We start from the raw sequence: 230,686 nt of genomic DNA, 5'->3' as shown, positions 1-230,686 counted from the left end.
TGAATGAGACACTGCTGAACATCGCGCTATCCGATCTGATTGGCTACTTCCACGTCACGCCGACAACGGTTCAGTGGCTGACCACCGCTTACTTGCTCGTGATCGGCATCTTAATGCCGGTCACGGCACTACTAACCGGCTGGTTCACAACACGACAGATGTTTCTCGGCGCGATGACCATTTTCCTCATCGGCACCGTCATTTGCGGATTCGCACCAACCTTTTCCTTTTTACTGGTCGGTCGCGTCATCCAAGCGGCCGGCTCCGGACTCATTTTGCCGGTCATGATGAACACAATTTTGTTCATCTATCCGCCGGACAAGCGAGGCGGCGCAATGGGATTGATCGGACTCGTAATCATGTTCGCACCGGCACTTGGTCCGACCTTGTCCGGGCTGATCATTGCCTCGCTTTCATGGCGCTGGCTCTTCTATCTCGTCTTGCCGCTCGCCGTATTTTCAATTCTGTTTGCGGCCCGCTTCCTGACTAATGTGTCGCAAGCGACGAAGCCTAAGGTGGATGTGTTTTCTGTGGTTCTGTCCACGCTCGGATTCGGCGGACTCGTGTATGGCATGGGCTCCGGCGCGGAAGGCGGCTGGCTCGGTCTCGTCCTGTTGATCGTCGGTGTGGCCAGTTTAATTCTGTTCGTTTGGCGTCAGCTCGCGATCGCAAACCCGATTCTCGATTTTCGCGCCTTTAAATACCCGATGTATACGCTCGCGACCATCATTTTAATCTTGGTTATGGTGACGCTGTTCGCGACGATGATTCTGCTGCCGCTCTATTTGCAGCGGGCGCTGCTTTTATCATCGTTCTCCGCTGGACTTGTGCTCCTGCCGGGCGGACTGATCAACGGTATGCTGTCGCCGGTAATGGGCAAATTGTTTGATAGATTCGGCCCGCGCTGGCTCGTCACACCAGGATTGGTGATCATGTGCGTCGTCATCTGGCTGTTCAGCAGATTGACGGTCTCCGAAAGCATGCTGTATGTGATCATTTTATATGCGGCCTTGCTGATCGGAATGTCGATGGTGATGATGCCGGTGACAACGACGGGTATGAATCAGCTTCCGAAGCAGATGTATCCGCACGGCACGGCGATCATGAACACCTTGCAGCAGGTCGCGGGCGGAATCGGAACCGCGCTGTTTATCGGCATTATGGTGTCCGGACAGCAGGCATACCTTAGCCAATCCGCAAATCCCAAAGCGCCGGCTCAGATGCTGCAGGCGCTCGTCTCGGGAATGAGCCGAGCCTTCTTTATCGCACTGGTGGTCGGCGTTCTTTCACTGCTTCTTTCATTCTTCCTGAAGCGCACCGTAGCGCCAAAGGAAGACCAATCGGAAGGGTAAAAAGCCGGCTGATGCGGCATAATGATTTTGAGGTGAAAAAAATTGTCTGAATATCTTTATCCGCAACTTTTCGGTTTCGCACTCTTTTCGGTAGAACATATAAGCACACTACTTGTTATCACGACGTTAGCGGTCTGCCTGTTTCTTTTCAGGCAGACCTTTTTTACGCGCTATATTCTCGCAGCTGTTTTGATGATTGGGGAGGCGGGGTATCAAATCGGCACGCTGATCGCGGGCACGTGGTCGGCGCGCGCGTCGCTCCCGCTTCAGGTGAGCGATGTTTCGGCGCTGCTTGCGGCAGTGATGCTCTTGACTCGGTCGCGGCGACTGTTCGCCATTTTGTATTTTGTCGCGATCGGCAGTGCGGTGCAGGCGCTTGTGACACCGGACCTTGGCGCGTCTTTTCCGCAACTGCATTTTCTACAATTCTTTGCGACGCATGGGGCAACGGTGCTCGCTTGCTTGTACATGATTGCGGTTGAGCGTGCACGTCCGTCGTACCGCTCGTTATGGTGGGCGGTGCTGTGGCTGAACGGGTATGCGGCAGTGATTTTTGTCGTCAATCGACTGCTTGATGCAAACTATCTCTATTTAATGAAGAAACCCGGCGTCTCGGTACTGAATTGGCTCGGCCCGTGGCCATGGTACCTGCTCTGGGTCGAGGTGCTGGTACTCGTAGAATTTCATGTACTCTACTGGTTTGTGAAGAGGAGGAGATTTGACGCTCGGTGTCGAAAATAGATTCTATTAATGTTAAAGGATGATGCCTATTGATTCTGAAAAATTTGCTGCCTCCGATACGTCTGCTTGCGGATCAGGCACTGCTCGAACATTTGCCGAGCGGTCATCCGGCACGTGCGTCGGTGGAGGATGACCTCGCTAATCGTCGCACTGGATGGAGCGGCGAGCAGAATCTTGCCTACTTTCTCGAACTCTTCTTAAACAGTTCCTCTCGCGTTTTTTATGGACTCCATCTGGATGATTGTCAAATTGATGTTTTAATTCTCGCTCCAACGTTTATTTCATTAATCGAAGTGAAAAATTATTCCGGAATCATTACGTTCACAAGCGAAAACGGTCAGGTTATTCGCACTCTAGGCGAACGCCGCGACGGATTTTCCAATCCCTTGTTGCAGGTCGGCCGCCATCGCGAATTGCTTCGCCGGTGGCTCGCCTCAATCGGGCTGCCGCTGATGCCGATCGAAGCCGATGTCGTGATCGCAAATCCAAGCACTATGATCGAAAATCCCACACGCTCGCGCCGCGTCCAGAATCACGTCTTCCATGCCGAACAGGTGCAAATTAAAATTCAAGCAATGATTGAAAAGCACAGCGGCAGTTGCACGTACACCCCATTTCTGCAGCAAATCCAAGATAAACTGCTGCAGGCACACAGCGATCCATTTTCCAATGTCTTGAAAAGGTTCAACATTCAACCATCCGAGCTGCTGCGCGGCGTCCGATGCGCGCGCTGCCGCAACTACGACATGCAGCGAATTTATGCAAACTGGCAATGTCCCCATTGCGGCAACAAATCAAAAACCGCCCACGAGCCAATGATCCTCCACTATTTTCTATTAATGGGACAAACCATGACCAACGAGCAATGTCGAGAGTTTTTAAAGCTCGACTCAAGCATGACAATGACCAATCTATTAAGAAAAATGGATCTGAAGCTAGGAGGAACAGGTCGCGGAAGAGGACTTCATTATAAGTCCCCATCACTTGAACAATTCTATCAATCTCTAGGAATTGAAAAACAAAGAAGGAATAGAATAGGAATGAGTAGAAGCTAACGCACAAAAAGTAAAAGCGAACCCCGGAGGTTAAAGCCAATCCAAGAAAAGTAAAAGCAAACCGCGGAAAACTTAAAGCTAACACACAAAAAGTAAAAGCGAAATCCAGAAGTAAAAGCCAATCCGAGAAAAGTGAAAGCTAACTACAGAAAACTTAAAGCTAACGCACAAAAAGTAAAAGCGAACCCCGGAGGTTAAAGCCAATCCAAGAAAAGTAAAAGCAAACCGCGGAAAACTTAAAGCTAACGCATAAAAAGTAAAAGCCAATTTCAAAAGTAAGTCCTTATTGTGCAAAATCATGTCAGTAACGAAGGAATTTTCGCTCGCGGAAAATTCCCACCGCATCCTCATTTATAAATAAGAATTTTACGTCTCGAACCATCAAGGAAAGTTCTTTCACACTCTTATATAAAGAGAAAAATTTTCCACACGAAATACCCCATGAAAATTCTATCGCATTTAGATAAACGCGTCGCTCCGGATCTCATAGAGGACGCGTTTTTTACGTTCGGATCAATTCCCACATTCTCGTTCCAAAAGAAGAACTTTCCAGCCCGCACCCAGCATGGAAAGTTGCCCGCACCATAGAAATGCGTCCCCTGAATCGATGAAGTGGGACGTGCTCCTGCTCGTCAACCCTTGTCCCTATTGACTTTTTGGCATATAACCGGAACTCGTTTAATAAGATGTTACAAACTCACATACGGGGTTTCGAGGTGAGCGCGGCGGGCTTGGAACGAGCATGATGCGTTGAATAAGTTCCGTTTCCTCCAAAGATTGTCTCATTTCGCATTCATGATTACAGGAGGCGAGTGGTGTGCACGATTACATCAAAGAGCGTACGATCAAGATTGGAAAGCATATCGTGGAGACAAAAAAGACGGTACGGGTAATAGCCAAGGAGTTCGGAGTGTCGAAAAGTACCGTCCACAAAGACTTGACGGAGCGGCTGCCGAACATCAATCCGGAACTTGCAAACGCAGTAAAAAACGTGCTCGATTATCATAAGTCAATCCGCCATCTTCGAGGAGGGGAAGCAACGCGACTGAAATATCAAAAAGATACCGAACAAGCAGTTCAGCACTGATTCAACACGAAAACCAAAAGAGATGATGCTTTAAATCCGAATTTCGGAAAACGACCGATCGACCCGATGTATTATTTTTCGACAAGACTCCCTGTTTGATTGAAATTGTGATAAAATGAAATAATGATTGATAAATATCCTGGACGTGCTCCGGGTGTTTTGACAGGGAGGATTTGACGTGTTTTCAAGAGATATCGGAATTGATCTCGGTACGGCGAATGTGCTGATTTATGTAAAAGGACAGGGCGTCGTTCTGAATGAACCGTCAGTAATCGCAATCGATACGGATACGAAACAAATGCTGGCAGTCGGTGAAGAAGCAAGACGAATGGTTGGACGTACGCCAGGCAATATTGTCGCGCTGCGTCCGCTCCGCGATGGCGTCATTGCAGACTTTGAAATCACAGAACTCATGCTGACGCATTTTATTGATAAAATTAATGTAAAAGGCTTCTTAAAAAAACCAAGAATCCTGATCTGTACACCGACCCATATCACATCGGTTGAGCAGAAAGCGATTCGTCAGGCAGCCGAACGAAGCGGCGGTAAGCAAGTTTACCTGGAAGAAGAACCGAAAGTAGCCGCAGTCGGTGCCGGAATGGACATTTTCCAGCCGAGCGGCAACATGGTGATCGATATCGGCGGCGGAACGACCGACATCGCCGTCCTCTCTATGGGCGATATTGTGACCTCCCAGTCCATTAAGCTGGCGGGCGACAAATTCGACCAAGAGATCTTGAACTATATTAAGAAGCGATACAAACTGCTCATTGGTGAACGGACCGCGGAACAAATTAAAATAACCGTCGGCACCGTCTTCAAGAATGCACGCGACGAAAGCATGGATATCCGCGGCCGCGACATGGTGACCGGCCTTCCGAAAACGTTGACCGTTCATTCGAATGAAATCGAAGAAGCACTTGCCGATTCCGTCGGCACACTCGTCCGCGCAGCGAAGAATGTGCTCGAACAAACACCGCCGGAACTCTCCGCAGACATCATCGACCGCGGCGTCATCCTTACGGGCGGCGGCGCGCAGCTTCACGGCATCGACCAACTGCTCGCAAGTGAGCTCAAAGTGCCTGTCGTAGTAGCCGACAATCCGATGACCTGCGTCGTCGAAGGCGCCGGCAAAATGCTCGAACACCTGGATAAACTACCAAAGCGCAAAGCAAATTAACAGCTCTGCGCTTTTGCGCATCAAGAATAAGGACAAGTCGTTTTGTCAAAAGTGCGGCATCCGCCGCACCGGAGGATGCCGTTTCAGCACTTCGTACGCAATTTTGTGTGAGGCAAAATGTGCAGAAATCAAAACAGGCAGGTGAAGGACATTGATCAGAGGCTTGTATACATCGGCTGCAGGCATGATTGCCCAACAGAGAAGACAGGAAACCCTGTCAAACAACTTGAACAACGTGGACACACCTGGTTATAAAAGCGACCAGACAAAACTGCGCACCTTCCCGGAGCAGCTGATTAACCGGCTCGGCGGCGACGTGACCGCATCAACTGAAGTCGGCGATCTTGCAACCGGTGTGTATATGGATGAGGCAGTTCCCGATTTTTCACAGGGCACGGTCACGGAAACGGGAAAAGCGACCGACGTCGCACTCATAACGTCGGCGCTTCCGGTCAATCCACAAACCGGCGCGCAGGAAGGCACTCTGCTCTTCAATGTCCGGACACCTGCCGGCGATACGCGTTATACACGCAACGGCCATTTTACCTTGAGTCCGACCGGCTATCTGACCGATGACGTGGGCGATCAGGTAGTGAATACCGCCGGTCAGCCGATACAGCTCCCATCCGACCAATTCCAGGTAGCCGCCGACGGCACGATTACGTCCGGTGGAGCGAATTACGGACAAATCGGCGTCAGCTATGCGGCGAATACCAATCAGCTGGTCAAAGAAGGCAGCAGCCTGTTCCGTCTCGATGGCGGCGGCGCGTTGCCCGCGGCAAACGGAAACGGCCAGGTTAGCTTTAATCTGAAACAAGGCTTTGTTGAAGGGTCCAATGTTCAGGCAGACCAGACCGTCACCGATATGATGGAATCGTACCGATCCTTTGAGGCAAACCAAAAGGTGCTGCAAATCATTGACGGCTCACTTGATAAAGCAGTGAATCAAGTCGGCCGCATAAGCTAAATGAGGATGTTCGAAAAATCCGGGGAAAAGGTAATGAGGTCCTTTTTGTCCTCCTTTTCGAACAGATTTTAAAAAATATAGGGGCAGGTGAGTGTGATGCAGCGGCAAATGATGGCTTCGGCAGTAACTTTAGGACAGATTCAGCAGCAGCTTGCGACGGTTGCAGACAACATCGCGAACGTCAGCACGACCGGCTACAAAAGCAGGGACGCGAAGTTTACCGATCTGCTTTTTCAACAAATCGACAACATGACCCCGGCTGATGCCGATCAGACGGACCAAACCAACCGATTGACTCCGTCCGGCATTCGTGACGGCTCCGGCGCGCGAATCGGCGATACGTCACTGGATCTTTCCATGGGCGCGATCCAACAGACCGATAATCCGCTCGACCTCGCCCTGACCGATGATCACCAATTTTTCACCGTAAATCATGGCGGCGCAACAGCATACACACGTGCCGGCGCCTTCAATACGCAGCCGGATCCTAATGATCCGAACACCCTGCGTCTGCTCACGAAAAGCGGCGATGCGGTGCTCGGCACAGACGGACAGCCGATCACGATTCCGGCGACTTACCATGATCTGCAGATCAGCAGTACCGGCGCGATATCGGTTGAGCTGGCAAATGGCGCGCGCGTAAACGCAGGACAGCTCGGACTGGTTACGATCAGCCGACCGCAATTGCTGGAGAACCAGGGCAACAGCCTCTACACCTTACCGAATTTAGCACAGCTCGGCATCGGTCTGAATGATGTGGTTCAGCCGGTTGCCGAAAATGCAGGCAGCGTGGCACAAGGCAAGCTGGAAAATTCAAACGTCGATCTGACCAAAGAAATGGCGGATCTGATTAATCTGCAGCACAATTATCAGCTGAACGCGCGATCAATAACGATCGGCGATCAGATGGCCGGTCTGGTCAACGGTCTGCTGCGTTAAGCGAGGAACACGTAATGGAAACGAACGAAAAGCTACATAATAAACCGAAAACAAGTCCGGAAACGAGAAAAGCGGCCCGAGCAGCACGACAAGAGGCACAAAAGGCCGAACGCAAAACGCGGGAAAAAGCAAACGAAGAACAAAAGCCATTGTTTAACCCGTTCTTCGGTTACAAAAAGCGGCGCTTTCCGATCTGGCAGCGGCTGATCGCCTTGATCGCCCTCTGCGCGATCGCCCTTGCCGCCGGTGCAATGTTTGGTTACGGCGGGCTCGGTCATCGCAGCCCATTGGCAGTCTTTGAACCTGCTACTTGGCAGCACATTCTCGATTTCCTGAAAAGGGACTGATTGAAGGGAGGCGATCGTTTGTTAACGATCGACGAAATCAAAAAAATATTACCGCACCGCTATCCATTCCTGCTGGTCGACCGAGTCCTTGAAGTCGAAGACGGTAAAAAAGCGGTCGCAATTAAAAATGTTACGGTTAACGAACCGTTTTTCCAAGGTCATTTTCCGGATTATCCGGTCATGCCCGGAGTCCTGATTGTAGAGGCACTTGCTCAGGTCAGCGGCATCGCGGTACTTAGCCAAGGTAAGCAGGAGAACATGCTGACACTCTACGCCGGCATTGACAAATGCCGCTTCAAGCGTCAAGTACGACCCGGTGATCAGCTGAAGCTGGAAGCGGAAATTCTTCGCTTCCGTGCCGGTTTCGCCAAAGCCAAAGGTGTCGCCACCGTTGACGGCGAAGTCGCCTGCGAAGCAGAAATGATGTTTGCCCTGAAAGCAGCAGAATAACGTTGAACATTCAGACGTCACGATTCGATCGGACGTCTGTTCTATTTTCACGGATTAATTGGAAGATATTTCTCTGGAAGTTTCCCAACCAGTCCTTTATACTGACAACACCTAAGCTCGCCGACCAACACCAGAAGGTAAAGAAAGAAGCATCAAGATTAGGAGTGAGTAAGTTGATGAATAAAGAGACAGAAGCAAGCTTAAGAAACTCGGGTGGTCAAAGATGAGTCAAGAACCTGACCTCTCCGTTAATTTTGCAGGGCTGACGCTGACCAGTCCGGTCATGCCCGCCTGCGGAACATTTGAGTTAACAAGTAAACCGGATTTCGACGCCAACCAAATCGGTGCGTTTATTCCGAAAAGTATTTCCATGAACAAACACAGCAAAGAGCAGGCTTCAAGCATTTTCGAGGCGGAGGGCAGCATGCTGAACTCCGTGACCTTTCAAAGCGAGGATATCGAATATTTTGAAGCACGCGTTTTGCCGGTGTATGAACCCTATCAACCGCCGCTGATCATCAATCTTTCCGGAGAAACCGTTGATGAATTCGCTCAGACTGCCGAAAAGTTAAACCAATGGGATAAGATTGCCGGTTTTGAAATTAATCTCTCTTGTCCGAATAGTGATGACAATCGACAAGTGTTCGGACTGCTCAGCGAGTCAACCTACAGCTTAATCCGCAAAATTCGAAACGTCACCGACAAGCCGCTGATCGCAAAATTGTCGCCGTCCGTCTCGCGTATTCAGGAAATTACACTCGCCGCTGAACAGGGCGGCGCGGATGCCTTCACCGTGGCGAACGCATATTCAGCCATGTCCATCGACATCAACACGCGCAAGCCGAAGCTAGGCAATGTCATCGGCACACTTTCAGGTTCAGCAATCAAGCCGCTGATTGTGCGCCTCATCTTTCAAGTGCACCAAATCAGCCATCTGCCGATCATCGGCAGCGGCGGTGTGATGACCGGCAGCGATGCAATTGAAATGCTGCTCGCCGGTGCTGCCGCAGTCCAGGTCGGGACCGCAAACTACCGCAATCCCGCTGCGATGATTGAAATCATCAACCAGATTCGCGACTATTTAATACGCGAAGATATCCATTCCGTCTCCAGCCTGATCGGTCAAGTAGACCTCAGCTGATGCAGATAAAAAGCGCGGTCAGTGCCGCGCTTTTTTTGTTGCTTAAAAACTAGCTCAATGCTGTGTGAAATTGAATGATGACATAGCAAACCCCAATGCCCATGCACGACCAGGGACAAGGACCAGAACCCATGCACGGAAAATGAGATTCAACGCACGAAATCGCTAAATCAATGCGCGAAAACCCGTCCAATGCATGAAAATACGACGCCAACGCACGAACCGGGGCCAGGATCCCCCCCATGCCCGAAATTCATGATCCAATGCACGATAATCATGGTTCAATGCACGAAAAACCCCAATCAATGCACGAAAATACGACGCCAACGCACGAACCTGGGCCAGGATCCCCCCATGCCCGAAACCAGTGATCCAATGCACGATAATCATGGTTCAATGCACGAAAACCCGAGTCCAATGCACGAAAATACGATGCCAACGCACGAACCGGGCTCAGGATCGCCCCCCATGCCCGAAACCAGTGATCCAATGCACGATAATCATGGTTCAATGCACGAAAAACCCCAATCAATGCACGCCCCCCACTCCCAATGCACAAACTCAAGCATCTCAATTATGAAAAAATCGGGAATGCTGCTTAATTTAAATAAATCATATTGACAAACTGGGGATTAGGCCATATACTAACATCACAATTCCATTTCTTATCGAGAGCGACGGAGGGAACTAGCCCGATGAAGTCCGACAACCAGCACTTAGGTGTATGGTGTTAAATCTAGCAGACCGCTTGGGCGGTACTGGAAGATAAGAGTCAACGTTTACGCTCAGTAAAAGTTACTTTCTTATCGCGGAAAGTAGCTTTTTTAATTTACACATGAGCAAAAAATCTCCCTTTAAGAAATTGGAATAATGGAAAAGAGGGAGGAACAAGATGAGTGAACATGTGGTTCAAAGATTCGGGCCTGAGTATTATTGCAATGAACCCGGCGCGTTTGAACAGCTGCCCGAAATTCTGAATGACAGGCGGTGGCATAACGTCTTACTGGTTCACGGACATCGATCATGGGAGGCAGCTAAGCCTTATCTCCCGCTGGACCAGCTTACCAACGTTGCTGAAGCTGTGCATCAAGGCGAATGCTCGGAAAGCGAAATGGAACGCATTAAGCAATTAAGCATTCAGCATTCGAGCGATGTCATCATTGGTGTCGGCGGTGGGAAAATTCTCGATACCGTCAAAGCGGTATCCGCGCAGCAGTCCATTCCATGCGTGCTGCTGCCGACACTTGCCTCGAACTGTGCCAGTTTTACACCGATCAGCATCGTCTATAAAGAAGACGGCAGTCGGCTTGGAACGCTGAGGCATCGGAAATCAAACGACGTTGTGCTTGTCGAACCAAAAATTATCGCCGAGGCACCAATCGAGGCGTTTCGGTCCGGCCTTGGTGACACGCTCGCCAAATGGTATGAAGCACGCGTCCGTCTGAGCAAAATTCCGCAGGAAGAACGGAGCCTGCCGCTCCAACTGAGCTTTAATTACGCCAAAACCTGTCGCGATACTGTTTTTGAAAACGGAAGGCAGGCGCTTGACGCTGTGAAAGAAAAAACAGCAAGCCTTGCACTTCAAAGAGTCATCGACACCATTTTCATCGCTGCCGGACTCGTCGGCGGATTAGCCGAAGCACATGGCCGAAGCGTCGGCGCACATGCGTTTTTTAACGCCTCGACCTTTCTCGGACTCGAAGCAGTCGCACCACATGGCACCTTGGTTGCCTATGGAATCCTGCTTCAGCTCGAACTCGAAAGCAAGATGGCGGAACAAAAACAAGTCCTTGATCTGTATCAGGATCTCGGCCTGCCGACGAAGCTAGCTCAGGTCGGACTTTCACTCGGCAACGAGCAGCAGCTGAGCAGCCTTGCCCGTCACATGACCGATTCGGACTCGCGCATTCACGAACTGCCCTTTGACGTGACAGCAGAGCGCGTCCGGACGGCGATTGAAAAACTTGAGGCACGCGCGCAGCACGCAGAAAAGGTGGGAACGACTCATGACTGAATTTGCAGCATCCGAGCGATTGCAGGCACTTAAACCGAAATTTTTCGCCCAGCAAGCCAAAAAGATCAAGGCGCTGAAGGAAAAAGGCCTCGATGTCATCAATCTCGGCCGCGGGAATCCCGATCAGCCGACCTTTCCGGAAATCGTGAGCAACCTTCATCAAGCGTCGAAAGAAACGGCCAATCAAGGATATCCGCCCTACGGAGGCAAACAGAAGCTGAAGCAGGCGATCGCGGATTTTTATAAAAAAAACTATCAAGTCGATCTTGATCCGGACAGCGAAATCGCCATATTTAACGGATCGATTGTTGCACTGACGGCAATCTCGCTGGCACTGCTCAATCAGGGCGACACAGCACTTGTTCCTGATCCGGCATTCGGCGGCTATGAGATCGGCGTCACGATGGCAGGAGCACATGCGGCTTCTCTGCCTCTGCTTGAGAAGAACGATTTTTTGCCCGATTACACGCGTGTGCCACAAGACGTGAGTGAAAAGGCAAAGCTGCTGTTTCTGAATTACCCGAACAATCCGACCGGAGCTTCGGCAAACGCGGCCTTTTTCGAAAAAACCGTCGATTATGCACAACAGAATCACATTGCCGTTGTCCATGATTTCGCATACGGCGATATCGGCTTCGAAGAAGAAGCGCCGCGCAGCTTTCTGCAGACACCTGGAGCAAAGGAAGCTGGCATTGAAATCTATACATTTTCTAAAACATTTAATATGGCAGGATGGCGAGTTGCCTTCGCGGCAGGCAACGCATCACTGATTAAGCATTTGAATCACTATTTGGTCAACAACGTCGGCGGCGTGTTCGGAGCTGTGCAGGATGCCGCGGCATTCGCTCTTGGCACTCAGGAACGTCAGCGAGCCGAGCTTCGTGCACTTTATCAATCACGTCGGGACTACTTAATCAAAGAATTGACTGCGCTCGGTTACCGAGTGTATCCGTCAAAAGGAACGTTTTTCCTATGGGTAAGGGTTCCGCAAGGCTTTTCTGCAACCCAATACTCAGAAAAACTATTAGATAACTTGGGAATAGCCGTTGTTCCCGGAACATCATACGGGTCGTCCGGAGAGTCCTACTTTCGAGTCAGTCTGGTTGTACCGCAATCGAGATTGCGGGCAGCCATTGAACGGATCAAGCAAAACCAATTAATCATCAGGGGAGGCATAACACAATGAAAAAATGGATTGCAGGAGCATTGGCCGCACTTTTACTACTGACCGTGGCCGGCTGCGGACAAAGCAGCGGTAAGGCGGAATCACAAGAAAAAATATTGCGTGTCGGTGCGACCGGACAGAGCTACCCAAACTCATACAAAGACGACAATGGAAAACTGACCGGCTTTGATGTTGAAGTGCTGGAGACGATTGCGAAAAAGCTCGGCTATAAAGTGGAATGGCATCTGACAGCGTTTGACGGCGTGCTCGGACAACTCGGCAGCGGGAAAATCGACACGGTCGCCAATGCATTTGAAGTGACTCCGGAACGAGCGAAGCAATATGATTTTACAACACCGTACACCTACACAAGTACCGCCATTGCCGTCAAGAAGGACAGCAACATTCAAACGCTTAAAGATCTTGAAGGCAAAACAGTCGGCGGTGTCTCAGGTTCAAATAAAGTGGACATTTTAAATGATTACATTAAAAAAAATAAGCTGGATATCAAAGTGCGGATCTACGACACAAGAGAAGGGCCGCAAACCGACACGCTCAAAGGTCAGGTTGCCGGCTATGTTCAGGCAGCATCGATTCTTCAAGCAACAATCAAGAAAAGCAATCTGTCACTGCGTGTGATTGACCAGCCGCTTGCTTATACACATATCAGCTTCCCGTTCTCAAAGAAATCGAAGAAAGAACAAGCACTGTTGAAAAAGTTTAATCAGCAGCTCAAGACATTGAAAGAGGACGGAACACTTTCCAAGCTGTCCGATAAATATTTCGGCATTGATGTGACGAAAGCACAGCAGTAAATCTGAAAGACTTGCAATCTCGCAAAAAGAAAGGATCGTTAAATAATGAGTCAGACATCGGAAACACAACTATTGGAACAGCAGCTGATCGCGTTCAGGCACGACCTGCATCGCCATCCCGAGCTGTCCTTTGAAGAAGTTGAAACAACGAAGAAAATTAAAGCTGCACTAGAAGAAAAGAAGATCAAGATACTCAATTTGCCGCTGAAAACCGGTGTGGTTGCCGAAATATCCGGAAAAGAAGACGGACCGGTAATCGCTCTCCGTTCGGACATCGACGCATTGCCGATTCATGAACAATCCGGCGTCGCCTTCACTTCGGAAAACGACGGCGTAATGCATGCCTGCGGTCATGACTTTCACACCTCGACGCTGCTTGGTACGGCGTATTTGTTGAAAGAACACGAAGATCAGCTCAAGGGAACCGTTCGCCTGATCTTCCAGCCCGGTGAAGAGTCCGGACATGGCGCGGAATCAGTTGTTAAAACCGGCATATTAGATGACGTCAAGGTGATTTTCGGCTTGCATAACGATCCGACATTAAATGTTGGCGAAATCGGTTCGCGCCATCATGCACTGACAGCCGGTGTCGATCGTTTCGAAATTCATATTAATGCCAAGGGAGCACACGCTGCCCGCCCTTATGAAGGCAAGGATCCGATCGTCATTCTCGCACAAGTCATCAATGTGTTTCAATCCATTGTCAGCCGCAACATCGCATCCACGGAAAATGCGGTCGTCAGTATCACTCAGGTACACGCCGGCAATACATGGAATGTCATCCCGGCCTCCGCATTTGTTGAAGGCACCGTGCGTACATTCAGCAAAGACGTACGCGCTTATATTCCCGAACGATTTCGGACGATCCTTAACGGAATCGCGGAAACCTTCGAATCAGAGATCGAACTCAAATGGTTCCCTGGCCCGCCGTCCGTTGAAAATGATCCGGAATGGACTGATTTTGCACTGGATGTTGCAGGCAAAGAAGGCTTAACACCAAAGCTTCTCGAACCGACCTCCATCGGTGAAGATTTTGCCTTTTATCAAGAAAGCTTGATCGGCGCTTTTGTCATGGTCGGCAGCGGCGGTCCCTATGCCTTGCACCATCCGAAATTCCGAGCCGATGATCACGCCATCTATCCGACATCGCGCTATTTTGAATCACTTGCCATTGAGGCATTGAAAAAACTAACGGCGTCGGTGTGAGAGGAGAGGGTAGCAATGGGAGCACACATCATTGATAATCGAATGGTCGGCGGCAGCTTCGGCACTACGGAGATGCGCCAAGTATGGGATGAAAAAAATCGCTTTCAAAAGCATCTTGACGTTGAAGCCGCGCTTGCATACGCTGAGGGCGAGGTTGGTTTAATTCCGGAGAAAGCGGCGAAAGCAATCGAGGCACATGCCGACGCGGATCATTACGATCTCGATGCGATCGCAGCACGAGTCGCCGAACTGCAGCATACGCTCATGCCGACGATTGAAGCGCTGCAGCATCAAAGCGGCGACTACGGTGAATTCGTTCACTATGGCGCAACAACCCAGGACATCGTTGACACCGGCACTGTTCTGCAGCTGAAGGAAGCGTTCACTATTGTCGAACGCGACACCAAGGCTGTTGCTCTCCTGCTTCGCGGCCTCGCCGAGAAGTATCGGAATACGCTCATGACTGGCCGCACGCACGGCGTTCAGGCGCTGCCGATTACCTTCGGCTTTAAATGCGCCATCTGGCTCGACGAATTACTGCGTCATCTCGATCGGCTCAAGGAAATCAAAGCACGCGTCCTGACCGGAAACATCAGCGGCGCAGTTGGCACCTATGCATCGTTCGACGGCAAAGGGCCGGAAATTGAGAAATTAGCATTAGAAAAGCTTGACTTGAACGTGCCGAACATTTGCTGGCAGTCCTCGCGTGACCGTTTTTCTGAGTATGCCTCTGTGGTCGCACTGATCAGCGGTACTCTGGGTAAAATCGGCAATGAATTTTACTTGCTGATGCATACAGAAATCGACGAAATTGAAGAACCGTTCACAGCCGGCAAGGTCGGCTCGTCGACTATGCCGCATAAGCGCAACCCGAGCTCATGCGAGGGACTGGCCAGTCTGACACAGCCAGTGTTGCATGCAGCCGCGCTGATTCATCAATCACTGACCATGGAGCATGAGCGCGACGCGATGAGCTGGCGCGCCGAATGGATTGCACTGCCTGAATTGAATATCTACCTCTCCGCTCAGCTGCAGCTGGCTCAGGGGATTCTGAAAGGCTTGACGGTGCGTAAGGATAACATGCTGAAAAATCTCAAGCTGCAGCATGGCTTGATTTTATCGGAAAAAGTAATGTTCGAGCTGGGCAAGGAGGTTGGCAAACAAACCGCGCATCACCTTGTCTACACCTGCGCGATGACCGCCTTTGAACAGGAACGTCCGTTTGAGGATGTTCTGTGGGAGGAAGCGGAGATTCGTTCACGTTTCAGTAAAGAAGAAATTGATCACTGGCTCGACCCGGCACACTATCTCGGCAGTACGCAGACGGCAATCAACCGCGTCCTGCAGCGTGCCGACACCGTACTCGGTCGGCCGGTTCAGCAATAAAGGAGCGACAAGCATGACCTATATTTACCGAAAAGCGACGCTCGCCGACACGGAAGCATACTATCGGCTCATTCATTCCGCCTATGCATCGATTCGCGAGCTCGGCATCCATTTTGCAGCAGCCACCGCAGATCGCGAGCAAATTGTTCGCCACTTGCGCGGCAATGCGGTCTACGTCATCGAGGAGGAGGGCGAACTTGTCTCCAGTCTGTCTCTTCGTTTTCCGTGGGGACCGAATCCCGGCCCATACGGATTGCCGCATATCGGCTGGTTCGCCACCGCACCGTCAAAGAAGAACTCCGGCTTGGGCAAGAACCTGCTTCACTGGGTTGAGGAAACAGTACTCATTCAGCAGCTGCATCTGCCCGCCGTGACGCTCGGCACGGCCGACAGCCATCCTTGGCTTGCCTCGATGTACGAATCGCTCGGCTTCGTTAAGGTCGGTACGGCTGATTTGAAAAAAGGGCACATCACCATTTATTTTCTGAAGGTGCTTGATCAGCAGCTCTATGAACAGTGGAGAAAAACGAACCCGCTGACTGTGTCCACACAACATTAAATCGACATGAACGGAAAAAGGGGAATTTTTTACTTATGAAGAAATTAGTTGCACTCACACTATCTATTCTCTTACTGCTTCCTATTGCTGCTTGCGGCAACGGGCAAAGCACAGGATCCGGCAATAAAACCATCACACTCGGAACAACCGGACAAAGCTACCCAAACAGCTATAAAGACGGCGACAACCTCGTTGGTTTTGATGTTGAAGTGGCCGAGACGATTGCGAAGCGTTTGAATTACAAAGTCAAATGGGTGACCGTTGACTTTGCAGGCTTGATCGGCCAATTGGACGGCAGTAAAATTGATTCGATTGCCAATGCAGTAGCAGTTACACCGGAACGCGCGGAAAAATATGCATTTTCAACGCCATATAGTTATTACGCGACACAGGTTGCAACGAATAAAGCAAATACACAGATTAAGAGTTTGAAAGACTTGGAAGGCAAAACGGTTGCGGGTGTCCTCGGATCAAACAACGTGAAGAGCCTGCAAGCCTACGATTCCAAAATTAAAATCAAGACCTATGAAACACGCGACGGAGCAATCAGTGACGCCGTGAAAAATCAGGTTGCCGGTTTCGTCAACACACGCCCGATCCTGAAAGCAACCATTGAAAAAAACAAACTGCCGTTAAAAATTATTGACGGAGCAGCAGCGGAAGATAAAGTTGCCTTTCCATTCCTTAAGAATGCCAAAGGCAAAAAGTTGCAGAAGGCTTTCGATAAGGAACTGAAAAAAATGCAGGAAGACGGCACACTCAAGAAAATTTCGGAAAAGTACTTCGATGAAGATATTACTGTTGAGAAGTAAAATGGACCTCGGCGGTATATCATGGGGCCGGCTCATCGACGCCTTTAATGCGGCATGCATTGAAGAAGGTACTGCAATGCATTTTGGCGAGCACCTCGCACACATTCGGTCCATTCAGACAGAAAGGAAGACAAAGACATCATGAATTTCGACTTTGGCTATATGCTTCGTGTTTTTCCATTGATTTTCAACTATATACCCATCACCTTGCTGCTTGCTGTGATATCGATGATCTTCGCCTGCCTGCTCGGACTGGTCATTGCGCTTGCACGTCAATCCAATCTGCCCGGCGTCAAGCAGCTTGCTATTGTCTATATCTCACTGTTTCGGGCGATGCCGACACTGGTCCTGCTTTTCATCATCTATTACGGCCTGCCGCAGCTCTTTCCATCATTGTCCGGGTTGAACGCAATGGTCGCGGCCATTATCGGCTTGAGCTTAAAGGAAGCATCTTTTCTTGCGGAAATCTTTCGCGCCGGACTCGATTCCGTGGATGAAGGGCAACTCGAGGCGGGGCTCGCCGTCGGCATCAGCAGATTCAAGATTTTCACCCATATCGTCTTGCCCCAGGCAGCGCTCAATGCTTTACCCGGCACCGGTAACACCTTTGTATCGCTGATTAAGCAGACCTCGCTCGCGTTCACACTCGGCGTTACCGAGCTGTTCGCCGAAGGGAAAATGATCGCTTCAGCCTCGTTGAAATTTTTCGAGACCTACCTGGCAATCGGCCTCACCTATTGGATGCTTGTGATCATCTATTCCTGGCTGCAGAGCTATTTGGAAAAATGGCTTGGGAAACCATTGAGGAGGGCATAAAATGAGCATGATTAACGTACACAATCTGCACAAAAAATTTAAAGACAACGTCGTGTTGGACGGTATCGATTTCACGGTCGACGAAGGTGAAGTTGTCGCGATTATCGGCCCGTCCGGTTCCGGAAAATCAACCTTGCTGCGCTGTCTGAACCTGCTCGAACAGCCGGATCAAGGTGAAATCAAAATCGGCGAAGCAAGTCTGGGTGCGGAACATTATGGAAAAAAAGAGGTCGTCGCATTGCGCCAGCAGACGGCCATGGTGTTTCAGCACTACAACCTGTTCCGTAATAAGACCGCACTGCAAAATGTGACCGCCGCACTGATCCTCGCCAAGAACATGAAGAAAAGTGAGGCAGAGCGTCTCGGATTGGAATTTCTCAAACAGGTCAATCTCGAAGATCAGCGTGACCAATATCCCGTCACGTTGTCCGGCGGTCAGCAGCAGCGCGTCAGTATCGCCCGCGCGCTCGCGGTGAATCCGAAAGCGATCCTGCTCGACGAACCGACCTCCGCGCTCGATCCCGAACTGGTCGACAGTGTATTACGTGTTCTCCGCAACCTTGCGGAAAAAAAGATGACCATGATTGTTGTCACCCACGAAATCGAATTTGCACGTGAAGTCGCCGACAAGGTCGTGTTCATGGCGGATGGCAAAATTATCGAACAAGGGGCACCGAACGATGTCCTTCGCTATTCAAAAAATGAGCGTACGCGACGTTTCCTGCAGCAACTTGACAAGCACAAAGAAGTACCGGTATAAGCCGTTGCATATTTCTTGCGCCTCGCCGCAGATTAAGTTAGCGTAAAAGTAACATCAAATTGGAGGGATCACCATGCCTACACTATCCGATACAGGCTTTCATTTCGGTTCCAAAGAAGCACCGCTGAAATTGACTGTGATGACCAACCTTGCCTGCCCGCACTGCGCAAACTATCTGAAAAACTATGAAACAGAGCTGCTTCCGGCCATCGAAAACAAGCAGCTTGAGCTCATTCTCAAGCCGTTTGATAAGCCGAAGGTCGGCCTGCTCAAGGGCAACCTGGTGCACCTGTTCCTCGACTACAAGGATCAGGCGAAAACCAACCCGATCATCCTGCAGCTGTTCAAGGATCAGGCAGAATGGAAAGCGCTCAACGACAGTGAAATCAAGACTTACCTGACCGACAACTATGGACTGACTGTGCAGCCAGACAACACAGAGTACAGCCTGACCATTACTCAGGAAGCGATTGCCTTCGACGCAACTTCCGTGCCGACCGCGCTGTTCAGCAAGAATGGATCAACGCCGATCAAAATCACGCAGGACGACCTGAACAAAGAATTAGAATCCGCACCTGCAATCTGATCTGCAACGAGTTAAGGCCGGGCCAACATATGCCCGGCCTTTTTCACAGGAAAAGAAAGTTTATCGTTTCGCCTTTGCCGGTACGACGATAGGGTCATAAGAGGCTGACTCCTAATCCGCACGGATCGGTTGTACGATCAAGTAAGCACCCAATCTGATAAATAGACGGAAAAATTCCGCTTAATTAGAAAATGAACGAAAAAATAGCTTAAATAGACGGAGAAATTCCCCTTATCGAATCGAAAAACGTGAGAATGGAGAGTTTTGCTTTGCATAAGCGGAAAAATTACCCTTATTTACCGGCGAAACAAGCTCCATGGTGCATATAAGCGGAAAAATTACCCTTATTTACCGGCGAAACTAGCTCCATGGTGCATATAACCGGAAAATCTCCGCTTATTCTACTCGTTACTTAATTAAGGACCAGAACCTTAATGAAACAGAGGTAACAAACCACTGAACAATGCGCGCCTGCTTTACTCGATCCGAAAAAGTTCGAATCAAGCCGTTCGTTTATTTCAGAAGCGGACGGATCCGCCGAAAGAGGCGGATCTTCCGAATAGATCAGTTAATTTGCAAGGAGGACGGAACATGGACCATCAAACGGAAACAATCGTAAAGCTTATCCAATTTTCGGATCCGCTGCAGGATGATCAGGCGTTGGCAGCCGCGCGAACCGGACTTTCCGATTATATCGCGTCGTCGCTCGCCGCCGTTCAGGAATCAGCCGTTGCAAAGCTTCGCGATTATGTTGCACGCGAACAGGGCCCGGCAACCTTAATCGGTGCCAATATATGGGTTACAGCACAGAACGCCGCTTTGTTTAACGGATTTCAAGCACATTACCTTGATTATGACGATACACATGCCGGCGTACGCGGACATCCGAGTGCGCCCATTTTGTCCGCGCTGCTTGCAGTGTCTGATGGGGACACTATGGGCGATGAGTTCCTACGCGCTTATATCATTGGCGTCGAGATGATGGCCCGCCTTGGCGAATCCGTCAATCCCTATCACTATCTGCACGGATGGCACGCAACCGGAACATTCGGTGCAATCGCGGCCGCAGCAGCAATTGGCGCGCTTAAGCATCTGCCTAATACTCGGCTCGCGCAAGTACTCGGCATTGCAGCGACACAAAGTGCCGGGCTTCGTTTTCAAGTCGGCACAGCAGTTAAGCCGCTGCATGCAGGACTTGCGGCACGTGCGGCTGTTTTTGCTTATGAAGCAGTAGAAGAGGCGGGCATTGCCGGATCGACAGAGCTCTTTAATGAAGCAAACGGCTATTTTCGCGTCTATGGAACCGCCAATCCGGATATCGCCAAATGGAAGCAAACCTGGGGGAAACCTTGGCGAATCGTCTCGCCGGGGCTGTGGTTCAAGCGCTATACCTTCTGCTCGGCCGCGATGCAGGGCGCGGATGCAGCACAAAGCCTCTATCACGCCCATCGATTTAAAGCGTCCGATATTGCTCGCATCGATGTCTTTTTCCCGAAAAACGGTGACAGCGCATTGCTTGTTCGTGCACCGCAGACAGGTGAAGAGGGACGCTTCTGTATTGAATATATTGTTTGGCTTGCGTTAACCGGTCAGCCTTTGGAACGGGCTGCGTTCGCGCCAACACCGATCCCGGAGAAAACACGTGCCGAGCTGCTCAAAGTGCAACGCAATTACGATGATCCGGAATGGCAAGCATCCGAGAATGCGCAGCCGAAAGGCAGATACACGGCAGTCAAAGTGACCACCCGATCCGGCAAAATCTATTCGACGATTGTTGACCAGCCGAAGGGCAGTCCTGCCAATCCGCTATCTCAGCTTGAACACCAAACCAAGCTCAGCCAAGCATCCGAGAACGCGACCGACATCACCGCATTAATTAATCGACTGGAACATGAACCGCTCGGACCGCTCACTCGCCTAATCAATTAAAAAAATGAGATCGCCTCAGAAGTCATTGTGCGTGTACAGAAGTCTGGGTGATCTGCCAAGGTTACAATTCAGTTGGCACACATGAGGTCAAACAAGCTCCGCCTAATAAGCAAGCCATAAAAAACCTCGGCCGGTTATGGCCGAGGTTTAATAGCTATGCTCATCAATCAATTATCGTTCCGGAATCCAGGTCTCCGCTTCGCTGTCATCAGGATAATAATATCCGTTGGGAATAGATTGCAGTTCAACAAGTGAACCCCATGGAGTCACAAAGTAGACGCTGGCGTTTTCAGGTGTATCTTCATGCTTCGAATTTCCGTGAATTTCAGATAGAAATTGGGCACCCGCAGCTTTTGCACGAGCCACAGCCGTTTCAATATGATCTACGTAAATAGAGATATGATTCCATCCCAAATCCTGCAATCCGGCAGGCTGTGTCTGTTTGTCTGAGACAATCTCAAACAACTCAAGATTTGCTCCATTCCCAATTCGGAGCAATCGTTGCTTGATAATTTTACTGCCATCCGAAAGGCCAAGCTGATGCTCTACCGTCCGCCCTTTTCGAGGGGCATCATCTAATGTTAAACCGTCATATACATACTCTGCACCAAGCGCTTTTTTTAAAAAAGCGGCCGCTTGATCTAAATTTGGTACAGTCAGCCCAATGTGATTAATTCCTCTTGGTAATGCTCCAAACTGATCTTCTTTCAAAATAGAATGCCTCCATATACAAATCATTAACTGTTAACTAGAGATATACCCAGTTTGGACTCAATGTAAACCTGAGTGAGTTTACGAGCCAATCGACATTAGATAAAGCCTGCGATCAAAAGCCGCCGTGCACATTCCAATAAATAAAATTCGCCCATCAGGAACATATTAAAAAATAACTTCTTTTTGAGTTGCGCTATTTGATAGAAGGTTGGGACGAAATGATCAAATCCGAGAAAATTACGCTCTTTCACTATTATTTGCCTATCTATTTGGGGATGATCACAACCGGAATTCTGACGATGCCGACCATGCTGTATAAAGCAGCCGAACAGAACTTATGGCTGCCCTTGATCGTCAGCTCGCTCGCAGGCTATGTAATGGTGCTTGTAGTCACGTATCTTTACCATCGTTTTCCCGGGCAGACGCTCATTGAAATTTTTCGGACAACCATGGGCCGTTGGATCGGCAACTTTTGCTCGGCGCTCCTGCTCGGTTTGTTAATTGGACAGGCGATCTTCATCCTCCGAGAATATCAAATGTACCTGACCATCAATTACTACCAATACATGCCCGCGGTTGTCGTTATCGGCTTGCTGCTGTTGGTCTGCATGTACGCAGTGCATCAGGGGCTGGAGGTGATCTGCCGCTCCTCCGTATTCTTTTTTCCGTTTATCATTGCGGTTCAACTCATCACCTGCCTGCTGATTCTGCCGGAATTATCGCCTTACCGTCTGCTGCCGATTTTGGACAAGGGTATTCTGTATCCGCTGAAGGGGGCAGTATTTTCTTTTGCGTGGTACAGCGAATTTCTTTGGGGTGCTTTCTACATGCCTGCCGTCTCCGTTCCGGCTAAAAAAATGCTGACAACCGGCTTTCTCTTTGTCACGGCAACAACGGTTTCGCTGTTGATTGTGTTTTTCGTCGTTATTTGTTTTCTTGGTGATGCGACGTCTCAATATCTGTACTCTTTCGATATTGTCGAACGCTACATCCAAGTCAGTGGACTGATCGAACGCAGCTCCGCTTTATTCATGATCGTCTGGCTGCTTGGCATGTTTGTTAAAATGGCGCTTCTTATGTTCATCATCAGTGTGAATACCGCGCATTTCGTGAAAAAGATAAGCTATGCCAAGCTGGCACTTCCGGTTATGCTGCTGTTGCTTTTGATCAGTTCATTCTGCTTTACAAGCATGAAGAGCATGTATCAAAACGGCATGTTTTTTCTGAATATCTGCTGCCTCGTTGGAAATATGATTCTGCCAATTCTGCTCCTCATCTATTGCCTGTTGTTTCATCGAGATACACCAAGAAGCAGCGGGCAGTGAGTTGATAACAATGGAAAGGAATAGGTGCTGATGAGTGTCTGGAACTTTTTGCGTCAATGGAAAGGAAAAAGCAAAAAGAAAACGCCGGAACAACTGTATCTTGCTCCGGAAGCGTCGCAAATGATCAGCGGCAGCCTCAATAAAAACAAGCACATTTTGGATCAGGCATATCAAGACTGTGCCGATGTGATTCAGCGCGTCATTCGATTCGGGGAAAAAGGAGAGAGCGGTGCACTGCTTGTTTATCTTGAAGGCACCGCAAATGTTGAAGAGATCGACGAGCATGTCATAAAAAGTCTGCAAAAAAGCAAGAAACCTGTGCGCAGTCTTGAGGATATGAAGCAGGCGTTGTCTGTAACCGATGCCCAGAAGATCAAGCAATTCGCCGATGTATTCAAAAATGTCTCGGATGGAAAGCCGGTTCTTTTTCTGGATGGGGTGCCGTCTGCGCTGATCCTGGGATTGACCAAGTGGGCAACGCGTTCGGTTGAAGATACACCGACGGAACCAGTCATCCGCGGTGCCAAAGAAGGCTTTGTCGAATCGTTGCATGTGAACATCTCTCTGATTCGCAGGCGGATTCGGACACCGAAACTAAAGGTGAAGACGTTGGAGGTCGGTGATTATTCGCGCACGCAGGTCGCACTCACTTATATGGATGGTATTTGCGATAAAAAGCTGATTCAGGAAATTCTGGATCGCGTCAATCGGGTCTCCATTGACGGCGTCTGGGACGGAGGCATGATTCAGGAGCAGATTCAGGATCAGCGCTGGAGTATTTTTCCGCAGATCCAGACAACCGAACGGCCGGACACGATCTGCGCCGCAATGTTAGAGGGGCGCGCCGCACTCTTTTTTGAAGGCACCCCGAATGTACTGATCATGCCTACCACCTTTTTCGCCTTCATGCAATCACCGGAAGATTACTATTCAGGATTTATAATCAGCACGCTGCTCCGAATCCTGCGTACGATTTTTATTCTCATTGCACTACTTGCACCGGCTTTTTACATTGCGGTCATCACCTTCCATCAGGAGCTGATTCCGACCACATTGATCATGTCTGTTATCCAATTTCGAGAGCAGGTGCCCTTCCCGGCAGTGGTTGAAGCCGTGGGCATGGAAATTACATTCGAAGGCTTGCGCGAAGCGGGTGTTCGTCTGCCGCGTCAGATCGGACCGGCAATCAGCATCGTCGGCGCGCTTGTCATCGGGCAAGCGGCCATTCAAGCCAGTCTCGTATCACCGGCGATGGTCATCGTCGTCTCCATCACTGCGATTGCCTCATTCATGATTCCGCATTATGACCTGTCCATTGCGATCCGAATCCTGCGTTTTCCGATTATGATCATTGCCAGTATGTTCGGCTTACTCGGTGTTGTGTTGTCGGTCATCTGCATTGTGATTCATCTGACCTCGCTCCGGTCATTCGGTATCCCTTATTTTGAACCGTTCGCGCCGTTCAGGAAAAAAGCGTCACTCGACAGCGTCGTGCGTGCACCGCTATGGGTTCAGAAACAGAATCCTCAAGGTGCTCATGGAAACAGAAACCAATCCGTGAAAGGCAGGGGGCAAAAGACATGAAGCAACACGCAATACATACGGGAAAAATCCTGCTGCTCATAATCCTGCTCATTCTTCCGACCCTCAGCGGATGCAAGGATCACCATGAGTTGGACAATCTCGCCCTGGTCATGGCAACGGGAATCGACATGACAGATGAGGGGCGGATCCGGATCTCCCTGCAGCTGTTTGTGCCGCAGACCGGACAAGCACAGCAATCTGCCGGGTCAACCCCCATTCAGAATCAATCTTTTGTCACCACCGAGACCGGAGAAACCATTACCGACGCATTCAATAATATTACCAGACGTATGTCGCGGCGCCTGTTCCGCGGGCACAATACAGTGATCGTGATCAGTACGAGCATCGCACGCGACCGCTTAGGTGAAGTGCTCGATTACTGCCAGCGGATGCGGGAAATACGACAGCGAACGTTGCTTTTTGTCACCGACGATAAAGTTTCCGATATATTGGCTGCCCAATCCGTTTTGGAACGGAACTCGTCCATCGCACTCATGAAGCAGGAGCGAAAGCATGTGAACCTGGAGACAACGATCCGTGACATCAGCCTGATGAAGACACGCCCCAACAAACCCATAACGATTCCATGCATCAAACTGACCGAGGATCGCACCGACCCGCGAAAGAAGGTCATTGACACGGTGGGCTCAGCCATTTTTTCCAAAGAAATTTTGAATGGAAAGCTCAACGTACGCCAAACCTTTGGCATGCTGATGATGACCGGTGCTTTTGAAGATAATATCTTTTCCTTTTCGCCAAGAGATGAAAAAGGAGCAATTTCAGTTGATGTACAGGCGGTCCATGTCCATGTGCGACCGACGATACACCAAGGACAGTGGATTCTCGATGTTGACCTGCGTGGCAGAGGGGCGCTGGTAGAAAACAGTACCCATCTGGACCCAATGAAAAACAGAGACTACACGATCATTGAGGAAAGCACCGGCCATTTTCTTTCCTCCGTCATTCACAGCGGATTCCGGAAAAGCCAAAAGCTGAACAGCGATGTCTACATGACCTATCAGGCCTTTGACCGCAAATACCCGGCAGAGTTTCAAAAGTGGGAAAAGCACTGGCCGGATATCTACCGCACCATTAAGCTGCGCATTCATCCGCATATCGAACTGATTCATTCAGGCGCGATCACCGATTAAATTTAGGAAAGGATTGACGACGATCAGGTTATAGATTCGGTTGGGCAATCAGATTAAGTGCCCAATCTGATAAATAAGCGGAAAAATTCCGCTTAATTAGAAAATGAATGAAAAAATAGCTTAAATAGACGGAGAAATTCCGCTTATTCAATCGAAAACCGTGAAAATGAAGGGTTTTGCTTTGCATAGGCGGAAAAATTCCCCTTATTTACCGGCGAAATAAGCTCCATAGTGCACATAACCGGAAAATCTCCGCTTATTTTACTCGTTACATATTGCCCGGAAACAGGAGTGCCTGTTCAAGCACAAGGTTGACGATTCAAAATTGCATTTGGAGCAAAGGATCTTTCGAAAAGCCTACATGTCCTGTGAAAGTACGTCCTGCACAAAGCGAAAGTCCGCAAACTGCGGAAATAGGGAGTGGGCTGTGCCCATTTTTCTGAGTTTGCATGAAATGCCGATAAATCAATCGAATCCGGGAACATGTCCATGCGATAAAATGAATCGTATGATGTCGAATGAAAAAATAGTTTGTCATATATTCTGACACGATCCTTTTGCTTGTTTATAAGAAAGGTTACAATGACTTCATTCCTTTAATTTTAGTTTATTCAAAATAGAAACGATGTTCCACTCAATGGAACGATTATCTAGATCATTTGAATAAACACCTTGGGCACTCATAACAAATTTCAGAAAAAGAAGGGCAGAGAAGAAAAATGACCGAGTCAAACAGCACTGTGGAATTGAATGAAATTGGACCTTATCAGCACAAAACCCTGTGGGCATCGATTGTTGGTTATGCGATGGACGGGTTGGACATGATGATGCTTTCGTTTGTACTGCCATTAATTATCGCTTATTACAGCCTCAATCCTGCGCAAGCAGGAAGCATCTCGACGATTACCATGCTTGGCGTTGTGATCGGCGGTTATGCATTTGGTATTCTGGCCGACAGCTATGGACGTGTCCGTGTGTTCACATGGACGATTCTCGTATTTTCCGTGTTTACTGGATTATGCGCGTTCGCACCAAATTACGAAACGTTTAACATTTTCCGGTTTCTCTCCGGACTTGGTCTTGGCGGCGAGTTCGGGATCGGTATGACCCTTGTAACCGAAACGTGGCCGAAAAAGTCTCGGACGCGCGCCACTTCTTACGTTGCGCTGGGGTATCAAGGAGGAACGATCCTTGCGACACTGACTGCGGCGTTCATCGCACCGCATTTTGGTTGGAAAGGCGTATTCCTTGTAGGCGTTATTCCTGCACTGCTCGCTTGGTGGTCACGCCGCAGCCTAAAAGAACCGGATATTTGGCTGAAGACAAAGACTGAAAAAAAATCCTCCATTTCTATCGTTGAACTTTTCAAAAACTGGCGTATTACCGGTACAACGCTTGGCTTGATTATCATCTGCAGTGTGCAGAATTTCGGGTATTTCGGCATCATGAACTGGATGCCGACGATGCTCGCGCAGCAGCACCACTACACGATTAACGGTACCGTGGTTTGGACGATTTCAACGGTTATCGGCATGGTCATTGGCATTATTACGTTCGCTTGGCTTGCAGACAAATGGGGCCGCAAACCGGCATACATTACCTTTCAAATATGCGCGGCAATTATCGTATGGATCTATTTCCATATTGACAATCCGACAACGCTCGTAGTGCTCGGCTCTGTTCTCGGTTTCTTCGTAAACGGAATGATGGGCGGTTACGGCGCGCTGCTGGCTGAGCACTATTCAACGCGAGCACGTTCAACCGCTGAAAATATTATCTTTAATACCGGTCGATTCATCGGCAGCTTTGGTCCGCTGATCATCGGATTTATGGCGATGAACCATTCACTCAGTGCGGCGCTTGGTACCATCTCATTTGTTTATATTTTGGCAGCCGTGTCGATTCTCCTACTCGTTCCGGAGACGAAGGGCAAAGATCTCGTTTAATTAAAAAGGTACGAAGAGAAAGGACGTGATCACGATCGAATGGATGGACCGGTTTGTAAAGCTGATGGACCAAATCAGCAATTGCCCGGCTGCCGGAGTTGGGATTGCGGAGCTTTCACGGCAGACCTTGCTCAGTAAGGGAACCTTGCACCGAATGCTGCAGAGCATGATGGGATACCAATTAGTGGTGCAGGATCCGGAATCGAAAAAGTATATGCTTGGGCCGAAATCAATGGCCTGGGGCAGTGCGTTTCTCCAGAATCGGGATCCTGTTGGCTTGCTAGCACAGTATTGCAAGCAGGTTGGAGAAGAAACCGGCCTGTACGCATTTATCTGCCGTTTTCAATCCGATGAAATTTTCTGCACGCATACGCATCAGCCGTCCAGTGCAGGTAACAGCTTTTTCGTCCATGTCGGACAGCGTATGCCGGTACACGCGGCAGCGGCGGCTCAGATTATCATGGCATTTCAGTCGAATGCAGTGATTGACCGCCTGTTGGACAAAGAAAAATTGGATCCATTGACACCTTTTACTTTAACGGATGTCAACGATCTTCGGCAAAAGATTCAAGAGGCACGAGTTGAAAGAGCGGCATACTGCGAGCAGGAGCTTGAACTCGGCACAGCGGCATTATCTGTCCCGATTTTTCATGGGAAAGATCAGACCTCGATCAGCTTGAGCTTGGTTGGCGAATATCATTATTTCGATGCACATAAAGATAAATTGATTCAGGCATTACAGCGAGTGGCAGATCAAGCAAGCGATCACCTGAGCTCGATGCAGGCACTGAGTTCATTATTTTAAAATTAAAACAGCTGGCTGACGAGGGATCTTCTCGGGAGGCCAGCTCTATTTACTTCAAAGCACGAGAGAGAAAGTCATTGCGCAAACACGTAGAGAGACAACGGGTGACGTAACTATTTAGGAAATGCATTAAGGATGGCGATAGCAATGGTAGAGGTACAAAGATTCAAACAGACAATGGATCAACTTGGAAAAATAGGCAGCACGGATCGTGGGATGAAACGACTCGCTTATAGTAAAGAGGAAAAACAAGCGACCGACTATTTTATAGCACAGTGCAAGGCAGCGGGACTATCGGTACGAATGGACGCGGCCGGCAATGTGATCGCGCACAGGACCGGTACCTGTCCGGAGCTTCCGGCGATCGGAATCGGCTCCCATCTCGACACAGTCTATGAAGGCGGAAAATATGACGGGGCAATAGGCGTTCTTGCAGCATTGGAAATTGTGCGTGATCTGAATGATCGACACATCCGGACGAAACATCCAATCGACATTTTTGCGTTCGCCTGCGAAGAATCGGCAAGATTTGGATTCTCGCAAATCGGCAGCAAAGCAATAGCCGGACTGATCAAGCAAAAGGACATTGCAAGGCTTACAGATAAAGAGGGACGGACCATCCAATCCATAGTTGCGGAACGCGGGCTTGAATTCGGCCGCCTTGAAGAAGCACACCTGCAGAAACATGCCCTTGCTGCTTTTATGGAAATGCACATTGAACAAGGACCCATGCTTGAAGGAACAAACAGTCCAATCGGTGTGGTCAGCGGCATCGCCGCGCCGACGCGGTTCAACATTTGTGTGAAGGGACATGCGGCACATTCAGGCTCCACGCCGATGAATCAGAGACAGGATGCCTTGATCGGAGCAGCCGAGATCACCATTGAGCTCGAAAAAGCCGCCCGACGTGAAATGGAGCACGGAACCGTAGCCACGGTCGGTGATATTGAGATTGCACCCGGCGCGATGAATGTGGTCCCGGGCGAAACCCATCTGAAGGTCGACATTCGCAGTATTTCACGTACATCTAAGGATCGCGTCGTTCAATTTCTCTACACATTCCTTGATCATTTACGCGCGACGCGGCATTTGCAGATCGATTGTACGCTGCTGAGCGATGAAACCCCGGTACGTATGGATGCCGATGTCATTAAGACCTTTGAGACCGTCTGCCGCAAGAAAAAAATTGGATTCATCCGTATGCCAAGCGGGGCAGGACATGACACCATGAACATGGCAGTCCTGTGCCCCGTAGGCATGATCTTTGTGCCATCCACCGGCGGTATCAGCCATCATCCTGATGAACATACCGATTTACAAGACATCATGACAGGAATCGAGGTTCTGGAGGCAGCCGTGCTTGAGCGAGCAGTCATTGAATCCAACACGAAAGCAGGTGTAAAACAAAGCCTATGAAATTATTCGATGCACGACTAATAGACAATCATCCTGTAAGTAGGCGTTATTGGCAGATGACCCTTGACGTGTCTGCACTCGACCGTCCGGTTCAACCCGGTCAGTTTTTCCACATCCGGTGCAGTGATAACTGGAAGAACCCGCTTCGGCGTCCACTCAGCGTTTACAACTATGACCATGAATCGCGCTGTCTCGAGTTTCTCTATCTGGTCAAAGGAAACGGTACGCAGCAGATGACCTTGATGAGAAAAGGCGACACGCTGAGCCTGCTCGGTCCGCTCGGGCATGGGTTTACGCTGCCGGATCAAGGGGCATTGCTTCTGATTGCGCGCGGCGTAGGCGTTGCCACGCTGCACGCCTTAGCAAGGCAGGCGCGTAGCGAAAATATGGAGGTACACGTGATCATGAGCGCGCGAACGCCAGGCGATCTATTGACGGTAGACACACTGAGCCGACTGGGTGCAACGGTATACTCAGTGACCGATCAAGAAGGAACCAGCTCAGTAGAATCCGTACGCGCGCTTTCAGAAAAATTAATTTGCGAAGAAGGAATCAGCGCAGTCTATACCTGCGGATCGAGCAGACTGGGCAAGCTCGTTCAGGAACTCGCAGAGACCTATCATCTAAAAGGGGAGCTTGCAACTGAAGCGCACATGGCATGCGGGATCGGCGACTGCTATGCCTGCGCATGCACGATTCGCAAAGGCAACCAGCTGAAAACAGTCCGCGTCTGTACAGAAGGCCCGGTATTCCCAATTAGTCAGGCGGTGCTGCAATGACTGATTTATCCGTAAGAATCGGTAGCCTGACCTTGAAAAATCCGGTTATGCCGGCGTCCGGCACATTCGGTCCCGAACTCGCCTCACTGCTCGACATTAACCAGCTTGGTGCGATCGTGCCGAAAAGTATCACTTTGTCTGCGCGCGGAGGTAATCAAACACCGCGCGTCTGCGAAACGGACGGAGGGATGATCAATTCAATCGGCATTCAAAGCAAAGGCATCGAGCAGTACATCACGCACATACTGCCCCTTTATCAAGACTATGATCCGCCGCTGATCGCCAGCATTTCCGGCGAATCAATAGAAGAATTCGAACTGCTTGCCGCGCGGCTGGACAAGCAGCCCGGCGTTGCGGCACTCGAACTCAATATTTCTTGTCCGAATCTGCGCGATAACGGACAAGCCTTTGGTATGAGTGCGGAGACCACCGATGAGCTGCTCCGCACTGTGCGCAAAGTGACCGGCAAGCCGCTGATTGCCAAGCTGACACCGAATGTGACACGCATTCAGGACATCGCCGAAGCCGCAGAGCGAGGGGGTGCCGACGCACTTACAGTCGCCAATACATTCCTGGCGATGGCGATTGATACGGAAACTCGCAAACCGCGCATTGGCAACATCATGGGCGGATTGTCCGGCGCGGCTGTCAAACCGCTCATCGTTCGGCTTATCTATCAAGCACACCAAGCAACCGACCTGCCCATTATCGGCAGCGGCGGCATCATGAACGGCCAAGATGCAATTGAGATGATCCTTGCCGGCGCAACGGCCGTCCAGATCGGCACGGCGACCTTTGTCAAACCGAATGCCATGAATATAATCACCGATGAAATCACGGATTACCTCGAGCGCCATCACATTGACCAAATCACAGATCTCATCGGTCAGGTTGATGTCAGCTAAAGAAAAACACGGAGATCCCGACAGGCGAGTTCAACCCAAACAAAGGAAAGTTGAACCTAATGAACTAAAAGTTGAACCAAAGAAGTCAAAAGTTCAACCGAAAAAAAGAGTTCAACCCAAACGAAGGAAAGTTGAACCTAACGAACCAAAAGTTGAACCCAAGCAGTCAAAAGTTCAACCGAAAAAAAGAGTTCAACCCAAACGAAGGAAAGTTGAACCCAATGAATCAAAAGTTCAGCCAAAGAAGTCAAAAATTGAACCGAACAGAAAGAGTTCAACCCAAACAAAGGAAAGTTGAACCCAACGAACCAAAAGTTGAACCGAAGCAGTCAAAAGTTCAACCGAACAAAAGAGTTCAACCCAAACGAAGGAAAGTTGAACCCAATGAATCAAAAGTTGAACCGAAGCAGTCAAAAGTTGAACCGAACAAAAAGAGTTCAACCCAAACGAAGGAAAGTTGAACCTAACGAACCAAAAGTTCAACCAAAGCAGTCAAAAGTTGAACCGAACAGAAAGAGTTCAACCCAAACAAAGGAAAGTTGAACCTAACGAACCAAAAGTTGAACCCAAACGAAGGAAAGTTGAACCCAACGAACCAAAAGTTGAACCGAACAAAAAGATTTCAACCCAAACGAAGGAAAGTTGAACCCAATGAACCAAAAGTTGAACCCAATGAACTAAAAGTTCAACCAAACATGTAAAACGATACTCAACTCACTTCTTAATTACCGAGCTGACAGATCCGCCCATCCGGCGGATCTTCCAAATAGAAAAGCGCGGACAAGCCTTTGGCTATCCGCTCGCAAATCCCGTATAATGAAAGACAACAAAAGCGCACAGAACGGATGGAGGCTCAAAACAGATGAACTGGGATTACGTCATCAAGAACGGAACCATCGTCACACCACACGAAACTTATCAAGCTCATATTTATATTAATGATGGAAAAATCGCCGCCATCTCAAAGCAGCCGCTCGATGGAGAAGCAACAAGAGAAACCGATGCAACCGGCCAATACATACTACCTGGACTGATCGACGTCCACGTGCATTCGCGCGACCCAGGTCCGACCTACAAAGAGGACTTTTTCACCTCAACCCAGGCAGCCGCAGCCGGTGGAATCACAACGATCTTCGACATGCCGAACACCACACCGCCGACGCGTGATGCAGCAAGCTTCCATGCACAGGTCGCCAACCTGACGCCCAAGGCGCATGTCGATTTCGGCATCTGGGGTATCGCACTCGGCCCGATGAACAACGCGCAGCTGCCCGAGCTCCATGAAGCCGGCGTCATCGGCTTCAAGTACTTCTGGGGCTACGCCGTCAACAAGAACACCTTCCAGCTCACCTACAACTATGAGCCGGGAATGACCGACGTCCTGCCGCCGCTATCCGACGGTGAAGTGTACGAAATTTTCCAAAACGTAGCTAAAACTGGTCAAGTGCTGGCGATCCATGGTGAAGACAGCAGCCTGATTCAAGTGCTCACAGAGCAGGTGAAAAAAGCGAGCCGCACCGATTACAATGCGCTGCTCGACGGACGGCCGAATTTGGCTGAAGAAGTCACGGTTCAGATGGGAACCTCTTTTTCAAGAGCCTCCGGCGCCAAGCTGCATGTGCTTCATGTGACCACGGCAGAAGCGGCCGACGCCATCCGACGCGCCCAAGCGCAAGGTGCGCCGGTCAGTGCCGAGACCTGTCCGCACTACCTGTTCCTCAGCAACGAGGACTATCCGAAGGTTGGCCCGGTCATGAAAATCTATCCGCCGGTCAAATATGAAAAAGATAAAGAAGCACTTTGGCAGGCGATCAGTGACGGTACGATCACCATCGTCTCATCTGATCACGCACCGCACACGCCTGAAGAAAAAGCGGGCAGCCTATGGGAGATTCCCGCCGGCATGCCCGGAACCGAAACGATGGCACCGCTCATGCTGAATGCAGTCAACGAAGGCAAACTTAGCCTGCAGAAGCTGACCGCGCTGATGGCCGAAAACCCGGCCAAACGCTTCAGCATTTACCCGCAGAAAGGATCGCTCGAAGTCGGCACCGACGCCGACATCACGATCGTCGACATGAACAAGAAAGCGACGATCAAGGCAGCCGGCTTGCACAGCAAAAGCAAAGTCACCGCCTATGACGGCTGGCGCGTCAAAGGCGTTCCAGTCGAAACCATCGTCCGTGGCGAAACCGTCATGAAGAACGGCGAAATCGTCCACAAGCCGCTGGGACAAGTGATCAAACCGGGAAAATAAAGAAACGAAGGGCAAAAGTCCACATCCGGACGTTTGCCTTTTTTGCGCAGTTTAGGACCTACTGCGCAACAACCACTATAATTCATCAGTTCTCAAAACAGTCACGAAACCGTACCTTTCAATAAAATATTGAAAGGATATATGGCTAAGCGCAGATTCTAGGGCGAAGGATGGCTGTTGTTTATGTTTAATCATTAGATGACATTCGAGAATTTTTTTGCTACAATAAAAATATAAATAATGCGTCGAACCACATAAAAGACTTCTGACCTTGAGTAAGTCAGAAGTCTTTTATCATTCCGAAGGGTATAAATTCCCTTCTGTTGCCTAAAACTGAGACAGTAGCCAAGTAAGAAGAACCGGCACAATCGCAATAATCAGAGGAATGAGTAGTTCCTCAATGAGTATGTGTTGGCGCTCTTCTTGCTTTTTTTGTAACTGTTTCTTGCTGCGTCGAACCACGTGATCACCTCCTTCACGTTGTATAATCAAACGCGAAGAAAGCAATCAAAACTATATTTAGGCAACATAAAAAATTATAACAAATCTCGGACACGACGAATACCACTGTTATAAGGACTGATACATTACACAAAATTGATTGGAATGAAAAGGATCATATATAAAATAATTTCTACGGTTAATATCGTAGAAATTTTTATTTTCACAAAAAAGCGGGCCGGCATGCCTCGCACCAAAACGATGGCGCCGCTCATGCTCAACGCAGCCCACGAAGGCAAGCTCAGCCTGCAGAAGCTGACCGCGCTGATGTCCGAGAACCCAGCCAAACGCTTCGGCATTACCCCGCAGAAAGGCTCGCTCGAAGTCGGCACCGATGCCGACATAACGATCGTCGACATGGAATAAGGAAGCTACGATCAAAGCAACCAACCTGCACAGCAAAAGCAAAGTCACTGCCTACGATGGTTGGCGCGTCAAAGGCATTCCAGTCGAAACCATTGTTCGCGGCGAAACAGTCATGAAGAACGGCGAAATCGTCCACTATCTTTTTTTAGACAAAATGAGAAATAATCTCAATATACGTGTTTTATTTCTGCATAATGTATATAATAGGAATATAAATCGAGAATAATTCGAAGGTTGAGGTGTGCTGTATGATCCTGCAATTCAGTGTTGGTAATTTTTTATCCTTTAGGGACGAAGTGACATTGAGCATGGTCGCCTCCAGAATAACGGAACATAAAGATACCCATTTAATTAAGTTACCGCACATAAATTTGCTCAAAACTGCCGTTGTCTACGGAGCTAACTCAAGTGGAAAGAGCAATCTGATTAAGGCAATTGCGTTTATGAGGGGATTTGTTCAGTCATCTTCGAAAGAGGGACAAATTGGAGAAGAAATTGGTGGAATCGACAGTTTTAAGCTGAATACGGTAAACGCAGAAAAACCAAGTTTATTTGAAATTGTATTTGTTCATCAAGAGAAACAATATCGTTATGGTTTCGAGGCAGACCGCAAAGAAGTAAAAAGCGAATGGTTATACGTTGCCAATTTAGGTGGAAAAGAGAAAGAACTTTTTTATCGCGAGAATGGGAAAATAACAGTAACGAAAGATTTTCAGGAAGGTGAAGGACTAGAAAAAAGGACAAGAAGCAATGCGTTATTTTTATCGGTAGTGGCTAATTTAAATGGTGAACAAGCAACAGGTATCCTCTATTGGTTTAAAAACCTGCGCGTACTAGATGGACTAACTGACTTCACAATTGGTTACACCATGAAAAAAATTCAAGATGCATCTTCTAAGAAAGAATTAATGATACTTATTAATAGACTGGATTTAGGTATTGAGGATCTCATTGTTGAAGACGAACCGATCCCTAATGAAATGTATGAAATAATAAAAAGACTATCTTCACCTGCCAATACTGATCAATTGCCAACACATCATAGCGTCAGTACTCTGCATAAAAAATATGATGGAAATAATCAGTTCGTAGGTCTAGAGAAGTTTCGCATGGCGGTCAATGAGTCGGAGGGAACAAAGAAAGTCATTTCCTTATTGGGACCAATTATCGATACACTAAACCATGGCAGAATTCTTGTTGTTGACGAACTTGATGCAAAACTGCATCCGCTTTTAACACGATTTATTATTCGTTTATTTCATTCAAATGAGTTCAATAAAAAAAATGCACAGCTGATTTTTAACTCTCATGACACGAATTTATTAAGCAAGGAATTTTTCAGAAGAGATCAGCTTTGGTTTACCGAAAAGGACGAATATGGAGCAACTGACTTATATGCCTTATCTGACTACAACGTCAGAAAAGATGCAAGTTATGAAAAAGATTATTTACACGGTAAGTATGGATCCATTCCTTATATAGGTTCATTTGATTTCTCCGATAAGGAAGGGAAAATTAAATGAATCGTGCGAGAAGAAGAAGAGAAACAAAAGACTTTCGCCGTAAATTCGGGCAACGCGGCCAAATAAAAAATTTGATTCTCATTGTCTGTGAAGGTAAGCAAACAGAACCAAATTATTTCAGAGGTTTCAAGTTAACCAATGTAGATGTCGATGGTGCAGGAGCAGATCCTATGACCGTAGTTGAACGAGCAAAAGAAATCGTTTTGGAACAGCACAAGCTTGGAAAAAACTATGATCAAATTTGGTGCGTTTTTGATCGAGATGAATTTCCGGCAGAACGGTTTAACAATGCAATAATTACAACAAGACAACTGAAAAATTTTCATTCAGCATATTCCAATGAGGCATTTGAGCTATGGTATGTTTTGCATTTTGAATACCTCAACTCTGGAATCATGAGACAAGACTACATTAAAAAGTTAAACGAATATCTTGATTGCCCTTATAAGAAAAATGATCCTGCCATATATCAACTATTGTTGGAAAAAGGTGATCAACAATATGCAATAAGGAATGCGGAAAGGTTGCTTGCTTGTTACTCACCTAGTAATCCATGCGAAGATAATCCTTCGACAACCGTACACGAACTGGTCAAGGTGTTAAATCAATATAAGCTAAAAGTTCATTGAAGGCCGACATTACGATCGTCGACATGAACAAGGAAGCGACGATCAAAGCAGCCAATCTGCACAGCAAAAGCAAAGTCACTGCCTATGACGGCTGGCGCGTCAAAGGTGTCCCAGTCGAAACCATCGTCCGCGGCGAAACCGTCATGAAGAACGGCGAAATCGTCCACAAGCCACTGGGCCAAGTGATCAAGCCGGGAAAATAAAGAAACGAAAAGGCAAAAGTCAGAGCGAGGACTTTTGCCTTTTTTTGCGCAGTCAGCCTTTAACTTTGTCATGGTCGGACATTTAGAGTATACGAAAAGGCATGTTGCAGTTTATAATGCTCGTAAACAATAAAAATCGAGGGGAGACCCAATGAAAAAAATAGCGAGTGCGCTCGTGTTCCTATGCCTGCTCGTGTTGTTGGCTGCCTGCGGCGGAGCGGATGCAGAAAAAAGCAATCAAAAATCCAAGCAAACACATGTGAAAAGTTCAGAAACAAGCAAACATGCGAAGAATGAAGCACCGTCAACCCCATCCGCAAATAGAGGAACCGCCTCGTCTTCATCCGGTCAAGGGGCAAAAATGGATTCGAATACTGTCAAGAAGCAACCCTATAGCGGGTATTGGACATCCACGAACGATCCGCTTCATTCCATAACTATCCGACCGGACCGAATTTTGTACAATGAAGGAATGGACAGTTACGGACAAGTCGCTTGGAGTAATCAGCTGACGACCAAAGGCAACCAAATCATCGTGCGGAAAGCACCGCTGATTGGAGACGGCGGCCAAGCAGCCGGCTTCGTGACGCAGACCATGACCTTATCGAAAGACAAAAAGACGTTAAGTGTATCCGAAAATAAGGCTTACAGCAAAGATACAGCATGGGCTCAGTACTACGCGCGTTTTAATAAGTATTACTCCGGCGTGTTCAAAAAAGTGCAGACCAAAAACAGTAAAGCCGCATCTTCTGGTACGCAGTCGAGCAGTGCTAACAGTACAAAGCCTGCCAACGATTCCGGTACCGGATATAATGGAATCTGGTCCAATACAAAGAAAACCTTTAACCAATACTATAAAAACCAATTTACCGATCATGGACCTACCGAACCTATACAAATCGTAACGATTGAAATGCCGGTCTATAATGTCGCGAAGATCTCCATAGACAACATTCTAGGTAATATGCAGGCCCCGGGGACAATGAAACATGTGGTTGCGATCGATCTCAAGGGCAGAGGACAATTTCACTTCGTCGACAGTTTTCATAATAAAGGCGGAATCGCAAAATTCCAATTTAGAGACAACAAGGTCTACTATGAAATTCACTATTCAATCAAGCCGAAAGACACGTCAATTCCTGAAGGTACGCATGTGCTCAGCCTGAGAAGAGGCGGGTAAAAGCGGACCTACTGCGCAACACTCACTATCATTCATCAGTTCGCAAAGCCACCAAACCGTACCTTGGTTTAGTGGCTTATTCTTTATCCGGGAAATCTCAAAATTAATCGGAGAAAACCCCAATTTAATCCGGTAAAAATCCAAACCAATCAGGTGAAAAAGGCTCATAATCCGAGAAACGAGCCCGAGCGCCGCATGTATCCAGGGAAACTCAAAATTAATCTAGGAAAAATCTCTTTTTATTCCTTTTTTAAGCAATTCTTAAGAATCATCACCTATCTTATTGATTTGGCTTAAAGAAGGAGGCAGCATAGATTGGATCAGAAAACAGAAAAATTAGTGGCATTAATTTATGATTTACACGAAGATGTGAATAAGCTGAAGAATAAAATACATGAACATCGTCAAAATCCGGAAATCGTTGCAGAACTCTTAAGTGATGTCGAACGGATCCATCAAAAATTAAAGAAAATGGAAGAGCAGCAGTAAATTTCAATCATGACCAAAAGCAGCGTTCTTGTGCCGCCCGCACAATGGCGCTGTTTTTTTACGTATATATTATTTCACTAATGACGAGAAAAACTGAAAAAATAACCCTTGGATAATTGTTATCTATGGACAAAATATATCTATGGATATAAAATAGCTAAGTAAAGAGCGATCCATAGAGAAGGGGAAGCAGACATGAAAATGAAAAGCGGTGTTGAACAGGCGATTTGTATCCTTGCGATGCTCGCGACACAAACGGATCAAAAACCGCTGAAGAGCTTCGTGCTCAGTCAGCGGCTGCAGGTTTCCGATTCATACTTGAAGAAAATGGTTCGCAAGCTGGTCGTCGCCGGTCTTGTCGAATCCTCAGCAAGCAAGGAAGGCGGCTTTTCACTCGCAAAACCTTCATCCAAGATGACCATGCTGGATATATTTGAAGCCATTGAGGGCAAAGAGAGCGCCATTCACTCATCACATCTCGCTGAACATGTGTTTTTCACCAATGACTCGGTGATTAAGAAGGAAAACGAAGTGCTGAACATCTTCTATGATGCGGAAAGGCTTTTCAAGGAAAAATTGAACCATTTTTCACTGGATGATGTTCTGACGAGTCATGACTATGAAAAGAAATCATTTGACTGGGAAAGCATAGCTCGCGAAGTCAACTGATCTAAGAAAGGAAGAACAAAACATCTATGATACGAAGTGAATGGAAGAAAATATTCGGCAATAAAATGATTCTTGTCATCTTATGCGGCATCATGACCATTCCAACCTTGTACGGACTCATTTTTCTTGCTTCATTGTGGGACTCCTATGGGAAAATGAACGACCTGCCCGTAGCGGTTGTCAACCACGATACAAAGGTCAGCTACATGGGCAGTAATCTGGCCATTGGTGACGAGATGGTCAAAAATATGAAGAAGTCGAAATCACTGGATTTTCATTTTGTCAGTGAGGAAAAAGCGGAAAAAGGATTGGCAAACGGCGATTATTACATGATCGTGACGATCCCCAAGAACTTCTCGGATCATGCGACCACGCTGCTGAATAAGAATCCGAAAAAAATGCAGATCAACTATAAAACAAATGCCGGAAACAATTTCATCGGTTCCAAATTCTCGGAATCGGCAGTGGTCCGATTGAAAGACAAAGTGTCGGCAGAGGTAGCAGAAACCTATGCACGGACCGTGTTTAAGGAACTCGCTGAAGCTGGGAAAGGAATGAATGAGGCCGCCAAGGGGAATAAGAAGCTGGTTTCAGGTACGCATCAAGCGACTGAAGCCAACAAGAAACTGACAAGCGGACTGGAGAAGCTGAAAAACAGCTCACTCACCTTCTCGAACGGCGTTCAGACCATGAACAAAGGAATTGGTAAGTACGTCGCAGGTATCGACCAAGTCGATCAAGGAGCGACGAAGCTGAACAACGGGATCCAATCGCTCGCCGGAAACGTTGGTCCGCTCAGTCAAGGCGTGAGCAAGCTGGGCAGCGGTTCAAGTCAGTTAAGCAGCGGAATCGGTACCTATGTTCAAGGTGTCGGACAGGTGAATAACGGAACCGCGCAGCTCAATTCAGGATTGAACACACTCGCCGCGAACGTTGCTCCGCTCCAGACCGGCGTGAGCAAGCTCAGCAATGGTTCCAATCAATTAACGACTGGCCTATCCACCTATACGAACGGCGTGACCCAGCTCAAGGACGGAACCGCAGCACTTAGCGGCGGCATGCAGCAGTTGAACAGTCAAGTACCCGGCATGGTCTCCAACTCGCAAAAGTTAGGCGACGGACTGCAGCAGCTGAGCAATGGCAGCGATCAATTGAGTTCAGGACTGACCACGTTAAACAAACAAGTGAACAGTAGTGATAATAATAAAAAAATGGAAGACTTGCAAAACACAATGAACACACTTGCAGGAACCATTGATACTGTTCAAGATCCGAATACCAAAGCAGAATTGAAAAAAACGCTCGCAAGTTTGGCGCAGCAATTAGATGATCTTAAGATCCAAAACCAGCAAATGGGCACAGCAATTTCACAGTTACAATCCGGTGCAAATGATCTGAACACTGGCTTGCAGCAAACCAACACGCAAGTCCAGGCTGCAAACAAGCAGCTGCCTGCATTCCAGACCGGCGTCTCCAAATTGGCCGAATCTAGCAGCACCTTGGCATCTGGCGCAAGCAAGCTCGCGGATTCAAACAGCCAGTTAAATCAAGGGGCAGGCGCTTTAGCAACCGGCTTGAATCAAATGAGCAGCCAGCTGCCTTCACTGAGTAGCGGTGTGACCCAGTTGCAAACCGGCAGCCGCAAGGTCTCTGAAGGAACACAGGCACTGGCAGACAAAGGCACGGATCTGCGGACAGGCGCGTCACAGCTGAATACCGGCATTCAGACACTGAACGGTAAACTGCCGCAATTATCCAATGGCGTGCAGCAACTGGCTGCCGGAAGCAGCAAGTTAACCAGCGGCACACACCAGCTCGCTTCCAATGGTTCCGCCTTAACCAGTGGTGTCCAGAAACTCAGCAGCGGTGCGGATCAGATTCATCAAGGTGCTGGCCAACTGGCGGACGGTTCGGGTAAGCTCGGAAGCGGGTTGACGAAACTCGCAAACGGGAATCAAACGCTGGCCGATAAGCTTGGAAAAGGCGGAAAGAAGATTACCAGTGTTAGTCCGGACACTAAGACCTATAAAATGATGGCCGCGCCGGTAGCCAACAAGCACATAGAGGCAGCCAATGTACCGAATAACGGAACCGGCATGGCGCCGTATATGATGTCCATTGGACTGTTCATCGGTGCGGTTGTACTGAACCTGCTCTATGATCAATACAAACCAAGTAAATATCCGAAAAACAGCATTTCCTGGTGGGCGAGCAAGATGTCCGTATTAGGCGCAATCGGCATTCTGCAGGCCGTACTCATGTATGTCTTGCTGGTCATCACCGTCGGGCTCAATCCGATTGACTCATTCCAGACACTCGGCGTGCTGATTCTGACCGCCGTGGCATTCATGGCCATTGTCAATCTGTTCAATCTTTTGCTGGATCGAATCGGCGCGTTCCTCATGCTCATCCTGCTCGTGTTGCAGCTGGGCGGCTCAGGCGGAACCTACCCAATCCAGCTCACCAACGGTTTCTTTGAAGCGATCCATCCGTATCTGCCGATGACTTACACCGTTCATGCCCTGCGGCAAACGATCTCAATCGGTGGCAGCATCACAACCGACATCGCGGTGCTCGTTGGATTAATCGTCGTCTTCAATGCGTTAATCATCGGCTTCTTCGAAATCAAACGAAGAGGCATCGCAAAGGCCGACGTCAGTGCAGACACAAGTGCAGTAAGTGACTAAGACGAGGTAGAAGTCCAGAGAGGATTTTGAAAAAAGCCGCGACCCAAATGAATGGGTTCGGTTGAGAGGGACAGAAACCTAATTAATAACCTAATAAAATTCATTAAAAATGGCTTGGGGGAAAACTCCAAGCCATTTTAGTGTTTTACACTGTTATAATCGAAATCAACATTTTTAGTGCCCAAGTCGCCTTGAAAGTTTTTGGCGTAGGTCATAGTTAGATGAACGCTCTTGTCAATCCATCGAGTAGAATCATCGGTAGAGGTATCCCATACAACATCAAAATTTCTACCCAATTTACTAAAAAAAGCCAGTCGTTTAGTGGCAACAGTTTCACCGTTCATTTTGTAATGTATAAAAGCGATCTTCATATCCAGAATTCCCGTACCATATCTCACGATCTCTAAGCTATATGGCTTATCAGGACATTGCTCTTCGAAAACAACTTCAGGTTTAACGAATAAAAAATAACAGATCAATAAAATCGTTATGACCACTAGTATCTTAAATTTCTTTTTCGTAATAGTAACACCCCAAAAATTGCTTTTCAATAAATAGTACCATAATAAAAGGCTTTTGGGACAGCCTCTTATTATGGCACTGTTATTTACTGTTTTGTACCCCACAACCGAACCCGTTAGATCCAAATCAGTGTCTCGCAGCTTCCTTTATGATCCAATCCTATGCACGAAAAGCCCAAATCAATGCACGAAAAAGGTAATACAATGCACGAAAGTCAATGCCCCACGCACGAAACCCCCCGTCCCCAATCCACACACCACAACCACGAGCAAAATAAGCGGAAATTTTCCGGTTATATCCATCATGGAGCTTGTTTTACCGGTAAATAAGGGTAATTTTTCCGCTTATGCACAGCAAAACCCTACCATTTTCACGTTTTTCGATTCGATAAGCGGAATTTATCCGTCTATTTAAGCTTTTTTTTCGTTCATTTTCTAAATAAGAGTAATTTTTCCGTCTATTTATCAGATTGGGCCTGCGCTTAACCTGATCGCCCCCAACCAATAAATGTGAATGGGGAATCAGCCCCTTATGCTCTAACGTCGTATCAGCGGGGCAAATTCATAGAACTTTCTCCCAATCAAAAAGCCGCAAACCCACATCCAGGTCTCGCGGCTTTCCCTTACCCCGTATAAATCTCTCCATCCGGATACCGTATGTCCACATGCGAGCGCTTGGTCACGGAGAAGGCCAGGGTCAGCGGACCGACCTTACCGAAGAACATCACGCACATAATCACGACCTTGCCGAAGGCGGTGAAGTGAGCGGTAGCTCCGATCGATTCACCGGCGGTACCGAACGCCGAAATGACCTCAAACAGGATCACCATAAACGGTTGATTTTCCGACAGACAGAGCAGGAACACGGCGAGCAGGACGACAATCACCGAAATCGAGATGATCGACATGGCGCGCACGATCACTTGATGGTTGACCGTGCGCTTGTTGATCACAACCTCGCGTCGCCCTTTCAAGAAGGTGAACACCTGCGCGATGATAATCATAAACGTCGTCAGTTTGATGCCGCCGCTCGTCGACGTACTGCCCGCGCCAATGAACATCATCAGCATGGTGAGCAGCAGAGATGCTTGGCTCAATCCGGCCGGATCAATCGTCGTCAGACCGGCGGTTCGCGGCGATATACCTTGAAAGAATGCCGCCCAGAATTTATCGCCTAGACTGAGCGGACCTAACGTATTCGGATTCGTATACTCAATAATGAAAATCGCCAGTACAGCCACCGCATTAATAATCAAAGTCCCGGTGATCATGACCTGAGCATGAAGCGAGAGCTTATGATAGCGGTGCGTGGACAGCAGCTCGGCAAGCACTGTGAAGCCGATCCCACCGAGCGTAATCATCATAACCATTGTCAAATTTACAATTGGATCGCCAAGATATTGACTCATGCTACCGGGAAAAAGTGAAAAACCGGCTTGGTTGAACCCGCTGATCGAGTGAAAGAGGCCATAATAAAGCCCCTTGCCCCAGCCGAATTCAGGCACAAATCGAAACGCGAGAAAGAAGGTGCCAATCAGCTCAATCGCAAAGGAAAAAATTAAAATCCAGCTGACCAGCCGGATCACGCCGCCAATCGACGGAACATTCAGCGCCTCTTGCATCAACTGCCTCTGCCGAATCGAAACCTTCTTACCCAGTAAAATAACGAAAAATACGGCAAACGCCATGACGCCGATTCCGCCGACCTGAATCAGCAGCATTAGAACAATCTGTCCGAAAAAGGTAAACGTCTGACCGGTCTCAAAAGGAGACAAACCGGTAACCGTCGAAGCGGATGTCGATAAAAATAAGGCATCCAGCCACGAAATCGGATGCCTTGTGGAAATTGGCAGCTTTAAGAGCAGAGTACCAATAACGATAATGACAAACAGCAAAATGGACAGAAAGAGCGGTGGGCTGAATCTGAAAGGCTTGAGGTCAAGCGCGGAAAGTATTTTCTTCGTTGATTGCATCATAATCAAACTCCTTGCCTTAAATAGGAGGAGGGTCCGAAAAAAAACTCAGACGCCCTCTTTCTCAAATCGCTCCAGATCCTCACTTTTTCCGATAATCAGCAGCACATCGTCGCGCTCAAGCTTCAATTCACCAATATTGCGGACAACGACCGCGCGGTTGCGACGGATTGCGATTACGTTGCATCCGTAATTCGCACGCACATCAATTTCCATGATCGACTTCCCAATCAGCCGATCCGTCACTTCAATTTCAATAATGCTGTAGTCCTTCGATAATTCTATGTAATCAAGAATCTTATTCGCGGTTGCCAGATGTGCGATTCGGAAGCCGATTTCGACCTCCGGACGAATGATCTTGTCCGCACCAAGCTTCCTCAGAATCTTCTCGTGATAGTCATTCTGAGCCTTCGCCCAAATCTCCTTCACGCCCGATTCCTTCAGCAGCAGCGTCGTCAGGATGCTCGCCTGTATGTTGCGCCCGATCGCAACAATTACATGATCGAAATTGCGAATTCCGAGCGCCTGCAGCACCTTCTCATCGGTTGAATCCGCCTGAACCGCCTGCGTCACGACATCCGAGTAATCATTCACTTTATCCAAATCAATATCGATCGCCAGGACCTCACAGCCCATATTGCTCAGCTCAATGCTGACACTTGAGCCCAGCTGACCAAGACCGATGACGGCAAATTGTTTATTCATCATAATCTTCCTTTATTAAAGGATGTGCAAAAAAGAGTCCAACACCCTGAAAATAGTCCGAAAAACACATGAAAGTTACATTTACTTTATTTGAAAGAACGATCATTGTCAAATGGCCCAAGATCATTGCGTGCATGGCGAAAACCTTTAGTGAAATCGAAATGCAGAAATACTTTCCGACATAATTCGAGATTATGACAAAAACAGGACAAAGGACACAGGCCGTAATACCACACGTCTCATCGGTTATCTGCTCGCAAACGACGGAGAATCTGTCTCAAGAAATGACTTGGGTTGACAAGATTCCCAACTGATCGAGTGTACGAGCCTACGAGGAATTCCACAGAGAAAGCGAGAAAAGATTCATACAGTCAATTGCAGAATAAAGGAGCGAACAATAATGGCCGTATACACGTTTTATCACGAATCCGATGACAAGAGGACAATCTCTGACGCATATAACAAACCGATAGCAACGATACAAGCCGAAAGCATCGAGCAGGCAGCAGAACAGTTCAATGAGAAGTACGCTCTGAAACTCATTGACTTCGACTCATTGCTTTATGGGAATTACCGTGTGTATAGCAAGACGACACGACCGTTCTGGCACCGTGAAGAGGAAGTGTATTACGTCACATCCGAAGAATAAGCGTTAAAATTGGATAAAGTCAGTTGTAGCGAATAATTGCTTAAGAATTACGAATCGGCGACACAATGGGACATTTTTAGCACAATACTTTGAAACATACTTGTAAACAAATCGTAAATAGAGAGCAACAATATGTAATAAATGCCTTTAGAATCAACTCCCGTGACTTTCTTCCCAGATCTTCCTCTTTTCAATAAAATTAAATATGCTATAATGCTTGTAGCTTGACGAGACAAAAAATGTCGAGTTTTAGCTTCACGGCGCATATGAATAGTGTATAATGAGAGAATCTTGAGTTCTTGAACCATTCCATTAATTTATTTTTAATAGAGATAACATAGAATGTCCTCATTACTTAGCGAGACAACATCCCAGAGCTTTCACGACAAACAACAGACTATGTCTCCACTTTCCAGGGGGTTTTTTGATGAAAAAGGTCAGAAAAGCGGTCATTCCGGCCGCAGGGTTAGGTACACGCTTCTTGCCGGCAACAAAGGCATTACCAAAGGAAATGCTTCCCATTGTCAACAAGCCGACAATCCAGTATATTGTTGAGGAAGCCGTTCAAGCAGGTATTGAAGACATTATTATCGTTACTGGTAAAGGTAAACGTGCAATCGAAGATCACTTTGATATTGCATACGAATTGGAACAGAATTTGATTCAAAAAAATAAATTAGATTTACTTGAGAAAGTGCGTGAACCATCCCGAATTGACATTCACTACATCCGTCAAAAATCGCCGCAAGGCTTGGGTCACGCCGTTTGGTGTGCCCGCAAGTTCATCGGTGACGAACCATTTGCGGTCCTTCTCGGCGATGACATCGTTCAAGCTGAGACGCCTTGCATCAAGCAGCTGATGAATCAATATGAGAAGACCGGATGCTCCTGCATCGGCGTCAAAGAAGTTCCTAAGAACCAGACGCACCGTTATGGTATTATTGATCCGAAGGCACAGGATGGTCGTCTGTTTGACGTGCGCAAGTTCGTTGAGAAGCCGGAAAGCAATCCGCCTTCCAACATGGCAATTATCGGTCGCTACGTGCTGACTCCGGAGATCTTTGACTTCCTTGATAAGAAGGAAATTGGAGCAGGCGGAGAGATCCAGCTAACCGACGCGATCCAGAAATTGAATGAACTCCAAGGCGTTTATGCGTATCAATTCGAAGGCAAACGTTTTGATGTTGGAGAAACTCTGGGCTTTGTATTGACGAATATCGAGATGGCACTTCAGGACAAAACGATCCAGAAGGATGTTTTGAAGGGCATCGAAAAAATTCTTCATGACAACAAACTACCACTCGAATGATGGAGGATAAGACGATGGCTATGCCAAAATCAGAAATCAACGCACGCTACATTGAAGAAACCCAGCGTACCGTTATGACACGTAACCTCGGAAATGACAGTACATCCTATCTTTTCTTTAAAAGAGCGCTGGATCTGTTTGGTGCAGTCGTTGGTCTTGTACTAAGTTCACCGGTCTTTTTGTTTATTTCTTTGTTATATCTCTTTGGCGAAAACAAAGGTCCTATATTCTTTAAACAAGAAAGAGTCGGGCAAAATGGCAAAACATTTCATATTTATAAATTTCGCTCAATGGTGGTTAACGCAGAAGAGTTACTGAGATCTAATAAACTGTTGTATAAAAAGTATGTTGACAATAATTACAAACTTGAACCTGAAGAAGATCCTAGAATTACTAGAATAGGACGTCTCTTAAGAAAAACGAGCCTTGATGAGCTCCCTCAATTTATTAATGTATTAAAAGGGGAAATGAGCTTAGTGGGGCCAAGACCTGTTGTCTCTGAAGAACTGAAAGAATATGGAGAGAAACAAGACCTCTTCCTATCTGCTAAACCAGGACTTACAGGGTATTGGGCAGCTTGTGGACGAAGCGATATCGAATATCCTGAACGTTGTAATGTTGAGTTGTTTTACGTCCGTAATAAGTCGGTGAGACTAGATTTTAAAATAATTTTTAAAACGGTAGTGTCTGTAATTAGCAAAAAAGGTGCTTATTGATAAACGCTTGGTCTATCTTTATAAATTGTGAGTGTGGGGTATATGAGAATAGTTATTGTGTCACAGGGAAATAATGCATCAGGAGCTGAAATTGTCACAGCAGAATTATATAGTGAATTAAAAGATAATGTGACTGTCCTAAGTGGAAGTAAACCTATTCTTAATTACTTTGCATCAAAAAGATTCAGAGTTAAAAAAATTGATGGATTAGCTCCGTTAAATCGTGCGAGTATCAAACTGGGTAAGTTAATAAAATTAATAATATCTCTGTTTAGAATTAGAAAAGAAGTTAAACGTATTCATCCAGATTATATTCATGTTTATAATTTAGCATCTTTACTTTATATAACGATTGCGCTATTTAACAAAAAAGTACCTGTACTTCTCCACGTCCATGATTTTTATTCTAAAGATAAGATGCTAACTAAAGTAGCTGTGCTACTAAAAAATAAGCCGACCAAAATAGTTGCGGTGTCAAACAGTGTACGTTTAGACCTAATAAATATTGGCTTTCCTACCTCAAAAATTCGTTGCATTCATAATGGAATTGAAGCAGCAGATGATTATGTAAATAGAGTTATTCATTCAGAAAAGCTCACTATTGGTTTTGTAGGAGCCATTAATGAGTGGAAAGGGCTTCACATATTGATGGAGGCTGCATGTTTCCTAGATAAAAAAGGCTATGCTCTTAATTATGTTATTGTAGGATCATTTTTTAGTGAAAATTACAAAAGAAGAGTTAAATTAATTTCTGAAAAAGTCAAATTTTCCAACATTAAATTTCTTGGGGCTAGGAAAGACGCGAGAAATCTAATGAAGCAGTTTGATATATTAGTTCATTGCTCAATAGAAGATGATCCTTTCCCGACAGTATTGTTAGAAGCAATGCATGCTGGGTGTGCGGTAGTTGGCTCAAATTGTGGTGGAGTTCCGGAAATTATTGATGATCACAAAACTGGATTATTACATGAATCAGGTTCTCCAGAATCATTGAGTAATGCATTAGAGGAATTGCTTTTAAACAGTGAACTAAGAGAAAAGGTAGCAAAAAATGGATTAATAAAAGCTAAGAAGTATCTAACTGTTAGCAGATATAGAAAAGACTTCTTTGAGTTTTTAAAACCCATATTTACTAATGAAGAATTGTGAAATTTATTACTTGAACTATATCTTAAAATATTTATTCTCAACGGCTCTCTCCATTAAGAGTGTATAATTTAGAATATTCTTAATCTGTATACTATCTAATCTTTGAATTCAATAAGATTTATATAACTATTAAATTAAAAAATAAATTAAGGAATTTTATTATGAAAATATATATAAATGGTCGTTTTCTAACACAATCTATAACCGGTGTTCAACGTTATGCACATGAAGTTATTCTACAATTGGATAATCTCTTGGAACAAAATAAGATCTCTAGTTCACATTCAATTGAAATTATTGCACCAAGAAATACGATACATGAATTGTCTCTTAAAAATATAAAGTATTCTAAAGTGGGATTTTTAACTGGACATCTATGGGAGCAGCTTGAACTCCCATTCTATACAAGGTCAGGTATGTTGGTCAATTTTTGCAATACAGCCCCTATTGCAAAGAGAAAACAAATAGTGACTATTCATGATGCATCTGTCTACTTAAAGGATAATAACTTCTCCATGTTGTTCAAGTTATGGTACAAATTTTTATATGCGATTGAATTAAAGACGGCAATGAAAATTATAACTGTTTCTCAATTTTCATGTGATGAACTTGTTAAATATACAGGTGTTAGTTCTAAAAAAATTAAGGTTATATATGAAGGAAATGAACATATAAAAGAAAAAAAAGAAGACCATAAAGTATTGTCAAAGTATTTTTTGAATGATGTACCTTATGTATTAGCAGTCAGCAGTATGGATCCAAGAAAAAATTTCAAGAGTCTCGTACTTGCATTGGAAAAATTAGGAGATACTGATATTAATGTTGTAATCGCAGGGGGAACTAACCCACGGGTTTTTAGTAATCAAAATCTACAGTTTTCGAAAAATGTTAAATATCTTGGTTATGTTTCTGATGAAGAACTTAAGACTCTATATGTTAATGCCTATTGTTTTGTATATCCTTCACTTTATGAAGGTTTTGGCCTTCCACCACTCGAATCAATGACATTGGGATGTCCGGTAATTGTATCAGACCGTGCCTCACTTCCAGAAGTGTGCGGTGATGCGGCATTATATTGTAATCCAGTTGATCCAGAAGATATAGCAAAAAAAATAACAATGCTCTTAAAAGATAAACAATTAAGAAATAATTATAAGAGTAAGGGTTTAAAGAAGGCAACGGGTTTTTCTTGGGAAAGGTGCGCAATGAATGTGTGGAAGACGATTTGTGAAGCTGTTTGAAAAGAAGACAACAATATGATGGGTGAATAAAATGAGAATTGCAATTGTACATGAATGGTTTGTTTCATATGCAGGATCAGAAAAAGTGGTTGAGCAGATACTTAATGTGTTCCCAAAAGCTGATGTTTTTAGTATGGTCGATTTTATGCCAGAAGCTGAGAGGAAATTTCTTAAGAACAAACAAGTGAGAACATCATTCATTCAAAAATTACCTTTTGCAAAGAAAAAATATAGAAGCTATTTGCCGCTTATGCCATTGGCTGTTGAACAATTAGATCTTTCAAGTTACGATGTTATTATTTCAAGCTCTCATGCAGTGGCCAAAGGTATCATTACCGGTCCGAATCAGTTACATATCTCCTATATTCACTCTCCTATGAGATATGCTTGGGACTTGCAACATCAATATTTAAGAGAATCTGGTTTAAATAAAGGGATTAAAGGATGGTTAGCACGGTATATTTTACATAAGATACGCATGTGGGATTATCGTACAGCAAATGGAGTTGATTATTTTATTTCAAATTCCAAATTTATTGGTAAGAGAATTTGGAAAGTGTATAGAAGAGAGTCCGATGTTATCTATCCCCCTGTAAATGTAGATGGTTTTCAATTCAATGATGTGAAGCAGGATTATTATGTTACAGCATCAAGGATGGTCCCATACAAAAAAATGGATTTAATTGTTGAGGCTTTTTCAAAGCTTCCCAACACACAATTATTTGTTATAGGTGATGGTCCGGATTTTAACAAAGTTAAAAATAAAGCAGGATCTAATGTTCACTTGCTTGGTTATCAAGATTTTGATTCCCTTAAAAAATATGTACAAAATGCAAAGGCATTTGTTTTTGCTGCAGAGGAAGATTTTGGTATTACTCCAGTTGAAGCTCAAGCCTGCGGAACTCCTGTTATAGCTTATGGGAAGGGCGGGTCATTAGAAACTGTTCGTGGATTGGAAAATAATGATAATCCAACCGGACTCTTTTTCAATGAACAAACTGTAGAAAGTTTATTGAAAGCGATAGAAAAATTTGAAAAGAATCAATCGTTATTTAAACCACAAGTTTGTAGAGAACATGCGATTCAATTCTCTGAAGATAGATTCAGAAAAGAAATAAAAAATTATGTTGAAGATAAAATACATGAAAAGTGGAAAGAAGAGAAATAATGGCTAAGTAGGGCCATTTTCTTTTAATTTCTTAAATAAGGAGATAAAATGTCAAAAGTAGGATGCGTCATTGTTACATTTAATAAGCTAGCACTCTTAAAAGAATGCTTACATAGTGTAATGAATCAAACGAGAAAAGTTGATCTGATATTTGTAATGGATAACTGCAGTACAGATGGAACCGAAGATTTTATGAAATTAATAATGTCTAAGGATACAAATATAAGGTATTTTAGATTAAATAAAAATATTGGTGGTGCCGGCGGTTTTAATTTTGGTTTAAAGAAAGCATATGAATCAGACGTAGATCTATTATGGATAATGGACGATGACACAGTACCAGATTTGAAATCCTTGGAAAATCTTATGGAGCATGCGGAGAATCCCAATTTAGAATGGGGATTCTTGTCGAGTAACGTCAAGTGGATTGACGGATCAGCATGTTTAATGAATATTCCCGAAACTAATCTCAAGTGGAATGACATGGCTGAAGATGGTCTCATTCGAATTGATTCAGCTTCTTTTGTATCCCTACTTATAAAGAAAGATACTTTAGATGATGTAGGTTACCCAATTAAAGAGTTTTTTATATGGAATGATGACACTGAATTTACGCGTAGAATTTCAAAAATAAATGCTGGTTATTTTGTTTCAAAAAGTGTGGTTCTTCATAAAATGGTGAAAAATAATTTAGTAAATATCATTAAAGATGACAGAATTGATAGATATTACTTTGGAGTGAGAAATGGCCTGTATACAGCAAAGCTTCAAGGGAAACTTGCTTATTTTAAATGTCTAAGCTACCAATTGATCACAATTGCTAAAATTATTGTGAATAGAAATGATCATAAATTAAAAAAAGTACAGGTTGTTATAAAAGGGATTTTTGCTGGGATGACATTTAATCCCCATATTGAAAGAACTAGTCGTAATACAAATTAATCTTAGAAATGCTTAATTAGAAAGGTCCTAGGGAATATCACACTGGCTAGTGATTTTATTGTATGGTTTGTACTTTGAAAAAAAGTTTTAATGACTATCCTTTTGAAATATGGTTATAGTCGATAAGCGTTATTAAGGATAGACTATTTTAAGTAATTTGCAAAGGAATAAGAACGAATTATTGTGAATTTGTTCTTTGATCATTAGATATGTTACATTTTTATAGGAATTAAGTTTCAAAATGGAAATATAGGGTAATGTCTAAGTTTTCTTAGGAGGAAAAATCATGTTTAATATTGCTATACAACGAAAAGAGGTATTTAACGATCAAAGAATAAATAAAATAATTAATATACTTGAATATTCCTTAGCCATATTCTTAATATTAACGTGTAACTCTGTTTATTTTAAAAGTGCTAATATTGCTGACTACAAAATAATACAGCTACTATTTTTAGCGAACTTATTCGTTATTGCTTTTTACTCTCTTGTTGCTATCTACAAACAAAAAATAAATATTAAAGTATTAATTAAGTTTTTAACCATATTTACAGCACTATTTCTTTTGTTTTGTATTTTGAATAATTTAAAATACCCTTTGGGCAAAAACTTTCTGAATTATATGTATGTTATTCCGGCACTCTCTCTATGTTATTTTCATTACAGTTTTTCACAAGAAAGAATAAATGCCTTATGGATAAAGCTGGAAAATATTATGGTAATTCTTGCGATTTTCTCTTTGATTTTTTGGATAATTGGTCCAACTCTCAATCTAATTCATTTTACGGGCTATAAGGGTATTTCATTTGGAGGGATTCGAGGAATACCATCGTACTATAATATTTTTTTTGCTGCGCAAGGTCAGGTGAATTTTTTTGGGCTGAATGTAACAAGAAATACAGCTATTTTTTGTGAGGCTCCAATGTATGCTTTCATATTATCTGTTGCGCTGTTTATAAATTTGTATATAGAGAAAAGAATATCGTTTAAAACAATTATTTTGGTGATAACATTATTTTCAACTACGTCAACAACTGGAATTTTAATGGCAATCTTTGCTTTGGGATTAAAGTTTGTTATTGATAAGAGAGTTACTGGAAAAATTCCATTAAAATTAAAACCCTACATTATAGCGTTTATAGGATTGTTTTCTCTGTCATTATCCTTTGTGTTGCTGCATAATAAAATAGGGGCCACTTCATCTTCAATACGAATGAACGATTTCTATGCAGGATTTAAAGCGTGGATGATGCAACCAATTATGGGAAATGGAATTGAAAACACTGGGGCATTAAAACAATTCATGGCTCCTTCACGTTTGCTCCCGAATGGTGACAGTGGCTTTAGTACTGGTTTAATGAAAGTTCTTGCAGGGGGAGGAATCTACCTATTCTCTTTTTATGTTATTCCAATGATTCTATTGCTCAAAAATTATTGGCGTAAGAATAGAGAATTAGCCATGTTTAGTGTTCTACTATTCGTAATTTTTACGTTTACAATTGTCGATAGTATTTATCTTTTTATTATGTTAATAATGTGGTTGTGGGTGACCGCTATGTATAAACAGACAGTGAATTAAGTTTGAATAACTATTTGCATAGATAATGATTTTTACTAAATAGAATTGGAGATATTTAAATGAAGTATGATTATCTTATTGTTGGATCCGGATTATTTGGAAGTACGTTTGCTTACGAAGCGGCTAAAAGAGGTAAACGGGTTAAAGTGATAGAAAAAAGAAATCATATTGCTGGCAATATCTATACGGAAGATGTTGAAGGGATTCAAATACATAAATATGGTGCGCATATATTTCATACAAGTAACAAGGATATATGGAATTATATAAACCAATTTGCTGAATTTAATCATTATATTAATAGTCCTATTGCAAATTATCATGGTGAAATCTATAATTTACCTTTTAATATGAATACATTCAATAAACTATGGGGAGTTGTAACTCCTGAACAAGCTAAGGGTAAAATAGAAGATTCAAAAGTTCAAGCAGGTATTGACCGACCAAAAAATCTTGAGGAACAAGCTATATCGTTGATTGGTCCGGATATTTATAAAAAGCTCATCAAAGGGTATACCGAAAAACAATGGGGACGTAAAGCAACCGAACTACCAACTTTTATTATTAAAAGGTTACCCGTTCGTTTTACATATGACAATAATTATTTTAATGACATTTATCAAGGTATCCCAATTGGTGGCTATACTCAAATTGTTGAGAAAATGCTGGACAGTGAAAATATTGATGTAGAGTTGAACAAAGATTTCTTCGAGGAAAAGGATGAATATTTGGAACAATATCCAAAAATAGTGTTCACTGGAATGATTGATCAATTTTTCAACTATAAATACGGTACCTTGGAATATCGAAGCCTGAAATTTGAATCAGAGATATTAGATAAAGATAACTTTCAAGGAAATGCGGTAGTGAATTATACTGATGCTGAAACCCCATTTACACGGATCATTGAACACAAGCATTTTGAATTTGGCCACCAACCAAAAACTGTGATAACACGAGAATATCCTCAGAGCTGGAAAAAAGGCGACGAACCTTACTATCCTATGAATGATAAAGAGAATAATGAGTTGTATTCAAAATATAAAAAGCTTGCTGATGGATACCCGAATATAATCTTTGGCGGAAGATTAGGTATGTATAAGTACTATGACATGCATCAAGTTATAGCTGCAGCATTGGCAACAATAAATCAAGAATTTAAATAAAGAATGGAAAAATAAAAATGAGTATTGCTAGAAATTATATTTATAACGTCATTTATCAAGTGTTTATCCTTATTGTACCGTTAATTACTATGCCCTATGTAGCAAAGTCTCTAGGAAGTGATGGCGTAGGGATCAATGCATTGACAAATTCAATCATTCAATACTTTATTTTATTTGGAACAATCGGAGTTGCCTTGTATGGAAATCGTTCTATAGCTTATGTTCGTGACAGCAAGGAAGAACTGAGCAGGGTTTTTTGGTCGATTTTTATTCTTAAACTGATCACAACCGGTTTTGCCTATGTCGCTTTCTTGATTTTTCTACTTTTTATTCATCATTATCCAATGATTTATTTACTTCAATCAATCTATATTCTGTCAGCAGCTCTTGATGTCTCATGGCTTTATATGGGGTTGGAAGATTTTAAAAAAACAGTACTCAGAAATTTAACTGTTAAAGTAATTGGGACAATTTGTATATTTATTTTTATTAAAGAACCTTCTGATCTTTGGAAATATGTTCTTATATTAGCGTTATCAGAAATAATCGGGCAAATTACATTATGGGCTTATGTTCCAAAAACAATACAAATAATTCGACTTAAATGGATAGATGTTACGAAACACTTTTTACCGGCATTGTCTCTATTTCTTCCTCAAGCTGCCATTCAAATTTACGCGGTATTGAATAAACCAATGCTTGGCTATTTATCAAGCACAACGGAGGTTGGTTTGTTTGATTATGCGGATAAAATTGTAAAAGTAACCCTTGCGGTTGTAACAGCAATGGGTGTTGTCATGTTGCCTAGGGTTTCAAATACATATGCAAATGGTAATATTCAAAAAGTTAAAGAATATTTGTATCAGTCTGTTAACTTTGCTACATATTTATCCTTTCCTATAATGTTCGGAATGATAGGCGTTGCACAGAATTTCACTTCATGGTATTTTCCAATCGAGTTCAGCAAAACTGGACTACTCATATGTATTATAAGCCCTATAATTTTATTTATAGCGTTGAGCAATGTCCTTGGAATTCAATATTTACTGCCTATTGGTAAGATGAGGGAATTCACTATATCGGTAGTAGTTGGAGCTATTATTAATTTTTCAGCAAACTTAATCCTGATTCCTCACTATCAATCTGTAGGAACGGCTATTGCAACTGTTATTGCAGAACTTACGGTTACAATTATACAATTATTATTCATTGTTAGGAATATTGAAATAAAAAGGTTGTTAAGTGGTCTGTGGATTTATTTAGTTTCCGGATGCATTATGTGTGTGATCATTTTATTATCTAGAATTGTACTTCATAATGGATTTGTCACTACTGTTCTCCAAATAATTATTGGTATCATTGTTTATTTCTCACTTCTATTTTTGCTTCACTCTGAACTAAATAATAAAATATTTAAGAATGGATTAGAAGTAATTAGGAAGATATCAAGAAATAAATGATATTGTGAACTAGCAATTTCTATGATGTTCTCGATTCTTTTTAAAGTCAATTTTTCTAATTGTGATATATAACATATCTAATCTTATGGCATATCTAAGTACTATTCTATATGCGTATATGAATACTATTCATTGGGTAACAATTAATTTAAGGAGATTCAATAAATGTCAAAAAAGCGGATATTGATAACTCTTTTATGCTTAATCCTATTCGGATCATTTATAATTGCAGAGCTACTTACGAAGCATAACATTTATATTATTTCTGCTTTTAATGGACCTCACGGAGAAAATATGGATTTGTATACTACACAAGATATGAAAACATTTTTACCAATAAATACAGAGATATTATTTAAACCATTGGGAGACAGTGTTAGAGATCCTTCAATTATTTTTCATGATCATTATTTTTATGTGTGCTTCACAGGCTTCCATGGATTTCAAAAGGATTTTATTGTTGCTAGATCGAAGAATTTAATAAACTGGGAACAACGCGTTATAAAAACCCCTAACCAATTTAAATTGGCATGGGCTCCTCAATGGTTTGTTGATAAGGATGATAAAGTGAGCATCATTGTAAGCTTGTCCACAGGAGAAAAGCAAAAAGATGTATGGAATAACAGTATACCATTTTTTAGATCCTACATTATGAAAGCGAAAGACAACAATATTTTCAGTTTTAATTCACCTCAATTAGTTAAGTATTCAAAATCAGATAATCATATTGATCCATATATTTTTCGAGATAAAAGTGATTACTTGATTTTTGTGAAAAATGAATTTAATAAAACAATTGAAATGTACAAGTCGAAAGGATTAACAGATCGGTATACATATATTCAGACTATGCCATTTGATCAAGCTGTAGAAGGTCCATCAATACAAAAGCAAGGTGGTATATATTATTTATATGCTGATGAATTTGTAAAGGGAAAATCGGTAATAATAACATCTACGAATTTGAAAAAATGGTCAGGTTCTAAAAGAATAGATTCCATTGGTTTGCGTACACAACATTTTGATATCTTTAAATTAAATTACGAATCATTAAGAATAGTTCAAAACATAATTATTAATAAATAGTGTCAATTGAAATGAACTATTTTAAAACAAATGATATAATCAAAATATTATTAAAGAAGAAGGTCTGTTATGAGTATTCCTAAAATAATTCATTACTGTTGGTTAGGCGGGAAAAGTAAACCTGAATCAGTACAAAAGTATATATCAAATTGGAAAAAAGTATTTAAAGATTATCAAATAATTGAGTGGAACGAGCATAATGCTGATTTTAGTGACAACGCATACGCTAAAAAAAATTATGAGCAAGGTAAGTTTGCTTTTGTCACAGACTATATAAGGCTGAAGGCGCTGTATAATTTTGGAGGGATTTATCTCGATACTGATGTCGAGGTAAAGAAAAATTTTAACGATTTTCTAGCCAATAAAGTCTTCTTCGGATTTATGTTTGATTGCAACCTTAGCACAGCAATAATTGGTGCGGAAAAGAATAGTAGTTTAATTAAATCATTGTTGGGTCTTTATGAAAATAAGAAGTTAGCAAATTCTCCGAATAATGACATGTATACACAATATTTCTTGTCTCACTATCCTGAATTTAAACTTAATGGGAAATTTCAAGTGCTAGCTGATGGAACTTCCATCTATCCAAAGGAGTATTTCGAACAGCCTACCTTTAATAAAAAAGTGGATTATTCAGTTCATCACTTTCACGGTTCATGGTACGGAAAAAAAGTTAGTTTAACAAAAAAGATGATAAAACACATCATTGGGAACGTATTATATGCAAAACTATCTCATATGAACTCATTAAAAATATCACCTTTTTATCAAACCTACTTAAATCATTCCCGAAAAAATAAACAATAAGACGCATATGTAACTAATAACAGATTTCAATCCAACAAAGATTAATTGCCAGATATATGTTCTCAGACATTATATCTGGCAATTATTACAAATAGGAATTTTGTTAACCTAATCTAGTCATCAATTACTGGGATGAATTTGACCTCTTTTTTATTAAGTAGTATAGCTGATTTCTATAGCACTTAATATAATAAAATATAGGTAAAAACTGGACTAAGAATCTCGAAAGGACGCCTTCAAATATCAATGCCCCTATAATTCACCGTTGAATTTAGTTAAGGTAAAAACTATGTGTAAAATGTTTCTCGGGGGGATAAATTTGATGTGAGTGCTTGAGGATGGAGCAGCATGCAGCTCTTTCTGCTCGAATTATGCTTTTGGTATCCCCTTTTTGACTGGACGAAAAGGAGAAGGCTCCTTATTCTAAATGTATACCCACCACGGAATACATCAGGAATAGAGGCCTTCTCAATGGATAGTATAGAGGATTTATTAGGAATTTGGAAGAATCAAACGAGCTTGTTGGCATTTGAGGAAGAGGCTACTGCCTATATGTATCAGTTCATGAGGCATAGCGTTGAACAAGTGTTTTCTTTGCTTGACCAAGCGATTACCCGTGAAAAACAGGCGGAGGGCTGGAAAGTAGATAGTCATAAGGACCAGCGTGTTCTCCAATTCTTATTTGGACCGGTGACTTTCTCTCATACGCGTATGATTAACCCGGAAGGACATGCCTGTTATCCATTGGATCACCTGCTTAAATTGAGAAAACACATGCGTTATTCGCCAAATGTTGAATATGAAACAGCGACCTTAGCGAGCCGTATGACTTGCCGGGAGGTCGTGAAAACCTTAGCCACTTGGACTCAGGTTCAAATGAGTCACACCACGGTCATGCACTGTGTTCGAGCAGTCGGCGAAGCTCAAGAAAAGCAGGATCAAGAGCGCGTGATCCAAGCAGCCAATGGAGAGTTGGATGGAACACGACAACCGAATTTTCTCTTTGCGGAGGCTGATGGAACCTTTGTCCGTGGATTGAAGAAACGGCAACACATTGAAATCAAGCATTTTATTTTGTATGAGGGTTGGGTGAAGAACGGAAAAAGACGGCTTCTGAAAGAGCCCTACGCGGTTATGACAAGCAAGGGACTCGATACCTTCTGGGAACAGGTTGAAGCCGTAGTCGAACAGCGTTATCGCTTATGGCAGACACAAATTGTCGCTAATAGCGACGGAGGCGTAGGTTATGACGAAACGCATTTTAAAGATGCCTTTTGTGGGTCACACAAGCGCATTTGGGTTCAACTGGATGCGTTTCATGTCGCTCAATCCCTAACTCGTTCTCTACATGGTGATAAGTCTTGGATCACGCGTATACAAAAGGCGATTCAAAGAAAAGATCGTGCAGAGGTCATCCTGTTGCTGGATACGTTTGAAAGTAATCAAGACGAGGGTGGGCGCATTGAGCAGGTTGAAAAGGTCAAGCACTATCTCATGGAACACTGGGATCGTTTGTTTGATTGGCGAGAGAGTATGGCGAAAGAAAATCTTCCCGAAAATGCCGGGAGATTGGGTGCGATGGAATCGAATCAAAGGCATTTGACGTTCCGCATGAAAAAGCGTGGCATGCATTGGGGTGAGTCGGAAGAAGGCATGGTTAAAGTTATTCAAGGGATACGTAATGGGACGCTAAGAGCAGCGTATCTTTCTTCGTTCCTCCCATCCAAACGCATCGAACGCCTAACGAAGAAAACAATACGTATTGCATCCTTGTTGAAGGAACCGACGGTTCCTTCTATCGGTGCACATCATGGTCGAATCGGAATAAACGCTTCCTCCTCGAGTGCAGTAGGAAAACTGAACAGAGTGCTTACGCTTGCCTGAAGAAGTGTGGTTTAACACCTAAGGGGTACAAATTAAGGATTAAGAAGTTCTTCTCTAGCAAAGAGTTCCGAGAAAAGCTTGACACATACGGTAAAAAATTCAAATTGACTGTTTCGAAGTCTCGCGTTACCATTAACCCATGTTTTCCTTGTTTAGAACAAACAACTGTCAGGAGTGTGCGATTTGAAGAAGGTAAGAACAAGTCTAGTGATCTGTTTATGTTTCATTGTCGCTTTGGTAATCTATGTACCCTCAGCGCAAGGTAAATCCAAAACGCGATATTATTACGTGACTAAGAGCGCATATTTCTATAACTCAAATTCGAAGACACATAAGAAAAGGATCCAAAGTATCCCGCTGAATACGAAGCTATCAACGACAACATCAAAATCATATAAAATGTATCAAGTGAAATATAATGGAAGAAAAGGGTATATTTTTAAATCGAAACTCAGTTCGAATCCCAAGACACTAAAGAGATATACGAATCGAACATCATACATTTATAGCTCGTCAAATGCGAGCAAGAAGCGGTTACTGAAGATTTCTGTCGATCGCAAAGTCACAACAAAGAGTGCTCAATCAGCTAAAATGTTTAAAGTTACCTATGGAAAGACTACAGGCTACATTTATAAGCGGAATTTATCTAGCAGTTATTCGGATTATGTTCGCACCTATGGGACGACACAGATCACAAGATATGACTACTCACAGATTCCAGATCAAGTGAATGATAACCGGTTTAAAGTACCAAGCTTTGCTTCCAAAACAATCAAAAATATTTCTTCGGCTTCAGATATGGATGCGTGGGACAGCTGGCCGCTCCAAAATCCGGACGGAACGGTTGCTGAATATAAAGGCTACCATATTGTCTTTGCGATGGCAGGGGCGGATAAGATCTACATGTTCTATCAAAAAGTTGGCGATACATCAATTGATAGTTGGAAGAATGCCGGCCGAGTGTTTGCTGGTGAAAATTTATCCAATTCAAATGATGTACACTTAAAAAATCAGAATCAAGAATGGTCGGGTTCTGCGTATAAAATTGGAAACGAGATCCGTTTATTCTATACAGGCGTTGCCACAAATCATTCAGATGGACGTACGGGGAATGAGCAGGTTCTGACCACAGCTAAAATTGATGTTGATGCAAATTACTCAGGTGTAGAGGTTAGTGATGTTGAGGATCACAAGTCCATTTTCAGCGGCGATGGTAAATTGTATCAGAATTTCAGTCAGTTTCAATATGGTACAGGCGACAATCATTGTCTAAGAGATCCGCATTATGTGGAAGAGAATGGCCGCAAGTACCTCGTTTTTGAAGGAAATACGGGTACAGCTAACGGCTATCAGGAGTACCGTTCCCTGTACAACAAAGCGTACTACGGTGGCGACGATAATTATTTCAACTCATCCAAGAACAGTCTGTTAGCGCGGACAGATAGGGACAGCATCATTAAAGCAAATGCTGCAATCGGCATTATTGAGTTGAATGATGACTACACATTAAAAACGGTAATGAAGCCGCTTGTAACAGCTAATCTTGTGACTGACGAGATTGAACGACCGAATGTAGTGAAAATTAATGGAAAATGGTACCTGTTTACGATTACTAAGGGCTACAATCAGAGGGTTGATGGTTTTCCATCGGATAACACCTACATGCTTGGCTATGTTTCTGATAATCTGACCGGTCCTTATAAACCGCTTAATGACACTGGACTCGTATTAACAGGTAATGAAGGTTTCAACAGCCGAACCTACACGTATGCCTATTATGGAATGCCTGTTTCTTCGGGATCAAACAATCTATTAATTACAAGCTATATGACCAATCGCAATATATCATCAACCCAGCATTCTACCTTCGCACCGAGCTTCTTGCTGACTGTGAATGGTGCTCAAACGCAAGTACAACAAAATAGTGTGCTCGAACAAGGTCAAGTAACGACAAAATAACCTATAAAAATAATAAAATATGTAAAAAAGACGAGAGAAGCTTCTCGTCTTTTTTTCTCAAAACGAAAGGATTCACTATGAAAACAAAGAAATGGCTCATAAGCATGAGTGTGCTGGTAGCCTTGGCACTGGTTGTCGCATTGGACGCCCTTCTGCCCTGGTCTGATTCTATTCCTGCAGAATGCAAGCTAACTACACATGAATAATACACTGATCCCCACGCTTTTTGTAGGTGGGGACTATTTGACGCTTACGTTTATGTGCTTCACAAGGGACCAACAAAGAAAGTAATCAAACCTCGAAATATGACGCAGACGCAGCGCAATGTCGATCCTAATTACGCTCAGCCTTACCGGGATCAATATCATTATTCAGCTAAGAAAACATGGCTGAATGATCCGAACGGTTTGGTTTACAGCTGTATATTGCCATTGAATAGTGCCAGCTGTGCCATAATTTAGAGCATGTTAGGACAAAATATAGAGCCACTTGTGCCATGATAAGAGCCACCTCCTGTATAATGGGCATGCACCATCGGTGCAAATTCATTAAATAGGAGGTTTTTGTGTGATCAAATACCGTGAAATCTTACGTCTTCATGCGCAGGATTTAAGTATTCGAAGCATTGCTTCAGGCGTGGGTAGTTCTAGGAATACAGTCAGTGACGTCTTGAAACGTGCTAAGGAAAAAGACGTTTTATGGCCGCTTGAAAAAGATGTGGATGACGCAGAACTGCAGGCGCTTCTGTTTCCAGAAAAGAATCAATCCGATGTGAGAAAGAAGCCGGACTGTGTCCACATTCACAAGGAAATGGCTCGAAGTGGTGTGACTTTGTCTCTACTTTGGCATGAGTATGTTCAATTATGCCGAGAACAAAGAGAAATTCCCTAGAGTTACCGGCAATTTTGTCGTTTCTATACGCGCTACGTCACCAAGACAAAAGCAACCATGCGAATTAAGCGAAAGCCGGGAGAAACAATGGAAGTCGATTGGGCAGGTCAAACGACTTCAGTTAAGGATTCCATCACTGGACAGGTAAATCCAGCTTATGTTTTTGTCGCTGTCCTTCCGTGTAGCCAATTTGCGTATGTAGAGGCTTTTTTGTCCATGGGCACGTCGAGCTGGATCCAGGCACATATCCATGCTTTTCAGTTTTTTAATGGTGTTCCTCGGACGATTGTTCCTGACAATCTCAAGACAGGTGTCGATCATTCCTCAAGAACAGACCCTATCATCAATAGGACCTATCAAGAATTAGCGGAACATTATCAGACAGCGATTATCCCCGCAAGAGTTCGTCATCCCAAAGATAAACCCAATGTCGAAGGAACCGTAAAAATCATATCAACTTGGATTATTGCCACATTAAGAAATGGTCAGTACTTTTCCATTCAAGAACTCAATGAAGCCATTAAAGAAAAATTAGTTGAATACAATCAAAAACCATTTCAAAAGAAAAATGGAAGTAGACAATCCGCTTTTGCGGAGGAAGAGAGCTTTGCGCTGCTCCCTTTGCCTGCTTCCCCATACGAATTAGCCACTTGGAGAACAGCTACCGTACCCTATGATTATCACATATCTGTAGAAAAAATGTATTACTCCGTTCCCTATGAATACTTAAAACATCAAGTAGATATTCGCATGACTCAGTATATTATCGAAGTCTTCTATCATGTTATGCGCATTGCGTCGCATGTTCGTCTCTATGGAAATTCAGGTCAATTATCCACAAACCCCGATCATATGCCTGATCAACATAAAGACTATTTAACTTTTACTTCAGAGCATTTTTTAACATGGTCAAAAACCATAGGCACTCATACACAGACAACGGTTCAAGGATTTCTCAATTCCTATAAAGTGGAGAAACAAGCTTTGAAATCCTGTTTAGCTCTCTCAAAACTTGCGGACAAATATTCAGTCGAACGATTAGAGAATGCATGCATGAGGGCTCTCAGTTATTCTCCAAGACCTAATATCAAAAGCATCACCACGATTCTAAAGACTGGACAGGATAAACAGCGGCATGAGTCACTAGAACAAAGAAATACCAATGATCAGCAAAAATCCCATGGATTTATTAGAGGAGCAGCTTATTACGGGAGGACAGAAAAATGACCAATGACAGTACACTTTCAAAGTTAAATGATATGCGCCTAAGTGCAATGGCTGAGTATTATCATGAACAGCTTCACAATCCTCAGTTTAATGACCTATCCTTTGAAGAACGATTCAGCCTGCTCGTAGATCGAGAATGGGATCGCAGAAAAAACAACAAGCTGGACCGTCTCATCAAAAATGCCGGATTCCGATATCCTCAAGCCTGCATTGAAGATATTGAATATCATCCGGATCGTAAACTGGATAAAGCTCAAATTCTCCGATTAGCCTCTGGCCAATACATTCAAGAAAAGCATAATTTGATTATCAAAGGAGCCTCTGGAAACGGTAAATCTTATCTATCCTGTGCGTTTGGAATCGCTGCATGTCGGCAATTTTATACCGTAAAGTATATTCGTTTGCCAGATCTATTGGATGAGCTCGCTGTCGCTAGGGGAGAAGGTGTTTTTCAAAAGGTAATGAAAGTGTACCGAAAGGTAAATCTTCTTATTCTAGATGAATGGCTTCTTACTTCACTAAAGGGGAATGAAGCAAGAGATTTACTTGAAATTGTAGAAGCAAGGCACCAAACAGTCTCCACGATATTCTGCTCACAATTCGATACACAAGGTTGGTATGAAAGCATTGGCGAAGCAACTTTAGCCGACGCGATCTTGGATCGGATCATCCATGACTCTTATAGCCTTTTAATTGACGGTGAAGTATCTATGAGAGAACGCCATGGTATAAAGCAATAAATGAAGCTGAGCCACCATTGAACGATGGTGGCTCTTTCTATGGCAAGAGCTGCTCTCAAATCTGTCCGAAGTGGCTCAAAATTATGGCACAAATGGATCTTTGCGATGGCAATATACAGCAATGGCACGTACCATATGTTCTATCAGACGAATCCGCAAGGAAACACGTGGGGCAATATGAGCTGGGGACATGCCGTCAGCCGTGATTTGTTTCATTGGAAGGAGCAGCCGGTCGCGATTCATCAACGTGAGGCGACGCCATGGGTTGATTTTTGGATGCAGACTAGCCATGATTCAAAACCGGTTCACTATTATGGACGGCCGACAACGAATGGAGATGCGGGCAATCCTAATGGAAAACGATTTGTGTTCAGTGGTTCAATCATTAAAGATAAGTCTAACGTTTCGGGTTTGGGCAAAAACACGTTGATTGCTTTTTATACGAGTGCCTACTCTGTGGCAGTTCGAGATGACGACTACAGCAAGGATTCAATGGGCAATTTTCTAGGATTACGCGACGTGCAGGAGCAATGCATTGCCTACAGCAAGGATGATGGCAAAACCTTTATTCAGTACAAAAAGAATCCGGTTATTCCGGCTCAAGCGACTCCAACAAGGGATCCGGCCAATTTTCGCGACCCCAAAGTTGTGTATGATGAAGCGCACAAACAGTGGGTGATGATTCTGGCAGCGGGGCAAGAGGCTGACATTTTTACTTCGGCAGATCTGATTCATTGGACGTACCAATCAGCAATTATCCGAGAACATGATGTTGGCAACGGTGCCTGGGAATGCCCGGAATTAATTCCGATGACAGTTGAGGGAACAAAGGGAAAGAAATGGGTGTTCTCGATCAGTGTGCAGAAGGGAGCGCCTGCCGGAGGATCCGGAATGCAGTATTTCGTCGGCAGTTTTAATGGCAAGGAATTTGTACCGGACACAGAACAAACGCTGAGTCATCCTAAATGGCTTGATTACGGCGAGGATTTATACGCTGGAGTCACATTCAGTAATATGAAACGAACGGTGATGCTTTCTTGGATGTCCAATTGGGACTATGTCGGCGAGCAAATGACTTCCCCTTGGAAAGGTGAGATGTCCCTCCCGCGTGAGCTGACCTTAGTTCGCGCAGGTAAGGAGGATGTACTTATTCAAAAACCGGCGCGAGAGCTTGCGCGACTTACTCAGAATCCGTTCAAAACGAGTGATTTGAAGCTTAGCGGTACAAAGGCAATCAAGCAAGTTTTAGGAAGACAGTATAAAGCGGAGGCGCAGTTCTCATGGAACGCTAAAAATCGCCCTGATCAGGTGGGCTTTCGCCTCAGAGTATCTCAGGATCACAGTAAATACATCACCGCTAGCTATGATGTCCAGAACCATACGGTGTCTATTGATCAATCAAACAGCGGCGGGAAGTCAACCCGGAACCAGACCAGTGTTCAACGAAACGAAAAAGCAAGCCGCATAAAGCTCACGGCCTACGTGGACAGTTCCTCAATCGAACTGTTTGTTAATGATGGGGAAAAGACGTTGACACAAATTATCTATCCGAATCCTGATCAGCCGCTCGATTCAAAAGGAATTGCATTATTTTCAACGGGCGGCACCGCTCAGATTAGTCAGATTGAGGTTGATCCAATTGCATCAATCTGGACAGGTTTGAATTAAAAATTGATGGCATTAGTGAAAATTTACGTTTAGTATTTAGCTCTGCATCATTGCAGGGCTTTTTTGTATGGTTTATTTAAATTTATTCAACGTTCTATTCTTCTTTCATAAATAAAACAATATTTGAAATAATACCCAAAAAAATGAAAAAATATCCCACAATCATCATCAAATATATGGTAATATATCATTTATAAATACCTATATCTTATTTACTAGATAGAAAAAATAATATAACTCGGGGGAGGGATTATCCAGATGGAACAATCGGAGCCCAAAGGTAACAGCAAGAAGAAAACACTCTTGATTATTCTTGCTCTATTACTGGTTCTTGGTGGATTCGGTACATATTTCACCATACATCTGGCGAATGCGCGCACAATTGAACAACAGCTGTCTCTAGGTAATCATTACTACAAGGAACATAAGTACAAAGAAGCAATTATCGCTTACAAGAAAGTTTTGGACATTGATGAAAACAATGTTGAAGCTCGAATTGGATTGGCAAAATCGTATTTGGCCCTAAAGCGATATAAACCTGCAGTTAAAGTTCTGACGGCTGGTATAAAATTAATACCGAAAGAGCCGCAGTTTTACTTATCACTGAGTGATGCAAAACTCGTGATGAATGATATTTTGGCAGCGATCCAAGAACTAGATGATGGATTTTCAAAAACGAAAGATGCCGAGATTCAAACGAGATTAAACGAGATGAAACAAAAGATTGTAATCGTTTCGGATAAAGACGAAGTTCAAGTAGGGCAAGAAACTCACTTGAAAGCTATTTATAAGAAAAGTCCGGATGAAAAAGGAACGTTGGTTAAAGCGACCTGGTCTTTGATTCCAAATGAACTTGGCAGTTTGTCTGAAAAATCATCAGAAGAGACTGACTTTACAGCAAAAAAGTCAGGGGATGAGACAGTTGTCGCAAACGTTGGTTCAATTTCCGAAGAAAAGAATTTAACCGTACGTAAACATGTATTGTCAAAACTGGAGATACATTCGCCTTCAACGAGCGTGACAGTCGGAAAGCGCATCAGTCTAAAAGCAGTCGGCAAAGATGCGAATGGAAAAACAATGGATGTTGATCCGATTTGGACTATAGAGAGCGGTGTAGGTGATCTTTCGAGCGAACATGGCGACCAAGTGACCTTCACTTCAGAAAGAACCGGAAATACAAAAATTGTTGCTCAAGACAATGGAAAAGAAGATTCAGTGGAGCTTTCTGTTGTTGATGAGCAGACGAATGATGAAGAAATCAGCGGCCAGGACATTCAAAATCAGACATCGGCCAATGAAACAAGTACTACTGCAGAACAGACCGCGTCAACTTCAAGCGGCACTTCCTCAGAGCAACCTCAAACATCAAAAACATCACATCAATCAGCAACACAAAGTTCAGTAAATCCCGTTAATCATGCAATAACGGACAATCAATCAGACGTATTAACGAAACCGGAACAGGTTGACGTGGGGAATAAAATAACCTCGGAACCTGCTCAGCAACAGCAACAAGAACCTGCTCAAAATAATCAACAGGAACCAAGCGCTCCGGCAGCTACGGAACAACCTAAGACGTACGCATTAACTACATCAGTAGATGGAAAAGGTCATGTGGCGCAGAATCCTAATACTGCTCGATACGACGAGAACACGTCAGTGACATTAACTGCAGAAGCAGATGATGTAGGCTGGGTATTTGATCATTGGGAAGGTGATAAGACAGGAACGGAAAATCCAGTCAGCGTCACTGTGAACAAGGATGCAAATGTTAAAGCTGTATTTATTCAACTGGGTATTGTTTCTGGGACAATTACAGATGCTCAAACGGGAGATTCTGTCAGCCAGGCAACCATCCGTTTGGTTAAAGACAATCAGCCAATCAAAGAAGTGACTACGGATGGAAATGGAAACTACAATTTAACTGGTATTCGTCCGAGCGACTATACATTAGAAGTTGTTAAGGAAGGATACATTACAAAAAGTTCGGAGATAACCGTTAAAGAAGCTGAAACAGTTGCTCACAACGAATCGATTCAGAAACAAGGAACAGCAGAATTTTCAGTGGTACTAACCTGGGGTGAGACTCCGGATGACCTTGATTCCCACTTAACCGGTCCAAAAGCGGATAATCCTTTGGAACGCTTCCATATTTATTATGGCAACAAACAATACGCTTCCGACCTTAACGGTGATGAGATGGTCTATGCCAAACTAGATAGGGACGACACTGATGGCTTTGGACCTGAAACCATTACCAGTTTCATAAAGACAAATGGTGTATTCAGATATTATGTTCATGATTTCGGTGAAAATTCTGAAACGGATTTACCACAAAGTCAGGCTAAGGTAGAACTATATCAACAGAACAGGCTCGTGAAGACTTTTAATGTTCCAGAAAATCAACAAGGATTTGTATGGCACGTCTTTGAGATCGATCAAGATGGTAATGTTATCCCAATTAATAAGATTGATAACGATAGTGCAAATGACAATCCGCAATATGAGGAAACTTCTGACGATGGTAGTGATGGCGATCAAGAAGACATAGGAGATTCCTCAGATCTTGAAGACGAAGATAACTCTTCGGCTATTGAAGACGATTCCGATTCCTCGTCAATTGAATCGGCAGAACAAAACGGTAGTGATTCAGCTTCATCAAGCTCTTCCAGTCAAGATGACGCTTCGAGTCCTGCGGTGCCAAACGAAGATGATAGCAATGTGGATGGATCAGCAACAGTTCCGGAAACAGTAGAAAGTGATGCTTCATCAGACACAAGTGCTGCAAACTCTGAAAGCTCGGATTCTTCAGCATCAACAGACTCATCATCGAACGTAGATTCAAGTGCAGGATCATCACAACAATAATAAATTGAGAAATTCTCTGGTAACTAACCGGGGAATTTCTATTCTTACATAAACAGGTGAGGGGCTAAACATATGTCAACTTTTTCAAAGGTAATCACTGTGCTGTTACTAGTAGCACTGTTTATCGTTCCAATACAATTTACAGCGCATGCAGCGGACAAGGCAGTTGTATTTAAAGATAAAAATCTGGAAAATTCGGTGAGAAAAGCGATTGATAAACCAAATGGCACGATTTACACAAGTGATGTAAGCAATCTGAAAACACTCGATGCAAGTAATGAACATATTAAAAACTTGGACGGCATTGACCAAATAAGCAGCCTAACCAATCTAAACCTCGCAGATAACTTAATCGTTAATAGTGCGCAACTAGCCAAATTAAAGGATCTTGTCGTATTAGATTTGACCAATAACCAAGTCAAGTCAGTTACTCCTTTGAAAGACTTGACCAAATTGGAACGGCTTTATTTAGATGGAAATGAAATCGAAGAAATTGATGATCTCAATAATCTGTCTAAATTAACCACGCTCATGCTGGATGATAATAACATCAAATCTATTAATGGAATTAATAAGCTGAATAAATTAACGAATTTACATTTAAGTGATAATAGAATTGAAGATTTGGCTCCTGTTAAAAAGTTGGTTAATCTAAAGGTATTTCGCGCTTCGGGAAATGACATCTCTGAAATCTATTCCGTATCGGAATTAAACGATTTGAGAGTACTGGCGTTGTCAGACAATCCAATCGTCTTAATTAAACCGTTGAGCGATTTATCCGAACTTCGGGTGCTTGACTTGGCAAATACACGAGTGAGAGAGCTGGAACCCTTGCGCGGTTTGGTAAAGCTGAAAACTCTTTATTTGAACAATGATAAGATTGAAGAAGTGGGTCCATTGGAAAATTTAAACAGTCTGACAGAACTTCGTCTGGCAGGTAATGAGATTAAGGATTTCTCGCCGGTCGAAAGTATTTATGAGACACTGGACCACAAAGATTTTTCAATCGGTGGGACTAAGGAAAATACCCCAAGTACGACAAGCTCATCATCTAATCTTTTAATTTATGTGTTGCTGGCAGTTATTCTCGTTCAATTTGCCGGTCTGTTTCTCGTGTTCTTTAATATGAAAAAGAAATAATAGGAGAGTAAGGACATGTCTGAACGGTCAACTAAAATTCGTAAAGCGGTTTTGAATATATATATTGATCATGAGCTCATCAGCCCTTTTGAATTCAATCTGACACAAGATCGATCATACACGATCGGACGTGGTTCAGAGAATGATATTAAGATCCATTCGCAACTTGTTTCATCACGTCACGCTAAAATTGTCGTGCATGATGGGAAATGTGAGATCCTCGATTTGCACAGTACGAATGGATTGATGGTCAACGGAAAAAGGGCAGATCGAACAATCTTGGAAAATGGTACGCAGATTCTTATTGATGACCCAACGCTGCATCACAATAAAGGCGTTCTCATGCTTTACTCGGAACTCGAAGCGGATACAGATGAAAAATGGAATGAATGCTTTCTTTCTGAAGGAGAGAAGGTTTCCATCGGGCGTGATCAGGGAAACACAATCGTCCTCGCGCATAGCTTGGTATCCCGTCACCATGCGTTGCTCGAAAATAGTAGTGATGGACTGACAATTAAAGACTTAGATAGCACAAATGGTACCTTTGTTAATGGAAAACAAATCAGGAATAAGGTGCGACTGAAGTCCATCGACACCTTTATGATTGGGCAGACAAAGTTCATCATTCAAGGAAATAAATTAATCTACAATTCGTATATCCATGGACTTCAACTGGACGCAATTACCATTTCCAAAACCGTTGAAGAAACAAACGGCATTTTTCAAGAGAAAAAAAAGAAAAAAATCTTGGATAATATCACAATTACCATTAAGCCTGGAGAGTTAGTCGCACTCGTCGGAGGAAGTGGCGCAGGCAAATCGACGTTTATGGATACGTTAAACGGCTTTCGACCGGCAACGGAAGGCGGCGTATTTGTTAATGGAGATAACTTTTACGCGAATTTCAATGCATACAAAAATATTATGGGTTATGTACCCCAGCAGGATATTGTCTATGACGACCTGACTGTAACTCAGATGCTTACTTATGCTGCCAGATTAAGAATGCCTGAGGATGCAACAAAAGAGGAAATCTCCGAACGCGTGCGCAGCGTGATCAGTGACGTGGAGCTTGAAGGAAAAGAAGAGCTTACCATTAGCAAATTGAGTGGTGGTCAGCGGAAAAGGGTGAGCATCGCTGTAGAATTGATTGCTGATCCGAAGCTGTTCTTTCTTGACGAACCAACGTCCGGCCTTGATCCCGGTATGGAACGGAACATGATGCGCTTACTGCGAAAGCTCTCGAATAAAGGGAAAACAATTATCTTGATTACCCATGCAACGGCCAATCTTTTCATCTGTGACAAAGTTGTCTTCCTGGGAACAGGAGGAAGACTATGCTATTTCGGTCCGCCCAAGGGAGCACTTGATTTCTTTAAAGTGGACAGCTATACGGATGTTTATGATCGGATTGGTTCTGAAGCTGAATTGTGGCAAAAGAACTTCAGACAGTCGCAGTACTATTCATATATAAATAGCTTGACTCAAGGGACAGGCACTGAGAAGCCAAAGCCAAAAACGGCGAAAAGAAGCTCTTTTCGTCAGCTAAGCATACTGATGTCACGTTATTTGAAACTAACCTTAGTTGATCACACGCGTTTCTTTTTCCTTATCATTCAAGTTCCCGTGATTGCATTGCTCTTGGGATTTGTTGGGAAGCATAATTCATTTGATTATTACGAAACGGCAAAAGAAGTCATTTTTACGACGGCTTCCTCGGCGGTTTGGATCGGCCTTTTGAATTCTATTCAGGAAATCACAAAGGAACAAGTCATCTATAAAAGAGAACGTATGGTGAACCTGAAAATCTGGCCGTACTTGATGTCAAAGATGAGCATTTTGGGTATTCTTGCTTTGATTCAGTCGGTTCTATTTGTCTGGATTCTTCGCTATGTCATTGTGTTTCCGGCACATAGCCTGATGGGCAGCATTTCTATTGAAGTGATGATCACCTTTTTCTTAGGGGTGCTTGCATCAACAGCGATGGGACTGGTTATTTCCTGCTTGGTGTCAAACTCAGATCGGGCAATGAGTCTCGCTCCGATGCTGCTGATTCCACAGCTGATGTTCAGTGGCCTTGTGTTTGATTTGAAGAGATGGAGCAGCTTTGTTTCAAATTTTGCAATCAGCAAATGGGTATGTCGTGGACTGGGCATCTCCTTTGATATAAACGGCATGCCCATGAAAATTGAGACGAAGGCATCGGTCCCACCAAGAGACCTCCCGGAATATTTTGATCACCGAATGGATCTTCTTATGACGAACTGGGGAATTCTTGCCGGAGTTGTCGTGCTTTGTCTCATATTGAGCGCTGTGCTCCTGAAAAGAAAAGATAGTCAATAATACAGAGGAGGAGACAATGTGGCGGATAACATGACGGCTATATTAATTATTATTGGAGTGGCTTTGGTTGCGAACTTTATCTTAATCATTGCCATTATGAAAAGAAAGAGTTCAACAGGGAGTCAACCTGTTGATGAGCTTTACAAGAAACTGCATCAGACGAGTGATGCACCGTCCTCAGATGAGAAAACGACGTCGTTATCAAAGCATGACGAAAATGTTTACCGAGAAGAAGCGGGACACGACGGAGTGAGTGTAGCTGCAGCAATTGAAGAAAAAACAGAAGTTCTTCATCCAATCAGCAATCTCTCAAGGGAAGAAAAGAATGAATTAGAGAAAATCCCAGTATCGGATGCGACGATGGTTTTGAATCAACCAAAGGAACAGAAACCATTACCGACCGCTCATCTTATTGAATATCATGTTGGTAACCGAACAGAGCAATTTACATGGACGGGTAATGAAGTTGTGCGAATTGGCAGGGACTCCGATCAATCTGATTTAACCATAATGGATGACGGATATATTGGCCGAACACATGCTTTGCTCTATGAGAAGTCAGGAAAACTCTTTCTTGTTGATTTGGCAAGCAAAAACGGAACCTTTATCGAATCTGCGGCGGTGAAAGGTCAGCAAGAGATCCAGTTGAATCAATTCTTTAAAATCGGCCAAACCGAATTGGTGGTTAAATAACGGAGGTTGGTCAAGTGACGAGTCAAGACCTAGACGAAACAAAGACGATTAAACCGTTTGTCAGATATGGCGTCTCCTCCAAACGTGGGATCCGTTCTGAAAATCAAGACAGCCATTTTGCAAAAGTTGAGTTGCTCATGGCAAGCTTTGCTGTCGCAGATGGGGCGGGCGGTCATCAATTTGGTGGACATGCAAGTCGGCTGACCGTTGACGCACTGCGCAGTGAACTTGAATCAAACTGCAAATACACGTCTGAATATATTTCATTGCTGATGAAGAAGAAATATGAACAGATTAATCGCTTTATCTTTGAAGAAGCAAGTCAAAAAGGAGTCGTTACAGCAACGACACTTTCCCTGCTAAATATCTTCCGAAATAAACTCATCGTCAGCAATGTCGGTGATACAAAGGTGTTTCAAATACGGGATGATCAACTCGTATGCATTTCCGATATTCAGACGGCTGCATGGGAGGCCTTCAAGCAAGGAAAAATCAGTCGTGAAGAAATAGAGGACAGTCCCTATAAGCATGTATTGACCGGTGCACTTGGAGCAGGGGCAACCGTACTTCCTTATATGAACATATTGGACCCACAGTCACTTGACATCTATTTAATTTGCTCTGATGGAGTCTATAACTTTGTCGAAGAAGCCAGATTAAAACAGCTTTTTGATCAACAGAAACTTCTTGAAAACGAGGAACTCACTATTTTGTGCGAGCAATGTGTCAATGAAGCTCTGAATAATAAAGGAAATGATAATGCAACGATTCTGGCGGTACAGATTGTTTGATTCTGAGGTGAATAAATAATGGATCTGAAAATTGGTCAACTCTTTGATGACAAATATGAAATCCTTAAAGTGCTTGGTCAAGGCGGAATGGGCAAGGTTTATTTGGCTAGAAATATAAAATTAGGGACACTATGGGCCATTAAACAAGTGGACAAGCAAGCAAGTGTCGCCGTTGATTTACTTGCCGAACCAAATATTATGAAACAGCTGAAACATCCGAAACTTCCGCGGATCTTTGACATTCTCGACACAAAGACATCCATATTTATCATTGTTGACTATGTTGAAGGCGAGTCGCTAAATAAGGTACTGAATCGGGAAGGGACAATTTCCGAATCTGTTTTGGTGGAATGGGCAAAACAAATCTGCGATGTGTTTATCTATTTGCATGAACATCATCCGAATCCGATCATTTACAGAGATATGAAACCATCGAACTTAATGAAGACACCGGATGGTGAAATCCGTGTTATTGATTTTGGTATTGCCCGAGAATATAAAAAGGAATCAAAGACAGATACTCAAGTTCTGGGAACGGCCGTTTACGCTGCACCTGAGCAGCGATTAGGCATGCAAACGGACGAAAGGTCGGATATCTACAGTTTAGGCGTTACACTCTATCAATTGGCGACAGGCGAATCACCAAGTGCCGCTATATTAAGTAAACCGATTCGGACAATTCTTCCGTCGTGCTCTGAAGGATTTGAAGAAATCCTAGAAACGATGCTTCGGCAGAATCCCGATGAACGTTACCAGAATGCCCGCGAGCTATTATCCAATTTTGAAAATATCGAGAAGATGTCTTCACGCTATAAACGGGCACGCCGGAAAAGAAGAATGACTATTTTCACTCAAATTGCCTGTGTTTTTCTGTTTTTTTTCATCACACTGTCAGGATTTTCGGAAGTGAAGGCGGAAAAGATGCAGCTATATAGGTCTTTGGTTAAAGAAGGTAATATGCTCTCAGCGGTATATCAATATGATAAAGCCCAAAAACGATTTAATAAGGCGATTCACTACGAACCTCAGGAATTGAGTGCGTATCAAGGCATTGCAAAAGGTCTCTATTTACAGGGGAAATATGATCAAGAGACAGCCTACATTAAGAAGCTTTCAGAGAAAATACCGGAAGTTGTCAAGGACCCTCAGTTTAATTATTTGCTGGGGACAGCCTTCCTCGAGCAAAACAATAATGAAGATGCAGCGAAATTTTTGGGAATCGCAGCTAAAGGAATGCCATCGTCGACACTTTATAATCGGGATTTTGCCGTTGCACTTGCCCGCGACAAGAAACTCAATGACGCACAGGCGGTGTTGAAGAGGATGCAGGCCATGCATATGGCAGATGAAGCGACTTGGTATGTAGACGGGGAAATAGAAAGTGCTAAAGGATCCTACGCTCAAGCAGTCACGCAGTATCGCAGAGTCATTGAAAAGGGAAACGATGATGTGCTGAAACTGAAAAGTGTCCTCGCGATGGCAGATCTCTATAAAATGCATGCCAAGCCGCTTAAGGATCAGCACATTGATCAGCGTATTGGCATCTTAAAAGAAGGACTTCGCTTGTTGCCGAACCAAAATCCGCTTCAGATCCATGAAATGCTAGCAGAAGCGTATCATGATAAAGGTTTACTTGAAAAAAACCATAATGACTACTATCGAAAGTCGATCGCGCAGTTTAAACAATTACTCTCTGATGGATATCAGCGCCCCTATGTGTATCGTAATATCGCAATTATTGAACAAGAAATGAATGACTACTCAGCAAGTGAAAGAACGTTAATGGCAATGAAGAAGAAATACCCGCATGACTATACCTGCTATATCCAACTCGCCTTACTCTATGCCGATATGGAAAATAATAAGCCATTTGAAGACCGAGATTACAGCAAAGTTTGGGATAATTATCAAAAAGCCGTAGAATACAGCCCGAATGGAAAAGATGATCCGCAAATGGCACCGCTGAATCATCTGATTGATGAATTGAAAGCGAAAAAATGGATCAAATAGGAGGCTCACTATGATTTCTAAAGGGATCTTGATGATTATCGTTGGTATAGTCGGAAGCTTGATATCGTTATTCTTATTCATTCGTACACTTCGAAAGCCTTTAATTGTTCCAGAGTATCATCAAAACATTAGTGAATCCGGTAATCTTACAGTGGAACTAGAGACTAGAGATGGAGATCGAACAAATACCTTGCCAGTTAATGAAGCAGCGAATCCTCAGGCTCATGAGACGATTGAACTTCAGCCCATCATGGAACCTAGTAAGCGTGTCATTGAAGAAACGGCAACGCTGGAATCATATAGTCAAGAATCCAATGAGTCTCAATCAACCATCACTCAAGTTTTACCGCCCCATAATGATGAAACAATAACGAACAAACAACAAAGTGACAAAAGTACAGGAAGTACTGGAGAAACAATGATATTAAAAACAAAAGTGATAAGACATGATTCCGGAAAGTAAACAAGATGCAGAACTGAGAAATTAAATGTACGTTTTACACATTCATGGATGAAATTATGATAATATAGTACTCGTTAACTGATTCTTTAATACTGTAATCGATATAAGACTTGGGAGATAGTACATCTAATGTCCTACCAACAGTGAATCATTCAATGGACAAATTCCTTTATTTTGGTAATGCCCCTTGAAAAATATAATGATATAATCTCAATTAAGGAAATAGTCGTTTTTTTTGGTATTTTTAAGTGTAATGTTCATGTAATTATCGTTTGAGCGCTGACATATCTCGACATTATTTATGCTATAATACTACTATCTTATCGGAATTTTAAAAAAGAAAATATCGTATATGTTGGTTGGGGGATACTATGGAAGAGACTATTAGTTTGAAAGATATTTTTCAAACGCTGCGGAAGCGTCTTGTTATGATTATGACAATCACATTGTTAGCAGTAATAGTAAGTGCATTTGTTACGTTTTTCTTGATGACACCGAAATATGATGCGTCAACGCAGATTCTTGTCAATCAATCGAATGCAAATAATACAAGTCTTTATCAAACAAACGCGGTTCAGACAAATGTTCAGTTGGTCAATACATACAGTGTGATCATCAATAATCCTTCTGTTTTGAATCAGGTCATTAAGAAATTGAAACTGGATATGACGACTGATGAACTAAAAGACATATTGACTGTTAGTACGGAGCAGAATTCTCAAGTATTTACGCTGACGGCTGAAACGACAAGCCCGACTCAATCAGTTAGAATTGTTAATGGTGTTGCTGCTGCTTTTAGATCACAAGTCCAAAAGGTAATGAATGTTGATAACGTCAGCATCCTATCTCCGGCAAATGTTGCTTCTAGTCTAGATCCTGTTAAGCCGAAAGCGAATATTAATTTAGCAATCGCGTTTGTTGTCGGTTTGATGGTATCCGTTGGCTTAGCCTTCCTGCTTGACTACATGGACAACACGATTAAGACAGAAGATGATATTGAAAAGATTCTTGATCTTCCAGTTCTTGGTGTGATCTCTGAGATTAAGGATAGCAAAGAACCAAAGAGGAACCATTCACGGTCAGCTGCGCATGCATCAGGACGTCATCAAGTGAGGAGGGCTGGTCACGTTGAAACAAAATAAAAAGAGCATTTCAAAGCAAAGACACTTAATAGCCTTTAATAAACCAAAATCAACAACAGCGGAACAGTACCGTACGATTCGAAGTAATATTGACTTTTCGCAAGTCGATACAGAATTGAAAACGATCATGCTTACTTCACCAGGTCCTGGCGAAGGAAAATCAACCTCATCGGCTAACTTGGCAGTTGTCATGGCACAGCAGGGCAAGAAGGTGCTTTTGATTGACGCAGATCTTCGCAAACCGACGATGCATTACACCTTTCGCCTTTCAAATACAGAAGGTTTAACCACGATGCTGCGGAAGCTGACGACCTTTGATGATTCAGTCAAGAAAACAGAGGTTGACAATCTGTTCGTGCTAACAAGCGGTCCAATTCCTCCGAATCCTGCTGAACTTTTAAGCTCTGCCGGCATGGCCAGCTTTATCAAGCATGCGTTAACACTGTTTGATACGGTCATCATTGATACGCCGCCGATTCTCGCGGTTACTGATGCTCAAGTACTCGCAAACCTTTGTGATGGCGCAATCCTGGTTGTCCGCAGCGGGGTAGCTGAAAAGGAAGCGGCAGTTAAAGCGAAGGACTTACTAACGAAAGCAAAGGCGCGAATTCTTGGCGTTATTCTGAATGGCAAGCCAGTTAGTAAGGGCAGCGATTACTATTACTATAACTATTATGGCAATGAGTAATAAACATAAGCTAAGCTGATCAAAAAGGAAAGGAGCGTCGGTGCAGTTGATTGACATCCATTGCCATATACTACCTGGAATAGATGATGGTGCTCAAGATGAACAGGTTTCCTTGAACATGGCGAAGCAAGCCGTTGCCGAGGGGATTACTCAGATCGTTGCGACACCGCATCACAAGAACAGACATTGGGATAATCCTAAATCAGAAGTCGTTACACGTGTTCAACGACTCAATCAACTTTTCGAACGGTACCAAATCGGTCTACGGGTGCTTCCCGGACAGGAACCGAGAATTTTTGGAGAAATGGCCACTGAAGATGCATCAGAAGAATTACTAACCGTCAATGATAACAAGAAATACATCCTCATCGAATTTCCAACACACCATGTCCCGAGATACGCACAGCAGCTGTTCTTTGATCTGCAAGTGAAAGGCGTAACACCGGTCATTGTCCATCCGGAACGGAACGAAGAAATCGTTCAACATCCCAACATGCTCTATCAATTCATTGCCGACGGTGCTCTGTCGCAAGTGACAGCAGCCAGCCTGATTGGCAAGAATGGCCGATCAGCTAAAAAGTTAACCTTACAATTTATTGAAAACAATCTTACACAGTTTGTTGCTTCGGACGCACATAATGTCACTACTCGTCCTTTCTATATGCAAGAGGCATTTTTGGATCTAAAGAAACACTTTGGAAGAGATTTAGCGAATCTGTTTCGAGAAAACGCAGAATTGTTAATCAACGGCGAACTTGTCAATCGAGAAGAGCCGGTTGAGATAAAAGAGAAAAAATTTCTAGGCTTCTTTTAAAAATACTCAGGGGGAAATGAAAATGAAAATTGCGGTTATTGGCACCGGTTATGTTGGCCTGGTCACAGGTGTCGCACTGTCAGAAATCGACCATGATGTGACGTGCATCGATGTGGATCCGGCAAAGGTAGAAACCTTAAACAAGGGGATTCCAACAATATATGAGCCAGGTCTTGAAGCGTTGATGAAAAAAAATATGGCGGCAGGTCATTTAGCGTTCACAGCAACGCATAGCGAGGGACTGGCTAAGGCAGCAGTTGTTTATATTGCGGTAGGAACTCCGAAACGTGCAGACGGCTCAGCAAATCTTGACTACGTCGAAGCTGCGGCAAGGGACATCGCACGCAACATCACACAGAACGTGATTGTTGTCATTAAAAGCACGGTGCCAGTGGGGACAAACTTCCATATTTTACATGTCATTAATACGAACACGAAACCAGGTATTCAAGTGAAAATCGCATCCAACCCTGAATTTCTTAGGGAAGGATCAGCTGTAAAAGACACCTTTCATGGCGACCGTATTGTGATTGGTGCGGAGGATGAAGTAACAGCAGATACCTTGGCAGAAATCAATGCACCATTTAATATGCCAATTATTAAAACGGACATCTCGAGCGCTGAGATGATCAAATATGCGTCCAATGCATTCCTTGCGACAAAGATCAGTTTTATTAATGAAATTGCGAATATTTGTGAAGCGCTTGGTGCCAATGTTGAGGAAGTAGCGAAGGGCATGGGTCTAGACCACCGCATCGGACCAGACTTCTTAAAAGCAGGGATTGGTTATGGCGGTTCATGCTTCCCTAAAGATACCAACGCGCTCGTTCAACTCGCTGGTAATCATCATCATGACTTCAATTTGTTGAAATCGGTTATAGAGGTCAATAACAATCAGCAAATCCTACTCATTGACAAGATCCTCTCACGGTTCGGCAGTATTGAAGGAAAACGAGTTGCAGTTCTTGGTCTTGCGTTCAAACCACACACTGATGATCTTAGAGAATCACCGGCGTTGGTGATGATTCCAAAACTGGCAGAGCTCGGTGCGGACCTCATTGCCTATGATCCAATCGCCATTGGCAATGCCAAGAGACAGATCAAAGAAGGGATTGAATACACCGAAGATCTGCCAACAGCTTTACGCCATGCTGATTTTGCGGTAGTCATCACCGATTGGCCTGATGTGAAAACGATTGACCTTGTACAATACAATCAACTCATGAACGAACCAATCGTATTTGATGGACGTAATTGTTACAGCTTGGATGCCGTCAAGCAGGCAAATATTGAATATTATTCAATTGGTCGACCAAATCAAACATCGGAATTAATCAGCTGAGCGGAGAGGAGAACATTACTTATGAAAAAAGTCAGAAAAGCAATCATCCCAGCAGCAGGTTTAGGTACACGTTTCCTGCCGGCAACCAAAGCCCTGCCTAAAGAAATGCTCCCGATAGTGAACAAACCAACGATACAATATATCGTTGAAGAAGCGGTCAATGCGGGTATGGAAGAAATTATTATTGTGACCGGCAAAGGAAAACGAGCAATCGAAGATCACTTTGACAATGCTTACGAGCTTGAACAGAATCTGGAACGCAAAGGAAAATTGGATTTGCTTGAAAAGGTCCGTGAATCTTCTAAAATTGATATCCATTACATAAGACAAAAATCACCAAAGGGATTAGGGCACGCTGTATGGTGTGCACGGAAGTTTATTGGTGATGAACCCTTTGCCGTCCTCTTAGGCGATGATATTGTACAAAATGAAAAACCATGCATTCAGCAGCTTGCAGAACAGTATGAGAAAACAGGTTGCTCGGCAATCGGTGTTCAAAGAGTACCTTATGAGCAAACCCAGCGATATGGCATTATCGATCCGGAAAGCCAAAACGGACGGCTCTACAATGTAAAGCAGTTTGTCGAGAAACCAAAGGTGAATCCACCATCAAACTTGGCAATCATCGGCCGCTATGTGCTGACACCGGAGATCTTCGGCTTCCTTGGTAAACAAGAACTTGGTGCTGGCGGTGAAATCCAACTGACCGATGCAATTCAAAAGGTCAATGAACTGCAAGGCGTGTACGCCTATGAATTTGAAGGCAAACGCTATGACGTCGGCGAGACGCTCGGCTTTGTTCTTACCAACATTGAAATGGCATTGAAGAACAAAGAGCTACAGCAAGATGTACTCGCAGGAATTCATCAAATCCTACAAACAATGAAATTACCGTTAGCGTAAGGTGATGACTATGGCTATTTCCAAAAGCTCACTAGATACCGATAATGCTGTCGTTATTAATATCGGACAAACGTCATCAAGTTTAAAAGAAAAAATTGAAAATCAAAGAAATTATTTGATTGCGAAACGATCCATAGATCTCATCGGTTCATTAGTTGGAATTATTCTACTGTCTCCAGTCTTCCTAGTTATTGCCCTATTAATAAAACTGGAAGATCGAAAAGGCAGTGTAATTTTTAAACAGCTTCGTGTTGGTAAAAATGGAAAGTTGTTTTACATTTACAAATTTCGTTCAATGGTAACAAATGCCGAGAAACTATTAGACAAACTGCTTGATAAAAACGAAACAACAGGTGCCATGTTCAAGATGAAAAATGATCCGCGTGTCACCCGAATTGGTCATTTTATTAGGAAAACGAGTATCGATGAGCTACCGCAGCTATTCAATGTATTGAAAGGAGATATGAGTTTAGTAGGACCAAGGCCACCATTGCCGAGAGAAGTAGAGAAATACTCAAGTTACGATAAACAACGTTTATTTGTTAAACCCGGTTGTACTGGACTTTGGCAAATAAGCGGGAGGAGTAATGTAGGATTTGATAGAATGGTTAAATTAGATTTAAATTATATTACAAAAAGATCGTTAATATTAGATATAAAAATTATTTTAAAAACGATTGGTCAACTTTTTGGTTCATCTAATGCATATTAAATATTGTACTAATGTTAAAACCTTATTAAAGTTAGGATAATTATATGGAAAAGTTTCTAATTTCACTAACAATATTCTTTTCATTTTTTTTCATAGTAAGTATAAAGCAAGACAATGTTAGTCTATATGCGTCGACTTTCTTATCATTTCTTCTGAATTTCTATTATTTTATGCTAGTTATTAAAAATAAAAAAATAGAGATAAAATTACCTAAAAGAGAATGGATATTTATTAAATTAATTTGTGTTTATCTAGTCTTTACAATTTTTTTAGCAATTTTTATTGGAATGAATAATTTTTCAGGATATAAAGTAATCTATGAAAATACGTATATATTATCATTATGTTTTATTTTAATTTCAATGAAGAATTGGAAAAAGTCATTTATTAAAATGGTAAACATTATTATAACTTACGGCTTTGTTATAATGGCAATAATTGGAATAATAATGTATTTAAGGGGAATATACAGTCTTTATTTAACATTCAATCCACCATTTATATCTATATATGACAAGCGAGAAATGTTGCAGTATTTTAATGAAATTAGATTTCAGTCAATGTTTTCGCATAAAACTAAATATGCATTTTATTGCATAATTGGTATATTTATACTGGCAATAAATACCGTTGTTAAAAGAAAAATAAAAATTATGGGAATTATCGCCTTACTTATAAATATTGCCTTAACCAAGTCCTTAACATCTATGTTAGCGGCTGTTATTTTAATTTGGTTCATTATTGATTTCAAAAAAATTAATAGAATAGTACGATATTATATATATATATTCCTGTTTTTCTTCTTTGCTGTTTATGTTTACAAATTATGGTTATATACTGCAGATGTTCGTAATATTGACACATTAGGATCAAGAAGCGTTATATGGAGTGATGCATATTATTTTTTTCTGCAGCATCCCTATGGAGTCATTGATAATTGGTATTTTTATAGCCTTGGTGATCATTTTAAAGGGGCTCACAATGTTTTTTTTAATGAATTTTTAGATTATGGATTTATTGGTGGTATATTGTTTATTTTGATATATTTATTATATTTTTATTGTTTATTTAAAATAGAGAGAAAAACATTAGGTCTCTTAATATCTACAACTATAATCTTTTCAATAGATAATATACTTTACTATGAAATAGTTCCAATATTTTGGTTTACTTTTGTTATTATTAAAAATGTTATTTCATATAATGATTCAAATAAAAGAAACAGTATAACATAGTGAGCAATTTGTTGTGGTCGTATCCAATAGGATCTTTAATTTTGGGAGAGATGATTTTGAGGAATACATTAATCTCTGTTATTATGCCAGTATATAACGAAAAAATAAAATGGCTTGAAGAATCAATACAGTCAATTTTAAGTCAAACTTATAAAAAATTTGAATTTATCATTATACTTGATAATCCTGAAAATTATAAAGCCCAAAACCTAATTTACCTTTATGAAAGACTTGATAAAAGAATCAGAGTAATAAAGAATGAAAAAAATATTGGACTTGCAAGAAGTTTAAATCGAGGATTAAAAATAGCAAAAGGAAAATATATAGCAAGAATGGATGCCGATGATATTTCTGTCAGTACACGACTTGAGGTGCAATTGCAGTATTTAGAGCGTAAACAAGAAATTGATTTTGTTTCTAGTAATGGAATTATCATAAATGAATTTGGTAACAAATTATATAGAACTACATCATATGGTGACTCTTACTATAAGGCAAAAAAAACATTAAAGTATAGAAATGTTTTTTTACATCCATCTTGGATGTTTAATATTAGAATATTAAACAAGCTTGAAAGATACAATAATATTGATAGTGCAGAAGATTACGATTTTCTTTGTAGATTAGCATTATCAGATTATAAGTTTTGCATCATGAATGAATATTTAATCAAATATAGAATTAGAACAAATGGAATTTCAAAATCAAATTTATTAATACAAAAAATTATTTCAAATAAAATAAAAAAAGAATTTAAAATGGCATTAAATGGTAGGAAAACTTATAAAGTAACTGAAAAAATAAACAATCTAAAAGTAGCGAGATGGAGAGAAAAAAATTATAGCTTATCATCTAATTTATATACTCGAGGAATTTCATTAGCACGTAATGGAAAAAAGCTTAGTGGATTTTTATTTGTCTTAGTAAGTGGGGTAATATCTGTGACTAAGTTTAAAGATATTATTGCAGTAATTGAGCTAAAAATAATAAATATGAAAATTTCAAGGTGATAATCTATGAATATATTATATTTAAATAATTCTTTGACTCTTGGCGGAGGTGTGCAAAAATGCATTTATATGTTATCAAAAGAATTTTCACAAAACCATAAAATTGTTGTAGCTTCAGCTGGTGGGGAATATGTTTCTGATTTGAAAAAAATAGGCGTTAAACATTTTGAAATTATAAATCCAGAAAACAAAAATCCAATAAATATTTTGAAAAATTTATTTACACTGTATAAAATTGTTAAGAAATATAACATTGAAATTATCCATAGTCATCATCGCATGACAACCTTATACTCCAAAATTATATCTGCATTTACGGATATAAAGATAGTTCATACTGCGCATCTGTATACAATAGATAAAAAAATACTGACTCATTTGACATTAAACCATGTAAATTTAATATCAGTTAGCCAAGGTGTAAGTAATTGTTTAACAGAAAAATATAAATTAAATAAAGAAAAAATCAAAATTATCTACAACACTATTGAATTTAATAATGTAAATCAAAAACTAAGCAAGACATTTACAGACGCAAAAGAAAATGGCGATTTTATTATTGGGGTTGTTAGTAGATTAGAGCCTATTAAAGGAATCTATATTATATTAGAGGCATTAAAAGAAGTGATAGATAAATATGAAAATGTTAAATTATTTATCTTGGGTGATGGTAGCTTAAGAGAAAAAATAGATCAATGGATTTCATTGCATAACTTAACCCAAAATGCTTTTTTATTAGGCAAGGTATTAAATGTAAAAGGTTATATGAGAAATTTTAATATATTAATTCAAAGCTCTTATCGAGAAGGACTACCCCTGTCCTTAATAGAAGGAAGCTCTCTAGGAATTCCTATTATTGCTACTAATATTCCTGGCACTAATGAAGTAGTTATCAATGGAGAAAACGGTATACTAGTACCCGTAGGGTTATCGTCAAGCATAAGTGAAGGTATAGTTAAGCTATACGAGAGTAAAAAAACCAGAAATTTGTTTAGTAATAATTCATTAGAGCGCTTTAACAAATATTTTTCAAATGAAGTATATTATAAAGAACATGAAATATTTTACAAGAGTTTATTAAAGTAACGGGGAGTTGAACATGGATAATATATGTTTTATTAGCTCTACAGGAGGACATTTAGCACAATTATCAAAGATATTTAGTGAATTTGACAAAAAAAATATCTTTATTGTTACAGAAAAGAATGAAACCACTAGGTTATTAATGAATACTTATCAGACAAATTATTTAATACAGCAAGATAGAAAGAAAATTAATTTTCCGATTATTTTACTACTAAATTTAATAGTATCATTTTGGCTTATTATTAGATTAAGGCCTAAATTTATAATTTCAACTGGTGCAGGTGTTGTTGTTCCTTTTTGTCTGATGGGGAAAATTTTAGGAAGCAAAATAATCTTTATTGAAAGTTTCGCTAAGATCCATACTCCAACCAAAACAGGGAAAATTATTTATCACTTTTGTGATAAATTCTATGTACAATGGGAGGATCTATTAAAATACTATCCTAAGGCAGAATTTAGGGGGAGATTGTATTGATCTTTGTAACCGTTGGTACGCAAAAATTTCAATTTAATAGATTAATAAAAGAGCTGGATAGACTTTGTAATGAAAATATTATCGAAGATGATATAGTTGCACAAATAGGATATTGTACTTATAAACCTAAAAACTATACGTATTTTAGATTTATTAACCAAAATAAAATTAAAGAATACATTTCTGAGTGCAATTTATTGATCACCCATGGAGGAACCAGTAGTATATTTCAAGGCCTATCCAACGGGAAAAAAATAATTACTGTTCCAAGATTAAAATCTTTTTATGAGCATGTAGATGATCACCAGAAAGAAATTTGTAAGGTACTGCAAGATAAAAATTATATTGGCGTAGTATGGGATATTAATGATTTATCTCTCGAGATAAAACAATCTTCTACGAAAAAGTTCAACAAATATGAAGCTTCTGATAAAAAATTGGTTAATGATATTAAGAACTATATTTTTAAAAATATAAATTGAATGACAATACTTAGGTGAAAAAATATGAAGATAGCTTATTTAATTCTCGCACATAACAATTTTATACATTTAAAAAGATTAATTGATGCACTAAATAATAAAAATGTAGACTTTTATATACATTTTGATAAAAAATGTGAACCTAATGTAGATCTTACTAATTATAACAATGTATATGTATTAAATAATCGGATTTCTATCAATTGGGGAGGATTTAGCATTGTACAAGCTACAATCAATCTTCTAAAAATTGCTTATTCAAGAAAAAGATATGTTCATTATATTTTGTTAAGTGGAGTAGATTACTGCTTGAGAGATAGTAACAATATAGTGAATTATTTTATTAACAATTCAATGTATAATTTTATAGATATAAATAAAATGCCTTTGTATGATAAATCGTTTGATAGAGTCAACTATTATCATATTGAGGGTGGCAATAGAATTCATTCAATAAATTCTTTAGTAATCAGAATAATAAATATATTAATAAGAACGGCTCATATAAAGAGAAAATATCCTTCTATGTATAAAAATTACACTTTATATGCTGGAAGCCAGTGGTGGGCTTTTAATTATGAATTTGTTAGTTATCTTTTGGGATATTTAAAAGATAACTCTGATTATGCTGAATTTTATAAAAATACGTTCATTCCGGATGAAATGTTTTTTCATACAATTATTATGAACTCTCCCTTCAAAAATACCGTAAAACCAAATTTAACATATACTGATTGGAAAATAGGCGATCCTCCTTTCCCATCTTTAATAGATCACAGACAAGTTTATGCATTGAAAAAGGAAGATAGAAAATATCTGTTTATACGAAAGTTCAACAATAATAGCCAGAGCATAATTAAACATATAGAAAGAGAGTTTAATAATAATAATCTATAGCAAGCCCTGGTTAAAAAAGAAAGGAGATGTGTATATGACAGATTTTAATGAATTAGTATCAGTTATAGTCCCAACCTATAATAGAGGACACTTAATACATAGAACTATAGAAAGTGTTCTCAACCAAACATATAAATATTTTGAACTTATAATAGTTGATGATGCTTCAACTGATGGCACTAATAAAATAATATCTGGATACAGAGATAAACGTATTAAATACATCAGATTGGAGAAAAATAGTCATGGAACAAAACCAAGAAATATTGGAATTAAAAATAGCAATGGGAAGTTTATTGCCTTATTAGATTCAGATGATGAATGGGATCCTAGAAAATTAGAACTTCAGCTTAACTTTGTTAGAAAGTATAAGATTAATGACTTTTTGTGCTTTACAAATGTAGTATACAGTAAACGAAATTCTAGAACATATTCCTACAATGATCCAGTTGAAAAATTCGATAACATTATGGATTATATATTTATAGGAAGAAATGTGGTTCAAACTAGCTCATATTTGTTTCCAAGTTATGTTGGGAAAAAAATTCTATTTGGGAATAATGTAAAAAAACATCAAGATTGGGATTTTTGTTTAAGGCTTCAGAAATTTGGAATAAAATTTGTATTATTACCTGAGCCATTAACTATTTATAATGTTGAAATAAGAGGAGATAGAATAGGAATAAATAATAAATATAATTTATCTCTAGAATGGATTCAGAAAGTAAAAAATGATCTATCTAAAAAAGCATATTATGCATTCTTAGCAAACAATATTGCTACCATTTATATCCTCAATTCAAATAGAATAAGTGCCTTCTCCATTTTTTTAAAAGCATTTTTATATAGGTCAATTGATTTTAATTTATTTATGAAAGGATTATGTAAATGTCTTACGCCTCGATTTTTATTAAAAAAAATAATTTTGGGATAATTTATTTTTGTAATTTATAAGAATTGAGTATAGATCATAAGGATATTAACAACTATGATTTGAGGAATTTTAATATGCGAAAAGGTATAATGATTAATTTTATTGCTAAATATAGTAATACTGTTATTCAATTATTATTGAATATTATTTTAGCTAGATTACTTACCCCTTATGAATACGGCGTTGTGGCGGTTGTCTCTATATTCACAATTTTTTTTAATATGTTAGGTGATATGGGAATAGCGCCTGCAATAATTCAGTATAAAAGTCTTGATTCAGTAGATGTTTCAAATATATTTAAGTTTACAATAATCGCCTCATTTTTATTGTCTGTTTCTTTTTTCTTTTTTTCATATCTAATAGCTTTTTTTTATAAAAACTCGATTTACGTAAATGTTGGGCATTTATTATCTGTGAATATATTTTTTTCGGTTCTAAGTATTGTACCTAATGGATTGTTGCTTAGAGAAAAAAATTTCACTTCCATTGGAGTTGCATCAGTACTATCGAATATAATTGGAGGATTAGCTGGAACAATTTTAGCGTTTCTATCCTTTGGAGTTTATTCATTGGTAACAAATTTTATAATACAATCATTTTGTTATTTTATATTTGTTCTTAGAAGCTCAAAATTGAAAATAAAAAAAACAAAGTTTAGTTTATCATCAGTAAACAAAATAAAACAGTTTTCTGCTTATCAATTCCTTTTCAATTTTGTTAACTATTTTACTAGAAATTTTGATAATTTAATTATCGGAAAATTTCTTGGATCTACTCAATTGGGATATTATGATAAAGCTTATCGTTTGATGTTGTATCCCTTACAGAGCCTAACATTTGTCATTACTCCTGTTCTTCAGCCAATTTTTTCCGATTTTCAGAATAACTTATCATTAATATATAAACAATATTTAAAGGTAATAAAATTATTATCTTTAATTGGAGTTTTTATTACTGCAATATGTTTTTTCAATGCAAAAGATATAATAATTATTTTGTTTGGAAATCAATGGTTGAGATCAATTTATAGCTTTCAAATTTTATCACTTAGCATTTGTTTTCAGCTTGTTTTATCAAGTAGTAGTGCTATTTATCAGGCCACAAATAACACAAAATATATGTTTCAAACTGGATTAATATCGTTTTTATGTTTTATCATTTTAGGTGTATCAGGCGTTATATTTGGCAAAAGTGTTGAATGGGTATCCTTACTTTTGGTATTTGGTTTTTTACTTAATTTTCTTCAAGGTTACTATATATTGAGTGTAAAAATATTTAAGATGTCTTTCATATTATTCTTATGTAATTTTATTAAACCATTAATAATTGAAGTTATATTATTTATTGTATTATTCTTATTTAAAGTAGAATTTGACAACATTTTTATAAATATGTCTGTTAGATGTTTAATAACAGTTTTAACATATATAGCTATGTTATACATTACAGGTGAGATAAAATTTTTAAAACTATTATTCCATACAAAAAAAAGGCAAAATTCTTGAGATTATGTTTATGAGTTCTTTTACATACCGAATGATCTAGAATATCTATTCTAGAAGAGTCATATTAAAAATTAGATGGGGAGGATTATTTTGAAAATTTGTATTGTCAATGAATCATTTAAAATGGGAGGAGTGGAAAGAGTAGTAATTAAATTAGCGAATGCTTTTCAAAAAGCAAATAATAACGTTTCATTAATTGATTTTTCAGGCAGTAATTCATTTTATTATAGTTTAGATAATAAAATAAAGACTCCATTAGTTGTACAACCTATTAATTTCAAGAGAAAATGCATTGCAAAATTTCATAAAAGTATTTACAAAATTACAGGTAAGTCACTAAATATTATTAATTTATACAGAGAAAAGATTAGAGATTTATTGAAATTTCTAATAAATAATGAGCAAGATGTTATTGTGCTATGTCAAGGATTGTTAACAGCGGTAGCTCCCATAATAAAACGCGAAATTCCCAACATTAAAATAATTGTTTGGCAACATAATGATTATGAGACTTATGTTAATACATACTATAAAATGTTCATTGATGATTATATGTTGGGAATTAAATCTGCAAATTTAGTGATCTGTTTGACTAATGCGGACGCTGAAAATTTCAAAAAATTTAACATTAATACACGTTGTATTTATAACCCTTTAACTATAAAGCCGACAAAATTATGTAATTTGAATAGTAATAATATAATATTTGTTGGAAGATTAGTAATAGAGCAAAAAGGACTAAATTATCTAATTTCTATTGCGAAAGAATTAACAGGAAATTGGAAAATTTTGGTTGCTGGTGACGGAAGAGATAAATTAAAATTTCAGAGGATGATTATTGAGAATAATCTTCAAAACAAAATTATATTAAAAGGAGCAATAAAAGGAGATAAACTAAGCGATTTATATTCTTCAGGATCAATTTTTGTATCAACATCTAGATGGGAAGGATTTGGATTAGTAATTACAGAAGCAATGTCTTTTGGACTTCCGATAATTAGTTTTAATAATAGCGGCCCAACAGAGATACTAAAAAACGGAGATTTTGGAATTCTAATTAAAAAATATAATGTAAAAGAATTTATCTTACAATTAAAGTATTTGATTCAAGATAAAGAATGTCGAAAACACTATCAGCATAAAAGTTTGATAAGATACAAAGATTTTGACATTAATATAATTTTTAAACAATGGAAGGATGCTATTAGCTCCTTACATGATTAATAAGTTAGAAGGTAAAAAATGAGATATAATAAATTTGATGTATTTAAAATAGATTTTTGGAAATTTTTTTTAAAATTAGCGCTTAATCAATATGCAGAAAGTGCTTCTACAAAGCCAAGGCAAATGTTATTAGGACAGTATAAAGGTGCAGGAGATATTTACCCAACCGCCTCCTTTAGGCAATTAAAATCAATTTTTATTGGTAATAATGTTGTTATAGGACCAGGATGTAGATTATGGCCAGGAAATGGTAAGATTACTTTAAAAAGCAATATTCTTATGGGACCGGGAGTTCAAATTTTTGCTTCAAATCATGGTACTAAAAAGAATAAACTGATTATTGATCAGCCTTCTGTCTCAGGAGATGTGTTAATTGAATCAGACTGTTGGATTGGGGCAAACAGTATCATTACTGCTGGAGTGTTAGTTGGAAAAGGAACGGTTATAGCTGCAGGATCGGTTGTAACAAAGAATACCAAGCCCTACTCGATAGTAGGTGGTGCACCAGCGAAATTGTTGTCACTAAGAAGTGATGTTTAACTCATATACCCGAATGTTTATAAGGTAAGTGTTAAATAACCCACATCTTTGACTAGGTGTGGGCTATTTGACGCTTACTTTGAAGGAACCACTTGTACCATATTGACGAATCCATTTATTAAAAGTCGAAGGCGTGAGATCGTATTCTTTGATGATTTCATGTCTGTAAGCGTCAAATAATGGACACCTTCACTTGATCACGCGATCATGCGATGATATCTCTATCAATTGATCGGGAGGATCATCCATGACACGAGTAGAATTACATGAGCGCTGGCAGAAACGAATGCAAGATTTCGAGACTAGTGATTTAACAGGCAAAGAGTGGTGTGCGACTCATGGCATTCCTTTATGTCAGTTCCGTTATTGGCGGCGCAAGTTACGTCACAATTCCCCAGAGGCTAGTCGTTGGATGACTGTTGGGCTGGATCATTCTACGCAACAGGAGCCCTTATTCATTTATGTTGGATCCGCGAAAGTTGAGGTTCATACTGGATTCGATCCGGATTTGTTTGCGGATGTGGTTCGGGTGCTGCGTGCTTTATGATCCGTGCGTCCAGCATTGAAAATGTCTATTTGGCTAAAGGTCCTACGGATTTGCGCAAATCCATTGATGGATTATCCATCTTGGTTCAAGAAGGCTTTCATCTTGATCCGTTTTCGCCATGTCTGTTTGTCTTCTGCAATCGGAAACGAGACAAGTTAAAAATTTTGCATTGGGAATACAGCGGATTTTGGCTGTATTACAAGCGTCATGGATGATCCTCCCGATCAATTGATAGAGATATCATCGCATGATCGCGTGATCAAGTGTTATAGACATCGCAAGATGTCCAGAATCTGACGGGAACTGTTGTCCAAGAACTGGCGAAATCTCTGACCAATTCATGTATTGCTAGAAATAATGACCAACCTGAAAAAGGATGGCTAGAAATCACCATCCTTTTTCACTATTTTTAGTGTTTATTATGACAGTTCGCCTTCAATTACTCGCTTAATCATTCGATCATCAATGACGGTGTGCCCATTTTGGGCACCGTATAAAAGACAATGCGTACATACTTTATTTAGGGCTTGCTGAACTAATACCATTTTTTCTTTTCTAACGTTTATGCCACACGAATTGAATCAAAATGGGCTTGAATTCTTTGGAAAAACGTAAAATGGTAAAAAATGGGCAGAGAGACCCTAAGACGTCTCTCTAAGTTCATAACCAAAAATTGTAAGGCAATAACCGTTTCACTAGTTGCCCGCAAGGTTGTGTAAATTCGGGAGAGTCCATAACGGCGTTTACCTTCGCCAAATTTTCCCTCAACGGGGATGCGTCCTTTGAAATCTAACTGTGCGATTTCCTGATCCATTTTTCGAATCTGCTCGTCTTTCGTCCGTCTACCCAGTCTCGGGCCGCTTAATCGAATGTGATGGAGCTTGCAGTAAGCCAAATTGTCTCGATTCCGATACAACGTATCGGCTAAAACAGCCTCTGGATAATAGCCGTAGCGTTGAAGGTAGGTTTCTACGGATCCTTTGAGGGTCAGCCCTTCATTAAAATTGTCCCAGTCCAACTGTTCCATGCGGACATCTCCGTTGACCAGACTGATGGCCACTTTGGCACCGAATTCAACGGTCGCTTTTGCTTTACCACGGACGATGGGACGGACATGTGGCTGAGAAAGGCTAACGATTCGATCCTCAATTCTGTTTTTGCGATGATCGTACATCCATTGCTGCTGGCGATAGAGTTCGGAGATGATCAGAAGCAAGCGATAGTGAGCAGCCGGGAGCAGCGTAAGCGATGATTTGGCCATCAGTTTTTGAATGATCGTCAGATCACGACTCACAAAACGGAGCTGCCGGCCAACCGCCTTACGGCGTTTTGAAGCACCGGGACGCCTTTGCTTGGCAATAGCCAGATAAGCTTTGTGTGCCTTGTTTCGATAAGTTCTCGGTTTGCGTTTGAGAGACTTCTGAATCGGTTGGTAAAGGGCGTCAATGATTTGTTCCAGCTTCTGACGTGCTTGATCCAGTAGAGAAACATCTGTTGGATAGGCAATGTCTGCGGGTGTGCAGGTCGCATCCAACAAGAGTTTTCCGTGGTTTTCCGGTTCTTTCGCAGTCTCCTTATCCGCCTCCTGATTTTCCGGCAACCCGGAGGGCGGCTTGGGGTCTTGAGGGTCGTCTTCCTTTTCATCAGCTTTTTGTTTTTGCTCACTCGAAAGGACCCATTCGTTGATCTGGTTGATATCTTTAGCTTTCAGCCGTTTACGAAAACGAGTCATCATCGAGTGATGAAAAAGGGGGCGCTCCTGGAAAGCCTCAAGGCCAAGAAAGTACTGCATATATGGATTTTCCGTGATCTGTTGAACGGTTTCACGATCCGTGATGCCTTGACGCTGCTGAAGGATCAGAGCACCGACAGCAATATGAGCTGAAAACGGCTTTGTTCCTTTGGCCGTTGCCTTTTTAAACGTGCTTGCGTATCTTTCTTCAATCTTCTGCCAAGGAATCAGTTGGGCCAACTGCACCCAGCGATTTTCCCTGTTTAATGTGCCGCCAAAAGGGTAAGCGTCAAATAGCCCACACCTAGTCAAAGATGTGGGCATGATTTATGATTGTTGGGAAGATAATTTGCAGTTTTCCGGAAGACTTGAGGACCAAGGAAGCAGCTGATCGAGTGCCTCCTCGGTCTGTTCTTCAAGATTGGGCAGTTGCTCAAATAAATAAATGAGGTATTGAAACGGGACTAGCCCGTTTTCCTTAGCGGTTTCGATGATACTATAGATCGTTGCGCTTGATTTAGCTCCACGTGGCGTGTTTGAGAATAACCAATTCTTTCTTCCGATCACAAAAGGCTTGATGGAACGTTCGCCTCGGTTATTATCTAATTCTAGTCGCCCATCTTGTAGGAACACCGTCAGCTTTTCCCACTGCCCACGACAGTATTTGATTGCTAATCCTAAGGCAGTTTTCGGCAGCACCTTAGGTGCTTGTTTTTGAAGCCATACTGAAAAAGCCTCAACGATGGGTTTGCTTTGACTTTGTCGTACTTGATAGCGTTCATCATCGGAAGCCTTGCTTTTTTTGAGATCCTGTTCCATTTTAAAAAGCTGATTACAATAAGCGAGTCCTTCTTTGGCGATGACTGCGGATTCCTTGGCGGATTCAGGCAACGCACTTAATGCGTCACTGAATTTTCTTCGCGCGTGAGCCCAACATCCGGCAAGAATTACATTTTTGAGTTGCTGATACCCCGCATAACCATCCACCTGCAGATAACCCTTGAAGTCTTCCAAAAATTTCATCGGATGCTTGGCAGCACGTGTCGTTTGGTAATCATAAAGAATAATTCCCGGTTCTTCACGTCCCGTCCGATACAGCCAGAGATACGACTTCGATGAAGCCGATCGCCCAGGTTCTTTCAACACTTGAAGCGTGGTTTCATCTGCATGCAGAAGGTCACGGGCAACCAAGTGCGTCTTCATCCGATCATAGATAAGGCGGAGCCAATGTTCAGCTCCATGAAGCATCCAATTGGCCAGTGTTTGCCGGGACAAGGTGACACCCAGACGCTTCAATTGTTGCTCCTGACGGTATAACGGCTGAGCGTCCAAATATTTTTGACACATCACATAGGCCATCGCCGAAGGTGACGCTAAGCTCTTGGGAAAAACAGCTTTTGGCGCTTTCGCAGTGACAATCGGCGTTTGTATGGCTTCCCGTTCACAATGCCGACAGGTATACGTGTGACGAACATGTTTGATGACCTTAACCTGTGCAGGAATGATTTTCAGTTCTTCGCGAACTTCAGTGGACATTTCATGTAAAGCTCCTCCGCAGCAGGAACAGATCTGTTCGGCCTCAGGTAAGTCATAATCAATCACTTCAACGGGGAGATTTTCCAGCTTTTCCTGTCGCTGCCCTTGGCTTTTCTTGCGTTTATAGGTAATCGTTTCAACGGTCGGTTCGGGAAGGTTCGGATCCGATTCGCTTTCTGCTTCATTGAATAGTTGAAGCGTCAATTGTTCCGGATGCGTCTTTTCGCTCGAAGCGCCGAATTGACGTTTTTGGCTGAGACGGAATTGTTCTTGAAACCACTTCAGTTTGAGCGTCAGTTCGGCGTTTTGTTTCTTCAGCACATCACGTTCCTCACGCAGTTCTTCAATTGTGGGTGTGTTTGAATCCGTTCGGTTTTCCATTTTTTTATTATAATCGAAGACGCGCGCCCTGTCTCTCATTTCTTTGGAAATCAGAGAAGGGTGCGCGCGGTGATTTCTTTGTGTGCCTGACGCTGCTGAATGGACAGACCATCCAGCAGCCAGTTGAGCTGACGACGATTGATGGGTAACGAAGGGCTTGAGTCATTGGCCTTCGGCCATTGAAAGGTTCCTTTTTCTAAACGCTTGTAATACAGCCAAAATCCGCTGTATTCCCAATGCAAAATTTTTAACTTGTCTCGTTTCCGATTGCAGAAGACAAACAGACATGGCGAAAACGGATCAAGATGAAAGCCTTCTTGAACCAAGATGGATAATCCATCAATGGATTTGCGCAAATCCGTAGGACCTTTAGCCAAATAGACATTTTCAATGCTGGACGCACGGATCATAAAGCACGCAGCACCCGAACCACATCCGCAAACAAATCCGGATCGAATCCAGTATGAACCTCAACTTTCGCGGATCCAACATAAATGAATAAGGGCTCCTGTTGCGTAGAATGATCCAGCCCAACAGTCATCCAACGACTAGCATCTGGGGAATTGTGACGTAACTTGCGCCGCCAATAACGGAACTGACATAAAGGAATGCCATGTGATTACCGCCAACGGATTGTACCACTAACGCCATGTTTTTTACCACTGAATGACAACGATTGTACCAATAAATGACAAGCCTATTTACCACTTAAGACCTCCTGTATAATTAATGGGCACACCGCAGGTGTGACAAATCCACTTTTATAGGAGGTGTTTTTTTATGATTCATTATCGGAGGATATTAGAACTTCATGATGAAGGAATCAGTTTTAGAAGCATTGCCGCAAGCACGGGTAACTCTCGTCAAAAAGTAACGGAGATTATTCAGCTGGCCGAGAAAAAAGGACTATCCTGCCCTTTAGAAGATGAAATGACGAATCAGTGGATTGAAGATTTTCTATTCCCTGAAAAAGCTTTTGAAGCTTCAGGTCGTCAGCCGATGAACTTTGACTGGATTCATGCCGAGTTGTCCAAGCCTAATGTGACGCTATCTCTTCTGCATCATGAGTATGAGGCTAAGTGTAGAGCAAGAAACAAGGTTCCTTATTCTTATCGGAGTTTTTTGCGGCACTATAGCCGGTATGCGGATAAGTATAAGGCAACACTGCGTATCCGAAGAAAACCAGGAGAAATTATGGAGGTTGATTGGGCAGGGGCAACAGCGTTCATTATTGATCGGGATACAGGAGAAAAACTCAAAGCCTATATCTTTATTGCGACACTCCCATGTAGTCAGCTGTCTTATGCCGAAGCAACATTATCTATGGACCTTCATTCATGGATAGCTGCCCATCGTCGTGCGTATGAGTATTTCGGGGGAGTAACACAAATCATCGTCCCGGATAATTTGAAAGCCAGCGTGACCAAGCATACTAGAAAGGAACTCGTTTTAAACCCTTCGTACAGAGAAATGGCGGACCACTACCACACCATCGTGATGCCTGCGCGTGTTCGTACGCCAAAAGATAAGGCCAATGTGGAAAACTCTGTTGGGATCCTTTCTACATGGATCATTGCCGCATTAAGAAATGTACTGTGTTTTACTATTGATGAATTGAATGAAGAAGTCTGGAAGAAACTCGATGAATTCAATAATCGGCCCTTTACACGCAAAAAAGGCAGCCGCTTTTCAGCATTTAAAGAAGAAGAGAAATTCGCACTTTCTCCTCTTCCGGACCGCCCTTATAAAATGTCTGAATGGAAAACAGCGAAAGTTCGCCCTGACTATCATATCTCCGTCGAAAGCATGTTCTATTCGGTTCCCTACGAATACATCAATCGACAGGTCGAAGTAAAACGATCAGACGATCTCGTTGAGATCTTTTTCAACCATATGCGCATTGCCTCACATAGACGATTATATGGGAAGTTTGGTCAATTATCCACTCTTCGCGACCATATGCCTGATCATCATCAATTGTTTGTGGATCAAACACCTGAAGCGGCTCAAAATTGGGCTGAAGGTATTGGATCAGCAACCTCGAACCTCATACGCTATATGTTAGACGCTTACCCAACTGAAAAGCAGGCACTCCACTCCATTTTTTCATTAAAGAAACTGGAACAACGTTATTCCAAATATGAAATAGAGCGTGCCTGCAAGATGGGTCTTTCCATGACCCAAAGACCGACGGTCAAAATACTTCAGACAATCCTAAAAAATAACAAAAAGAGTGACGCCGAACAAGAACAAAAACGTCGAGCAGAGGACAGCGGAAATGCTTATGGCTTTACGCGCGGCGCTTCATATTATGGGGGAAAAACAACCGATGAATGAACAAACGCTTACCAAACTATATGAAATGAAACTGAGTGGCATGGCAGAATCCTACAAGGAGCAATCAACGAATAAAGACTTTCAAAAGCTGAGTTTCGAAGATCGTTTTTCATTACTCATCGACTTTGAACATTCAAGACGCCAAAGCAATAAACTTCATCGGCTGATCAACGCTGCCGCCTTGTTATATTCAAGCGCATCCGTCGAAGATATTGAATACTATGAAGACCGAAAACTGGACAAGGAACTGATTATCAAATTAGCCAGCGGAAACTATATTCAACACCATCATAATATCATTTTGATGGGCCCTACGGGCTCTGGAAAATCGTTTCTCGCCTCGGCATTTGGCGTATCTGCCTGTCGTCAATTTTACAAAGTGAAGTATACTCGCTTACCAGAGTTAATGGATGAACTGACACTCGCTAAGTTAGCTGCGGATGGAAGTTATCGAAAATTGATTAAGAAATATACCAAAACGGATCTACTCATTCTTGATGAATGGCTTCTGACCGATCTATCTGCGGATGAAGCTTCCATCCTGTTGGAGATTACTGAATCCCGGCATAAGATAGCGTCTACGATCTTCTGTTCACAAATCGATCCCAGAGGGTGGCATCAAAAATTAGGCAATGAGACCCTGGCAGAGGCTATCCTAGATCGCATTGTTCATGATTCATATCAAATTTTAATTGACGGAGAAGTCTCCATGCGTGAACGTCATGGACTAGAAAAGCAACCCTCACCAGGCAATTTGAATGGATGACTCATCAATTTAATTACGACTGGAGGACAGCTAATGAGCAAGATCTCCGCTGATGAAGTTTTTCAATTTATCCATTCCTACGGTTGGAAAGCTGATCAAAGTGAAGTCGAACAATGGCTCAGAGAGGATCCCTTGGTTCAAGCTGATTCAGAAGGAATCATGGATGAGAGTTGGATGTATCGGTTTAATGATTGGCGCCAGATTAAAGGCACAGCCTATGAACCCGGTATTGATACGCAGACAAAGATAAACCGACTTCTGGAGGAAGTTGATCGACTTAAACAAGAGATCGAAGAACTGAAAGAGAAGAATCTTCGCCTGGAAAAGCAACTAAGCATAGAACCGATGTAAAAAGAACATTTTCATCCCCCTCTTATGAATTGGGGGATTTTTCTTAGGAAATTGATATTGATCTCTATCGACAAAGAAGATTCCTTAGGGATATCGTGATTTCTATAGGAATTTTTTCATCTGGTAAACGCCCTGGCGACAAGTGGTAAAATTGTTGGCGATCGATGGTAAAAAAGATGTCACAGGTGGTACAATCAGCTGGCCGTTACCAGCCATGAGTCGCACACCACTCTTTGCCTGTTAAATCACTAGTCTCGAAATCTTGCATTCGTTTCTGCCAGCGCTCATGTAATTCTACTCGTGTCATGGATTATCCTCCCGATCAATTGATAGAGATATCATCGCATGATCGCGTGATCAAGTGAAGGTGTCCATTATTTGACGCTTACTAATGTGCCGCCAAAAGGAAGGAAAAAATCTTCCGGCATGATGAGTTGATTTTCTTTGAATTTATACATTTTGACCACTCCATGTGCAAGGGTTTTGCCAATAATCACTCGTTTTTCTTGTACTCATAAGTTCGACAAAACCAGTCAAAAACCTGCTAAATCAATGTTTTTTATATGTTCAGCAAGCCCTATTTATCAATCGAGCAGCGCCACTGGAAAAACGGTAAATTTCTTCAATGGCACTTTCAGTGAATAACGGCCGATCGCAGCCGGCATAGGTTAAATGACGTTCAATATAAGCCGTAGTCTCAGATTGATCATAATGGCCCAACTTACACTGTAGATCGATCCGTTGCCGGATCGCAGAAAATGATTGAAGACGTAGGCGATCCCACAGTTCACTTTGACCCACGAGAATTAACGCCATCGGGCTCTGGGCATCCATCTTGAAATTCAAAAGAAAGCGAACTTCTTCTAACATCTCGCGATCCAATAAATGCGCTTCATCAATAATGCATACAGGCTGAAGGCCATGAATACCGCGCATTAATTCGATTTCGTGGTGAAGTTGGCGCTTTGCATCACCTCTATAAAATTTTGCTTCACAGCCCAGCTGTTCAAGTAACCCTTTATAAAAATGACGGGGAGTCAACTTAGAATCTGATAGATAAAGCACTCGATAATGAGTATGATCCAGTTCTTGAGAAAATCGCCTAATAGTCGTTGTTTTTCCGGTGCCGCAATCACCAGTTAGAACAGCGAATAATTGACGTTCTGCCGCGTAGGTGAGGCGCCCTAGAATTTCATCCATGGAAAGAGATTCATAGAGTTTGTCTGCTGGTATCGCACGAGAAAATGGTGTACTCGTCATGTGATAAAACGACTCAAACATGGCGACCACCTTCTTTCAGTGCCTTCCGATAAGAAACCGCCGGTTTCTGAATTTCTTGACGTTCTTCATGTTTTTGAGCTGCTGCACGCAGGAGACGTGAAGAATCAACGGGTTGCGGCTGTAGTGTTTCTGGTAGATCCGGACGCTTTTCGACACGTTCTCCAATCTCAAGAGGCTTAGCTTGCCAAGAGGGATAACCTTCTTTTTCAATGGTTAACTGTGAAAGATCTGATGGATCATAAACCACATCAACATGGGTTCCAATAAAATTCAGTCCAACTTCATAGAGTTTGTTCTGAAAACTGATGCATCCGGATTTATCTACCTTTCTTGATTCCGCATGAAGAAAAGCGAGACCGATGGTCTCCGGATCTAGAAAATGAAGTGCCTTTTTATCACTGCGATAAGCCATCATAGGAGTCACATGATCTCCAAGTGCTGAATGTGGTTTGTTCAGATAACATTCACTGAGCCAAACTTGGAAGTGTTTGTTCAACTGATCGAGCGATTGAGGCTTCTCTAAAGCAACCTCTCCAAGAAAGCCATCAATCACTCTGTTCATTCGCTCAATTTTCCCTTTGGATTCTGGCGAGTAAGGCTTGGCATAGAGGAGTCTCGTCCCTAATTTAGAACAGGTCCGAGCCATCCACTTCGTTCGATACTGCTTTCCATTATCAAAAAAAACGGCTTCAGGCCTTCCATATTTTTGAACCGACTGACGGAAAGCATCCTCTACAATACGTTGATCCAACGTAGGATAAAAAGCACCATGGAGAATAAAACGTGTAGCGTCATCAATAAACAGTATAAGATAAACTTGTTTTTTGGAACCATTTGGACCAATGGGAAGGAAGGGTCCAAACTTAATATCCGACTTATTCCGATATCGGAATAAGTCGGATTATCCCGATTTTTTTATTATTCCGATTCTTATTACAAATCACTAAAAAACTGCAGATCATTAAGCTTTCTGCAGCTTTCTTAGTAAATAATCGGGATAACTTTTTCATTTCAGTCCATAAAGTTTTTTGATCAGTTCATCATCGTTTTTCCAATAAGCTGGATTTTCTCCCACTATTAATGGATTGTTGGCTCCTGTTGCTCTTTTAATCGCTTCTCGTTTCATCTCAGTATCTGCGTAAGCGTAAATCAGTGTTGTTTCCAGTTGGGCATGGCCCAGCCATTCTGACAACAATGCCAATGGCATTCCAGCACGGTAAAGATGCATGGCCCTGGTATGGCGGAATAAGTGTGGATGTACTTTCTTAGGGATTTCGTCACATTTCTTTTTCGCAGTTGTTCCATATATCTTCATGAAACGTGCGACGTTGTCATCCGACATTTGTTGTTTTATTCCATGCCTTACGGTATAAAAAAGATACTGATTTAAGTTTTCCTCCGTTGGGCTGTGAAAGATCTTTAAATACTGATGAAAATGATTCACCGTTTTTGTCATAACAGGAACCACACGTGTTTTCTCACCTTTTCCAGTAAGATAGACACATGGATTTTTCAAATCCACACAAAAATCTTTTACTTTCATATCAAGGACTTCCCGGTCTCTGGCCCCCGTATCATACATCAGAATCATGAAAAATAGATCCCTAATACCGTTCTTTGTGCTTGTATCTGGCTGTTCCAATACAGTTTTCAATGCCTGTTCTGTCATGAATTCCACGACTTTGGCATCCTTATTCTTTTTTAAGGGTATCTTTTTGATTTCATTTTGATAAACAATCATTGTTAGTTCCATATTCCCGGCATACTTGAAAAAAGAACGGATACATGAGAGACGATGGTTTCTGGTTGATGTTCCCCAATTATGTTCTCTTTCCATCCAGTCCAGAAATTCAATGATCGTTTGACTGTTAAGCACTTCAAAAGTTATATCTGTCAGAGGAATTGCTTTTTGTGTCGTAATAAAATCAAATAGAAGGTTTAGAGACTCTCTATATGATTTTATGGTATTCAAACTGCAACATTTCTGATTTGGAAGATATACAGTTAGATAATCACGCATTAATCGAAATAGAGTCTCATCTTTCAACTTTTTCATTGATGCACCTCCGGTATCAATTCAGTAAATTTCGACCAGTTAATCGCAGAAGATTTGGTCAGATGTTCCGGAATGAGATGAATGTAGTATGAAGTGGCAGAAAAATCAGCATGACCCATGTAGGCACTAAGGTATGGTAGCCATGTATATAGATCTTTTCCTTCCTCTACCCATTTCATCATTAACCTAGTGGCATAATTATGCCTAAAGTCGTACACGCGCGGTCTGCCCCCATGAAAGTCAGTAATTCCTGAAATTCCCCAGCATTTACGGAACTGATCCTGCAGCCAGGATACCGAATAAGCTGTTCTATCAGGATGGGGGAAAAAGTATTTCCGGTTTTTACAGATCGTACTGATCCGATACTCGTAGTTTTTGCATAAGATTAGCATGTCGGAAGACATAACGATGGTACGGTCTCTATGCATCTTTGTTTCCCGGATATAAAGTTCTCCTGTCCTAAGGTTAATATCTGCACACTGAATTTTTATCCCTTCACTTGGCCGTAACCCACAGCAGTAAATCAGTCTAAAGATAACCGGTACGATGTAGTGCCTAAACGGTGAAAGTTTGTGGGGGATAAGACGGTCTGATGCTTTAAAAAAAGCAGACAGTTCTCGGTCTGTATAGAGATAAGGAACAAATGGTTTGAAGTTTCCGATAATCTCCGTTGGGATCACATATGCCTGAATACCGACGGTATTCAGATATTTACCCAGCTCACGAACAGCGATCATTCTTCTTTTTAACCCATTAGCGTTCTCTGAGGGATGAAGACGTGCCCATTGCATAACAAGATCTCTTGTGAGGATTGATTCATACGGGAAATTCATGAAACAAAACCTGTCGAAGTTGACGAAAAACTTCTCATAACTGCTTTTTGAATACCCCAGCGCTTCTTTGAACTGAATCATATCTTCCAAGTGTTTAGCAAAATGGCTAACAAAAATAGGATTCACAGCAATTCCTCCTTCTCTGTTTCGATAGCCTGTAGTCCCAGAGAACATTCCTGCAGTCCACAATGGTCCATTGAAAGATATTGTTTCGCTGAATTCTGGTTACGGTGTCCAAGAACCTGTGAGATTGTTGTTAGCGGAACTTTTGCTTCAAGCATCCAAGTGCCCATGGAACGGCGTAACGCATGGAGTCCTTTCCCATCACCAGGCTTATGTATGATCCCGGCCTTGTTTCGATATTTCTTAAATATATTGCCCATTGATCCAACATCCGCCAATTTAATAAAGGGCGCAAAAGAACGTAGAAAAATATAAGGTGAATCTGAAGTAGGTCGTCCATAGAGAATATATTCCGCAATCGCTCTTCCGGTATCTGGCTCTAATGGAAGAGCTAGTGCCTGTCCAGTTTTTCGTTGGATAATCTGTATCTCATCTTTTTTCCAATCTATATCGATTAATTTAAGATTTACTATATCTATAGAGCGCAATCCAGTATGAGCAGCAAGATATAATATAGCATAATCGCGCTTTCCTTCTGGGAGACTTATATCAATCTGCCGAAGGATAGACTCTACCTCTTCATGTGAAAAACAAGGTAAAACTTTTTTTCTGGATCTGGCAGGTTTCTGTAATATTAAGCCTGCGTCAATATGAGCTATTCCTGAATCCCTTAAATAACTGATGAATGATCGGAGCGAATAGAGGATATTACTCATGCTTTCACAGTGACTTTTTGAAATATACACGATAAAATCTCTAATTTCCCGTTGGGAAATCTTCACAAAATCTGAATGTCTGTTAGTCTCCAGATAACCGAGGAATGATAAAACATTTGATTGTATGCCGTTAATAGTACCCGCACTCAAGTTTTCATGTAATGTCTTAGTGTACTCCAAAAGAATAGTGGAAAAATACGCATTTACTTTGACTGTGGTATGGTTGTGCAGGTATGCCCATTTCATGGTACCCGTGGTATAGAATTCATCTAATAAAGCGGCCGACTTCTGTAGCTTTCTATAATAACGGGCAGATATTTTTTCCCTAATCAGCCTCCTCTTTTCAAAGGTTAAAAAATCTCCTGCGATTTTTGAGCTATAGTAAATTTTCTCATGACTAAAAAAGAATTTTCTAATTCGGTAGAAACCGCTAAGCCTATACGACTTTAGCGTAGATTCCTTTAATCCTAAAGATTTCATAGCGTTCAAAGTCTGATCAATGAGCCTGCTTATTTCAATTTGTTTCATTTGAATTACCCCCTAATAAAGTTCAGACTATTGGTCTGCATCTTTTATTAGTAAGGATGCCTAAATGTGCTGCGATAGAAACTAGAATATATTATTCCGATTTTTCATTTTACTTTTATAACATTTTCACTAATAATTAGATTAAATCGGAATAATAAAAAGATCGGGATAATCTGACTGCCATAATTTATTTCGATGAGTTTTTTGAAAACGTCTGACAGCGCCGGCCGTTGACTGATAGAGCCGCATTTGCCTCGAACTATAACCTCGTGCGGTTAGCCTTTCCTGAAGCGTGGAACGCTTGATCTCACCCGGTTTCGCTTTTCCTTCCCACTCGAGAATTTGAATGATTTGACGGACACTGCGATGAGGCGCTTCTCTTCTTAAAAGAATAGCCTGTTCCAATAGATCTCCGTTTAGGTTCTTTTCCTGATTCGCAGCCTTTTTATTAGGCTTTAATCCCTCAAACCCGTTGGATCGATAACTGGCTAAATAACGCCGGATCGTTCGGTCAGACAATCCACTTTTTTCGCAAATCTGTTTCTTCATTTCCGCTACTTTAGCTGCGTCTAAGTCCTCCGACAGCAGGGGTGCAATCAATTGAAAGCGATTCGCGGCAACTTCATCCCACTTTCCAGATTTCTTCATGATTTTTCCTCTCCTTTTTAGGTCTTCATCATGAAGTTTAATCACGGGTCAGTCGGACAAAAATGCGGAACGGGTCTGTAGCCACAAATTCACATTTACAATCGGTTTGGTCATTTGCGACAGCCAACCTGGTCCATCGCCAAAGATCCGTCCAACACGTTCGAGTACGGTCAAAGAATCCTGGGACGGCGAATTCTCTGGGTCTATATCCAATTGAAAGCGAAGGTCAATGGAACGAAGACAAGCCAACCAATACTCAATAAAATCAAGGAACCAACGGTTCCAACGAAACAGAGTCGAATTATCCACAGCAACATCTACTGGATCAGATTGTGAAACTACCCTTTCAAAACAGCTGACTTCATAACGCTTATAAGGAAGCAGTAAATCAGGGAGTTCATGATGAATCGTGCAGCAGTCTGTGCAACGAAGGCGCCGGATCATTAGCGTTTTTTCGTCTCCGGTATCTCTTATGTATTTTCTTGGTCTACTGCCAATAACTTTAGTTCGTCCTCCGCAACAGGGACAAGGAGCCGTCACAGTACTCTTAACTGAAAACACCTGTTGAGTGCTTATCAACAAGCTTATAGTCTGATATAATGATCATATGGTTGATTTGTGGGGACATCTCTCGTGTAAGTGGTATTACACGGCTAAAGAGATGTCCTCTTTCCTTTCCAAAAAATAAATACCAGATCGATGTCCTACGGACATTATATCTGGCAATTATTGGACAGGCAATACCGTCAACTTTCGGCTATATTCAGGCATCAATAACAATCAAGTGAAGGTGTCCATTATTTGACGCTTACGTTTAGAAAAAGGAACCTTTCAATGGCCGAAGGCCAATGACTCAAGCCCTTCGTTACCCATCAATCGTCGTCAGCTCAACTGGCTGCTGGATGGTCTGTCCATTCAGCAGCGTCAGGCACACAAAGAAATCACCGCGCGCACCCTTCTCTGATTTCCAAAGAAATGAGAGACAGGGCGCGCGTCTTCGATTATAATAAAAAAATGGAAAACCGAACGGATTCAAACACACCCACAATTGAAGAACTGCGTGAGGAACGTGATGTGCTGAAGAAACAAAACGCCGAACTGACGCTCAAACTGAAGTGGTTTCAAGAACAATTCCGTCTCAGCCAAAAACGTCAATTCGGCGCTTCGAGCGAAAAGACGCATCCGGAACAATTGACGCTTCAACTATTCAATGAAGCAGAAAGCGAATCGGATCCGAACCTTCCCGAACCGACCGTTGAAACGATTACCTATAAACGCAAGAAAAGCCAAGGGCAGCGACAGGAAAAGCTGGAAAATCTCCCCGTTGAAGTGATTGATTATGACTTACCTGAGGCCGAACAGATCTGTTCCTGCTGCGGAGGAGCTTTACATGAAATGTCCACTGAAGTTCGCGAAGAACTGAAAATCATTCCTGCACAGGTTAAGGTCATCAAACATGTTCGTCACACGTATACCTGTCGGCATTGTGAACGGGAAGCCATACAAACGCCGATTGTCACTGCGAAAGCGCCAAAAGCTGTTTTTCCCAAGAGCTTAGCGTCACCTTCGGCGATGGCCTATGTGATGTGTCAAAAATATTTGGACGCTCAGCCGTTATACCGTCAGGAGCAACAATTGAAGCGTCTGGGTGTCACCTTGTCCCGGCAAACACTGGCCAATTGGATGCTTCATGGAGCTGAACATTGGCTCCGCCTTATCTATGATCGGATGAAGACGCACTTGGTTGCCCGTGACCTTCTGCATGCAGATGAAACCACGCTTCAAGTGTTGAAAGAACCTGGGCGATCGGCTTCATCGAAGTCGTATCTCTGGCTGTATCGGACGGGACGTGAAGAACCGGGAATTATTCTTTATGATTACCAAACGACACGTGCTGCCAAGCATCCGATGAAATTTTTGGAAGACTTCAAGGGTTATCTGCAGGTGGATGGTTATGCGGGGTATCAGCAACTCAAAAATGTAATTCTTGCCGGATGTTGGGCTCACGCGCGAAGAAAATTCAGTGACGCATTAAGTGCGTTGCCTGAATCCGCCAAGGAATCCGCAGTCATCGCCAAAGAAGGACTCGCTTATTGTAATCAGCTTTTTAAAATGGAACAGGATCTCAAAAAAAGCAAGGCTTCCGATGATGAACGCTATCACGTACGACAAAGTCAAAGCAAACCCATCGTTGAGGCTTTTTCAGTATGGCTTCAAAAACAAGCACCTAAGGTGCTGCCGAAAACCGCCTTAGGATTAGCAATCAAATACTGTCGTGGGCAGTGGGAAAAGCTGACGGTGTTCCTACAAGATGGGCGACTAGAATTAGATAATAACCGAGGCGAACGTTCCATCAAGCCTTTTGTGATCGGAAGAAAGAATTGGTTATTCTCAAACACGCCACGTGGAGCTAAATCAAGCGCAACGATCTATAGTATCATCGAAACCGCTAAGGAAAACGGGCTAGTCCCGTTTCAATACCTCATTTATTTATTTGAGCAACTGCCCAATCTTGAAGAACAGACCGAGGAGGCACTCGATCAGCTGCTTCCTTGGTCCTCAAGTCTTCCGGAAAACTGCAAATTATCTTCCCAACAATCATAAATCAAGCCCACATCTTTGACTAGGTGTGGGCTATTTGACGCTTACTTTCTATGACAATCCACTATCGAAGGATCCTGGAGTTGCACGGCCAGAAACACAGCCAGCGTAGTATCGCAGCAAGCACGGGAAATTCAAGAGCCAAGATCGGTGACACCATTCACCGGGCAGAGGCGATGGGCATACGACCACCGTTTGATTCAACGGTCAGTGACGATGATCTGGCACGGCGACTCTTTCCCGAACTGAGGCCGGAAGCGAAAGGACGCGAAGCGCCCAACTATGAATACCTGCACAAGGAACTCGCCAAGCCTAATGTCACCTTGACCTTGCTTTATTACGAGTATGAGGCAAGCTGTCGGCAATCCGGTACCGCACCCTACTCATACCGAACGTTCTGCCGCAACTACACGGAGTATGCACAAAAATTCAAAGCCACAATGCGGATTAGACGTAAACCGGGCGAGATCATGGAGGTCGATTGGGCTGGATCGACCCTAAAGTTGATTGATCGAGACACAGGCGAGTTCGTCAAAGCGTACCTGTTTCTTGCGACATTGCCCAGCAGCCAGTATAGCTACTGTGAGGCGTGTCTGACGATGAAAACCGAAGACTGGATTCGCGCACATGTTCACGCCTACGCATTCTTTGGCGGGGTAACCGAGGTATTAGTGCCGGATAATCTAAAAGTCGGTGTCATAAAACACAAGGACTACGAGGTCATTTTGAATCCCGTTTACCGTGATTTAGCGGAACATTACGGCACAGTGATTGTCCCCGCACGCGTAAAGGCGCCGCGTGACAAAGCCTCTATCGAAGGGACCGTCAACGCCCTTTCAACATGGGTCATTGCGGCATTACGCCATGAGCAATTCTTCACTCTTGAGGAACTCAATAAAGCCGTCGAGTTGAAGTTGGCAGAATTCAATCGACGGCCGTTTACGAAAAAATATAAGGTAGGCAATCGGGAAGAAGGCTTTGAACGAGAGGAACAATTTGCCCTCAAACCTTTACCTCAATCCCCTTTTCAGATGGCAGCCTGGCGGACTGCCACCGTCCAACCAGATTATCATATTCTGGTCGAAGGGATGTTTTACTCCGTTCCCTTTCAGTATATCAGTAGTCGTGTCGATATTCGACTTACCAGTGATCTCGTCGAGATCTTCTTCAAAGATATTCGTTTGGCTTCGCACTGTCGTCGCTATGGTCACCCCGGGCAGTTTGGAACCTTATCGGAGCATATGCCTGAGAGTCATCAGCTCTACCTATCGCATACACCAGAAACCAGTCGTGAGTGGGCAATGAAAGTTGGGCCTGCCACCATGCAGGTTGTTGAGTATCTCCTGACTTCTTCAAGAGCCGAGCGTCAAGCCTTAAATGCGACGTTGCGGCTCAAAAAATTGGCGCAGAAATACAATGTAAATGAAATCGAACAGGCATGTACGGATGTCATGCGTGTTGCCAAAGCGCCAACAGTCAGAGTGATTGAGCGGATGCTCATCAATCAAAAAAAGAAGCAGCAACCGCAAGCACAACAAGAACAAAATGACTTCGGCTTCACCCGTGGCGCCGACTACTTTGGGGGGATGACTCATGAATCAAGAAACGACTAGAAAACTCTATGAAATGCGCCTCAGCGCCATGGTGGAGGCCATCAATGCCCAAGAAACGAACGAGAACTGCCGGGGCATGAGTTTCAACGACCGTTTTGAACTGTTAGTCGATACAGCTTATGCGGCTCGGCAGTCGAATAAATTAGAGCGTCTCATCAAGCAAGCTGGTTTTAAAACGATCGAACCTTCGATCACCAACATTGACTATCTTCCTGATCGACAACTGGATCAACAACTGATCACACGACTCGCCTCGGGAAACTATATTAAGGAGCATCACAACATCATCATTATGGGAGCCTCTGGTAATGGCAAAACGTGGCTTGCGACGGCATTAGGCATTGAGGCCTGTCGTCAATTTCTCAAGGTCAAGTACGTGCGTTTACCTGAAGTGTTAGATGATCTTTTAATTGCCAAGAATGAGGCTAATGGTGATTTTCGTCGGATCCTTGAACGGTATCGAAAAATTGATCTTTTGATCATTGATGAATGGCTGCTGACCGATCTGTCGCTAGAGCAATCGACCTTCATTCTGGAACTGATCGAGCGACGATTACACCGAACGTCAACGATCTTCTGTTCTCAGTTTGAACCGAAGGGGTGGCACAGTAAGCTCGGTAATGCCCAGATCGCCGATGCCATCCTGGATCGGATCGTTCATGATTCCTATTCGATCGTGATTGATGGCAGCAAATCCATGCGAGAACGTTATGGTATCGGGGGTGCTCGATGATCCCGGAGGAAGTCAAGTACCGCCTAGCTGTCTATTATTTCATGCGAGATATGGAGGAAGACTTTGAGAACCGTCTTTCTGGCATGTTGATCGATGCCATTTTTAAAAGCAACGAAACGATCAGTAATGATGAGCTCGTTAAAATCGGCATTAAGTTAATCGATGACTATCTCGATCATTGCCGGACAGACGACGAATGATTGTATAAACAAAGGCCAGGAGAGATAAGCCGATTGATGGCTTGCCTTCCTGGCCTATTTTCCGGCAGAAGGTGGCTCATTTTGTGGCAGAGAACGGCCTATTTTTTGGCCCGAGTGGCCTATTCCGATGGCTGCCTTCACCCGTTTCATTTTTCTCGGAATCCCCGGGTACCGATACCGATGAACTAAAGGTACATGGCCTTAACTGATCCATCCATTAAGTGTAACCTATCTAGCATTTTCTATTGGGCTTATTGTTCAAGTGTTTATTAATTTTCTCAACTTTCGCACCCTAATTTGGGCAGATAAACCTTGATATAGTTGGGTAAGCTCTCAATCCATTGTGTCAGTTGACAAGTAACCCATCTTTTGATTGATTTTTTTGTTTTTGTTAGGGCGTCATGAAGAATATCCATGAGCTGCGTCAGTGCTACAGCCCAATCCAGTTCATTCATTTCGTCACAGAGTTCATAAAACATACCACCAAGGGTTCGATTATCTGTACTGCAACGGTTTTGCCAAGACAGAAGAATAAACCTTGTAAAGACAATGGTTGTGTGGCTAATCAGCAGATCGTACGATCTGCCCTGGAACTCTTTTTGAAGCTTAAGAAATGACTTCGTTGCTTTAAAAAATAATTCAATGTCCCATCTCATGCCGTACGTACGAATGATTTCCCGTTCTGTAAGTGTGCAGTCGGTACTTAAGATGGCTAGCCATTCACTTTGTTTATTGCGGTTTTGAACGAACACAACTTTGACCGGGACTCCATTAGCCATTGTGGTACGAATAGAACGTAAAATTTCTTTGTGACTGGTTACGGGCTTCGACAGTCGATACAGCGTTCTTAATCCAACCCATTGAGAGCCTACTCGATAGCGCTGATTCGTTGGTTTCACCATACCAATAACATCGATACCTTGATCGGTCAAAGCCTTGATCAAAGGTTGTTGGGTAAACCAGCTGTCCATCAGAACATAGGACGCATCAATTCCGTTCGACAAGGCTCGTTTAACCATGCCAGGTATTTGTTCAGGTGCTGTTTGTAAAGCTTCAATTCGCCTTTTATAGCCGGAACAACGCTTATCAATCGTCGAATCGATATCGTTAATTTTTGCCTTTTCTTTGCTTGAACTAAGGAGTGAAAAATCAATGGGCAGGAACGTTGATCCGTCTGACCATCCCAATGTCAGCATACGAAATCCTTTGTAGTGTCTTCTCTTGGCATGGTCAAAACAATGAGCCAAAAGTTCGACGCGCTTACTGCGGTCGCGATAAAAAGATGAATCATCCAGAATGAGTACTTTAGTGTGGCAGACGCTCGTCAAACGGCTGACTTTCATAATTGTGAATACACTTAATGCAGTCAGGAAGCGGCGCCAGGCAAACTTCGGGTAGTTTAAAAAACGATAAACAGCATCCTTGCCTGGTAAGTCATCAGCTTTATTACTCTCCAGTAAACGATACCAATTTCTTTGGGTAAAGATCAGGCGAAAAATAAGCTGGAAAAGATAACCACTGGAAAAGCCGAAGGCTTTTTGAATTCCTGCCTGACGTAAATGTTTTAGAATCTTCAACTCATTAAAATTCACTTTTATTTCTGATGGCAGTTGATTATTTTGACCTTTTTTCGCTATCATATAGAGGGCACCTCTTCTTTTTGGTAGTGTATTTCGTCAAAATCACTATACCAAAAATTGAGGTGTCTTTCTATTTTGTCAAGGAGTGTAATGAATAGGCTACAAGCACGTTATATCAAGGGCTATTTCGGATTTTTACTCTGCGAAAGTTGAGTAATTTTCATTCTGTTTTTTCACCACTTGGTACAACCGCCACTGATCACCATAGGTTTTATATAACCGGGCAAAGCTCGCACCTTTGGTGTAGAAGTTCTTATACCGTACACTAACGGCATTAAGTGCGGCTACTCCTTCTGGTTTCGGCACGAGAATATAAGTTACTTTTTCACCAACCGGATTGTTTAGCCTCCGTTTAAAGTCAAGATCGCTGGTAATGATCAGCTGCTTGGTTTGCTTCATATCGAGAATGATTTGAAAACCGTTAAATGAATCAACGAGTAGTGAAGCGTGTTTGTTCTTACTCACAAGCTGATCAAGATCCATGGCAATACGCATGGATTGTCTGTTGCTGGTGTAGGTGGAACTCTGTTTGAAATGGATCGCTTGATGCTCTTCCGGCGACAGACGCTCATCGTTCATTGCATAACCGGTGACATAGGCAGATGCACTTAAGAAGATCAGTGTGACACATCCGCCCAGAAAATAAAGATGGTTCACTTGCTCTTTGAGCTTTTGCAATTCATAGGGCAGCCAGGCGACGGTAATCACAAAAGGGTAGACGAAAAAGCGTAGCCATCCGTATGAAGCTCCTTTATATAGCATATAGATCTGCATCAATGGAATGGATAACACGATCATGAGTAAGCAAAGAAAGTCTGCGTGGAATAACTTGTGTCTCATGATTCGAATGATCAGGATAGCAAGAAAGAGCAAAAGGAATGGTATGCTTCTTTCAAACACGAATAACAATGTATTGCCAAAATGATTGATGACTGGGCCGATAATTGGATTTTTACTTAATCCTTCAGATTGTGCGAGATTGGAATAGTTCGATCGTAAAAAGAACAGGCCGTCGCCCATAATGGACCAATTCAACCCAATCCAGATGAGACCGGTATAAATGGCCGGAAGGAGAGCAAGCCATTCTGTTGCTTCCCACTTATTGTAGGTGAATGCTGCTTCATAGTCTGCTGTTTCGTCTTTCTTTCGTTTATTCCAGATGATGATAGAAAGAGACAGTGCTAAGGCAAGACCAAATAAAATTGATTCGTATCGAGTGAGAAAAGCAAGTGCCAAAGCAAACCCGACCATGATCATCGAGGTGACGCTACGTTTTTCATCCAACCAATCAGTGAACGCAATGACGCAAAATATAATAAAATAGATGAAGAGCATTTCGCTCATGCCATTTGATCCATAGAGAAAAATAAACGGATTAAGGGAGAATAGCAGCACTATTGCTAAGCTAAATAGGAACGGTTGTTTTCTTCTTAGCAAAGATTTAAAAATCAGAACGGCACTGAACGATGCAAATAATGCCGTCAGAATAATTCCCGCAATTCCTTCGGACGCAAGGACTTTGCACCAAGGACTCATCAATAGAATTGGGAGCATGAGCAAGCTTGGTAATGGGTTCCAAACGAAACCTATAGCTCCTAGATGAGGATTTCTGCTAAATAAGACATAGTAGGCATTTGCGACACGGCTGACAGCATCACCGGGGACAAAGTGATTCCAATGTGCCATCCAAATGCCAAAGCAGAGCTCCAAAATAATTAAAATTAGGCCAAAATAATAGGGTACGTACTTATTTTTGAACATGCTGCGTTATCGTCTCCATTGTATTTGCTGGTTGAATCGTCTTTTTCGAGGCAAAGGTCCAGCGATCATTTACAATGTAATTCCAAATGACACCGGTCACGATTCCCAATAATCCGCTCAACATCGCATGAAAATGACTGATATAGTAGAGAAGGGACAGGAAGCCGCTTGAAATGCAGAGACCGCCTACGGAGACCGTCGCATAACGAATAAATTGAATCATCCGTCCATTCGCCTGGTGTAGCACCCTCGATTTCCACGTTAAGGTACTATTTAAAAGATAATTTGAAATGAGACTGACAATAGAAGATAGAATAAAGGCAATGACAACCGGGCTGCCAACGAGAAGCATTAATTTATAAATAGCCAGATTCACAATCACACCGCTAAGTCCAATGGTGCAAAAGGAAAAGAAGCGGCGATCCTCTTCACTGATCATAACCAAGCGTCCGAGGTGAATTAAGTAGCGCAATTGCTCCGTGCTGCTCATTTTTGAGCTACCCAAGTCGCGCGCATGGAATTGATAAGGAATCTCTGTGATTGACGTGATATTGGCACGGACAATCAGTTCAATCATGACCTTCCAACCAATGGGATGGTACACATTATTTTGTAGCGCTGATTTTTTTACAGCAAAGAATCCACTTGTTGGATCGGAAATTTTTCGGAGCCTTTTTAATGCGATACGTGCAATTATTCTTGCTGTCCATGACACAAATTTCCGATAAAGATTAAGTCCGCCATCGCTTCCTCCGGGGACAAACCGTGAAGGAATCACCATTTGAAAACCGTCGTTAAGCTTATCAATCATTGCCGGAATCAGTTCAGGCGGATGCTGAAGATCGGCATCCATCACAACCAGTAGATCCCCTTGTGCAAATTTAAGCCCATCAGTCACTGCGGTCGCCAATCCGCGCTGACTTGTTCGGTGGATATAGTGAACATATGTTGTCTTTTGGCTTAGTTGATCAAGTATTTTTGGCGTGTTGTCTGTACTGTCGTCTATAAATAAAATTTCAAAGGTCTTCCCGGTCGATTGCAGAACCTCCTGAAGACGATTTGTTATGATCTGAACATTATTTGCTTCATTAAAAGTTGGCACGATTACGCTAATATCCATAGTGACTTCCCCCCCTTTATTACATACTGCTTGTTTTTGTTGTATCGTAACGTTCTTGATCAAATCCGTGCTCAGTCTTCTCCCAATAAAAAGGTTTTCTGATTAATTGCCAAAGTGCTTTTATTGAAGCGATACTCATCATTGCCCAATAGATTGGAGTGAGTAATGCATATCTTACGAGACTGTACGAAAGCCATGTTTCCCTCTTTCGGTGCAGCTTATGTACGACCCAGTAGGTACCTGCGATATTTGTATAAATAAACAAAAAATTACCGAGAATCAGTTGGATAGCCGCCAAATAATAGATCACTCCTGGAAAGAAGGCGGGTATCCAACCGGCATGTGTCAAATACCACAGAACCAGTAGGGACCAGAAAATGGGATTCAGCATCGGCAAGAGCGGTGATGACAGAAGCATAAACTGAGCTCCCCAGAAGCCTTTGATCCCAAGCTCACGATGGAGTCTAATGGGATGGCGCATATGCACGAGCCAAGTTTGCATATAGCCCTTAATCCAGCGCGACCGTTGATGAATCCAGTTTCTGAATTTGCTGTTCGCTTCCTCCAACGTTCGCGAATCCACAACTTTGGTTGTATAGTTTTGCTTATAAAGACGTATACCGAGATCGGCATCCTCTGTGACGTTATAAGGATCCCATGCGCCGAGCTTTTTGAGCACATCTGTTTTAAAGTGATTAGATGTTCCGCCGAGCGGAATGGGAATGTTAATCTGCATAATGCCGGGAAGCAGCAATTCAAACCAATTACTGTATTCTTGGGTGAAAAATCGAGTGAGTAGATTCTGTTTACTATTAAAGTAGTTTAGCTTGGCTTGAATACAAGCAGTGTTATCGGGACTTTGCTGAAAGGCGAGAAAGACCTTTTTTAACTGATCTGGATCGGGCCGATCTTCAGCATCATAAATGACTACGTACTTTCCACGTGCACGAATCAACCCATAATTGCATGCCTTCGGCTTGGTCTTCGGCTGACCGTCTGGGATGATAATCATCTGGAAATAGTACGGCAGATGTAGCGATTGAACCACTTCTTGAGCTTCCACATCATCCTTTTCAATGAGCAGACGAATGTCCAATTTATTCTTGGGATAGTCTAGTTGGTTCAAATTTTGGACTAATTGCGGAATGACCTTACTTTCCTTATACATGGGAACTAAAATCGTGTATATTGGAAGCTCTCGTTCATCAATGTTCTGAATTTGCTTCCTGTTGAACCGGACTTGCGCCTTCTCCTTTGTGCCATAAAGAATCATGATAAATTTTGTGACGGTCATCGAAAAATACATTAACTGAATGATGATATTGATGATCACCAGTGTGTAAAACCAATTCCATAGCAAAGCGGCAGCGATGGTGATTCCAATCACAACCATACTAAGTATCTGTGTAAACGTGAATGTCTGACTGGCAGAATTCTCCGGTTGTTCGTTCTTTAATTTTTCGGTACTCTCGTGGAGCAATTCTGCTTGATAGACTTGTTCCCAGAGAAGTTCCATTTCCCATGGGGATGCAATAACTTGCGTAATCGGTGCATCAACAATTGTAGTCAGCTGTTGCATGTCTTCATTATTGAGCATTGATTCAACGGCAATGATGCATTGATCAACCGATTGTCGAATCACAACAGCTTTAAATTGTCGTGCAATCATTTCAGGAAGTTTAGCCTTGATCGCATCATTTTTGTCATATGTCATGAGCCTCCCCGTTTGACTTTGGGAAGCAAGTGCTTCTGTAAGCTGATTGGGTGTGATCATGTTCATTGAGATTAGAATTTCTCCAATATCTCCGCCTACTGTTCCTTGAAGATGCAGCGCCTTCTCTAGCTCATCACGCTGCAGATACCCTGCACGTACCAGTTGTTCACCTAGTAAGAGGCGTTGGAACGAATGGTTAATAATATCCTGTAGTTGGTGGCGACTTATATAACCTAGACGAACGAGTATATCCCCAAGCCGGCCACCATGAATCTGTTGTTCATTTAAACTCTTATTTAATTGCTTGGCATTGATCATACCTAAGAGCATGAGACGTTCTCCAATACGCAATTGTGAGAAAGGAGCATCATCATGATTATCTTTTTCTTGAATCTGCCGTTTTATCGATGCCCATTTATGTGAATCTTCATGTAATTTTTTTTCAATTCGTTCATAAGAAGCAGCAATTTCTTGCCGCTGTTTTTCTAAAAGATTATTCAGTCTTTGCTGTTCTTCGGTATTTTCATTGAAAAAGTGCTGAATTTTCTTTGCTTTTGAAGCAATTTCTTCTTCAAGTCTCGAGAATTGATCATTTTCTTTCCAATTGAGTAGTTTCATTTTGCGACATCCTTCGGAAAGTACTTAATTTCCTTTTCAATGTGATCGAGATGCTCTTGTATGATCCGTAGTTTCTTTATATCTTCCTCATACTGAGCACGAATGCGGTTCCGTTCATTTATGATGGCTAGAATCTGGATGTCAAGTTGTTTGTTGTCATTCTGTAACTTTGAAATGATTGCTCGTCTTGATCCGGTCAATACATTAACTAACAATGATTTTCCCCCCCGGTACTAATCTTTTTAATAGAAAATGTCATAATTTTAGTTAGCTTTATATTACTCTGAAAAAATAGACAAAAACTGAACAAAATTGGTGATAAAAGTCATTGAATCCAAATCGATGGCTAGTAAATATTTATGGAGAAGAAATGATTATGCGTACTCGGAAATTATTTTGGAGAAGGAAGAGAATATTTGGAAGTGTGGGTATTAAAAACACTAGTGGTACATTTGGTTAGCGGTAATCATTCACATTCGGAACATGTCAACTCTGACCCAAATAGTCCATACCTTGCCACAATAGGAAATCTGTTCATATGCTTGCTAAATCAGATTTCGCACATGATCGATTTGATTGGGGAGCGGGTCATTACGATCAGGTAGTTGTTGCAGTTTGTTTTTTAACTCTTTAGCTTTAATCGGGTTGTAGAGAACCGGACCGTCCTCTATTTTCCCAGTCTTAGCAACTTACTGATTTTGTCAACGACTTTGGTTCCGACGTAAGCGTCAAATAATGGACACCTTCTCCTGATCACTCGATCATAGCTCTATTAATTGATCGGGAGGATGATCCATGACACGATTAGAATTACATGAACGCTGGAAGAAACTAATGCAAGATTTCTAGACTAGCGATTTAACAGGCAAAGAGTGGTGTGCGGATCAGGTCATTCCTTTATGGCAATTCCGTTATTGGCGACGCAAGTTCCGTCATATTTGCCCAGTTCCTGATACAAATCACTGGATGCCTGTTGGATTGGCCCATGCCGCAGAGCAGGAGCCCTTATTCATTTATATTGGATCCGCGAAAGTTGAGGTTCATACTGGGTTTGATCCGGATTTGTTTGCGGATGTGGTTCGGGTGCTGCGTGCTTTATGATCCGTGCATCCAGCATTGAAAATGTCTATTTGGCTAAAGGTCCTACGGATCTGCGCAAATCCATTGTTGGATTATCTATCTTGGTTCAAGGAGGCTTTCATCTCGATCCGCTTTCGCCATGTCTGTTTGTCTTCTGTAATCGAAAACGAGATAAGTTAAAAATTTTGCATTGGGAATACAGCGGATTTTGGCTGTATTACAAGCATTTAGAAAAAGGAACCTTTCAATGGCCGAAGGCCAATGACTCAAGCCCTTCGTTACCCATCAATCGTCGTCAACTCAACTGGCTGCTGGATGGTCTGTCTATTCAGCAACGTCAGGCACACAAAGAAATCACCACGCGCACCCTTCTCTGATTTTCAAAGATAGGAGAGACAGGATGCGCGTCTTCGATTACAATAAAAAAATGGAAAACCGAACGGATTCAAACACACCCACAATTGAAGAACTGTGAGAAGAACGTGATGCGCTGAAGAAACAAAACGCCGAACTGACACTCAAGCTGAAATGGAACAATTCCGTCTCAGTTCAACGGGTTCAATGGCTCATCAGGGATGTCATAAGGTGTGACGTTGTTATCGTAGGATTTGTGGTTTTGAAAATCAAGGAATGAAATAAATGATCGGTTATACAAAAACGTCCACTCATAGAAGGTGGACGTTTCCCGTTGACGGATGATTTTTCAGAGTAATTTCAAATAGGCTATTCATTCTAATTTAATCCCAGTTATCAATCGCTTCTTGAAAACTGTCTTGTAAATAGTCTTCAAAAGTAGAATATCTGTTTACTGCTTTTTTGCTTACATCATCCCAACGGATCACTTTAAATTCATCTTTGGTATCAATGCAATAAATAAATTCATCTACGCTTTCAATCACTAAATAATTCATTGGAAGTCCCAAATTTCTAAACCGGTTTGTTGCGTTCACTACGGATGCGTGGTCAGGACCTTCTACGCCTAATATCTCCACACCGCAAATGCCTCCTGAACCATAATTTTTAATGAAATTTTTGTAGGCATGAGGGAATTTGATCCCTAATGTCTTTTCAGCGTTTTCGATATCTCTATCAGATATTTGTCCGGTGAAGTCACCTTTTTCCTTATATTTATCGATCATAGCTAATATAGATTGATTCATCATAGATTCACCTCAGTCTAAGTTATTTGAACGCCATTTCCAATATTTTTTCCTGAAGTTATTAAACTGTTTATCTAATCGATCATTATTTCTAAAACTGTCCCCATTTTTAATTAAACCCTGTAAAATTTTTTTATATTTGTCATGTGTAGTGGCAACTATTTCTACCATATTACCAGCTTCTTTTTGAATCAAATGATGAAGTTCAATCTGTGTTTCCTTACCATTTTTATCAATAATATAGGGCGCGCGACCTTTTGCGGTGAGTTCTCTGTTAGAAAGATTCCTTGCATTTGGGCTTTTGGGAATATAATTCCAATCAATGTTATTAATCTGATATACACGTCTGGAAATATCCATCCGTTGTCCGTTAACGAGAACGTTGCCCTTAATCTCTATCGCTTTGTTATTGTCTCCTAACCACTTGAATTCGACTTCTTTTCCAGAAAGGCTGCTAATATTTTTCCCTGAAGATTGTTGGATAGTGTTTCTGATTCAAATTTGTTAAGCATTAGGGGGATAACCAGTCACTCATGTTTGTACAGCTTAAATCTGTCCCGAGAGAAGTTATATAGCATATGAAAAGTAAGTACGAGCATGAGAAATGATAATAAATACCAGATAATCCAATAGGTAAGTAAAAATAATACTAAAGCGAGCGCAAAAACGACGAATGAGCTAACAGTAGCAATCAAATCAATTTTAAGCATACGTTTACCGGAAGTGATGTACTCCTGAAGCATGGTTTGATCAAAAAATACTTCCTTTAAGTTCTTAAAATAATAGGAACGATACAATCTGAAACCGACGAAAAAACTGATTGTTAATTCAAAAAGGAATAGGATAGACAAAAAAAGTGGGGTGTCCGTGGGCAGATTCATTGATTGGATGCCCCTTAGCACAGCGAGAACCAGTGCGAAGGCGATCCAATAAATCAGTTGATTCACTTTTTTATGATAAGCCTTGTAAACCCTGCCGGAATTTTTATCTAAAAAAAGCGTGAATCCCGGATTGTTTTTGTCCAAAAAGGGATGAGTCGATGTGTCATTTTTTCACTTCCTGTTTTCAATTAAACGCAGATCCTAAATTTCCGAAGAAACCGGAAACTGCTTCACCGATTTTTTTGCATAGTTCGATTACTCGGTGTACGATTTTTTTCTTATTGGGCAGCGTCTTCGCCTAATTTTTTGAATTCGTGAGCGATTTCATCTTTATGATCATATACCCAATCAAAGGACAGGCATTTCCATCAAATTTAGGTTGTTTTGCATTAATACAACTCTTTAAAGGGTATTATATAGTTTCTTTTTTTCAATTATCCAATTCTGTATAATTATTTTTAACTGTTCAATTGGGATTGTTATTGTCGGGTTCAATTCATCTTCATCAATTATTCCTTCAAATAAGTCATAGATAACACACTTTTCTTTGCGGATTTCTAACATACTTCTTTCATTCCCTATTTCTTCAAGCGTGCGTTGACCATTTTCTACCGTGTTCAGTTTTTCTAAGATTTCTTCCAAACTTATTTTTGATCCTTCTGTATTCAATAGTTCTTCTAAACCTATATACTTTTTATCAGTAAAAAGTATAATTGGATATTTTTTATATCCTGGTTTATCAAATATACTATATGTGATTTCCATCGATTTCCATCCTTCCATTAATAGACAGGGAACGCCGATATCATGGTGTGGTTTTCATAGAGCTTTTGACGCTACCCCTAATTTACTCGTATTTTGTAGCAATAATAAAATCAAAAGCATCAGATGAAGTAATTTCATTGTTATATTCAAAATTGTATATGAGAATCACTGCATTGTATGTTTTTTTTAAATCCACATTTTTCTGGACTGTTGGGATGATCACTTCTTCATATGAACACCCGTTTAATAATGTGGCAATGTCACTACTACCATTCGTGTAGACTGTTTTTTCAATGGTATCCTCATCTGTTTCATCCATGTCAATATTAAAATTGATAAAAAATTTAGAAGGAACAGACTCGCCATCCTCATCATATATTAAATCTACATACTCTCCTAAAGAGTCTTCTTCTTTGATATTACCTAACCAAATAGATACCCATCCTTGTTTTTCCATCTAAGTATCCTCCTATTTTAACCTAAGACCTTTTGGCAAGGACAAAACTCCACCTTCAAGTCTATAATTAGCCCAATTATTAAGTCGTCTAACGAATGTATGATAGTCGTTAGATGTATCTACTAGTTCTAATAATTCATTATGTGCTTTGGTTGAACCAAGTCCTCCATGGACACCATTCGGATTGACAAATTTAACATCAGAGATAGCGGTTCTTAAATCTCTAATCTTTTCAGCACTAATATTCCAATATTTAAATTGTGGGGCTCTTGAGACTAAATGCCACTCATGCAACCCTCCAGGTGCTCTAAGCTGACGTTCAATTTTCTTTTTGATTTTTTTATCTTTCCAAAGTTCATCTAGATCACTACTTGTAAGGGAATTGAAAAAATCATTGAACTTTCCACTCTTTGTGGTTGGTATATCATCAACAGTCAAATTTAGAATATTATTATCCGTAACCTTAGCTAAAGCAACTTTTTTAGCTGACGCCTGCTGAATCAAATCTCGCACACGATCAATTTGGTTGGTGAGTGGCTCATTACGATCGGGCAACTGCTGCAATTTGTTTCTTAGTCCCTTGGTATCAATAACATTGTAAGGTACCGATCCGTCTGCAAATTGGGTACGGGGAAATAGAGAAGCGCTCCACTGATCAAGTTTATTATTCACTGATTTTGCATGCTTTGCCAGTGTTGTTTTTGTCACCGCACGAGCTTTGCTGGCGGCTTCGCCTATCTTCCCAGCCTTGGCTGCTTTACTGATTTTGTCGACGCCTTTGGTACCGACAACTGAGGCTGCCAGCTTGGTGAATGCGTAGACGACCCATCTTGATCGCGTATAGGCATTGCCGTGCACGATGTCTTTATCAAAGGATTGAACTAATGCGTTTTTGATGACGTTAAAGGTATGAATCGGGTGGGTAGCAGAATACCATGTGTTTTTGAACGTCTCCACCGGATTTGTTGCTGTATCCCATATGCCGAGGACGGTGTCTTTGACCGCATCTTTTGCGCCATTACGTACGCCATATTGAATTTCTTGATCAATGATCACTGCTTTGGTGGCAGTTGCGAGCAGGGGATTGACTGGTTGTGTGTCTTTTTTCGACACATGACGCGCCTGTTCCTGCTGCTTTTTAATCTCCAAATAGTTCTGGGTTTCCTTCCGCATTTCATCCTGAACTTGATAGATTTTACTGTCATGATAGGCGGTGGCGGTGAAATGCATCGGCTGCACATCGGCGCCTTGGCGGGTCGCGTGAATCAATTCTCCGTATAGTGCTTGTATGGACGGTAGATCTTCCGTGATTTGGTGGTATTCATTGGTCAGATTCTGATCAAGGTCTTGAACATCAAGCGCCGTTTGTGCGCGTTTTTTATCGGCCGCGTCCAGTGCCTGATCAACCTCATGGTTGGAGAAGACGTTGATCGGCACAAGATCAGATGATATACAGCTCAGAATATTGGCGATGTCATCACGCTGCTCACGCACCATTTTCTTGGAACGTGCATAGCCCATGGACAGGTCCTCATTCAAGAAGGGCATATGAACTTGCGTGTCACCACCGAGGTTTTTGTCATCAATCGTACCGGCAACGCCTTGGAAATAGGCAATCTTCTTATCAATCAGACGAATCCAGGCGTTGACGACATTCACCTGAGCAGCGTAGAATGCTTTGATTGCATCGGCTCCGTGCCCTTGAAAATCAGAGCTGAGTCCTGCGATGTGTTGAAGTGCAGCGCGCAAGCTGTGGAATTGATAGATTATACTCACCATAGTTTAGCTATTAATAAATACTCGTGTAAAAAGGCTGGAAGTCTTATTTTTTCACCTTGTCTATTAATGTTTTCAATTTTATGAGACCGGGGTGACTTTGCGTGTTTATTTTATATAAATCGTTTAAGTAGTTGAGTGAACCTGTTAATAGCTCATCTCTAAACTCAGTGAATAATACAGGCTCTCTGCTCCAAGCAGGATAGGTAACCTTGTTTGGAATGGTGCAGACAACGGCGTGGCTTCCTTCAGGCTTAGTTGCATGGGCTTCACTAATTAGCAGTTTGTCATCGTTTATTCGCGTTAGCTCAATCCATACTTGAGGTGTTTCGATATCACTTATGTATACCTGATTTTCCCTTTGAATTAGGCACAGTGCTTCTAAAAAATAGATAAACCACCAGTATACTGAAACAGAAAAAGCATCTAGGTCCTCTGTAAGCATTAGACCATACTCTGAATCTCCAGCTTGTATTTGAAAGTATCCATCTGCGCCTTTAAGCTCATTTACTTCGTTTTCTATATGATTAAATATCTTATAGTTTATGTGAAACATTTTAATCCCCCTGGTTAATTATTGATGTTTCTAATTTCTTGAACAGTGAACTTATGAATTCCATACACCGTGCCAAAAGTACCGTCAGAATGAATATATACATTCAAAATTTCACCATTTATCTTATAGGTTAAATTTCCTGTCTTGCCTTGGTGTAACAAATCATTGTAAGCAATCTCAGAATACTTACTTATGTCTTCAATACTCCAATTAGGATTAAAAAATAATCTATTATTAATCATTTTATTTAATTGAGCATCAGTTAGATAATTGGTTTGTTTTTTTAATATGTTGACATTATGCCTATTTTGAATATGTTTTAAATTTTCTTTACTCAGAGGATGAGTAATTATTAGGCGTTCATTGTTATTTGGTTTACTGTTTTTCAATTCTTGCCCTGAATTTTCAATCTTTCTCGCTGACGCTTGCTGAATTGAATCCCGCACATGATCAATATGATTGGTGAGCGGCTCATTACGATTTGGCAACTGCTGCAATTTGTTTCTTAATCCCTTAGTATCGATAACATTGTAAGGTACCGATCCGTCCGCAAATTGCGTGCGAGACAGGAGGGGGATGTTCCATTGATCCAGTTTTTGGTTCACCAATTCTGTACCCTTGGTCTGTACTGTTTTTATGATGGTGCGTGCTTTACCTGCGGTTTCGGTTAGTTTTCCAGCTTAGCTGCTTTACTAATTTTGTCAATATCTTATGTTCCGACAAACGAGGCTGCCAGCGTGACGAATGCATTGGCGATCCATTTTGATTGTGTATAGGCATTGCCGTGCATTGTGTCTTTATCAAAGGACTGAATTAACGCATTTTTTTATGAGGTTATCTGAATCTGTCTCCTAACTTAGAGTGGAGAATACCAACGATTTTACCAAGTATTTTATGAATATTCGATAAAGATGGGATCTTTCAGATGTTTTTCAAAAAAGTCTATTAAATCATTCAATATTCGTTTTTCCTGGTCATCTAGAATTTTTGAGTCAATGCTCTTGAATTGTTTATAAGCCTCTTCGTTATTCGGTATTTTCCATGGTGATTCATCATACCAGCCTTCTTGCATCTGATAAAAATAAGCTAAGGATGTCCATCCTGTATCAGCTGGTTCTATTTGTTGCATAATCTTATCAAAGTAACCTTCCCACAGCTTTATAAGACAAAGCTTTTTTTCATGTTGAATAAAGAAATCTATTTCAGGATTTCCTTCAAATCCTTTATAGTAGTCAATGGTGTTCATATTTATCCTCCATTTATTGTTTATGGTGCTATCCAATGCCCTTTTTCTAAAATTTTAATTTGCTCAGAAGTAGCTATTCCTTTTTTTCTATCTTGAATAGCTTTTTGCCACTCATTTTTACTTATCCATTCATTTTCACCTATTAAAATTTTTTGGGATTTTTTTTGACCACTAGCACTTCCTGGTATTGTTTGCTCCACTACATAAGTATTGCCTTGGTTCGCTGGGGCACCAAGTGTTCTTGTATGCCATCTTACCTCGTATTTGATCCCAGCTCTATTCCATTTAAAAGATATCTGTTCATACCCATTTTTGGATTGAACTTTAATAATAGCATTATTTGGAATTTGAATTGGTGCCCCTTTTGAGTACTTTTTAGCTACTTTAATTTGTTTATCTGTTGTTAAATCTGAAAGTTTAGGGACGCTTTTAATCTCGGCAGTTTTCACATCTTTTTTTACACCGTCAACATTCTTTACAGACGCTTGCTGAATCAAATCCCGCACATGATTAATTTGGTTGGTGAGTGGGGCAGTACGATCTGGCAATTGCTGCAGTTTGTTTTTTAACCCCTTAGCGTCAATTGTGTTGTAAGGAAATGAGCCGTCCGCAAATTGCGTGCGAGACAGGAGGGGAATACTCCATTGATCCAGTTTTTGGTTCACCCATTCTGTACTCTTAGTGCGTGCTTTACCTGCGGTTTCGATTAGTTTTCCAGCTTTAGCTGCTTTACTAATTTTGTCAATACCTTTTGTTCCGATAAACGAGGCTGCCACCGTGACGAATGCATTGGCGATCCATTTTGATTGTGTATAGGCATTGCCATGCATTATGTCTTTATCAAAGGACTGAATTAACGCGTTTTTGATGACGTTAAAGGTTTGAATCGGGTGAGTCGCTGCATGCCATGTGCATTTGAACGTCTTGACTGGATTTGTTGCTGCATTCCAAATGCCGAGGACGGTGTCTTTGACCGCATCTTTTGCGCCATCACGTATGCCATATTGAATTTCTTGATCAATGATTACTGCTTTGGTTACATTTGCGAGCAGGGGATTGACTGGTTGTGTGTCTTTTTTCGACACATGACGTGCCTGTTCCTGCTGTTTTTTAATCTCCAGATATTTCTGTGTTTCTTGTTTTAATTCAGCTTGAACATGATAGATTTTACTGTCATGGTAGGCGCTGGCATTGAAATGCATGGGTTGAACATCGGCGCCTTGGCGGGTCGCGTGAATCAGTTCTTCGTACAGTGCCTGGATGGACGGTAAATCTTCATTGATTTGTCGGTATTCATTGGTCAATGTTTGATCGAGATCCTGAACGTCGTGCACCATCTTTGCGCGTTTCTTGTCGGCGGCGTCCAATGCTTGATCAATGTCATGGTTGGAAAAGACTTTGATCGGTATCAGATCGGAAATGCTGCTCAGAACCTTGGCAATATCGTCGTGTTGCTCGCGCACCATTTCTTTGGAACGCGCGTAGCTCATGGACAATTCCTCGTTCAAAAAGGGGACCTGGACCTGCGTGTTGCCGCCAAGATTTTTATCTTGGATTGTACCGGCAACACCCTGAAAATAGGCGATTTTTTTGTCAATCAACCGCAGCCAGGCATCGACGACATTCACCTGAGCAGTGTAGAACGCTTTGATTGCATCGGCTCCGTGTCCTTGAAAATCAGTACCGAGTCCTGAGATTTGTTGGAATGCTTGACGCAGTGTGTGGAATTGGCTGCGCAGCGTTTGATAGTGTTTGGCATGTGCTTTGGCGGCTGTAATTCGATTTTTTAATCTCTGCAATGTCGTTTGGCTGATAGCGATGCACCAAATTTAAAAGGTTTTTCCTTAGAAGGAATAGAGGATAGTTACGGCATAACGAAGTGCGTCCCCTTGAGATACCCATTAACCGCCTTCATCTTATAATCAGTTGGGTATTTTGTCATCCAACTTTAGGGGAAAGTTCACGTTCAGCAGCCAAGCGAGAATTTTTTTGCATTTTACTTATCTCTGCATTAACTTTGTATTCAGTGGTGAGCCAGTAAGTGGGCATCACGAGTCCTAAATGATACGGTTAATTCATTTCATATTCTCTCAATGGGTTATTTTTCCATGAATATATGCGAAAAATAAATTTTATGAGATTTTTCATTCATCTTCATCCCATGCCTCTTTCGAATCCATTATTCGGTTATAGAAGAATTCATAAAAATTGTTTGCTTCAATGCTGTCAATTCCAGCAAATTGATCCCATGAAATGACAGGACATTCAGCATCAATCAGTTTTCTTGTATCCAAACAATAATAATATTCATCACAGTTTTCAATTAATACAAGCCCTTTATTTAACCCAAATTTTCTTTTTTCTTTGGTAGCAATCGTTGCAATAGGGCGATTTGCTTTACCCACTCCAATAATGTTAACGCCAAATACCCCACCGCTTCCATAATTTAATAGAAACCATTTATAGCTTTGTGGCAATGTTACCCCCAACTCTTGCTCCATATTATTAATTATTTGTTCATTCACCCCGCCTGTAAAAAAGCCAAAATCCTTATTTTCATTGATCATTTGTTCTAATTCTTTTTTTATCATTTTGATTTTCTCCCTTTCACAATATCTTTAACCGCTACCAGTTTTTCCTCCGCAGAAAGCCAAACCCTATGAGACATAAAATAATCCCCTTGAATCAACAGATTTTTATTATTTCATCTGTCAACTCAATGGGGATCATATCATTGACTAGGTGTGGGCTATTTGACGCTTACTTTAATAGTATATTTATTCTTTCAGACTTATTTGTATTGCATCATCAATCGAACAATTAATGTAATTTTTTTTAAGATCAATAAACGTTTTAATCGACAACCAATCGCCATCATCAAGTTTAACCTTCCCGTCATTTTTATCAGCGATTAGTTTTGCTGCTAAGTATACTGCTCTTTTGTCAACAAATGTAACAGCATCATCAACCTCGATTTTCATTATCCGAGGTTGAATCAATTGAAAGTAGATATATTCTTTTGATTTACTGTGTTCAACCCATCTCTTGTCATTAATCCACTTATCCCAAGATAATGACACTTCGTATCTATTATTTAAAAGTTCATCATTTCCAACCTTTGAGATACTCGCGTTATTAAACCACATAGTCTTGCAAAGTGTGTCAATTTTAGGTAATAAATTTTTCTTTGCTAATTTTATATTAACTTCCATGTTTCTTCTCCTATCTAAGATATTTGATAGATTTTTGCACATTCTTTACGGTAGTTAATCATGACTATATAAGAATTTGGTTTTCATTCTTTTCAAAGAGAATTGCATATTTGTTAAATAAAATCTAGATTATATAATTTCCAGCCTCTCTAATCTTTGAGTCACTCTTGTTTATACAGCTTGAATCGGTCCCAAGAGAAGCTATATAGCATATGAAAAGTAAGTACGAGCATGAGAAATGATAATAAATACCAGATAATCCAATAGGTAAGTAAAAATAATACTAAAGTGAGCGCAAAAACGACGAATGAGCTAAGAGTAGCAATCAAATCGATTTTAAACATACGTTTACCGGAAATAATGTATTCTTGAAGCATGGTTTGATCAAAAAATACTTCTTTTAAGTTCTTAAAATAATAGGATTTATAAAAGTGACATCCAATGAAAAAGCTGCCAATAAACTCTAAAAGGAGGAGGATTAACAAAATAAGTGGGGTGTCCGTGGGCAGATTCATTGATTGGATGCTCCTCAACACAGCAAGAACCAGTGCGAAGGTGATCCAATAAATCAGTTGATTCACTTTTTTGTGATAAGCTTTGTATACCCTGCCGGAATTTTTATCTAAAAAAAGCGTGAATCCCGGATTGTTTTTGTCCATTTCCCGATAAAAAGGGATGAGTCGATGTGTCATTTTTTCACTTCCTGTTTTCAATTGAACGCAGATCCTAAATTTCCAAACAAACCTGAAACTGCGTCATCGGAATTTTTTCAAGATTTTTTTCTACCAATATATTCTTTATCCTAGAAAATGAATAAGAAAGACAAATCATTTAAATTCAGGTTTTAACCATAGAGCGACAATCTTACCATTGTTGTCTATAGACATAATGGTATTTGTGAAGAATTCAATATTATGGATATTAGAAGTATCTAAATCATTTCCGAATTTAATCCATCCATTAGTAGAATCATAGAATGTTTGCCAATTAGTTGTTTCTTTAATTCGCTTACTATCACCCGGTGAAATCTCTATATTTAGTTTTATTTCTCCTTTTGAAAATAATGGTTGATGTAATTCTCGACTGATCCAATTAAAGTTATGATGAAATCCCCAAATTTGTGTGGCTTTTTTGGTTTTTGAATCAAAACCGATATTGATATAACCTACTAATAATACGATATCCGAATTAATTTTGGGATTAGAATTAAACTCATGATCTTTTTCTGAATAAGTTAATACTCCTTGATTAAAATAATTATTTTGATTAACGATTAACATCTTCATTCTCCTATTTTGTAAAATTGAAATGTACTATTTTGTTAGTGTCTAAATCAATCATTTTGAATCTATATATGGCCTAGAAAGTTCTCCTGTATTAACTCCTTTTCTTATTATGTCTTTAGCATGATTACTTACAGTTTCTGTTATACTCAAATTTTCTACATTAATTTTGGATTGATCAGATCCACTAGAATTCTCATAGTTACTCTCATTTTATCACCTTCAGAATAAGAGATATTCAATGGAATTTATTATAAGGACACGCGAAAATATGATGAGGCAATATTACTGGAAAGTGATTGATCTGGTGTGATGTGTTCATTGGTTGACACGCTCGTACTGGTCATAAAGCAGGTGAGGGGAGGGAATTTGGTCTGAGTGTAGATCGGATCAATTATGTATAGGATGATTTGCAGCAAAGTGGGTGGACTAAAAAATGAGCAGTCGTCTCATAACAAGGGACGGCTGCTCTATTATTATCGATCAGTCGAACGAAATGTTCGCTTGAGACTTGCATGACGTGCGTACGTATTGATTAGGTGATTTGGTATCAAATCCGTTGAGGTGCGACAGTAATAGGTGCCGTGTGACTGACTAGATGAATAAAACGATGTGGACTTCTTCTATGTATCCCTGTCCAGTAAGGAGGTGGTTGGCGCTTCGAGGAAGCAGGAGGATCAGCAGCTGAGATCCACTGATCATTCAGGCGAGGTCTAGCTTGGTTCTTACGAGGACTTGCTTTGACTATCGAGGTGCTAATGAATCAAGCGCCTTTTGATTCACTGAGGGTTTCTTTTTGCTTTATTGCGTTAACGCTTCGCTTTACCTCCTTGTTTTCATAATACTAAATTTTTCTATAAATAGGAATATTTATTTTCAAAAAATTAGATAATTAATACCTATCTGTTCACAATTCCGACAAAATAATACGATAAGACTAAGTCTATATGATTATTTATATAGATGCATAGGGTTCTAAGATATTTAGACAACATAATGGTCGTTTCCAATTCTCCGCAGAAAATATCTTATATATATATTTTCCTATTCGTTCCACCATTGTACAGTCGAAAACAAAAAATCGACCGGATTAGCATTGTTTCTGTTGAACCGATCGATTTTTTAACTGCTTATTTTCGTTTTTTCAATTCATCCTTTAAAGGTGCCAACTTTTTACGCAAGCTTTTTTTCCAGGAGCGAACCGTGTGCTCGGAGACATGGGCAGCATCGGCGATTTGTTCAGTACTCCAATCATGAAAGACGGAAAGCTTGATGTAGAGGGCCTCGCGCGGGGTGAGTGTGGGGAGGTGATCTTGGAGGATGCGCAGCATTTGCCTGTTCAGTGACTCATTTGATTCATCGGGAATGTCATAGGCGGAGTCGTCGCGTTCGTATACTTCTCGACTTTTGTTCTTGTAGTGTTTGCGGAGGTAGTCGGAGAGTCGGCCTTCCATCGTTCGAGCAGCGAAGGCGATGAACACATGTTCCGGATTTTTGTCCGGCGCAACTTTTGTAATGTCGAATTTGTCATTGGCTTCTGAGAATGCATACTGCGCGGTTTGCAGTAGATCGTCATAATCGGCGGGACATAAATACTGCTTGTACATGTCGTTATAGCGTTTGACGGTTTTTCGGATTTTCGGTTCATACTTTTGCAACAATCTCTCGAAGGCATAGCACTCAGGCTCGAACGGGGCAGCAAAATAGTCGGTAAATGGCATAATGGTGGGGCTCCTTTCGGGGATTCAGTTTTTGGGTTGAAGCTGAATGTTGTGGTGCGTGGATTAAAGAGGCGGTGGCGGGGGGATGAAGCAGATATTGGTATATTTTTGCTCTATGTTTTATAGATAGGAGGCATGGTTCGGAAATGGTGGGGGAGAATTTAAAAATATGTAAATAAACGAATAGATTTTAAGATTACATCAGAATTGTTAAGGAAATAGGGGAGCACAGAATCAGAAGGAGACTTAACCGTTGATTCAGAAATGAAAAAGACATCTCTGAGTCGTGCAATGGAATTGACACGGAGATGTCCTTCTTGCATCAGTATTGGATTGTTCGACCAAAAGAAAAGCAAACCTGGATTGGAACGCCGTTCGTCGACATGCCGGTTCGCATGCGGTTTCGGCGTAAAGGGGATTTCATTAGACTATGGTTTCTGTTCAGCTAGAGCTGAGCTTAGAAGCCGTATTCTTCGTCTTTATTGTTGAACGCCTTCAAAAAGTTTTGTAATTCTTGGTGGAGCCAAATTCGTCCATGCTCTGCATGATTGCTGATGTAATCATGGTACGTACGAATAAAAGCAGGATTTAACATGCCAATTAATTGGGCAAGGGAACCGTCCTTATTATACATAGAAAGGTGGCTGGGCTGCGCGCGATAAACATGTTCTCCGGTTTTCAATTCAAACAAATAGTGGGTGTTACTCGTGTCACATTGACAAATAGCCTCCATGCACGCATTCACAAAAGTTCTCTTGCCTTTGTCCATTACAACGCCTCCAATAATAGTAGATTTGTCATGCTCACACCAGACTGTGTATCTGATCGAACACTAAAGCTGATGTACTATTTCCCAATTCCTCGGAGTAGATTCATCATCCATATTCTTATTATGCAGGAAAATAAGCAAGATACAATCAATAAATATGAGAAAAATATGAAAATACAGTGAATAATGATTTAATTGTGAACAAAATCTTAGAAAAATGGTGGAATGGGAGAGGTGCCTTTGGTTTGGTTAGAAGGATCTTAGTTGTAAATAAGCCGACTGAAGAGGCGCATGGTCAACTTCTTCCTAGGTTCGCAAAATATCGGATCTCTGCAAATTGCCTTTCACTACTAAAATAATCATAACAAGGCTCATACCATTTGACTAGGTGTGGGTTATTTTGACGATTACAGATAAATGGCAGCTGAGGATGAAACTTGCGTATCTTATTAACTAATGGCGTACAAATATAATGCTTGTTAATCAGTTTCTCTTTTTTGTAAACACTGCCCCATAAACCGGGATCTGTTAAGTCACACAAAGTTAAGACACTGAAGAAAAAGACTTCTGTAAAAGTCCTGACCAAAGGAAAGAAATGGGACAAGGTCGTTGCTTCGGGAAAAGTTGGTTATATACTAGCAAAGACAGTGAAAAAATAATTCATATTAAAACGACTACCAGTTTAAGCAAATAGTCGTTTCGTACAAGCAACAAAAAAATCGATCGGTTAGCATTCTCATGCTGCCGGTCAATTTTTTTCTCGTTTTGATCAAGTTGGATTCATCGAATCGTTGAGCTGTTTGTTTGCTGTTAAATAGCGCATAACCAATTTATCTTAAGATAGCAATCTTTATTTAGCCGTTCACTTTAAAAGCGTTTCAATTGATTGACGTTGTTGATGTTCAGTATATATGCTCCCGGCTTGATCGTTCTCATGAGATAGTTCATTTTAGAGCGAGACAGTGAAACGCATCCTGCGGTATAGCCACCGTTTGAGACATGAACAAAGAACCCGGATCCCTTCCATGGGACTCGTTTTGAGTTATAGTTGATCACGATTCCATATTTGTATTGTACCGGATAATCAATAAGGTGCTCGCTTGGTTTATTAAAAGAGCCGCCTTCCTGCCATGTGTTATAGTTTGGATCATTGCTGTCTTCTACCCACCATGAATTTGGTGTGATGTTCCGGAAAGGCAACTTTGTGCCTGGATTACTCGTCCCAAACGCAAAGGTTAATTTATAGGCTCCATAAGGAGTCTTCATGGCTCCTTCATGTGTTTTGCCAATCCCATATTTGCCAACATGTCCGTTTGTTGCCATTTTTTTCAACCATTTCTTACCTTTTTTCTGCCATAACTGGATCTTTGCATGGCTACCATTTCCAACAACAACGAGAATTTGTTTTGTTCGTTTGGACAGTTTTGTTTTTGAAATGGAGGATTTATTGACATATGTACTACCGCTGATTTGATAATCGACATTAAGTCTCTTTATATGGCTTTGGTTAACCTTAACTGTAAAAAAACTTAGTGCAGAAAATAATAAAAGGACAGAGCAGAGTGCGTACCATTTTTTCATTAATGCTGCCTTCTCTCAAAATAAATACTATTAAATTAACAGTTTTATTTTAACATGATTTAATGGGCTTTCACCTTGAATTTTTGATTGAAATTTGATTAAAGAATCAGCACCATTAGATTGATGCCCATCTATGCAGAAAATATCCATTTAAGACGGTAAGCCCTGTAAAGGTGCTGTGAAGATGAGAGAGTGTTGTGGGAAATGCTTCTTATCGAGACGAAGTATTTCTTGAAAGACTAAAATAATGACAATCATAAGTGAAACATACATGAAGAAGAAGGCTCGGACTCCGGATCCCCAGGTTTTTGGTGTGAATCCAATGACCATGCGCGACATAAAACCTGCGAAAAGAACGAGAGCAGCAAAGAGAAACTAAGCAAGCAGAAAAGAACACAAATATAATCAATCCGCCACAGAGACTAAGGTATGTAATCTGTTTCAATGTTTTCATTTCCATTGTTATGTACATATCCTCTTTAGCTACATCAATAACCAAAATTTCCAAAATGAGTGAAGTTTATCCCTAGGTAATGCGCTTAATAACCGTATTCTTTTGCGCCGGTGTTCCTAATTGCCGACATCATTTCATTGCAAGAGGAATCAGATTCATAATTAGAAAGATATCCGTACGCCATTTTGATGTTTGTGCTTTGGCTGTGATTAAAAATGCTTTAGCTGACTTGGATTGTTGACGTTCTGTATCTATGCTCTGGGTTTGATCCTTATTAAGGAGGGAAGTGATACGTATCCTACGTGCTTCTAACCACACTAATACGGACATAAAATTGTTAAAATATATGTAGTTGTGTATGCGCTTACATTTTAATAATATGAAACTATAAAGAGAAAGGAAATGAGGTGTGAATTGAGTATGACAAATACTTTGAACGATCGCCAAAAGAGGATACTGGAAATTTTAAAGCAAACTAATGATTATATCACTGCTGCTGAACTAAGTCGTCAATTTGCAGTATCAACTAAAACCATTTATCGGGATATGAAGCAGATAACGGAGACCTCTTCTCAAAATTATAGGATCGAGAAAAAAGAAAATCTAGGATATATGCTGGTCAACAAAAAACAGACAACAGAGAGTGGTGCTCCGGTCTTTCAAATGCCTGAAGAACGACGACTCAATTTGTTGCTTTACTTGCTTGCAATCTCGCCATACAAAACATCTATTCAAAAAATATCGGAAAGATATTACGTCAGTCAAAGTTCGATCATTAATGATTTTAAACATATTGAAGCGGCCATTGTTCCGTTCAACCTTAAATTATTAAAAGAAAATAGTGGGACTCATATTTGTGGCAATAAGCTTAATGTGCTCCGATTAAGCTCATCTATTATAGAGGGCTTTTTAAAACAGAATGGCGATCCATTTAATCAATATGATATTCCAGAGTTCATTGAACATACGAAAGTCAAAAATGCAACATTGTTCCAGGTTAAGGATTTCCTTCATGAAGTTCAGCAAGAACATAATGCATTCTTGGATCAGCCATCTTATTTAACCATGTTTTGTTACATGCTCTCAGTGATTGAAGGCTATACAAATAATATTCAAAAGCCTAATGCGAACAAGCCAATCGTTCATCAAATCAGAGATGATTCTGCAATTTTTCACGTTACCTATGAGTTAGTGAATAAAATTGAAAAATTCTATCAGATTAAACTAAACAATGATGAGTTTAATGAGCTGTACTACATTTTCAAGGCGTGCAATCTAAATCATGATTCTTTGTTGGATCAAGATCCAATGAGTAGGCAGGCAATGTACTTATCAAGCAAATTAGTAAGTAGAGTGTCTGAAAATAGTGGACTATTTTTTCAAGATGATGATGTTCTTTATAAGCAATTAACATCGCATTTGTGTTCGATGATCTATCGATTGAATCACAAAATAAACATTGTTAATCCAATTTTAAATTCTATTAGAACTAATTTTGGCGGGACCTTTGATTTAGTGAAGCAATGTGTTTATCAAGTTGTTGAAAAAGAGAATTATGCTGATTTTCTGAGTGATGAAGAAGTTGGCTACATCACATTGTATTTCCAAATCCTGATTGATAAATTCATGAAAGAAATTCCCATTCTGATTGAATGTACTAGCGGCATTGGTACATCACATCTTCTGAGTGAGAAAATCAAAAAAATGTTTCCACAGATCAACGTTAAGAGAATTGTCGCACAGCACAGGATTAAAGAAAGTGATTATGCTGATGTTGCTTTAATCATATCTACAGTAAAAACGCGTCACAACGCCAACAAGCCGACTCTTCTAGTGAGCCCGATTTTGAATGATACGGATAAATATAATATAGAGAAGTTTATCAACGACTACTATAAAGAAGCAAATGAAAGGATAGGGAGCAATAGTCCTAAGGAATCAGCAAATGTCACATGAAATTTTATCTGAAAAACTCATTTCGCTTCATTTGCATGCAGCGAATAAAGAAGAGTCCATAGTAGCTTTGTCAGAGATGTTGTTTCATGAAAGAAAAATATATAGTATTCAAGATTTTACAGAAGAAGTTCTTAAAAGGGAGGCGGATGGAGACACGACAATAGGAAAGGGTGTTGCGCTGCCACATGGTATCTCGGACGCAGTGATTGAGAGTTCTGTTGCCATTGGAAGACTAGATGCCGGGATAGCATGGGGATCTAAAGACACGGAACAGGTTCAATTGATTGTATTGCTCGCAGTTCGAGATAATGCCATCCAAAGAGCGCGAAATATTGCTCTTTCAAAATTTGCAAGCGTTTTATCTGATGAGAATACTTTAGAAAAAATGATGAGGGCTAAAGACACCAGGGAAATGATAAGCTTGTTCATTTAGAAAGATAGATAATCCTGTGGAGAACAGAATCCATTATGTCATTTTAACAAGTCTGAAGGAGGAAAGGGCTATGCAAATGAGTGTAGATGAACTGGACATTAAAAAAGTAATTAATGAAGATTTAATTGATTTGAATTTGGAAGCTGCGACAAAGCTTGAAGCCATTGAGCAATTAATTCACCTGTTGTACTTGAATCATTGTATTAATGATGAGAAAGATTTTCTGGAGGATGTACTAAATCGTGAGAAAGAAGGCATCACAGGGCTAGGCGAAGGCGTGGCCATTCCACATGGAAAATCAGAAAGTGTGATCCGGACTTCTCTTGCCATTGGTCGAACCCAGAAGCCAATTGAATGGGAATCTTTGGATGGGAAGCCAATAAGCACGATCATTTTGTTTGCGGTTAAAAATACAGATTCTAATGTTTTGCACATCAAATTGCTCCAAAGAGTCGCCATTTTACTCGCTGATGATGACGTGATTGCTAAGTTTCAAACTGTTCGCACCAAACAAGAGCTTATTGATTTGTTATCGAAAAAATAAGGAGTAGGGAGGAAATTGTGATGAAGATAGTGGGAATCTCTGCTTGTACATCTGGAATCGCCCATACGTACATTGCAAAAGAGAAACTAATCAAAGCAGGAACAGAGGCAGGGCATCAGGTTCGTATTGAAACTCAGGGAACCATTGGCATTGAAGATGAACTGACTGTGCAAGAAATTAAGGAGGCTGATCTGGTTATTATTGCTGCAGATATCAAGATAAGCGGAAGAGAAAGATTCAAGGGAAAGAAGGTGGTGGAGATTCCAACCAATCTAGCCATAAAAGCACCAAAACAGTTGTATAAGAAACTTGAATCAGAATTGCAAAGGGGTGTCTAGAATGTGGAAAAAGATTTGGAGAAAGATGGAACTTAAAAAGCATGCATTAACTGCCATCTCTTATATGCTGCCACTAGTTGTTGCTGCAGGGTTGTTAATTGCGATCGGGAACTTGGCAGGCGGATCGGTAATTACCAATTATAAAGAACCATTCTCAGTAGCTTCCGCACTCCTTTCTCTTGGCGTTTTGGGCATGGGATTGCTGGCGCCGGTGATCGCAGGAGCTATCGCCTATTCAATAGCAGATCGGCCGGGCATCGCACCGGGTCTACTAATGGGGCTGATTGCCAATTCCATTGGCGCGGGATTTCTAGGAGGCATGCTTGGGGGCTTTATTGTCGGATATTTTGTTCTGTTCCTTAGAAAACATCTAAAAGTTCCTAGATGGGCAGAAGGCTTAATGCCGATGATGATTATTCCGCTTGTTTCAAGTGTTGTTATTGGATTGTTAATGTACTTCGTTATTGGTGTACCAATCGTTTGGGCAACGGAGGGAATGACTTCTTTCCTTAATAGCATGCAAGGATCAATGCGTTTCGTCTTCGGTGCGATATTAGGGGGAATGGCAGCATTTGACTTCGGCGGCCCAGTAAACAAAGTAGCTTCGCTATTTGCCGACGGACTTTTGTTGCAAGGTGTAAAAGAACCCGAAGCAGTGAAAATACTTGCTTCAATGGTACCGCCATTCGGTGTGACGATTTCATGGCTTTTATCTTTAGCTTTTCGTAAGAAGAAATATACCAAGGAAGAGGAAGATAACATCAAGATTGCTTTGCCAATGGGTGTTTGTATGATCACTGAAGGGGTTATTCCGATTGCAGCTGTTGATTTGCTCCGCGTTGTAGCCGCTTGTACATTCGGCGCTGCTATTGGAGGAGGATTATCCATGATGTGGGGTGTCGCTTCCCCGGTACCATCAGGCGGAATGTTTATTGTTCCGGCAATGAATCATCCATTGCTCTTCACCTTAGCACTGCTTATCGGTTCTTTAATAACAGGGATCATCTTGTTCCTGTGGAAGAAGGAACCGACTAAAGAGGAAGAAAAATTAAGTGATAAAGATTTTGAAGAAGAATTTGATCTGTCAGATATAAAAATTTCTCAATAAAACAGACAAGGTGATGAGATTATGTACGTTTCGATGAACGGTATGTTACATCGGGCGAATCAAGGTAACTACGCGATTATGGCAATTAACTGTTTTAATCTGGAAACTGCTCAGGCTGCGATTAATGCGGCGCAGGAGTTAAGAGCACCAATTATCATTGATCTTCTGCAGGAGCATATGCAGCAGCATCTAGGAAGTAGGTTTCTCACTCAACCCATTATCAAAATGGCTCATGAAGCGAGTGTTGAGGTGGCGATTAATCTTGATCATGGTAAGGATGTTGGGTTCGTCAAGCGGTGTTTACAGGACGGCTTTTCAAGTGTGATGATGGATGCTTCTGAGCATCCACTAGATGAAAATATTCAGATTACGAGAGATATGGTGGAATTTGCGCAAACGTATGGGGCTAGTGTTGAGGCGGAATTCGGTAATATGGGGGCTGTTGCCGGTAATCATATGACCAATGATCAGATGTATACGGATCCGGATCTGGCCATTGATTTTGCAAAAAAAACAGGTATTGATGCCTTGGCAGTTTCTTATGGATCGAGCCACGGAATTTACCCGGGGGGGTTCGTGCCCACGTTTCACTTTGAAATTGTTGAACAAATAAAAGAAGCAACTAAAATGCCGCTTGTGCTGCATGGTGGCTCTGGGTGCGGGAGCGAAAATATTACACAATCTATTAAACTAGGAATCAACAAAATCAATGTTGGTTCAGATTTCATGAAGGCTCAGATCAGTAGTATCAAAAGACAACTTAGTAAAGATCCGGAAATTAATTTTGTTGACCTGATTCATAACACGATTAAAGGAGGCGAGGAATTAGTTAAACACTATATTCTCCTTTCGCAATCTGCTGGTCAATCACTTTAAAAAAAACAAAGGAAGTGTATGTATTATGTTAATAAACATGAAACAATTATTGGAAGTAGCCAAGGAACATCGTTTTGCTGTAGGGGCATTTAATGTGGCGGATAGCAATTTCGTGCGAGTGGTCGTTGAAGAAGCAGAAAAAAATAATTCGCCGGCAATTATCGCCGTACACCCGACAGAGTTAGCGTTTACGAAAGACAGCTTTTTCAACTATGTTGTAAGCCGCATTAAAAATAGCCCGGTTCCATTTGTCTTACATTTGGATCACGGTGACAGTTTAGCAAGCGTTATGCGCGCGGTTCATGCTGGATTCAGTTCGGTAATGATTGACGGTTCCTTGCTACCATTTGAAGAAAATATTCGCGTAACCAAAGAAGTTGTTGATGTGAGTCACAAAATTGGTGTATCCGTGGAAGGAGAGCTTGGGACGATTGGTAATACCGGCACGACCATCGAAGGAGGATTGACTGAGGTCATTTACACAAAACCGGAAGATGCGGCGGAATTCGTTGAACAGACCGGTGTGGATTCATTAGCTGTTGCCATTGGCACTTGCCATGGAATTTATCCAAAAGGCGTGACGCCGAAACTGCGTATGGATGTTTTAAAAAGTATTAAGGAAATTGTTGATATCCCTCTTGTCCTCCACGGTGGCTCTGCAAACCCGGATGAGGAGATTGCTGAAGCAGTCAAGATCGGCATTCAAAAAGTTAACATTTCATCCGATTATAAATTTGCTTTTTTCAAGAAATGCCGGGAAATATTGGCCACTACTGAACTTTGGGATCCGAATGCCGTTTACCCTGACTGCATTGACGAAGCCAAGAAAGTCGTTAAATATAAGATGGAATTATTTAATTCAATTGGTAAAGCAGACTGTTATAAAGATGTTCCTGCATGGCGAAGCGAGTTAAGTTAAGAACTTAAGTTAGAAGTACATTTTTGAAAGCGCTTAATTTAATAGAGTTGAAAAAGGTTAAGCGGATATCAGATGTCTTTTATAGTCCAATTATGGCTCAACATTTAGACGACGAAGTCTTATGCTGAGTTTTTTTTGCAGGGGAAAAAATTTAATCCTTAAGGAGGTAGGGATCATGTTATTCGGATCAATTGAAGCAGGAGGAACCAAGTTCATTGCGGCGGTTGGTGATGAGCAAATGAAAATAATCGACTCGATTACCGTACCGACGACGAAGCCTGAAGAAACGCTGGAACCCATCTTCTCATTTTTTGATCAGTATTCTATTGATGCAATCGGAGTTGGTTCATTTGGTCCCATTGATGTTAATGAGGATTCTAAGACCTTTGGTTATATCACATCGACGCCAAAGACTTCTTGGAAAAACTTTAACTTTTTTGGCAGCTTAAGTAAACATTATGACATGCCGATTGCTTGGACCACGGATGTGAATGCAGCAGGATATGCGGAATCTGTCATGGGAAATGCGAAGGGCACACAAAGTTGTCTGTACTTGACCGTTGGCACCGGCATCGGCGGTGGTTTTATCAATCAGGGACATATTCTGAACGCATACAGTCATCCGGAAATGGGGCATCTCTTAATCAAGCGCCATCCAAGCGACACCTTCGTGGGTAATTGCCCATTTCATACGGATTGCTTAGAGGGCATGGCCTCCGGACCGGCAGTTGAGAAGCGTTGGGGCAAAAAAGGCATTGAACTTGCTGATCAACCCAATGTATGGGAGCTTGAAGCTTATTATCTCGCTCAAGCGCTGGTTAGTTACACATTGATCTTGCGTCCGGAACGCATTATTCTTGGCGGCGGGATTATGAAACAAAAGCAGATTTTCCAATTGATTCGTGAACAATTTGAGCAGATGCTCAAGGGTTATGTTGCTGTGCCTGATCTGGACACCTATATTCAGCCTGTCGGACTAAATGATCAAGCGGGGATCATCGGAGGATTGTTACTCGCAGAAAAGTCGATTGGGAAAATAAAAGCCTTGTGATAGAGACGGAATCATTGGCCTAATATTTAGTGGGATGAATGGCGGTTTATGCATTCATCCTATTTTTCTATTGTGCTGATTTTGGATGCTTAAAAGTAGCAACTAAAAATGTGCAACAGTTAATCCATTGACAAAACAAATGGTACAAAATTCTATTAACTTATTAGTTAATTTAACGTTTATATTAAGAACATCGTGAGAATAAATTGTAAAATAGTATACCTTTTTTCTCCGGAGGGCAAGATTATGTCACTGGTTTTCAATGAGAATGGAGTTCTTAGTCCCGGAGATTACCTAATGACAATTGAGCAACTAAAAAGTTCTCTATTGGTTCAGGGACCTGGCGGTGGAGAGCCTTGGAATCAACAGAAACCGCTCATGTTAGTCAATAATTTATCTATTCTTGTAGATCAATTGCACCGAGTCGGAATTGATGAAATTTTTATTGATAGTTCATTTGTCAGAGGATAAGACAAATCCAAGTTATCTACGATCAAAATCGAGATTAGTGATGAAGTAGGGGCATAGACTCCAGCAACCTATGCATCGATTCACTCACTTGCCTCCATCTTCAAATGAATCAGGATCTTTGACTAGATAATATTATGAGGAATATCCATCACTCATGATTTGGTTAACGATAAAAGAAGTAGTCATGGATTGTGACTTAATTTACATTTCATGAATGAACGACATGTCCCCTGAAGAACGTAATGAACATATTGCACGAATTAGGAAGGCATGGAGTGAGAACTAATGCTGGTTGTTAGTTTATCTGAAGCATGTTCGTTAATCGAGAAAGAGAGGGTTAAAAGCGCCCTCTCTTCTTTTACATGCTTTGATAAGGTTATCCGAGCACTCAAGAAGTACAAGATTTTATTAGAATCAATGCATTTAAAACGGATACCCAGAGTTTCTCAAGAACCCATTTGTTTACCGTTAATTCAAATACGAAAAGGACATCGCTTGATCGTGCAACTGCATTGGATTGTTCGATCAAAAGAAAAGCAAGACTGGATTGGAACGCCGCTCGTCGACATGCCGGTTCGCATGCAGTCTCGGCGTTAAGAAAGGAGATTCCATTAAACGATGGTTTCTGTTCAGCTATAGCTGAGCTTAGAAGCCGTATTCTTCGTCTTTATTGTTGAACGCCTTCAAAAAGTTTTGTAACTCTTGATGGAGCCAAATTCGTCCATGCTCTGCATGGTTGCTGATGTAATCATGGTACGTACGAATAAAGGCAGGATTTAACATGCCGATTAATGTGGCAAATGAACCGTCATCATTATAGATAGAGAGGTGGTTGGATCGTGCACGATAAACATGTTCTCCGGTTTTCAATTCAAACAGATAGTGGGTATTGCTCGTGTCACAATGACAAATCGCTTCCATACCGGCATTCAAAAAAGCTCTCTTGCCTTTGTCCATAAGTACGCCTCCAACAGTTTTATTTGTCGTGCTCCGATCAGACTACGTCGCTGATCGAGCACTAAGACAATGTCCCTAGTCCCCAACTTTCCCCTGGGCAAGATTCATAGCCTATAGTCTTATTATGCAGGAAAGAATGGAATAGAGGCAATACTGAATAATGAGAAGATAAGAAAAATTAATGAATATTAGCTGAATCCTAAATAGAATAAGAGATTTGTGTATTGATTTAAGATCATTCATTAATTGACGTTCCCCATTTAATTTTTCATCGTTTGTCTATAACTTATTTCGTTCATAAGTGGGCACATTTTCCTCTCGAAATCCGTTCATTTTCTTTTCAACGAATACGTTCATTTTGCGACATCGTTAGGGAAGGGTTTGATTCCATTTTTAATTTGGTCGAAATGCTCTTGTAGGATCCATAAATTTTCCATATCATTCGCATATTGAGCTCGTATACGATTTCGTTCATTTTTTATTGCGAGAATCTGGAGGTTAAGTTGTTTGTTTTCACTTTGTAACTTTGAGATGATTTTCTGCTCTGATTCAGTCAATAGATTGGTTAACAATGATTTTTTTCCTCCCTGTCTATGCAGTTGATGTGCAATATCCCGATTAATCGTTCGGATATTTAATGGATCTTTGGTTTATATATTAATTGTCACAAATAGACAAAAACTAAACAAATTTAGTGATGAAGATCATTGCGGTGTTTGTTTATGCCTCGATCAGACAATTGATAATAGATCAATAGGGATTGAATTAAGTGATTCACTTGTTTCTTGCACAGGGCAAGGTGGTAAGAGTCCCTCTATTTCGTTTTGTGTAACTAATTTTTTCTTCAACATGAGCTAGTGAACCATCAAAATGTCGGTTCGTTACGTTCCTTTTGGGATGTTTCGGTCGACGTTTTTTGCTAGTAACGAGAGCTTTATTTATGCAAAGGCTTTCAAAAAAACTCTTGACAAAAATAGATAACGCTTTCATAATGCTGTTAGATGCTTATGCTTAAACGTTTAAGCAGCTTAAACACCAATGATTAACGAAAATGAAAGGGGTTAATTATTTATGAATAACAAAGTGTTTTACCGTCCTGAGGGAGCATTCGTTGGAGATGTCATTCCCTTCGAGGAGAATGGTCAGGTATATCTTTATTTTCTATTCGAAGATCGGAAAGTACCGAAAAATGGAATGCCTTGGTCTTTAGTGACAACAAAGGACTACGTGCATCTTGAGGAGCATGGTGTTGCATTGCCGTCTGGCGGTCCAGATGCGAAAGATTTTAACTGCTATACGGGCAGTGTTCTTGTTGACGATCAGGGCACACATCATCTGTTCTACACAGGCAACAATCCTAAAACAACTGACGAAACCGGGCGGTCCATCCAGTTGGTCATGCACGCTACAAGTGATGACGGTATGAAATCATGGACGCGCCATGATGAGCTTTCTTTCGGTCCAAGTGAAGATTACGAAGGCTATGATTGGCGTGATCCATTCGTATTCAAGGATGAGGAAAAAGGGATTTGGAGAATGCTTTTTGCTGCTCGAAATAACAGCGGTCCTGAACGTCGGCGCGGTGTTACCGCACAATATATTTCCGACGATCTGTATTCCTGGAAGCAAGCGAAACCATTCTGGGATCCCAAGCGATTCGTTGCAATGGAGTGTCCGGAGGTGTTCCATTGGGGAGATTGGTGGTACTTCATCTATTCCGAATTCACTGATGCATTCACAACCAAATATCGCATGGCCAAGACTCTTGACGGTCCGTGGATCGCTCCGGATAAAGACACAATTGATGGACGCGCTTTCTATGCTGCAAAGAGTACATTCCTCAATGGCAAACGTTTCTTCACCGGTTGGATTGCGACCAAGAAGGGTGCTCATGACGATGGGGAATGGCAGTGGGCAGGAACCATGTCAACGCTTGAGGCCGTGCAAAATGAGGATGGCTCACTCGCATTTCGCTTTCCTGAGACACTGACACAGAGCTTTCCTGAGACTGCTCCGGTTGCCATTGATAAGCAGTCGTTAAATGCTCCTGATGGATATGTATGTGCAGTGTCCGACAAGTTATTGCCGGATCAGGCCTATATCAAAGCCACGATTAACATAAAACCGGGAACTCACGAATGCGGGCTGCTACTGCGTTCCTCGAACGATGGCGATTCTTCCTATGTCATTCGTTTGGAACCACATCGCTCGCGAATGGTTTTCGATCGGTGGCCACGTAAAATGACAGGAGGAGAGCAGTGGCAAATCTCTGGAGACGTTCCCTACTATGTCGAGTTGGAGCGCCCTTGTGATCTACCTGCAGGTAACCACACACTGGAAGTGATTACGGAGGAATCAATTGCCGTCATTGTTCTAGATGGTCAGATTGCCCTTAGCACAAGAATCTACGATAAACGAGCAGGAAGAATCGGATACTTCGTTAGCGATGGGGCAATTGAATTATCTTCGCTTGAAGTCAAACAGCGGGAGATCTAAGTCAAGTCCAGCGGTCATGATCATGGAACTTCGTATTTGTCTCATAATGTTTTAAGCCATAGACGTAGGAAAAACGATAAATTTAGAAAGTCAGGCGAAAAAATGATAAGTCTAAAAAATCTAAAGATGGATCGCACCGCTCGCTTCATTTTGGGATTTGGAGTCTTTGCGATTCTACAAAACATGGGATTCTATATGATCGCATCCGTTCTTATGCCGCAGCGATTGAAAGATATTGGAATTGATAATCCGGACGCTTTGCTTGGAACGATTAATGCTGCGGGAGCCATGCTCTCTCTTTTCGTTAACGTCTTCGTCGGCTCCATGTCGGACAGAACGAGATCACGTTTTGGCAAAAGAACACCATGGTATCTGGCAGGTGCTGTCATTGCAGCAATTTCTTTCTATTTAATCGGAACTCCGGGTACTGGAATTGGAATTCTACTGGCATACTGCTTTGCAAACATTGGGCAGAATATGATGACGGCTCCCATTGTTGCAACACTTTCTGATCGTGTTCCTGAGTGGAATCGTGGCATCGTGTCTGCTGCATATGGCGGAGGAATCACGGTAGGTCAGGCAATTGGTACTTTCTTCGGTTCATTATTTATCTTTCGTACAGGTATCGGATTTGCCAGTGCAGGCGCAATGTATATATTCGCGGGCATTCTGGCATTTCTCCTTCTCCCACGTGAGCCGCGCAATGACACAGAGCAGGTTAACAGGGAGCGAGAGCCTATTTGGCGGGTAATTATGAAAGCGTTCACACCTCCGATGCATGCTCCTGATTTTTGGAAGGCGTTTATCTGCCGTACGAGCTTAATCGTTGCCTATCAGATGATTGCTTCCTATCAGCTCTATATCCTACAGGATCACATCGGGCAGACCAAGGCACATGCCGCCAGTGTCATTTCCATAATGTCATTGATCACTATGGTCGTAGCGTTCATTGCATCGATCACATCTGGACCTATTTCGGACAAAATCGGTAAGCGTAAGCCTCCCGTTATTTTATCTTGTGGATTGTATGCGATTGGTATTGCGATGCCGTGGATCTTCCCAACAACGATGGGTATGCTGCTTTTTGCAGGAATTGCGGGTTTTGGTTATGGTATGTATATGTCCGTAGATCAGGCATTGAACGTCGATGTTCTGCCAAATAAGAAGAATGCGGGCAAAGACCTAGGTTTTCTTAATATGGCAAGCTGTGCCGGACAGGCGATCGGTGCGGTCATCACATCAACGCTAGTTACGATTGTAGGATCATATATTCCGGTATTTCCTGTTGCAATCGTAATAACGGTTATCGCCGCTCTGTCGGTATGGAGCATAAAAGGGGTAAAGTAATGAGAAAAATTACGCTGCAAGATGTTGCTGAGGCAGCTGGTGTTTCGGTTGCAACGGCTTCATGGTCGATCAATGACAATGAGAAGCATCGAATCCCTGCAAACACACGCAATAGGGTTCGAAAAATAGCCGAATCACTTGGCTATCAACCCAATGCTTTAGGGAAGGGACTTGTACAGGGAACATCCGATCTAATTGGCTTTGTTACAGATGATGTTGCTACCATGCCTTTCGCCGGACAGATCATTAAAGGGGCACAGGATGAGGCTTGGCGGAGTGGGAAGCTTCTTCTCATTATCGATACCGGAGGCAAGGAATCAGTCGAAAACAAAGCACTAACTATGATGGCTGAGCAGCAGGTGCAAGGAATCATTTACTCGACTTGGTATCACCGTCCGGTGGAATCACTGAAATTGCAGTCGGAAAGACCTGCAGTACTTGTCAATTGTTTCGATATGCACGATCTGTATCCCGCTATTGTCCCTGATGAGGTTCAAGGTGGTCGGACAGCTACCGAACTTCTTGTAAAGGCCGGTCATCGACGCATCGCTTTCGTGAATACGACCTCTCCCTCACCAGCGCGGACTGGGCGTCTGGAAGGATACAAACAGGTGCTGGAGGAGGCGGGAATTTCTCGAGATTCCTCGTTGATTATGTATGCGAAGCCTGATCAGGAGGGGGGATTCAATGTTACAGAATCCCTCGTTGAAAGCGGGGCGACCGCGGTATTTTGTCATAATGATCGTGTCGCGATGGGAATTTACGATGGCCTTAAGCAGAAAGGACTGTCAATTCCTGATGACATATCTGTCGTTGGCTTTGACGACCAAAGCGTTATTTCCGCTCATTTGCATCCCACATTGACAACAGTAGGACTGCCTCACTACGATCTTGGAGTCCTAGGTATTCGAAAATTACTGAAGATCTGTAACGATAAAAGTGATGAACAAAAAGTCGGGACCACCCGTGTTAAATGTCCGCCAGTGATCAGAGACTCAATAAAAAGGCTGCAGTTCTGACCATGTGATGATAGGCAAGGCCAGCATCAGTTGGAAAGGTATTAAATGTTTGGAAGGAGTTTGTGAATGATGAATCAGATCACTAATAATCGATACAGGCAAAACTATCATATAATCCCTCCAACAGGATGGATGAACGATCCAAATGGACTTTGTTTTTTTAAGGGCTATTATCACGTTTTTTTTCAATATCATCCCTATAGTTCTGAATGGGGACCGATGCACTGGGGCCACGTTAGAAGTACGGATTTAATTCATTGGGAAGAATGTCCCATAGCGTTGACTCCAGGAGATAATGAAGATAAAGACGGCTGTTTTTCCGGTAGTGCTCTGGTAAAAGATGATAAATTATACTTGATTTACACAGGACATCACTATAAAAAAAATACGAATAAGGAACAATACTGGCAAAATCAAAATATTGCAGTTAGTGACGATGGAATTCATTTTGAAAAATATGAAAATAATCCAATAATAAGTAGTGCACCTACCGATAATGCAGCTGATTTTAGAGACCCAAAGATTTGGTGTGAAAATGGTAAATGGTTCATTGTCTTGGGCAGCCAAAATAAATCAGGATTGGGAAGAGTACTATTATATTCATCCGATAACTTGTTTGAATGGGAATACAAGGGAGTGCTTAGCCAATCAAAACATCCTGAAACAGAGGGATATATGTGGGAATGTCCGGACTTTTTTGAGTTAGATGGGCATCGTGTCCTATTAATATCTCCACAGGGGATCATTCCTAATAACGGTATGTTTAAAAATGTATACCAAACTGGATATATGATTGGGGACGAACAAAATGGTATTTTTACGAGAGGGAACTTCATTGAATTAGATTCAGGACATGACTTCTACGCAACACAAACAATGAAAACAGATGATGGAAGGCGTATTATGTTCGCGTGGATGGACATGTGGGAGAACAAGATGCCTGAACAATCTGATGGATGGGCAGGAACGATGACCATTCCGAGAGAATTAAAGTTGGTAAATAATAAACTGTATTCATGCCCGATAGAAGAATTGAAAACGCTTCGATCTGATCTGCTTTTATCAAAAAGCGAATTCATAAACGAAATAGCATTTAGTAGTAAAGAACATCAACTGGAAATTGAAGCTAAAATGAATTGGGATCGAGCATCGAGTATATCTTTAGAGATGAAAGATGATAATGGATCGGACATTATCGCTGTTCTGTTTGATGCTAAAGATCGTAAAGTAATTCTTCATAGAACTGGTCCTGATGCTGATAGACAAACTGTTATTGATCAATCAGAAGAATTATCGATTAGGGCATATGTTGATACGTCGTCATTTGAACTCTTTATCAATAATGGAGAAGCCACATTTTCAGAACGGTTTTATTCAGAGAGTGATCTTCACTTTCATTTAAGGGCACAGCAAAGGACTTGGTGCGATATGAATGTCTATAAATTGGGAAATAACTCGAGCAGAACGATTATATATAAATGAGTAAAGGAGATAAAGGCGATGTTATTAGGCAGTATTGAAGCAGGCGGAACTAAGTTTGTGTGTGCAGTAGGAAATGAAGACTATCGAGTGATTGAAAAAGTATCGATCCCTACGACAGATCCAAGCACTACATTCACTAAGGTGATCAACTTTTTCAAAAAATTTAACGACTTGGCTGCGTTATCAATAGCCTCTTTTGGACCAATTGAAATACAAAAAAACAACAAATTATACGGTTATATCACTGACACCCCAAAAAGAGGGTGGAGCAACGTTGATTTTGTAGGACCTATCAAAAAGGAATTAACTATTCCCATATTTTTTACAACCGATGTTAATGGATCTGCTTACGGAGAATACATTATGGCACAATTATTTAATGAAAAAATACAATCTCTAGTGTATCTAACGATCGGAACGGGCATTGGCGGTGGCGCCATAATAGACGGAACGATACTAGGATCGCAGGGACATACTGAAATGGGGCATGTATATGTCAAACGACATCCTGATGATTTGGAATTTAAAGGTATATGTCCCTTTCATAAAGATTGTCTAGAAGGCCTAGCATCCGGTCCAACATTTGAAGCCAGAACGGGTATTAAAGGAAAGGATATCCCGATTGATCGTCCTGTCTGGGATATTATGTCATACTATGTCGCTCAAGCTGCTATTCAGCAAACAATGATCCTTAGACCAGACAATATAGTGTTTGGTGGCGGTGTAGTCAGTGAGGCTTTTCTAGAGAAAGTCAGACGTGATTTTGCGGACTTAAACCAAAATTACATTAAAGTTCCGGATCTAAACACTTATATTAGAATGCCAAGAGTCAAAGACAACGGATCGGCAACTCTGGGAAACTTTGCATTGGCTTTCAAAGAATTAGGTAAATAACTATAAATATTCAACTGCAAGATATACTGACAGGCCGAGGAATGTTCATTCTCGGCTTTTTTTACACTGGTAGGAAAGTTAAAAAAAACAAAGCTTTGGCTGAAATTTATCAAGTGCTGTCTTTTTTTACGATGAAAATGGCTGAGGATAACTTCCTATAGAATGACGAGGAGCAGGAAAGTGGCAACTATAAATCGAAGTATATACATAACCAATCCATTCGTTATGCAATAATGATTAAAAAAGAGCAGCACCAGAGACAAGTCTTTAAGCTGGGCTGACTTTAGTGGAAACGAGAACTGCAAGTGGGGGATCATTGAGGAATGGACAATGCCCCTTCCCATACAGATCGATATGAGAGCGACGATCACTGGATTTTGAAAAATAATATACAGATGACAGTGAGAATCTGCCATTTTGAAAGGCGATAATTGCGATGATTAATACAATGGATAAGAAAACAAAAGCAACATTGCTGCATGCGCTGGAAGGTGCAAAGGGGTATACGCAAAAGTTACGAGAAGGCAGAGAGAAGCGACTTTGGAAACCAGTTGAGTTTCCATGCAGTCTTAATGCGACCTTAGACAGACTGACAAAGAATGAGTTGGATCAAATACGCAGAAATTATCAGTTTAAAGGCCTTAGTGCGCTTAAGAAAGCAGAAATGGCTTCAGAACTCGCCCACCTAATTCCTTTGACGTTTCAGAACGTCATTGACGCCTTGGATCAGGGCAGGTATGAGCTGATCCAAACAATTGTGAAGGATTCAGGCATGACTGTTGCCCGTGGCCTGGCGATGTCGACTATTGAAGCGTTTATGGGCTACAGTATCCTTTTTCCTGGAATTTACAATGATAAAAAGGTACTGTTTATGCCTGATGAGATGGTTCGTCTTTTCGAACAAAGGGACGGAAGTGAATTGAAAAAAATTGTTCAGCGCAATACAGAGTGGATTCAACTGGCGCACGGGCTGCTTTATTACTTTGGGGTGATGGATCCATGGCACATGATGGATAAGATTGAAACACTTACCGGACAGCACATTGATCGATCTGATTTTATGAATGTGATGGTCTTTGCCTGTGATTTCTATGGACAGGCACGCCTCGGCACTTATGGTTTTCAAGACAATCGAGTTTTTGACGCAGATAAAATTGTTGAAGAATGCCACATGCGAGCAGATGTAGATGATTTTCCGTTTACGAAAAAACAGCTCATTAAAGCTGCTGATCCGGATTACGTGGAGCGAACACCGGAGATAAATCACTTGCTTCAATTCCTATTGAGCTATTATCAATTGCCTAAGCAGGAAATCAACGAACTTGGGGTGCAGATTAGTGCGATCATTCAATCGGATGCAAATCCGTCTGAGGTGATTCAGTTCCTGCAGACCCGGATGGAATTTCCTTCGTTTGATTTTGTGCAGCAATTATTGGCTGAAGTAACCGAGGTATACAATCATACCCGTCAGTGGGTATTAAAAGGGCATATGCCGCATGAATTGTTTCAGAAAGAAAAGAGGCATCTGAAACTCATGCCGGATCAGCCTGTTGCGCCGGTTCGTACCAAATTGCCGATCACCAGCAGCCCGGTAAACCATTCCAAGGTCGGCCGCAATGATCCTTGCCCATGCGGCAGCGGCAAGAAATATAAGAAGTGCTGCGGGAGATGAAAGAATAGAATAAGTGATTGATTAAACAAAAGCGTCCACTTAGCAGGTGGACGTTTCGTGTTGATGGATGATTTTTAAATAGACTATTCAATACCTACGGACAATATTCGTACAGTAGATCCAAAGCTTATTGAAATGGGAAGAGTCTATGGACTGAGTAAATGGTCATTATTTACACAGATTATTCTTCCTGGATCTCTTTCTTCAATATTTGTCGGTATCCGCTATGCGCTTGGTGTGATGTGGCTAACACTCATTGTTGCCGAAACAGTTGCTACCAACTCAGGCATCGGCTATATGGCAATGAATGCGCGCGACTTCATGCAGATGAACATTATTGTATTGAGCATTATCATTTATGCCCTATTAGGAAAAATGTCTGATTTAATTGCTAAACTCTTGGAGCATCTTTTCTTAAAGTGGGAATAGTTGTGGTATGAACGTGAAGTTGAGTTGTGGAATTACTGAAGCATCTTAGCCATTGGCTAAGATGCTTTTTTGATAGACGCCAGCTTCAGAAATGCCATTCTGAAACAACCGTGATTATTCTTTTATAAATGGCCCTTTTTTAGAGCCTTTCAGATTTTTTTAGATTATAAACCTGACAAATAATGTTTTTTTGCAAAAAAAAAAGCCCCATAATGCATGGGGTAAGGGGAATGGATTGTTTCTATCTATAGTATTACCAATCAAGAGAAATTTTAAACATTAGGAATCAAATTAATTAAAGGGACTAATGGATTTATAGTGCAGCTAAATTCAGCGACTCTTAAACAAGTATAGTCTTCAATCACCAAGTATTTTTTGTCTTTAAACACAATAATATCGCCTTTATCGTATTTTGTTTTTTCAGCGTCAATGAGCATTTTTTGGCTCAAATACCATGCAGAATAATGCTCAATATATTGAACAACGTACATGTTTCGAAGCATTAATATATCCTCCTAAATTATTTGAAGAACGATCCATTATAGAAAATTCTATCAGAAAACGATTACAAAAAAGTTACATACACATTGTTATACGTGGTAGAGGGGCATCATTTCGTTAGAATTTGGAGAAGGGATCTGTCGATTGCAGATATAATAAAATGAAGTGCAACATTTTGTATACGAGTATTCTAAGAGGTCTCTTCGGAAAACTATTACTCTGAAGAACGCATTTCCTTTTCTTGATTTTTAAAATAGGTGTTACTATATTCAGTAGGAGCCGTCCATATAAATTTATTGATTATGTGCGATGGTAATCTTGTTAAGTATGCTTTCTTTGCTTTTGGAAAATTTTAATTTTAATTATTATTTATTAGTTGGCTTTAGCAAAACGATTTTGTTCATGTTGTAACTAATTGGATGGAAACAGGTGAAAATCCTGTGCGGTCCCGCCACTGTAAGGGAGTAATCCTAAGTCAGGTCTTTTCAATTAGTCGAATACTCACGAGGATGGGAGAACAAACGATGCGATTGAAAGTAGCAGTTTTGTTGTTTTGTATTGCTTTTTTGTTCGTTCCGATGCAGGTTTTCGCATCAGAGGACGTAAGTAATGACTTGGATAGCCTTGCAAATCATATCAAGGCTTCGGGAATTGATTCGGATTGGGATGTTGTTGCGCTATCAAAGGCGGGTAAATTGACGAATAGTGAGCGCGATGCATATTTGACTACAATTAAGGAGCGTGTGAACGAGAAACAATTGTCGGGAACAGATCTCGACAAAACGGTCTTGGTGGTCAAAGCATTAGGTCGGAATCCTGAAAATTATGAGAATCATAATCTTATAAAGGCCATCTATTTTGATACTTCCATTAAATCATTAATGGACTTTACCTATGCACTTACTGCACTAAGTACTGACGATTATGTGATCCCTAGTGATGCGCTGTGGAACACAGATCGGTTCATTCATGAACTGGCTCAACGTCAGACAAGTTCAGGAGGATGGGGCTGGACAGGCGATCCAAATGATGATCCTGATGTGGACACGACATGTATGGTTTTGACTGCCTTGTCACATTATCAAGGCCAAGCAAGGAATGTTATTGATCAAGCACTAAATTATTTGGAACGCTCAGAACAAGAGGATGGCGGCTTTGTCAATTATTCGCCAAATTCTAATTCGGCGGCTCAAGTCATCATTGCTCTTTCTTCGTTAGGGATTGATCCGACAAAAGGAGTATTTAATAAAGAGGGGCATAATCCTGTTACTAACCTGGATCAGTATAAAGCCAATGGCGGGTACAAATGGGCGGCCTTCAGCGAGAGTGACGATCCCTTTTCTAATGAGCAGGTGATTCAAGCTTTGGTTGCCTATTCACTTTTCGGTGATGGAGATCGGTTATTTAATTTTAGGACAAAGGATGTATTTAGCTCGCCAGATTCCCATACAGAATCTGCCAATGCAACGAATTCCGACTCGTCAACAACAGAACAATCAAAAGACGAGAATCCAACGACCAATAAGAATTCAATCACAACCAGCACAACCAATCAGAAATCTGCGCATAAAAACACCGCAACCCAGCCGCAAAAAAAAGTTTCTTCTCGACAATCGCCAAAAGTTGAAACAGCGACCGCTGATGTCCGTGGTACCCAGTCCACGAGTAACATTGAGAAAACAGGGAACAAACCGTCAATAAAAAAAACAACAGGAACCGTTCAACGTACATCATCAGAAAAGAAGAAATCTGAAACAAAGTCGTCACCATCAGCGCAAACGTCGAAGGTGAAGCATCAGACGCAATCGGATGGTAAACAGGCTCCGAAACGCGTAACCACTGTTAAGAAAACTGAGTTTAGTCCTCTGCATCTCTATTTAGGCGGTGCGTTTGTTTTGCTGGGCATTATTGGTCTTTACATTCGGTATCGGTTAGGCGGTGCTCGTTATGAAGATCAATAAAATTCTGCTGCTGCTCGTTTCCATTGGCTTTATTGTCTTTGGTTCAGTATTCATTGCCTATGGATTTCAAACGACAACCCATCATATAACGTCAAACTCTGCAGGCAAGCAGGATCAATCTTCCACTAAGCCGAGTCATTCAAACGAACGTGCGTCAAACGCTAAGCATGCATCAGTTCCAAAGCAAAAAGCTCAAAAAGGCGATAAGGGTTCTTCATCGGTTAGTGAAAAATTAAATACCTCTGCCCGTTCGGATTCGAATTCTCGTACAAGTATGAGTTCAAGCTCAAGTTCAGACTCTGGTTCAAGCTCAGGCAGTACAAATTCAACTCCGGAACAAAAGGCAAATCCGAAAGCATCGGGTTCAAATACAAATCATTCGAGTACTTCAAACGCTGCAGACAGCAGCAATCAAGCGTTGATCAATGTAGAAATAAAAGGATATGACAATAAGGATATTTCCGGTTCTGTTGCATTTACTGACGGCATGACTGCTTTTCGCGCGTTACAGATGTTGACAGGCAGCAAAAATATAGACCTTGATTATTCGGGTTCCGGATCGACTGCTTATATAAAGAGCATCAATGGACAAAGCGCGGGTGATAAATCTGCTCAAAGCGGTTGGATTTATAAAATAAACGGAAAATCACCGAATGTATCCGCAGGAAGCTTTAAACTTCAGGATGGGGATACCTTGGCATGGATTTATCAGGAATGAGGCGGTATGAATGTCCACACGTAAAATGGCGTTGATTTCATTATTAGCAGCTTTAAGTATTGTCGGGAGAATTTATATGACCTCAATACCGAACGTTCAGCCATCCACCGTGATCATTATTATTACGGGTTTGGTATTTGGGGCGCGGTTTGGATTTACTGTAGCTTTGCTTACAGCAATTGGATCTGATTTTGTTTTAGGCTTTGGCTTTTTTACAGCGATGCAAGTACTAGCCTGGGGATTAGTGGGCATTTTATCAGGACTTTTATCGCGTTTTCGAACGAAAATTCCTATGCTTGTTATGGCTTGTTATGCTGCGGGGTGCGGCTACTTATTCGGATTCATTGTGTCACTCAATGTGCTGGTTGCGGGTGTCCCAAGTTTTATTGCTTATTGGGTAATGGGGCTGCCTTTTGATTCGTATCATGCGGTCGGCAATTTTTTATTCTATATTATTTTGTCCCCCATTCTAATCAAACTGCTGGAGGCAGAAAAGAAAAAATTACAACTATAGAAATGAATTCATGTATCAAGATATTTTCACAACAAAAAACATTCACCTGAACTGACCCCCTGAAGTTGGACGAATAAAATTCAACTTTAGGGGGTTTTTGTATGACCAAATATTCTAATGAATTTAAGATTAATGTGATTGGTGAGTACTTAGCCGGTATAGGAAGCACCTCACTTCATCAAAAATATCATATTCCTGGACAACACGCGGTTTTGAATTGGGTGCATTAATATCAGATCAATGGTTTTGCTGGATTAAAAAATCGTGATCATTGGCAGGAGTATACCTGTACTTTCAAACTGAACGTATTAAAGTGGATGAAAGAGAACCATTCATCCCTCGAACAAACAGCTCTTCATTTCAAAATGTCTTCGCCGTCAACGATCTATCAATGGGAGCGACGGTTTGAAGCAATGGGTGTGGATGGATTAAAAACCAAGCGAGGTCGTCCACCTATGGGGAAACATGAGCATATAAAGCGTACAGCCAAAAAGAATGACACATTGAATAGGGCTGATCAGCCGGAACAGAACCGGATTAAGGATCTTGAATTAGAAAACGAACTTCTGCGAATTGAGAATGAATACTTAAAAAAATTAGATGCCTTAGTTCGTCAGAGAGAGCAACGCGAGCGGAACAAACGCAAGTAGTTACTGAACTAAGGCGCAACCACTCTCTGACTCATATTCTACAGGTAGTGCCGTTGCCTAAGAGTGACTATTACTATCAGAAACAGCGCCAGCAAAGGGATACTGATGACCCTATGATCTCTGAAATTAAAGCGGTCAAACAGAAGCACCCAGCTTATGGCTATCGTCGCGTGGTCCTGACTCTACGACGCTGTCATTTAAAAGTGAATCACAAAAGGTCCAGCGCATCATGAGAATGGAAGGACTTCAGTCAACGGTCTATACCAAAAGGATTCGTAAGTATAACTCCTATAAAGGGACGGTTGGCAAAGTCGCTAAGAATCATTTGAACCGTCGGTTCATGACGGATCGACCCTACCAAAAGCTTGTCTCTGACGTTTCCGAATTTCGTTGGGGGCATCAAACAATCAACGAGCGTCTTTATCTCGAACCCGTTATGGATCTTTATTCTGATGAGATTTTAGCTTCTAATATTAGTGATCATCCAACAGTAGCCTTTGCGTTAAAACCGCTTCATGAGGCTCTCGAACGCCTACCGGAACATCACTATCGCACGTACGTTCATACAGATCAGGGCTTTCAGTACCAAAATTGCCTTTGGCGCAAGGAACTTAAATCGCATCATGTTTGTCAGAGTATGTCTCGAAAGGCGACTTGTCTGGACAATGCCCAAATGGAGAGTTTCTTCCATCTCATGAAAGCTGGAACCGTATCCTCACACCACTATCAGACACGTGAAGAGCTAGAAACTGCCATGCGTGTGTGGATTAAGTACTATAATGAGTCTAGAATCAAAGAAAAACTCGGGGGTCTAAGTCCGATTGAATATCGGATCATGACCACCGAGCAAGTAGCTTAAAACTATGTCCAACTTTTGGGGTTCACATCACACCTGCATTAATTTTGTTGCTGTTTTTTCTTTAATTCCAATCATCATTTCCTTGATGATTAGTTTTACAGATATTAACATTACAGGTCTTGCAGATTGGTCAAAAATTCATTTCATCGGGATCGAAAACTATGAGAATCTATTTAAAGATCCAACTTTCCTGCAATCAATTGGAAACAGTATTTTTTATGTAGTCATTGGCGTACCACTTGTTATTGCTTGTTCAATGGGAATTGCACTATTGATTAATTTTGGTAATAGCTGGGTTTTCAGATTGTTTCGTTTGATCTTTTATGCGCCTTCTATTACGAACGTTGTGGCTGTTGCGGTTGTCTGGAATTATCTTTATAACCCTCAGTTTGGACTGTTGAATTTTATTCTGCATTTCGTTCACCTTGGTCCGGTTCCTTGGTTGCAGGATCCGATTATCGCAAAAATTTCATTAATCATTTTGGCATTGTGGCGAGCAATTGGGGTCGATATGTTGATTTTTCTGGCAGCGCTTCAAGGTATTCCAAAAGCATATTATGAAGCAGCTCAGATTGACGGTGCAAATAGTTGGCAGAGGCTGATTAAGATAACGATTCCGATGTTACGGTTTGCGACCTTCTTTGTTACGGTGACGACCTTGATTGGCTGGCTGCAATTTTTTGAAGAACCTTTTGTCATGACTAGTGGTGGCCCACTGAATAGTACAAATTCGATCGCACTATTTATTTATCAAAATGGCTTTCAATTTAGCAAATTCGGATATGCGGCTGCTGGTTCTATGGTATTGTTTGTCATTATTATTCTTGTCACGCTGATTCAGTTCCGCGGACAGCATAAACAACAGGATAATCAGATGTAACGGAGGTGTAGAAATGAATGAATCCATTCAACACAAAAAACTATCAAAATTGATCGTTTTAATTATTTTGTCGGTAGGCGGGTTCTTTATGGTTTTGCCGTTTATCTGGATGTTGCTGTCATCTGTAAAAACGGATATGGAAATTCTCCAAATTCCCCCGACGGTCTGGCCTAAGTCGTTTACACTAGATAATTTTATAAATTTGTTTACACAAATGGATTTCCTTATTTATCTTAAAAATACTATAATTATTGTCTTGTTCTCGTTTATAGGCTTGTTCCTAAACGCGATGGCAGGCTATGGGTTTGCCAAGTATAAGTTTAAAGGCAAAAACAGTTTGTTTTATCTTGTTTTGGCGACTATGATGATTCCAGGTCAGGTAACAATGATCCCAGTATATTTGATGTTGAATATGGCTCATTTGACTAATACATTGTTAGGTATTGCTCTTCCAGGGATGGTAGGTGCATTCGGTATTTTTCTGTTTCGTCAGTTTATGTCCACAATTTCTGATGAGATTATTGAAGCTGCACGACTTGATGGCTGCAGCGAATTCTATATCTTCTGGAAGATTATTTTGCCGGTTTCTCGACCAGTGCTCGCTGTACAAGGAATTTTAACCTTTATTGCTGGATGGAACTCTTTTATTTGGCCATTAATCATTGCAAATGACCAAAAGTATTATACCCTGTCCGTTGGTCTTGCGCTGCTTAAGGGTCAGCATGCAAGTAATTATGCGCTGCAAATGGCAGGATCTGCATTTATGGTCGTTCCAATTGTAATTGTCTTTCTTGCACTTCAGAAGTATATTTTGCAAGGATTTAACGTTTCTGGAATGAAATAAACAAAAAGAAAATCAGGTGAGACTATGACAGTTCTTTCTGTGGACTATGACTCGGAGGTTCTGGGGTTCCAAACAACTTTTCAGGCAATTATACCTCAAAAACGCCAAAAAAATTTTAAGGTACTGTTTTTGCTACATGGTCTTTATGGTAATGACAAGTCTTGGATTCAATGTTCATCAATTATTCGTTATGTTGAGAATCGGAATCTTGCAGTATTTATGCCCAATGTACATCGGAGTTACTATACAGATATGAAGCATGGCGGGAACTATTGGACATTTTTGACGCGTGAATTTCCTGAGACGATAGAATCTCTTTTCGGTCTTGACTTGCAACGGGAAAGAACGTTTGTCGGAGGATTATCAATGGGCGGATATGGTGCCTTAAAATGGGGATTATCTGAACCTCAAAGATTTGCTAAAGTGTTTGCACTGTCTCCTGCTATTGATATCACTAGAATCAGAAAAGAACATAAGGATCGTGAGAAAGAATTTGGTTTGATTTTTGGATCTCCGCAGGATTTTGAAACTTCACCAAATAGTTTGTACTATCTTCTGGATCATGGGCAGCCATGTATGAACAATACATCTTTCTTACAGATTTGTGGACGGGAAGATCCGTTTTATTCAGATAATCTGGCATTTAAAAAACATATTGAAAAATTGCCCATGCCATATTTGTTTAAAGAACGGGATGGCGGTCACAGCTGGGATCTTTGGGATGAGGAGATTGTGACGGCGCTGGATTGGATGGATAACATGGAACGTTGATTGGCGGTTTAAAGAAGCACTAGGGAAGTGAGCGTTTGAATCTGCAAAAACTCTTAATTAATTATCCTAGATCCGTTGTTGACAAGAATCCTTTCAAGGCAGAATTAAACATGCTTTACTTCTATGAAGAGCCCTATTATATTGGCATTCCTTCGGGAAACCTTTCCGATCATGAAATTTATTTGCTCAAGACGCTTTTGAATCAAGAATACCCGCCTTCATTTGGTCCGGATGCTCAATTTTGGTATGATTTGTTAATAAATGGGAAACAAGCAGATGAAGATCGATCAATCAGAATTCGAATCATCCATTTTCAACTTACAAATTCATTGTCTCATGAAATGATTTTTGAGTGGCGCAGAGCGTTTGAAAGCTTTTTCGATGCGGATTCTTCCTTTATTTACCTCTCTTCAATGAGAGGTATCATTATTGAGAAAAGCATGACGATCACAGGGAACATGTTAGAATCGATTGCGAATACGCTTGAAAATGACTTCTCGACTAACTGCCGTTTTCTCATTGGTCTCCGCTATTCTCTATCACCGATGCTATATCCGGCATACCAGAAAGAATGCGTACTTTTCGATCGAAAAATGGTGAGGAGCAAAAAGGCAACAAGCGTCCAGTCTGAATTTTTCGATTTGATAAAACCCATGGTTCAAGATTGCACCATTCTTATGGAAATAAAGCATATCATCCGAGAAGATGCAAGATGGTTGTCTCTTATTCGGGTGCTATGGGAAAATCAGGGGAATGTCAGCATTGCGGCGAAAAAGTTGTTTATGCACAGAAATACACTTCGGTATCATATTGATAAGTTTTACGAAATTACTGGTATATCTTTAAAAGAAATGGACGGGCTTACATTGGCGTATTTATCCACGCTCTAACGGATCTGTGAGTTTCTTTTTATAAAACAACTCCCCTTGTTGCAGTCTGTATCATGACTGTCCAAGGGGAGTTTGAATATGCGGAGATCACTTTTTTTAATTATTCGCCGTTAGTCTTCGAATGTCAGAGACTGCTCATTTTCCGGATTAAAAAAATGAATTTTATTCGTATTTAAAGCCAGTGTTACATTTTCTCCATTCCTATACTCAGTCCGTGCATCAACACGAGCGATAAAGGTGTGTTTGCCTACTTGTGCATGAAGCATGAATTCGGCTCCCGTTAATTCGGCAATAATAATTTTAGCTTGAACCACACTAGAAGTATTTTCATCAATAAACAATGGCTCATCATGAATATCTTCAGGACGAATGCCCAGAATCACCGGTTTATCTGCGTAACCTTGTCGACGCAAAACCTTTAATTTACCTTCTGGGATTTCAATATTGATCTCTTCACCGACAAAATGTGTACCCTCCAACTTTCCGTGAAAGAAGTTCATTGGCGGAGATCCGATAAATCCACCTACAAACAGATTAATTGGATGATCATATACTTCTTTCGGACTTCCCACTTGCTGAATAACCCCATCTTTCATAATGACAATTCGAGTTGCCATTGTCATAGCTTCTGTCTGATCATGGGTCACATAGATCATTGTTGCTTTTAAATCGTTATGAAGTTTACTGATCTCCGAACGCATTTGGACGCGGAGCTTTGCGTCAAGGTTTGATAAGGGTTCATCCATCAAGAACACTCTTGCATTACGCACAATGGCTCGTCCTAGAGCGACACGCTGGCGTTGACCTCCAGAAAGCGCTTTAGGTTTTCTTTCCAGATAATCCTTAATTCCTAGAATTTCAGCTGCATGTTCAACGCTCTTTTTTATATCGGACTTTGGAATTTTGCGCAATTTCAGACCGAATGCCATATTGTCAAATACGGTCATGTGTGGGTAGAGGGCATAATTTTGAAAAACCATAGCGATGTCACGATCTTTAGGTACAACATCATTCATCTTTTTCCCGTTGATGTACAATTCACCCTTAGAGATTTCTTCAAGTCCAGCAATCATTCGTAAGGTCGTGGATTTTCCGCATCCAGAAGGACCGACAAAGACGATAAATTCCTCATCAGCAATCTCAAGATTAAAATCAGATACAGCTGCAACATTATTTTCATAGATTTTGTACATATGTTTAAGCTGCAGTTCAGCCATTGTTGTCACCCCTTTATTTACTATGAGTCAATAATAATGCAAACGTTTTAATTTTGGCATGGGATTGTGCCCAATAATATTGTTGTATTTGTGTGCGCTTTCATGACTTTTCTAGTATTTTGGAAATGGATTTATTTTTTTTACATTCAATCAAGTATTAGCTTTTTATAAAACCCAGCATATTCTCCTAAACCTCAAATACGCTATATAAAACGGGATTGGTCGTCAATGGGTCTATTACTTAGTCCCACTTGGGGGGATTTGCATGAAGTTCGAGGATTATCAGCCCTATTTGAGTCCGGCACTTGCGAAGGCAACGGACTTGATTGCAATCAGCGGTAAGGGCTGCTATTTGACTGATAATAAAGGCGATCGGTATCTGGATTTCGTTCAAGGTATTGCAGTCAATGCGCTGGGGCATTGTCATCCGAAGATTGTTGAAGCCATTAAAGCGCAGGCGGAGAAGCTGATTACGGCGTCGTTCAATGTGGTCAATTATCCGACAACGCTTGAGCTTGCAAAACGATTGGCCGGGGTGACTCCGGGTGAGCTGAATTCTGCTTTTTTCTCCAATGGAGGAGCGGAGGCAGTGGACGGCGCACTGAAGCTGGCCAAGGTTTATACAAAAAGACCGGCGATCATTGCGTTTCAAGGCTCTTTTCACGGAAGGACCTTCGGGGCGTTATCCGTGACGGGTTCAAACGCAAACTATCGCAAGTATTATGAGCCTTTGGTTGGTTCAGTATATTTTACGGTGTATCCCTCGAAGGATCTATGTCCAAAGGGATTCAATGAGAAGCAGAGAACAGAGTTTTGTTTGAACGAACTGGATCGACTTTTTGAAAATCTCGTGGCGCCTGATCAGGTAGCGGCAATTATTATGGAACCTGTTCAAGGCGAAGGAGGCTATGTTGTTCCTTCGAAAGCATTTGTTCAGGGAATTCGTGAGCGCTGTGATCAGTATGGTATTTTGCTGATTATGGATGAGATTCAATCGGGTTACGGACGGACGGGGAGAATGTTTGCGAGCAGTCATTTTGATGTGGTGCCCGACATTATGACGGTGGGTAAAGCGATTGCCGGCGGGCTGCCGATGAGTGCGGTGATTTCAACGCCGACGATTATGGAAGAATGGTATCCGGGAATGCATGGCACTACTTTTGGCGGGAATCCGATTTGTTCGGCGGCGGCTTTGGCGGTATTGGATGAGTTCGAGCGATCCCATCTGCTCGAGCATGTGAATCAGGTCGGCGCGTATTTGAAAAGCAAATTAGTGGAACTGCAGAAGAAGTACAGCTGCATTTCCGATGTTCGAGGACTTGGATTGATGTTAGCCATTGAATTTTCTCATCCGGATGGCAGTCCCGCAGGAGATTTATTGGAAGCAGTCAGGGCAGGCTGTCTGGAAAATAAATTACTAACACTTTCCTGCGGCGTTCACCATAATGGAATGCGCTTTGCCACACCGTTGAATGTGACCTTCGATGAAATCGATCAAGGGATTGCGATTATTGATTCTGTATTAAATCAAATGGAAAATCAAGTAAGAAAGGACTGAGGTCATGGCAAAAAGGAAAGTCCTTTATTACAACATTGATGATAATCTGGATTATGAACGCGATTTGCTGAACACGTGGGGGATTGAAAATCTGGAATTAATTGAAATCAAGGATTATGCCGGTGCTCAACCTTTTGTTGATCATGCGAAGGAGGCCGATGGAGTTGTTGTCGAATATCAGCAAATTACCCGGGAAATTATGGAGCAATTGCCGAATTTGAAAATAATAGCACTACAGGCAATAGGTATTGACAATGTGGATGTTGAAGCTGCAACTAATCATGGAGTCTGTGTGACGAATTGTCCGGGTTTCTGTTCGGAGGAAGTGGCACTCCATACGATCGGCTTGATGATTGACCTGACCCGGAAAATCACACTGCTCGATCGGACGGTGCGCGACGGGAAGTGGGATCCGTTATACGGATACAAGACACATCGATTGACTGGGAAAACCGTTGGACTCTATTTTTTCGGAAGCATTCCCAAAGCAATGATGCCCATGCTTCATGCACTCAACGTTAAGATACTGGTCTACGCACCAACAAAAACGAAAGCTTTTTTGGAAGAATATGGTGCAAAAAAGACGGATACCTTTGAAGAACTACTCACGCAGTCGGATATCTTGTCACTGCATTGCCCGCTCATTTCCACGACCACACATCTCATTTCTTTGCGAGAATTGAAGCTGATGAAAAAGGATGCTTTTTTAATTAATACGGCACGCGGAAAGGTTGTTGATGAGGCAGCGTTGGCCAAAGCTTTAACGGAAGGTGAAATAAGAGCCGCGGCTGTTGATGTCATTGAAGATGAAGAGGCGGAAAGCAGTCCTTTATTTACTTTAGAAAATACGATTATTACCCCGCATTCCGCATTTATCTCCGAAGACTCCTTTTATGATGCACGGAAAACGACTTTGGAACAACTCGTGCAGCGATTAAGCAAAAATCAAAAACCATCAAATACAATAAATCTAAATGTTATGTAAAGAAGGCTTGGCACATGCGTTGAGAACAGTCATCTATTTAAAGGATGGCTGCTTTTTTTTGTAAATGGATTGCTTTAGCCGTTTTTGTCATAGATGCACGGATCAAGACAGACAGTTTATGGAAAAATTCCAGTGCAAAAGGCTGCTGTGATCGGGTTTCTGTGGTGATCAGAGGATGAGCATGCCATACTGTAAACCAAAAAATCATAGTGCTTTGCGAAAGGTAAAGAGTCAACATTCGATGTGTCAGTGGACTATTTTGTGAAACGAGAGATGGAAATGGAATTCATACATTTTAGCGTTGGGATGTTCTCTCGATTTGTCTTTTTTTATCCATTTATTATGTCTTTATTCTGGATGGCAGGAGCTCTTTTATTTTATCTATATCGGGAACGTCATGAATCGGTGGATTTTGAATCAATCAATTGGCCAATGGTGAGTTTCGTAGTGCCCTGTTATAACGAGAAATCCACGATTAGTGAAACGATCCGGCATTTGTCAGAAATGCCTTATCCAAAAAAAGAAATTATTGCTATAAATGACGGCAGCACAGACGGGACAGCAGAGGTGCTGGAACATTTGGCACGCCAATACAAAGCGTTGCGTGTGATTAACTGTGCGGAAAACTGCGGCAAGGCTAATCGTTTGCACCTTGCTTGCCACGCGGCAAACGCGGAATACCTCATTTGTGTTGATGCGGATGCCATTTTGGACTCGGATGCTGCTTACTATCTCGTCTATCAATTTTTACACAAAGGCGAACGTGTCGGTGCAGTAACCGGCAATCCGCGCGTACGCAATCGGAGCACTCTGCTCAGCAAGCTGCAGATTGTTGAATATGCCTCCATTGTTGGTTCCATCAAACGAACACAGCGGATGATCGGCAAGGTGATGACTGTATCAGGTGTTGTCGTTGCTTTTCGTAAAAAAGCGCTGGTTGATGTCGGACTGTGGGATCGTGATATGATCACGGAGGATATCGCTGTTTCATGGAAGCTTCAGCGTCGTTTCTGGGATATTCGCTATGAACCAAGGGCGCTGTGCTGGATGCTTGTTCCGGAAACGATTCGTGGAATTTGGAAGCAGCGTTTGCGCTGGGCACAAGGTGGAGAAGAGGTTCTGCTGAGACACGGTTCTATTTTTCTGGACTGGAAGCAGCGGCGGCTCTGGCCGATTTATGTGGAGCAATGTGCGAGTGTTTTCTGGTCCCTTTCCTGGCTTGTCTTGATGATTTGGAAACAGTTTACAGCGCAATCGTGGCAAGAACACGTGATTTGGCTGTCGTACGCTTCATTTGTCCTCGTGGCGATGAGCTTTCTTCAACTGCTTACTGCCACACTAATCGATTCAAAGCATGACGATGTGCGTCGTTATCTTCTCGTTGCGTGCTGGTATCCGATCTTCTATTGGATGTTAAGCACACTTGTTGTCATTGTTGCCTTTCCAAAGGCTGTTCGTGCACGATTGAGAGGAGGGTATGCGGTATGGGCAAGTCCGGACCGGGGTACAAACAAGCCTCTTTAATCATTGAACACAAATCTGCGGTATGGAAGCTTATTGGCACATTCATATTGACCACCGTTCTTTGGTTATATGGAGTGCTGATGTTTTTGATGTTATCGAGTGCGGTACTCCATGTACGATGGACAACCTTGAATCAAATCAAGGCCATGTTGCAGATCAGTGACCATTCTCTACGTTTATTTATGTACGCAGCCGTAATCGTATGGAGCATTTTTCTGTTCCTGATGTGCTTCTGGCGCGACTATAATAAAAGTCGTTTTGGCTGGCGAAATCGAAGAACGTACCCGACTCCGGTTACAGATGAAGAGATACGTGCACTCGACTTGATATCTGAAGAAGATTATCAACGGCTGAAGAGTGCTCAAGTGGTACGGTTTGACACCAATCCGATTCGACCGCTGAATGAGGGACGAGAATGAAAATCCTAAGTCAAAAACCGATGGGTTTGTCTCATCGCTCTTAGTTTTTGTCTTTAGTAAGATGAATGGGTTTGCTTCAATAAATGTGAAGGTGTAGCACCTTTTGTATATTTGTGAACAAATATATTACTTAAAGCAAAAACAGTAGACAGATATTTTGAATGATGAAAACAAATTAATACATTGGATGTTCGATTCAGGTCATCCAGTCTGCTGGAGAAGTTGTAAACAAAATCAAAAAGTAACGAAGAATGGGGATCACAGAAATCAATTTGTGATCCTTTTTCGTGCGCAAAACAAGTTCACTACAAGATTATTTACAACGCTGTTCATAACGATGCAGATAAACAAGCAGCGAAATAATGACTGCGTCTTCAAAATGTTTTGGATCAAGCCCAGTCAGTTGACGGAAACGATCCAAACGGTAATTCAGCGTGTTGCGATGCAGAAACAATTCATTTGCCGCGGTTGAAAGATTGAAGTTGTGGCGGAAGAAGATTGTAACGCTGTCCAATAAATCATGTGGTATTTTGCTGAGCTTTGCGCTCCATGGAGACAGGTCTGCAGATTCTGATTTTTGTGACGCCAGGATGAGCATTATAGGGAGCAGATGCATGTATTGAAATTCATGGCGCTCGGGAAACACTTGACGTGCGGTATTCAATAACGAGAAATGGTTTTTGTATAACTCTGGAAGAGCGGAAACTTCTGCACACGGGACATGGAGCATGTACGGATCACAATAAAAATCGCTAATGATCAGATGAACAAGGTCTTCACATGTATAGACTAGTTCCTTTTTAAGTAGGATGATTCCTTCTTCACTTGTTCTCCAAATTGTGGTGATATAGGAGCGATCAAAATAAGAATGAATGGCGGTTTCAAGGTTTATTTGCTGTTCAGGAAATTTGTTTAAATGAATATAGACCAAATGAACAGACTGTGCTGGTGACGTTGCGAGATCTGAAGGGTGATTGAAGATCAGGTTTGCCCAAAACTGCTGCTTTTTCGTCCTGTTCAAAGATTTCGGTTCATAATGGCTGAAGGACAGATTAAGAAGCTGCTGTTCGTTCTTTGAAAGTCGTGTGCTTTTAATGCCGAAGACTTGTCCGTCAGTGGTTTTAAACCAATCATAGTTGTGAGGACCGGATATTTTGCTTGGGTCATCGGCAAATGCATCCTTGTATAATGATTTTAATTGATTGATTTTAATCATCGCTTAACCTCCGATCTTCATCCATTATACCTTATCGTACGCTGGTTTCTGAAAAGCTAAACCGCAAGTGCTATAATTCAGTATGCTTCGATGGAAAATGGCATGCTGTCGCAAAACAAAAGCTCCGCATTTTAGCGAAGCTTAAAAGGAAAAGATGCTGTTTATTGGTGTATCATACGATCAGAGCTTCTGTTTCTGCATCAAAGAAACGTAATTTGTTAGGTTTAAATGCCAGTGAAATGTGTTCACCGGCACGAACTTCTTTTGCCGGGATTTTAACAATCAGGCTGTTACCTTCAAAATTTGTGTACAGGAGGCTTTCGGATCCCAATAATTCAGCGACATCGATGGTTGCTTTGAAGGCATTATGATCAGATGGCTCAGCAAATTCAATATCTTCAGGGCGAATCCCTGTGATCACAGTTTTTCCAATGTATGCTTTTAATTTTTCTTGTGCTTCTATGGGTAATGAAATTGTGTGGTCGCCGATATGAACGCCTTTTTCCGATAGCGTTGCGGTGATGAAATTCATTGGCGGCGAGCCGATGAATCCACCAACAAAGACGTTAGCCGGATTGGTGTACACTTCTTTCGGTGAGCCGATCTGTTGAATCGCTCCGTCCTTCATGATGACGATTCGATCTGCCATTGTCATGGCTTCCGTTTGGTCATGAGTTACATAAATCGTGGTTACGTTCAATCGGCGATGCAGTTTAGCGATTTCTGAACGCATCTGAACCCGCAGTTTTGCATCAAGATTGGAGAGCGGTTCATCCATAAGAAACACTTGCGGGTTTCGCACCATTGCACGGCCGAGCGCGACACGTTGGCGCTGGCCACCGGAAAGCGCTTTGGGTTTGCGATCAAGATAATCTTCGAGACCAAGAACTTTTGCTGCCTCTTTCACACGCCGGTCGATTTCGATCTTCTTAAATTTCTTGATTTTCAGTCCGAATGCCATGTTGCCATAGACACTCATATGAGGGTACAAGGCATAGTTCTGAAAAACCATCGCAATATCACGGTCTTTAGGCGCCGTATCATTAACCTTTTTATCGTTTATAAAGAGCTCGCCTTCCGAAATCTGTTCGAGTCCGGCAATCATTCGAAGAGTCGTTGACTTGCCACAGCCTGAAGGGCCGACGAGTACAATGAATTCTTGATCGTTGATTGTGAGGTGAAAATCTTTTACTGCAAGTGCGTTACTGTTGTCGTAGTGTTTCTTGATATGGTTTAGCACGATGGATGCCATGCGAATCCTCCTCTTCAATGTGAATAGTATAAGTATATATAATTCTGAAAATATTGCCTATTAGCAAAACGACGAAGTTTCGCTACCATTTCTGACAGATTGACGAGAAAAAATTCACTAGCTTTAATCGATGAAGTTATGTTTGATTTTCATCTAGGTGTTTGGCTCTATGTACACTCTACTAGAAAAGTGCTATTTTTATAGAGTACATAGTGTTCCAGCTTTGTAACAATGAGTTGAGCCATGGGAGGTTCTAACAACAAAAAGGGAGAGTGAAAAGTGAAGCTTCAAGCAAGGCATTTGGTTTCAGGTCTTTTGGCAATGGCTTTGGTTGCGTTGTCACTGAGTTTTACAGGTGGTACCGCGCAGGCGAGCTCTTCGTACAGTTCCTACGTCACTTCTTACACATTGAAAGTCCGCAGTAAGGCAAGTACTCATTATCGCACATTACGTACATTGAACATGGGGAATAAAGTCACGGTGACAAGCCGATCAGGAAAATATTCCCGGATTAAGTACGGCAGAACAACCGGCTACGTTCAAACGCAGCATTTGAGCCGCAGTAAGTATAAGTCTTACAGTGCTTATGTAACCTCTTACACGTTAAAAATGCGCAGTAAGGCAAGCGTTCATTTTTCGACCAAGCGTACTTTGGCTATGACAAACAAGGTTACCGTACTCGGCAAGGGTAAAAAGTATGCCCTGGTCAGCTACGGCGGCACAACCGGTTATGTTCAGAACATCCATCTGAATCAGAGCAAATTCCAACCGATTGATGCGTATGTGACTTCCTACACATTAAAGGTACGTGACCATGCGAGTGTTCATTACTCAATTCGCCGCACGTTGGCGATGGGCGATAAACTTTCTGTTATCGGCAAAGGCAATAAATATGCGCTCGTTAATTTTGGCGGCACGATCGGTTACGTGCAAAACATTCATTTAAACTCGCAACCATTCCAAGCGTATAATGCTTATGTCACATCAAACACGTTGAAAATTCGTGATAATGCGAGTGCTAAGTTTACGACGCGATTGGTCATGATGGTCAATAATCGTGTGACAGTCACGGGCAAAGGAAATAAATATGCCCAAGTTAAATTTGGCAATATTACCGGCTATGTTCAAGGAAAATACCTGACTACTACACAGCCCGCAGCTTCGAGCAACCAGCCGACTGACCCGCCGGTAACCAACGGCTCTCAGTTTGGTTTGGATATTTCACACTATCAAAATGATGCCGGTAAAGGAAATATTGACTTCAATGCGATCAAACAAGATGGCAACAGCTTTATCATTGCAAAGGCATCGGAAGGCGGCGGTACGGACAGCACATTTGTCAACAACGCCGTTGGAGCAAAAAATGCAGGATTGACTGTCAATGCCTATCATTTCTTCCGCGGATCTGATGAAGCCGGCTCCAGAAACGAAGCCAATGTTTTCTCAAATCAGATTCACGCGGCAAATGCGCAAGGCGTTTCCATTCATTATCTCTTTATTGATGTCGAGACTAAAAACAATGTTGACAAACCGACGCTGACGAACAATGTGCTTGCATTTATCGATCAGATGAGAAAGAACGGATTTAACCAACTGGGAATCTATTCAAACCTCTCGTTCTATAATAATGCAATTGATTTACCAGGTGTTGTCGCTGCGCAGCCTCAGCAGCCGAAATTCTTGGTATGGCTCGCACGTTATCGTGGTACGGAGACGCAGCAAGGACCGGGTGCCAACTTTAATGTTGATATCTGGCAGTATACGAGCAGCGGATCATCGAGCGGTGTTGTCGGTGCGGTAGACAAGAATATTTGGTATTACACAATTAATGGACTGTAATTGTAAGTCACAAGTTCTCTGAATCCTCTCTGAATTATGGATGAATATCTATAATTCAAAGGGGATTTTTTGTACTATAAGAAAGTATAGAGCGACCGAGCAAGGTCGTGCCTTATAGCGGGTGGGAAGCCCGTCGGAAAAGAGCTAGCCACTCATCCGTAGCGAGTCTTGGAGAACGAAAGGCAACTTTGGTTTTTAAGCGTAGACAGCGAGCCAGTGGGCCGTAAGCCAAGTGGTTGAAGGGATTGAGCCTCGAAAACTTATGAAATGGGAATGCCGATGGCGTTATACTTCCAGAAGGCAACACGCCAGACATCGTTAAGGCAAGAGGTCTGGGGGTTCCCCGGGGTCAGAGACCATGGCACGCTGAGCATCAATAAGGTACGGCAACTCGGGAGATCCCAGCGGGTCTTTCGAAAGAAAGTATAGCGAACCAAGCAATCAAATGTAAGGACGTTAAATGTCTGCTGGGAAGTCGGAGGAAGCACATAGTACCCATGATATCGGGTAATGCCGGTTGAGGGAAGGTGTTTTCCCTTGTTTATGAATCTTATCTGGGACACATCGGCACACACAGAGGTGACAGTAGAGATGACTACAAAACAGGTAAGAATAGCAGAGCTAGCGAAGGAAAATCCGAAGATGGCCTTCACCTCTCTGGCTCATTTATTGAGCGTAGAGGAATTGAGGGTCTGTCACCGGGAACTGCAGGGAAACAAAGCAGCGGGCATCGATCAGATGACGAAGGCAAGCTATCAAGAACATCTTGATGAACACCTTGCCGATCTGGATAAGCGCCTGAAGCAGAAAAGCTATCGGCCGCTCCCTGTCCGGCGGACATATATTGATAAACCGGGAACAAAGAAGAAACGCCCACTGGGCATCCCTGCCTATGAGGATAAAATTGTTCAGCGGGGTCTGGCGAAGATCCTTAATGCCATCTATGAGCAAGACTTTCTTAACTGTTCCTTCGGTTTCCGCCCAAATAGGAACTGCCATGATGCACTTAAAGTCCTGAATGTCTTCATTGAAAAGAAGTACACGAACTACATTGTTGATGTGGACATCAGGGGCTTTTTCGATCATGTCGACCATCAATGGATGATGCGTTTTCTCAAGCTACGGATCAAGGATCCAAGCTTTCTGAGGCTCATTGCCCGTTTTCTAAAAGCGGGTTACATGGAGAAGGAAACTTGGCACGCAAGCGAACAAGGGACGCCGCAAGGCGGACTGATCTCGCCGATCCTAGCTAACGTCTATCTGCACTATGTGATTGACCTATGGTTTACGAAAGCGGTGAAGAAACAGTGCCAGGGACAGGCTTATCTGGTGCGCTATGCCGATGACTTTGTCTGTTGTTTTCAGTATAAACAGGAAGCCCAACGATTCTATTGCGATCTGAAGCGGCGCCTAGAAAAATTTAACTTGGCGCTTGCGGAGGAGAAAGCGAGGATCATCCCTTTCGGACGATTCGCTCAGGAAAATGCCAAGAGAAATGGAAACAGGAAGCCAAAGACTTTTGACTTCCTGGGATTCACCCACTATTGTGGGCAAAGTAAAAGCGGACATTTTCGAGTCAAGAGGAAAAGCAGCCGAAAGAAAGTGGGTGCCAAACTCAAAGCCTATTCGCAGTGGCTGAAAGGCCATCGGACCCAAGAGATTGACTTCATCATGGATCGGCTCAAGAGGTCATTGACCGGCTATTACAACTACTATTGTATCACCGATAACAGTCTAAGCGTGAGCGCTTTTCGATTGCAGGTGATTCGGTTGTTGTATAAATGGTTAAACAGAAGGAGCCAGAAACGATCGTTCACATGGGAAAAATTTAATCAATTTCTCAAACGCTTCCCTCTGCCGCAACCGCGAATCAAGGTCAATATTTATCAACTTCGGTCGGAGCTGAGCTACATTCTGTGAACCATGAACAAGAAGAGCCGTGTGCGTAAATAGCGCACGCACGGTTCCGTGAGGGGACAGAAGATGTGAATCGCTGTCCTACTCGACTAGATTTTAAGGAAAATAGTATAAGTGCAACTAAGTCTTCGCCTTCGTCAGAGGCTAGGCGAAGCCAAGTTTTCTTATGTTTTTTTGCAGGTTGCAACAGAATTTTTGATCGAGAAGGAGCATAAATTGAGTCGGTTTACTATAACCGGTTTTTTTGATTGACGTATTGTTTTTTGCCCTATTATACGTTAATATAATTATTGTCGATAATGAGAATCATTATCAACCATATAGAATGAGATGAGGTGACATTTTGCAACGGCAGGAATCACGAGGGGTAACAGGTTATTTCTATTATCCTATTATTCTTCTTTTGCTCTTTTTGATCGCTGTTTCAGCGGTTTATTCTGTATCGATTGGACAAGTACATATCCCATTCGGAAAATCGATGAATATCTTATTGCACGTACTGACCAATGGCAAGTTGGGTTCTTCGAGTGCGGTAGGAAATGAGTCATACTTCAATATTATCTATCAGATCCGAATGCCACGTGTGATTTTTGCTTTATTGATCGGTATAGGTCTTTCTCTATGTGGAACTGTGATGCAGGCCGTTGTGCAAAATCCGCTTGCTGATCCATATATTATTGGCATTTCTTCGGGAGCTTCTCTTGGAGCTACGGTCGCAATCTTGATCGGTTTTGGTTCAAGCGCTCTCTTTGCAAATTTTGGAGTCGCTTTCGGCGCTTTTGCCGGCGCAGTCGTAACCTCTGCCGCGGTGCTTCTGCTCTCAAGCATTGGCGGAAAGGCGACCTCAGTGAAGCTTGTACTTTCAGGGGTTGTTGTCGGGGCCTTTTGCAGTTCACTCTCAAGTCTGGTGATCTACTTTGCCAACAATGCAGAGGGTGTCCAGCAGGTTGCTTTCTGGTCTATGGGGAGTCTTGCTCCGTCAAGCTGGGAAAAGGTACCGATTTTAGCCATTGTTGTCTTGCTTGGCAGCGGTATTTTTCTTTTCCAGCATCGCGTTTTAAACACCATGCTTCTCGGGGATGAATCGGCGGTGACACTTGGAATTAATCTGAGCGTGTTTCGTAAGACCTACATGGTGCTCGCGGCGCTGATCACGGGAACGATGGTTGCTTATTCTGGGACGATTGGCTTTGTCGGCTTAATTGTTCCGCATATTTGCCGCGGGCTTTTTGGAGCGGATCATAGACGTTTGATGCCGGCAACGCTTCTGCTTGGCGGTCTCTTTTTAATCTGGGCAGACATCTTGTCCCGTATACTGATTCCCAATGTTGACCTTCCGATCGGAATCATTACATCAGTGATTGGTTCGCCGCTGTTTATCTATATGATTGTGAAAAAAGGCTATAACTTTGGAGGCTGAGGAATGGAACTTGCGGCAAAAGAACTGCACGTGCGCAGAGGCAAAAAAGAAATCATCAAAAATGCTTCTGTATTTGTGAAAAACAAGCAGTTTGTCGGGCTGATCGGGCCAAATGGCTGCGGCAAGTCGACACTGCTTAAAAGTATCTATAAAAGTCTAACACCCCAGAGCGGCAGCGTTTTTTTAAATGATCTTGATGTTCTGAAGAGTTCAGAGAAAAAGGTGTCACAGCGCTTGGGCGTTGTTGGGCAGTTCAATGAAATGAGCTTTGATTTAACCGTTGAGCAGATGGTGCTTCTCGGACGGACTCCGCATAAGAAATTGTTGGAGCCGGATCAATCGGATGATTATGAGATTGTAGAAGAGGCACTGAGGCGCACACGATTACAGGATTATCGCTCGCGCAGCTATCAGTCACTTTCCGGTGGTGAGAAGCAGCGGGTTATTCTCGCGCGCACCATTGCGCAGCAGCCGCAATTAATGATTCTCGATGAACCAACGAATCATCTTGATATACGCTACCAATTTGAGATTCTTTCCTGCGTGAAACAGCTTGGCATCAGTGTCCTGGCTGCGCTTCATGATCTGGAGTTGGCGGTTATGTACTGTGACTATATATACGCGGTTAAAGACGGTGAAATTTATGCACACGGGAAGCCGGAAGACGTACTGACTCCCGAAACCGTTGAAGCACTCTATCAAATTAAATGCCAGACCTTTATAAATCCAGTGACAAAACATATAGGCTTCGCCTATGGAATCTGAGGAGGATAACATACATGAAAAAGAAATTACTTGCCTGCTGTCTAACAGGCATTTTACTACTCGCCGGATGCGGCAGCTCGACAACAACAAGTGGATCGGATAAGGCTGCTGAAAGTAGCAAATCGCACTATCCGCTGACGATTCATAACTATACGAAAGCAGAAGGTGGTACCGAATGGAAGAAGAAAGATCAGATCATTAAGAAGGAACCGAAGCGAGTGATGGCAACGACCCGAACGGTAGCCGAACTGCTCCTCCATCTCGGATTGAAAGACAAGATCGTCGGTGTTGGCGGGAACTTCGGAGCTGCGGACACATCGGTTGAAAAACAGTACAACTCATTGAAGAAGCTTGGCAGCTCCTATGTTGGCAAAGAAGCAGCGATCGGTACGAATCCCGATATCATTGTCAGCCGTGGCGATTTGTTTGACAATGCGGACTGGGGTGTCGGAACGGTTGATTCGCTGAACTCGATGGGCGTCAATACCTATGCATTGAAGTCCTCGATTCGCGGCGGTACCTATGATGACATCTACAAAGATATTGACAATTTGGGGAAAATCTTCAATGTTCAGGATAAAGCCAAAGCGTTTTCCGACAAACTGAAGGCTCATCAGAAAAAAATTACGTCGCAGTTATCGAAAATTAAAAAGACGCAGACCTTCGCTTATCTGCATATGTCGGATCCAAAAGAAGTTTACGTCTATTCTGCTTATAATGAAACGTTCTTCAATAATGCATTTAAGATGGTCAAGCTCAATAATGTCTTCCAAAATGTGAATGGCAATGTCAGCGTTGAAACCTTGGTGAAAACGAACCCTGACGTGCTGATTGTTCTGGATTGGGGAGCGGACGGAAGTAAAATGAAAAAGGCCCTTTACTCAAATCCGAAGCTGTCCAGTATGAAAGCGATCAAAAATAAAAAAGTATATAGCATGGATTACAATTATCTGTTCAGTTACAGCTACAACACGCTTGATGGTCTGGATACACTCGCAAAAGAAATGTATCCTGACTTGTATAAATAAAAAACGTACTTACCATAATCTAACAAAACCGCCGTCCGCTGCAGCTTGCGAACAGCGGTTTTCTTTAAATCAGTGCATAAAAATCGACGGTAAAAGAACCAACAAAAAATTCTAAGGTTAGAAGAAAAATAGAAATCAAGAAACCAAGACTGCCTAAATCACAGTTGACACATATGAATTATGTGTATAAAATAACGTTAATCCATTAGAGAGGGGATCAGCTCTGATTCATCATGAAACATGAATAGCGGAACAGTCTGTGCTTTGCATACAATATTCGCACCGAAGTCGATTCTTTTGTATTTTGGATTTAGACAGATAGCTCATTAACCAATCACTTAATCATGCAATAAATAGTGCGATGCTGATAAAATAGTAATAGGTCATTACGAAAATACAAAAAGGCGAGGCGATTGTAGTCATGGCAAAGGTTGAAAGTTTTACTCTTGATCATACGAAAGTCAAGGCTCCATATGTCCGATTAATTGCGACACAAAAAGGTCCTAAGGGCGATGTGATTCAAAATTATGATTTGCGTTTTGTACAGCCGAATGAAAATGCGATTCCGACAGCAGGGCTGCATACGATTGAACACATGCTGGCCAGTCTGCTGCGTGATCGACTGGAAGGCGTGATTGACTGCTCGCCATTTGGCTGCCGCACCGGTTTTCACTTGATTCTTTGGGGCGAACATGAACCAATTGACGTTGCCAAAGCGCTGAAGGGTTCGCTTGAATTTATCGCAAACGAAGCCACTTGGGACGACGTTCAGGGAACGACGATTGAAAGCTGCGGCAATTATCGTGATCACTCACTCTTCTCAGCCAAGGAATGGTCAAAGAAGATTGTTGAAGAAGGTATCAGCTCAGATCCATTTGAACGCAAAGTGGTTAAGGAATCAATTTAACTAATCGTTTGAACCAACCTGAGTAGTCCAATAGCATTTTGAGCTGTTCGATGACACTACAATTTTTTTACTAAAAAGCGAAACGATCTGAATCCATGGTGTAAGTGGGTTCGGGTCGTTTTTTGCGTGCATCTTTTAAGAGGTCAGCTCTAATCTAGTAATCTATTTTCTAGTGTTTTAGAAATCTACTTTAATTAACTCTAGTGAATCTTTTTTTGTTCAATCTGTTTCATTTTTAGAATTAGTGAGTTGCTTACATAAAATGTAAAAAAATGATCATCAAATTTTTTCCACTATTAGCAAGCTTTTTCACAAACTTTATCAGCAATTAAAAATAACACACTAATTGGAATGAAACTTGCATAACAAAATGTGTTAATGAAAGCGCTTAATAAAATAGAGGAGGTTAAAAAGTTGAATCGACTACTCAAATTCAGTATTGCGTTACTTATAGGTATAGGATTAATGGTGCCGTCACTGCCGGTGCAAGTCAAGGCGGAGGATTCGAGCAGTCATTACTATCAAGAGCCATATCGTAATCAGTATCATTACTCAGCTCAACAGAATTGGTTGAACGATCCGAATGGATTGATTAAATACAATGGTGTCTATCATATGTTTTATCAGTATAATCCGGAAGGCAATGAATGGGGCAATATGTCCTGGGGACATGCCATCAGTAAAGACCTCGTTCACTGGAAGGAACAGAAGGTAGCCATTCCGGAAGATGATAACGATGCGTGGGTAGACTTTTGGATGCAAACGAAGGATGATGCGAAGCCTGTCCATTATTTGGGGCGCCCAACCACAAACTGGGATCTCAACAATCCGAATGGCAAGCGGTATATCTTCAGCGGTTCCGTTGTGCTTGATAAAAATAATGTGAGCGGCTTTGGTCAGAATACGCTGATCGCCTTCTACACGAGTACGTATCAGGTGTGCGTGCGGGATGATGATTACAGCAAGGATTCGCTCGGAAATATCATCGGCATCCGTGAAGTGCAGGAACAGAATATGGCCTACAGTACGGATGGCGGAAAGACGTTTAAAAAATATAATAATCAAAAGCCGATTATTCCGGTTACTGAGGTGCGGACAAAGGATGCGGGCAATTTCCGTGATCCGAACGTTGTGTATGACGAGGCGAATCAGGAGTGGATCATGCCTGTTGTATCCGGGCAGGAAGTTGAAATTTTTGCATCGAAGAATTTAAAGGATTGGGATTATCAAACAAGCATCAAGCGTGAAAATGATGTGGGAAACGGTGTTTGGGAGTGCCCGGAACTGATTCCAATGACAGTTAAGGGAACCAACGAAAAGAAGTGGGTGCTGTCACTGAGTGTGCAAAATGGCGCTCCTGCCGGCGGGTCGGGTATGCAGTATTTTGTAGGAACGCTCGGCAAAAATGATGCGGATAAGATTGCATTCACTCCGGATACAGATGACACCATGAAGAATCCGCAATGGTTCGACTATGGCGAAGATTTTTACGCGGGTATTACGTTTGCCAATGTACCGGATCGCACGATTATGCTTGGATGGATGTCCAACTGGACGTACAACGGGGAGCAGAACACGTCACCTTGGAAGGGCGAGATGACCTTGCCGCGCGAGCTGAACTTAGAGAAATCGGACAGCGGTTATACGATTCGGCAAGAGCCTGTTTCAGAGATTGATGATCAAATTGGACAAGGTGCTATAAACCTTGGAGATGAGAAGATCAAGGACAGCTACGGGGATACCGAAACGTCGCAGATTAAGGACTTTTCAGGAACACAATATAAAATCAGTGCAGATTTTACTTGGACAAATGCTTCGGAGCCGAATGATCTCGGCTATTTGCTCCGACAGTCCGATGACGGTTCAAAATATGTAAAGGTCGGCTATGATCCGCAAAAGCAGATCGTTTATCTTGACCGTACCAAGGACGGCGAATCGATTAATCGCCAGGAAACAAAAGTAAAGCTGGACAAAAAGGCAAGCAGCATTAAGCTAACCGTATACGTGGATACCTCTTCTATTGAAGTCTTTGTCAATGATGGAGAAAAAGTAATCACACAGCTTGTTTACCCGAATCCGGATCAGCCGTCTGATTCACGCAACCTAGCTTATTTCGTTAATAATGGTACGGTATCGATCAGTCAGGCTGAGGGTGAACATCTTAAAAGCATCTGGGGAAATAATCCAAGTATTAAAGCACCGAATGAGACGACATTGAATTATGGTGACAGTTTTGATGCACTGAATGGCGTGTCGGCCAATGATTTGAAGGATGGCGATCTGACTTCTGATATCAAGGTGTCCGGAGATACAGTGAAAACGAAAACGCCTGGCACCTATCAAATAACCTATTCAGTAGCGAATCAGGCCGGAGTAACAGCAACAAAAACAATAAAAGTCAACATTGTGATGGATGGACAAGCTGCTGCCGATGACGCTGTCCAATTGGTTGAAACGGCGGAACAGAGTCAGCTGCAGAAGGATGCAGATGCAGCAAAGCTGTTTGTTGCTCAGCTGCCGGAAGGAACGACCAAGGATTCGCTGAATGCTCGGTTGAAAGTCGTACAAGAGAAGATAGATGGTGCGGCTGCAGCAGAGGAGGCGGCAAAGGCAGTAGAAGCGGCAACAAAAGCAGTAGAGCAGGCGGAACAAACCAAATCGCAAGCAGATGTGGATGCTGCTCGAGTCAAGGTCAATGCTTTGGCGGAAGGAACGACGAAGGATTCGCTGAATGCTCGGTTGAAAGTTGTACAAGAGAAGATAGATGGTGCGGCTGCGGAAGAGGAGACGGCAAAGGCAGTAGAAGCGGCAACAAAAGCAGTAGAGCAGGCGGAACAAACCAAATCGCAAGCAGACGTGGATGCTGCTCGAGTCAAGGTCAATGCTTTGGCGGACAGCGATGCAAAATCTGCCTTGGAAAAACGTCTTGATGCGCTTCAAAAGACGAGTGATACGGAGAATGCGAAAGAACATACTTATTATGTGAAAAAGGGCCCCTATCTTTACAGTTCGTCAAATGGCAGCAAGACGAGAATTGGTTTTATCGCAGTTAATACAAAGGTCAAGACCAAGACCGACCCATCAGCCAAGATGTACAAGATCACATATAAAGGAAAAACAGGCTATGTTTACAGAGTCAACCTTGGGGAAAAGCCCCTGTCCGTCACACGCTATGTCCATAAATCATCGTATTTGTACAGCACCAATACGAGTAAAAAGCGCAAGGGAATTAAGATCGCAATAAATGTGAAACTGCAGACAATCAGTACGCTCTCATCAAAAATGTACAAAGTGACGTACAAGGGAAAAACAGGCTACGTCTATAAAGTGAATCTCGGAACTAAAGCACAGTCCGTGACGCGTTACGTTCACAAGCCATCGTATTTATACAGCACCAATACGGGTAAGAAACGAAAAGGAATCAAGATCCCGAAAAATACAAAGCTCAAGACCAAAAGTCCCCTGTCAGCAAAAATGTACAAGGTCACTTATAAAGGCAAAACGGGTTATGTATATCGGGTCAATCTAGGCACAAAGCCGCTGAAGAAGCGCTGAGTGCGGAAATAAATAAGAAACAAAAACACCGGAGCGGTAAAAATGCTCCGGTGTTTTTTTACACCATCGGAAGATGCGCAGCATCGTATCAATGGAAAAAACACTTATATTATGAGAAAAGTTGAACCGAAGTGAAAGGGTTAGACCGAACGTTTGAAAAGTTAGGCCGAATCCATGAAAAAATAGGCCTAATCTAGTGAGAGTTAGACCGAAAAGTAGAGGTTAGGCCGAACCGATAGAAAGTTAGACCGAACACTTGAGAAGTTAGCCCGAATCTGTGAAAAATTAGACCGAACGCTCGAAAAGTTGAACCGAATCTCCTTTTGCTTCGCAGTCGTCTTTACTTTGCACGCATTTTTTTAAAATAATCTAGTTTTTACACCTGGATTCTCTTATCTTCTACCTGATTAATTAAAAACGATTCAGTCTATAAGTTTGACAAATCGTCTTGGAATGACTAACAATACAGACAAGCAGGTTGTGATTTTCTGAGTAATATATAGGAGAGATTTAATGAAACAATTAAAAATTGCTCTCGCTAACATACTTCTAACTTTCTCCATTTTGTTCGTGTTGTATCTGACCTTAATTCCACATGGGATTATTCATACCGGGAACGTTGCCGGGACACCTGTTCAGCATTTTACTATTAATTTGAATCCGCTTGTGATCTTTAAAAATTTTCAATCAGCCTCTCTATTTTATTTTATCGTTGATGATCTTGGGAATATTATGCTGTTTTTACCCTTTGGCTTTTTTCTGGCAATGAGGTATCCGCAGTTCCATTGGGCACATGCCTTGTTTATGAGTGCTCTGTTTTCAGCGACTATTGAATGGATCCAGCTTTTCCTGCCTAACCGTATGACCGATATCGATGATGTGATTCTCAACACAACGGGAGCTGTTTTGGGTTACATGTTCTATCGATTTGTTCAGAGAGAGGAACATAGTGGGCAGGAACAGCGGTGAATGAGCTGAGCTCTCGTCACTGCTTGATTATTGTGGTTAGTGAATTATCTTCATGTATGCCAAGAAGCAATTTCGTTTATCCTGCAACTAGGAATATCATTGCTGCTGACATTACGAAACAGGGAGATGATTTTGTGACCGATGAGGAACTATTGACCGAACTCGGATCAGAGGCAGTGTTGAATTATGAACGAAACACGGCACTTTTTTACCTACTTATGGAGAAAGGGATCATCACACAGGAAGAATTTGACGAGAAATTCAAGACCATCCACGAACATTTCGAAGACCACTTGAAAGGAATCTTCGGAGATGATGTAGAAACTGAGTGATTGTCGAACCACCGGCATCGATTGATTTAAAAAAATGGGTGAACTTTAATTCAAAAAAACAAATCGCATAAAAATAGTATGAATTAGTATTGACTCTTCAATGGAACTCTCGTAAGCTTTAAACATCAACTAAATAATTCTTATCTAGAGTGGGGGAGGGACCGGCCCAATGAACCCCGACAACCAGCATAGAAAACTGTGTATGGTGTTAATTCCGGCAGATTTGATCTGAGAGATAAGAAAAGTACAATCGGACGGCAATGGCGACTACTTTTCTTGTGCTCTAAGAAAAGCAGTCGCTTTTATTTTTCTAGGTGTGCTGTTTTTACAAAAAGCAGCAATATAAGAACTTAAGGTTTCTTCAAAAAATCAGTTATGAGGGGTAATAAGATGACTCAATATGAATTAGAAAGTGGGATAGAAAAGTCAACCTTAGCTTTATTTCAGTGGTTTCATCGACATCCCGAACTTGCCCTTGGTGAATTTGAGACGACAAAGAAGATTAAAGCAGTGCTTCAAGAGCACAACATTGACATTTTATCCAATCCAATGGATACAGGGGTCTTTGCGAAGATTGGCGGAAAAAAACCAGGCAGTTTGATCGCGCTGCGAGCGGACATTGATGCACTGCCGATTAATGAGGAGAGTGGTTTGGCCTATTCATCGGAACATTCAAATCGGATGCATGCATGCGGTCATGATTTTCACCTAACCAATTTACTGACGACAGCGATTGAATTAAAGAAAATTGAAGATCAGTTAAACGGAAGCATCTTACTTATTTTTCAGCCGGCTGAAGAGGTGGATCATGGGGCGGACCGAGTTGTAAATACAGGGATATTAAATGGTGTCGAGGCGATTTTCGGACTGCATGTTAATCCAGAACTGCCAACAGGTGTTGTTGGGGTCAAAACGGGGAATTTTAATGCCGCAGTGGATCGCTTTTTTGTTACGTTTCATGGGAAGGGTACGCATGCCGCTCATCCTGAAAGCGGGGATGATGTGATTGTGGCAACAGGTGAATTTATTGTTGCCGCTCAGACCATTGTCAGTCGAAATGTCAATCCGTTTGACCCAAGCGTGGTTTCAATCACACATCTTGAATCCGGAAAGACTTGGAATGTGCTGCCAAACACGTCGCTGCTTGAAGGAACCGTTCGATCCTTTGATAAAAAGGCGAGAGAAAAAATAAAAATGCGTTTGCAGAAAGTAGCAAGCGGCATTGCCGCCACTAACGAGGTCACGAGTGAATTCCAATGGGTGGACGGTGCTCCGGCCGTGGTCAATGATCAACAATTAACAAAATTCGTTGAAACGGTTGCCTTAAAAAAACATTTTGATGTTGTGCATCTAGAAGCAAGTATGGGTGGAGAAGATTTTTCTTGCTATCAACAGATCATACCGGGTACTTTTTTTAATGTAGGTGTTGGGTCAGCATATCCGGTTCATAGCAGTAAATTCAAGGCAGATCCTAAAGCATTTGAGACTTCCATACCTCTGTTTGTTGCCTTGGTGAAATCCTATTTGGAAGGATAGGCGCAGAATTACGCCAGCAAGGAGGAAGAGAGATGGGAGTCGAAGAGAAAAAAGCGATTGTTTTCATTGCGCATCCGGATGATGAAACATTTATCGGTGGCACGTTAGCCAGGTTGGTACGACAAAAAAATAGGGTTCTTGTTGTGATCGCGACAAATGGTGATAAGGGGACACATGATCGGGCGCAGACACCTGAACAAGTGACAACTATTCGACGGACTGAAATGGCACTTGCTGCCCATGTACTCGGGATTACGGTGAACTGGCTTAATTTTTCTGACGGAACTCTGTTTGCTAGAGAAGCACAACTCAAAGAGAAGGTGTTTCGGAAAATCAGATTGGAGCGACCGGATATTTTGATTACGTTTGATCCCTTTAAAAAATATGATGTTCATTCCGATCACATTACGATTGGGCGTGTTGCTTCAGAGGCCGGTTATTTGGCGGACGGCTTTTGCTATTATCCCGAGCATCTGGAAGAAGGCATTGAACCTTCAAAGCCGCAGGAAACTTATCTTTTCAACGCCGATGACTCTAATTATTCGGTAAATATTCGTGAGACATTCCATTTGAAAGTTCAATCGGCGGAGCAGCATGTCAGTCAGTTTGGTAGTGGCTCCTTTAAAGAACAGCTTCTGCATCGAATTCGTCTGGAAGGCGGCAATGAACAGAATCTGTATCTTGAATCTTTTCATAAACTTTATTATAGTGATCTTTTGATTTAACGTAATTTGCGATAAGTCTCTTCCTTTTATTTGTTATCCGCAGTCGAATGGATGCTTCATTTAATGTTCAGAGAGAGAAACATAGTGGACTGGCCAGGGGCAATTAATTTACCACATCCAGTTCTGAACGCCTCTGCAAATAAATAAGTGAAGAAAAAATGAAAGCGCTTTACTATGAGGGCTTTTTTATGCTACTCTTTGAGTAGGTTCAATGAGAAAACAACCACACAACTCCGCCATAGAAGCTCTTTGAAAGGAGAATGAACAATGCAAAGAAAACTTTATCCTTCAATGATGTGTGCTAATTTTAATCATCTGTCGGAAGAAACACGATTGCTGTCGCAATCGGCAATTGACGGGTTCCACATGGATATTATGGATGGGGCTTTTGTCCCGAATTTTGGGATGAGTCCGGAAGACTTTAAAACAATTTCAGATCACACAAACAAATTGCTTGATGTCCATCTGATGATTTATCATCCGGAAAATTATGTGGAAAAGTTTATTGAATTAGGAGCAAGACGCGTTTACTTTCATCCAGAAGCAACGCCGCACGCATCCCGAATTATTAGCCAAATTAAGCGGCTCGGTGCAGAAGTCGGCATTGCAATTAATCCTGGGACGTCCGTTGATTTTGTCAGTGAACTTTTACCGCTTGTTGATCAAGTGTTGGTCATGACTGTTAATCCGGGCTTTGCTGGTCAGGAGTATCTTGAATTTGTCACTGAAAAAATTAAACGATTGAATAAACTTCGCCAGTCCTGTCACTTTGAAATTGTTGTTGATGGGGCAATATCTTTAAAAAAGATTCAAGAATTGAGTTTGTTTGGCGTCACGGGTTTTGTACTCGGTACTTCTGCTCTTTTTGGAAAGAGGGAAAGCTACGGAGAAATTATTGATTCAATAAAACAGTTTCAGGAAGCTGCTGTTTTCAATGGAACAGATTTGTCTTGCTGAATGAACCTGTTGTTTTTGAACGTAAAATGCACCCGCTTTAGCGGAATTGTAACAGAATTTCATTCCCTTTTTCCACATCCTCTATTTAATAATCCCCAAAAAACAACTGAAGATGTTGTGTTCACTTGAGACGCCAAATGACCATTAGCGTCCTTTTATTTTTATGAAGGATTATACTAGCGTTGCATAAACATATTGATTTCTTTTTGCCAAAATATTCAGATGATTGATTTCTCTGGCGTGATTAAAAAAGCCAACGAGTCCCTAAAAGGTGCTCCATTCCATTTTTACAATATTATCCATTTGTTCCAGAGTGACAGGTTTTTGTGGTCTCTTTTAAGTCTTCACTTTCTCTTTCCTTGTCCGGAACTGAAGACGATGGAGCCATTTTTTCGCAGGGCTCCAAAGCATCCCTTTGAGCCACCGACTGATCTGCAGCAGGGAAGCACTCGTCTCGAGTTCCTGTTGGACCAGAAGAAATAAGCAGTAGTGAATCAGCGACAAAATGATTTGATTATGAACGGCGGTTTCACTCTGACCATAGAAGGTTTTCAGACGGACATGTTGCTTGAGCCATTTGAAAAAGAGTTCAATCGCCCAACGTTCCCGGTAGATCGTCCCGAGTTCCTCTGCTGGAAGATCAAAACGATTAGTGATGATCCGGATGGTTCGTCCCTGATCATCCTGAGACACGATCAGGCGAAAGAAGTTGTCCGCCTGATGAAGCGGATCACCCAGCAGGATCATCTGGTCTGACTGAATCGCCCCATCTTCTGGAACCGCATAGCTGCGAATAGTTTGCGTGACCGCGTTCTTCTTCAGACGAGAGGCAAAGAATATGCCATTATCCGAGAAACGGTCGAAGGCCTTATAGTCGATGTAGCCGCGATCAAAGACATACATGGCCTCCTCATCGACCAAGGCATCCAGTTCCTCACGGTCATGAACCTGAGCTGACGTCAGGATCGCTTTTTCCGGAAAGACCTGTCCCTTGCCCAGGAACACGAGGCGAAGGTGCAGCTTCACTCCTGCTTTTGTTTTTCGGAACTGTGCCCATGGGAATTGGTTCGGGTTCATGGTGATCGTCGTGGAATCAACGATTTTCAATAACCTTTTCGAATCCGGTACAGGTTTTCCTTTCATCTTGGCAACGAGTTCTAAGAAGAGCATCATCAAGAGTTGGGGATCCACCGTGTTATTCTTTCTTGAGAGCTGAGCGGCGCTGATTGAAGAAAGTCCTGTGACCCGTTGAAGATGTTGATTCAGGACACAGTCCGACAGAGCGCGCAGGCTGTCTTCTTTATGAAGCTGAGCATAGAGAAAGAGCAGGATATAAGCCTTGGTGGTCAGCTTTTTCACGTATTTATCTGCCTGAGTCTGATTCAGTTTCTGTTCCAGGTGTCTAAAATTAATTGGATTTAACCATTGTTCAAAGGATGAAAGTCGTGTATTCTTATCCATAGTCGAGTCCTTTATTTGGATTTGGATAGGAAACACCTATCCTTCCATAATAAAGGATTTTTTTATGCCCTGACCTTCTTAATTTTGAACATTTATAGTATTATGAATCATCACATTTAATTCCTGCAACGTTAGTAGAAGGATTATAATTAATATTAGTTTTGAATTTTATTCAAGGAGCTTAATTATGGACAAAGAGCAGTCATTGAGGTTGATTGAGAAATTATCAAATGCGAATGGTGTTTCAGGCTTTGAGGATGAGGTGGCCGGCATTTTTTCTGATGCTGTACGCCCATTTGGCAAAGTTGTGGAAGACCATATGCGCAATGTGTATGTGAAACGAAATGAAAATTCGGGAAACGGATTGGTTGTTCAATTGGACGCGCACAGCGACGAGGTTGGTTTTATGGTTCAGGCGATCAAGCCGAACGGAATGCTGCGGTTTGTGACAGTAGGCGGCTGGGTCCGGGCAAACATTCCTGCTCATAAGGTGCGTGTGCGCAATCGGGAAGGTGTATATATCCCGGCGATTATTGCCAGCACACCGCCTCATTTTATGACGCCGGAAGAGCGCAATCGTCTGCCGCAGGTCGCTGATATGGTGATCGATGTTGGTGCAACTTCCGCCGAGGAGGCGGCGCGTGATTTTAAAATTGATATTGGTGCACCCGTCGTGCCTGACGTTACCTTTGAGTTTCTCGGAGAAAAAGATGTGATGCTTGGGAAGGCATTCGATAATCGTATTGGGACGGCGGTTATGGCTGAGGTACTTCGCGAGTTGGACGGCACCTCTTTAAATGTGGATGTCGTGGCTTCATTGTCTGCTCAAGAGGAAGTCGGGGAGCGCGGCGCCCAGGTTGCCGTGAAGAAAGTTAGTCCTGATGTTTCCGTTGTCTTCGAGGGTGCACCGGCGGATGATACCGTCATGCCGGATTACATGATTCAGACGGGATTAAAGCGAGGTCCAATGCTGCGTGACTTTGATAAATCAATCATTGTCAATCCGCGCTTTCAAAAGTTTTGCCTGGACATTGCGAAGGAGAAGGGGATCAAGGTGCAGCGCTCCGTGCGAACAGGCGGCGGCAATGACGGCGCAGTGATTAATCTGTATCAAGGTGCTCCGACCGTTGTGATTAGTGTACCGGTGCGCTATGCACATACTCCGTATTGCTTCGTCGCGTATGAAGATTTTGTCTCCGCTGTGAATTTGACCGTAGAAATTCTGAAGTCGCTGGATACAGTGGTTATTGGAGGATTTTAAGAAATAGGATTCTTGGAAGCGGGCCGATTGTGGCCTGCTTTTTTTGCGGAGGGAAGGTGAAAACAGCGTTAACCGCCTATCTGACAGTAGACGGAAAATGCACCACATCGTATCAATGGAAAAAACATTTATAATATGAGGAAAGTTGAGCCGAAGTGAAGGAGTTAGACCGAACGTTTGAAAAGTTAGGCCGAATCCATGGAAAGCTAGATCGAATGCTCGAACAGTTAGACCGAAAAGTGGAGGTTAGGCCGAATCCATGGAAAGTTAGGCCGAACACTCGAGAAGTTAGACCGAATCTAGTGAAGGTTAGACCGAACACTCGAGAAGTTAGACCGAATCCATGGAAGGTTAGACCGAAAGCTCGAAAAGTTGAACCGAATCTCCCTTTGCTGCGCAGTCCATCTTTACTGTATACTCCTTGCATTATTTTCAATAAGGGAAACTTTACATTTTATTCCTGATTTTTGTCAATCATACATAGACGCTAGGACTTTACTATGAGAAAATTAAAACTATATATTTTTGGTTCTTTGGACCTGATGAAATAGAGTTTAAGCTGCAGAAGATTGAAAGTTTATTTGGGGGGAGTCGAAAATACATATGAAAAAAATAGTAACAGGTGCACTGGTTGTGGTGCTGCTGCTTGCGTCCTTTGGCATTCCGTTAGGCGGACAAGCTCATGCGAGCAGTTCATACAGTGCTTACGTCAAAACCTATACACTGAAGGTACGAAATAAAGCGAGTAAAAAATTTAAAGTGCTGCGCACACTGAACATGGGAAATAAGGTAAAAGTGACGAGTATTCATGGTTCATATTCTCGCATCTCTTATAAGGGAACGACCGGTTATGTGCAGTCAAAACATATAAGTAGAACCAAGTTCGGCGCGTACCCTGCTTATGTGACAGCGTACACATTGAAAGTGCGCAGTAAAGCGAGTATTCATTATTCAGTGAAGCAAGTGCTCAGCATGAGCAATCAGGTGTCTGTTATAGGAAAGGGAAACAAATACGCACTGATCAGCGCAAACGGGATAACAGGCTATGTACGGAATCAATGCCTGACGACGACTCCGTTTGCGGCACGTACTGCGTTTGTGACTTCTCCGACATTGAAAGTTCGCGATCACGCAAGCACAAAGTACACGGTACTGCGTACGGCTCGGTTCAGAGATCAAGTCCAGATCACTGGAATGGGCAAAAAATATGCTCAAGTTCAATTTGATAATGCGACCGGATATGTTCAGGCGGCTTATTTAAGCAACACACGTCCGGCGGAGATCAGTTATTTTACGACACAGTATCCATATCCACTTGATGTTGCGGTAAACCGCCAACTCAATGCATCAGCACAGACGGATAATCATTATACGATGTATGTGCCGAAGGACAGTCTTACTTTCGACGGTATTCAGTGGACCGTAAATGGGAATACAGATGTGCGAGGCGGTGCTGATGGGAGCGCGTGGATCGTCAAGCAAGTCAAGCAAGGAGCACAGCTGTCAAATGATTTAGTGAAACCAGTAGATGGAAATGATTCTTGGTTTCAGATTGGTACAAGTATGGGATGGGTCAATGCATCACCGAACGATTTGCGTTCGATGCTCGATCCAAATAGTTTTTCGAATACGTCGCCGGAATTCTATCAATTTCTGAATCTCTCAACGACAACCAGTGTAAATGCTGATGAAATTAATAACAATATTTTAAATGGAAAAGGTATTCTTGCAGGGAAAGCAGCGACGTTCATTCAAGCAGCAAGTGATCAACATATCAATGAAATTTATCTGATCGCGCATGCGTTGCTTGAAACGGGAAACGGCACATCTCAACTAGCCACTGGTCAACTGCAGGGTACGGGAACGGACGGTCAGCTGCATACGGTCTATAACATGTTCGGGATTGGTGCGACCGACGATAATCCAAATCAAGCAGGTGCGGATTTTGCGGCAAGACAAGGCTGGTTTACCCCGGAAGCAGCAATCCTCGGCGGCGCCCAATTTATCGCACAAAGTTATATTAATAGTGCAGCCTATCACCAGGACACGCTCTATAAAATGCGCTGGAATCCGGCGAATACTCAGACGGCATCGCATCAGTATGCGACTGATATTGGTTGGGCCGTCAAACAGGCACGTATCATGAATTATTATTATGGAAAACTTTCCGGCTACACGCTGCGTTTTGAGTTACCAAAGTATTAATCAGATGTAAGAAGCATTAATGTTCATTCACAAGGGCCTTTTTGGCAGATGCATTGCCGGAAGGGCTTTTTTACACCTTGGCGAAAATGAATGATTCATATGTTTTTTCTCAATAGAATCGCTTTTGAAAGCAGGCGTATTCTTTACTTCATATTGGACAGAGTCATGGGTTGGTTATATAGTGATACTATTGATATGTGTAAATTTTTCAATAACTCTGAGAACATTTTCCCCTTCTTATTTCCAATAATCTTTGAGTAATCATGTGATCTGGTGCTTTGCTTTTTAATTAGAATATCTTCTTAATTGTTTCGGATTCAAAGGAGGTTATGTGATGATTACACTTAACCATTTATTTGCGTTGCCTGAACTTGAACCGATTTGTGTTGTCGCCGGTAAAGAGGGGATGAATCGTTTGATTTCCGGTGTGAACGTGATGGAGAGCGACAGCCTTTTCGATTTTTTTAAAGAAGGTGAGCTGCTCGTGACGACAGGCATTAATATGGAAAAAGATGAGCAGAGACTTATGTCGATGATTGTAAATGTCTACGAGCATAAGGCATCCGGTGTGATTCTTAACGTTGGTCCTTACATTCCACATATTCCGGATCAAGTGCTGGAATTTGCAGATGCACATCAATTTCCGGTCTTTGACATGCCGTGGGCATACCGGGTCGCAGATTTTGTGAAAATCACAGTTCAATTTCTTGCTTCGGCGGAGCAGAATCAAGTCCGTTCAAAGCACACGCTGAACGAACTTTTGTTTCATGACGCTCCCGATTATGCCTATGTGTATAAAGAACTTGATCAGCTGGGCATTAAAACCGATCAACTATTTTCGATTATTGTTTGTTCTTTTGATTCTAAAAAGGCACCTACCTCCTCGCTTAGCTATATCGTTGAAGTAACGCTTTCTCGAAAATATCGGCTGCTGCTGTCTATACGTCATGACAATCAGCTAATCTTCCTTGCTGTTCAAATGCGCGGATCAGACCTGCCTCTTGCCTCCCTTATGAAAACCATCAGAAATGGATATGCTCCACAGCTTGGTACACGCCAAATGTATCTTGGCATGGGAAATGAATATCCATTAAAGGAGATCATGAAGAGTTATCAAGAAGCATTATTGGTACTCCGGCTCACGAAGCGTCATTCGTATCTGCAAATCTATGAATATAAAGATTTAGGGGCATATCGTATTATTATGGATGTACAAGAGCCTCGCTTGATTGAAAATTTCTACCAAAACTATTTAGGTGTCCTTTACCGATATGATCATCTACATGAAACGGATCTCGTTCACTTTTTACGAGTCTTTCTTGAGGAAGACGGTCGAACGTCAATGATCGCGCGAAAGGAATTTATCCATCGCAATACGGTCCTCTATAAGGTTAAGAAAATCGAGTCGATTCTCGGTACGGATCTCTGTCATCCATTTGCGAAGACCAATTTGCAGCTGGCGTTTATGATTGAAGACATGATTAAGTAAATGTGCATTTGCCTTGTGCAGATGCACATTATTTTTTGGCTGAATGTTCATTGTATTCAATATTGATAGGTATATCATTATATTATATTAATTCAGAAAATTGATTGGAGATGGCGAGTTATGGAACCGATTGAAGACTGGCAAATCAAGAAAGACGATCAGTTGTATGTCTTGCATTCTTGGTCCAAACAAAAAGACGTCCATCCTAAGATCATTAAGAAGGCAAACGGCATCTTCTTCTGGGATGACACAGGCAAGAAGTATTACGACATGTGTTCGCAGCTCGTTTACCTGAATGTTGGTCACAATCATCCGAGGCTGATGGAAGAGTTCAAGCACATTGGTGAAATTCCGCTTTCATCGCCCGGATTTGCGACTGCTTCAAAGGCAGAGTTGGCAAGGAAGATTATTGAGGTTGCGCCAAAAAACATGGCGAAAGTATTCTTCGCTAACGCCGGTGCTGATTCAAATGATCATGCAGTGAAAATTGCACGCATGGTCACAGGGCGATATAAAATATTCTCCCGCTATCGATCCTACCATGGAGCCACCTTTGGTGCAGGCAATCTTTCCGGTGAAAATCGCAGGTTCACTGTTGAACCTGGGCTGCCGGGGTTTATCAAATTCGAGACACCTTATCTTTATCGTGAATCGATTCATTTTGACAGCGAGGAAGCGGCAGCAGCTTTTTACGTGGACAGACTCAACAGCCAGATTCTGTATGAAGGGCCGGATTCGATTGCCGCAATCTTTATGGAGACAATCCCAGGGAGCAACGGGGTGCTGATCCCACCTAAAGGTTATATGGAAGGCGTTCGCGAGCTGTGTACCAAATACGGAATTTTGATGATTTGTGACGAGGTAATGGCAGGTTTTGGTCGTACGGGAAAAATGTTCGCGGTTGAGCATTTCGATATCGAACCGGATATCATGACGTTTGCGAAAGGTGTCACTTGCGGTTACAGTCCACTTGGCGGTGTGATTGTCAGTCAGGCAATTGCCGACTATTTTGATGATCACGTGCTGATGACTGGATTGACTTATAGCGGGCATACCGTATCCACTCAGATTGGCTGCGCGACGCTGGATATTTATAAGAATGAGCATTTGGTTGAGCATGCGGCAGCAATGGGGGATGTGCTTGCGGAACGGTTGGAGCAGCTTAAGGCGCGTTTTGCCTCGGTCGGTGATGTTCGGCATATCGGCTTATTTGCAGCAGTAGAACTTGTTAAGGACAAGCGGACGAAAGAGCCGATCATTGCTTACGGAATGGATTATGGTAAGGATACGGTTGGCCTGATGAAAAAATTTGTTGGTCTACTTTTGGAACAAGGCTTCTATACTTATTCTCATGAGTCCAGTGTCATGATCGCGCCGCCACTGATCATTACGGAACAACAAATTAATGAAGCAATGGATCTGTTTGAATCTGCACTTGCTGCATTTGAGAACACGTATCTTTTTCCGGATCAGAAGCTGATGACTCCATAAATAGGATCGGTTGTTTCCTAGGGATGAAAGATATTTTTTTTCAATGAAAAATGAAATTTAAACATCATGATGTTCTGTCGTGAAAGATTCTGTTTACCGGGAGGTGATCGTTCTTGCAGGAACAAAAGGTACGTGTCAATGCGGAACGGTTGAAGGAGACTATTGAGCGGTTCGCTGATTTTGGCCGTACGGATCATAACGGCGTGACGCGTTTATCGCTTTCAAAAGAGGATATCGAGGCGCGAACTTATCTCATTTCATGCTGTGAGGAGCTTGGAATGACTGTCAAAGTTGACGACGTGGCCAATATCTACGCCACGATGGAAGGAAGCGAGGTTCTGCCTCCGCTTGTCATGGGTTCTCATCTGGATTCTGTTAAAAAAGGCGGACGGTTTGACGGTGTACTGGGAGTTATCGCAGCATTAGAGGTTGCCAGGACACTTCATGATCATCATATCAAGCCTAAGATTCCGTTCATGCTTGTTGATTTCACAAATGAGGAGGGCGCCCGCTTTGATCCTGCTATGATGTGTTCCGGAATTATAACCGGAAAATTCGACAAATCGAAGATGCTGAAAAGTACTGATTCAAAGGGTGTGACGTTCGGAGAAGCGCTGGCTGCCAGCGGCTATGAAGGAGAAGCTGGCAATCGACTGCAAGAGGCATCAGCTTATCTCGAAATGCATATTGAGCAGGGTCCTGTTCTGGAAAGCGAAGAAAAGACGATCGGGGTTGTCGAAGGCGTCGTCGGTATGGTGAATGAAGAAATTGAGGTATGCGGTGAATCTGATCATGCCGGGACGACGCCGATGAGCATGCGCAAGGATGCACTGTTTGCGGCGACGGATGTTATTACATTGCTTCGCAAGAAACTCAGCAGGCTGGATTCGGATCTTGTTTACACGATGGGGCGGATGCTTGTCTCGCCAAACATTCATACGGTCATTCCAAATCGGGTCACATTCACGCTGGAAGCCCGGCACAAGGATCCGGACGTAGTGGCACAAGTGGTTCAAGCAATCAATGAATTGCCTGATTCAATCGGCGGCTGCTCAATCAAGGCAAAAAAATTATGGGGGCGGGAGACGGTAGCATTCGATCACAAGATCTGCGATCAGCTGGAGTGTTCCGCAAAGGAGTTGGGCTATTCCTACAAAAGAATGTACAGCGGTGCCGGACATGATGCGCAATACATCGCTGATTCCGTTCCAACAGCCATGATTTTCGTACCGAGTGTTCATGGCAAAAGCCATTGCGAAGAGGAATTAACTTCCTATGAAGATTGCGCAAAGGGGGTGAATGTGGCTTTAGATACTGTACTTTCCATAATTATGGGCTAATGATTTCGCACTGATTCTTTTTTTATTCAGCTTTTAAAAAATAACAATATTCCTTTGACAAGGAAAGTTTTTATTGATGTGACGGGTCCTTTTGATGGTTAGTCTGCAACTTCACTCAAATTAGGGAGGCATTCATATGATGAAAACTCAAGTTGAACAAGACGGAATTGTTACTCTTACCAGCGAAGCAGCTGATAGTCTAAAAGACAGCCACATGCTGAATGAAGACCTGCGTCCGACGACAAAGGAAGAGCATCATTGGACGGCGTATAATTTTTCAAGTCTTTGGATTGGAATGTGTATCTGTATACCGACTTATACGATGTCTTCTGGGCTAATTGCGCTTGGTATGAACTGGTGGCAGGCAATCGTCACGATCATTTTAGGAAATCTGATTGTGCTTGTCCCAATCTTGTTAAATACTCATGCGGGAACGAAATTCGGAATTCCATATCCTGTGTTCGCACGGTTGTGGTTTGGTTCCAAAGGGGCACATATTCCGGCAATTGCACGTGCGATCGTTGCTGCTGCTTGGTTCGGCATCAACTGTTGGTATGGTGGTGCCGCCATTGACACGCTGCTTGTGTCAATGACCGGTTGGGAAAATGTCGGGGGTCACTTATTCATCTCGTTTTTCGCTTTTTGGGCATTAAATGTTATTGTCGCTTATCGTGGCCCGGAATCAATTCGAAAAATGGAGGCCTGGGCGGCTCCGGTACTTATTGTTCTTGGTCTTGCTTTATTGATTTGGGCAATCGTCGCTGCCGGTGGATTCGGTCCGATGTTGTCTGCACCTTCTAAATTTACATCAGCAGGACAGTTTTTCACGATTTTCTTCCCATCCTTAACGGGCGTGATTGCTTTCTGGGCAACCCTTGCACTCAATATTCCTGATTTTGGTCGCTATGCCAAGAGTCAGAAAGCACAGGTCGTCGGGCAGTCAATTGCTCTTCCGGGAACGATGGGACTGTTTGCTTTTATCGGCGTTGCAGTAACTTCTGCTACTGTGGTTATTTTCGGTCAGGCAATTTGGGATCCGGCTGCTTTGATGTCGCATTTTCCTCCATTTATTATCTTGATTGGTACTGTAGGCATTATTTTGGCTGCTTTAACAACAAACGTTGCTGCAAATGTTGTCGCGCCGGCACGTGCTGCGGAGAATCTATGGCCTCGGAAGATCACTTTTGCAGGTGGTGCCGTATTGACCGGACTCCTTGCACTAGCAATGCAGCCGTGGTACCTGGTGGGCAATATTTCTAATTATATTTTCGTATTCCTTGGTGGTTACGGAGCATTACTCGGACCTATTGACGGCATCGCCATTGCTGATTACTGGATCGTCCGCCAGCGCAAGCTTTCATTAACGGAGCTGTATTCACCTACGGGCCGTTACAGCTATGCTTCAGGTTTCAATATGAAAAGTATTTATGCATTCTTGATTGGTATTGTGGTCTCAGTTCTCGGACTTTTTGTACCAGGTTTGCACTTCTTGTGGGATAATGCCTGGACGATCGGTCTCGTTGTTTCAGGGTGTGTCTATGGATACTTAATGAAAAATGATTCAAGTCGTCTGACTGACGCAGAGTACGCGGCAATCACGGTAATTATGGATTCGCCAAGTGACTCGAAGGATATCGCAGGAAACATGATTAAACAAGGACCTGAGAACGTGTGATTGTATAAAGTCACGAGTCAGCTGGAAGACAATGAACTTTAATGGAGGCGGTTGTCGCAATGGATTCGCCTGATACAGCTGTTTTTTGGAAGATCTTTGATGAAGTGAAACCTGACCTGAAACCGAAAGAAGTCATGGAGGAAGCGAATCGCTGCCTGTTCTGTTTCGATGCTCCTTGCACTAAGGCATGCCCGACAAACATAGACGTTCCGCTCTTCATTAAGAAAATTACAACAGGCAATATGAAAGGCTCGGCACGTGTCATTATGGATGCTAATCCGATGGGCGCAACATGTGCGCGAGTATGCCCGACTGAAGAATTATGCGAAGGTGCCTGTGTGCTTAATGATGCATCGCTGCCGATCATGATTGGTGATTTGCAGCGGCACACAACAAATTGGGCAATGAAGAATAACCCACAATTGTTTGAGGCAGGCGAGCCGAACGGCAAAAAAATTGCAATCATCGGAGGAGGCCCGGCAGGACTGTCGTCGGCACGAGAGTTGGCTCGATTCGGTTATCAAGTCACCATTTATGAGAAGCATGAAAAAGCAGGAGGCTTGGATACTTACGGCATTGTTCCTTTCCGTCTGCCGCAGAAGGTAGCACTTTGGGAAGTGGAACAGATCGAAAGGCTCGGTGTGTCGATTCAAACAAATTGTGAAGTTGGCAAGGACGTGTCCGTTCAATCGATCATGGATGAATCCGATGCTGTCATTCTTGCAATAGGCATGGCGAATGTTCCATCACTCGAAATACCAGGTGAAGAGCTGGATGGGGTCTATGATGCTATTAAGCTCATTGAGCAAGTGAAGGACAGTCAACCTACACGTCAATTTATCGGTAAAAAGGCAGTTGTTGTTGGTGCGGGGAATACAGCGATTGACGCAGCGACCTGCTTGAAACGGCTGGGGGCTGCACGCGTACAAATTGTTTACCGGCGCTCTGAGGCAGAAATGACCGCCTATCCTTTTGAATTTCGATTTGCTAAAGAGGATGGAATTGAATTTTGCTGGCTGACGCAACCGAAAAAGATTATAAGTAACGGACATGGTCATGCTGCGAAGCTTGAATGCGTGCAGATGAAGCTAGGTGATGAAGATGCAAGCGGACGTCATCGGCCAATAGAGATTGAAAATTCGGATTTTATTATGGATGCGGATGTGATTGTGAAGGCCATCGGCCAAAATCGCTACGCATCACTCATTGATGCGTTCGGATTAGCTCACTCTCACGGCGTTGTGACGGTTAATCCCGAAACGTTTCAAACATCGAATCCAAAGGTGTTCGCTGCAGGTGATGTCATTTTCGGCAACGGAAAAGGTGAAGCCATGGTGGTTGCTGCTGCTGAGCAGGGAAAACGGACGGCACATGCGATTCACGAGCAAATGCTCAGCAAAATTTAAGATAAGGGGTGATTTTATGGCGGATTTGCAGATTGATTTTGCAGGCATTAAGTCGAAAAATCCATTTTGGCTCGCTTCCGGGCCGCCAACGAACACAGGTTATCAAGTTCAGCGTGCGTTCGATGCGGGATGGGGCGGCGCGGTCTGGAAAACTCTTGGTGATCCGGTCATCAACGTCACCTCACGCTTCTCAGGTTTAAATTACGGCGGACAACGAGTGGCGGGTTTTAACAATATTGAGTTGATTACCGATCGACCGCTTGAAGTCAACTTGCGTGAAATCAGAGAAACGAAACGAAACTATCCGGATCATGCGATCATTGCTTCATTGATGGTCGAACCAAAGCAAGAAAAATGGCACGAAATTGTCCAGCGGGTTGAAGATGCCGGAGTTGATGGTCTGGAACTTAATTTTGGATGTCCTCATGGTATGGCTGAACGCGGAATGGGCTCTGCATCCGGACAGGTTCCGGAATTGGTTGAAAAGCAGACCTATTGGGTAAAAGAAGCTGCCGAGACTCCGGTTATTGTGAAGCTGACGCCGAATATCACAGACATTACGGCCACGGCATTTGCGGCGGCACAAGGCGGTGCGGATGCGATCAGTATGATTAACACCATTAATAGTTTAATGGGTGTTGATCTGGATAGTTGGAACACTATTCCCAATGTGGCAGGCAAGGGCACACATGGCGGTTATTGCGGCCCGGCTGTTAAACCAATTGCACTGAGCATGGTTGCTGAATGTGCACGTGAAGCAGATATTCCCATTCCGATCTCTGGAATCGGAGGAATTGAAAATTGGAAGGATGCTGCCGAATTCATGCTGATGGGAGCGTCCAGCGTTCAAGTGTGCACTGCAGCGATGCACCATGGGTTTCGAATCGTGGAAGATATGATTGATGGACTGAACAATTATCTGGATGAAAAGGGCCTTGCTTCTGTAATGGATCTGGTTGGTCAATCCGTTCCGAAATACTTGAAATGGGGTGATCTCGATCTGAATCATAAAGTCGTTGCCCACATTAATCAAGATTATTGTATTCATTGCAACAAATGTCATATCGCATGTGAGGATGCAGCGCATCAATGTATTGAATTTTTCACGGATGCGGACGGCAAGCGAGCACTTAGTGTTCGCGAGGAAGACTGTGTCGGCTGCAATCTCTGCTCGATTGTCTGTCCAGCGGAAGGCGCAATTACGATGATTGACAAGCCAAGCGAGGTTTCAATGACATGGAATGAACGTCAGCGGATGATCAGCATGTTTGGGGGGTAAGCCATGCACGAGTATCGGTCTTTTTTAGAAGAAAAAAGAAAAATAGACGAATTGCTGCAGAGCAATTTCCATATTGTAAAGATTATTGAGAACCTCAACGGTGCTTATGTAACTTTGCATCGATTAGGCGGTACGGGCGATGATCATTCTGCAACGGTGCATCTGCTAACAGCAGATGCACGGAGATATATGACTAATGTGCTTTTTGCACAGCGATTGAAGCAATCCATGACTGGATCCTGAATCTTAGGCAGTGCTCTTGCTGAGGAGAAAAAGAACTCAAGCTGCCGAACCGGAGAGCTCATGGAATCAAGTTTGCAATAGCGGATGGAGGCTGAGTACGTATGAAATTAATAGGAGTAGACATTGGCGGTACGTTTACTGATGTTATTTATACCGATACGGATACCGGCGTTTCACGTATTCATAAGACACCGACAACCACAAATGATCCATCGGTCGGCATGGTTAACGGAATTTCAGAACTGTGCAGCCGGTATGGAATTGATCGGGGCAGTGTGGACCATGTTTTTCATGGAACGACGATTGCAACCAACGCAGCTTTGGAGCATAAGGGAGCAAAAACAGCGTTGATTACGACAGAAGGCTACCGGGATGTTTTGCAAATTGGGCGTCATCAGCGCCCGGAAAACTATTCGATCACGCAGGAAATTCCGTGGCAGGACCGTACAATGGTGGAACGGCGTTACCGAAAGACAGTGTCTGAACGTGTCGGTGTTCTCGATGGCAAAGCGTATGAGAAGGTGCCGCTTGATGAAGAAGCAGTGGTGAAGATTCTTGATGAATTTAAGCAGGAGGGCGTTGAATCTGTAGTTGTCGGGTTTCTCTTTTCTTATCTTGACTCAACTCATGAGGAACGCGTAAAAGAGATCATCAGCGAAAAGTTTCCAGAGTTCTATGTCACGACTTCAGCCGATGTCTCACCGCAATTTCGCGAATTTGAACGGTTCGCGACGGCTAGTATGAATGGATTTGTCGGGCCGAAGATGAAGGGCTATATCCAAAGCCTTGAATCACGTTTAAATGATGCGGGAATCTCTTGTGATTTGCTGATTATGACATCTAATGGCGGTGTCGCTAATTCTGCCACCGTTTCGCAAAAACCAGTGATGACACTGTTGTCAGGACCGGCTGCAGGTGTTCTTGGCGGACAATGGGCAGGAAAGTTATCCCATCATGAACGATTAATTACCTTTGATGTCGGCGGAACAAGTGCAGATATCGGAATCGTGACTGAACGTGGCTTTGCAGAATCTTCGGCAGGCGATACGCAAATTGCCGGCTATCCGGTTCAAGTTCCCATGATTGATATCTACACCATCGGCGCCGGCGGCGGAAGTATTGCTTATGTTGATGCCGGTGGCGCATTCAAGGTCGGACCGCAAAGTGCAGGCTCCTATCCCGGCCCTGCATGCTACGGACGCGGCGGGGAACTGCCGACCGTGACCGATGCTACTTTGGTGCTTGGCAGACTGGATTCGGATCATTTCCTTGATGGTGAGATGGAAATCTACCCGGAAAAAGCAGTTCAGGCTGTTCAAAATCTAGCATCAGAACTTGGGCTTGGACTCTATGAAACAGCTGAAGGAATCTTAACAATCGTAAATAATAATATGGCAAATGCTATTCGTTCACGAACGATTCAGAAAGGCTTTGATCCGCGTGGTTTTAGTTTAGCAGCCTTAGGCGGTGGCGGACCGATGTGCTCGATCGAGGTCGCGAAAATTTTGGATATACCGGAAGTAATCATTCCGCCTTATCCAGGTATTACCTCGGCAACGGGGCTGCTGACAACCGATTTGAAATATGACGCGGTTCAAACTATTTTCATGGCAAGTGATAAGGTTGACCTGGATTATTTGAATCAGCGTTTTACGAGTCTCGAAGAAGAGATTACGGCTCAGTTGATCGAAGCTGGATTTGATTCGAATCATATCTCCCTTTTACGCTTCTTTGACTGCCGCTATGTCGGGCAGGGCTATGAATTGCGAATTCCTGTTGAATCCGGCCTAATTGACGAGAGCAATGCGTCGGATATTTGGGATACCTTTCATACGGTACACAAACGCGAATATGGTCATTCATTTTTAAATGCGCCAATTGAAATAGTCAATATGCGCGTGACTGGGATTGGTGAAATGCCGAAAATCGGTGATCCGGATTTTGCTGCAGGCAGCCACTCGCTTGACGAAGCACTGGTCAAAGTCGCTTCGGCATGGTTCCGTGCAGATGGCGAATTAAAGCCTTTCGACACGCCACACTATATGAAGAGCAAACTACCGATCGGCGACGTAATTACCGGGCCTTGTATTATTCTTCAAAAGGATACCACATCGGTTATTCCGCCGGATTGTACAGCAACGATGCGGTCAAACGGAAGCATCATTGTGAAAATAGGAGGCGAGGCGTAATGGTAGATACAAAGAAAGCGATCGATCCGATTACTGCTCAAGTTCTAAGCGGGGCACTCAAGAATATTGCGATTGAAATGGGGCATAAGCTTGCCCGAATGTCCTATTCCAGCATTATTCGTGAATCCAATGATTTCGGCTGTGCGCTTCTTGATGAAAATGGTCAGCAGCTGTGCGAATCCGTGAACAGTACACCGCTGCAATCCGGACCGATCCCCGGGTATCTTCAAGGAATCCGGGAAATCATGGCGGAGAGGGGCTATGATTTCAAACCAGGTGATGTTATTTTGCACAATTCATCATTTTATGGTGCGACGCATCAACCGGACTGTGGTTTTTTTGTGCCCGTCTACTACAAAGATGAGTTGATTGGGTTCTCTTGTTCCACCGCACACCAGCTGGACTTGGGTGCGCTGTCTCCTGGATCGATCGGTATTATTGATGCGGTCGATTGCTTTGCAGAGGGCCTTCAATTTAAGGCAATAAAGGTGTACGAAGAAGGCAAGCCCGTTGATATGGTTTGGCGCATGATTCGTGACAATGTGCGTGCTACAGATATGGTGGTCGGCGATATGGAAGCACAGATTGCGACCTGTCGAATCGGTGCTCAGCGTTATCTCGAATTGGTCGAAAAATTCGGTTTGGAAACGGTTCGTGCCGCGCGCGACTACATGATCGATTATTCCGAACGCGTCCTGCGTCATGAAATCGCAAAGATTCCCGATGGTACCTATCACTCAGTTGGATATATTGATGGCTATCTGGACAGCGAGGATCCAAAGCGTAAAGATTTGAAATTCGATGTAAATCTTACAGTTAAAGGCGATGACATGATTGTTGACTTGACTGGTACCTCTGATCAAGTGGATGATCGGCCGATCAATATGCCTTTCCCTGGAACAACGGACATGGCGGTATACCTGACGATTCGAACGATTTTGCTTGATTCGAAGAAATTCGGCTACATTCCGCAAAATGCCGGACTAATCAAGCCGATCAAGATTATTGCGCCTGAAGGAACACTTGTCAATCCAACCTATCCGGCACCGACGATTTCCCGATTTTGTCCCGGCAACGCGCTTGCAGATACGATTATGCATGCGCTTGGCCAGGCGGTACCGGATCAAATATGTGCCGGGATCGGAAACTTGTACATGGTCGCTTACAGCGGCATGATTGATAAAAAATATTGGGTATATATGGATATTATGGCGGGGAGCTCCGGAGGTCGATACGGAAAAGACGGCATGGACGCAATTGATGTGCTGTATGCCAACACGCGGAATAATCCAATCGAAGATATTGAATCGCATCAACCATTGAGTGTTACGCGATATGAATTTCCAGATGATGCTGCAGCATCCGGAAAATATCGCGGCGGAGTCGGTCCGATTCGTGATATTGAATTTACAGATGAAGGCGGTTTTTCCGTTGAAGGCGAAGGTCAGAAATATGCACCTTGGGGCTTTAACGGCGGCTATGACGGAACGCCGAGCAAACTGATTTTCAGAAACAATGAGGGGAGCGAAACGTCGCTTCCGTCTAAAGTGCCATACAAGAAAACACATCCGGGTGAAACGTTGGAAATTGTCGGTCCATGCGGCGGCGGTTACGGTGATCCCTTCGAACGGGATCCAAAGAGAGTTCTTGCCGATGTGCTTGATGACTATATCTCACTGGAACGTGCGAAAGCCGAGTTCGGAGTGGTCATTGAAGGTCATGAAATTCTTTGGGATGAAACCGAGCTTCTGCGCAGCACGCATGGCTGAGTCTTAAAGTTTCGAATCAAAAAAGGACCTTTGGCAGTATGATCAGTTAGTAGATCATATTGGACTGAAGGTCTTTTTGCTGTAAAAAAATAATTTGTAAATCCTACCAGTTTTGCACATGTTCCATTATTTTTTTATGTGAATTCGCGACAGTGCTCAGCAAGAATTCCTGTCCTTAATTTCAAGACAGGCGTAATCACAGGTACAAGATAAACAATTAATCAACCATCACATGTTGATCGTATAAATGAACAAGATTTTTAGGGTTGAGCAATTCCGCTGCGGTTGCAGGAGCAAACGGTATTTCGTGGACAAGTGTTTTAATGGGCATTCCGGTTTGGATTGATTGGTTCACTAGCTCACATGTTTTGTTGTATCCAATAAAAGGAACAAGTGCAGTTGCTAAAACAGAACAGTTTTCCGCTTGACTCAGGCACTTTGCTTCATTCGCTTGAATGCCGTCGATGCAGTTGACTCGGAATGTGTGCAGCGTTTTTTGCAGCAAATGTGTCGAAACAATCAGATTGCGAACGATAATCGGTTCAAATGCATTGAGCTCCAGCTGACCGGCTTCGGATGCCATGGTAATGGTTGTGTCGTAACCGATGACTTGGAATGCCACTTGATTGACGAGTTCAGGAATGACCGGATTCACTTTGCCAGGCATGATGGATGAACCGGCTTGTTTTTTCGGCAGACTCAGTTCATTGAATCCGAACTGGGGACCGCTCGAAAGCAGACGCAGGTCATTCGCCATTTTTGACAGAGTTATGGAGAGCAGTTTATAGCTATGAGAGAGCTGGACGAATGCGTCGACATTTTGAGTCGCATCGATCAGATTATCTGCTTGACGCAAGTCTTCATCTAAAAGCTGACTCAACTTAGGAACAATATGATCAACATAATAGGCGGTGGCGTTGACGGAAGTGCCGATTGCTGTGCCGCCAAGGTTCAACGCTTTTAAAGCTTCTCGGCTACGTGTGAATTCCGATAAATGGCGTCCAATAGCTGCGGCAAACGCCTTAAATGTGCTGCCAACCGTGGTCGGCAGGGCATCTTGCAATTGTGTCCGCCCAAGTTTTATAACCTGTTCTAAAGCATCCGCTTTGCGGAGCAGGCTGCTCAGCAGATCCTCAATTTCCAAAGAAAGCAGATGGGTCAGTTGCAGAAGTGCCAGCTTGCTTGCGGATGGGAACACATCATTTGTCGACTGGGATTTATTCACATCATCGTTCGGATGGACGAGGCAGTAATCTCCCTTACGTCCGCCCAACCATTCAATCGCCCGATTAGCGATGACTTCATTTGCATTCATATTAATGGACGTTCCCGCACTTCCTTGAATCGGCGGGACAATAAAATGAGCGTCAAATTGCCGATCCAAAATTTCATCGCAAGCACGTGTGATCGCATCTTTCTTTTCCTTGGTTAGTTTCCCATCTTCATAATTAACGAATGCAGCTGCCTTTTTGATTTGTGCCAGTCCATTGATTAGTTCGACATCAAGCTTTTCTGATGTTACATCAAAATTTTCCCTTGCCCGCAGTGAGTGAATACCATAATAGGCGAATTCAGGGACCTGCTTCGTACCGAGCGAATCTTTTTCGTTTCTCACGAACTCATTCCTCCAATTCATGTCATCCTGCACGTTAAAAATAATTGAAAAGGAACAAGATTACTATACCTGCGCGTGAACTCCTTGAATAAAAAAATTCATGAACAATAAATTTAACGAAATAAATTTTAGTGTCAAATAAATTAACAAAATAACGAGCACATGTCATAAAATCTGACTATGATTTTTGCTTTCTTTTTGATTCGCTAATATAATAAATTCGGATAAGGTGATAAGAAGGAGCTGAGACTGCCTCAATGGATGCGATTGATCGCAAAATACTGAACCGGCTGCAGCAGAATGCACGCGTGTCGATTAAGGCGTTGGCGGATGAATGTTACATCTCGTCGCCGACCATATCGGCGCGTATTCATCAGATGGAGAAACAAGGAATCATTAAAAATTATTATACGTTAATTGATTACAAAAAAATGGGCTATCACATCAAGGCATATGTTAACTTGAAGGTTGAGCCAAGCGATAAACACGAATTCTATAAATATATCGAGAAAATTCCTAATGTACTTGAATGCGATTGTGTTTCCGGTGAATTTGCGATGCTGATCAAAGTTATTTTCGAGAGCACGGAACTGCTTGATTCGTTTATTAATGAACTGCAGCGGTTTGGCAAAACGAATACACAGATTGTGTTTTCAACACCTGTAATTGTCCGCGGAATTGAACTCGATTCTTGCGAACGCCGTGAATTTCCACATAAACAAAATTGAGTTAAGATAGTAGTAAGTTTATGAGTTACTTGCAACTTAATTTGTGAATAAAGGGATGGCATAATGCAGAATAATTCACACGCGGCCTGTACAACAGTACTGGTCGGCAAGGGCGCGACACTCGATGGGTCAACGATGATTGCACGGAATGGAGACAGCTATGAAGTGCTCGTTCCGAAAAAGTTCACGGTGCATCCGCATCAAGTGCTGGAAAAAGAGGAGACCTATGTGTCGCCGAGCAACCGCTTCACAATCACCTTGCCAAAGGAACGCTATCGTTATACGGCGATTCCCGATCGAGAGGAACGTTATGTTACGTTTGAAGATGCGGGGATTAATGAGAAAAACGTCGGCATGAGTGCGACGGAAAGCATTTACGGCAATCCGCGTGTGCTGGGCTATGATCCGCTCGTTGAAAATGGAATTGCCGAGGATTGTATGGTCACGGTTGTGCTGCCGTATATCAATTCGGCGCGTGAAGGTGTGCAAAGACTCGGGGCGATTGTTGAAAAATATGGTGCTGCCGAGTCCAATGGCGTCTTGTTCTCAGACAAGGACGAAGTCTGGTATATGGAAATTGCAACCGGTCATCAATGGGTTGCTCAACGCATTCCAGATGATTCCTATGCGGTGGTTGCCAATCAGACGGCAATTCAAGAAATTGATCCCTATGATAAGGACAATTTCCTTCTGGCGACCCATTTGATTGATTTTATTGAAAAGCATCATCTCAATAACGGCTTTGACACGATCAACTTCCGGAGTATTTTCGGACGGCAAAATGTATTTGACCGTCATTACAACACGCCGCGCGTCTGGTATGGTCAAAAATATTTGAATCCGGAAATCGAGCAGGATCCGATGTCGAATGATCTGCCATTCCTGCGCAAGGCAAGCAGAAAAATCGGTGTTGATGACATTGCGTATATCCTGGATTCACACTATCAGGAGACACCTTTTGACCCACTGGGCAGCGGAAGCGAGGCAGAGCGGACCACTTTCCGCGCGATTTCATTAAATCGAACTCAAGACTCGCATATCTTGCAAATCCGTCCTGATCTTCCCGATGCATTCGCGGGCATTCAATGGGTGTCGCTTGCCGGCACATTCAGTCCTTATGTGCCTTTTTATACGAACATTACATCAGTGCCGAAATCATACGAAGTTACGCCGATGAAGCTGTCTCTTGATTCGGCGTACTGGCTGTATAAAACGATTCCGGTCATCGTTGAACCGCATTACAATGCTTTTCTCAAGCAGGTGCTTGATTACAAAGAAAATCTGTACAGCAAATTTCTTGGGAAGATCGCTGAGACCGACGAAACGGCAAAAAATACGAGTCAAGACAATGTGGTAGATGTTCTGAACGAGGCAAGCAGCGAAACTGCCGAGCTCGGGTTAAGCGAGACGCGCGCGCTCTTGCAAGACTTGACGACGCAATCCATGAGTATGTCGAAACTGACGTTTAATATGGATAAGAATTTGTGAAATTTGAACAAATAAGACGTATAAAAGAGTGGCTACTTTTTCCTTAGTGGCTGCTCTTTTTACGTCACTCGATTTAGAGTATTATTGTATTTAGAAATAGTTACAGACAAGCTGAGATACAGATGAGTGGAGGAATCAAAATGAAAATTACAGTGATTGGTGCAGGAGCAATGGGACTCAGATATGGAGTGCTTCTGCAAGAAGCAGGTAACGACGTCGATTTTGTGGAGCCGTGGAAACCGAGTTATCAGGCGATTCGCGAACAAGGCGGCGTCTATGTTTCTCGCGACCATCAGAATCAGCATTTGGTACCGGTTGATGTTTTCCTGCCTGCTGAATACGCGCAGACTCCGGATCTGGTGATTTTATTTACAAAACAGATGCAGTCCGAAGAAGCGATGCAGGCTTGCCAGCATTTTATTGGCGAGCACACCTATGTTTTGACGAATCAAAACGGGATCGGTTCGGTGGATGAGATTCGCAAGTATGTGCCTGATGAACGCATTATTGCAGGGATTGCGTTAATCGCGACTGTTCTTGACGCACCGGGAAAAGTAGATTTCATGGGTGCAAAGGGTGCGGCACACACGCAGCTGGTGAATGTCACGGAAAATCCGGATGCATTCACACATGAGGTCGTCCGAGAATTTGAAAAAGCGGGCATGAATCCGACGCTTCAAACTAACTACATGGGAACGCTGTGGTCTAAACTGCTCATGAATTCGGTCATCAACACGTTGTGCACATTGATGGATATCACGATGGGCGAGTATGTGGCTTATTCCGGGGCGGATGAGTTGTCCCGACGCTTGATTGATGAAGGGTATGCTGCGGGCGTTGCGGATGGTGTCAAATTTATGCAAAGCCGTGAAGAGATGCTGCAGATTATCGATCATGAAAGCTCACAGGTCAATCCGCTTCACCACCCATCGATGTATCAGGATATGGTTAATAGCCGTCCGACTGAAGTTGATTATATAAACGGTTATATTGTGAAAACTGCAAAGAAACATGGCATGGAAGCGAAAAGTCATGAAATGCTCGTGGATTTGCTTCATTTGGCGGAGAGCGCGAAACAGCTGAAAACGACCGGCACTTTGGGATGACGGTCGGTGTAAAAATTATTCGATTTAACAAAAGGTGTGAAAGAACGATTGAGAAACGAGGGTGTCCACTTGGGCAGTCTCGTTTTTATTGCGTTTTTTTTCTTTTCATGAAAAAAGATTGAATTACGAACGGATTTATATATAATTAATCTTATCAACTTAATATGATTATCGTTTCTTACACTATAAATAGAGTATAAAGATTCAAGGAAAATAGTGTAAGTGCAACTAAGGCTCAGCCTGCTCCAAAGGTTTGGCCTCGCCAAGTTTTCTTTATCAAGAGCGGCGGAGGGACTGGCCCGATGAACCCCGACAACCAGCAATAAGTATGGTGTCAAATCCTGCAGATCTATTCTGAGAGATAAGAAAGAAACTTTTGCTTATAATCCGCATAGTCGAAGTCGCTTTCTATTTTCAGAAGGCGGCTTTTTAAATGACAAAATGGGTAATGACAAGTATTTAGGAAGGTGCGCAAAGGATGAAAATTACAGATGTAAAAACGATCTTAGCAAATCGCTATCTTTTTGTGAAAATTTATACGGATGAAGGACTCGTTGGTTTAGGAGAATCAGGGACTTGGGGTTTTTTGGATGCTTCCAAGGGGGCGATTGACGCTTTTAAGACGTATCTGATTGGACAAGATCCATTAAGAATTGAGCACCACTGGCAGTATATGTATCGCTGTTGGCACTTTAAAGGATCGGCGATTATGGGCGCAATCAGCGCGATCGACATTGCTTTGTGGGATATTGCCGGAAAGTATTATGGAACGCCGATATACAATTTGATTGGCGGGAAATGCCGTGATAAGGTCCGCGTTTATGGTCATGTAGGCGGATCATCAACTGAGGAAATCATTGCTAACCTGAAGCGAGCGAAAAGCCAGGGCTATAACGCAATTGGTCATCTTTCTCCTTTCCTGGATGAATCAAGAGATGTGCCTTATTACACCACTCATGCCAAGGAGATCGGCGAAGCCGTTGAGCGTGTGGCTGCTTACAGAGATGCTGTCGGCAATGATGTGGACTTGCTGATTGAACTACACACTCGGTTGAAGCCGGCAGATGCGATTGCGTTTGCCAAGGGAATTGAACACTCCTATCCCTATTTCATCGAAGATCCTGTAGGTCCGGATAATCTTGACTCGATGGAATGGGTAGCAGCCAAAACATTTGTACCGATTGCAACGGGTGAACGATTAATCAGCCCACAAGAATTTGCAATGCTGATTAAGAAAAATGCTGTCCAGTACATTCGACCTGATGTGTGCATGTGCGGAGGCATAACGGGTACAAAGAAGATCGCTGCAATTGCGGAAGCAAATGATGTGCTGGTTGTTCCGCACAATCCGCTGAGCCCGGTATCAACCGCGGCTTGTCTGCAGATTGCGGTTAGTATACCCAACTTCGCGATCCTTGAGTATCCTGGTGACGATCAGCCCGCGCTTTCGGAAAAATACGGGTCGACAAATGTTGAGAAGGGTGTTCGGAAGAAGGATGTTGTCACGACAACCTTTAAATGTGAGCAAGGCTTTATGGAAATTCCGCGGTTGCCGGGAATTGGGACCGAATTGGTTGATGATATTGAAACAAAATTTCCTTATGTGCGACGGCCGATAAAAACCAGGCTTCATATTGATGGATCAGTTGTGGACCAATAAGAGTGAAAAAAATAGCCTTTTCTGATTCATAGAAAAGGCAGTTGTGTTATTAAAAATGGGAAAAAGAGATTGTGAGAAATGAATGATTCTCACCGTCTCTTTTTCTATGTGAATTTTAAGCTATAAATGAGGCGAGATGTTGAGTCACTGTCTTGCACACACACCGGCGCGTAAAACTTATCTTGATCTTTCATACGGTAACCAAGTAAAATGAACTCATTGAAACCATGGACAGCAGAGAGAGGGAACAGATTGTGCGTATTTTTTTCGATGTGATTTTGCCGGTGTTTTTAATTTTTCTCAGCGGGTTTATTCTACAGAAAATTTTCAAACTAGATATTAAGCCGATCTCGACGCTCGCCGTCTATCTGCTGCTCCCGTTTCTTGTTTTTGATATCTTTTATACAACACCTATGAATCTTAGTTTCTTCTATATTGCAGCAACCGCTCTGATGATTATGCTGCTGTTAATTGTTGTCGGTATCATTGCAGGACACATCCTCCACTACAGTAAAAGTGAAACGAACGCGTTTTTACTCTCTACCATTTTTGCAAACAGCGGCAACTACGGTGTGCCGATTATTTTATTTGCCTTTGGGAAACAAGGTGTGGTGTACGCGATGCCTCTGATGATTTTCCATGCAATTCTGATGGGCTTTGTCGGCATCTATATTGCCGCAAATGGAAAAGGCAGCGCAAAAATGGCACTTTGCACTGTCCTCAAGCAGCCGATGAATTACGTTATTCTTCCTGCTTTACTTCTACAAACGTTTCACATTCAGATTCCGGCAAATTTTATGCAAAGCATCGAACTCGTAAGCAGCACATCGATTCCGATTATTATGATTATTCTCGGCATGCAGCTGGCGAATGTAACTGTACGCAATATGAACTGGGGGCGTATTGGTCTAGCTACCTTTATTCGGCTTGTTATATCCCCGGCGATCGCGTTCCTTGTTTGTCTGCTGTTTCCCATGGATCCACTGCTCCGAAACGTGATTATCGTCATGGCCGCGATGCCGAGCGCGGCGAACACAACGTTATATGCGATTCAGTTCAACGCGCATCCCCAATTTGTCTCGAGTTGTACATTAATAACAACCGTACTCAGCGCTGTGTCGCTCGATTTGCTATTGGGCTGGTTTTGACAGCTGTATCATCCTAAGTTCACAAATTTATTTTTGTATTTCCGACCTTATTTTATAGGAAGGCTGACAAATTTTATTCGTTTCGTCTTTGTTTATGACAACTTGAATGATTTTCTGATAAGCTGTATTGAAAAGAATGGTAAGAATATCTCGGACATTCTTGTTCAGTTTGCGGGCAATCTCACCAGAATGAAGCGGTCTTTGTTCCTGTTTGAGCAGGGTAACGATATCTGAAACTAGTTCGTTTGACGGTTGTATCTGGCGCATCAAAGTCAGCTCCTTTTGCACTATATGATCTCTACTCTCTAGTATTCATAAAATGAGTAAAAAAATCGTGATGAAAAAGTCATGATCTAAGTCGTTTTTGTGTTGCTTTTCTGTGAAATCATAATAATGGTCATAGGTCCTTGAGCTTAATAATTGGAACTGAAGGCCGGTTGAGTTAGGAAGCAGTGACACGGAACATAATAAATGTCGGCACGAAAATCTATGAATAGAGGTCTTTTATGATGCTTAGAGCAGTCCTTTTTGATTTTGACGGAACCTTAGCAGATTCTAAAGAAGCATTTCTTTCAGCATACAACCAATTAGCTGGTCGGCATCACTTCCAAAAAATGACGTTGGCGAGTTTCGATTCATTAAAGTCACGCTCAATGAAGGAACGCTGTGCGGCGCTCGGCATTTCATTTTATAAAATTCCTTTTCTTGTCGGAGAACTTTCTAAGCTGTATCAAGATTCACTTAAGAATATCCCATTGATGGAAGGGGTGCGGGAGATGCTGCAGGAATTGAGCGACTCCGGGTATACTTTAGCAATTTTATCTTCAAATGAAGAAAAAAATATCCGCTCATTTCTGAATATGCATGGACTGGACTGCTTTTCAACAGTGATGTGCTCGAAGAAGCTGTTTGCGAAGGATCGGCTGATGCACCGCTATTTACGGCGCAGCCAATTGACGGCTGATCAGGTCGTTTACATCGGTGATGAGGAACGTGACATTTTGGCGAGCAGAAAGTGCGGTATTCGTGTTATGTGGGCAGCCTGGGGGTTTGACGGAATCGAAAATGTCCGAAGGGCAGGACCGGATTTTATTGCCGATCGTCCGGCTGATGTGCTGCGCATTGTCCGTGAACTGTCATGAACCCTTAATGGAGTAGATAAAATACATTGCGATTAACTTAAGAAAATGGTTATCGCCAATCGAAATACACTTGATTTGTGCATCTGCACAATTTTTTTCGTTTTTGTGCTGCTTGTTTTCCGTTTCCTGTGCTTTATAGTGAAATTTAAAGGATCAGTCACTAGGGAGAGGCGGGTTATTATGGAAAAAGTGAACGTTGCACAAATCAAGCAGGATGATCAAAAATACGTGCTGCATTCATGGTCAAAGCAGAAGAATGTTCATCCAAAGGTAATTCAAAAAGGCGAAGGCATTTTCTTTTGGGATGAAGAGGGAAAGAAGTATTATGATATGTGTTCCCAGCTAGTGTATTTGAATGTCGGGCACAGTCACCCGAAGTTGATGGATGAATTTAAGCATATCGGCGAGATTCCGCTTGCATCTCCTGGGTTTGCGACGGCATCGAAAGCAGAGCTTGCAAAGAAAATCATCGAAGCTGCACCAAGCAGCATGGCGAAAGTCTTTTTCGCAAACGGCGGTGCGGACTCAAATGATCATGCGGTAAAAATTGCGCGAATGGTTACCGGGCGTTATAAAATTTTTTCGCGTTATCGTTCTTATCATGGCGCAACATTCGGTGCAGGCAATCTTTCCGGTGAGGGGCGCCGGTTTGCTGTTGAGCCAGGGCTTCCGGGCTTCATTAAGTTTGATACCCCCTATTTATATCGTGAGTTTCTCCATTTCGAGAGTGAAGAAGCGGTCTCCGACTATTATCTGGATCGGTTGAACAATCAGATTCTGTATGAGGGACCGGAGCAGATCGCTGCGATTTTCATGGAACCGATCCCCGGAAGCAATGGTGTGCTTGTGCCTCCAAAAGGGTATCTGGAAGGTATCCGAGAGCTGTGCGACCAATATGGCATTTTGATGATCTGTGACGAAGTGATGTCCGGGTTCGGTCGCACGGGAAAAATGTTCGCGGTTGATCATTTTGATTTCGAGCCGGATATGATGACGTTTGCGAAGGGTGTCACATGCGGCTACAGTCCGCTTGGCGGCGTGATCGTCAATCAAAAAATAGCCGACTATTTTGACGATCATGTGCTGATGACAGGTCTGACGTATAGTGGACACACGGTATCGACTCAGATCGGCTGCCGGACGATGGATATTTACAAAGAAGAGCATGTGATCGAGCACAGCGCGGCGATGGGCAACATTCTTGCGGCTCGTCTTGAGAAGCTGCGCCGTTTTGATTCGGTCGGCGATGTGCGCTATATCGGACTCTTTGCGGCGGTTGAGCTTGTTAAAGACAAAAAAACAAAGGAACCTTTGATCGCATACGGCATGGATTATGGGAAAGATAAGGTCGGCCTGATGTCCACATTCATCAGCATGTTGAGTGAATATGGATTTTACACCTATTCTCATGAGTCAAGCGTCATCATTGCACCTCCGCTTATTATTAGTGAAGAAGAACTTAATGAAGCCATGAATCTGTTTGAAGATGTGTTACGGCATTTTGAAGACCATGTCCTATTTGTTGATCAAACGGTTGGATTGAAATGAAAAGAAGGTGACATATGTGGAGAATTTTTATTATAAACAACCGGTACCCATTAACTTCGGCTTCGGAAAACTCAGCCGGATGCCGGAAATTCTGGCTCAAATGAATCTGGATCGCGGCTTGTTAATCAGCGCGCCGTCGATGGTACGCGCTGGAATCGCACAGCGTGTCATGGAGCAATCGGGCGGACGCATTATTGGAGTTTTCTCAGATATTCAACCGAACCCGACCGTCTTAAATACGGACGCGTGTGCAGCGATGCTCCGCAAAGATAAATGCACCTTTGCGATCGCGCTCGGCGGGGGAAGCGTCATGGATTGTGCGAAGGCAGCGTGTTTTGTTGCCGGGACACCATACAGTGCGGCAGATTTTCTTTCGGGTGAGCGGAAGATCGATCATGCGGGGATTCCGCTGATTGCTGTTCCGACAACATCCGGAACGGCAAGTGAGGTGACGACGGCTTCGGTATTGACCGATACGGAGCGCGGAGTCAAAGCATTGCTGGCAAGCGATTATCTCTATCCGGTCTATGCGCTTGTTGATCCGGAATTAACGATGACCTGTCCGCCAAGGGTGACGGCTGCGAGCGGATTTGATGTGCTCGCACATTCGCTAGAGGCCTATTACGGCAAAAAGCATCAGCCGCTGACCGATCTTGCGGCAGAACGTGCAGCGACACTTGTTTTTGACAATCTGCTCACTGCGTACCGTGAGCCGGACAATCAAGAAGCACGAGCAAAAATGAGTGAGGCGTCGGTAACGGCAGGCCTTGCATTCGGCATCACTCAAACGGCTGCAGCACATGCCTGTTCCTATCCATTGACTCAGGACTATGGAATTCCCCATGGTGATGCATGCGCCTTTACTTTACCTTCTTTCTGGAGGCTGAACAGCAGCGAAGGCCCAGAAACAGAACGGCTGCAGGCATTCAGTAAACGGTTGGGGTTTAAGGACAGTGCTGCGCTGGCCGATCGGATGGATATGATGAAAAGGGAAATGAAGCTTCATACAACGTTGGAAGAAGCGGGTATTAATTCTGCAGATCTTGATGATTTGGTGAGCAAAAGCTTTGCACCGAACATGAGCAATAATCCGGTTGAGATAACAAAAGAGCGTTTGAAGAGTATCTATCAAAATTTATCCGAAAAATAAAGTCGGGATGGATGATCCCGGCTTTATTGCTCTAATAAAAGAGCCGTTTCGCAAAATGCGGAACGGCTCTTTTATTTATTTTAATTCGAGAAATATTTCTTAATCGTTGTCTGAAGCTCGTTCTTGTTCAGAATGATTTGGCTGTTGTTAGCCTTGAGCAGATCATCATACATGGTGGCACTGCTTCCCTTAACTTGGCGGTATTTGATCTGACTTTCCGGATGAAAGTCGCCTTTGACACCAAGCCCCACACTGACCATATCTTCTGTAGACATGTTGGTCGCAACCAAAAATTTAGACAGTGAACGGGAAAGGGCAGGCAGTCGAGTGACATTTGACGGCTGCATTATTTTTTTGGCGATACCGATCAGCGCAGCTTGCTGCAACTGTTGGCGTCCGTAGTCAGTGCCGGGCAATGAATAACGTTCGTGGGTAAGTTCAGCGGCCATTTCACCGTTCACCGTGTGAACACCTGGTGCAAAGGTTTTGCCTGCGTTTCTCTTATACCAGGGATGGGTGAGCGTCACCTTGAATGGCAGGTTTATATCAATACCGCCGAGTGCGTCAACCATATATTGCAGACCCCAATAGTTAGTTTCGGCATAGTAGTGAATCGGAACTCCGGTGAGATTAGACACGGCTTGTACGGCTGAAACAATTCCTTTTTTTTCGCCTTGTTTTACTTGCGAAATATACTGTACGCTGGTCAGCTTCGTATAGCCGTAGCCTTGCATGTATACACGCGTGTCGCGCGGAATGCTCAGCATATTGTATGTATGATTGTTCAGATCAGCGTGGATCAAGACCATCGAATCCGTATGGCTCGCCGTGTTGCCCTTTCGTGCGTCCGATCCGATCAGCAGTACATTGAATGTGCCGGCTTTTTCTTTATAGTTGCTTGTGCTTTTCGAAGTGCCGCCGACGGTTTTAAGATTATTAAAATGGTTTTCCGGTTTGAGACGATGATATTCAAAGAATCCATAAGCCGTTCCTGCGATCAGCAGGAGTGCGAGACTCAACAAAACGATACGAAGAACGCGATGATGTTTTCTTGATTTTCTAAGTGTACTTCTTGAGTTGCCCGATTCATTTTTTCTAACCATGTTTTTCTCCTTTTAACTGTCGAAATCGTTCAGAAGTGAACGGTGTGCGAAGAAATGCTGCGGCAGAGAAGCAGTTGGTCATCCACCGCTTGGCTTACTTCCATACCATTCCAATAGTATAGCAAAATTTCGACTTTTTTTTCAGAATGTGTTGAAAAAAAGTTACCGTATTTTTAATATATTGCGTTCGAATGCCTGCTCATATTGACATGAATCCAGCCATACAATTGAGTAAATGCAAAAAAAGAACGATTTTTCGGAGGCGGCAGATATGGAACTGATTCAACCTTCTGAGACCCTGGAGCTTGTTCATACGCGTGGAAATTGGTCGATCAGCCAGGAGACCGGCTTTTCACCCGTCCAGCTTATTGCAGCATCAGCGGCTGCTTGCAGCACGTACGTGTTTGAAAAGCTGCTTGACGAACGCGGCATTCCCTACGAACTGAAAAAAGTTTTGTTTGATTATCAACTCGGAGTATATTATCCGAATCCAGTCGCAAAGATCGACGTCCAATTTTTTATCAAAGCAAATGCACGCGTACGTAAGGAAATTGAACATGTGTTTTATCAGATCGCAGAAAATTGTCCGGTTATTCAATCCCTGCACCCGCGCGTTAAAATTAATGAATCCATTATTTTTAATTAAGTTGAGAGTAAACGATGATGACGAACATTCAATAAATGGGAAAAGTTGAAAGAAAATCTTAATGAATCGTAAATTATTATTATAGTAATATGAAATTATTATTACAAAACCTCCTTCTGTTTCCGATATATTAATAAGAGCGAAAGGAAGGGGTTTTTGTCGAATAATGTCAAAAAAGAAAAAACAATTTCATTTCCACTTTGTTCAAGTGAATTTGCGACGCGTATTAATTACCGCTGCGGTTTGTTTTACCATCATTCCAGCAACGATAGTAGGCACATTTTCTTTTATAAACGCGAAGAATGCCGTAACGGCGCAAATGGAGGACAGTGCGAAAAATAGTGTGACACTGCTCAATCAAAACATTACCCAAATGATTGATAAAGAAAAAACAAGACTGGATTATTTATCCACTCACGTGTCGGCCGCCAACATGACAGGTGGAGGCAATCGTGAGATTCTGGATACGTTGTTGTCCCAACAGCAATCAGACAGTGGCCTTGCTCAGGCTTATGTCGGCGATAAAAAGGGTCACTATGTGTATACACCGCAGTCACTAATCAAACCGAACAACTATAATCCTGCAAAACGACCATGGTTCGAAAGCGCAATGCCGAATCCGCACCATATTGTTGTCAACGAACCTTATCAATCGGAACTAGTGAAGGATTATGTAGTGTCATTGTCGGAAACGACGACGGATGGAGAAGGCGTGGTCGGATTAGATCTAAAACTGGATGATGTTCAGAAGATTTCCAATGAAGTAAACATTGGTCAAAAGGGCTATGCATTTATTATCAGCAGTGACGGAAAAATCGTTGCCCATCCAAGCCTCAAGCCCGGTGTTAAGGTTCCTGATAAGTTATTACTTAAACGTGTGAAGCAATCGGGCCATGGCGCATTCAACTCAGTTTATAAAGGGGTGCGCAAACAAGATGTTTACGTCACGAATAAAGATACTGGCTGGGTGATTGTCGGATCGCTGCTCCAGAGTGAGGTGGAGAGCAATACAAACAGCATTCTTTGGAGTTCCATCATTGTCGGAGGCATCACAGCAATCATCGCGGCGCTGATTGCATTAGTTGCCGTAATATGGATCATTCGTCCGATTAAAAATTTAATCAGTGTAGCAAAGAAGGTTGCAAATAAGGATCTCACTGCTTATGCAAATACGGATGGATTTGAGGAATTTAAACATTTGGGAATCGGATTCAACCAAATGATTGATTCACTAAGCGATGTCTTGTCACATGTGGATGAAAAAGCGACTGCGCTCGCCTCTTCCTCTGAAGAACTGACAGCTTCAACAGAAGAGAATAAGGCCACATCTGATGAAGTTGCCCATTCCATTCAGGATATCGCAGCCGGTGCTCAAGATCAAAATGAGAAAGTGGATGCTTCGAAACAAAACGTTACGGCTATTTATAAAGAAATCGAGAATATTTTGATGAAGGCGGGTACACTTCGTGATAAATCGGATGCAGCAATGGGTACCGTAAACAGTGGAAAAGTTTCGTTGAACCAGGTAACCGGACAGATTAAAAACATTCGATCAACAAATAATAAGGTTACTGGTGAGCTGAATGATTTGGTTGAAAAGATGGAATTAATCAATTACACAAACAGCTTAATTAACGATATTGCCGCACAGACGCACCTTTTGTCATTAAATGCGGCGATCGAAGCGGCACGTGCCGGTGAACAAGGTAAGGGATTCAGTGTCGTCGCGGCAGAAATTCAGAAGCTGGCGAACCAATCTTCAGATTCCTCGAAGAAGATTGCTGAAATTGAGGATTCTATTCTGGAAAAGGTACGCGAGCTTGTGCAATCGATGCAAACCAGTACGGAGCAAGTTGATCAAGGCATTATTGTCGCGGATGAAGCGACAAAGACATTCACATCTATTGAAGAGACGGTGACATCTGTGTCAGAAGCGGCGAATGAGGTCAACCATTCTGTAAAGACGATATCAGGGGCTACCGGAGAGATTGTCAATCGCATTGATGACATTGCGCATTTGTCGGAAACCGCAAGTGGGTTGACAGAAAACGTCTCCGCAGCAGCAGAACAACAATCCGCGTCTATGGAAGAAATTGCACACAATGCAACAAGTCTGTCAGCGCTGGCTGATGAACTGAGACAGATTGCCTCACAATTTGTGATTAACAAGAATTAACAATATGAACGATACAGGCTGATCGATTAAAAAATAAAGTATAAAAAGAGCCAAAGATCTCGATTTTAGGATCATTGGCTCTTTTTCTCATTCATTTGTTCTTGATTTACCTGTTCTAGTAAGCCGTCAGCTGTCTCTTCCGTTGTAATCAGTACATTAATATGGCCGCCATTTAATGCGCCAAGGATACCGGAGATCTTCTCTTCAGACTCTGCAACGCCGATTGTATAACGTGTTCTGTGCAGAATATCCAGCGGGATTGAGAGGGTCCGGTTTGAGAGATGTGTTTGCACTTCATTGCCGTCCCGATCATAAAAGCGGGAACATAGATCGCCCACTGCGTGCTCTGCCTTGAATTTCTCAACGGAGCTGTCACTGTAGAATGCGCGCCACGTTGAATGACCAGTACTGTTGATTGACCCTATGCCAATCAATGCGACACTGATGTTGTTCCACATGTTCGCAATCTCTTTATAGTATTGTGTCTGCATCCAGTCACTTTTCATTGACGGCTTCTCAACGATTGCTGGGACATCAATCATTAATGAGCGTCCCTTAAGTTTTTCTGCCGCTTGATAACAAATTGTATTGACGTGATACCGGCTTTCGAGTTTTCCTGCCGGACCGCCCACCATAGGCACACAAAAAATGTTTTGGTGTACATCCATCGGATCGAGCGCTTCAACAGTTGCTGCAAGGCTGCTTCCCCAGGAAAAGCCGATCACATCATTATCTTCAAGAACAGAATCGAGAAATTTTGCAGCAGCCTGACCAATTGCCGTAAGCTTTACGGAAGTGGGCTGCTGGTGGTCGACAGGAATCACGATCGCTTTTTTCAAATGAAAGGTTTTCTCTAATTTTTCCGCTAGTGACAGGTCATTCAGATCATAGTTAATGGTTATCTTTACAATACCCTCTTCTCGAATTTTCTTGAGAATTCGGCTGATTGATGTTCGATTGATACCGGTCTTTTGAGCAATCTCATTTTGGGTCAGATTCTGCTCATAGTACAGCTGAGCAATCTGAATATATTTTTTTTTCGTTTCTACGTTATCCATTTCATCACCTCATCGAGCACAAATGGTCAACTTTATTGAAAATGTGCATATAACTACCCATTTATTATATTCCAAGATCATCTTTTTGTAAAACAGATAATGAAAGCACTTAAAAAGTTAACAAATTTGCAACATAAGAACAATTGACAACTTATATATTTAAATTATACTAAAAGGGTAATCACAAATGATCATTAAAAACACAATTGTGCAATTGAAGCCTGATAAAAATGTACTGGAGGTATTATCATGAGTGAATGGCTCGGACTTAAAGGCAAGACAGTTATTGTAACAGGAGGTTCATCTGGGATTGGTAAAGCGGTCGTCGAAGCCCTACTAGACAATGATGCTCAGGTCGTACTAGCAGATTTGCACGAACCGGATCAAGATCTGTATAACAAGGCAAAAGATAATCAGCTTCTCTTTGTATCAACCAATGTTACTGATCGATCAAGCGTTGGAAATCTTGTGAATGCAGCCAAAAAGCAGTTTGGATCCGTTGATGTCATTGTAAATAATGCTGGAATTAATCTACCGCGCCTCTTAATTGACCCAAAGGAAGAAAACAGTAAATTCGAATTGAGCGACGCAACGTTCGATAAGATGGTCAGCATTAACCAAAAGGGTGTATTCCTCTGTTCACAGATTGCAGGAAGAGAAATGGTCAAGGCAGGCAAAGGGGTCATTGTCAACATGGTTTCTGAAAGCGGTTTAGAGGGATCGGAAGGCCAAAGTGCCTATGCGGCGACAAAAGCAGCGATTTATAGTTTTACTCGCTCCTGGTCAAAAGAGCTTGGAAAATACAATGTCAGAGTAGTTGGCCTCGCACCGGGTATTCTCGAAAAAACGGGACTTCGCACGCCGGCGTATGAAGAAGCGCTCGCCTACACGCGAGGTATAACCGTAGAGCAGCTTCGCAAGGGATACACGAACAAGTCTATTCCGCTCAGACGTGATGGGAAGCTGTCAGAAGTTGCCGATCTTGTCTTGTTCCTGAGCTCGGATCGAGCAAGTTATATTACGGGTACTACTTACAATATTGCCGGTGGTAAGACAAGAGGTTAAAAGTTCGGGGAGGTGTTCGTATGTATTCAATTATTGTATGTGCTCATGGAGACCTTGCAGAATCGATAAAAAAATCTGTTGAAATGATTTTTGGTGAAGCGAAGAATGTGTTCCCGATCCGTTTTGTTCCTGGAGAAAATGTGGAGGACATCAAAAAGAAATTGGCAGAAACAATTGAGGTAAATCATTTAAAAGAAACCTTGATTTTTACTGATATCTTTTGTGGAAGCCCTTACAATGCGTCGGCAGCCTATGCAATGACTCATGAAGGGATTGAATTAGTCAGCGGCGTCAATCTTCCGCTTTGTCTTGAGGCCGTTTCTAATCAAACGATTAAATCACTTGAAGAAATTGTTGCGTGGCTGAAACAAGCGGCGCCAGACACATTTAAAGTATTGAGGGATGAATTACAGGCACAGGAAGAGGAGGATTTCTAATGATTATACATTTTGCTCGAATTGATGATCGTCTTATCCATGGGCAAGTCACAACGGTCTGGGTAAAAAAGGCAAATGCGAAACGAATTATCGTGTGCAGTGATGAAGTGGCACATGATGAAATTCGCAAAACACTCCTTAAGCAAGCGGCACCGCCGGGAACGAAAGTCAATGTCTGTGAAGTGGATAAGGCAGTCAAGGTGTATTTTAATCCTTTATACAAAAATGAAACCGTTTTCTATTTATTCACGAATCCCACGGATGTTCTGCGCATGGTTGAACAGAATGTTCCCATTAAAACGGTGAATATCGGCGGTATGGCTTATCGCGAAGGAAAAACACAAATTACTAAGGCCGTTTCGCTCGGATCCGAAGATATTGAGGCGTTCAAGAAATTAAATGAGAGCGGCGTTGAATTGGAATTGCGTGTCGTGGACAGCGATGCACCAATTAATATCATGAAAAAAATCGAAGGGTTGTCTTCGACTAACTAGAAGGGGGCGAGTTTATGGAAATACAACTGTACCAAGTCATACTCATCTTTGTCTTCGCGTGTATTGCCGGCATGGGCAGTGTTTTGGATGAATTCCAAACGCATCGTCCGTTGATTGCCTGTACAATCATTGGACTCATTCTCGGTGATATTCAAACGGGCATTATTTTAGGCGGAACTTTGGAACTTATCGCTCTTGGTTGGATGAACATTGGGGCGGCTCAGTCACCGGACTCAGCACTTGCAAGTATCATTTCGGCCATTCTTGTTATTGTTGGCCATCAAAGTATTCAGGCAGGCATCGCCATTGCCTTGCCTGTTGCGGCCGCCGGGCAAGTGCTGACGGTGTTCGCACGTACAATTACTGTCTTCTTCCAACATGCTGCGGATCGAGCTGCGGAGAAGGTGAATTTCCGACTCTTGGATTTCCTGCACATGTCCGCTCTCGTTGTTCAGGCTTTGCGTGTGGCGATTCCAGCACTCTTGGTGACCGTATTCATGAATGCCGGCAGCGTGCAGCATCTGCTCAACTCGATTCCTAATGTGGTTACGGGAGGCTTGAATGTTGCCGGAGGATTTATCGTCGCCGTCGGGTATGCGATGGTGCTCAATATGATGGGCGCTAAATACTTGATGCCATTCTTCTTCCTTGGGTTCATCTTGGCGTCCTATTTGAACTTCAGCTTGCTCAGCTTTGGTGCAATAGGCTTGATTGTGGCCTTTATCTATACACAGCTCAATCCAAAATATCAACAACATACTCAGACAGCAGCTACGGGGTCGTCAGAAACGCTTGCCGACGACATGCTTGAGGATTAGGAGGAGAAGGCGATGAGTGGAGCGGTTAAAAAGTTAAACAAAAAAGATTTATTTAATATGTTCGTTCGTTCAAATTTTCAGCAAGCGTCCTTTAACTATGAACGAATTCATGCATTAGGGTTTTGTTTTGACATGATTCCTGCAATTAAAAAGTTTTATAAAACGGATGAAGAACGGCGCCTTGCTTTAAAACGCCATCTGGCTTTTTTTAACACGACTCCGGCTGTATGCGGTCCCGTTGTCGGTGTAACTGCTGCCATGGAAGAAGCAAGATCAGATGGTGAACCGATTGATGACGGGTCGATTAATAGTCTAAAGGTCGGTTTAATGGGCCCCCTTGCCGGTGTCGGTGATCCGCTCATTTGGGGGACCTTGCGGCCGATTACAGCTGCACTAGGTGCATCCTTTGCACTTAACGGCAACATTTTGGGGCCATTGCTTTTCTTTATCAGCTTTAACGCGGTACGGCTTGCACTGAAGTGGTACGGAATTACCTACGGTTATCAGGCAGGCATGGGCATTGTGAAGGATATGGCTTCTAACACCTTAACGAAACTGACGGAAGGTGCAAGTATTCTCGGATTATTTGTCATGGGTGTGCTTGTTACCAAATGGACAAAAATTAATGTGCCCGTTGTGATCTCGCAGACAACCAATCAGGCTGGCGTCAAATCCACAATGACGGTACAAGGGATTCTGGATCAACTCTGTCCGGGGCTGCTCGCTCTTGGTCTTACGTTTCTGATGATGTATCTGCTGAAAAAGAAAGCAAGCCCGATTCTGCTTATTTTCGCCTTATTTGGTGTAGGGATCCTTGGTTATTGGTTAGGTATTCTTAAATAAATCAAGAGACAAAAAATGAAAAACGAGAGGGAGAATGAAAAAATGAAAACAACTGCGCTTAGACTCTATGGAAAAGAAGACCTGAGATTAGAAAAATTTGAACTTCCTGAAATAAAAAGTGACGAAATACTTGCTGAGGTTGTAACGGACAGCATCTGCATGTCTTCTTGGAAAGAAGCGAAGATCGCGTCTGATCACAAGAAAGTTCCGAATGATATAGCGGAAAATCCGATTATTGTCGGACATGAATTTTGTGGAAGGATTGTCAAGGTAGGAGACAAATGGAAAGATAAATTTGAAGAAGGAAGCAAGTTCGCCATTCAGCCGAACCTTCAGCTGCCGGACCGCCCGGATTGCCCAGGTTATTCATTTCCGTATATTGGAGGAGATGCGACCTATGTGGTCATACCTAAAGAAGTTATGGAGCATGATTGTTTACTTGAATACAACGGGGAGACCTATTTTGAAGGCTCATTATTGGAACCGCTCTCTTGTGTTATCGGCGGCTTTAATGCGAACTATCATCTCATTGAAGGCACTTATGATCATAAAATGGGGATCAAAGAAGGCGGCAATCTCTTAATTATGGGCGGCACGGGTCCAATGGGTCTTTTGCAGATTGATTACGCATTGCATGGTCCAATTAATCCAAAAAATCTCGTTGTGACCGATCTCACCGATGAAAAATTACAGGCGGCTGCAAAATTGTATTCACCTGAGGATGCTAAGAAGGATGGAATAAATCTTCATTATGTTAATGTCAGCAAGCAAGAAGACCAAGTGGCTTATCTTCAGTCATTTGTCGATAATGAATCGTATGATGATATCTTCGTGCTTGTTCCGGTAAAACCAGTTCTTACTCAAGCATCGACCCTGCTTGCCAAAGACGGGTGCCTGAATTTCTTTGCAGGTCCACGAGATAAGAATTTCTCTGCAGAAGTGAATCTGTATGACGTGCACTATAATTTCACACACTATGTTGGCACTTCAGGCGGGAATACCGATGATATGCGTGCGGCAATTAAATTAGTGGAAGAGCGAAAAGTTAAGGTTGAAAAAGTAGTTTCGCATCTTCTTGGTTTAAATGCGGTCGCAGATACGACCCTCAATCTGCCATCGATCCCAGGAGGAAAAAAACTGATTTATACACACAAGAATATGCCTCGCAAATCGTTGGAAGAGATTGTTACAGGCGATCATTCGGATTCATTCTACGCAGGTTTAAAAGAGGTACTTGTGCAAAATAACGGATTGTGGTCAAAAGCCGCTGAACAGTATGTATTAACGTATGGCGAGGGCATCTGAATAAATCGTGTATTTAAATGAACGACCGCAGAACCTGTTAAAGGCTCTGCGGTTTTTTTAGATCAATCAACCTTAAAAATGACCATTTGGAAAAGAAAAAAGGCTCCAACTCTGCGGTGCTTTAATTTTCCGAGGAATACGATTAAAATAGATTGTATACGTAAACGTTTACAATTAAAGGAAGGAAGTGAAGTATTCATGAAAATTTTACCGTCAATTTTATCTGCCAATTTCGCATGTCTTGCAGATGAAGTGCGGGATGTAGAGAAAGATGTTGATTTGATTCATGTTGACGTCATGGACGGGCATTTTGTGCCGAACATAACCATGGGTGCGAATGTTGTTCATGCATTGAAGCGGGATACTCAGGTCGCTCAAGATGTGCATCTGATGGTGGATGAGCCGATTCATTTACTGCCATCGTTTCTTGACGCAGGCGCAGACATGATTTCAGTTCATTATGAAGCATGCACACATCTGCATCGCGCCATTCAGATGATCAAGGACGGAGGAGCAAAAGCAGGAGTCGTATTGAATCCGTCAACACCTGCATCAGCACTGGAGTCGATTATTAAGGATGTCGACTATGTTTTGATCATGACCGTGGATCCCGGATTTGGCGGTCAACGTTTTCTCCCTTCAATGATTGATAAAATAAAAGCTGTACATGAAATGATTGCTACGTCAAATCTGTCGGTTCAAATTGAGGTAGATGGCGGCGTGGATACGGAAACGCTTCCACTCTGCTTTAATGCCGGAGCAACATTATTTGTTGCGGGATCAGCAATCTTCACCTTCGCGGATCGGCATGCTGCGATTGAGAAGCTGATTCGCAGTGTTCAGCAAAATAACGAATAGAGACAGTACAAAAATGGTGCCGACACATGAATTTGCGTGTTCAGAAGACTATAGTAGAGGTGATGCCGTATCAGCGCGGTGTTATTTCGGGAGGCGCAGATTCATGGAGCATGTCACAGAATGCTTGGACTTACTAGAGCAGTACATGGCTGATCATTCGACTGTGTACGCTGTTGAAAAACTAAATTTTAAGGGGGCTGGTGCTAAGGATGTTTATAACTGCACGGCTCCCTTTTATGATGAAGGAAGACGGATCATCGCCGCGCGCGTAGAATCTCGGGACAGCGAAAGCGCCCATGTCGGATTCTTTGAGCAAGATATAAATGGATGGATTTTAATGAAGGACATGCCGTTTTTCCCGCTTCAAGATCCGTTTATCACGAAAATCGATGATTTACTGGTTTTTGGGGGAGTTTGGGTCGCGCATGACACGAAGGGCCATGTGACTTGGCGGACGTTATTTTTCCGTGGCAAGACCATTCGCTCTTTGCGTCCTTTCTTTGAAGGACCGGTTGGTATGAAGGACATACGAATTGCTCAAATGCCGAATGGCTTGATTCTGGTTTTAACCCGCCCTCAAGGTGAAAAAGGAGGACGCGGTAAGATCGGCTATGTGCTTCTCGCTTCGCTTGATGAGCTCGATACGGAAAAAATTGAATGTGCGCCGTTGCTCGATGGGCACTTTGCCGATGACGAGTGGGGCGGAGCCAATGAAATTCATCCATTAAAAAATGGCGATGCAGGTGTGCTCGGACATATCGCATATTTTGATCACCAAGGGGAACGACACTATTACTCAATGATTTTTACATTGGACCCGATGACCGGACGCCATTCACCGCTTGAAATCATTGCCACACGTCAAGATTTTATTGATGGACCGACAAAACGCCCGGATCTTCGCGATGTCGTCTTCACCGGCGGCGCCATTCGCAGTGAAGGACGGATGACGCTATACGTCGGCACGAGCGATGCAGAGGCGCAGCGAATTGTGATCAGCGATCCATTTGCAAAATATGAACTGGGCTATTGATGCTTTCCGGAGCCATCATTGCGGCAAAAGCCTCTCCTTTATAAGGAAAGGCTTTTATCATACAAAAAGAAAGTATAAGATTTTGCCCTGCCGGCACGACAATAAGGTCATAAGAGGTTGATTCTAATCCGCACTTATCGATTGGGAGATCATGTGAAGCACCCATTCCGATAGATAGACGGAAAAATTACCCTTATTTAGAAAACGAACAAAAAAATAGCTTAAATAGACGGAAGAATTCCGCTTATCGAATCGAAAAACGGAAAAATGGAGAGTTTTGCTTTGCATAAGCGGAAAAATTACCCTTATTTACCGGCGAAATAACCTTCATGGTGCATATAAGCGGAAAATCTCCGCTTATTTTTACTCGTTACGTAATGAAGGACCAGAATGCTTAATGAAACAGAAGTGAGATAAAGGCACTTTCCAATGCGAAAGTCACCGCGTCCTGCGGAAGTAACGACCGAGCACTTTTTGCCCGGTTTTTCTAATACAAAAAGAAAGTAAATGGGTTTCGGATTAATAAAAGTTGGACATCAGACACGTAAGTGCAAGACTCATGCGGGAACATCTTATTAAGAAATAGAGTCCCTATCAGTTCACCTGCGCGCCAATAGTCTCCATAGAGATGTCCAAAGTTATAAAAAAATGTTGACTTATTTTTATAAAAGAAAGAAAATATAAACAATAAATAAATTATTATTATGATAACAAATTATCTCGTAATTGATACGAGATTATTATTTTTTAAATGATCATTTCTTTTTAAGCATGATGAAATGATGAAAAATGATCTTTTGAAAAGAGGTGTAACATACGGTGTCAAAATGTATTTTTGATCAAATTGTGGAACGAAAAAATACAAATTGTGTCAAATGGGACGGGGCTGAAAACCTATATGGAAAGCCGCACCTGCTACCCATGTGGATTGCCGATATGGATTTCAGCGCACCGGATTGTATTCTCGATGCGCTGAAGAAGTGCTTGGATCAGAAAATTTTTGGTTATACCTGTGTCCCTGAATCATTGAAGCAGGTAGTGCAGTCGTGGCTGATGAAGCGTTATGATTGGAACGTTCCAAGCGATGCGATTGTTTTCAACCATAACGTGGTATCAAGTATTTCGCTCGCCCTTCGTGTGTTGACGAAAAAAGGGGATAAGGTTTTGATACATAATCCGGTCTATAATCCTTTTTTTGAGCAGCTTAAGCAGCTTGAGCGTGTTCCGGTTGTATCCGAACTCGAAATTCATGATAATCGCTATTTTATGAATGTTAATGATATGGAACGGAAAATCAATGAAGAAAAGGTTTCATGTATTCTCATTTGTTCACCGCATAACCCCGGCGGACGCATCTGGGATCCGGAGGAATTGCAGGCTGTGATTGATTTGGCAGTAAAGTATGAGTTGCCGATTATTGCGGATGAAATTCACTCGGATCTCGTACTTCCCGGAAAGAAGCATCGGCCAATGGCACAGCTTGCCGCTGAGAAGTGTACGATTATTACGTTAATGGCACCGACAAAAACATTCAATTTGGCGGCAATCGGGCCATCCTATATTTTGACATTTGAACGCAAAATAACTGAGAAAATAAAACGTGAACAAAAGCTCATGGTTTATCCGGAAATCAATCCTTTTCAAATTGCAGCGATGACGGCCGCTTATGAAAAAGGCGAGCAATGGATGAACGAGCTGCTTGACTATGTAAAGGGAAATAGTGATTACGTTCGGGAGCACCTCACGCAAATTGACGGACTCCGATGTATGGACAGTGATGCGACTTATTTAATGTGGATCAGCTATGCAGAACTGGGGTTGTCCGAACAAGAAGTGAATGAAGCATTTGTTGCCAACGGGGTCGCACTGCAAATGGGCAGTATGTATGGCGAAGGCGGGAACGGTTTTTTTCGAATGAATGTTGCAACACCGCGCGCAAATGTTGAAAAGGGTACAAACATGGTACTGCGCACTTTTAAACAATTAATTGCGGCACATGCGGCCATTTAATACGACTGTACATACGAACATGATGGCTGTCGAATTTTTGAAAGTAAGGGGAGGACAAACATTAAAGATAAACTGCAGCGGTATAAGAAATTTGTCTCCTTTTTAAGCGATGTGATGGGGGATGACGCAGAAATCATTCTTCACGATGTGCGGGATTTGGAGCATTCGGTGATTGCATTAAGCGATACCACTTTGACAGATCGCAAGATTGGGTCGCCGGCAACAAATTTGATTTTAAAAAAATTGAAGGAAGGAAAAAAATCTCATAAAACCTTCGTCACCAATTATGAAGGAAAATCCAAAGACGGCACGGTCCTCAGATCATCGACATATTTTATTTATGACGAGAGCGATGAGATTATCGGTATGCTGTGTATCAACATCAATTTCCGCAAAATGGAGGAAGCGATTCAGTACCTAGGCGACTTTGTCGGTATCGATCGACCGGTTGACGGTGATCAAGAACCTCATGTTGAACACCTCAGTCCATCCATTGAAGATATTGCCATCAGCAGCATTAAGGAGATTGTCTCAAGCGTTAATGTTCCGTCAGAACGTATGTCACAGCAAGAAAAGCTGCACGTGGTTCATCAGCTGAACAACAATGGTATTTTCCTGCTCAAGGGTATTGTCGGAACCGTTGCCCAGGAGCTGAAGACTTCGGAAGCGACGATCTACCGTTACTTAAGTAAAATGAAGAAAAACGAGCTCAAAATCAGCTTTGAGGCACCATAAATTCGTGATCTCCAGAGGTACGTTGACGTGCTCGTAAAAAATCATTATATTAAACTGTAAAACGACCAGAGCGAGAAGGGAGTAGAAGCGGTGTCAAAACCTATTATCGGAATCACCAGTGGTTTTGTAAAACTCACAAATTTTTCAGAAGGTGATTATGCGCATAAAGATTATATAACTTCGCTGACAATGGCTGGCGCTGTTCCTTTGATCCTGCCGATCGCTCCCGGTCCATGCACAGAGCGGTATGCAGAACTGTGCGATGGATTTCTGCTCAGCGGCGGATGTGATGTGAATCCGCAATTCTTTAATGAAGATCCGACGCCCGGCTGCGGCGTATTTGATACGGAACGTGACAAAGCAGAGTTGCAATTGGTACGTGAATCGTTGAAGCGAGGCAAGCCTGTATTCGGCATCTGCCGCGGACTTCAAGTCATCAATGTTGCGCTTGGAGGCACATTGATTCAGGATATCGGCAGTGAATTGGAACATCCGATTCAGCATGAACAAAAAGTGCCGCGTCGTGAAGGCAGTCATCGGGTGCATCTTGAAAAAGACACTCGATTGTACCAAGTGCTCGGTGAGCAGGAAACACTTGTTGTCAACAGTCTTCATCATCAGTCCATTGACAAAATAGGAGATGGCTTGAAAACTGCTGCATT

General features: G+C 42.4%; 213 protein-coding genes, 6 pseudogenes and 4 riboswitches (2 of these 223 only partly in view). Of the genes and pseudogenes, 168 read left to right on the top strand and 51 right to left on the bottom strand.

Going from position 1 to position 230,686, the window contains the following annotated elements:
* The 10 genes from AC1MBV_RS06895 to AC1MBV_RS06850 all read left to right on the top strand — a co-directional run.
* On the top strand, window positions 1-1,352 hold the 3' portion of the coding sequence (locus AC1MBV_RS06895; RefSeq protein WP_255747335.1) for an MDR family MFS transporter. The gene continues 85 nt to the left of window position 1, outside the view; the window shows 1,352 of its 1,437 coding nt (coding positions 86-1,437); the start codon falls outside the window, past its left edge; its stop codon occupies window positions 1,350-1,352.
* A 42-nt stretch (window positions 1,353-1,394) separates the two neighbouring features.
* Complete coding sequence (locus AC1MBV_RS06890; RefSeq protein ID WP_480947956.1) at window positions 1,395-2,093, top strand: YwaF family protein; 699 nt, start codon at window positions 1,395-1,397, stop codon at window positions 2,091-2,093.
* Between the two features lie 29 nt (window positions 2,094-2,122).
* A complete protein-coding gene (locus AC1MBV_RS06885; protein WP_480947955.1) occupies window positions 2,123-3,148 on the top strand; it encodes a nuclease-related domain-containing protein in 1,026 nt (341 codons plus the stop codon).
* A gap of 817 nt (window positions 3,149-3,965) precedes the next feature.
* On the top strand, window positions 3,966-4,235 hold the full coding sequence (gene spoIIID / locus AC1MBV_RS06880; RefSeq protein WP_023509445.1) for a sporulation transcriptional regulator SpoIIID: 270 nt from the start codon (window positions 3,966-3,968) through the stop codon (window positions 4,233-4,235).
* A gap of 178 nt (window positions 4,236-4,413) precedes the next feature.
* Entirely contained in the window at window positions 4,414-5,415 is a 1,002-nt protein-coding gene (mreB, locus tag AC1MBV_RS06875) for a rod shape-determining protein MreB (protein ID WP_480947954.1), read from the top strand.
* A 151-nt stretch (window positions 5,416-5,566) separates the two neighbouring features.
* Window positions 5,567-6,382: a flagellar hook-basal body protein gene (locus AC1MBV_RS06870; protein ID WP_480947953.1), complete on the top strand. Its 816-nt coding sequence runs from the start codon at window positions 5,567-5,569 to the stop codon at window positions 6,380-6,382.
* Window positions 6,383-6,493: 111 nt separating this feature from the next.
* Complete coding sequence (locus AC1MBV_RS06865) at window positions 6,494-7,321, top strand: flagellar hook-basal body protein (protein WP_480947952.1); 828 nt, start codon at window positions 6,494-6,496, stop codon at window positions 7,319-7,321.
* 14 nt (window positions 7,322-7,335) lie between these two features.
* Complete coding sequence (locus tag AC1MBV_RS06860; RefSeq protein WP_480947951.1) at window positions 7,336-7,668, top strand: DNA-directed RNA polymerase subunit beta; 333 nt, start codon at window positions 7,336-7,338, stop codon at window positions 7,666-7,668.
* 18 nt (window positions 7,669-7,686) lie between these two features.
* Window positions 7,687-8,118: a 3-hydroxyacyl-ACP dehydratase FabZ gene (gene fabZ / locus AC1MBV_RS06855; RefSeq protein ID WP_480947950.1), complete on the top strand. Its 432-nt coding sequence runs from the start codon at window positions 7,687-7,689 to the stop codon at window positions 8,116-8,118.
* A gap of 223 nt (window positions 8,119-8,341) precedes the next feature.
* The gene (locus tag AC1MBV_RS06850) at window positions 8,342-9,259 is read left to right on the top strand and encodes a dihydroorotate dehydrogenase (RefSeq protein WP_480947949.1); all 918 of its coding nucleotides are present in this window, start codon (window positions 8,342-8,344) and stop codon (window positions 9,257-9,259) included.
* Between the two features lie 274 nt (window positions 9,260-9,533).
* Here AC1MBV_RS06850 and AC1MBV_RS06845 read toward each other — a convergent pair whose 3' ends face one another.
* Entirely contained in the window at window positions 9,534-9,791 is a 258-nt protein-coding gene (locus tag AC1MBV_RS06845) for a hypothetical protein (RefSeq protein ID WP_480947948.1), read from the bottom strand.
* A gap of 130 nt (window positions 9,792-9,921) precedes the next feature.
* Window positions 9,922-10,031, top strand: a riboswitch (SAM riboswitch).
* A gap of 120 nt (window positions 10,032-10,151) precedes the next feature.
* On the opposite strand from AC1MBV_RS06845, the gene AC1MBV_RS06840 reads away from it, so the two are divergent.
* The 11 genes from AC1MBV_RS06840 (at window position 10,152) to AC1MBV_RS06790 (ending at window position 21,307) form a co-directional block, all read left to right on the top strand.
* Window positions 10,152-11,273, top strand: coding sequence for an iron-containing alcohol dehydrogenase family protein (locus tag AC1MBV_RS06840; protein WP_480947947.1), 1,122 nt, complete (start codon window positions 10,152-10,154; stop codon window positions 11,271-11,273).
* Window positions 11,266-12,459, top strand: coding sequence for an aminotransferase class I/II-fold pyridoxal phosphate-dependent enzyme (locus AC1MBV_RS06835; RefSeq protein WP_480947946.1), 1,194 nt, complete (start codon window positions 11,266-11,268; stop codon window positions 12,457-12,459). The genes AC1MBV_RS06840 and AC1MBV_RS06835 overlap by 8 nt, the downstream gene beginning before the upstream one ends.
* On the top strand, window positions 12,456-13,253 hold the full coding sequence (locus AC1MBV_RS06830) for a transporter substrate-binding domain-containing protein (RefSeq protein ID WP_480947945.1): 798 nt from the start codon (window positions 12,456-12,458) through the stop codon (window positions 13,251-13,253). Before AC1MBV_RS06835 ends, AC1MBV_RS06830 begins: the two co-directional genes overlap by 4 nt.
* A 45-nt stretch (window positions 13,254-13,298) precedes the next feature.
* Window positions 13,299-14,459 (top strand): amidohydrolase, encoded by a 1,161-nt coding sequence (locus tag AC1MBV_RS06825; RefSeq protein ID WP_480947944.1) that lies wholly within the window; start codon window positions 13,299-13,301, stop codon window positions 14,457-14,459.
* A gap of 15 nt (window positions 14,460-14,474) precedes the next feature.
* On the top strand, window positions 14,475-15,845 hold the full coding sequence (gene purB, locus AC1MBV_RS06820; RefSeq protein WP_480947943.1) for an adenylosuccinate lyase: 1,371 nt from the start codon (window positions 14,475-14,477) through the stop codon (window positions 15,843-15,845).
* 13 nt (window positions 15,846-15,858) lie between these two features.
* On the top strand, window positions 15,859-16,404 hold the full coding sequence (locus AC1MBV_RS06815) for a GNAT family N-acetyltransferase (RefSeq protein WP_480947942.1): 546 nt from the start codon (window positions 15,859-15,861) through the stop codon (window positions 16,402-16,404).
* Between the two features lie 35 nt (window positions 16,405-16,439).
* Window positions 16,440-17,216, top strand: coding sequence for a transporter substrate-binding domain-containing protein (locus tag AC1MBV_RS06810; RefSeq protein WP_255747318.1), 777 nt, complete (start codon window positions 16,440-16,442; stop codon window positions 17,214-17,216).
* Between the two features lie 141 nt (window positions 17,217-17,357).
* On the top strand, window positions 17,358-18,032 hold the full coding sequence (locus AC1MBV_RS06805; protein WP_255747316.1) for an amino acid ABC transporter permease: 675 nt from the start codon (window positions 17,358-17,360) through the stop codon (window positions 18,030-18,032).
* 7 nt (window positions 18,033-18,039) lie between these two features.
* Window positions 18,040-18,792 carry an amino acid ABC transporter ATP-binding protein gene (locus AC1MBV_RS06800; RefSeq protein ID WP_255747413.1) on the top strand — a complete coding sequence of 251 codons (753 nt, stop codon included), beginning with the start codon at window positions 18,040-18,042 and terminating at the stop codon, window positions 18,790-18,792.
* A gap of 73 nt (window positions 18,793-18,865) precedes the next feature.
* A complete protein-coding gene (locus AC1MBV_RS06795; RefSeq protein WP_255747314.1) occupies window positions 18,866-19,378 on the top strand; it encodes a thioredoxin domain-containing protein in 513 nt (170 codons plus the stop codon).
* 591 nt (window positions 19,379-19,969) lie between these two features.
* On the top strand, window positions 19,970-21,307 hold the full coding sequence (locus AC1MBV_RS06790; RefSeq protein WP_480947941.1) for an MmgE/PrpD family protein: 1,338 nt from the start codon (window positions 19,970-19,972) through the stop codon (window positions 21,305-21,307).
* A gap of 171 nt (window positions 21,308-21,478) precedes the next feature.
* On the opposite strand, the gene AC1MBV_RS06785 is transcribed toward AC1MBV_RS06790, so the two are convergent.
* Window positions 21,479-22,018, bottom strand: a complete 540-nt coding sequence (locus AC1MBV_RS06785) for a VOC family protein (protein WP_255747310.1) — start codon at window positions 22,016-22,018, stop codon at window positions 21,479-21,481.
* A 221-nt stretch (window positions 22,019-22,239) separates the two neighbouring features.
* Between AC1MBV_RS06785 and AC1MBV_RS06780 the strand changes: the two genes are divergently transcribed.
* The 10 genes from AC1MBV_RS06780 (at window position 22,240) to allB (ending at window position 34,189) form a co-directional block, all read left to right on the top strand.
* The gene (locus tag AC1MBV_RS06780; RefSeq protein ID WP_480947940.1) at window positions 22,240-23,346 is read left to right on the top strand and encodes a GerAB/ArcD/ProY family transporter; all 1,107 of its coding nucleotides are present in this window, start codon (window positions 22,240-22,242) and stop codon (window positions 23,344-23,346) included.
* A gap of 48 nt (window positions 23,347-23,394) precedes the next feature.
* A complete protein-coding gene (locus AC1MBV_RS06775) occupies window positions 23,395-24,930 on the top strand; it encodes a spore germination protein (RefSeq protein WP_480947939.1) in 1,536 nt (511 codons plus the stop codon).
* Window positions 24,927-26,081, top strand: coding sequence for a Ger(x)C family spore germination protein (locus AC1MBV_RS06770; protein WP_480947938.1), 1,155 nt, complete (start codon window positions 24,927-24,929; stop codon window positions 26,079-26,081). The genes AC1MBV_RS06775 and AC1MBV_RS06770 overlap by 4 nt, the downstream gene beginning before the upstream one ends.
* Before the next feature lie 719 nt (window positions 26,082-26,800).
* Entirely contained in the window at window positions 26,801-28,027 is a 1,227-nt protein-coding gene (locus AC1MBV_RS06765) for an MFS transporter (RefSeq protein ID WP_480947937.1), read from the top strand.
* Window positions 28,028-28,052: 25 nt separating this feature from the next.
* Complete coding sequence (locus AC1MBV_RS06760; RefSeq protein WP_255747301.1) at window positions 28,053-28,832, top strand: IclR family transcriptional regulator; 780 nt, start codon at window positions 28,053-28,055, stop codon at window positions 28,830-28,832.
* A gap of 135 nt (window positions 28,833-28,967) precedes the next feature.
* Complete coding sequence (locus AC1MBV_RS06755; RefSeq protein ID WP_480947936.1) at window positions 28,968-30,248, top strand: allantoate amidohydrolase; 1,281 nt, start codon at window positions 28,968-28,970, stop codon at window positions 30,246-30,248.
* A complete protein-coding gene (locus AC1MBV_RS06750; RefSeq protein WP_480947935.1) occupies window positions 30,245-31,027 on the top strand; it encodes a dihydroorotate dehydrogenase electron transfer subunit in 783 nt (260 codons plus the stop codon). Before AC1MBV_RS06755 ends, AC1MBV_RS06750 begins: the two co-directional genes overlap by 4 nt.
* Entirely contained in the window at window positions 31,024-31,932 is a 909-nt protein-coding gene (locus AC1MBV_RS06745) for a dihydroorotate dehydrogenase (RefSeq protein ID WP_480947934.1), read from the top strand. The genes AC1MBV_RS06750 and AC1MBV_RS06745 overlap by 4 nt, the downstream gene beginning before the upstream one ends.
* Window positions 31,922-32,230 (top strand): hypothetical protein, encoded by a 309-nt coding sequence (locus AC1MBV_RS06740; RefSeq protein ID WP_480947933.1) that lies wholly within the window; start codon window positions 31,922-31,924, stop codon window positions 32,228-32,230. The genes AC1MBV_RS06745 and AC1MBV_RS06740 overlap by 11 nt, the downstream gene beginning before the upstream one ends.
* Window positions 32,231-32,794: 564 nt before the next feature.
* The gene (gene allB / locus AC1MBV_RS06735; RefSeq protein ID WP_480947932.1) at window positions 32,795-34,189 is read left to right on the top strand and encodes an allantoinase AllB; all 1,395 of its coding nucleotides are present in this window, start codon (window positions 32,795-32,797) and stop codon (window positions 34,187-34,189) included.
* A 327-nt stretch (window positions 34,190-34,516) separates the two neighbouring features.
* Here allB and AC1MBV_RS06730 read toward each other — a convergent pair whose 3' ends face one another.
* On the bottom strand, window positions 34,517-34,651 hold the full coding sequence (locus AC1MBV_RS06730) for a hypothetical protein (RefSeq protein WP_255747293.1): 135 nt from the start codon (window positions 34,649-34,651) through the stop codon (window positions 34,517-34,519).
* A gap of 240 nt (window positions 34,652-34,891) precedes the next feature.
* Here AC1MBV_RS06730 and AC1MBV_RS06725 point away from each other — a divergent pair, with 240 nt between their 5' ends.
* The 8 genes from AC1MBV_RS06725 (at window position 34,892) to AC1MBV_RS06690 (ending at window position 42,436) form a co-directional block, all read left to right on the top strand.
* On the top strand, window positions 34,892-35,056 hold the full coding sequence (locus AC1MBV_RS06725) for an amidohydrolase family protein (RefSeq protein WP_480947931.1): 165 nt from the start codon (window positions 34,892-34,894) through the stop codon (window positions 35,054-35,056).
* A gap of 248 nt (window positions 35,057-35,304) precedes the next feature.
* On the top strand, window positions 35,305-36,579 hold the full coding sequence (locus tag AC1MBV_RS06720) for an AAA family ATPase (protein ID WP_480947930.1): 1,275 nt from the start codon (window positions 35,305-35,307) through the stop codon (window positions 36,577-36,579).
* Window positions 36,576-37,208 (top strand): RloB family protein, encoded by a 633-nt coding sequence (locus AC1MBV_RS06715; RefSeq protein WP_480947929.1) that lies wholly within the window; start codon window positions 36,576-36,578, stop codon window positions 37,206-37,208. The genes AC1MBV_RS06720 and AC1MBV_RS06715 overlap by 4 nt, the downstream gene beginning before the upstream one ends.
* Window positions 37,205-37,411, top strand: coding sequence for a hypothetical protein (locus tag AC1MBV_RS06710; protein ID WP_480947928.1), 207 nt, complete (start codon window positions 37,205-37,207; stop codon window positions 37,409-37,411). The genes AC1MBV_RS06715 and AC1MBV_RS06710 overlap by 4 nt, the downstream gene beginning before the upstream one ends.
* A gap of 151 nt (window positions 37,412-37,562) precedes the next feature.
* Window positions 37,563-38,591 carry a hypothetical protein gene (locus tag AC1MBV_RS06705; RefSeq protein WP_480947927.1) on the top strand — a complete coding sequence of 343 codons (1,029 nt, stop codon included), beginning with the start codon at window positions 37,563-37,565 and terminating at the stop codon, window positions 38,589-38,591.
* Between the two features lie 315 nt (window positions 38,592-38,906).
* Window positions 38,907-39,080, top strand: a complete 174-nt coding sequence (locus AC1MBV_RS06700; RefSeq protein WP_480947926.1) for a hypothetical protein — start codon at window positions 38,907-38,909, stop codon at window positions 39,078-39,080.
* Between the two features lie 195 nt (window positions 39,081-39,275).
* On the top strand, window positions 39,276-39,749 hold the full coding sequence (locus AC1MBV_RS06695) for an Rrf2 family transcriptional regulator (RefSeq protein ID WP_480947925.1): 474 nt from the start codon (window positions 39,276-39,278) through the stop codon (window positions 39,747-39,749).
* A gap of 26 nt (window positions 39,750-39,775) precedes the next feature.
* A complete protein-coding gene (locus tag AC1MBV_RS06690) occupies window positions 39,776-42,436 on the top strand; it encodes a YhgE/Pip family protein (protein WP_480947924.1) in 2,661 nt (886 codons plus the stop codon).
* Between the two features lie 137 nt (window positions 42,437-42,573).
* On the opposite strand, the gene AC1MBV_RS06685 is transcribed toward AC1MBV_RS06690, so the two are convergent.
* The 3 genes from AC1MBV_RS06685 to AC1MBV_RS06675 form a co-directional block, all read right to left on the bottom strand.
* Complete coding sequence (locus AC1MBV_RS06685) at window positions 42,574-43,083, bottom strand: hypothetical protein (protein ID WP_480947923.1); 510 nt, start codon at window positions 43,081-43,083, stop codon at window positions 42,574-42,576.
* A 497-nt stretch (window positions 43,084-43,580) separates the two neighbouring features.
* Complete coding sequence (locus AC1MBV_RS06680; RefSeq protein WP_480948272.1) at window positions 43,581-44,930, bottom strand: TrkH family potassium uptake protein; 1,350 nt, start codon at window positions 44,928-44,930, stop codon at window positions 43,581-43,583.
* Window positions 44,931-44,978: 48 nt separating this feature from the next.
* A complete protein-coding gene (locus AC1MBV_RS06675; protein ID WP_480947922.1) occupies window positions 44,979-45,638 on the bottom strand; it encodes a potassium channel family protein in 660 nt (219 codons plus the stop codon).
* Window positions 45,639-46,035: 397 nt separating this feature from the next.
* Here AC1MBV_RS06675 and AC1MBV_RS06670 point away from each other — a divergent pair, with 397 nt between their 5' ends.
* The 44 genes from AC1MBV_RS06670 to tnpB (AC1MBV_RS06455) all read left to right on the top strand — a co-directional run bounded on the left by AC1MBV_RS06670 (window position 46,036) and on the right by tnpB (AC1MBV_RS06455) (window position 93,335).
* Window positions 46,036-46,284 (top strand): hypothetical protein, encoded by a 249-nt coding sequence (locus AC1MBV_RS06670; protein ID WP_480947921.1) that lies wholly within the window; start codon window positions 46,036-46,038, stop codon window positions 46,282-46,284.
* Window positions 46,285-46,711: 427 nt separating this feature from the next.
* Window positions 46,712-47,593, top strand: a complete 882-nt coding sequence (galU, locus tag AC1MBV_RS06665; RefSeq protein ID WP_480947920.1) for a UTP--glucose-1-phosphate uridylyltransferase GalU — start codon at window positions 46,712-46,714, stop codon at window positions 47,591-47,593.
* 74 nt (window positions 47,594-47,667) lie between these two features.
* Window positions 47,668-48,309, top strand: a complete 642-nt coding sequence (locus AC1MBV_RS06660) for a sugar transferase (protein ID WP_480948271.1) — start codon at window positions 47,668-47,670, stop codon at window positions 48,307-48,309.
* A 42-nt stretch (window positions 48,310-48,351) separates the two neighbouring features.
* Complete coding sequence (locus tag AC1MBV_RS06655; RefSeq protein WP_480947919.1) at window positions 48,352-49,458, top strand: glycosyltransferase family 4 protein; 1,107 nt, start codon at window positions 48,352-48,354, stop codon at window positions 49,456-49,458.
* Between the two features lie 161 nt (window positions 49,459-49,619).
* Window positions 49,620-50,699, top strand: a complete 1,080-nt coding sequence (locus tag AC1MBV_RS06650; protein WP_480947918.1) for a glycosyltransferase family 4 protein — start codon at window positions 49,620-49,622, stop codon at window positions 50,697-50,699.
* A 31-nt stretch (window positions 50,700-50,730) separates the two neighbouring features.
* Window positions 50,731-51,867, top strand: coding sequence for a glycosyltransferase family 4 protein (locus tag AC1MBV_RS06645; RefSeq protein WP_480947917.1), 1,137 nt, complete (start codon window positions 50,731-50,733; stop codon window positions 51,865-51,867).
* Between the two features lie 48 nt (window positions 51,868-51,915).
* Window positions 51,916-52,809 (top strand): glycosyltransferase family 2 protein, encoded by an 894-nt coding sequence (locus tag AC1MBV_RS06640; RefSeq protein ID WP_480947916.1) that lies wholly within the window; start codon window positions 51,916-51,918, stop codon window positions 52,807-52,809.
* A 286-nt stretch (window positions 52,810-53,095) separates the two neighbouring features.
* Window positions 53,096-54,388, top strand: coding sequence for a hypothetical protein (locus AC1MBV_RS06635; protein WP_480947915.1), 1,293 nt, complete (start codon window positions 53,096-53,098; stop codon window positions 54,386-54,388).
* Between the two features lie 59 nt (window positions 54,389-54,447).
* Window positions 54,448-55,554, top strand: a complete 1,107-nt coding sequence (glf, locus tag AC1MBV_RS06630) for a UDP-galactopyranose mutase (protein ID WP_480947914.1) — start codon at window positions 54,448-54,450, stop codon at window positions 55,552-55,554.
* Between the two features lie 17 nt (window positions 55,555-55,571).
* A complete protein-coding gene (locus AC1MBV_RS06625) occupies window positions 55,572-57,014 on the top strand; it encodes a flippase (protein ID WP_480947913.1) in 1,443 nt (480 codons plus the stop codon).
* 165 nt (window positions 57,015-57,179) lie between these two features.
* Window positions 57,180-58,100 carry a family 43 glycosylhydrolase gene (locus AC1MBV_RS06620; protein ID WP_480947912.1) on the top strand — a complete coding sequence of 307 codons (921 nt, stop codon included), beginning with the start codon at window positions 57,180-57,182 and terminating at the stop codon, window positions 58,098-58,100.
* A 69-nt stretch (window positions 58,101-58,169) separates the two neighbouring features.
* A complete protein-coding gene (locus AC1MBV_RS06615; protein WP_480947911.1) occupies window positions 58,170-58,907 on the top strand; it encodes a glycosyltransferase family 32 protein in 738 nt (245 codons plus the stop codon).
* A 471-nt stretch (window positions 58,908-59,378) separates the two neighbouring features.
* Window positions 59,379-60,791: an ISLre2 family transposase gene (locus AC1MBV_RS06610; RefSeq protein ID WP_255749021.1), complete on the top strand. Its 1,413-nt coding sequence runs from the start codon at window positions 59,379-59,381 to the stop codon at window positions 60,789-60,791.
* Between the two features lie 399 nt (window positions 60,792-61,190).
* Complete coding sequence (locus AC1MBV_RS06605; protein ID WP_480947910.1) at window positions 61,191-62,750, top strand: glycoside hydrolase family 68 protein; 1,560 nt, start codon at window positions 61,191-61,193, stop codon at window positions 62,748-62,750.
* Between the two features lie 305 nt (window positions 62,751-63,055).
* Entirely contained in the window at window positions 63,056-63,211 is a 156-nt protein-coding gene (locus tag AC1MBV_RS06600; protein ID WP_480947909.1) for a hypothetical protein, read from the top strand.
* 106 nt (window positions 63,212-63,317) lie between these two features.
* On the top strand, window positions 63,318-63,641 hold the full coding sequence (locus AC1MBV_RS06595) for a hypothetical protein (protein WP_480947908.1): 324 nt from the start codon (window positions 63,318-63,320) through the stop codon (window positions 63,639-63,641).
* Window positions 63,642-63,698: 57 nt separating this feature from the next.
* Window positions 63,699-64,868: an IS21 family transposase gene (gene istA, locus AC1MBV_RS06590; protein ID WP_480947907.1), complete on the top strand. Its 1,170-nt coding sequence runs from the start codon at window positions 63,699-63,701 to the stop codon at window positions 64,866-64,868.
* Window positions 64,865-65,608, top strand: a complete 744-nt coding sequence (gene istB, locus AC1MBV_RS06585; protein ID WP_480947906.1) for an IS21-like element helper ATPase IstB — start codon at window positions 64,865-64,867, stop codon at window positions 65,606-65,608. The genes istA (AC1MBV_RS06590) and istB (AC1MBV_RS06585) overlap by 4 nt, the downstream gene beginning before the upstream one ends.
* Window positions 65,609-65,647: 39 nt before the next feature.
* On the top strand, window positions 65,648-67,276 hold the full coding sequence (locus AC1MBV_RS06580) for a glycoside hydrolase family 32 protein (RefSeq protein ID WP_480947905.1): 1,629 nt from the start codon (window positions 65,648-65,650) through the stop codon (window positions 67,274-67,276).
* A gap of 258 nt (window positions 67,277-67,534) precedes the next feature.
* Window positions 67,535-70,144, top strand: coding sequence for a carboxypeptidase regulatory-like domain-containing protein (locus AC1MBV_RS06575; protein WP_480947904.1), 2,610 nt, complete (start codon window positions 67,535-67,537; stop codon window positions 70,142-70,144).
* A gap of 72 nt (window positions 70,145-70,216) precedes the next feature.
* Window positions 70,217-71,284, top strand: coding sequence for a leucine-rich repeat domain-containing protein (locus tag AC1MBV_RS06570; RefSeq protein WP_480947903.1), 1,068 nt, complete (start codon window positions 70,217-70,219; stop codon window positions 71,282-71,284).
* A 15-nt stretch (window positions 71,285-71,299) separates the two neighbouring features.
* Window positions 71,300-73,627: an FHA domain-containing protein gene (locus AC1MBV_RS06565; RefSeq protein WP_480947902.1), complete on the top strand. Its 2,328-nt coding sequence runs from the start codon at window positions 71,300-71,302 to the stop codon at window positions 73,625-73,627.
* Between the two features lie 18 nt (window positions 73,628-73,645).
* Window positions 73,646-74,320: an FHA domain-containing protein gene (locus tag AC1MBV_RS06560; protein ID WP_480947901.1), complete on the top strand. Its 675-nt coding sequence runs from the start codon at window positions 73,646-73,648 to the stop codon at window positions 74,318-74,320.
* A 14-nt stretch (window positions 74,321-74,334) separates the two neighbouring features.
* On the top strand, window positions 74,335-75,111 hold the full coding sequence (locus AC1MBV_RS06555) for a PP2C family protein-serine/threonine phosphatase (RefSeq protein ID WP_480947900.1): 777 nt from the start codon (window positions 74,335-74,337) through the stop codon (window positions 75,109-75,111).
* A gap of 18 nt (window positions 75,112-75,129) precedes the next feature.
* On the top strand, window positions 75,130-77,121 hold the full coding sequence (locus AC1MBV_RS06550) for a protein kinase domain-containing protein (RefSeq protein WP_480947899.1): 1,992 nt from the start codon (window positions 75,130-75,132) through the stop codon (window positions 77,119-77,121).
* Window positions 77,122-77,131: 10 nt separating this feature from the next.
* The gene (locus AC1MBV_RS06545; protein WP_480947898.1) at window positions 77,132-77,584 is read left to right on the top strand and encodes a hypothetical protein; all 453 of its coding nucleotides are present in this window, start codon (window positions 77,132-77,134) and stop codon (window positions 77,582-77,584) included.
* A 371-nt stretch (window positions 77,585-77,955) separates the two neighbouring features.
* Window positions 77,956-78,726: a YveK family protein gene (locus AC1MBV_RS06540; RefSeq protein WP_480947897.1), complete on the top strand. Its 771-nt coding sequence runs from the start codon at window positions 77,956-77,958 to the stop codon at window positions 78,724-78,726.
* The gene (locus AC1MBV_RS06535; protein ID WP_480947896.1) at window positions 78,713-79,414 is read left to right on the top strand and encodes a CpsD/CapB family tyrosine-protein kinase; all 702 of its coding nucleotides are present in this window, start codon (window positions 78,713-78,715) and stop codon (window positions 79,412-79,414) included. Before AC1MBV_RS06540 ends, AC1MBV_RS06535 begins: the two co-directional genes overlap by 14 nt.
* Before the next feature lie 46 nt (window positions 79,415-79,460).
* Complete coding sequence (locus AC1MBV_RS06530) at window positions 79,461-80,228, top strand: tyrosine-protein phosphatase (protein WP_480947895.1); 768 nt, start codon at window positions 79,461-79,463, stop codon at window positions 80,226-80,228.
* Between the two features lie 22 nt (window positions 80,229-80,250).
* Complete coding sequence (locus tag AC1MBV_RS06525) at window positions 80,251-81,570, top strand: UDP-glucose dehydrogenase family protein (RefSeq protein ID WP_480947894.1); 1,320 nt, start codon at window positions 80,251-80,253, stop codon at window positions 81,568-81,570.
* A gap of 21 nt (window positions 81,571-81,591) precedes the next feature.
* A complete protein-coding gene (galU, locus tag AC1MBV_RS06520) occupies window positions 81,592-82,473 on the top strand; it encodes a UTP--glucose-1-phosphate uridylyltransferase GalU (RefSeq protein WP_480947893.1) in 882 nt (293 codons plus the stop codon).
* A 10-nt stretch (window positions 82,474-82,483) separates the two neighbouring features.
* Window positions 82,484-83,185, top strand: a complete 702-nt coding sequence (locus AC1MBV_RS06515) for a sugar transferase (protein WP_480947892.1) — start codon at window positions 82,484-82,486, stop codon at window positions 83,183-83,185.
* Between the two features lie 392 nt (window positions 83,186-83,577).
* On the top strand, window positions 83,578-84,420 hold the full coding sequence (locus AC1MBV_RS06510) for an O-antigen ligase family protein (RefSeq protein ID WP_480947891.1): 843 nt from the start codon (window positions 83,578-83,580) through the stop codon (window positions 84,418-84,420).
* Window positions 84,421-84,470: 50 nt separating this feature from the next.
* On the top strand, window positions 84,471-85,430 hold the full coding sequence (locus AC1MBV_RS06505; RefSeq protein WP_480948270.1) for a glycosyltransferase: 960 nt from the start codon (window positions 84,471-84,473) through the stop codon (window positions 85,428-85,430).
* Between the two features lie 6 nt (window positions 85,431-85,436).
* Complete coding sequence (locus AC1MBV_RS06500) at window positions 85,437-86,516, top strand: glycosyltransferase (protein WP_480947890.1); 1,080 nt, start codon at window positions 85,437-85,439, stop codon at window positions 86,514-86,516.
* Between the two features lie 13 nt (window positions 86,517-86,529).
* Window positions 86,530-86,991, top strand: a complete 462-nt coding sequence (gene pssD, locus AC1MBV_RS06495) for a PssD/Cps14F family polysaccharide biosynthesis glycosyltransferase (protein ID WP_480947889.1) — start codon at window positions 86,530-86,532, stop codon at window positions 86,989-86,991.
* The gene (gene pssE / locus AC1MBV_RS06490; protein WP_480947888.1) at window positions 86,988-87,473 is read left to right on the top strand and encodes a PssE/Cps14G family polysaccharide biosynthesis glycosyltransferase; all 486 of its coding nucleotides are present in this window, start codon (window positions 86,988-86,990) and stop codon (window positions 87,471-87,473) included. Before pssD ends, pssE begins: the two co-directional genes overlap by 4 nt.
* A 24-nt stretch (window positions 87,474-87,497) precedes the next feature.
* A complete protein-coding gene (locus tag AC1MBV_RS06485; protein ID WP_480947887.1) occupies window positions 87,498-88,370 on the top strand; it encodes a beta-1,6-N-acetylglucosaminyltransferase in 873 nt (290 codons plus the stop codon).
* A gap of 34 nt (window positions 88,371-88,404) precedes the next feature.
* Complete coding sequence (locus AC1MBV_RS06480) at window positions 88,405-89,304, top strand: glycosyltransferase family 2 protein (RefSeq protein ID WP_480947886.1); 900 nt, start codon at window positions 88,405-88,407, stop codon at window positions 89,302-89,304.
* A 74-nt stretch (window positions 89,305-89,378) separates the two neighbouring features.
* Window positions 89,379-90,809 (top strand): lipopolysaccharide biosynthesis protein, encoded by a 1,431-nt coding sequence (locus AC1MBV_RS06475; RefSeq protein WP_480947885.1) that lies wholly within the window; start codon window positions 89,379-89,381, stop codon window positions 90,807-90,809.
* Between the two features lie 90 nt (window positions 90,810-90,899).
* Window positions 90,900-92,033 carry a glycosyltransferase gene (locus AC1MBV_RS06470; protein ID WP_480947884.1) on the top strand — a complete coding sequence of 378 codons (1,134 nt, stop codon included), beginning with the start codon at window positions 90,900-90,902 and terminating at the stop codon, window positions 92,031-92,033.
* Between the two features lie 18 nt (window positions 92,034-92,051).
* Entirely contained in the window at window positions 92,052-92,573 is a 522-nt protein-coding gene (locus AC1MBV_RS06465) for an acyltransferase (RefSeq protein ID WP_480947883.1), read from the top strand.
* A 247-nt stretch (window positions 92,574-92,820) separates the two neighbouring features.
* Window positions 92,821-93,120 (top strand): IS66 family insertion sequence element accessory protein TnpA, encoded by a 300-nt coding sequence (gene tnpA / locus AC1MBV_RS06460; protein WP_480947882.1) that lies wholly within the window; start codon window positions 92,821-92,823, stop codon window positions 93,118-93,120.
* Window positions 93,117-93,335: an IS66 family insertion sequence element accessory protein TnpB gene (gene tnpB / locus AC1MBV_RS06455; RefSeq protein WP_480947881.1), complete on the top strand. Its 219-nt coding sequence runs from the start codon at window positions 93,117-93,119 to the stop codon at window positions 93,333-93,335. The genes tnpA (AC1MBV_RS06460) and tnpB (AC1MBV_RS06455) overlap by 4 nt, the downstream gene beginning before the upstream one ends.
* A 347-nt stretch (window positions 93,336-93,682) precedes the next feature.
* Here tnpB (AC1MBV_RS06455) and AC1MBV_RS06450 read toward each other — a convergent pair whose 3' ends face one another.
* The 4 genes from AC1MBV_RS06450 to AC1MBV_RS06435 all read right to left on the bottom strand — a co-directional run bounded on the left by AC1MBV_RS06450 (window position 93,683) and on the right by AC1MBV_RS06435 (window position 97,477).
* Window positions 93,683-95,176 carry an IS5 family transposase gene (locus tag AC1MBV_RS06450; RefSeq protein WP_480947880.1) on the bottom strand — a complete coding sequence of 498 codons (1,494 nt, stop codon included), beginning with the start codon at window positions 95,174-95,176 and terminating at the stop codon, window positions 93,683-93,685.
* A gap of 3 nt (window positions 95,177-95,179) precedes the next feature.
* Window positions 95,180-96,769, bottom strand: coding sequence for an IS66 family transposase (tnpC, locus tag AC1MBV_RS06445; RefSeq protein WP_480947879.1), 1,590 nt, complete (start codon window positions 96,767-96,769; stop codon window positions 95,180-95,182).
* 50 nt (window positions 96,770-96,819) lie between these two features.
* Window positions 96,820-97,179, bottom strand: a complete 360-nt coding sequence (gene tnpB / locus AC1MBV_RS06440; RefSeq protein WP_480947878.1) for an IS66 family insertion sequence element accessory protein TnpB — start codon at window positions 97,177-97,179, stop codon at window positions 96,820-96,822.
* Between the two features lie 127 nt (window positions 97,180-97,306).
* Window positions 97,307-97,477: a hypothetical protein gene (locus AC1MBV_RS06435; RefSeq protein ID WP_480947877.1), complete on the bottom strand. Its 171-nt coding sequence runs from the start codon at window positions 97,475-97,477 to the stop codon at window positions 97,307-97,309.
* Between the two features lie 72 nt (window positions 97,478-97,549).
* Between AC1MBV_RS06435 and istA (AC1MBV_RS06430) the strand changes: the two genes are divergently transcribed.
* The 3 genes from istA (AC1MBV_RS06430) to AC1MBV_RS06420 are packed head-to-tail and all read left to right on the top strand — an operon-like array spanning window position 97,550 to window position 100,223.
* Window positions 97,550-99,106: an IS21 family transposase gene (gene istA / locus AC1MBV_RS06430; protein WP_480947876.1), complete on the top strand. Its 1,557-nt coding sequence runs from the start codon at window positions 97,550-97,552 to the stop codon at window positions 99,104-99,106.
* Entirely contained in the window at window positions 99,099-99,872 is a 774-nt protein-coding gene (gene istB, locus AC1MBV_RS06425; RefSeq protein ID WP_255747197.1) for an IS21-like element helper ATPase IstB, read from the top strand. The genes istA (AC1MBV_RS06430) and istB (AC1MBV_RS06425) overlap by 8 nt, the downstream gene beginning before the upstream one ends.
* Before the next feature lie 33 nt (window positions 99,873-99,905).
* A complete protein-coding gene (locus AC1MBV_RS06420) occupies window positions 99,906-100,223 on the top strand; it encodes a cell division protein ZapB (RefSeq protein ID WP_255747195.1) in 318 nt (105 codons plus the stop codon).
* 205 nt (window positions 100,224-100,428) lie between these two features.
* Here AC1MBV_RS06420 and tnpA (AC1MBV_RS06415) read toward each other — a convergent pair whose 3' ends face one another.
* The 8 genes and pseudogenes from tnpA (AC1MBV_RS06415) to AC1MBV_RS06380 all read right to left on the bottom strand — a co-directional run bounded on the left by tnpA (AC1MBV_RS06415) (window position 100,429) and on the right by AC1MBV_RS06380 (window position 106,948).
* Complete coding sequence (tnpA, locus tag AC1MBV_RS06415; protein ID WP_480947875.1) at window positions 100,429-100,530, bottom strand: IS66 family insertion sequence element accessory protein TnpA; 102 nt, start codon at window positions 100,528-100,530, stop codon at window positions 100,429-100,431.
* A gap of 260 nt (window positions 100,531-100,790) precedes the next feature.
* Window positions 100,791-101,504: an ExeA family protein gene (locus tag AC1MBV_RS06410; RefSeq protein ID WP_480947874.1), complete on the bottom strand. Its 714-nt coding sequence runs from the start codon at window positions 101,502-101,504 to the stop codon at window positions 100,791-100,793.
* Window positions 101,497-102,393 (bottom strand): annotated as a pseudogene (locus tag AC1MBV_RS06405) (DDE-type integrase/transposase/recombinase); the annotation flags it as partial. The gene AC1MBV_RS06410 and the pseudogene AC1MBV_RS06405, both read right to left, overlap by 8 nt.
* Window positions 102,394-102,510: 117 nt before the next feature.
* Window positions 102,511-103,560 carry a tyrosine-type recombinase/integrase gene (locus AC1MBV_RS06400; protein WP_480947569.1) on the bottom strand — a complete coding sequence of 350 codons (1,050 nt, stop codon included), beginning with the start codon at window positions 103,558-103,560 and terminating at the stop codon, window positions 102,511-102,513.
* Window positions 103,557-104,519 (bottom strand): tyrosine-type recombinase/integrase, encoded by a 963-nt coding sequence (locus AC1MBV_RS06395; protein ID WP_480947568.1) that lies wholly within the window; start codon window positions 104,517-104,519, stop codon window positions 103,557-103,559. The genes AC1MBV_RS06400 and AC1MBV_RS06395 overlap by 4 nt, the downstream gene beginning before the upstream one ends.
* A complete protein-coding gene (locus AC1MBV_RS06390) occupies window positions 104,516-105,760 on the bottom strand; it encodes a tyrosine-type recombinase/integrase (protein ID WP_480947567.1) in 1,245 nt (414 codons plus the stop codon). The genes AC1MBV_RS06395 and AC1MBV_RS06390 overlap by 4 nt, the downstream gene beginning before the upstream one ends.
* Window positions 105,761-105,931: 171 nt before the next feature.
* Window positions 105,932-106,408: pseudogene (locus AC1MBV_RS06385) on the bottom strand (helix-turn-helix domain-containing protein); the annotation flags it as partial.
* 48 nt (window positions 106,409-106,456) lie between these two features.
* Complete coding sequence (locus tag AC1MBV_RS06380) at window positions 106,457-106,948, bottom strand: DUF6431 domain-containing protein (protein WP_480948269.1); 492 nt, start codon at window positions 106,946-106,948, stop codon at window positions 106,457-106,459.
* A 283-nt stretch (window positions 106,949-107,231) separates the two neighbouring features.
* Between AC1MBV_RS06380 and AC1MBV_RS06375 the strand changes: the two are divergent.
* From AC1MBV_RS06375 to AC1MBV_RS06355, 5 genes and pseudogenes are all read left to right on the top strand, one after another.
* Window positions 107,232-107,372 (top strand): annotated as a pseudogene (locus AC1MBV_RS06375) (transposase family protein); the annotation flags it as partial.
* A 50-nt stretch (window positions 107,373-107,422) separates the two neighbouring features.
* Window positions 107,423-109,012: an IS66 family transposase gene (gene tnpC / locus AC1MBV_RS06370; RefSeq protein WP_480947873.1), complete on the top strand. Its 1,590-nt coding sequence runs from the start codon at window positions 107,423-107,425 to the stop codon at window positions 109,010-109,012.
* A gap of 80 nt (window positions 109,013-109,092) precedes the next feature.
* Entirely contained in the window at window positions 109,093-110,622 is a 1,530-nt protein-coding gene (gene istA, locus AC1MBV_RS06365) for an IS21 family transposase (protein ID WP_480947872.1), read from the top strand.
* Window positions 110,603-111,355, top strand: a complete 753-nt coding sequence (gene istB / locus AC1MBV_RS06360; protein ID WP_480947871.1) for an IS21-like element helper ATPase IstB — start codon at window positions 110,603-110,605, stop codon at window positions 111,353-111,355. Before istA (AC1MBV_RS06365) ends, istB (AC1MBV_RS06360) begins: the two co-directional genes overlap by 20 nt.
* On the top strand, window positions 111,352-111,555 hold the full coding sequence (locus AC1MBV_RS06355) for a hypothetical protein (protein WP_480947870.1): 204 nt from the start codon (window positions 111,352-111,354) through the stop codon (window positions 111,553-111,555). Before istB (AC1MBV_RS06360) ends, AC1MBV_RS06355 begins: the two co-directional genes overlap by 4 nt.
* A gap of 278 nt (window positions 111,556-111,833) precedes the next feature.
* Here the strand turns inward: AC1MBV_RS06355 and AC1MBV_RS06350 are convergent, their stop codons facing one another.
* The 5 genes from AC1MBV_RS06350 to AC1MBV_RS06330 all read right to left on the bottom strand — a co-directional run bounded on the left by AC1MBV_RS06350 (window position 111,834) and on the right by AC1MBV_RS06330 (window position 118,623).
* The gene (locus AC1MBV_RS06350; protein ID WP_480947869.1) at window positions 111,834-113,195 is read right to left on the bottom strand and encodes an IS4 family transposase; all 1,362 of its coding nucleotides are present in this window, start codon (window positions 113,193-113,195) and stop codon (window positions 111,834-111,836) included.
* A 135-nt stretch (window positions 113,196-113,330) separates the two neighbouring features.
* Window positions 113,331-114,956 carry an ArnT family glycosyltransferase gene (locus AC1MBV_RS06345; protein WP_480947868.1) on the bottom strand — a complete coding sequence of 542 codons (1,626 nt, stop codon included), beginning with the start codon at window positions 114,954-114,956 and terminating at the stop codon, window positions 113,331-113,333.
* Window positions 114,943-116,076, bottom strand: a complete 1,134-nt coding sequence (locus AC1MBV_RS06340; protein WP_480947867.1) for a glycosyltransferase — start codon at window positions 116,074-116,076, stop codon at window positions 114,943-114,945. The genes AC1MBV_RS06345 and AC1MBV_RS06340 overlap by 14 nt, the downstream gene beginning before the upstream one ends.
* Window positions 116,077-116,095: 19 nt before the next feature.
* Window positions 116,096-118,408 carry a cyclic di-GMP-binding domain-containing protein, MshE-related gene (locus AC1MBV_RS06335; RefSeq protein WP_480947866.1) on the bottom strand — a complete coding sequence of 771 codons (2,313 nt, stop codon included), beginning with the start codon at window positions 118,406-118,408 and terminating at the stop codon, window positions 116,096-116,098.
* A complete protein-coding gene (locus AC1MBV_RS06330; RefSeq protein WP_480947865.1) occupies window positions 118,405-118,623 on the bottom strand; it encodes a hypothetical protein in 219 nt (72 codons plus the stop codon). The genes AC1MBV_RS06335 and AC1MBV_RS06330 overlap by 4 nt, the downstream gene beginning before the upstream one ends.
* Before the next feature lie 646 nt (window positions 118,624-119,269).
* On the opposite strand from AC1MBV_RS06330, the pseudogene tnpA (AC1MBV_RS06325) reads away from it, so the two are divergent.
* Together tnpA (AC1MBV_RS06325) and tnpB (AC1MBV_RS06320) are read left to right on the top strand one after the other, a co-directional pair.
* A pseudogene (gene tnpA / locus AC1MBV_RS06325) lies at window positions 119,270-119,509 on the top strand (IS66 family insertion sequence element accessory protein TnpA); the annotation flags it as partial.
* Complete coding sequence (gene tnpB / locus AC1MBV_RS06320) at window positions 119,506-119,865, top strand: IS66 family insertion sequence element accessory protein TnpB (RefSeq protein ID WP_480947864.1); 360 nt, start codon at window positions 119,506-119,508, stop codon at window positions 119,863-119,865. The pseudogene tnpA (AC1MBV_RS06325) and the gene tnpB (AC1MBV_RS06320), both read left to right, overlap by 4 nt.
* A 360-nt stretch (window positions 119,866-120,225) precedes the next feature.
* Here the strand turns inward: tnpB (AC1MBV_RS06320) and AC1MBV_RS06315 are convergent, their stop codons facing one another.
* The 17 genes from AC1MBV_RS06315 to AC1MBV_RS06235 all read right to left on the bottom strand — a co-directional run bounded on the left by AC1MBV_RS06315 (window position 120,226) and on the right by AC1MBV_RS06235 (window position 134,895).
* Window positions 120,226-120,648 (bottom strand): SMI1/KNR4 family protein, encoded by a 423-nt coding sequence (locus tag AC1MBV_RS06315; RefSeq protein WP_480947863.1) that lies wholly within the window; start codon window positions 120,646-120,648, stop codon window positions 120,226-120,228.
* 12 nt (window positions 120,649-120,660) lie between these two features.
* Window positions 120,661-121,008, bottom strand: coding sequence for an HNH/ENDO VII family nuclease (locus AC1MBV_RS06310; protein WP_480947862.1), 348 nt, complete (start codon window positions 121,006-121,008; stop codon window positions 120,661-120,663).
* 167 nt (window positions 121,009-121,175) lie between these two features.
* Window positions 121,176-121,673, bottom strand: coding sequence for a hypothetical protein (locus AC1MBV_RS06305; protein WP_480947861.1), 498 nt, complete (start codon window positions 121,671-121,673; stop codon window positions 121,176-121,178).
* A 258-nt stretch (window positions 121,674-121,931) separates the two neighbouring features.
* Window positions 121,932-122,294, bottom strand: a complete 363-nt coding sequence (locus AC1MBV_RS06300; RefSeq protein WP_480947860.1) for a hypothetical protein — start codon at window positions 122,292-122,294, stop codon at window positions 121,932-121,934.
* Window positions 122,295-122,376: 82 nt separating this feature from the next.
* Window positions 122,377-122,751 carry an immunity 22 family protein gene (locus tag AC1MBV_RS06295; protein WP_480947859.1) on the bottom strand — a complete coding sequence of 125 codons (375 nt, stop codon included), beginning with the start codon at window positions 122,749-122,751 and terminating at the stop codon, window positions 122,377-122,379.
* A 12-nt stretch (window positions 122,752-122,763) separates the two neighbouring features.
* Entirely contained in the window at window positions 122,764-124,500 is a 1,737-nt protein-coding gene (locus AC1MBV_RS06290; protein WP_480947858.1) for a ribonuclease YeeF family protein, read from the bottom strand.
* A 73-nt stretch (window positions 124,501-124,573) separates the two neighbouring features.
* A complete protein-coding gene (locus AC1MBV_RS06285) occupies window positions 124,574-125,083 on the bottom strand; it encodes a hypothetical protein (protein WP_480947857.1) in 510 nt (169 codons plus the stop codon).
* Window positions 125,084-125,097: 14 nt separating this feature from the next.
* Window positions 125,098-125,688, bottom strand: coding sequence for a hypothetical protein (locus AC1MBV_RS06280; RefSeq protein WP_480947856.1), 591 nt, complete (start codon window positions 125,686-125,688; stop codon window positions 125,098-125,100).
* Window positions 125,689-125,975: 287 nt separating this feature from the next.
* Complete coding sequence (locus AC1MBV_RS06275) at window positions 125,976-126,329, bottom strand: dihydroorotate dehydrogenase (quinone) (RefSeq protein ID WP_480947855.1); 354 nt, start codon at window positions 126,327-126,329, stop codon at window positions 125,976-125,978.
* A gap of 20 nt (window positions 126,330-126,349) precedes the next feature.
* Window positions 126,350-128,128: a ribonuclease YeeF family protein gene (locus tag AC1MBV_RS06270; RefSeq protein WP_480947854.1), complete on the bottom strand. Its 1,779-nt coding sequence runs from the start codon at window positions 128,126-128,128 to the stop codon at window positions 126,350-126,352.
* 345 nt (window positions 128,129-128,473) lie between these two features.
* Window positions 128,474-128,920, bottom strand: coding sequence for an SMI1/KNR4 family protein (locus tag AC1MBV_RS06265; RefSeq protein ID WP_480947853.1), 447 nt, complete (start codon window positions 128,918-128,920; stop codon window positions 128,474-128,476).
* Window positions 128,921-129,106: 186 nt separating this feature from the next.
* Complete coding sequence (locus AC1MBV_RS06260; protein ID WP_480947852.1) at window positions 129,107-129,541, bottom strand: hypothetical protein; 435 nt, start codon at window positions 129,539-129,541, stop codon at window positions 129,107-129,109.
* Window positions 129,542-129,702: 161 nt separating this feature from the next.
* Window positions 129,703-130,233, bottom strand: coding sequence for a hypothetical protein (locus AC1MBV_RS06255; protein ID WP_480947851.1), 531 nt, complete (start codon window positions 130,231-130,233; stop codon window positions 129,703-129,705).
* A gap of 135 nt (window positions 130,234-130,368) precedes the next feature.
* Window positions 130,369-130,821, bottom strand: coding sequence for a hypothetical protein (locus tag AC1MBV_RS06250; RefSeq protein WP_480947850.1), 453 nt, complete (start codon window positions 130,819-130,821; stop codon window positions 130,369-130,371).
* 1,133 nt (window positions 130,822-131,954) lie between these two features.
* Window positions 131,955-132,545 carry a sigma-70 family RNA polymerase sigma factor gene (locus tag AC1MBV_RS06245; protein WP_480947849.1) on the bottom strand — a complete coding sequence of 197 codons (591 nt, stop codon included), beginning with the start codon at window positions 132,543-132,545 and terminating at the stop codon, window positions 131,955-131,957.
* Between the two features lie 457 nt (window positions 132,546-133,002).
* Window positions 133,003-133,314, bottom strand: coding sequence for a hypothetical protein (locus AC1MBV_RS06240; RefSeq protein WP_255747173.1), 312 nt, complete (start codon window positions 133,312-133,314; stop codon window positions 133,003-133,005).
* An 867-nt stretch (window positions 133,315-134,181) separates the two neighbouring features.
* Entirely contained in the window at window positions 134,182-134,895 is a 714-nt protein-coding gene (locus AC1MBV_RS06235) for a L,D-transpeptidase family protein (RefSeq protein ID WP_255747172.1), read from the bottom strand.
* 886 nt (window positions 134,896-135,781) lie between these two features.
* Here AC1MBV_RS06235 and AC1MBV_RS06230 point away from each other — a divergent pair.
* The 9 genes from AC1MBV_RS06230 (at window position 135,782) to AC1MBV_RS06190 (ending at window position 143,045) form a co-directional block, all read left to right on the top strand.
* Window positions 135,782-137,305 (top strand): BglG family transcription antiterminator, encoded by a 1,524-nt coding sequence (locus tag AC1MBV_RS06230; RefSeq protein WP_480947848.1) that lies wholly within the window; start codon window positions 135,782-135,784, stop codon window positions 137,303-137,305.
* Complete coding sequence (locus AC1MBV_RS06225) at window positions 137,295-137,738, top strand: PTS sugar transporter subunit IIA (RefSeq protein ID WP_255747169.1); 444 nt, start codon at window positions 137,295-137,297, stop codon at window positions 137,736-137,738. The genes AC1MBV_RS06230 and AC1MBV_RS06225 overlap by 11 nt, the downstream gene beginning before the upstream one ends.
* A 76-nt stretch (window positions 137,739-137,814) precedes the next feature.
* Window positions 137,815-138,282 (top strand): PTS sugar transporter subunit IIA, encoded by a 468-nt coding sequence (locus AC1MBV_RS06220; protein ID WP_255747405.1) that lies wholly within the window; start codon window positions 137,815-137,817, stop codon window positions 138,280-138,282.
* 20 nt (window positions 138,283-138,302) lie between these two features.
* Window positions 138,303-138,620 carry a PTS fructose transporter subunit IIB gene (locus AC1MBV_RS06215; RefSeq protein WP_255747167.1) on the top strand — a complete coding sequence of 106 codons (318 nt, stop codon included), beginning with the start codon at window positions 138,303-138,305 and terminating at the stop codon, window positions 138,618-138,620.
* A gap of 1 nt (window position 138,621) precedes the next feature.
* On the top strand, window positions 138,622-139,728 hold the full coding sequence (locus tag AC1MBV_RS06210; protein ID WP_255747165.1) for a PTS fructose transporter subunit IIC: 1,107 nt from the start codon (window positions 138,622-138,624) through the stop codon (window positions 139,726-139,728).
* Window positions 139,729-139,749: 21 nt separating this feature from the next.
* Window positions 139,750-140,604 (top strand): class II fructose-bisphosphate aldolase, encoded by an 855-nt coding sequence (locus tag AC1MBV_RS06205; protein ID WP_255747163.1) that lies wholly within the window; start codon window positions 139,750-139,752, stop codon window positions 140,602-140,604.
* A gap of 25 nt (window positions 140,605-140,629) precedes the next feature.
* Window positions 140,630-141,523 carry a ketose-bisphosphate aldolase gene (locus tag AC1MBV_RS06200; protein WP_255747161.1) on the top strand — a complete coding sequence of 298 codons (894 nt, stop codon included), beginning with the start codon at window positions 140,630-140,632 and terminating at the stop codon, window positions 141,521-141,523.
* A 175-nt stretch (window positions 141,524-141,698) separates the two neighbouring features.
* Window positions 141,699-142,574, top strand: coding sequence for an ROK family protein (locus AC1MBV_RS06195; RefSeq protein ID WP_255747159.1), 876 nt, complete (start codon window positions 141,699-141,701; stop codon window positions 142,572-142,574).
* A gap of 246 nt (window positions 142,575-142,820) precedes the next feature.
* A complete protein-coding gene (locus tag AC1MBV_RS06190; protein ID WP_255747157.1) occupies window positions 142,821-143,045 on the top strand; it encodes a DUF6932 family protein in 225 nt (74 codons plus the stop codon).
* Window positions 143,046-143,690: 645 nt separating this feature from the next.
* On the opposite strand, the gene AC1MBV_RS06185 is transcribed toward AC1MBV_RS06190, so the two are convergent.
* Window positions 143,691-144,002, bottom strand: coding sequence for a hypothetical protein (locus tag AC1MBV_RS06185; protein WP_255747155.1), 312 nt, complete (start codon window positions 144,000-144,002; stop codon window positions 143,691-143,693).
* A gap of 353 nt (window positions 144,003-144,355) precedes the next feature.
* Window positions 144,356-144,559, bottom strand: a complete 204-nt coding sequence (locus tag AC1MBV_RS06180; RefSeq protein WP_480947847.1) for a hypothetical protein — start codon at window positions 144,557-144,559, stop codon at window positions 144,356-144,358.
* Window positions 144,560-145,073: 514 nt separating this feature from the next.
* Between AC1MBV_RS06180 and AC1MBV_RS06175 the strand changes: the two genes are divergently transcribed.
* The 7 genes and pseudogenes from AC1MBV_RS06175 to AC1MBV_RS06145 all read left to right on the top strand — a co-directional run.
* Complete coding sequence (locus AC1MBV_RS06175) at window positions 145,074-146,498, top strand: GH32 C-terminal domain-containing protein (protein WP_255747153.1); 1,425 nt, start codon at window positions 145,074-145,076, stop codon at window positions 146,496-146,498.
* 36 nt (window positions 146,499-146,534) lie between these two features.
* Window positions 146,535-147,845 carry an MFS transporter gene (locus AC1MBV_RS06170; protein WP_370645945.1) on the top strand — a complete coding sequence of 437 codons (1,311 nt, stop codon included), beginning with the start codon at window positions 146,535-146,537 and terminating at the stop codon, window positions 147,843-147,845.
* Window positions 147,845-148,864 (top strand): LacI family DNA-binding transcriptional regulator, encoded by a 1,020-nt coding sequence (locus tag AC1MBV_RS06165; RefSeq protein ID WP_480947846.1) that lies wholly within the window; start codon window positions 147,845-147,847, stop codon window positions 148,862-148,864. The genes AC1MBV_RS06170 and AC1MBV_RS06165 overlap by 1 nt, the downstream gene beginning before the upstream one ends.
* Before the next feature lie 69 nt (window positions 148,865-148,933).
* Entirely contained in the window at window positions 148,934-150,346 is a 1,413-nt protein-coding gene (locus AC1MBV_RS06160; protein WP_480947845.1) for a glycoside hydrolase family 32 protein, read from the top strand.
* 18 nt (window positions 150,347-150,364) lie between these two features.
* Window positions 150,365-151,240: a fructokinase ScrK gene (gene scrK, locus AC1MBV_RS06155; protein ID WP_480947844.1), complete on the top strand. Its 876-nt coding sequence runs from the start codon at window positions 150,365-150,367 to the stop codon at window positions 151,238-151,240.
* A 436-nt stretch (window positions 151,241-151,676) separates the two neighbouring features.
* Window positions 151,677-152,912, top strand: coding sequence for an SEC-C metal-binding domain-containing protein (locus tag AC1MBV_RS06150; RefSeq protein ID WP_480947843.1), 1,236 nt, complete (start codon window positions 151,677-151,679; stop codon window positions 152,910-152,912).
* 105 nt (window positions 152,913-153,017) lie between these two features.
* Window positions 153,018-153,341: pseudogene (locus AC1MBV_RS06145) on the top strand (ABC transporter permease subunit); the annotation flags it as partial.
* A gap of 272 nt (window positions 153,342-153,613) precedes the next feature.
* Here the strand turns inward: AC1MBV_RS06145 and AC1MBV_RS06140 are convergent.
* Entirely contained in the window at window positions 153,614-153,844 is a 231-nt protein-coding gene (locus AC1MBV_RS06140) for a hypothetical protein (RefSeq protein ID WP_480947842.1), read from the bottom strand.
* A gap of 392 nt (window positions 153,845-154,236) precedes the next feature.
* Window positions 154,237-154,354, top strand: a riboswitch (adenosylcobalamin (AdoCbl) riboswitch).
* A gap of 12 nt (window positions 154,355-154,366) precedes the next feature.
* On the opposite strand from AC1MBV_RS06140, the gene AC1MBV_RS06135 reads away from it, so the two are divergent.
* The 11 genes and pseudogenes from AC1MBV_RS06135 (at window position 154,367) to AC1MBV_RS06085 (ending at window position 161,929) form a co-directional block, all read left to right on the top strand.
* Complete coding sequence (locus AC1MBV_RS06135) at window positions 154,367-155,803, top strand: prenyltransferase/squalene oxidase repeat-containing protein (RefSeq protein WP_480947841.1); 1,437 nt, start codon at window positions 154,367-154,369, stop codon at window positions 155,801-155,803.
* A complete protein-coding gene (locus AC1MBV_RS06130; RefSeq protein WP_480947840.1) occupies window positions 155,790-156,521 on the top strand; it encodes a DUF4430 domain-containing protein in 732 nt (243 codons plus the stop codon). The genes AC1MBV_RS06135 and AC1MBV_RS06130 overlap by 14 nt, the downstream gene beginning before the upstream one ends.
* Before the next feature lie 25 nt (window positions 156,522-156,546).
* Window positions 156,547-157,035 (top strand): ECF transporter S component, encoded by a 489-nt coding sequence (locus AC1MBV_RS06125; protein ID WP_480947839.1) that lies wholly within the window; start codon window positions 156,547-156,549, stop codon window positions 157,033-157,035.
* A 101-nt stretch (window positions 157,036-157,136) separates the two neighbouring features.
* Window positions 157,137-157,265 carry a hypothetical protein gene (locus AC1MBV_RS06120; protein ID WP_255747111.1) on the top strand — a complete coding sequence of 43 codons (129 nt, stop codon included), beginning with the start codon at window positions 157,137-157,139 and terminating at the stop codon, window positions 157,263-157,265.
* Between the two features lie 6 nt (window positions 157,266-157,271).
* Window positions 157,272-157,685, top strand: a complete 414-nt coding sequence (locus AC1MBV_RS06115; RefSeq protein ID WP_370645955.1) for a helix-turn-helix domain-containing protein — start codon at window positions 157,272-157,274, stop codon at window positions 157,683-157,685.
* A 113-nt stretch (window positions 157,686-157,798) separates the two neighbouring features.
* A complete protein-coding gene (locus tag AC1MBV_RS06110; RefSeq protein ID WP_370645953.1) occupies window positions 157,799-157,918 on the top strand; it encodes an IS3 family transposase in 120 nt (39 codons plus the stop codon).
* The gene (locus AC1MBV_RS06105) at window positions 157,876-158,544 is read left to right on the top strand and encodes an IS3 family transposase (RefSeq protein ID WP_480948268.1); all 669 of its coding nucleotides are present in this window, start codon (window positions 157,876-157,878) and stop codon (window positions 158,542-158,544) included. The genes AC1MBV_RS06110 and AC1MBV_RS06105 overlap by 43 nt, the downstream gene beginning before the upstream one ends.
* Before the next feature lie 26 nt (window positions 158,545-158,570).
* Window positions 158,571-159,424: pseudogene (locus tag AC1MBV_RS06100) on the top strand (carbohydrate ABC transporter permease).
* Window positions 159,425-159,437: 13 nt separating this feature from the next.
* Complete coding sequence (locus AC1MBV_RS06095; RefSeq protein ID WP_255747109.1) at window positions 159,438-160,268, top strand: carbohydrate ABC transporter permease; 831 nt, start codon at window positions 159,438-159,440, stop codon at window positions 160,266-160,268.
* A 24-nt stretch (window positions 160,269-160,292) separates the two neighbouring features.
* Window positions 160,293-161,039 carry an alpha/beta hydrolase gene (locus AC1MBV_RS06090; RefSeq protein ID WP_255747108.1) on the top strand — a complete coding sequence of 249 codons (747 nt, stop codon included), beginning with the start codon at window positions 160,293-160,295 and terminating at the stop codon, window positions 161,037-161,039.
* Between the two features lie 35 nt (window positions 161,040-161,074).
* Window positions 161,075-161,929, top strand: a complete 855-nt coding sequence (locus AC1MBV_RS06085; RefSeq protein ID WP_255747106.1) for a helix-turn-helix domain-containing protein — start codon at window positions 161,075-161,077, stop codon at window positions 161,927-161,929.
* 110 nt (window positions 161,930-162,039) lie between these two features.
* On the opposite strand, the gene AC1MBV_RS06080 is transcribed toward AC1MBV_RS06085, so the two are convergent.
* A complete protein-coding gene (locus AC1MBV_RS06080; RefSeq protein WP_255747104.1) occupies window positions 162,040-163,146 on the bottom strand; it encodes an ABC transporter ATP-binding protein in 1,107 nt (368 codons plus the stop codon).
* 265 nt (window positions 163,147-163,411) lie between these two features.
* Between AC1MBV_RS06080 and AC1MBV_RS06075 the strand changes: the two genes are divergently transcribed.
* The 4 genes from AC1MBV_RS06075 to pgaD all read left to right on the top strand — a co-directional run bounded on the left by AC1MBV_RS06075 (window position 163,412) and on the right by pgaD (window position 167,632).
* Window positions 163,412-164,704, top strand: a complete 1,293-nt coding sequence (locus AC1MBV_RS06075) for an aspartate aminotransferase family protein (RefSeq protein WP_480947838.1) — start codon at window positions 163,412-163,414, stop codon at window positions 164,702-164,704.
* 4 nt (window positions 164,705-164,708) lie between these two features.
* Entirely contained in the window at window positions 164,709-165,689 is a 981-nt protein-coding gene (locus AC1MBV_RS06070; RefSeq protein ID WP_480947837.1) for a C-terminal binding protein, read from the top strand.
* A gap of 306 nt (window positions 165,690-165,995) precedes the next feature.
* The gene (gene pgaC / locus AC1MBV_RS06065) at window positions 165,996-167,213 is read left to right on the top strand and encodes a poly-beta-1,6-N-acetyl-D-glucosamine synthase (RefSeq protein ID WP_480947836.1); all 1,218 of its coding nucleotides are present in this window, start codon (window positions 165,996-165,998) and stop codon (window positions 167,211-167,213) included.
* Entirely contained in the window at window positions 167,174-167,632 is a 459-nt protein-coding gene (gene pgaD, locus AC1MBV_RS06060) for a poly-beta-1,6-N-acetyl-D-glucosamine biosynthesis protein PgaD (protein WP_480947835.1), read from the top strand. Before pgaC ends, pgaD begins: the two co-directional genes overlap by 40 nt.
* 313 nt (window positions 167,633-167,945) lie before the next feature.
* Here pgaD and AC1MBV_RS06055 read toward each other — a convergent pair whose 3' ends face one another.
* Window positions 167,946-168,848: a PucR family transcriptional regulator gene (locus AC1MBV_RS06055; RefSeq protein WP_480947834.1), complete on the bottom strand. Its 903-nt coding sequence runs from the start codon at window positions 168,846-168,848 to the stop codon at window positions 167,946-167,948.
* 172 nt (window positions 168,849-169,020) lie between these two features.
* Window positions 169,021-170,100: an ABC transporter ATP-binding protein gene (locus tag AC1MBV_RS06050; protein WP_480947833.1), complete on the bottom strand. Its 1,080-nt coding sequence runs from the start codon at window positions 170,098-170,100 to the stop codon at window positions 169,021-169,023.
* Window positions 170,101-170,379: 279 nt separating this feature from the next.
* Here AC1MBV_RS06050 and AC1MBV_RS06045 point away from each other — a divergent pair, with 279 nt between their 5' ends.
* The 12 genes from AC1MBV_RS06045 (at window position 170,380) to AC1MBV_RS05990 (ending at window position 186,050) form a co-directional block, all read left to right on the top strand.
* Entirely contained in the window at window positions 170,380-171,939 is a 1,560-nt protein-coding gene (locus tag AC1MBV_RS06045; RefSeq protein WP_480947832.1) for a GH25 family lysozyme, read from the top strand.
* Window positions 171,940-172,482: 543 nt separating this feature from the next.
* On the top strand, window positions 172,483-173,859 hold the full coding sequence (ltrA, locus tag AC1MBV_RS06040; protein ID WP_480947509.1) for a group II intron reverse transcriptase/maturase: 1,377 nt from the start codon (window positions 172,483-172,485) through the stop codon (window positions 173,857-173,859).
* A gap of 340 nt (window positions 173,860-174,199) precedes the next feature.
* Window positions 174,200-175,276 (top strand): FecCD family ABC transporter permease, encoded by a 1,077-nt coding sequence (locus AC1MBV_RS06035; protein WP_255748422.1) that lies wholly within the window; start codon window positions 174,200-174,202, stop codon window positions 175,274-175,276.
* A 3-nt stretch (window positions 175,277-175,279) separates the two neighbouring features.
* Window positions 175,280-176,041 carry an ABC transporter ATP-binding protein gene (locus tag AC1MBV_RS06030; RefSeq protein ID WP_255748423.1) on the top strand — a complete coding sequence of 254 codons (762 nt, stop codon included), beginning with the start codon at window positions 175,280-175,282 and terminating at the stop codon, window positions 176,039-176,041.
* 14 nt (window positions 176,042-176,055) lie between these two features.
* Window positions 176,056-177,069 (top strand): ABC transporter substrate-binding protein, encoded by a 1,014-nt coding sequence (locus AC1MBV_RS06025; RefSeq protein WP_480947831.1) that lies wholly within the window; start codon window positions 176,056-176,058, stop codon window positions 177,067-177,069.
* 421 nt (window positions 177,070-177,490) lie between these two features.
* Window positions 177,491-177,976, top strand: a complete 486-nt coding sequence (locus AC1MBV_RS06020; RefSeq protein ID WP_255748425.1) for an S-ribosylhomocysteine lyase — start codon at window positions 177,491-177,493, stop codon at window positions 177,974-177,976.
* A gap of 414 nt (window positions 177,977-178,390) precedes the next feature.
* Window positions 178,391-181,531 (top strand): GH32 C-terminal domain-containing protein, encoded by a 3,141-nt coding sequence (locus tag AC1MBV_RS06015; RefSeq protein WP_480947830.1) that lies wholly within the window; start codon window positions 178,391-178,393, stop codon window positions 181,529-181,531.
* Between the two features lie 513 nt (window positions 181,532-182,044).
* Window positions 182,045-182,500: a VanZ family protein gene (locus AC1MBV_RS06010; RefSeq protein WP_480947829.1), complete on the top strand. Its 456-nt coding sequence runs from the start codon at window positions 182,045-182,047 to the stop codon at window positions 182,498-182,500.
* Window positions 182,497-182,832: a hypothetical protein gene (locus AC1MBV_RS06005; RefSeq protein WP_480947828.1), complete on the top strand. Its 336-nt coding sequence runs from the start codon at window positions 182,497-182,499 to the stop codon at window positions 182,830-182,832. Before AC1MBV_RS06010 ends, AC1MBV_RS06005 begins: the two co-directional genes overlap by 4 nt.
* A 137-nt stretch (window positions 182,833-182,969) precedes the next feature.
* A riboswitch (SAM riboswitch) is annotated at window positions 182,970-183,074 on the top strand.
* A gap of 148 nt (window positions 183,075-183,222) precedes the next feature.
* Window positions 183,223-184,368 carry an amidohydrolase gene (locus AC1MBV_RS06000; RefSeq protein ID WP_480947827.1) on the top strand — a complete coding sequence of 382 codons (1,146 nt, stop codon included), beginning with the start codon at window positions 183,223-183,225 and terminating at the stop codon, window positions 184,366-184,368.
* A gap of 32 nt (window positions 184,369-184,400) precedes the next feature.
* Window positions 184,401-185,093: a PIG-L deacetylase family protein gene (locus tag AC1MBV_RS05995; RefSeq protein ID WP_480947826.1), complete on the top strand. Its 693-nt coding sequence runs from the start codon at window positions 184,401-184,403 to the stop codon at window positions 185,091-185,093.
* Window positions 185,094-185,360: 267 nt separating this feature from the next.
* Entirely contained in the window at window positions 185,361-186,050 is a 690-nt protein-coding gene (locus AC1MBV_RS05990) for a ribulose-phosphate 3-epimerase (protein ID WP_480947825.1), read from the top strand.
* 336 nt (window positions 186,051-186,386) lie between these two features.
* On the opposite strand, the gene AC1MBV_RS05985 is transcribed toward AC1MBV_RS05990, so the two are convergent.
* The gene (locus tag AC1MBV_RS05985; RefSeq protein ID WP_480947824.1) at window positions 186,387-187,511 is read right to left on the bottom strand and encodes an IS4 family transposase; all 1,125 of its coding nucleotides are present in this window, start codon (window positions 187,509-187,511) and stop codon (window positions 186,387-186,389) included.
* Window positions 187,512-187,698: 187 nt separating this feature from the next.
* Here AC1MBV_RS05985 and AC1MBV_RS05980 point away from each other — a divergent pair, with 187 nt between their 5' ends.
* The 11 genes from AC1MBV_RS05980 to AC1MBV_RS05930 all read left to right on the top strand — a co-directional run bounded on the left by AC1MBV_RS05980 (window position 187,699) and on the right by AC1MBV_RS05930 (window position 203,858).
* Complete coding sequence (locus AC1MBV_RS05980; protein ID WP_480947823.1) at window positions 187,699-188,772, top strand: M42 family metallopeptidase; 1,074 nt, start codon at window positions 187,699-187,701, stop codon at window positions 188,770-188,772.
* 603 nt (window positions 188,773-189,375) lie between these two features.
* Entirely contained in the window at window positions 189,376-190,977 is a 1,602-nt protein-coding gene (locus tag AC1MBV_RS05975; protein WP_480947822.1) for an SH3 domain-containing protein, read from the top strand.
* Between the two features lie 334 nt (window positions 190,978-191,311).
* Window positions 191,312-192,466, top strand: a complete 1,155-nt coding sequence (locus AC1MBV_RS05970; protein WP_480947821.1) for a PucR family transcriptional regulator — start codon at window positions 191,312-191,314, stop codon at window positions 192,464-192,466.
* A 120-nt stretch (window positions 192,467-192,586) separates the two neighbouring features.
* Window positions 192,587-193,957: an aminotransferase class III-fold pyridoxal phosphate-dependent enzyme gene (locus tag AC1MBV_RS05965; protein WP_480947820.1), complete on the top strand. Its 1,371-nt coding sequence runs from the start codon at window positions 192,587-192,589 to the stop codon at window positions 193,955-193,957.
* Window positions 193,958-194,070: 113 nt separating this feature from the next.
* Window positions 194,071-195,297 (top strand): allantoate amidohydrolase, encoded by a 1,227-nt coding sequence (locus tag AC1MBV_RS05960; RefSeq protein WP_480947819.1) that lies wholly within the window; start codon window positions 194,071-194,073, stop codon window positions 195,295-195,297.
* Between the two features lie 139 nt (window positions 195,298-195,436).
* A complete protein-coding gene (locus AC1MBV_RS05955) occupies window positions 195,437-196,972 on the top strand; it encodes an NCS1 family nucleobase:cation symporter-1 (RefSeq protein ID WP_480948267.1) in 1,536 nt (511 codons plus the stop codon).
* A gap of 59 nt (window positions 196,973-197,031) precedes the next feature.
* A complete protein-coding gene (locus tag AC1MBV_RS05950; protein WP_480947818.1) occupies window positions 197,032-198,378 on the top strand; it encodes an NAD(P)-dependent oxidoreductase in 1,347 nt (448 codons plus the stop codon).
* 16 nt (window positions 198,379-198,394) lie between these two features.
* Entirely contained in the window at window positions 198,395-199,657 is a 1,263-nt protein-coding gene (gene preA / locus AC1MBV_RS05945; protein WP_480947817.1) for an NAD-dependent dihydropyrimidine dehydrogenase subunit PreA, read from the top strand.
* 3 nt (window positions 199,658-199,660) lie between these two features.
* Window positions 199,661-199,900, top strand: coding sequence for a hypothetical protein (locus AC1MBV_RS05940; RefSeq protein WP_480947816.1), 240 nt, complete (start codon window positions 199,661-199,663; stop codon window positions 199,898-199,900).
* 101 nt (window positions 199,901-200,001) lie between these two features.
* A complete protein-coding gene (locus AC1MBV_RS05935; RefSeq protein WP_480947815.1) occupies window positions 200,002-202,089 on the top strand; it encodes a hydantoinase/oxoprolinase family protein in 2,088 nt (695 codons plus the stop codon).
* Window positions 202,089-203,858, top strand: a complete 1,770-nt coding sequence (locus AC1MBV_RS05930) for a hydantoinase B/oxoprolinase family protein (RefSeq protein WP_480947814.1) — start codon at window positions 202,089-202,091, stop codon at window positions 203,856-203,858. Before AC1MBV_RS05935 ends, AC1MBV_RS05930 begins: the two co-directional genes overlap by 1 nt.
* Before the next feature lie 217 nt (window positions 203,859-204,075).
* Here the strand turns inward: AC1MBV_RS05930 and AC1MBV_RS05925 are convergent, their stop codons facing one another.
* Complete coding sequence (locus tag AC1MBV_RS05925) at window positions 204,076-205,473, bottom strand: aspartate ammonia-lyase (RefSeq protein WP_480947813.1); 1,398 nt, start codon at window positions 205,471-205,473, stop codon at window positions 204,076-204,078.
* A gap of 257 nt (window positions 205,474-205,730) precedes the next feature.
* Between AC1MBV_RS05925 and AC1MBV_RS05920 the strand changes: the two genes are divergently transcribed.
* The 5 genes from AC1MBV_RS05920 (at window position 205,731) to AC1MBV_RS05900 (ending at window position 211,603) form a co-directional block, all read left to right on the top strand.
* The gene (locus AC1MBV_RS05920) at window positions 205,731-206,201 is read left to right on the top strand and encodes an Lrp/AsnC family transcriptional regulator (protein ID WP_480947812.1); all 471 of its coding nucleotides are present in this window, start codon (window positions 205,731-205,733) and stop codon (window positions 206,199-206,201) included.
* Window positions 206,202-206,264: 63 nt separating this feature from the next.
* Window positions 206,265-207,689 (top strand): C69 family dipeptidase, encoded by a 1,425-nt coding sequence (locus AC1MBV_RS05915; RefSeq protein WP_480947811.1) that lies wholly within the window; start codon window positions 206,265-206,267, stop codon window positions 207,687-207,689.
* A gap of 140 nt (window positions 207,690-207,829) precedes the next feature.
* Window positions 207,830-208,795: a ketopantoate reductase family protein gene (locus tag AC1MBV_RS05910; protein ID WP_480947810.1), complete on the top strand. Its 966-nt coding sequence runs from the start codon at window positions 207,830-207,832 to the stop codon at window positions 208,793-208,795.
* Between the two features lie 270 nt (window positions 208,796-209,065).
* Window positions 209,066-209,163: riboswitch (SAM riboswitch) on the top strand.
* 110 nt (window positions 209,164-209,273) lie between these two features.
* Window positions 209,274-210,455: a galactonate dehydratase gene (gene dgoD, locus AC1MBV_RS05905; protein WP_480947809.1), complete on the top strand. Its 1,182-nt coding sequence runs from the start codon at window positions 209,274-209,276 to the stop codon at window positions 210,453-210,455.
* Window positions 210,456-210,682: 227 nt separating this feature from the next.
* Window positions 210,683-211,603, top strand: a complete 921-nt coding sequence (locus AC1MBV_RS05900) for an AEC family transporter (RefSeq protein WP_480947808.1) — start codon at window positions 210,683-210,685, stop codon at window positions 211,601-211,603.
* A gap of 27 nt (window positions 211,604-211,630) precedes the next feature.
* Here AC1MBV_RS05900 and AC1MBV_RS05895 read toward each other — a convergent pair whose 3' ends face one another.
* A complete protein-coding gene (locus tag AC1MBV_RS05895) occupies window positions 211,631-211,870 on the bottom strand; it encodes a hypothetical protein (RefSeq protein WP_480947807.1) in 240 nt (79 codons plus the stop codon).
* A gap of 239 nt (window positions 211,871-212,109) precedes the next feature.
* On the opposite strand from AC1MBV_RS05895, the gene AC1MBV_RS05890 reads away from it, so the two are divergent.
* The 3 genes from AC1MBV_RS05890 (at window position 212,110) to AC1MBV_RS05880 (ending at window position 215,443) form a co-directional block, all read left to right on the top strand.
* Complete coding sequence (locus tag AC1MBV_RS05890; RefSeq protein ID WP_480947806.1) at window positions 212,110-212,745, top strand: HAD-IA family hydrolase; 636 nt, start codon at window positions 212,110-212,112, stop codon at window positions 212,743-212,745.
* Window positions 212,746-212,925: 180 nt separating this feature from the next.
* The gene (locus AC1MBV_RS05885; RefSeq protein ID WP_480947805.1) at window positions 212,926-214,293 is read left to right on the top strand and encodes an aminotransferase class III-fold pyridoxal phosphate-dependent enzyme; all 1,368 of its coding nucleotides are present in this window, start codon (window positions 212,926-212,928) and stop codon (window positions 214,291-214,293) included.
* Window positions 214,294-214,309: 16 nt separating this feature from the next.
* The gene (locus tag AC1MBV_RS05880; RefSeq protein ID WP_480947804.1) at window positions 214,310-215,443 is read left to right on the top strand and encodes an iron-containing alcohol dehydrogenase family protein; all 1,134 of its coding nucleotides are present in this window, start codon (window positions 214,310-214,312) and stop codon (window positions 215,441-215,443) included.
* A gap of 80 nt (window positions 215,444-215,523) precedes the next feature.
* On the opposite strand, the gene AC1MBV_RS05875 is transcribed toward AC1MBV_RS05880, so the two are convergent.
* Window positions 215,524-216,546 (bottom strand): LCP family protein, encoded by a 1,023-nt coding sequence (locus AC1MBV_RS05875; protein WP_255748454.1) that lies wholly within the window; start codon window positions 216,544-216,546, stop codon window positions 215,524-215,526.
* Window positions 216,547-216,817: 271 nt separating this feature from the next.
* Here AC1MBV_RS05875 and AC1MBV_RS05870 point away from each other — a divergent pair, with 271 nt between their 5' ends.
* Both AC1MBV_RS05870 and AC1MBV_RS05865 read left to right on the top strand, forming a co-directional pair.
* Complete coding sequence (locus AC1MBV_RS05870; RefSeq protein WP_480947803.1) at window positions 216,818-217,192, top strand: OsmC family protein; 375 nt, start codon at window positions 216,818-216,820, stop codon at window positions 217,190-217,192.
* Window positions 217,193-217,358: 166 nt separating this feature from the next.
* On the top strand, window positions 217,359-219,368 hold the full coding sequence (locus AC1MBV_RS05865) for a methyl-accepting chemotaxis protein (RefSeq protein ID WP_480947802.1): 2,010 nt from the start codon (window positions 217,359-217,361) through the stop codon (window positions 219,366-219,368).
* A 71-nt stretch (window positions 219,369-219,439) separates the two neighbouring features.
* Here the strand turns inward: AC1MBV_RS05865 and AC1MBV_RS05860 are convergent, their stop codons facing one another.
* The gene (locus AC1MBV_RS05860) at window positions 219,440-220,426 is read right to left on the bottom strand and encodes a sugar-binding transcriptional regulator (protein ID WP_480947801.1); all 987 of its coding nucleotides are present in this window, start codon (window positions 220,424-220,426) and stop codon (window positions 219,440-219,442) included.
* A gap of 249 nt (window positions 220,427-220,675) precedes the next feature.
* Between AC1MBV_RS05860 and AC1MBV_RS05855 the strand changes: the two genes are divergently transcribed.
* The 11 genes from AC1MBV_RS05855 to AC1MBV_RS05805 form a co-directional block, all read left to right on the top strand.
* Window positions 220,676-221,491, top strand: coding sequence for an SDR family oxidoreductase (locus AC1MBV_RS05855; RefSeq protein ID WP_255748458.1), 816 nt, complete (start codon window positions 220,676-220,678; stop codon window positions 221,489-221,491).
* A 20-nt stretch (window positions 221,492-221,511) separates the two neighbouring features.
* Window positions 221,512-221,928, top strand: coding sequence for a PTS sugar transporter subunit IIA (locus tag AC1MBV_RS05850; RefSeq protein WP_255748459.1), 417 nt, complete (start codon window positions 221,512-221,514; stop codon window positions 221,926-221,928).
* Window positions 221,928-222,422, top strand: coding sequence for a mannose/fructose/sorbose PTS transporter subunit IIB (locus tag AC1MBV_RS05845; protein ID WP_255748460.1), 495 nt, complete (start codon window positions 221,928-221,930; stop codon window positions 222,420-222,422). The genes AC1MBV_RS05850 and AC1MBV_RS05845 overlap by 1 nt, the downstream gene beginning before the upstream one ends.
* 20 nt (window positions 222,423-222,442) lie before the next feature.
* Entirely contained in the window at window positions 222,443-223,240 is a 798-nt protein-coding gene (locus tag AC1MBV_RS05840) for a PTS mannose/fructose/sorbose transporter subunit IIC (RefSeq protein ID WP_370646063.1), read from the top strand.
* A 12-nt stretch (window positions 223,241-223,252) separates the two neighbouring features.
* Entirely contained in the window at window positions 223,253-224,083 is an 831-nt protein-coding gene (locus tag AC1MBV_RS05835) for a PTS system mannose/fructose/sorbose family transporter subunit IID (protein ID WP_255748462.1), read from the top strand.
* A 42-nt stretch (window positions 224,084-224,125) separates the two neighbouring features.
* Window positions 224,126-225,388, top strand: a complete 1,263-nt coding sequence (locus tag AC1MBV_RS05830) for a zinc-binding dehydrogenase (protein WP_255748463.1) — start codon at window positions 224,126-224,128, stop codon at window positions 225,386-225,388.
* Between the two features lie 198 nt (window positions 225,389-225,586).
* A complete protein-coding gene (rpe, locus tag AC1MBV_RS05825; protein WP_255748464.1) occupies window positions 225,587-226,246 on the top strand; it encodes a ribulose-phosphate 3-epimerase in 660 nt (219 codons plus the stop codon).
* Between the two features lie 103 nt (window positions 226,247-226,349).
* Window positions 226,350-227,279, top strand: coding sequence for a DUF1861 family protein (locus AC1MBV_RS05820; RefSeq protein ID WP_480947800.1), 930 nt, complete (start codon window positions 226,350-226,352; stop codon window positions 227,277-227,279).
* 819 nt (window positions 227,280-228,098) lie between these two features.
* The gene (locus AC1MBV_RS05815) at window positions 228,099-229,289 is read left to right on the top strand and encodes a MalY/PatB family protein (protein ID WP_480947799.1); all 1,191 of its coding nucleotides are present in this window, start codon (window positions 228,099-228,101) and stop codon (window positions 229,287-229,289) included.
* A 33-nt stretch (window positions 229,290-229,322) separates the two neighbouring features.
* Window positions 229,323-230,024: a helix-turn-helix transcriptional regulator gene (locus AC1MBV_RS05810; protein WP_370646064.1), complete on the top strand. Its 702-nt coding sequence runs from the start codon at window positions 229,323-229,325 to the stop codon at window positions 230,022-230,024.
* A gap of 90 nt (window positions 230,025-230,114) precedes the next feature.
* Window positions 230,115-230,686, top strand: the 5' portion of a protein-coding gene (locus tag AC1MBV_RS05805) for a gamma-glutamyl-gamma-aminobutyrate hydrolase family protein (protein ID WP_255748468.1). Its footprint extends 169 nt past the window's final position; the window shows 572 of its 741 coding nt (coding positions 1-572); the start codon lies at window positions 230,115-230,117; its stop codon lies beyond the right edge, outside the window.

The sequence above is a fragment of the Sporolactobacillus sp. PKPK-6 genome, from assembly GCF_056678885.1.
The sequence above is the reverse complement of the archived record's forward strand: the minus strand, read 5'-3'. Positions and strand labels throughout refer to the sequence as shown.

Excerpts from the sequence above, each read along its gene's own strand:
- AC1MBV_RS06865 (WP_480947952.1), top strand. The coding sequence starts at position 6,494 with ATGGCTTCGGCAGTAACTTTAGGACAGATTCAGCAGCAGCTTGCGACG.
- AC1MBV_RS06860 (WP_480947951.1), top strand. The coding sequence starts at position 7,336 with ATGGAAACGAACGAAAAGCTACATAATAAACCGAAAACAAGTCCGGAA.
- AC1MBV_RS06850 (WP_480947949.1), top strand. The coding sequence starts at position 8,342 with ATGAGTCAAGAACCTGACCTCTCCGTTAATTTTGCAGGGCTGACGCTG.
- AC1MBV_RS06840 (WP_480947947.1), top strand. The coding sequence starts at position 10,152 with ATGAGTGAACATGTGGTTCAAAGATTCGGGCCTGAGTATTATTGCAAT.
- AC1MBV_RS06835 (WP_480947946.1), top strand. The coding sequence starts at position 11,266 with ATGACTGAATTTGCAGCATCCGAGCGATTGCAGGCACTTAAACCGAAA.
- AC1MBV_RS06830 (WP_480947945.1), top strand. The coding sequence starts at position 12,456 with ATGAAAAAATGGATTGCAGGAGCATTGGCCGCACTTTTACTACTGACC.
- AC1MBV_RS06825 (WP_480947944.1), top strand. The coding sequence starts at position 13,299 with ATGAGTCAGACATCGGAAACACAACTATTGGAACAGCAGCTGATCGCG.
- purB (WP_480947943.1), top strand. The coding sequence starts at position 14,475 with ATGGGAGCACACATCATTGATAATCGAATGGTCGGCGGCAGCTTCGGC.
- AC1MBV_RS06815 (WP_480947942.1), top strand. The coding sequence starts at position 15,859 with ATGACCTATATTTACCGAAAAGCGACGCTCGCCGACACGGAAGCATAC.
- AC1MBV_RS06810 (WP_255747318.1), top strand. The coding sequence starts at position 16,440 with ATGAAGAAATTAGTTGCACTCACACTATCTATTCTCTTACTGCTTCCT.
- AC1MBV_RS06805 (WP_255747316.1), top strand. The coding sequence starts at position 17,358 with ATGAATTTCGACTTTGGCTATATGCTTCGTGTTTTTCCATTGATTTTC.
- AC1MBV_RS06800 (WP_255747413.1), top strand. The coding sequence starts at position 18,040 with ATGATTAACGTACACAATCTGCACAAAAAATTTAAAGACAACGTCGTG.
- AC1MBV_RS06795 (WP_255747314.1), top strand. The coding sequence starts at position 18,866 with ATGCCTACACTATCCGATACAGGCTTTCATTTCGGTTCCAAAGAAGCA.
- AC1MBV_RS06790 (WP_480947941.1), top strand. The coding sequence starts at position 19,970 with ATGGACCATCAAACGGAAACAATCGTAAAGCTTATCCAATTTTCGGAT.
- AC1MBV_RS06780 (WP_480947940.1), top strand. The coding sequence starts at position 22,240 with ATGATCAAATCCGAGAAAATTACGCTCTTTCACTATTATTTGCCTATC.
- AC1MBV_RS06770 (WP_480947938.1), top strand. The coding sequence starts at position 24,927 with ATGAAGCAACACGCAATACATACGGGAAAAATCCTGCTGCTCATAATC.
- AC1MBV_RS06765 (WP_480947937.1), top strand. The coding sequence starts at position 26,801 with ATGACCGAGTCAAACAGCACTGTGGAATTGAATGAAATTGGACCTTAT.
- AC1MBV_RS06755 (WP_480947936.1), top strand. The coding sequence starts at position 28,968 with ATGGCGATAGCAATGGTAGAGGTACAAAGATTCAAACAGACAATGGAT.
- AC1MBV_RS06750 (WP_480947935.1), top strand. The coding sequence starts at position 30,245 with ATGAAATTATTCGATGCACGACTAATAGACAATCATCCTGTAAGTAGG.
- AC1MBV_RS06745 (WP_480947934.1), top strand. The coding sequence starts at position 31,024 with ATGACTGATTTATCCGTAAGAATCGGTAGCCTGACCTTGAAAAATCCG.
- AC1MBV_RS06740 (WP_480947933.1), top strand. The coding sequence starts at position 31,922 with ATGTCAGCTAAAGAAAAACACGGAGATCCCGACAGGCGAGTTCAACCC.
- allB (WP_480947932.1), top strand. The coding sequence starts at position 32,795 with ATGAACTGGGATTACGTCATCAAGAACGGAACCATCGTCACACCACAC.
- AC1MBV_RS06725 (WP_480947931.1), top strand. The coding sequence starts at position 34,892 with ATGGCGCCGCTCATGCTCAACGCAGCCCACGAAGGCAAGCTCAGCCTG.
- AC1MBV_RS06720 (WP_480947930.1), top strand. The coding sequence starts at position 35,305 with ATGATCCTGCAATTCAGTGTTGGTAATTTTTTATCCTTTAGGGACGAA.
- AC1MBV_RS06715 (WP_480947929.1), top strand. The coding sequence starts at position 36,576 with ATGAATCGTGCGAGAAGAAGAAGAGAAACAAAAGACTTTCGCCGTAAA.
- AC1MBV_RS06705 (WP_480947927.1), top strand. The coding sequence starts at position 37,563 with ATGAAAAAAATAGCGAGTGCGCTCGTGTTCCTATGCCTGCTCGTGTTG.
- AC1MBV_RS06695 (WP_480947925.1), top strand. The coding sequence starts at position 39,276 with ATGAAAATGAAAAGCGGTGTTGAACAGGCGATTTGTATCCTTGCGATG.
- AC1MBV_RS06690 (WP_480947924.1), top strand. The coding sequence starts at position 39,776 with ATGATACGAAGTGAATGGAAGAAAATATTCGGCAATAAAATGATTCTT.
- AC1MBV_RS06680 (WP_480948272.1), bottom strand. The coding sequence starts at position 44,930 with ATGCAATCAACGAAGAAAATACTTTCCGCGCTTGACCTCAAGCCTTTC.
- AC1MBV_RS06675 (WP_480947922.1), bottom strand. The coding sequence starts at position 45,638 with ATGATGAATAAACAATTTGCCGTCATCGGTCTTGGTCAGCTGGGCTCA.
- AC1MBV_RS06670 (WP_480947921.1), top strand. The coding sequence starts at position 46,036 with ATGGCCGTATACACGTTTTATCACGAATCCGATGACAAGAGGACAATC.
- galU (WP_480947920.1), top strand. The coding sequence starts at position 46,712 with ATGAAAAAGGTCAGAAAAGCGGTCATTCCGGCCGCAGGGTTAGGTACA.
- AC1MBV_RS06660 (WP_480948271.1), top strand. The coding sequence starts at position 47,668 with ATGACACGTAACCTCGGAAATGACAGTACATCCTATCTTTTCTTTAAA.
- AC1MBV_RS06655 (WP_480947919.1), top strand. The coding sequence starts at position 48,352 with ATGAGAATAGTTATTGTGTCACAGGGAAATAATGCATCAGGAGCTGAA.
- AC1MBV_RS06650 (WP_480947918.1), top strand. The coding sequence starts at position 49,620 with ATGAAAATATATATAAATGGTCGTTTTCTAACACAATCTATAACCGGT.
- AC1MBV_RS06645 (WP_480947917.1), top strand. The coding sequence starts at position 50,731 with ATGAGAATTGCAATTGTACATGAATGGTTTGTTTCATATGCAGGATCA.
- AC1MBV_RS06640 (WP_480947916.1), top strand. The coding sequence starts at position 51,916 with ATGTCAAAAGTAGGATGCGTCATTGTTACATTTAATAAGCTAGCACTC.
- AC1MBV_RS06635 (WP_480947915.1), top strand. The coding sequence starts at position 53,096 with ATGTTTAATATTGCTATACAACGAAAAGAGGTATTTAACGATCAAAGA.
- glf (WP_480947914.1), top strand. The coding sequence starts at position 54,448 with ATGAAGTATGATTATCTTATTGTTGGATCCGGATTATTTGGAAGTACG.
- AC1MBV_RS06625 (WP_480947913.1), top strand. The coding sequence starts at position 55,572 with ATGAGTATTGCTAGAAATTATATTTATAACGTCATTTATCAAGTGTTT.
- AC1MBV_RS06620 (WP_480947912.1), top strand. The coding sequence starts at position 57,180 with ATGTCAAAAAAGCGGATATTGATAACTCTTTTATGCTTAATCCTATTC.
- AC1MBV_RS06615 (WP_480947911.1), top strand. The coding sequence starts at position 58,170 with ATGAGTATTCCTAAAATAATTCATTACTGTTGGTTAGGCGGGAAAAGT.
- AC1MBV_RS06610 (WP_255749021.1), top strand. The coding sequence starts at position 59,379 with ATGGATAGTATAGAGGATTTATTAGGAATTTGGAAGAATCAAACGAGC.
- AC1MBV_RS06605 (WP_480947910.1), top strand. The coding sequence starts at position 61,191 with ATGTATCAAGTGAAATATAATGGAAGAAAAGGGTATATTTTTAAATCG.
- AC1MBV_RS06600 (WP_480947909.1), top strand. The coding sequence starts at position 63,056 with ATGACGCAGACGCAGCGCAATGTCGATCCTAATTACGCTCAGCCTTAC.
- istA (WP_480947907.1), top strand. The coding sequence starts at position 63,699 with ATGCGAATTAAGCGAAAGCCGGGAGAAACAATGGAAGTCGATTGGGCA.
- istB (WP_480947906.1), top strand. The coding sequence starts at position 64,865 with ATGACCAATGACAGTACACTTTCAAAGTTAAATGATATGCGCCTAAGT.
- AC1MBV_RS06580 (WP_480947905.1), top strand. The coding sequence starts at position 65,648 with ATGGCAAGAGCTGCTCTCAAATCTGTCCGAAGTGGCTCAAAATTATGG.
- AC1MBV_RS06575 (WP_480947904.1), top strand. The coding sequence starts at position 67,535 with ATGGAACAATCGGAGCCCAAAGGTAACAGCAAGAAGAAAACACTCTTG.
- AC1MBV_RS06570 (WP_480947903.1), top strand. The coding sequence starts at position 70,217 with ATGTCAACTTTTTCAAAGGTAATCACTGTGCTGTTACTAGTAGCACTG.
- AC1MBV_RS06565 (WP_480947902.1), top strand. The coding sequence starts at position 71,300 with ATGTCTGAACGGTCAACTAAAATTCGTAAAGCGGTTTTGAATATATAT.
- AC1MBV_RS06550 (WP_480947899.1), top strand. The coding sequence starts at position 75,130 with ATGGATCTGAAAATTGGTCAACTCTTTGATGACAAATATGAAATCCTT.
- AC1MBV_RS06545 (WP_480947898.1), top strand. The coding sequence starts at position 77,132 with ATGATTTCTAAAGGGATCTTGATGATTATCGTTGGTATAGTCGGAAGC.
- AC1MBV_RS06540 (WP_480947897.1), top strand. The coding sequence starts at position 77,956 with ATGGAAGAGACTATTAGTTTGAAAGATATTTTTCAAACGCTGCGGAAG.
- AC1MBV_RS06525 (WP_480947894.1), top strand. The coding sequence starts at position 80,251 with ATGAAAATTGCGGTTATTGGCACCGGTTATGTTGGCCTGGTCACAGGT.
- galU (WP_480947893.1), top strand. The coding sequence starts at position 81,592 with ATGAAAAAAGTCAGAAAAGCAATCATCCCAGCAGCAGGTTTAGGTACA.
- AC1MBV_RS06515 (WP_480947892.1), top strand. The coding sequence starts at position 82,484 with ATGGCTATTTCCAAAAGCTCACTAGATACCGATAATGCTGTCGTTATT.
- AC1MBV_RS06510 (WP_480947891.1), top strand. The coding sequence starts at position 83,578 with ATGGTAAACATTATTATAACTTACGGCTTTGTTATAATGGCAATAATT.
- AC1MBV_RS06505 (WP_480948270.1), top strand. The coding sequence starts at position 84,471 with ATGATTTTGAGGAATACATTAATCTCTGTTATTATGCCAGTATATAAC.
- AC1MBV_RS06500 (WP_480947890.1), top strand. The coding sequence starts at position 85,437 with ATGAATATATTATATTTAAATAATTCTTTGACTCTTGGCGGAGGTGTG.
- pssD (WP_480947889.1), top strand. The coding sequence starts at position 86,530 with ATGGATAATATATGTTTTATTAGCTCTACAGGAGGACATTTAGCACAA.
- AC1MBV_RS06485 (WP_480947887.1), top strand. The coding sequence starts at position 87,498 with ATGAAGATAGCTTATTTAATTCTCGCACATAACAATTTTATACATTTA.
- AC1MBV_RS06480 (WP_480947886.1), top strand. The coding sequence starts at position 88,405 with ATGACAGATTTTAATGAATTAGTATCAGTTATAGTCCCAACCTATAAT.
- AC1MBV_RS06475 (WP_480947885.1), top strand. The coding sequence starts at position 89,379 with ATGCGAAAAGGTATAATGATTAATTTTATTGCTAAATATAGTAATACT.
- AC1MBV_RS06465 (WP_480947883.1), top strand. The coding sequence starts at position 92,052 with ATGAGATATAATAAATTTGATGTATTTAAAATAGATTTTTGGAAATTT.
- tnpA (WP_480947882.1), top strand. The coding sequence starts at position 92,821 with ATGACACGAGTAGAATTACATGAGCGCTGGCAGAAACGAATGCAAGAT.
- tnpB (WP_480947881.1), top strand. The coding sequence starts at position 93,117 with ATGATCCGTGCGTCCAGCATTGAAAATGTCTATTTGGCTAAAGGTCCT.
- AC1MBV_RS06450 (WP_480947880.1), bottom strand. The coding sequence starts at position 95,176 with ATGCCCACATCTTTGACTAGGTGTGGGCTATTTGACGCTTACCCTTTT.
- tnpC (WP_480947879.1), bottom strand. The coding sequence starts at position 96,769 with ATGGAAAACCGAACGGATTCAAACACACCCACAATTGAAGAACTGCGT.
- tnpB (WP_480947878.1), bottom strand. The coding sequence starts at position 97,179 with ATGATCCGTGCGTCCAGCATTGAAAATGTCTATTTGGCTAAAGGTCCT.
- istA (WP_480947876.1), top strand. The coding sequence starts at position 97,550 with ATGATTCATTATCGGAGGATATTAGAACTTCATGATGAAGGAATCAGT.
- istB (WP_255747197.1), top strand. The coding sequence starts at position 99,099 with ATGAATGAACAAACGCTTACCAAACTATATGAAATGAAACTGAGTGGC.
- AC1MBV_RS06420 (WP_255747195.1), top strand. The coding sequence starts at position 99,906 with ATGAGCAAGATCTCCGCTGATGAAGTTTTTCAATTTATCCATTCCTAC.
- tnpA (WP_480947875.1), bottom strand. The coding sequence starts at position 100,530 with ATGACACGAGTAGAATTACATGAGCGCTGGCAGAAACGAATGCAAGAT.
- AC1MBV_RS06410 (WP_480947874.1), bottom strand. The coding sequence starts at position 101,504 with ATGTTTGAGTCGTTTTATCACATGACGAGTACACCATTTTCTCGTGCG.
- AC1MBV_RS06400 (WP_480947569.1), bottom strand. The coding sequence starts at position 103,560 with ATGAAAAAGTTGAAAGATGAGACTCTATTTCGATTAATGCGTGATTAT.
- AC1MBV_RS06390 (WP_480947567.1), bottom strand. The coding sequence starts at position 105,760 with ATGAAACAAATTGAAATAAGCAGGCTCATTGATCAGACTTTGAACGCT.
- tnpC (WP_480947873.1), top strand. The coding sequence starts at position 107,423 with ATGGAAAACCGAACGGATTCAAACACACCCACAATTGAAGAACTGCGT.
- istB (WP_480947871.1), top strand. The coding sequence starts at position 110,603 with ATGAATCAAGAAACGACTAGAAAACTCTATGAAATGCGCCTCAGCGCC.
- AC1MBV_RS06355 (WP_480947870.1), top strand. The coding sequence starts at position 111,352 with ATGATCCCGGAGGAAGTCAAGTACCGCCTAGCTGTCTATTATTTCATG.
- AC1MBV_RS06350 (WP_480947869.1), bottom strand. The coding sequence starts at position 113,195 with ATGATAGCGAAAAAAGGTCAAAATAATCAACTGCCATCAGAAATAAAA.
- AC1MBV_RS06345 (WP_480947868.1), bottom strand. The coding sequence starts at position 114,956 with ATGTTCAAAAATAAGTACGTACCCTATTATTTTGGCCTAATTTTAATT.
- AC1MBV_RS06340 (WP_480947867.1), bottom strand. The coding sequence starts at position 116,076 with ATGGATATTAGCGTAATCGTGCCAACTTTTAATGAAGCAAATAATGTT.
- AC1MBV_RS06335 (WP_480947866.1), bottom strand. The coding sequence starts at position 118,408 with ATGAAACTACTCAATTGGAAAGAAAATGATCAATTCTCGAGACTTGAA.
- tnpB (WP_480947864.1), top strand. The coding sequence starts at position 119,506 with ATGATCCGTGCATCCAGCATTGAAAATGTCTATTTGGCTAAAGGTCCT.
- AC1MBV_RS06315 (WP_480947863.1), bottom strand. The coding sequence starts at position 120,648 with ATGAATCAATCTATATTAGCTATGATCGATAAATATAAGGAAAAAGGT.
- AC1MBV_RS06310 (WP_480947862.1), bottom strand. The coding sequence starts at position 121,008 with ATGGATATTTCCAGACGTGTATATCAGATTAATAACATTGATTGGAAT.
- AC1MBV_RS06300 (WP_480947860.1), bottom strand. The coding sequence starts at position 122,294 with ATGGAAATCACATATAGTATATTTGATAAACCAGGATATAAAAAATAT.
- AC1MBV_RS06295 (WP_480947859.1), bottom strand. The coding sequence starts at position 122,751 with ATGGAAAAACAAGGATGGGTATCTATTTGGTTAGGTAATATCAAAGAA.
- AC1MBV_RS06285 (WP_480947857.1), bottom strand. The coding sequence starts at position 125,083 with ATGTTTCACATAAACTATAAGATATTTAATCATATAGAAAACGAAGTA.
- AC1MBV_RS06275 (WP_480947855.1), bottom strand. The coding sequence starts at position 126,329 with ATGAACACCATTGACTACTATAAAGGATTTGAAGGAAATCCTGAAATA.
- AC1MBV_RS06265 (WP_480947853.1), bottom strand. The coding sequence starts at position 128,920 with ATGATAAAAAAAGAATTAGAACAAATGATCAATGAAAATAAGGATTTT.
- AC1MBV_RS06260 (WP_480947852.1), bottom strand. The coding sequence starts at position 129,541 with ATGGAAGTTAATATAAAATTAGCAAAGAAAAATTTATTACCTAAAATT.
- AC1MBV_RS06255 (WP_480947851.1), bottom strand. The coding sequence starts at position 130,233 with ATGACACATCGACTCATCCCTTTTTATCGGGAAATGGACAAAAACAAT.
- AC1MBV_RS06250 (WP_480947850.1), bottom strand. The coding sequence starts at position 130,821 with ATGTTAATCGTTAATCAAAATAATTATTTTAATCAAGGAGTATTAACT.
- AC1MBV_RS06245 (WP_480947849.1), bottom strand. The coding sequence starts at position 132,545 with ATGCCATTTACCGACTATTTTGCTGCCCCGTTCGAGCCTGAGTGCTAT.
- AC1MBV_RS06240 (WP_255747173.1), bottom strand. The coding sequence starts at position 133,314 with ATGGACAAAGGCAAGAGAACTTTTGTGAATGCGTGCATGGAGGCTATT.
- AC1MBV_RS06235 (WP_255747172.1), bottom strand. The coding sequence starts at position 134,895 with ATGAAAAAATGGTACGCACTCTGCTCTGTCCTTTTATTATTTTCTGCA.
- AC1MBV_RS06225 (WP_255747169.1), top strand. The coding sequence starts at position 137,295 with ATGTCACATGAAATTTTATCTGAAAAACTCATTTCGCTTCATTTGCAT.
- AC1MBV_RS06220 (WP_255747405.1), top strand. The coding sequence starts at position 137,815 with ATGAGTGTAGATGAACTGGACATTAAAAAAGTAATTAATGAAGATTTA.
- AC1MBV_RS06215 (WP_255747167.1), top strand. The coding sequence starts at position 138,303 with ATGAAGATAGTGGGAATCTCTGCTTGTACATCTGGAATCGCCCATACG.
- AC1MBV_RS06210 (WP_255747165.1), top strand. The coding sequence starts at position 138,622 with ATGTGGAAAAAGATTTGGAGAAAGATGGAACTTAAAAAGCATGCATTA.
- AC1MBV_RS06205 (WP_255747163.1), top strand. The coding sequence starts at position 139,750 with ATGTACGTTTCGATGAACGGTATGTTACATCGGGCGAATCAAGGTAAC.
- AC1MBV_RS06200 (WP_255747161.1), top strand. The coding sequence starts at position 140,630 with ATGTTAATAAACATGAAACAATTATTGGAAGTAGCCAAGGAACATCGT.
- AC1MBV_RS06195 (WP_255747159.1), top strand. The coding sequence starts at position 141,699 with ATGTTATTCGGATCAATTGAAGCAGGAGGAACCAAGTTCATTGCGGCG.
- AC1MBV_RS06190 (WP_255747157.1), top strand. The coding sequence starts at position 142,821 with ATGTCACTGGTTTTCAATGAGAATGGAGTTCTTAGTCCCGGAGATTAC.
- AC1MBV_RS06185 (WP_255747155.1), bottom strand. The coding sequence starts at position 144,002 with ATGGACAAAGGCAAGAGAGCTTTTTTGAATGCCGGTATGGAAGCGATT.
- AC1MBV_RS06175 (WP_255747153.1), top strand. The coding sequence starts at position 145,074 with ATGAATAACAAAGTGTTTTACCGTCCTGAGGGAGCATTCGTTGGAGAT.
- AC1MBV_RS06165 (WP_480947846.1), top strand. The coding sequence starts at position 147,845 with ATGAGAAAAATTACGCTGCAAGATGTTGCTGAGGCAGCTGGTGTTTCG.
- AC1MBV_RS06160 (WP_480947845.1), top strand. The coding sequence starts at position 148,934 with ATGAATCAGATCACTAATAATCGATACAGGCAAAACTATCATATAATC.
- scrK (WP_480947844.1), top strand. The coding sequence starts at position 150,365 with ATGTTATTAGGCAGTATTGAAGCAGGCGGAACTAAGTTTGTGTGTGCA.
- AC1MBV_RS06150 (WP_480947843.1), top strand. The coding sequence starts at position 151,677 with ATGATTAATACAATGGATAAGAAAACAAAAGCAACATTGCTGCATGCG.
- AC1MBV_RS06140 (WP_480947842.1), bottom strand. The coding sequence starts at position 153,844 with ATGCTTCGAAACATGTACGTTGTTCAATATATTGAGCATTATTCTGCA.
- AC1MBV_RS06135 (WP_480947841.1), top strand. The coding sequence starts at position 154,367 with ATGCGATTGAAAGTAGCAGTTTTGTTGTTTTGTATTGCTTTTTTGTTC.
- AC1MBV_RS06130 (WP_480947840.1), top strand. The coding sequence starts at position 155,790 with ATGAAGATCAATAAAATTCTGCTGCTGCTCGTTTCCATTGGCTTTATT.
- AC1MBV_RS06125 (WP_480947839.1), top strand. The coding sequence starts at position 156,547 with ATGGCGTTGATTTCATTATTAGCAGCTTTAAGTATTGTCGGGAGAATT.
- AC1MBV_RS06120 (WP_255747111.1), top strand. The coding sequence starts at position 157,137 with ATGACCAAATATTCTAATGAATTTAAGATTAATGTGATTGGTGAGTAC.
- AC1MBV_RS06110 (WP_370645953.1), top strand. The coding sequence starts at position 157,799 with ATGATCTCTGAAATTAAAGCGGTCAAACAGAAGCACCCAGCTTATGGC.
- AC1MBV_RS06095 (WP_255747109.1), top strand. The coding sequence starts at position 159,438 with ATGAATGAATCCATTCAACACAAAAAACTATCAAAATTGATCGTTTTA.
- AC1MBV_RS06090 (WP_255747108.1), top strand. The coding sequence starts at position 160,293 with ATGACAGTTCTTTCTGTGGACTATGACTCGGAGGTTCTGGGGTTCCAA.
- AC1MBV_RS06080 (WP_255747104.1), bottom strand. The coding sequence starts at position 163,146 with ATGGCTGAACTGCAGCTTAAACATATGTACAAAATCTATGAAAATAAT.
- AC1MBV_RS06075 (WP_480947838.1), top strand. The coding sequence starts at position 163,412 with ATGAAGTTCGAGGATTATCAGCCCTATTTGAGTCCGGCACTTGCGAAG.
- AC1MBV_RS06070 (WP_480947837.1), top strand. The coding sequence starts at position 164,709 with ATGGCAAAAAGGAAAGTCCTTTATTACAACATTGATGATAATCTGGAT.
- pgaC (WP_480947836.1), top strand. The coding sequence starts at position 165,996 with ATGTTCTCTCGATTTGTCTTTTTTTATCCATTTATTATGTCTTTATTC.
- pgaD (WP_480947835.1), top strand. The coding sequence starts at position 167,174 with ATGGGCAAGTCCGGACCGGGGTACAAACAAGCCTCTTTAATCATTGAA.
- AC1MBV_RS06055 (WP_480947834.1), bottom strand. The coding sequence starts at position 168,848 with ATGATTAAAATCAATCAATTAAAATCATTATACAAGGATGCATTTGCC.
- AC1MBV_RS06050 (WP_480947833.1), bottom strand. The coding sequence starts at position 170,100 with ATGGCATCCATCGTGCTAAACCATATCAAGAAACACTACGACAACAGT.
- ltrA (WP_480947509.1), top strand. The coding sequence starts at position 172,483 with ATGAATCTTATCTGGGACACATCGGCACACACAGAGGTGACAGTAGAG.
- AC1MBV_RS06030 (WP_255748423.1), top strand. The coding sequence starts at position 175,280 with ATGGAACTTGCGGCAAAAGAACTGCACGTGCGCAGAGGCAAAAAAGAA.
- AC1MBV_RS06025 (WP_480947831.1), top strand. The coding sequence starts at position 176,056 with ATGAAAAAGAAATTACTTGCCTGCTGTCTAACAGGCATTTTACTACTC.
- AC1MBV_RS06020 (WP_255748425.1), top strand. The coding sequence starts at position 177,491 with ATGGCAAAGGTTGAAAGTTTTACTCTTGATCATACGAAAGTCAAGGCT.
- AC1MBV_RS06010 (WP_480947829.1), top strand. The coding sequence starts at position 182,045 with ATGAAACAATTAAAAATTGCTCTCGCTAACATACTTCTAACTTTCTCC.
- AC1MBV_RS06000 (WP_480947827.1), top strand. The coding sequence starts at position 183,223 with ATGACTCAATATGAATTAGAAAGTGGGATAGAAAAGTCAACCTTAGCT.
- AC1MBV_RS05995 (WP_480947826.1), top strand. The coding sequence starts at position 184,401 with ATGGGAGTCGAAGAGAAAAAAGCGATTGTTTTCATTGCGCATCCGGAT.
- AC1MBV_RS05990 (WP_480947825.1), top strand. The coding sequence starts at position 185,361 with ATGCAAAGAAAACTTTATCCTTCAATGATGTGTGCTAATTTTAATCAT.
- AC1MBV_RS05985 (WP_480947824.1), bottom strand. The coding sequence starts at position 187,511 with ATGGATAAGAATACACGACTTTCATCCTTTGAACAATGGTTAAATCCA.
- AC1MBV_RS05980 (WP_480947823.1), top strand. The coding sequence starts at position 187,699 with ATGGACAAAGAGCAGTCATTGAGGTTGATTGAGAAATTATCAAATGCG.
- AC1MBV_RS05975 (WP_480947822.1), top strand. The coding sequence starts at position 189,376 with ATGAAAAAAATAGTAACAGGTGCACTGGTTGTGGTGCTGCTGCTTGCG.
- AC1MBV_RS05970 (WP_480947821.1), top strand. The coding sequence starts at position 191,312 with ATGATTACACTTAACCATTTATTTGCGTTGCCTGAACTTGAACCGATT.
- AC1MBV_RS05965 (WP_480947820.1), top strand. The coding sequence starts at position 192,587 with ATGGAACCGATTGAAGACTGGCAAATCAAGAAAGACGATCAGTTGTAT.
- AC1MBV_RS05955 (WP_480948267.1), top strand. The coding sequence starts at position 195,437 with ATGAAAACTCAAGTTGAACAAGACGGAATTGTTACTCTTACCAGCGAA.
- AC1MBV_RS05950 (WP_480947818.1), top strand. The coding sequence starts at position 197,032 with ATGGATTCGCCTGATACAGCTGTTTTTTGGAAGATCTTTGATGAAGTG.
- preA (WP_480947817.1), top strand. The coding sequence starts at position 198,395 with ATGGCGGATTTGCAGATTGATTTTGCAGGCATTAAGTCGAAAAATCCA.
- AC1MBV_RS05940 (WP_480947816.1), top strand. The coding sequence starts at position 199,661 with ATGCACGAGTATCGGTCTTTTTTAGAAGAAAAAAGAAAAATAGACGAA.
- AC1MBV_RS05935 (WP_480947815.1), top strand. The coding sequence starts at position 200,002 with ATGAAATTAATAGGAGTAGACATTGGCGGTACGTTTACTGATGTTATT.
- AC1MBV_RS05930 (WP_480947814.1), top strand. The coding sequence starts at position 202,089 with ATGGTAGATACAAAGAAAGCGATCGATCCGATTACTGCTCAAGTTCTA.
- AC1MBV_RS05920 (WP_480947812.1), top strand. The coding sequence starts at position 205,731 with ATGGATGCGATTGATCGCAAAATACTGAACCGGCTGCAGCAGAATGCA.
- AC1MBV_RS05915 (WP_480947811.1), top strand. The coding sequence starts at position 206,265 with ATGCAGAATAATTCACACGCGGCCTGTACAACAGTACTGGTCGGCAAG.
- AC1MBV_RS05910 (WP_480947810.1), top strand. The coding sequence starts at position 207,830 with ATGAAAATTACAGTGATTGGTGCAGGAGCAATGGGACTCAGATATGGA.
- dgoD (WP_480947809.1), top strand. The coding sequence starts at position 209,274 with ATGAAAATTACAGATGTAAAAACGATCTTAGCAAATCGCTATCTTTTT.
- AC1MBV_RS05900 (WP_480947808.1), top strand. The coding sequence starts at position 210,683 with ATGGACAGCAGAGAGAGGGAACAGATTGTGCGTATTTTTTTCGATGTG.
- AC1MBV_RS05895 (WP_480947807.1), bottom strand. The coding sequence starts at position 211,870 with ATGCGCCAGATACAACCGTCAAACGAACTAGTTTCAGATATCGTTACC.
- AC1MBV_RS05890 (WP_480947806.1), top strand. The coding sequence starts at position 212,110 with ATGATGCTTAGAGCAGTCCTTTTTGATTTTGACGGAACCTTAGCAGAT.
- AC1MBV_RS05885 (WP_480947805.1), top strand. The coding sequence starts at position 212,926 with ATGGAAAAAGTGAACGTTGCACAAATCAAGCAGGATGATCAAAAATAC.
- AC1MBV_RS05875 (WP_255748454.1), bottom strand. The coding sequence starts at position 216,546 with ATGGTTAGAAAAAATGAATCGGGCAACTCAAGAAGTACACTTAGAAAA.
- AC1MBV_RS05870 (WP_480947803.1), top strand. The coding sequence starts at position 216,818 with ATGGAACTGATTCAACCTTCTGAGACCCTGGAGCTTGTTCATACGCGT.
- AC1MBV_RS05865 (WP_480947802.1), top strand. The coding sequence starts at position 217,359 with ATGTCAAAAAAGAAAAAACAATTTCATTTCCACTTTGTTCAAGTGAAT.
- AC1MBV_RS05860 (WP_480947801.1), bottom strand. The coding sequence starts at position 220,426 with ATGGATAACGTAGAAACGAAAAAAAAATATATTCAGATTGCTCAGCTG.
- AC1MBV_RS05855 (WP_255748458.1), top strand. The coding sequence starts at position 220,676 with ATGAGTGAATGGCTCGGACTTAAAGGCAAGACAGTTATTGTAACAGGA.
- AC1MBV_RS05850 (WP_255748459.1), top strand. The coding sequence starts at position 221,512 with ATGTATTCAATTATTGTATGTGCTCATGGAGACCTTGCAGAATCGATA.
- AC1MBV_RS05845 (WP_255748460.1), top strand. The coding sequence starts at position 221,928 with ATGATTATACATTTTGCTCGAATTGATGATCGTCTTATCCATGGGCAA.
- AC1MBV_RS05835 (WP_255748462.1), top strand. The coding sequence starts at position 223,253 with ATGAGTGGAGCGGTTAAAAAGTTAAACAAAAAAGATTTATTTAATATG.
- AC1MBV_RS05830 (WP_255748463.1), top strand. The coding sequence starts at position 224,126 with ATGAAAACAACTGCGCTTAGACTCTATGGAAAAGAAGACCTGAGATTA.
- rpe (WP_255748464.1), top strand. The coding sequence starts at position 225,587 with ATGAAAATTTTACCGTCAATTTTATCTGCCAATTTCGCATGTCTTGCA.
- AC1MBV_RS05820 (WP_480947800.1), top strand. The coding sequence starts at position 226,350 with ATGGAGCATGTCACAGAATGCTTGGACTTACTAGAGCAGTACATGGCT.